This is a genomic window from Streptomyces sp. NPDC007084, assembly GCF_040703595.1.
In the GTDB taxonomy this organism is placed as follows: domain Bacteria; phylum Actinomycetota; class Actinomycetes; order Streptomycetales; family Streptomycetaceae; genus Streptomyces.
Genome location: NZ_JBEYFY010000006.1, coordinates 45,900 through 222,898 on the forward strand (window position 1 = coordinate 45,900; position 176,999 = coordinate 222,898).

Genomic DNA, 176,999 nt, shown 5'->3' on the forward strand with positions numbered 1-176,999 from the left:
ACACGGGCCCCCGAACACGGGCCCCCGAACACGGGCCCCCGAACACGGGCCCCCGAACACGGGCCCCCGAACACGGGCCCCCGAACACGGGCCCCGAACACGGGCCTCAGAGCACCGGCCCTCACGTCATGCGCGGGAGCGTGACCCGGCGATGGCCGCCGTGCCGGTCAGCAGCACGAGACAGCCGGACCACCACTGCCCGCCGGACGCCCGCTTCTCTCCGCCCCTCGGGGATGCCGGCGCGGGGTCACATCGGTGTGGTGACGGTGAGGGGTTCGCCGTCGCCGAGGTGCAGCAGGCCCTTGCCGGGGGCGACCGGGCCGCCGACCATGCTGCGGTTGGTCCGGATGCCGATCAGTTCGCCCGCCGAGGAGTCCTGCGGGGACAGCAGGATGCCGCGGCGGCCCTTCTTCATCTCGACCTGCCAGCCGGAGAACCCGCTGCACACGTCCTCCTCGTCACCGGCGATGACCAGGCCGAGGCCGCGTTCGGCGCCGCGCTGCACGATCCGCTTGAAGACCGTCTCCGCGTCGCAGTCCTCCAGCACCTCGCCGTCGTCGACCAGGACCACGACCGGTTCCTCGCGCGACGCCGAGTCGATGGCCTCGCGCAGGTCGTCGCTCTCGATGTCATCCTCGTCGAACACCTTCAACACGCCGTCCTGGCCGTCCAGTTCACGCAGCGGGGACGGCCGGGGCGCCGCGATCACCAGCCGGACGCCCTGGGCCAGATAGGAGCGGGCCAGGTTCAGCAGCGTCGTACTGCGGCCCGACTTGGCCGGGCCCGCGATCACGAACGTCGGCACGCCCTGGGACAGGTCCGGGCCGAAGCCCATGATGTCGTCGCCGCCGATGCCCACCAGCCCCCACAGCCTGGAGCGGGCGGCGTCCGGGTCGCGCATCTCCCAGGCGTCGGCGAAACTGATCCGGGTCGGCAGCACGTCCACGCGGAACGGGCGCCTCTCGCGCGGCAGTTGGGCGTCCCGGGCGGCGGCCTCCTCGCCGATCGCGGCGAGCGCGGCGGCCTGCCCCTGTCCGGTCGCGTCCTCGGTGAGCAGCGCGAACTGCGTCTCCGTGCCGTGCTCGTTGCGGTAGCCGCGGCCCGGCGGGATCTCCTCAGGGATCTTGCGCGCGTTGATGCCGATGAGCGAGAAGTCGGAGCGGTCCGCGAGCCGCAGACCGTACTTGTCCTCGGTGAGCGAGCCGATCCGGGTGGAGAGGATCTGCCGGTCGCCCGTCATCACCATGTGCAGGCCGACGCTCGCGCCCTCGCGCATCATCGCGGTCAACTGGTCGGTGAGGTCACCGTGGTCGTACTCGCCGAGGGTCGGCAGCCAGCCCTCCCAGCGGTCCAGCAGCACCACGATGTGCGGCAGCCGCTCCTCGGCCGGTACGGCGGCCCGCTGCTCGCCGATGTCCGCGAACCCCTTGTCTGCCAACAGGTCCTGCCTGCGCGTCAGTTCACCCTTGAGGCGGGCGATGAGGCGGACCACGCGCTCCGTCTGGTTGCGGCCCACGACGGCGCCGCAGTGCGGCAGCCGGGTCAGCGCGTTGAGCGCGCCGTTGCCGCAGTCGATGCCGTACAGGTGGACGTCCGCCGCCGAGTGGGTGCGGGCCAGCGAGCCCGCGATCGTGCGCAGGATCTGCGAGCGGCCACTGCGCGGGGCGCCGCCGATGAGCAGGTGCCCGAAGGAGGCGAAGTCCACGACGACCGGCCGGCGGGCCTGGTCGGCGGGCAGGTCCTCCACCCCGTACGGGGCGGGCGGCAGCTTGCCGGGGCCGCCGGCGAACGCGGGCACCGGGATCTCGTCCAGCAGCAGCGTCTCGGAGAGCGCGGGCAGCCAGGGGCTGTGCTGCCGCGGGATGCCGAGCGCCCGGTTGGCGTCGCGGACCGCGTCGACCAGCACCTTCAGGTCGGTGATCTCCTCCTCCTCGCGCTGCTCGGCCTTCGGCCTGACCAGCGCGGCCCGCCCCAGGTCCTCCCAGGTCAGCGGCCCGGCCCAGGGGGCGAGCGCCGCCGGATCGGCCGCGCCGGGCCGCCGGCCGCCGACGCGGCCCGACTGGAACGGCACCAGCGAGGCGTGCCCGAGCCGGACGTAGGCCCGGCCCGGGGTGCTCTTGGAGATGTGCCCGGCCTCGGGGGAGTCGATGACGTCGCTGGACTCGCCGCCGTCGGTCACCCGCAGCGCGATCCGCAGGTTGGTGTTGGCCCGGATCTCCGGCGAGACGACACCGCTCGGCCGCTGGGTGGCGAGCAGCAGGTGGATGCCGAGCGAACGGCCCCGCTGGGCGATGTTGACCAGACCCGTCACGAAGTCGGGCAGGTCGCGCACCATGGAGGCGAACTCGTCGATGACGATGAGGAGTCGGGGCACCGGAGCGTGCGAGGGATCACGGCGTACGAGATCCTGGTAGTCCTCGATGTCCTTGGCGTCGGCCGCGGCGAGGATGTGCTCGCGCCGCTTCAGCTCCGCGCCCAGCGACTCCAGGGCGCGTTCCACGAGATGGGCGTCGAGGTCGGTCACCATGCCGACGGTGTGCGGGAGTTTGACGCAGTCCTTGAACGCCGAGCCGCCCTTGTAGTCGACGAGCACGAAGGTCATGTTCTCCGGGGTGTTGGCCACCGCCAGTGACGCCACGATGGTCTGGAGCAGCTCCGACTTGCCGGAGCCCGTCGTACCGGCGATCAGGCCGTGCGGCCCGTCCCGCCGCATGTCGATGCCGAACGGGCCGTCGTACGACTCGCCGATGACCGCCATGGTCGACTGGCCGCCCAGCCGCCAGCGCGCGGTGATCGCCTCGCTCGTCGGCGGCTCCAACTGGAGCACGTCCAGCAGGCGGCTGGCCGCGGGCAGCGCCGAGTCCTCGGTCTCCCCGCTGATGTCGCGCAGCGGGGACAGGGCGCGCGCGAGGCGTCCGCACCAGGCGGCCGACACGAAGTCCGGGCGGACGTTCCGCACCCGCGCGATGCCCGTCTGCTGTACCCGCAGCCGCAGTTGGAGGGGTTTGCCGGTGCCGTCGGCGGAGTCGTCCCGCTCGGTGGCGTGCCAGGCGTGGAAGGAGGGGAAGGCGGGCAAGGCGGGGAAACCGCCGGGCGCCGCAGGTGTGGCCGGTGTGGCTGGTGCGGCCGGCACGGCGCCGGATGCCTGCCGCCCGACTGCCGCGTGCTCCTCGGGCTTCGGCTCCGCGATCACGATGGCCTGGCACTCGCCGGGCAGGAACCGCTCCTCGGAGTCCAGGCAGATCGCGTACATCGACATGGCCGGGCCCTCGCGCAGCAGCCGCACCACACCCGGCATGGACCGCAGCCGGCGCGAGCCGTCCCATACGACGATGATGTCGGGGTCGCTGAAGGAGGCCTTGTTGCCGTTCGCCCGGGCAGCCTTCTGGCGGGCGTCGAGGAGCTGGGTCAGCTCGCCGATGCGGGCGCCGACGGTCTCGGCGTCCGTGCCGATGAGCACGTTGGCGTCCTGCGCTCCGGCCGGCCGGCTGTGCGGCAGCCAGCGCACCCAGTCCCAGTCGTCCCGGCCGCCGCTCTCCGTCAGCACGTAGAACTGGACGTCCAGCGGGCTGTGCAGCGCGGCGGTCTGCGCGACGGCCCAACGCCCCAGCGCCCGCGCCGAGTCACCGGGCCCGGCGATACCGACGACCCCGCGCTCCACCAGCGGCAGGGCGACCGGCGCGTCCTCGATGGTCCAGGTCACCTGGCGCTTGTGATCGTCCTGCTCCGGGTCGTCCAGGACGACCTCGGAGGGCATCTGGCCGGTGCCGACGCGCAGCAGCAGGTGGTCGGCGTCGGTGCGGCGGCGCTCCCACAGGCGGGTGCGCGGCCCGGTGCCCAGGGACAGCACGGTCGCCGGGTCGGGTATCGCCTCACGCCGGTCGAGCCGCTCGGCGGCCAGCGCCTCCTGGGCGTCCTTCTCGATCCGCTCCTTGTGCTCCTTGTACTCCTTGACCTGCTTCGCGTGGGACGTACGCCCCTGCTTCTTGTCCATGAAGTAGTTGCCGAGCATGATGAGCGGGCTCAGCAGCGCCATGATCATGTAGTACCAGCGCCCGAAGACCATCACCATGACGACGGCACTGACCAGCGGTGTCAGCGCCATCAGCCAGGGCAACGGCCGTGCCTCGTAGTCCCGTACGGGACTCGGCAGCCGGAACTTCGTCTCCCGCTCCGGCGGAAGCAGCCGCGGCGGCCGGTTGTAGTCGAGCCCGGCCCCGTCGTCCGACCACTTGAGGGCGGCGTTCGGGGGCGTGTAACGGTCCAGCTGGAGAAGGGTGTTGCCGACGGCGACCTGACTGCCGAGGGGCCAGGAGCCGCCGTCGAGCGAGCCGAAGTCCTCTCCGTCGAGCCGGACCCGGCCCTGCGTACGGGAGCGTCCGTTCGTACCGGAGTCTTCCGTCGCGCCGGAGTCGTCCTTCTCCTTCTCGCCGTGGACGTCGAGTCGGCAGGTGCCGTCGCTGGCGACGGACAACGTCAGTGCGCGGGACGGGAGTTCGGGATCGTCGACGCGGATGTACGAGGCGGGGCCGCTGCCGATGTCGTAGCGGCCGATGCCGAGCCGGTGCACGGCGCCCGCGGCGGGACCGCCGGCCACCCGCAGCTCGACCAGCCCGGTCGGCTCGCCGGGCAGGCACCCGGCGGGATCGTGCAGGCTGACGACGGCGCCCTCGCGCAGCGGTGAGGTGCCGATGGTCGCGGCGGGGTCGACGGGGTAGCCGTCGACGTAGGCGACCGGCGCGCCGCCGCCCGCCCCGCCCGGGTGCTGCCCGATCGGGATGATCTGCGCGCCGCCGCCGTAACCGACCTGCTCGGCCAGCTCCTTGGCGATGTCCCCCACCGAGGACTCCGGATCCGCGTCCAGTACGACGTCGGCGGTGGCCCCGCCGAGCGGATCGACGACGGTCAGAGTGAGCCGCACGCTCGTCCTCCCCCAGACACCCGAGGCCGCTTCCGGAACGCGGGCCACAGTGTCCCCGACGATATCCGCTTACCCCTTCCCGCAGGCAACGGGCGTTGTGAGGGAACGACGAAGGCACCCCCGAGCCCGCCCGGCAGCCGCCCGGCGCGCCCCCGCCCGCCCAGCGCCGGTGCCCGGCCGCTCGGCCCTCCCTCTGGTGCGGGCTCGTGACAGAACCGGGGTGTGCTGCTGCAAGCGTCGTAGTTAAGCTGCTTGCTCAACGCGGACGATCGCATCATCCGCACCAGGAGCCACGGGGGTTGGCCCTGCGGCGAGTTGAGTATGGAGGACGCCACATGGCCGGCGGCAAAGACGCTGACATCACTTACGACAAGATGCGGCACGCTGCTAAGCGACTGGGCCACGAGAAGGAAAAGATGGAGGACAAGCTCCACGGCCTCGACAGCTACATCGACGGCCTCGTCGCCGACGGCTACACCACGTCCAAGGGCTCCCAGGCCTTCGACGACTCCTTCAAGGAATTCACGAAGGGCATGAAGGACACGCTGGAGGGCCTCAAGGGAATGGCCAAGTTCCTCGAGGACGCGGCGAAGGCGTACGAGGACCTTGATGACCAGCTGGCCAAGGGTGTGAAGGGCTGAGGTGTGAAGGGCTGAGGGTTCCCTCGGGCCATTGCGACCGCGTACGACGGGACGCCGGGCGTCCCGTCGTACGGGTGGCTTCCGTCGTTTCCGACGGATCCACGGCATCTCGACAGCGCGGCACGACGGGGGCGTCATGGGCGGCGGAAGTGATCACACCCGGCTCGATCTGGATGTGATCAGGGAGATGGGAACCGGCCTCGGCAAGGTCAAGAAGGCGTTCGACGGTCTGGACAAGTTGGGCGACCAGTACGAGGGCGACTTCGGCAATACCGCGTTGGCCGACAAGTTCGCCGATTTCGCCGAGAACTGGGAGATCAGCCGCGAGAAGCTGACGGGTGAGATCGACACTCTCGCGCAGATCGCGAAGGCCGCCGCGAAGGCGTACGAGGACGTCGATCATCAGCTGGCCGAGGCGATCCGTGGTGCTCAGGACCCCAAGCGGAAGGGGAACTGACGATGCCGGGCCGCCCGCGCGACTGGCATCCGGTCGCCGACAGCGATCCCATACCCGGCGATCCGGACCGCATGGCCGCTCTCGGGCGGCAATTGCGGAAGACCGCCGAGGAGCTGGACCGGCAGATCCGGAACCTCAAAGCCGTGGCCGACGTCGATGCCTGGGACAGCCAAGCGGGCAAGGAGTTCCGCGAGAAGGCCAAGGGCAACGTCAGGAAACTCGAAGCCGCCTTCAAACGGTACGACACCGCGGCCACCGCCATCGGCTCCGAAGTCGTCGAAACCGGCGGCAGTTATCAGGACAAGCTGCACGCTTCGCCCCGTGACTACGCGTCTGACCTGAACCGCGCCCAGGAGATCGCCGATGCGGCCCTCAAGGACGCGAAGGAAGCCGACGAGCGCAGAGGCGCGGCTCAACGGAGCCTCGACGGGATGCCGGGCAAGGGTGGGAGCAAGGACGCGGCTGACCGGGCCAAGGACGACAAGACCCGCAGTGACCTGGAGGACCAGCGCGACTCCGCCGGCGACGAGATCGCCGCGGCCCGGGAGAAGATCGCCGCCGCCAGGAAGATCCGGGACGACGCGGCCAGGCGGGCCCGCGACTCCATCGACGCCGTCATCAATCACGACTCCCTGAAGGACGGTTTCTGGGACACCCTGGTCAAGGACATCGCGGACGTCACCGGCCGCATCGCCACGTGGTGCGGCATCCTCTCGCTCGTGGTCGGATGGATTCCGGTGATCGGACAGGCCTTGGCCGGAGTTCTGGGTGCCATAGCCATGATCGCCACGTTGGCCAACTTCGCGGCGACCTTCGTGCAGGTGCTTCAGGGCAACGCGGAGTGGATGGACCTTGGGCTTGCCGCGCTCGGATTCCTCATGATGGGTGTCGGCAAGGGTTTCTCGAAGATCGCGGGCAAGTTCGCCAAGGGCGCGCTCGGCAAGCTCGGAAGGGCCGGTGCGGCGAGAACCGTCCGCCAGGTGAGCCGCGCGAACAAGAACCTCCGGCGTGCTTCCGGAAAGTCCTTCAAGCTGGGCAAGGGTGACGTCTGGAAATCCCTCAAGGAGCCGTTCACCGAGCCGTTCTCCGCGAGTTCCTGGAGCGGCAACCTCAAGGCCCTCAAGCCCGGCGGCGGCAACTATTCCAAGGCCGGGAACGAACTTTCCGCCCGGGGCGGCGGCAACCTCTTCAAAGGCGTTGGGAAATCCTTCTCCATCGCGGACCCCGGTGTGGCATCCGACCTCAAGTCGATCAAATTGGGCACTTCGGCGCTGAGCGGGCAGTTCGACTCCAATGCCCTCAACAAGATCTCCAGGACAGCCGGCCGCCTGGGGGTCGTCGGCAGTGGGATTACGCTGGGCGGCCTTGCCCTGGACGGCAATCTCGACCCACTCCTCGAGTGATTCACCCCCCCACCACCACCACCGCGCCCTCGCGTGAAAGGAACGATGTGACCGCACCGGACGAGCCTGCTCCCCTGGCCGAGGATTTCGAGTGCCGCCTCGAGTTCCAGCCCGGATGGATCGACCTGACACTCCGCGAGGGGACCAGGGCCGAGGCGAAGGCACTGGCCACCCAGGTCGTGAACAGCCTGAACCCGCTGGGGCTCGAAGTCGAGAAGAGCGCCGTCTTCGACGACATGGTCGAACGCGCGGTCGACCTCAACGAGGACATCCCGACGCTCGCGGCGGCCTACTACACCGAAAGCGGTGAGGCCCTCGCCAACCTGATGGTCGACTCGTACGGTGACGAGGGTGTGGAGCGTCCTACGCGCGAGGATTTCCGGCCCGTCCTCCTGGAGTGGGCGAACGGGGAGATCGCGGGCGAGCCGCGGGTCGAGTATCTGGACCTGCCCGCCGGTCCCGCTGTGCGCGTACAGGCGATGCTGCGGGTGAAGCGGATGTTCGGCTTCGGCCGAAAGCTCACCGAGTTCATCAGGTACGCCGTTCTGCCGCCGGGCATGAAGAGCCTCATCGTGGTGACGGTCACCTGGGAGGCGATCGCCCGGACGGAGGACATCGCCGAGCTTGCCGACGAAGCAGTGCGGACGCTGCGGATCACGCCGCTCGCTCCGGGAGACGGCGTACCGGCCGCCACGGGAGAGACCGAATGAAGCGGGCCGGGGAATTCACCTCTCCTCCCCAGGACTACCACGTCGTCGTTCCGGACGGCTGGTTCCAGCTCGCCCTTGATCCCGACGAGCGCGACCGGGCCATCATCGCCCTCGCCGACCGTACGTTCCGCGGTGTCGACAACGCGCCGCACCTCCGGGACCAGCTCATGCGGGACCTCCAGCGCAAGGCGAAGGAGGCCTACCAGGTGGGTGGCATCGAGCTTTATCTCTCCACGCTCACGATCGGGCCCGTGCCGCTGGCGTCCTCCCTCCTTGTCAGCCTGCCCGCCCCGGGCGAGTGGCCGGAATGCTCGGACGCCGACGAACTGGCGGAGTACCTGGCAGACGGCGATGTCGGGGCGGACGCCGAACTCGGCGTGGTGGAGCTGGAGATGGGCGGGGGCGCCGTGCGACACCGCGAACGGAAGGCTGCCGACCCGCGGGCGCAGATGGGGAACACTCTCCCCACGACGGCCCTCACTTACTACGTCAGGGTTCCCGCGTCGAAGCGTTGGCTCCTGCTCGACTTCTCAACTCCCGTCGACCCACTGGCCGACCGCATGGTGGAACTGTTCGACGCGGTGGCAGGGACGCTGTACTGGGAGTGAGCGACCGGGGGCGACGTGACGCGGGGTGGATGGCCCTCGGAGCGCCGGCCTGGTGTGAGGTCCTCCGGGGCCGTCAAAGGGAGAGGGTTCTCCAGGGCAGGGGTGACGTTGTTGCGGCAGTTGCTGTTCCACCCCGCGAGCCGGCACCAGGACCCGTCGGTGAACGTGATGGTGAAGTCCGTGCCGTACCTGCAGAAGTCCTTCCGTGCCGCAGCGGCGATGCTTGATCGCGCGGTCTCCCAGAGGATCTGGTCGGCCGGGTCGTCCTCGTTGTCCTGCAGTCCGAGGACGAGGACGCGGCGGTCCGTGACGACCATGTGCGTACGGTCGGCCTCAGGGCGCCTGCCTGGATCGAGCTGCCAAGGAAGGGTCCGGGCGAGGGTGCCCGGCGCCGCGCACATGACGGGGAAGTCCTCGACCTCGTCGGCCGGGTCCTCCGGTGTGCCGAGCCGGGCGGCACTGCCCGTGCTGCCCGAGCCGGCAAGGGATTCGAGGACGCCGAGGGTCGCCACGAGAAGCAGACCCGCTCCGAACTTCCCGCCCTTGCGCAGCCGTCGGTCGTTCTTGCCGCGGGCGGTGAAGCGTGGTCCCTCCGGCCAGCCCGGCAGGTCGTCCTGGATGTCCCTCCGCTCGGTGTCCCGGAACCAGCGCATGTCTGCCACGGGAATGGCAGCGCCGGTGGCGAAGTTCACCGCGGACCGCGCGATCAGTGTCTCGTTCGCGTCAGGTTGCCAGATCGTCATCAGTGCCGAGCCTTGGTGTGGGGTGTGGGGTGTGGGGTGTGGGGTGTGGGGTGTGGGGTGTGGGGTGTGCCGGGGGGCGCCGGTTTCACGGCTGTGCTGTTGGGACTTCTTGAATGAGGGGGATGGGCTTCAGAGATCTGCCGGGAGGTAGTCCTCGGGTCGGACTTCCCTGCCTTCGGCATCGATCAGAGTGTTTGTCTCCGACGCGCCGAAGTAGGCGTCCAGATCGTCCGGCAGAAGGAACTCCACGCGGTAATTGCCCCCCGGCGGGCGGCTGATGATGGGCTCGACGCCGATAGGAGGCCGCACCTCGGCGGCGTACGCGTCGACCGCGGCCCGCTGTGCCGTGGTCAGCGCTTCCCGGGCGATCAGTTCGGTCGGCAACAGATAGCGGATCAGGCGATCCCGGACGAAACTGCTCAGCCTGCACCACGAGCCGTCGGTGAAGGTGACCTTGAAATCGTGTCCGGTCTTGAAGTTCTTCCGCTCTACGCGGCTTATGGCCGAGCGCGGTACTTCCCAGAGGACCTCGTCCTCGATTTTCTTCAAGTCCTTCTTGTGGAAGGGGAATCCGACGATGAGGAGCCGACGGTCGGTGAGGATCGCGTGCGTGCGGTAGCGCTTCTCGTTTGACCGGCCGGGGTCGAGTTGCCAGGGCAGGGTGCGGGCGATGGCCCCGGGCGCCGCCCAGATGACGGGGAAGTCGTATACCTCGTCGTCTGGGTCGTCCGGGGTGTCGGAGCCCGAGCCGGGGATGTTGGTCCCGGTGACGTTCCCTCCCGCCGCACTGAGTACGGCCATGATGGCGACTCCCACGACCATGGCCAGCGCCTTGACCGTATTCCGCGCGGCCGAGTGGACCCCCGACCGGGCGGTGTAGGACGGTCCTTCGGGCCATCCGGTCAACTCCCCCTGTATGTCGCGCCGCTCCGGGTCACGAAACCACCGCTTGCCTCTGACCCGCACGGCGGCTCCGGTGGCGAAGGCGACGGGGGCACGGGCGAGGAGAGTCTCGCCTGATGGGGGCTGCCAGGTGTGTGTGCTCACGAGGGTCCTTTTGCGTCCTTGTGCTGTCCTTGTGCGTCCTCAGGGGACGGTGGATCTCCGGGCGGGGTGGTCACGGGGATCTTCGTTCCGCTCAGAGGTCGCCTGGTTTGAATTTCACGCTTTCGCCGTTCGGGCCCATGATTCTGATCCCCGGGTCAGTGCCCCGGCGCGGATTCGGCTCGGGCTCGGTGGCCACCTCGATCGTGAAGTTTCCACTGGGGCGCTTCGTGACCACGGACTGGAGTGCGCCGCGTTGTTCGCGATGTGGTCGCGGTCGGTCTGCCAGAGCACTTCGTCCTGGGCGGTGTCGTCGTCGGCAAGGCCGATCACGAGCACGCGGCGGTCGGTGACGACGATGTGCGTGCGGTAGTTCTCCGGGCAGCGGCTCGGGTCGAGCTGCCAGGGGAGCGTACGGGCGAGCGTGCCGGGCGCCGCCCACATGACCGGGAAGTCGTCGATCTCGTTCTCGCGGTCGCGCGAGCGGCCGTTGCCCGCTCCCGGCGGATGCCAGGGCCTCCACCACGGCCAGTACGGCGAGAAGGGCGAGCCGAGCGCCGAACGCCCCGAACGCGCGGGCCCGCCGCTCGGACTTCGAGAGAACGGTGAAGGCCGGACCGTCCGGCCATCCGACCAGCTCGCTCTGGATGTCGTTGCGCTGGGTGTCGCGGAACCAGCGCATGCCGGCGACGGCCCTGTCCGAGCCGGTCGCGAACCGGCCCGGGGTCCGGGCCAGGAGGGTTTCACCGGGGGAGGGGTGCCACGGGGTCATCCGAGTCGCGCGGTCAGCCTTGGTAGCGGGGCAGCCGAGTCGGCCGGGTTGGCCGGTGTCATGATGCCGGGCCAGAGGTGTCGGCGGCGGGGTCGCGGAACGACAACGTACGGAGAATGGCGATCAGCAGATCGCAGAACTCACCCCAGTACTCGGTGGACGCGGTGTCCAGTGTGAACACCGCCGTGTAGGGGCCTGTCGGGAACGGCACCTGCACCTGGATCTGCCCGGTGAGGAGACGCTCCTCGGCACCACTGGCGGTGATCTCCGGCGACAGTGTCACCTCTCGCATGGTCACGCACGAAACCGCCGGACCGCAGGGCAGATCGAGCCACCGGGCATCTCGGTGTAGATCACTGCCGAGCGCGGTGAGGATACCGTGGGCCGCGATCTCGGGGTCGCTCTGCCGTGTCTCCACGGCGGCCACCGTCAGAGCACACTGGACGACACCCCCCTCGTCGGTGGAGAAAAGGCCCATCGCCGAGTACGAGACCCCGGTGTGCGCCAATTGCTCGGAGAGAGCGGCGTAGTACGGAGCCGCCGGGTTCCACAGTGCCTCGTCGCCCCGGGAGTACAGTTCGCGCACGAACGACTCGGCGAGGGCGGCGCGATCCTCAGGGGTCGCCGCCAGCGGAAGGCTGAAGAAGCCCTCGGGGGTGGTGAAGGAGAGCGGCGGCACGTCGTCGAGTACGGACAAGGTGGGTGTGACGTGGGTGGACACAGGAGTGTTCGGATTCCCTTCCGGTCTAGATGTCGCCCTTTTGGAAATGGGCGTTCTCGCCGTCGGGATTCATGAGTTTGAAGGCGGCGCTGCCGACACCGTAGGTGGGGTCCACTCGATCGTCGAACTGGTAGGTGACGTAGACGTTGCCGCTCGGTCGTCTGTAGAGCAGCAGCGTTCCTCCAGCATCCTTGCCTTCGAGGAGTTCCCGCACGGCTCGCTGTTGGCCCGGGGTGAGGTCGTCCGGAGTCATCAAATGAAGTGGGTTCTCCAGCGAACGGGTGGCGTCATCACGACAGTTGGTGTTCCAACCGGCCAGCCGGCACCAGGATCCATCGGTGAACACGATGGTGAAGTCCGTGTCGTATCGGCTGAACTCCTTCCGGGTGGCGGAGGCGATGTTCGACCGCTCGGTCTCCCAGAGAATCTGGTCCGCGGGATCGCCCTTGCCGTCCCGCAGGCCGAGGATCAGCACCCGCCGATCCGTCACGACGAGATGCGTGCGGTTCGTCTTGGGGCGCCGGGCAGGGTCCAGTTGCCAAGGAAGCGTGCGAGCAAGGGTGTTCGGTGCCGCCCACATGACCGGGAAGTCCTCGACCTCGTTCTCCGGCTCATCGGGAGACCCCAGCGTCGCCGCGTTTCCTGTGCTTCCCGAGCCTGCTAGCGATTCGAGAACGCCGAGTGTCGCCACGAGCAGTACGCCCGCTCCGAACTTCGCTCCCTTGCGCAGCCGGCGGTCGCTCTCACCGCGGGCGATGAAGCGGGGGCCCTCCGGCCAGCCTCTCAGCTCGTCCTGGATGTCCCTGCGCTCGGTGTCGCGGAACCAGCGCATGTTCGCCACGGGAGTGGCCGCACCGGTGGCGAATCCCACCGCGACTCGCGCGATCAGTGTCTCGTTGGCGTCGGGAAGCCAAAGCGTCATCGGTGTCGAGCCTCAATGTGCGGTCGCGGATTGGTGGAGGCGGTCGCCGGGATCGGTCGAATCGCCATGGTGCAGTCCGATACTGATCCCCTTGGGCAGGACCTTGCCTGCGACGTCGATTCCTCTGCCGAGTTTGCTCAACGGATCAACGGTGAACCTCTCCCCGAGCAGAGCCGCCCCCTTGGTTCCCAGCCACTGCCCCTGGTGGTATCCGGCTTCGGCAAGGCCGGCCAGCCGATTCATCGTCCCGCTCTCGCTGCTGAGCAAGGCGATATTCTTGGCCGCACCTCCCAGAACGATCTTCCTTCCCAGCAGACCGACGCCACCTTCGACGGCGGACGCCATTTTCCCGGTAGCGAGAAAGTTGAAGGACGAGTCGATGGGGGAGATGGCGAAGCCCTTGCCGAATTCGGCGATCCGTTCACCGGCCACGGCCCTGCTGGCCACCTTCGCCCCCTTGCCGAACATCCCGATACCGGGAAGGAGGCCCATTGCATCGGTGCCCATCGTCAGCCAGCTCACGTCCGCGCCGCCCGCCATGGCGACTCCGTGCGTCAGCAGGGCAAGTCCGCTGGTCAGGAGGGCTGCGGCGCCGAAGATGGCTCCGAGGGGTTCGAACGGCAGGGTGATGATGGCGAGGACGCCCAGCACTGTGGTGATGTCACTGAGAACGTCACCGATCTCCTTGATCAGGTCGGCATGGTCCGCGACCCAGTCCGCGGTTCCGTTCCATGCGTCCGCGATGCCGTCCCCGAGGCGGTCCCAGAAGCCGGGCTCGTCCGGGGCGATGTCCGCCGCCTTGTCGAGGTCCTTGCTGATCAGGCCAGCGGCCTTCTTGTAGCGGTCTTCGAGGTCGTGGACCTTGGCGATGACGGCGTCGACCTGGCCCGAGGCCTTGCCGAGTTCGTCGCTGCCCTTGCCGTCACCCTTCTGGTCCGCCTTGCGCTGGGCCTCGGCCTGCGCGTCGAGCTTGTCTCCCGCTTCCTTCTCCAGCCGGTCGGCTTCCTCCTGGAAGTCGCCCAGTTGCCCGGACCAGCGGTGCAGGGCGCGCGCAGCCTTGTCGAAGGAGTCGTGGCTCTTCTTGATCAGTGGGGTCACATCGGTGGAGATGTGCTCGCTGAACGCGATTGCGGTCTTGCCCTTCCAGGCGCCCACCTCAATTTGTTGCAGCTCGCGCAGCGCCGTGCCCAACTCGGTTGCCAGTCCGCCGAGTTTCTTGGCGAGTTCACGGGTCTGTTCTACGTCGCCGGGAGCCGGGTCCCAGCCTATGTGGGGGAAGGAAGGCCGTCCCATCGCCGCCTCAGTTCCCCTTCTTCTTCGGGGCCTTGAGGGATTCCGCGAGATCCAAGTCCAGCTTCTCGAAGGACTTGCCGATCTTGTCGATCATCTTGACCGCGCCCTGCGTGTGCTTCCCGAGTTGCTTGATTCCGTAACCCCAGTCGTCCGCGAAGTCGTGTACGTCATCCACGAGTCCGCTGTCGCCGACGACCGAGCCGTCGGTGCCCCGGAGGGTGCGGCGCGCGGCGTCCACGCGGTCGGTGACGCTGGAGAAGGTCTTCCGTAGATCCTCGAAGATCGTTCCTTCGAGCCGCAGGTCACTCAAGGTGTATCGCTCCCCGTTGCGTCCGTGAAGGGATCGCCGGGAGAAGCCCACACAGGCCTCCCGGAGGTCCGGGAAAGTCCGGCAGGTCCGGGTAGGGCGATCACCGCGGCGATCCTACTTACTGTCGTCTGCACGTAACCAGCGAGGGGTGAGGTGGGCGAGGGTGTTTGGGGTGCGCATGGGGTGGGGTTTACATGGGCTTGGTGAGGGGGTGATGGTTTCGTGATTCCAGATCGCGAAGGGAGGCTGTTGTCGTGGGGGCGCACTCGACTCGTGCGGCGCCTGGACGCAGTCGTACTCAGCGGTTGAGGGACTACTTGACTCCCGGACCGGTGAACAACGCCGAGTTGGGTTCTCAGGGCGTGCACTTGTCGCTGCCTCTGTCGGACACCAGCTCCGTGGTCTGCCAGACGCCGTCCTCGCTCTTCCTCAAGCGGGTGTTGTAGAAAACGTAGGCGTCGCTGCCCGAGGGTGTCCTGTCGACTTTGCCTGTCTTACGGTCCTTGTTGAACGCCCTGGTCTCGTCCGTGCAGAACGTCACGTCGGCCGACGTGCTGCTGTGGAGGGTCACCTTGGGATCGAAATACCGCACGGTGCCGGTGTAGGTGATCCCATCGTCGACGAACGACCTCACCCACTGTGCCCCGCTGGCGAGGGCATCGCCCTGACGGTAGTAGGCGAGGGCCGGCTCGTCCGGATTCCCTTTGACAATGGCATAGTTGGTGGCGGTCTGGGCGTGGCCGGCATCGGCGAGGACGGCGTCCTTCGTCTCATCGCCTGTCTTCCAGTCCTGGAAGTCGTCGGTGACGTCATTCGGCAGCGTGATATCCGGCCGTTCGATGCCGGACGCGCCCGCGGTCGCCTCTGTGTGCGGCGAACCGGAACGCACCTGAACTCCGCTTTCCGCGACCGAGGTGCTGCCGGTGTCCTGGAGGGCTCGGCTGCCGCTTCCGCAGCCTGTCAGCAGGACCGCCGCGGTAGCGGTGAGCGTAATGGCGGCGGACGTAGAGCGGCACTTCACAGGTGATTCTCTCCGGGGTCGGGTCGGGGCGAGTCAATGTCGGGCAGGGGTGGCGAGGAGCAGGGGACGGCCTTTCACAGGCGAGTCTCGGCAAGCCATCGGGCGGTTACTGAAGACAGGTCCTGCTTCCGCGTTCGGATGTCCCGCCCGAGGTCTGCCAGACACCCGTCCGACTCTTCTCCAGCGGCGTGTCATACCGGACGTAGGCTTCGTTCCCCGCCGGGGTCCTGTCCACCTTCCCGGTCTTGCGGACCTGGTTGTACGCCTTGCTTTCGTCGGCGCAGTACGAGACCCCGGCAGAGCTTTCGCCAAAGATCTCGACCTTCGGGTCGCAGTAGCGCGTGGCGCCGGTGTATGTGAGGCCGGCGTCAAGCCACTTCCGCGCCCACTGGACGGACGGGGTCAAGGCATTGCCGTTGTAGTAGAAGGCCATGTCGGGAGTGTCCGTGGTGCCCTTGAGGATCGCCTCGTTCATCGCCGTCTGCGCCTGGCCGGCGTCCAGGAGGACGGCGTCCTTCGTCGCGTCGCCGGTCTTCCAACCCACGAACTCGTCGGTCACCCCACTCGGTAGGGTGATGACCGGACGACCGGCGTCGTCCGATCGGGCCACGCTCGGCGAAGGCGAAGCGGTTCCGCCCGATGAGCCGTGTCCCGGCCGGGCACTTCTGCCCCTTCCACTCGACCCGTCGCCCCCGTTCCCGCAGCCTGCCAGTACGAGAGCCGCAGTCGCGGCGAGGACATGGGCAAGGGGCAAAAGACGGCGCTGCACGGCGTGCTCTCCATGAGGCGCCAGGGGAATGAGGAGGGCGAAGCAGGGGGCTGGTTCCGGGCAGGTATGTCCCTCACCAGGTGGCCTCCTCAAACAGGTCGCCCCGCATTCGTTCATCGATTGACGGACTGGATCTCCTGGACGGTCACGTCCTGGGTCGTGCCGAAAGTGCCGTCCGGCAGGTCGCCGCCCGCGCCGCCGGTGCCGGTCCAGTTCACGGCCCAGGTGATGGTCGCCCTCAGCTTGTACGTCCCGTTGCCCGACGAGCGGAGGTACTTGATCCCGCACGGCGGAGTCTCGTGGGCCCTGCCCTTCGCGTACGGCGCGCCGATCGAGTCGTCGCCGTTCACCTGGCACTCGCCCGAGGAGGGGTAGGTCTCGGCGTCGGCCGTTCCCGGCTCCAGCCTGAGGGAGACGGGCTTCGCGGTGGTCGTCGCGGAGATGTCGAGCCCGGCGACGGCGAGCGTCGCGGTCACGGAGACCTCCTTGAACTTCGCCTTGTCGAGCCAGGCCCAGGTGGGGAGGTTGACCTTGGTGGTGTTCTGGGGGGCGAGGGTGACTTTGGTGTCGGGGAGCTGGATGGTGTTGTACGCGGCTTCCGCGAGGATCCTGGGCGTGACGGCCTGCGGGACACCGGGGTCGTCGTTGTTCGCGACCCAGAAGGGCAGCTCACCGCATTCCATGCTCGCGGGATCGTCGAGGCGGTCGGGATTCTGGACAGCGACCCACCAGTTCCCCTCGTTGGCCTTGTCCCCGTTGTAGTCCTTGTACTTGCCGTCCTTGTAAATGTCCCGGAACTGACCTACCGCAGCCTTCGCGTAGTTGGCCTGGCCGGGGGTGTTGATGGTCTCCTCGTACATCCCCTCGACGTAGTCCTTGAAGTCGGCTACGGACCGAGGCTCGTACCAGCAGGCGGGCGGAGTCCAGTCGCCCACCGGCTGAACTGCGCCGCTGTCGCCGCTCCGAGACCGAACTGAGCCTGAATAGCTCACTTTCGAGACAAGCGTTCCGGCATTCGACTGGGCACTTTGCCGAGTATTGCCCTGAGTGCCGTTGGTCGGCGGCCACGTGGCAAAGGCGGTTCCAGGTGTGAGCGCGATGGCACTCGCGACGACGCAGGCGGCCACGACGCGCCCCCTGTGACTCACGGCGTGCACGACTTGTGCCCCCTCTGCGACGTGAGCTTCGTTGTCTGCCAGACCCCCTGCTTGTTCTTTTCGAGTCGCGTTGTGTAGAGGACGTACGACTTGTCGTCCACGCCCGTCTTGTAGATCTTGCCCGTCTTACGGTTCTTGGCGAAGGCCTTGGACTGGTCCTCGCAGTACACGACGCCTGCCGAGGCGGGGTCGAAGACATCGACCTTCGCGTTGTAGTAGCGGTTGACGCCCGTGATCGAATAGCCGTCTTTTGCGAGAGACGCGACCCAGTCCCGGGCATCGGCCAGCGCGGTTCCTTCGTAATAGAAGGCGAGGGCGGGCAGCTTCGCGTTTCCTTCGGTGATGGCGTAGTTGGTTGTATCGACCCGGCGCTCGACATCTGCGAGAACGGCGTCCTTCGTGGCGTCGCCGGTCTTCCAGCTCACGAACGTGTCGCTGAGATCGCTCGGGAGGGTGACCGAAGGGCGGCCGGCGTCCTTGGACGGGCTCGGCGACGGCGAGCCCGTCGCGCCCTGATCCGCCCCCGCGATCTCATCACTCCCCCCACCCCCATCGCCCCCACCCCCGCAAGCCGTCAGCGTCAGAAATGCCGTGGTCGCGGCGAACGCGGCAGCAACGGGCAAAGAGCGGCGCTTCACAGTGACTCCCCGTGAGACATCAGTACAGCCAAGTCAGTCAAGGGCAATGACGGTATCCGTGGGGCTCTTGGTTTCGCCAGAACGTACTTGCGCTGGGGCATGGGTGATTCCGGAGAAAGTGTGATCAACTGGGCCGCCTGTGGGCCTCGGACGTCCCTCCGCGCGTCAGCTGCCCCATCCCTCCACAGATCCACCACGTCATCCACACCCCCGCGCGGCGGCGCCCGCAGGACCGGCGCCCGTCGCCCCCTCCCCGGCATGGCCCCTCCCACCCCTCACTCCTTCACCCTTCGCAAGCGTTAGCGCGAGCTACGCCACCGCACAGCCACGCGCCCCTCCCGGCTGCACTCGACCTCCTCGGCGCCCCGCCTAACCCCCCGCCTCGTACCCTGACCCAAGCCACCAGACCGAACGCGGTGGCGAACGCGCGGACGGTGGACGCCGGCCGTGGAGGACGAGACGCGACCCCGGGGAAAAGTCATGGCCCGCTACATGGAGACGCTCACCATCGAGCGCGGTGGATTCCGGATCAAGGTGCCGGAGACGTGGTGGGAGTTCGACGTGCGGCCGGAGTCGCGGGACGACTCGATCCGGCGGATGGTGAGTGAACGTATGGACGAGCGGCTCGAGTTGGCCCCGTACCGCGACACCTACACCGCCTTCCTGCGGAGGTCCGCCGCCGACGCCTGGAAGTCCGGCGCCCTGTACTGCGGTTGCATGGCGGAGTCCTTCGGCGGTGACACCCCGATCACCGGCTCGGTCACCGTGTCGATCGTCGGCGGGCGTTCCCAGACCGGTGAGCCCCTCTCCACCGACCCGCAGGTCATCGCCGGCCAGCTCGCCGTGCGGGAGGCCAAGAAGGAGGGCGACGCCTGGCGCAAGGTGACGACCGTCGAGATACCCGGCGTCGGCCCCGCCGCACGGACGTACGGCATCGAGGACATCGCCGCACCCGACGACGCCCTTCAGCGCACGATCCGCGCGGTCCTCATGCAGACGTTCATCCCCGTCCCCGGCCGGCCGGGCAAGGTCGCCCTCGTCGCGGGCAGCAGCCAAGTCCTCGATCTCGCCGACTCCTTCTTCGACATCTTCGACGCCATCACCTCCACGTTCCGCTTCGTGGAGTAGTCCAGCGGATTAATCCAGCGGAGTGGCCCGTTGACTCCGACTCCACCCCGCCCCGACTCGTCTCTGTCTCTCCACCTCCGGCCCCCCGCCCGGGCCCCTCGCCATCGAACCCGCCCAGCAGCGGCGCCGCCTCGCTCAGGTCGTCGTCGCGGCCACCCCGGGAGGAACCATGGATCTCCGGTCCCTCGTCTCCGGGTTCCGCAACGCGGCACCTCTGGGTCGGCTGGAACAGGCATGCAGCATGCCAGTGGAACCTGAATCCTGTGCCGCACTTCGCGGGTGCGGTGACCGGTGGCGGGAAGCGGCTTCTCCAGGCGAACCAGCGGGGGAGGTGCGACGCGGGGCCGGCGCGGGCCGTGTTGTCGTACGCCCGTGATCACGAGGGGGGAGCTTCTCGGCAGCGGATCCTTTTGCAGGAGATGCCACAGTTGGGGAACGCGGCCAGGGTGCTGAAAATGACGGCGGCACTGAAATGACGGGGGACCGAAATGACTGACGTACGGCTGCGGATCACTGATGGTTTCGGGGATATCCGGGACGATCCCGACGCGACCCAGCTGGAGGCCCTGTTCGCCGGGATGAATCTGCGGAGCCGGTTTCTGATCGTGGAGCGGCTCGACGGGACCGATGACACCCAGACGTACCTTCAACTGGCTCTCAACGACGACCTCACGATGGTGATGGAGTACCGAGACGGCGGCCCCGAGGCGCACTATCGGGCCGAAGTGCCCCTGCCGGCAGAGATGGGCGGGGACGAAATCGTCATGCCGGTGCTGCTCGGCTGGGGGCCCCGTCGCCCTGGCTGGCGTGGTGATCTGACCTGGGTGCGCTGGGACGTCTCCACGGAAGCCCCCTGGGAGGAGCACCGGGACTGAACTGGCCGCCGCCGAATCCGGCCTGGCCTGACATGGCCGCCCCCCCCGGATCTGGCAGGGTCCTCCGGCCCTCGCCGGTCGATCCCCGCGACCCGGCGTCCCCGCGTCTCCGTATCCCCGCGTCTCCGTATCCCCGTGTCCCGGCGTCCCCGTGTCCCCCTGTCCCGGCGTCCCCGCGCCCCCGTTCCCTCATGCGGCTGAAAGCCCGCCCCCTCCTCGGCCCTTCTCGCCCCGCCGCCTCACCTCACCCGTGAGCAGCTCGTGCAGGCCTCGTGCGCGGCCCGTGACGAGGGGGCGCTCCGCAGGCGGAGGGGATTCGCTGGCGCACAGGTCGGAAGGGCCCGCGATCACCCGGGCCAACAGGGAACCGCGGGGCTCTGGTTGCGCGTCGGTAACGTCGAGTCCGCTGCGCTTCAGGTGCCTTGACGTGCCTTGAGGGGCTTATGTGCGGCTGATACGGTGCCATGGCCTGACACTCGCTCCAAGCCGACTGTCCGGCCAGGTCGGGCGGTACGTCCCGTAACGGGACTCGGGGGCGAAGTGTCCGTTTTGGCACGTGAATTGGCAGACTTTTTCTTGGGTGTACGGGGAGCGGTTGCGTGAAGATCCAAGAGCGTACGGGGGCGGGCAACAGCCGTTCCGCCTCGCCGGCTCACCCGGTGATGGGCGACCGGCTTCCCACGCCGCCTCGCGAGCGCAAACCCGCGCTGGCCGCACTCGCCGTCCTCCTCATCCTCGTCGGAGCCCTCGGCGCCACCATGCTCGTGCTGCGGGCCGGTGACCGCGTCGAGGTCGTGAAGGTGACCAGCGACATCCAGGCCGGCGAGTCCGTGGGGGACCACACGCAGTCGGTGATGGTCGCGGACGACGCCGGCATCAACTACGTCAAGTGGACCCAGCTCGGGGCGCTCAAGAAGCTCAAGGCGAAGTCCACCATCTACAAGGGCACCCTCGTCATCGGCGAGATGTTCTCCAGCGGCACGTCCATCCCCGACGGCAAGGCATCCGTGGGTGTCTCCCTCAAGGAGGGCCAGTACCCGGCGGACATCAAGACCGGTGACACCGTCGCCGTCTACCGGGTCGGAGACGACGGCTCCAGCAGCCGCGGTTCGTCCGGTTCCACCGGTTCGAGTACGTCCGGCGCGGACGACAGCCCGATCGTAGACAAGGCCAAGGTCCTCTCCGTGAATTCGAGTTCGGACACCGCGATAAGCAGCACCAACCTGCCGGTGACCCTCGTCGTGGACATCGGGGACGCCGCTGCCGTCGCCAAGGCATCCTCGGCCGGCAAGGTCGCCATCGTCCTCGTTCCCGGCAACTAGAGGCGAGTGAGTAGACAGCCATGGCGCTCATCGCCCTCGCCGCGGACAAGGGTTCCCCCGGAGTCACCACCGCCGCCGTGGCGCTCTCCGCGGTCTGGCCCCGCCGCGTCCTGCTCGCCGAGACCGATCCGGCCGGCGGCGACCTCGTGTACCGCAGCGCGGCGGCCCACGGCGGCCCGCTGAACCCCAACACCGGCATGCTGTCGATAGCGGCCACCGCGCGCCGCGGACTCGTGCCCGACCAACTCTGGGACCACGTACAGCCGTTGAGCGGCGGACTCGAAGTCCTCGTCGGCCTCGGCATCGCCGAGCAGGCCGCCGGTCTCGCCGGACTCTGGCCCACCCTCGGCCGCGCCTTCGCCCAGCTCGCCGACTCCCCGAACGCGCCCGCCGACGTCATCGCCGACTGCGGCCGGATCAGCGGAGACACCCCGGCCGCCGAACTCTTCCCGCACGCCGCCCTGGTACTGCTGCTCTCCCGCACCGAACCCGAGGCCATCGCGCGCGTCCGGGACCGGGCCGCAGCCCTCTCCGCCAAGCTGCACGGCGGTCCGCGCGGCGCCGCGAGCATGGCCACCCCGCTGATCGGTGTCGTCCTCATCGCCGACCCGGGCGACTCCGCCAAGCTCGTCCACCAGGTCAACGACATGCTCGTAGCGGCGCAGACCGGTGCGCACGTGGTCGGCACGCTCGCCGACGACCCCGCCGGAGCCGAGCAGTTGGCCGGCCGCCGGCGCGGGCGCCTCGACAAGTCGCTGCTCATCCGCTCGGCCCGCAAGGTCGCCGCGGACCTGTACCAGCAGTACGGCGCCGCCTGGACCGTACCCGCCGAAGGACCCCACGGCGGCCATGGCACGCGGGGCGGACAGAGTACCCACGGCATGCAGGGCGCCCACGGCATGCAGGGCGCCCACGGCATGCAGGGCGCCCTCGGCACGACCGGAGCCCCCGCAACGACCGGAGCCCCCGCCACGCCCGGCGCCCACGGTTCCTCCGGCTCCAACGGTCCCCAGGGCGCGCCGAGTTCCCAGAGCCCGCAAGTCCCGCAGGGTCCGCAGGTCCCGCACGGTCCCCAGGGCCCGCACGGTCCGCAGGGCCCGCACGGCACCTCCGGCCCGTACGGGCAGCCCGCCGCCGGAGCCGGGCGATGACCGCGGTCGACCACCAGCTCGTCAAGCGGTTCCGGCAGGACGCCGGTGACCGTATCGCCGAGCAGCGGCGCGAGGACCAGGTCCGCGGCGTCACCCCGATGTCCAGCGAGGACGAGCGGCACTACGCGCGCGCCGTCATCGCCCAGATACTCGAGGACCACGCCCGTACCGAGATCAACCTCGGCCGCACCCCGCTCGACGCCGAGACCGAGGAGCAGTACGCGGCCGCCGTGCACGCCGCGCTCTTCGGCGTGGGCCGGCTACAGCCGCTGCTCGACGACCCGGACGTCGAGAACATCGACATCAACGGCTACGACCAGGTCTTTATCGGCTACGCCGACGGCCGGGAGACCACCGGCGATCCCGTCGCGGAGACCGACGAGGAACTGATCGAGCTGATCCAGGTCCTCGGCGCCTACTCGGGCCTGTCGTCCCGGCCCTTCGACTCCGCCAACCCGCAGCTCGACCTGCGGCTGCCGGACGGCTCCCGGCTCTCCGCCGTCATGGACGTCACCCGCCGGCCCGCCCTGTCGATCCGCCGCGCCCGCATGGGCAAGGTCTTCATGTCCGACCTGGTGGGCAACGGCACGCTGACCCCCGAGGTCGCGCACTTCCTCGCCTGCGCCGTCCGCGCCCGCAAGAACATCATGATCGCGGGCGCCACCAACGCGGGCAAGACGACGCTGCTGCGCGCCCTCGCCAACGAGATCCCGCCGCACGAACGCCTCATCACCGTCGAACGCGCCTTGGAACTCGGCCTCGACACCTTCGCCGACCTGCACCCGAACGTGGTTGCCTTCGAGGAGCGGCTGCCCAACTCGGAGGGCCAAGGCGCCATCAGCATGGCCGAGTTGGTGCGCCGCTCACTGCGTATGAACCCCTCCCGGGTGATCGTCGGCGAGGTGCTCGGCGACGAGATCGTGACGATGCTGAACGCGATGTCGCAGGGCAACGACGGTTCGCTGTCCACGATCCACGCGAACAGCTCCAGCGAGGTCTTCAACCGCATCTCCACGTACGCGCTCCAGGCCAACGAGCGCCTGCCCATCGAGGCGAGCCAGATGCTCATCGCGGGCGCGGTGAACTTCGTCGTCTTCATCCAGCGCCGCAACGAGTACGAGTCCGGCGGCCGGCTCCAGCGCATGGTCACCTCCGTGCGCGAGGTCAACGGCGTCGACGGACGGGTGCTGTCCAGCGAGGTGTTCGCCGAGGCCCCGGACGGCCGGATCGTCCCGCACGCGCCCATCGCCTGCCTCGACGAACTCGTCGCGCAGGGCTACCGGCTGCCCGGCAGCGGGAATTGGTGACGACGATGACCTTCACGACCACCTTCACCACCTCGGGGACGTCCGCGTTCACGACATCGATCACGTCCACGATCGCGGCCTCCGGCGGAGGGCCCGGCACGGTGACCGGGGCATCGGCGACTGGGACTTCGGCCATCGGGGCCATGGACATCGGGACTTCGGCCATCGGGGCAACGGACATCGGGACATCGGCCATCGGAACCACGGGCATCGGGACCTCGGGCATCGGCGCCAAGGACATGACCTCCCTCGCCGCCCTCGACTCGCTCGGCTCCATGGGCGGCCTGTTCTCCACGACCGTGCTGTACGCGCTCGGCTGCGGAGTCGCCGTCGGCGGCGGCCTCGCGCTGCTCGCCGTCGCCGTCCGGGGATTCCCGGCCAAGCCCGAGCACGAGAAGCAGAAGGCGACCGAACGCGCCAACGAACTGATCCGGTTCGCCGGACAGCGCGGCTCGATCGCGGCGATCGCCGGACTCGTCGTCCTGCTCCTCACCCGCTGGGCCGTCGCCGGAATCGCCGCCGGCATCCTCGTCTTCTTCTGGGACAAGCTCTTCGGCGGCGCCTCGGAAGAGAGGTCCGCGATGCGCCGCGTCGAAGCCCTCGCCTCCTGGACCGAGTCGCTGCGCGACACCATCGCGGGCGCCGTCGGCCTGGAACAGGCCATCCCCGCCTCGGCGCGCGCCGCCGCCCCCGTCCTGCGCCCGCACCTCGACGCCCTGGTGGACCGGCTGCGTTCACGCACCCCGCTGCCCGAGGCGCTCCAGCATCTCGCCGACGAGATCGACGACGCGTCCGCCGACATCATCGTCGCCGCGCTCATCCTCAACGCGCGGCTGCGCGGCCCGGGACTGCGCCAAGTGCTCGGCGCCCTCGCCAAATCGGCCCGCGAGGAGGTCGACATGCGTCAGCGCGTGATGGCCCAACGGGCCTCCACACGGCGCTCCGTGCAGATCGTCGTCGCCGTGTCGATCGCCTTCGTCCTCGGCCTGTCGATCTTCAACCGCGATTTCGTCGAGCCGTACGGCAGCCCGGTCGGGCAGCTCGTACTCGCCTGTGTCTGCGGGCTGTTCGCGCTCGGCTTCTGGTGGCTGCGCAAGCTGTCCACCATCGAGACGCCCGAACGGTTCCTGGTGCGCGACGAGTCGTCGGTGCGCTTCGTCCGCCCGCGCACACCGGTCTCCGGGGACGAGGCGGTACGCCGATGAACCTGACCATGCCGATCCTGATCGGCGCCGTCCTCGGACTCGGCGTCTACGTCCTGGTCCGCGCGCTCATGCCCGCCAAGCGCAGCGCGGTCGCCCAGGTCGCCCGGATCGACGCGATGCGGGCCCGCGGCGCCGCGTACGAGTCGGCCCACCCGACCCGGCAGGACACCGGCCGGCTCGCCGGACTGCGCGCCCAAGTGGGCAGCCGGGTCGCCGACGTCTACCTCCAGCAGGGCTGGGAACAGCGCTCGCTGCGCGCCGACCTCGCCGTCCTGGACCGGAGTTGGGAGAGGTTCCTCGCGACGAAGGTGCTGCTGGCCGCGGCCGGGCTGTTCTTCGGGCCGCTGCTGTTCGCCGTCGTGTGGACCCTCGGGCTCGGCCGCAGCCCGATCATCCCGGTCTGGCTGGCGCTGCTCTTCGCGGGTGTCTTCTTCTTCCTGCCCGACCTGGAGGTACGGCGCGACGCGGTGGCCAAGCGGCGCGACCTGCGGCGCGTGATCGGCGCGTACCTCGACCTCGTGTCGATGAGCCTGGCCGGCGGGCGCGGTCTGCCCGAGGCGCTGATGGCCGCCGCCGAGATCTCCGACGGCTGGGCCACCCAGCGCATCCGCAACGCGCTCGCCGACGCCCGGATCACCGGCATCAGCCAGTGGCAGGCGCTCGGGTCGCTCGGTGAGGAACTCGGCGTCGAGGAGCTGAAGGACCTGTCGGCCTCGCTGGCGCTGGTCGCGGACGACGGCGCCAAGGTACGGGAGTCGCTCGCCTCGCGCGCCGAGACGATGCGGCACCGCGAGCTGTCCGAGATCGAGGGCAGCGCGGGCGAGAAGTCCCAGTCGATGCTGGTGGCCCAACTCCTGCTGTGCGCCGGGTTCCTGGTCTTCCTCATCTATCCGGCGGCGATGCGCGTGTTCCAGGTCTGAACGTCCGCGGCGACGCACCGTGCCCACCTCGTCGCGAAGGCGACCTTCGATACATCTCTTCGAGAGGACAACTCACCATGAACGGACGGAACTTCAGTACCGGGATTCCGGGGGTGGACTTCCTGATCACCTTCCTCCAGGGCCGGGTGCAGCGCGCCCGCTCCGGCGAACTCGACCGGGGTGCGTCCGCGGTGGAGTGGGTCATCATCTCCGCCGTCGTCGTCGCGATCGTCGGCGTGGTCGCCGCGATCATCAACGCCGCGCTGAGCGACGGCGCCAACAAGGTCGGCGACTGCATCAAGGGCGCCGACGCCGGCAAGACCTGCTGAACGCGACGCGGGCGAAGCGGACGACGTAGACGGGGAATCGGGTGCGCGCACGTCAAGGGGTACGTCGCTGGGTGCGCCGCAGGGTGGAGGCAGCCTCCGCCCGCGGTGACTCCGGCATGACCGCGATCGAGTTCGTGCTGCTCACCCCGGTGCTCTTCTTCATGATCTTCGCGACGGTGCAGTTCGCGCTGTACTTCTTCGCCGACCATGTGGCGCAGGCTGCGGCGCAGGCCGGTGCCCGCAAGGCCCGCGCCACCGCGGACGCGCGGCCCGGGGCCTGGCGCGGGGACGCGCGGGACGTGGTGGACAGCTATATCCGGCAGCTCGGGCCGCGGTTGGTGCTCTCGCCGGACGTGAAGCTGCTGCAACCCGACCCGGACACGGTGGGTGTCGAGATCACGGCGCGCATCCCCACGGTCTTTCCCGGCCTGGATCTGACGGTGCACGCGCAGTCGGCGGGGCCGGTGGAGCGGTTCGTGGAGGATGAGGGCCCGTGATGCCACCGAAGCCCTCGCCGGCGGCGCTGTGCGCCCGTATGCGCGTCCGGGTGCGCGCCCATATGTCCGACGGCCGTGGGGACCGGGGCGGGGACCGGGGTCTGTCCACCATCGAGGTGGTGATCCTCGCCCCGGTGATGATCCTTTTCATTCTGGTGCTGGTCGCCTTCGGCCAACTGGTCGACGGTCGCGGCGCGTTGGACGGAGCGGCGCGGGACGCGGCGCGGGCCGGCTCGATCCAGAAGGACCACGGGACCGCGATGGCCGAGGCGCGCAAGGCGGCCGAGGCCGACCTCGCGGACGTCTGCTCGGGGCCGGTCACGGTGACGCAGACGAGTACGGGCTTCGAGCCCAACACGCTGTTCTCGGTCGAGGTGAGCTGTCAGGTGCGGGGTCTGGCGATGATCGGGCTCGACGTGCCCACCACCTTGAAGTCCAACTTCAGCTCGCCCCTCGACCCGTTCCGGAGGACGGCATGAGCCTGAACGAGGAGAGGGTGGGGCCGGCGCCCGCTGTCGGCGCCCGCATCAGGGCCTGGTTCGAGGCGCGCGGGACCCGTATGGACGACCGGGGTTCGGGGGCCGGCGCGGTCATCATCTTCGCGCTCGTCTTCCTCTCCCTGTCCGCGTTCGTCATCGACGGCGGTATGTCCATCTCCAAGCGGGAGCGCGCCGCCGACATCGCCGAACAGGCGGCCCGTTTCGCCGCCCAGGACGTCGACCTGGAGTCCCTCTACGAGAACAAGAACGGCTCCGCCCCGATCAACTACCAGAACTGCGGCGCCCGCGTGCAGGCCTTCGCCCGCGAGATGGGCATGTCCGGCAGGGACGTCGCCGCCACCCACTGCGTGACCGCGGACGCCGACCAGGTGGAGGTCGAGGTCCAGTTGACGTACTCCCCGGTCTTCACGGGCCTGTTCTACGGCGGAGACGTGACGGTGCACGGGCGGGCGGTCGCGGAGAACGAGGTGGGCTGAGGGAACTGAGCGAGCCGAGCGAGCTGAGGGAGCCGTGGGGCCACGGTGTCCCGGCGGAAGCTCGGTGGGTCCCGTATCGCGGAGGGCCCCGTCTCCCCTAGGGCCCGGTGGCCCGGTGGGTCCCGTATCCCGGAGGGTCCGGTGCACCGGACGGCCCGGTGGCCCGGGGCTACTTCGCCCCGCCCCCGCCCCCACCCTTGCCGTCCCCCTCCTTCTTGACCCCGTCCTTCACGTCCTTGGCCAGCTTGTCGTCCAGCTTGCGGAACTCGCGGACCACCGCGTCGGACATCTCGGCGAGGGCGTCGAGGGCCTGGCCGATGTCCTCCCGGCCGTCCTCCCAGCCCGACTCGAAGTCGTCCAGGGCGTCGTAGACGGTGTGGTCGCCGAGGTCGTCCCGGTAGGACTCGAACAGCTTCTTGGTGTGGTTCAGCCGCTTCTTGATGTCCCGCAGCCGCCCGCCGTAGTCCTCCAGCTCGCTCAACGGGAGCGCGAGGTCGCTCTTGCCGCCGCCGGCCATGTCGTTTCCCCCTCCGGGAGTCCTGGAAGTCTCGGTCAGACGAACCGGAAGGTGCCGGTCACCGCGTCGAAGATGTCGTGGAACGCCTCGGCGAGGTCCAGCACCGGGCTGGCACCGGAGACGAGGACGACCTGTTCGGTGGTTCCCGGGACCGGTATGTACGTCTGGGTCAGCACCATACGAAGGGTACGGGTGTCGCCCTGCGCGACGGGCACGTCCTCGACGCCGAACGTCCGTGCCGCGAGGCCGACTTCGGGGAGTTCGACGGTGGTCACCGTGCGCCAGGCGTCCCCTTCGCGCCGGGGCGTGACGGTACGCAGGCTGTCCGCGATGGCCTGGGGGTCGGTGGACAGGGCCGAGCCCTGTTTGCTCTTCGCGCCGACCATGGACGCGGTGATCGTCGCCGACAGGGGGACCCCGTCGAAGTTCTCCGCCATGCAGCCCATGTACACGGCGCCCGAGTCGTAGGCGTCCTTGGCCATCTTCCGCAGCATGGCGGCCAAGTCGGTTCGGTAGGGGGCGAGTTCGGGGATCTCGCGGACCCGCTCGTCCACCAGCGTGCGGACGGTGGTGTCCCGGCCCTCGGGGCGGATGTCGAACTCCCACCAGGACTCCGGAACGGCCAGCGAGAAACCCATGGAGGGTTCCTGGCGGGCCGAACTCTCGGAGTTCGAGGTCATGTTCCGACTCCTTCGGTGATGAATGGTTCGTAGGGTGCGTCCGGTCGCGGTCGCGGTCGCGGTCGCGGTCACGGGCACGGGCATGGCCTGTCGGCCGCCCGTCCCGGCGCTCTCACATGGTCATTCCCAGGTCCCGCGTGAAGATTTCCACCAGGCGTTCTTCCGGTACCGCCGGGACCCGGTAGCCGGCGTTCCTGACATGGGAGAGGAAATCCGGGGGAAGGGAGACGTGGTATTTGGCGAGGTAGTAAGGGAGGTCCTGGCGCCAGAGCCATGTCCCGTCCGTGAAAAGCGATCCGATTCCGGACAGATCGGGGGCTTCGGGGTCGAGGACATCCGGCCCGGCGCTCATCTCGCTCCAGATTCCCGTACCGCTTCTGAGGTAAGCCACGATGTCGGCCTCGTCCGCTTCTCCCGCCGGATTCACGGCATCGCGCATCAGGCCGTCGAGGGGAAATCCCCATCCCGGGGAGAGTTCGGAAAAGAATCCCACGGTACGAATCATCTCGGCTCCTCCTGTGCCTTCACGTGCTGCACCCTAGGCCATCGGCAGGAAGGTCAGCCAGCTTCCGCCGTCCTTGATCGTCGGGGTGAAGGGACCAGTGCCGAAGCTCGGGACACCCACCGCGTTCGTCGGGGCCTTGACCGGAACGCCGAGGGAATTCGCGAGACCCTGGATGACGTGAGGCTGGGCGGCCCCGGAGTGACAGGTGAGCATCCGGATGGGGCCACCGTCGTATCCCGGGATGTTTCTGATCGTGTCGAGAACGTGATTCGGATGCACGGTGTGACCGCCCGCGGCCTGGCCGGCGCGATTCGCCTCTCCGGCGACCATTCTTCCGTCCGTGGTTCCGTGAATGATGACGTCCTGATATCCGGGCAGCCTTTCGGCGACGTCGAAGTTCCGGAGGGTGGCGGGGTCGTAGCCGATCGCGGTCGCACCGTCCCGGTGATAGACGGGAATGTCCGACGGCAGGGCGCCGTCGGGGGTTCTCGTCGGCGGGCCGACGTGTGGCGAGTCCGCTTTCCACCACCGGTTTTTGCCCATCATGCTGAAGGACGAGAAACGCAGGTTCTTCATGCCGCGAATGCTTTCGGCGAGGCCTTTCAGACCGCCGCCGATTCCCTTCAGCGCGCCGCCGCCCAACGCGCGCAGGCCGCCCGCCTTCCAGAGCTTGCCCATCTTGGCGAGGCTGGTGAACCCCTTCGTCGCCGGGATGCAGTCGAGGACCGCGAAGATCAGATCGCCCCAGCCCGCCTGCCCGTTGAGCATTTTTCTGACCGTGTCCGCGAGCACGACCAGCGCCGCCGCGAACACCAGCCAGCCGAGCGGGCCGCCCACGATCATCACGATGATGCCGACGATCGTCACGACCCACTTGCACACCGTGACGATCTCGTCCCAGTGGTCGGAGACCCAGTCGAGGGGCTCCTCCCACCAGTGCCGGTTGTGGATACCGGCGTCCGAGGCGTCCTGGAGCTTCTTCACCGTGCGGCGGGCCGCGTCCTCACGCAGTCCCTTCGCGTGCGCGGCGAGCTTCTTCGCCGCGTCCAGCAGGCCCTGTGCGTCGGCCACGTCCTTGCGGGCGGCGGCCTGCTGTTCCTTGGCGTGCTGGGCGTTACGGGTGGCGCGGCGGACGTCGGCCTCGTCCGGCGGCGGTACGTCCTTGCCGTGGCTCTTGGCCGGGTCGTAGGAGTCCGCCTTCTCCGTGGCCGTCCGCACCCAGTCGTCGGCGCCGGTCAACGCCTTCTGCGCGGTGGCGAGTTCGGCGCGGGCCTGACGGCCGTCGCGCAGCGCCTTGTCCGCCTTCTCCTGCGCGTCGTCCAGGTCGGGCCAGTACGAGGCCAGCGCGTCGCCCGCGAGGTTGTAGGACTTCTTGAGCTTCTTCAGCTTGCCGGGCACGTCCTCGAACTCCGACGTGAACGAATCCGCCGTCTTCCCGGCCCACTTGAGGACCGCGTCGTCGTTCGCGAGGCCCTTGATGTCCCGCAGGATGTGCGCCACGTCGTCGGCGAAGTCGTGCAGCGAACCGGCGAGCCTGCGCACGCGCTGTGGATCACCCGGGGTCGGATCGTGGTCCAGGTCGAGTATGTGCCAGTCCGCCGGCCTGTTCGACACGCTTCCCCCGTAACACCCGCGACTTCAGCTTCAGGACGTACGTGTGAACGTATCGCGCTGATCATTACGGGTGGAACGCCGGCCGGGGCTTCGTCGAGGGGTTGTTACGTGCGGGGCGCGGTCACCGCACCGGTGCGTATGGCTTCCAGGAGGTGGCCGAGCGGGGCCGGGGTCGTGGTGAGGACCGTGGTGGGGTCGTCGGACTCGCGGAGGTGAAGGGCGGTGGCGGTGGAGGCGAGTTCGACGCAGGAGTCGCCGTCACCCGGCCCCGAGAAGGAGGACTTCCGCCAGTTGTGGGGGGTGTTCATCGGTGCCTCACAGCTCCTTGGACAACCTGTGGATGAAGTCGCGGGACCGCTTGGCGCCCAGCGAAACGGCCTCCACTTTACGGAAGAGCGTTCGATACGCGTCGAGTTGGGCCGCCGAGTCGATGAAGGCGGCGCCCTGGGGTGCGTCACGCAGGACGGTGTCCAGCCTCGGGACGCGTCCGCCCGCGTACGTCATGGCGCTGGTGGCACCGGCGAAGCCCTCCAGGTCGAAGGGGATCACGCGCACCGTGACGTGGTGGGCCTCGGAGAGTTCGAGGAGATGGGCGAGCTGGGCCCGGGAGGCGGCGCGGTCCCCGACCATGATGCGCAGGGCCGCCTCGTGGACCACCCCGTCGTAGGGCGTCGGCGTCGGCCCCTCCAGGATGACCTTGCGCTGCATACGGTGCCGGACCCGCGACTCGACCTCGTCCACGGTGAGTTCGGGGACACGGTAGGAGAAGACGGCCCGCGCGTACTCCTCCGTCTGGAGCGGCCCGGGAACGTACAGGAACTGCACCTCGCGGAGGAACGTGGCGTGGTGCTCCAGCTCGGCGAGGTCGAGGAACGGCGTGGGCAGCCGTCCCCGGTACTGCTCCCACCAGCCCTGCGTGCGGTCCGTCGCCATCGCGGCCAGCGCGTCCACGAACGCCTCGTCGGCGCAGGCGTACTGGGCCGTCAGCTTGCGGAGCCGCTTCTCGCTCACCCCGGCGAGGCCCGCCTCGATCTGGCTGATCTGCGCGGGATTCACCCCGAGCAGGATCGCCGCCTCCCGCGAGGTGAGCCCGGCCGCCTCCCGCAGCCGACGCAACTCGACCGCCAACCGCCCCTGACGCGCGGTGACCTCCCGCCTCAGCGCCATGGCAGCCCCTCCCTCACCTCACCCACGGACGAGCTTGACCAGGAGGCTCAGATTACGTGCGGTGGCAGGGCGCCGTCACGAGAGCGAGCCGTCGGGGCCGGTAGGGAGATGCGGTGATGGTGCCAGGCCTGTGGATGGGGACAACTCGGGGTGATTGGGGTGGGGGTGAGGAAACGGGTAGGGGGTTTTCCACAGGGGCCGAGGGGGCTTCGACAGGCTCCTTAAGATCTCAGTAGGCTCGGTTCACCCCCGACCTCGCTGCCCTCTCAGACGACCCACGACCCCAGGACACCCGCCATGGCGCGACGCACCACTTCCAGCTCGACGGGCACCTCGCCGAGTCCGAGGAATCGGACGCCGCGGCCCCTGCCCCGGCGTCGCAGGACGTTCGGGGACTTCGTGAAGGCGTTCGGCGCGTTCGTCGCGCTGCTCCTGCTGGTCGTCGGCGTGCCCGGCGCGCTCGCCGTCGGCGTGGGCTGGCCGCTGCCGCACGGAGCGCCGCGGATGGACTGGCTCCAACGGGAGATCTCCGTCAGCACGTTCGTCAACGCGCTGACCGTCATCGTGTGGTTCGCGTGGGCGCAGTTCACCGCCTGCGTGCTCGTCGAGGTGAAGGCCGCGCTGTCCGGCGTCGGCATGCCCAACCGCGTACCGGGCGCGGGCGCCAGCCAGTTGCTCGCCCGCCAGCTCGTCGCCGCGCTGCTGCTGGTCGGTGCCGCCGCCGCCAACTTCACACCGGGCCTCTCGCAGCTCGGCCAGAGCCCGGAGGGCAGCCAGCACGGTTCCGTGGCCGCCGCCCAGCAGACGCCCGGCCTGTTCGCGCGGCAGGAGCAGGCCGCCTCCGGTGCCGCCGCCGCGGTCGCCGAACAGGCCGCCGACGCGGCGGCCCACGCGGGCGGCGCCGGCGCCGCCGCCACCGAGCACGGCGCCACGAAGTACTACCGGATCCAGCCCCCCGAAGGCCGCCACCACGACTCCCTCTGGGAGGTCGCCCAGCGCCACCTGGGCGACGGCCGCCGGTACAAGGAGATCTACCAGCTCAACAAGGACCGTACGCAGCCCGACGGTTCACGGCTGTCCGAGGCCAGCCTCATCCGGCCCGGCTGGATCCTGGAGATGCCAGGCGACGCCCACGGCGGCGAACTCGTGGAGATGCCCGACGCCGCCCCCGAGGTCTCGCCGCAGGTCAAGCAGCAGATCCACGACTACGCCAAGACCGGCGACCGGCAGCGGGGCGGCGCCGCCCACCGGCAGAACGAACAGGGCGACCGGGACACCGCCCACATCCACGTGCCACGGCAGCGAGCCGCCGGTGAGCAGGCCGACGGCGCCGGCGCGGAGCGCGGCCACGGCGTCCCCGCCGAAGCCGCCCCGGCCTCGCCGGCCGGCCCGCCGGCCGCGCACGGCTCCGAGGACAGCGGTTCCTCCTTCGGCCTGCCCGAGGCCCTCCTCGGCGCGCCCCTCCTCGCCGCCTGCCTGCTCGGCGCCCTCGGCCGGCGCCGCCGCCAGGCCCTGTGGCAGTCGGCGCTCGGCGCGGTCGGCGGCCGGCGCGGCATGGAACCCCCGGTCCCCACCGGGTCCGCCGCCGACGCCCAGGACGCCCTGCTCGTCGGCGCCGACCCCGAAGGCGTCCGCCTCCTCGACCTCTCCCTGCGCGGACTCGCCACCGCCCTCGCCGCCGAGTCCCGCCCCCTGCCCACCGTCTACGCGGCCTGGCTCGGCGGCAACGGCGACCTGCACCTCCAGCTCGCCCAGCCCGCCGGCAAGCCGCCCACGCCCTGGCAGCTCGGGCAGGACCAGACGTTCTGGATGCTGGCCCGCGCGGACGCCGAGCGCTACGAAGAGGTCGACACCGCCGCCCCGTACCCGGGCCTGGTCAGCCTCGGCACCATGGACGACTCCCGGCTGCTGCTCAACCTGGAGGCCGTGCCCGGCATCGTCTCCCTGAGCGGCAGCACGGCCGACCGCGCGGGCGTCTTCGCCTCCGTCGCCGCCGAGCTGGCCACCAACGGCTGGTCCGACCGCATGACGATCACCCTCGTCGGCTTCGGCGAGGACCTCACCCCGCTCGCCCCCAACCGGCTGCGCCACCTGGACGACGTCGAGGCGCTGGTCGAGACCATGGAGGCGGAGACCCGGCAGCGCCGCGGCGCCCTCGGTGCGGCCGGCCAGGACTCGGTCCTCACCGGCCGCACCGGGCCCGCCCAGCACACCCGTTGGGCCCCCCACCTCGTCCTCCTCGCCGCCGAACCCTCCGCCGAGGACGCCGTCAAGCTCGCCGAACTCGCCGCCGACGCGAGCCGGTTGGGCATCGGATACCTCGTCGGCACCGAGAGCGGCGATCTGCCGGGCGCCGCCTGGGAGATGGAGATCACCGCCGAGGGCAAGCTGCTCGCCCCCCTCCTCGGCCTCGAACTGGACGCCCAGCTCCTGCCGGTGGCCCAGCAGCGGGCCGTCGTGGAGCTGTTCGTGGAGGCCGACCCGGACCGCGATCCCGACGGGCCGACCAACTCCCCGCCGTTCCTGGTCGACATCAGCGAACAGGGGCGCCCCGCCGTCTACGCCCGGCTCGTCGGCTCCTACGAGATCATCGGCCTGGAGACGCCCGACGGCGAGCGCAGCCCCCTGCTGCACGAGGCCCTCGCGCTGCTCCTGCTGCACAGGGAAGGAGTCCACCCGCGCGTGCTCTCCGCCGCGCTATGGCCGCGCGGCGTCACCGACGACGTGCGCGACGCCCTCGTGGAGCGGCTGCGCGGCTGGCTCGGCACCGACCCCGACGGCACACCCCGCCTCGGCACCGACGAGGCCGGGCGTCTCACGCTCGCCAAGTCCGTCGTCTCCGACCTCGACGTGCTGCGCTCCCTCTACCACGAGGCCACCCAGGGCAAGGGAGTCGACAGCCGTGTGGTGCGCGGCCGGCTGCTCACCGACGCGCTCGTCCTGGTCCGCGGCCCGCTGCTCGCCGACCGCCCGCAGGGCCGCTACGGCTGGCTCACCCACGAGATCATCGACGCCCAACTCCCGCTCCTCGTCGCGGACATCGGGCTCGCGCTGTCCGCCTTCCACCTGGAGAAGGACCGCGCGGAGAAGGCGATCGAGGCCCTGAACGCCTCGCTGAACTCGGCGCCGGGCGACGAGCGCCTGTGGAACGAACTGCTCCGCGCGACCCACGCGACGGGCGACACCGACCGGCTGAAGCGGCTCGCCGCCGACCTCGTCACCCGCGGCGGTGCCCGGGGCCTCCCGCCCCGCACCGAGGCCCTCCTCGACGAACTGCTCCCCACCTGGCGAACGGGCCTCCCGGACGGGGCAGCCGTGGGGTGAGCGGCCACCCAACGGCCACTCGCTTCCCGGCCACCCGGACCGGACCGGGCTGGGCCCGGGCCTGGTCTGGTTCGGCTCGGACCGGGCTCGGGGCCGTCCCCGCTGCGGGTGCGGCTCTCGTACGGGGCGGGGCCCCTGGTCCACGGGGCGGGGCCCTGGTCCCGTACGGGCGCGGGTCCGGGGTCGTACGGGGTGGGGGTCCGAGGCCGTACGGGTTCGGGGTGGGGTCTCCCGGCCCTGGCGCCCGGGGTCACCGACCGTGGCGCCCGGCGTGACGGCACCGTCCGTCGTCTCCGTACCGATCTTCCGTCTCCGTACCGATCTTCCAGGGGGAACGCGTGGATCTCGATCTCTGGGTGGCCGTCGCCGCCGCCGTCTGGGGTGCTGCCGCCGGGCTGCTGGTGCCGCGGCCCGCGTACCGCCTCGCCGTGGAACCGGGCGAGCCATGGCGGGACACCGGCCCCGACGGCCTCCCGCTCACCGGCCCGGCGCGCGGCTGGCTCGGCCTCGCGCGCTCACAGGGCGCCCCCCACGGGCCCCGCACCCTCACCGTCTCCCTCGTCACCGCCGCCCTCTGCGCCGGCCTCGCCCTCGCCACCGGCACCCGCCCGGAACTGGCCGTCTGGCTGCTGCTCGCGCCGCTCGGCGTGCTCCTCGCCCTGGTCGACTTCCGGGTGCAGCGGCTGCCCGACCCGCTGACCCTGCCGTTCGCGGCGGCGGCGCTCGCCCTGCTCGGGGTGGCCGCGGCCCTGCCCGAGCACGCGGGGGAGTGGCCGACGGCGCTGTTCGGGGCGCTCGCGCTCGGCGGCGGCTATTTCGTCCTCTTCCTCGTCAACCCGAACGGCATGGGCTTCGGCGACGTGAAACTGGCCCTCGGTCTCGGCGCCGTCCTCGGCTGGTACGGCTGGAGCGCGGTGTTCCTCGGGACCTTCGCCGGGTTCCTGTTCGGCGGGCTCTACGGGCTGGGCCTGGTGATCGTGCGGCGGGCGGGCCGCAAGACGTCGATCCCCTTCGGCCCGTTCCTGATCGCGGGCGCCTACACGGGGCTCCTGATCGGGGCGTACACGGCCTGACGTCTGGGGGTACGGGGTGCTGGCGTAGGCTGGCCGGGTCTGTCCACAACCCTTACGAAAGGGACGCTCCCGGTGACCGAGAAGGCCGACCTCACGTCTGTCACAGCCGTCCTCGACCGTGCCGCCGCGGGTGGACGGATCACTCCGGAAGAGGCGCTCGTCCTCTACCGCGACGCCCCGCTGCACGCCCTCGGCGCCGCCGCCGACGCCGTACGCCGCCGCAGGTACGCCGGTACCGAGCACATCGCGACGTACATCATCGAGCGCAACATCAACTACACGAACGTGTGCGTCACGGCGTGCAAGTTCTGCGCCTTCTACGCTGCCCCCAAGGACACCGCCAAGGGCTGGACGCGCGACCTCGACGACATCCTGCGCCGCTGCGCCGAGACCGTCGAGCTGGGCGGCACCCAGATCATGTTCCAGGGCGGCCACCACCCGGACTACGGCGTCGAGTACTACGAGAAGCACTTCGCCGCGATCAAGGGCGCGTACCCCGAGCTGGTCATCCACTCCCTCGGCGCGTCCGAGGTCGAGCACATGGCCCGTATCTCCAAGGTGAGCGTCGAGGAGGCCATCCAGCGGATCCACGCGGCCGGTCTCGACTCCTTCGCCGGCGCCGGCGCCGAGCTGCTCCCGGCCCGCCCGCGCAAGGCGATCGCCCCCCTCAAGGAGAGCGGCGAACGCTGGCTGGAGATCATGGAGATCGCGCACGGGCTGGGCGTCGAGTCGACGTCCACCATGCTGATGGGCACCGGCGAGACCAACGCCGAGCGCATCGAGCACCTGCGGATGATCCGCGACGTACAGGACCGGACGGGCGGCTTCCGCGCCTTCATCCCGTACACCTACCAGCCGGAGAACAACCACCTGAAGGGCCGCACGCAGGCGACGCTCTTCGAGTACCTTCGGATGATCGCGATCGCCCGCCTGTTCCTCGACAACGTGGCGCACATCCAGGGCTCCTGGCTGACCACCGGCAAGGAGGTCGGCCAGCTCTCCCTGCACTACGGCGCCGACGACCTCGGCTCGATCATGCTGGAGGAGAACGTCGTCTCCTCCGCCGGCGCCAAGCACCGCTCCAACCGCCTGGAGATCATCGACCTCATCCGCAAGGCGGGCCGCGTCCCCGCGCAGCGGACGACGACGTACGAGCACATCGTCGTGCACGAGGACCCGGCGAACGACCCGGTCGACGAGCGCGTGATGTCCCACATCTCCTCGACGGCGATCGACGGCGGCACGGCCCACCCCGAGCTGAAGCTGCTGGCCTCCAACTGACACCCCAGCCGAAACCCCGACCGACACCCCGATCGACGCCTCGACTGAAGCCACGATGCTGACGATTCACACCGCCGAGCGGTCGCCCGAGACGGCGGTACTGGTCGACGGGTCCGCCGTCGCCGCCGTCGGCCCGTACGAGGAACTGGCCGCCGCCCGGCCGGACGCGCGGGTGCGGCGCTGGCCCGGCATCCTCACCCCGGGCCTGCTGAACCCGTACGGCCCCGAGCTGCTGGAGGCCACCTACCACCCGGACCCGCGCGAGGCCGAGGGCTTCGGCACCGAGCCCATCGGCGGGGAACGCGCCCGGCGGATCTTCCGCGCCGACCCCGCCCGCCTCGGCGCGAGCGCGCGGCGCGGTGTCCAGCGCATGCTGGCGCACGGCACGGTGGCGGTTGCCGGGGAGCTGCGGTCGCGCGCCGTGCTCGACGCGGTGCGCCGGGCCGGCCTCGCGGTGGGCCGGCGGCCCGACCGGCTCCCGGGGCCGGCGGCGCTGTCCCCGGCCCCGCTGATCCTGCTGCCCGCCCTGGCGCCGGGCGGTCCCGCCCGCTTCGCCGTCTTCGACGTCGCCGACCGCACCGAACTGGTCGCGCGCGGCGCCGGAACGTGCGTGGCGACCGTGATCGGCGGACGGCTGGTGTACCGGGGCCGCTGACCACGGCCTTGGCGTACCGGGGCCGCTGACCACGGCCGGCCCTGGTGTACCGGGGCCTCTGATCTCGGCCGGCCCTGGTGTACCGGGGCCGCTGATCACGGCGGGGTACGTGCGGCCCGGTCGCGGTCTACGGACGTGCGTACGGCGGGGTACGTGCGGCCGGTCGCGGCCTACGGCCGGGCGCCGCCGTGTCGGCCGGGGGCTCCTGCCACAATGGGTGGGTGACCCGCGCATCCCTGGACAAGCAGCCGCACGAAGTCGCCTCGATGTTCGACGACGTGGCGGAACGGTACGACCTGACGAACGACCTGCTGTCGCTCGGCCAGGACCGGGTGTGGCGCAAGGAGGTCGCGAGGGCGGTCGACGCGCGCCCCGCGCAGAAGATCCTCGACCTGGCGGCGGGTACGGCGACCTCGTCCCTGCCGTTCGCGCGCAGTGGCGCGTACGTCGTCCCCTGCGACTTCTCCCTCGGCATGCTCCGTGTGGGCAAGCGCAACCACCCGTGGCTGCCGCTGACCGCCGGTGACGCGACGAAGCTGCCCTTCAAGGACGACACCTTCGACGCCGTCACGATCTCCTTCGGACTGCGCAACGTCCAGGACACCGACACGGCCCTCGGCGAGCTGTACCGCGTGACCAAGCCCGGCGGGCGCGTCGTGATCTGCGAGTTCTCGCACCCCACCTGGGCGCCGTTCCGCACCGTCTACACCGAGTACCTGATGCGCGCGCTGCCCCCGGTCGCCCGCGCGGTCTCCTCGAACCCCGAGGCGTACGTCTATCTCGCCGAGTCCATCCGCGCCTGGCCGACCCAGCCGGAACTGGCCGAGCGGCTGCGCAAGGCGGGCTGGTCCCGTACCGCCTGGCGCAACCTCTCCGGCGGCATCGTGGCCCTCCACCGGGGCTTCAAGCAGGCCTGAGCGAACGGGGGTTCGGGCGGCCAGCCCTGGGTGGCTGCACCGTCCCACCGCGAGGCGAGCCGACTCCTCACAGGGCCAGCCGGTAGCGGTGGCCCTCCGCCTTCGAGGACGGGAGCGTGAACCGCTCCGCCAGTTCCATGCCGAGCCGTCTGGTCACCGCGATGGAACGGGCGTTGCCCGCGTTGACCATCGCCGTCACGTCCGTGACGCCCGCCGAACGGACCCGCTCCAGGGTCGTCAATGCCGCCGCCGTGACGCACCCCTTGCCCCAGTGCGCCCGGCCGAGCCGCCAGCCGATCTCGATCTGCCCGGTGGGCCCCCACGCGTGCGGCCACGGCTGCGCGCCGGTGAAGCCCAGCACCTCGCCCCCGGCGTCGACCATCGTCCACAGGCAGAACCCGTACTCCGCGTCGTGCCGCCGCTGGCGGGCGGTGAGTTCCTCGTACACGGACAGCTCGGCCGCGCGGCCCCCGTGGAACTCCATGACCTCCGGGTCGTCGAAGACCCGGTGCCAGGCATGGGCGTCCTCGTCGGTGGGGACGCGCAGCCGTACGTCGGGGAGAGCTAGGTTCACGGGGCAGCCCTTCAGCCGGTGATCGGTACCGCTGCATAGACTGCCCATGTCCAGTGCCCGTCGGCACGTTGATTTCGAGCCTTGGGGAGACCCCGCCGTGACCGAGCCCCAGCCCCTCTCCGAAAACACCGCCGACGTCATCGTCGTCGGGGCCGGGCCAGCCGGTTCCACCACCGCCTACTACCTGGCGAAGGCGGGGCTCGACGTCCTGCTGCTGGAGAAGACCGCCTTCCCTCGCGAGAAGGTCTGCGGCGACGGACTGACCCCGCGCGCCACCAAGCAGCTCGTGTCGATGGGCATCGACATCTCCGAGGAAGCCGGCTGGCTCCGCAACAAGGGGCTGCGCATCATCGGCGGCGGCGTCCGGCTCCAGCTGGACTGGCCGGATCTCGCCTCCTTCCCCGACTACGGACTCGTACGGAAGCGGGACGATTTCGACGAGCAGTTGGCGCGGCAGGCGCAGAAGGCGGGCGCCCGGCTGTACGAGCGCTGCAACGTCGGCGCCCCGATCGTCGACGACCGCACCGGCAGCATCACCGGCGTCCACGCGAAGCTCGGCGACGCCGACTCCAAGGAGAAGCGGGAGGTCACCTTCCACGCCCCGCTGGTGGTGGCCGCCGACGGCAACTCCAGCCGCCTCTCCCTCGCGATGGGCCTGCACCGCCGCGAGGACCGCCCGATGGGCGTCGCCGTGCGTACGTACTTCACCTCGCCGCGTCACGACGACGACTACCTGGAGTCCTGGCTGGAGCTGTGGGACCGCCGGGGTGCCCAGGACCGGCTGCTGCCCGGCTACGGCTGGATCTTCGGCATGGGCGACGGCACCTCGAACGTCGGCCTCGGCGTCCTCAACACCTCCGACTCCTTCAAGGAGCTGGACTGGCGCGAGGTCCTGAAGGCGTGGTGCGCCTCGATGCCGGAGGACTGGGGCTACACCCCGGAGAACATGACCGGCCCGATCCGCGGCGCCGCCCTGCCGATGGCCTTCAACCGCCAGCCGCACTACACCAAGGGCCTGTTGCTGGTCGGTGACGCCGGCGGCCTGGTGAACCCCTTCAACGGCGAGGGCATCGCCTACGCCATGGAGTCCGGCCAGATCGCCGCCGACGTGATCGTCCAGGCCCACGCGCGCGCCACCCCGGGCCAGCGCGAACTGGCGCTCCAGCGCTACCCGCGCGTCCTGAAGGACACCTACGGCGGGTACTACACGCTCGGCCGAGCCTTCGTGAAGCTCATCGGCAACCCGAAGGTCATGAAGATCGCCGCCCAGCGCGGTCTGACCCACCCGATGCTGATGAGGTTCACCCTGAAGATGCTGGCGAACCTCACCGACCCGACCGGCGGCGACGCCGCGGACCGCATCATCAACGGCCTCTCGAAGGTGGCCCCGAAGGCCTGACCCCCTCCCGACGACGCGAGCGGCTGTCCGGGCAGTAGGAAAGCGGCGGCCCGGACAGCAGGGGAGCGGCTGTCCGACCGCCCGTCACCCTCGACCGTCCGTCACCCTCGGCTGCCCGTCAGCGCCGACTCCTTGGCGGCGCGGCGGGCCATGACCTCCTCGCGCCGTTCGGCGACCTGACGCAGGGCCTCCTTGCGGTCGCGGCGGGCGAGGCGGTCCAGGTAGACATGGCCGTCGAGGTGGTCGCTCTCATGCGCCAGGCACCGCGCGAAGTACCCCGTCCCCTCGATGACCAGGGCGTTCCCGTCCTTGTCGACACCGCGTACGACGGCGTGGTCGGGGCGGGGCACGTCCACGACGGCCCCGGGGACGGACAGGCACCCCTCGCCCTCGTCCAGCAGCCGCCGGCCGGACGGCGCGAGGCGCTCCAGGACGGGGTTGGCGATATGGCCGACGTGCCGGTTCCCGTCGTCGTCGGGGCAGTCGTAGACGAAGAGGCGCAGATCCACCCCGACCTGGTTCGCGGCCAGACCCGCGCCGTCGGCCACGTACATGGTCAGGAACATGTCGTCGATGAGCGCGGCGAGGTCGGGGCCGAACTCGGTCACGTCCCGGCAGGGCCGGTGCAGGACCTCCTCGCCGACCTCGGTGATCCGCCGGACGGTGCCCCGGCGGGCTTCCGGCGAGAGCGCCGGGTACGAGCCGACGGGGCTTCCCTGGACGAACACACGGGGCATCGCTGTCTCCTTCGGGTGCGCGGGCACCGCGGCCGGCGGCGGCCCGCCGACTCCCCGGCGCCGAGCCACACTCTCCCGCACCGGCGGAGCCCACCGGGCCCGAACAGCCCGAACCCGGAAACCCGAACAGCCCGAAGGACCGCCTCCCCGTGCGGGGAAGCGGTCCTCGGGATGTCACCCGCGGGTCAGAGCACGCGCACCGCGCCCGTCGCCGGGTAGCCCGAGAGATCCTGGATCACGACGCCCTTGGAGGGGTTGGCCGCGTCGAGGTACTGCCCGCCACCGATGTACACGCCGACGTGGTACGCCGAGCCGGCCGAACCCCAGTACAGGATGTCGCCGACCTGGACATTCGACAGCGAAACCGGCGTACCGGCCGTCGACTGGGCTTCCGAGACGCGCGGCAGGTCGACGCCGACCTGCCGGAACGCCGCCTGGACCAGACCCGAGCAGTCCCACGCGTTGGGTCCGGTGCCGCCCATCACGTACGCGTCGCCGACCTGGGCCTTCAGGAAGGCGATGACCGTCGCGACGCTGCCGCTCGCCGGGGCGGAGACGTTCGTCGACGCGGACGAGCCGGCCGAGGGGGCGCTGGAGGCGGACAGGACGGTCCGCTCCGTGGAGCGGGAGACGGCCTGGGCCGCCGCGGCCTTCCGCGCGGCCTCGGCCTTCTTCTTGGCCTCCGCCTTCTTCTTGGCGTCGGCCAGGTCGGCCTTGGCCTGCTTGGCGGCCTTCGCGGCGGCCGCGTCGCGCTCCGCCTGGAGCTCGTAGTTGGCCGCGGCCTGCTGAGTGGCGTCCGCGGACTGCGCGACCTGCGTGGCCAGGTCGGCCGTCAGGGTCGGCAGTTCGAGCGTCTGCGTGACGGGCTCGGCGGCGTTCGCCGAACCGGCCGCCCCGGCCACGGCCAGGGTGCTGAGAACGCCACCGGCAACTCCGGCGCGCATCGCGAGCGACGACGCGTTGCGACGGGGCTTCCGGTGGCTTCGTATGTGAGCGGTGTGGGACATGGGTACAAGCGGTACCAGCAGCTCCTCCATACCTTCAAGAAACGTGTGGTGCGCCACAGTTGTTCAATCGACGGCCGAATTCAACGCGCGTCACTCTTTATTGACGCCGTAACGGGCATTGCGGACACCGTCCACCAGGCCCGTGATCATGGCCTTTCAGTAATACGTCCGAATTGCCCCCTGCCTAGCATCGGTTGAGGCCGGTGGCCAAGCCCGGCTTATCTGACACACAGGTAGATGTGGTGCAGGTCACGGAACGGTCACCGGCGCCGGTGCGTCCCGCGCGCACGGCCGGCCCGCTCCGCTCGTGAACGCGTGCACGCGTCCACGCCCGTCCCCTCTTGTCCTCCGAAGTGTGAACACCGCGCACTATCAAGGGCGTGCGTCCAGCGCCAATTTGCATGCAGGGGAAGTCTCTTGATATGGAGACGCCGCCTCGGACCTGCGATGACGAGCGGAAATGTCACCTCTGGTGATCGACCGGACGCTTCGCGTGTGAAGATCACTGCTCATCCGACTTCATGATCGTTCGTCAGGTGGTGGAGATCACAAAGCTTGTGGAATACCCCGTGTCGCAGATCACAGACCGCCGGGCATAAGATGCGAGGCAGTTGGGCTTGTGACCTGCTTCACATGTCCGCGATCTTCGCCGGGACGGGTGGGGTTCGCGGTGCTGCCGAGGCGGGAGCGCGGGCCCTCGAACCGCCACCAGTCAGTGCCGACTGAGAGGAGCGAGGAGCGTGAACGCGTATGCGCCGATCCTCGTACTGGGAGCCCTCGGGGCAGGCTTTGCGATCTTCTCCGTGGTCATGGCCACGCTGATCGGTCCGAAGCGGTACAACCGCGCCAAGCTCGAAGCCTACGAGTGCGGCATCGAGCCGACGCCCACGCCGGCCGGCGGCGGGCGTTTTCCCATCAAGTACTACCTGACGGCGATGCTCTTCATCGTCTTCGACATCGAGATCGTCTTCCTCTACCCCTGGGCCGTCACCTTCGACGCCCTGGGTGTTTTCGGGCTCGTGGAGATGCTGCTCTTCGTGCTCACCGTCTTCGTCGCGTACGCGTACGTATGGCGGCGCGGCGGCCTGGAATGGGACTGAGGGGCCTTTAAGACATGGGACTCGAAGAAAAGCTGCCGAGCGGATTCCTGCTGACCACGGTCGAGCAGGCCGCGGGCTGGGTGCGCAAGTCGTCCGTCTTCCCCGCGACATTCGGACTCGCCTGCTGCGCCATCGAGATGATGACGACCGGCGCCGGGCGCTACGACCTGGCGCGCTTCGGTATGGAGGTGTTCCGCGGATCGCCCCGCCAGGCCGACCTGATGATCGTGGCCGGCCGGGTCAGCCAGAAGATGGCGCCGGTGCTGCGGCAGGTCTACGACCAGATGCCCAATCCCAAGTGGGTCATTTCCATGGGGGTTTGTGCGTCATCGGGCGGAATGTTCAATAACTACGCCATTGTGCAGGGCGTCGACCACATCGTCCCGGTCGACATCTATTTGCCCGGATGCCCGCCGCGGCCCGAGATGCTGATGGACGCGATTCTCAAGCTCCACCAGAAGATCCAGACCTCCAAGCTCGGCGTCAACGCCGAGGAGGCGGCCCGCGAGGCGGAGGAAGCGGCGCTCAAGGCGCTCCCCACCATCGAGATGAAGGGCCTGCTGCGGTGAGCGACGCGAACGGCAACGGCGTCAACCCCGAGAAGGATCTCGGCGCCTCCAACCTTCCCGGCCAGCGGGGCGACCAGGGCGAGGAGATCCGCGTCCAGCGCGGCATGTTCGGCGCCAACAACGGCGGCGACACCTCCGGCTACGGCGGCCTCGTCCGCTCGATCCGCCTCCCCGGCCCGGCCAACCGCCCCTACGGCGGCTGGTTCGACGAAGTGGCCGACGAACTGGAAGGCGCCCTGGAGGAACAGGGACTCGTCCCCGAGAACGCCATCGACAAGACGGTCGTCGACCGCGACGAGATCACCTTCCACATCGAGCGCGAGCACCTGGTCCGCGTCGCCCGGACCCTGCGCGACGACCCGGCGCTCCGCTTCGAGCTGTGCACCGGCGTCTCCGGGGTGCACTACCCGCACGACAAGGGCCGCGAGCTGCACGCCGTCTACCACCTGCGCTCGATCACCCACAACCGGCTGATCCGGCTGGAGGTCAGCGTCCCCGACGCCGACCCGCACATCCCCTCGCTCGTCTCCGTCTACCCGACGAACGACTGGCACGAGCGCGAGACGTACGACTTCTTCGGGCTGATCTTCGACGGTCACCCGGCGCTGACGCGGATCATGATGCCGGACGACTGGCAGGGCTTCCCGCAGCGCAAGGACTACCCCCTCGGCGGCATCCCCGTCGAGTACAAGGGCGCCCAGATCCCGGCTCCGGACCAGCGGAGGTCGTACTCATGAGCACGCAGACCCCTTCCGGGGCATCGGCCGCATCCCCCCGCGAGACGACCGAGGGCACCGTCTACACGGTCACCGGCGGCGACTGGGACGAGATCGCCCAGACCGCGGCCAAGTCCGACGACGAGCGCATCATCGTCAACATGGGCCCGCAGCACCCGTCCACCCACGGTGTGCTCCGGCTCATCCTGGAGATCGACGGCGAGACCGTCACCGAGGCCCGATGCGGCATCGGCTACCTCCACACCGGCATCGAGAAGAACCTCGAGTTCCGCACGTGGACCCAGGGCACCACGTTCGTGACGCGGATGGACTACCTGACGCCGTTCTTCAACGAGACGGCCTACTGTCTCGGCGTCGAGAAGCTCCTCGGCATCACCGACCAGATCCCCGACCGCGCCTCGATCATCCGCGTGCTCCTCATGGAGCTGAACCGGCTCTCCTCCCACCTGGTGTGCATCGCCACCGGCGGCATGGAGCTGGGCGCCACCACGATCATGATCTACGGCTTCCGCGACCGGGAACTCATTCTCGACATCTACGAGCTGATCACCGGCCTGCGGATGAACCACGCGTACATCCGCCCCGGCGGACTCGCCCAGGACCTGCCGCCCGGTGCGGTGGACCAGATCCGCGAGTTCGTGAAGAAGATGAAGAAGAACCTCCCCGAGTACGACAAGCTCGCCACCGGAAACCCCATCTTCAAGGCCCGTATGCAGGACGTCGGCTACCTCGACCTGGCCGGCTGCATGGCCCTCGGCGCCACCGGCCCGGTCCTGCGCTCGGCGGGCCTGCCCCACGACCTGCGCAAGTCCCAGCCGTACTGCGGCTACGAGACCTACGACTTCGAGGTCCCGACCGCCGACACCTGCGACTCCTACGGGCGCTTCCTGATCCGCCTGGAGGAGATGCGCCAGTCGCTGCGGATCGTCGAACAGTGCCTGGACCGGCTGCAGCCCGGCCCGGTCATGGTCGCCGACAAGAAGATCGCCTGGCCCGCCCAGCTCGCGCTCGGCCCTGACGGTCTCGGCAACTCGCTCGACCACATCAAGAAGATCATGGGCACCTCCATGGAAGCCCTGATCCACCACTTCAAGCTGGTGACCGAGGGCTTCCGCGTGCCGCCGGGACAGGCGTACGCGGCGGTCGAGTCGCCCAAGGGCGAACTCGGGGTGCACGTCACCTCCGACGGAGGCACCCGCCCCTACCGGGTCCACTTCCGCGACCCGTCCTTCACCAACCTGCAGGCGATGGCGGCGATGTGCGAGGGCGGCCAGGTCGCCGACGTCATCGTCGCCGTCGCGTCCATCGACCCCGTGATGGGAGGCGTCGACCGGTGACCACCACCCCCGAGGGCGTCAGCCTGGGCATGCCCCAACTGCCCGCGCCCGCCTACCCGGACGACGTCCGAGCCCGGCTGGAGGCGGACGCGCGCGAGATCATCGCCCGCTACCCCGACTCCCGCTCGGCCCTCCTTCCGTTGCTGCATCTCGTGCAGTCGCAGGAGGGCCACGTCACGCGCACCGGACAGCAGTTCTGCGCGGACGTCCTCGGTCTGACGACCGCCGAGGTCAACGCGGTCGCGACCTTCTACTCCATGTACCGCCGCAAGCCGAGCGGCGACTACCAGGTGGGTGTCTGCACCAACACCCTGTGCGCCGTGATGGGCGGCGACGCGATCTTCGAGGCCCTCCAGGACCACCTGGGCGTGGGCAACGGAGAGACCACCGGTGACGGCAAGGTCACGCTGGAGCACATCGAGTGCAACGCGGCCTGCGACTTCGCCCCGGTCGTGATGGTCAACTGGGAGTTCTTCGACAACCAGACCGTGGACTCGGCCAAGCGCCTCGTCGACGACCTGCGCGCGGGAGCCGACGTCGAGCCGACCCGCGGTGCCCGGCTGTGCACCTTCAAGGACACCGCCCGGATTCTGGCCGGCTTCCCCGACGAGCGCGAGGGCGCCGTGGAGGCCGGCGGCAGCGCGGGCCACGCCTCCCTGGTGGGGCTGCGGCTGGCCAAGGGGGAGACTGGTCCAGCGCGCGTGGTGCATCCGCGCGGCGGCGGAGAGGCACCGAGGGACCGGACTTCCGAGGACCGCGCTGCCGAGGACCGCACGCCCTCGGACCAGCCGCCGGCCGGACACCAGAGTTCGCACGACGCGCCGCAGGACACGTCGGCTTCCGACCCGTCCCATCCCGCGGGCCCGGTCGCAGAGGAGGGGGAGTGATGACCTTGGCAGCAGAGATCAACGAGACGAGTCCCGAAAAGCTGCTCGCACCCGTGCTGTCGGCCTTCTGGGACGAGGACAAGTCCTGGACGCTGGACGTCTACAAGAGGCACGAAGGGTACGAGGGCCTGCGCAAGGCACTCGCCATGTCGCCGGACGACCTGATCGCCTACGTCAAGGACTCCGGACTGCGCGGCCGCGGCGGCGCGGGATTCCCCACCGGAATGAAATGGCAGTTCATTCCGCAGGGGGACGGTAAACCACACTATCTAGTTGTCAACGCCGACGAATCGGAGCCGGGCACCTGCAAGGACATCCCGCTCCTCTTCGCGAACCCGCATAGCCTCATCGAGGGCATTGTGATCGCGTGTTATGCCATTCGGTCTTCGCATGCGTTCATCTATCTGCGTGGTGAAGTGGTCCCCGTACTGCGGCGGTTGCACGAAGCCGTACGCGAGGCGTACGAGGCGGGCTACCTCGGCGAGAACATCCTGGGCAGCGGACTCGACCTCCAGCTCACCGTGCACGCGGGCGCGGGCGCGTACATCTGTGGTGAAGAGACCGCACTGCTCGACTCGCTCGAAGGACGCCGTGGACAACCGCGGCTCCGACCCCCTTTCCCTGCTGTCGCGGGACTCTATGCGTGCCCGACTGTGGTGAATAACGTCGAATCCATCGCGTCGGTTCCCGCGATTCTGCAAAAGGGCAAAGACTGGTTCAAGTCGATGGGCAGCGAGAAGTCCCCGGGCTTCACGCTCTACTCGCTCAGCGGCCATGTCGCCAGCCCCGGCCAGTACGAGGCGCCGCTCGGCATCACCCTGCGCCAACTCCTCGACATGAGCGGCGGGATGCGCCCCGGCCACCGGCTGAAGTTCTGGACGCCGGGCGGCTCCTCGACCCCGATGTTCACCGACGAGCATCTCGACGTCCCCCTTGATTACGAAGGAGTGGGCGCCGCGGGTTCCATGCTCGGCACGAAAGCACTCCAGTGCTTCGACGAGACGACCTGTGTCGTCCGCGCCGTGACCCGCTGGACCGAGTTCTACGCCCACGAGTCCTGCGGCAAGTGCACGCCCTGCCGCGAAGGCACCTACTGGCTCGTGCAGTTGCTGCGCGACATCGAGGCCGGCAAGGGCGTCATGTCCGACCTCGACAAGCTGAACGACATCGCCGACAACATCAACGGCAAGTCCTTCTGCGCCCTCGGCGACGGTGCCGCCTCGCCGATCTTCTCCTCGCTCAAGTACTTCCGCGACGAGTACGAGCAGCACATCACGGGCCGCGGCTGCCCCTTCGACCCGGCCAGGTCGACGGCCTGGGCGGACAAGCACACGGAGGTGAACGCATGACAGTGACCACCAGCGCTCCCTCCGGAGGCGGGGAAGCGGCGGTCCCCCCGGAGGACCTGGTCGCGCTGACCATCGACGGCGTCGAGATCAGCGTGCCCAAGGGCACCCTGGTCATCCGGGCCGCCGAACAGCTCGGCATCGAGATCCCCCGGTTCTGCGACCACCCGCTCCTCGACCCGGCCGGCGCCTGCCGGCAGTGCATCGTCGAGGTCGAGGGCCAGCGCAAGCCCATGGCGTCCTGCACGATCACCTGTACGGACGGGATGGTCGTCAAGACCCAGCTCACCTCGCCGGTCGCCGAGAAGGCGCAGCACGGCGTGATGGAGCTGCTGCTCATCAACCACCCGCTGGACTGCCCGGTCTGCGACAAGGGCGGCGAGTGCCCCCTGCAGAACCAGGCGATGTCGCACGGCAACGCCGAGTCCCGCTTCGAGGGCCGCAAGCGGACCTACGAGAAGCCGGTCCCGATCTCCACGCAGGTCCTGCTCGACCGTGAGCGGTGCGTGCTGTGCGCCCGCTGCACCCGCTTCTCCAACCAGATCGCGGGCGACCCGATGATCGAGCTGATCGAGCGGGGCGCGCTCCAGCAGGTCGGTACCGGGGACGGCGACCCCTTCGAGTCGTACTTCTCCGGGAACACGATCCAGATCTGTCCGGTGGGCGCGCTGACGTCGGCGGCGTACCGCTTCCGTTCGCGCCCCTTCGACCTGATCTCCTCGCCGTCGGTGTGCGAGCACTGCTCCGGCGGCTGCGCGACCCGCACCGACCACCGGCGTGGCAAGGTCATGCGGCGGCTGGCCGCCGCCGACCCCGAGGTCAACGAGGAGTGGGTCTGCGACAAGGGGCGGTTCGGGTTCCGGTACGCGCAGCAGCGCGACCGCCTCGACACGCCGCTGGTGCGCAACGCGGACGGCGTCCTGGAGCCCGCTTCCTGGCCGGAGGCCCTGGAGGCGGCGGCGCGCGGACTGACCGCGGCCCGCGGCCGGACCGGTGTCCTCGCGGGAGGCCGGCTCACCGTCGAGGATGCCTACGCGTACAGCAAGTTCGCGCGCGTGGCCCTCGACACGAACGACATCGACTTCCGCGCGCGCGTGCACAGCTCCGAGGAGGCCGACTTCCTGGCCGCCAAGGTCGCCGGACGCGGACGGGATCTCGACGGTACGGGCGTCACGTACACCTCCCTGGAGAAGGCGCCCGCCGTTCTGCTGGTGGGCTTCGAGTCCGAGGAGGAGGCGCCCGGCGTCTTCCTGCGGCTGCGCAAGGCCTGGCGCGGGCACGGCCAGAAGACCTACGCGCTCGCCACCCACGCCACCCCCGGCCTGGCGAAGGCGGGCGGCACGCTGCTGCCGGCCGCGCCCGGCACCGAGACCGAGTGGCTGGACGCGCTCGCGAGCGGGGTCGGCCTCGAAGGGGACGGCGCGACGGCCGCCGAGGCGCTGCGCGCCGAGGGGTCGGTGATCGCCGTCGGAGAGCGGCTGGCCGCCGTGGCGGGCGGGCTCACCGCCGCGGTCCGGGCGGCCGCCGCCATCGGCGCCCACCTGGTGTGGATTCCGCGCCGGGCGGGCGAGCGCGGTGCGATCGAGGCGGGTGCGCTGCCCTCGCTGCTGCCGGGCGGACGCCCGGCGACCGACCCGCGCGCGCGGGAGGAGGTCGCGGCCGCCTGGGGCGTCTCCGAACTCCCGCACCGCTACGGCCGCGACACCGGCCAGATCGTCGAGGCCGCCGTGGCGGGCGAACTGCGCGCGCTGCTGGTCGCGGGCGTGGAGGTCGCCGACCTTCCCGACCCGGCACGCGCGCGTGAGGCCCTGTCCGAGGTGGGCTTCCTGGTCTCGCTCGAACTGCGGCCGAGTGAGGTCACCGACCACGCGGACGTCGTCCTGCCGGTCGCCGCGGTCGCGGAGAAGTCCGGCAGCTTCCTCAACTGGGAAGGCCGGCTGCGGTCCTTCGAGGCGGCGCTCAAGCCCGAGCAGATGACCCGCAACCTGTCGCCCACCGACGCGCGCGTGCTGCAGATGCTGGCCGACGCCATGGACGTACACCTGGGGCTGCCGGATCTGCGCACCGCGCGCGGGGAGCTGAACCGGCTCGGTGCATGGGACGGGCCGCACGCGTCCGAACCCCTGGAGACCGGGGCGCAGTTGCCGCGTCCGGCCGCCGGGGAAGCCGTACTGGCGGGCCACCGGCTGCTTCTCGACCAGGGGCTCCTCCAGCAGGGCGACGAGGCGCTCGCCGGGACCCGGCACGCCGCCCACGCGCGCGTGTCGCCCGCCACGGCCGCCGAGGCGGGCGTCGGGAACGGTGACGTCCTCGCCGTGACGGGACCCGCCGGGGTGGTCGAACTCCCGCTCCAGGTCACGGAGATGCCCGACCGGGTGGTCTGGCTCCCGCTGAACTCGACCGGCGGGGGCGTCGCCTCCGACACCGGGGCGCTGCCCGGCGCACTCGTCCGCATCGGCCCGGCGGCCATCGCCGCCGAGGCCCCCAAGGAGGTGGAGGCATGACGCCGTACCTCGCCGCTGAAGACCTCTCGATGTTCGGCCGCGACCCCTGGTGGCTGGTCGTCGTCAAGGCGGTCTTCTGCTTCGCCTTCCTGATGGTGACCGTGCTGTTCTCCATCGTGTGGGAGCGCAAGGTCGTCGCCTGGATGCAGTTGCGCATCGGCCCCAACCGGCACGGTCCCTGGGGGATGCTCCAGTCGCTCGCCGACGGCGTCAAGCTGATGCTGAAGGAAGACGTCATCGTCAAACGCGCGGACAAGGTGGTCTACGTCCTCGCGCCCGTCGTCGCCGCCATCCCGGCGTTCATGGCGATCGCGGTGATCCCCTTCGGGCCCGCCGACAACCAGGTCTCGATCTTCGGGCAGCGCACCACGATGCAGCTCACCGACCTGCCGATCGCGATGCTCTTCATCCTCGCGGTCGCCTCGGTGGGCATCTACGGGATCGTGCTCGCCGGCTGGAGTTCCGGGTCGACGTACCCGCTGCTCGGCGGCCTGCGGTCCTGCGCCCAGATGATCTCGTACGAGATCGCCATGGGCGCGGCCTTCGCCTCGGTGTTCCTGTACTCGGGGTCGATGTCGACCTCGACGATCGTCGAGCAGCAGCACGACCGCTGGTACATCCTGCTGCTGCCGGTGTCGTTCCTGATCTACATCGTGACCATGGTCGGCGAGACCAACCGGGCCCCGTTCGACATGCCGGAGTCCGAGGGCGACCTCGTCGGCGGCTTCAACACCGAGTACTCGTCCATCAAGTTCGCGCTGTTCATGCTCGCCGAGTACGTGAACATGGTGACGGTCTCGGCCGTGTCGACGACGCTCTTCCTGGGCGGCTGGCGGGCCCCGTGGCCGATCAGCACCTTCTGGGAGGGCGCCAACCACGGCTGGTGGCCGATGCTCTGGTTCGTGGTGAAGGTGCAGCTCCTGCTGTTCTTCTTCATCTGGCTGCGCGGCACGCTGCCGCGCGTCCGCTACGACCAGTTGATGAAGCTGGGCTGGAAGGTCCTCATCCCGGTCTCCGTGGTCTGGCTGATGCTCGTCGCGACGGTCCGGACGCTGCGCAACGAGAACTACGACTTCGCGGACATCGCCCTGTACGTGGGCGGAGGCGTCCTGGTCCTGCTGTTGCTGTCGTTCGCGGCGGACATCTTCCGCGACAAGCAGAAGGCCGGGGACATGCCCGCCGAGCCGGCCGCCTTCGACCCGATGGCGGGCGGATTCCCCGTGCCGCCGCTGCCCGGCCAGGAGCTGCCGCCGGTGCCCCGGCGCCGTCCGCGCCGCGAGCGGGAGCTGATTGTCAGTGGCGGGTCCGATACTGCGAGTGACGGATCGACTGCCGGATCTCGTGACGGAAAGGAGGGGTCCGATGGCTGAGGAGCCGAAGGAGACCAAACCGGGTTTCCAGAACCCCGTCGCCGGTTTCGGCGTGACCTTCAAGGCCATGTTCAAGAAGCGGCTGACCGAGCAGTACCCGGAGCAGCCGAAGACCACTGCGCCGCGGTTCCACGGCCGGCACCAGCTCAACCGTCATCCGGACGGTCTGGAGAAGTGCGTCGGCTGTGAGCTGTGCGCCTGGGCCTGCCCGGCGGACGCCATCTACGTGGAGGGCGCGGACAACACCGACGAGGAGCGCTACTCCCCGGGCGAGCGGTACGGCCGCGTCTACCAGATCAACTACGCCCGCTGCATCCTGTGCGGCCTGTGCATCGAGGCGTGCCCCACGCGCGCGCTGACGATGACGAACGAGTTCGAGCTTGCGGACAGCAGCCGCGCCAACCTCATCTACACCAAGGAGCAGTTGCTCGCAGGTCTGGAGGAGGGCATGGTCGACTCGCCGCACTCGATCTTCCCGGGCACGGACGAGCAGGACTACTACCGGGGTCTGGTGACCGAGGCGGCGCCCGGCACGGAGCGTCAGGTGGCCGTGTCCAAGGGCGAGTTCTACCCGGCGGGCAGCCCTTCAAAGAGCGCCTCGGAGAGCCCCTCGGGCTTGCCGGCGGAGAAGGGGGCGCAGGCATGAGCGAGCTGGCCGCGTACTCGACCTCCACCGGCGAGGCCTTCCAGTTCTGGGTCCTCGGCACGGTCGCGGTGATCGGCGCCCTGTGCACCGTCTTCATGAGGAAGGCCGTGCACAGCGCGCTGTGCCTCGCCGGGACCATGATCATCCTGGCGGTGTTCTACCTCGCCAACGGCGCGTACTTCCTGGGCATCGTCCAGATCGTCGTCTACACCGGCGCGATCATGATGCTGTTCCTCTTCGTCGTCATGCTCGTCGGTGTCACCGCGGCGGACTCCCTGAAGGAGACCATCAAGGGGCAGCGCTGGCTCGCCCTGCTCTGCGGACTCGGCTTCGGCGTCCTGCTGTTCGCCGGGATCGGCAACGCGTCGGTCAAGGACTTCGACGGCCTGGCGAAGGCGAACGCGAACGGCAACGTGGAGGGCCTGGCCGCCCTCATCTTCACGAAGTACGTGTTCGCCTTCGAGATCACCGGCGCCCTGCTCATCACGGCCGCCGTCGGCGCCATGGTGCTGACGCACCGCGAGCGCACCGAGCGGGCCAAGACGCAGCGCGAGCTGTCCGAGCAGCGGGTCCGCGAGGGCAAGCACGTACCGCCGCTGCCGGCCCCCGGTGTCTACGCCCGGCACAACGCCGTGGACATCGCCGGGCTGCTCCCGGACGGCACCCCGTCCGAGCTGACCGTCAGCAAGACGCTGCGCGACCGCGGGCAGATCCGTGACGTGTCGGCGGACGCGCTCAGCGACCTGAAGGCGCTGGAGCAGCGTGCCGAGGAGCGCCTTGAGCGCACGAAGCCGGAGGAGGCGTCCAAGTGAATCCGGTCAACTACCTCTATCTCGCCGCCCTGTTGTTCACGATCGGCGCCACCGGCGTGCTGATCAGGCGGAACGCGATCGTGGTGTTCATGTGCGTCGAGCTGATGCTCAACGCCTGCAACCTCGCCTTCGTCGCCTTCTCCCGCCTGCACGGCAATCTCGACGGCCAGATCTTCGCCTTCTTCACCATGGTCGTCGCCGCCGCGGAGGTCGTGGTCGGGCTCGCGATCATCGTGTCGCTGTTCCGTTCCCGCCACTCGGCCTCGGTCGACGACGCCAGCCTGATGAAGCTGTAAGGGGTCGCTGAATCGTGGACAATCTCATTGCGCTGCTGATCGCGGCGCCTCTGCTCGGAGCGGCCGTACTGCTGTGCGGCGGCCGGCGGCTGGACGCCGTCGGCCACTGGATCGGCACCGCGCTCGCGGCGGCCTCCTTCGTGATCGGCGTCGTGCTCTTCACCGACATGCTGGGCAAGGGCGCCGAGGACCGCTCCCTGACCCAGCACCTGTTCACCTGGATCCCCGTGGGGGGCTTCAAGGCGGACGTCGGCTTCCAGCTCGACCAGTTGTCGATGACGTTCGTGCTGCTGATCACCGGCGTCGGCTCGCTCATCCACGTGTACTCGATGGGGTACATGGAGCACGACGAGCGCCGCCGCCGTTTCTTCGGCTATCTGAACCTGTTCCTCGCGGCGATGCTGCTGCTCGTCCTCGCCGACAACTACCTGTTGCTGTACGTCGGCTGGGAGGGCGTCGGTCTCGCCTCGTACCTGCTGATCGGTTTCTGGCAGCACAAGCCCAGCGCCGCCACCGCCGCGAAGAAGGCCTTCCTGGTCAACCGCGTCGGCGACATGGGCCTGTCCATCGCCATCATGCTGATGTTCACCACCTTCGGGACGTTCGCCTTCGGTCCCGTGCTCGGCACCGAGGAGCACCCGGGCCTGGTCGGGGACGCCACGGAGGGCAAGCTGACCGCCGTCGCCCTGATGCTGCTGCTCGCCGCGTGCGGCAAGTCGGCCCAGGTGCCGCTGCAGTCCTGGCTCGGGGACGCGATGGAGGGCCCGACCCCGGTCTCGGCCCTCATCCACGCGGCGACCATGGTGACCGCCGGCGTGTACCTGATCGTGCGCTCGGCCAACGTGTTCAACGCGGCGCCCGACGCCCAGCTCGTCGTCACCGTCGTCGGCGGTGTCACGCTCCTGTTCGGTGCGATCGTCGGTTGCGCTAAGGACGACATCAAGAAGGCGCTGGCCGGCTCGACCATGTCGCAGATCGGCTACATGGTGCTCGCCGCGGGCCTCGGCCCCATCGGCTACGTCTTCGCGATCATGCACCTGGTGACACACGGCTTCTTCAAGGCGGGGCTCTTCCTCGGCGCCGGTTCGGTCATGCACGGCATGAACGACGAGGTGGACATGCGGAAGTTCGGCGGTCTGCGGAAGTACATGCCGGTCACCTTCGTGACCTTCGGCCTCGGCTACCTCGCGATCATCGGGTTCCCGGGCCTGTCCGGCTTCTTCTCCAAGGACAAGATCATCGAGGCGGCCTTCGCCAAGGGCGGCACCGAGGGCTGGATCCTCGGCGGTGTGGCCCTGCTGGGCGCCGCGATCACCGCGTACTACATGACCCGCGTGATGATCCTGACGTTCTTCGGCGAGAAGCGCTGGCAGCCCGACGCGGACGGCCACGAGCCGCACCCGCACGAGTCGCCCGGCTCCATGACGATCCCCATGATCGTGCTGGCCTTCGGGTCGGTGTTCGCCGGCGGCTTCTTCGGTATCGGCGACCGCTTCCTGCACTGGCTGGAGCCGGTCACCGGGCACACGGAGGGCGACTCGCCCGTCAGCGCGCTCACCGTCACGGTGGCCACCATGGTCCTGCTGGTCGTCGGCGCGGGCATCGCCTACCTCCAGTACGGCCGCAGTTCCGTCCCGGTCGTCGCTCCGCGCGGTTCCCTGCTCACCCGGGCCGCCCGGCGCGACCTGCTCCAGGACGACTTCAACCATGTCGTGCTGGTGCGCGGCGGTGAGCACCTCACCCGCTCCCTGGTGTACGTCGACCACACCCTGGTCGACGGAGTCGTCAACGGCACGGCCGCCTCGGTGGGCGGTCTCTCCGGGCGGCTGCGCAAACTGCAGAACGGCTACGCACGCAGTTACGCGGTCTCGATGTTCGGCGGTGCGGCCATCCTCGTCGCCGCGACCCTGCTGATGAGGGCGGTCTGATACCGATGTCCTTTCCTCTGCTGACAGCGACGGCGGTGCTCCCGGCGCTCGGGGCGATCGCCACGGCCGCCGTGCCGGCCGCCCGGCGGGTCGCCGCCAAGTGGCTCGCGCTGCTGGTCTCCCTGGGCACCCTCGCGCTCGCGGTGGTCACCCTGGTGCGCTTCGACCCGGGCGGTGACCGCTACCAGCTCACCGAATCGCACGCCTGGATCGCGGACTTCGGGGTGCGCTACGAGCTGGGTGTGGACGGCATCGGGGTGGCGCTCGTCGCGCTCACCGCGCTGCTGATGCCGTTCGTGATCCTGGCGGGCTGGCACGACGCCGACCCGCACGAGACCGGCAGCAAGCGGTGGCGGCCCACGCAGGGCTTCTTCGCCCTGATCCTGGCCGTCGAGGCGATGGTGATCATCTCCTTCGAGGCCACCGACGTCTTCCTCTTCTACATCTTCTTCGAAGCCATGCTCATCCCGATGTACTTCCTCATCGGCGGCTTCGGGGACCGTGCCCACGAGCACGGTGACGAGGCGGCGGCGACCCAGCGCTCGTACGCCGCGGTCAAGTTCCTCCTCTACAACCTGGTCGGCGGACTGATCATGCTGGCCGCGGTGATCGGACTGTACGTGGTGGCGGGGAACTTCTCGCTCCAGGAGATCGTCCAGGCGCGGGCCGACGGCTCGCTGCACATGGCGACCAGCACCGAGCGGTGGCTGTTCCTCGGCTTCTTCTTCGCCTTCGCGGTGAAGGCGCCGCTGTGGCCGCTGCACACCTGGCTGCCCAACGCCATGGGTGAGGCCACCGCCCCGGTCGCGGTGCTGATCACGGCGGTCGTCGACAAGGTCGGCACCTTCGCGATGCTCCGCTTCTGCCTCCAGCTCTTCCCGGAGGCCAGCAAGTGGGCGACGCCCGTGATCCTCGTCCTGGCGCTGATCAGCATCATCTACGGGGCGCTGCTCGCGGTCGGCCAGCGTGACATCAAGCGGCTGGTCGCGTACGCGTCGATCTCGCACTTCGGCTTCATCATCCTCGGCATCTTCGCGATGACCAGCCAGGGCCAGTCGGGCGCGACGCTCTACATGGTCAACCACGGGATCTCGACGGCCGCCCTGATGCTGGTGGCCGGCTTCCTGATCTCGCGGCGCGGCTCGCGTCTGATCGCCGACTACGGAGGGGTGCAGAAGGTCGCCCCGGTGCTCGCGGGCACCTTCCTGATCGGCGGTCTAGCGACCCTCTCGCTGCCGGGGCTCGCGCCCTTCGTGAGCGAGTTCCTGGTCCTGGTGGGCACGTTCGCGCGCTACCCGGCCGTCGGCATCATCGCCACCTTCGGCATCGTCCTCGCCGCGCTCTACACCCTCGTCCTGTACCAGCGGACGATGACGGGCCCGGTCAAGGCGGAGGTCGCCGAGATGCCGGACCTCAGGGTGCGTGAGCTTCTGGTGGTCGCCCCGTTGATCGCTCTGCTGATCTTCCTGGGCGTCTACCCGAAGCCGGTCACCGACATCGTCAACCCGGCGGTCAAGCAGACCATGTCAGACGTACACAAGAAGGACCCCCAGCCCGAGGTGGAGGCGGCCAAGTGAGCGCATCAGCCGTCCACAGCCTGTGGACAACGGCGGCCGTCGCGGCCGATCCGATCCCCAAGATCAACGCGCCGAAGATCGAGTACGGGCAATTGTCCCCGGTCTTGATCGTTCTCGGCGCCGCGGTCATCGGGATCCTGATCGAGGCCTTCGTGCCGCGCAAGTCCCGCTACTACGCACAGGTGTTCGTCGCCGTCGTCGCACTCGCCGCCGCGTTCGCCGCGGTGGTCGCGCTCGCGGCCGGCGGATACGGCACGACCAAGGCGCACATCGCCGCCATGGGCGCCATCGCGGTCGACGGACCGGCCCTGTTCCTCCAGGGCACGATCCTGCTGGCCGCACTGCTCGGCGTGTTCACCTTCGCCGAGCGGCGCCTCGACCCCGAGGCGCACGGGAACCGCGTCGACTCCTTCGCCGCCCAGGCCGCCTCCGTGCCCGGCAGCGACAGCGAGAAGGCGGCCGTCACGGCCGGGTTCACCACCACCGAGGTGTTCCCGCTGCTGCTCTTCGCGGTCAGCGGCATGCTGGTCTTCCCGGCGGCCAACGACCTGCTGACGCTGTTCATCGCCCTGGAGGTCTTCTCCCTCCCGCTGTACCTGCTCTGCGCCCTGGCCCGCCGCAAGCGGCTCATGTCGCAGGAGGCCGCCGTGAAGTACTTCCTGCTCGGCGCCTTCGCCTCCGCGTTCACCCTCTTCGGCATCGCCCTGCTGTACGGCTACGCGGGCTCGGTCTCGTACGCGACGATCTCGCAGGTCGTCGACGGCACGCTCACCAGCGTCGACCCGGCGCTCGCCGGCACCATGGGCAACGACGTGCTCCTGCTCATCGGCAGCGCCCTGATCGTCATGGGCCTGCTCTTCAAGGTCGGCGCGGTGCCCTTCCACATGTGGACACCGGACGTCTACCAGGGAGCACCGACCCCGGTCACCGGCTTCATGGCCGCGGCGACGAAGGTGGCCGCGTTCGGCGCGCTGCTGCGTCTGCTGTACGTCGTCCTGCCTGGCCTGCGCTGGGACTGGCGGCCGGTCATGTGGGCGGTGGCGATCGTCACCATGCTGGGCGGCGCGATCGTCGCGATCACCCAGACCGACATCAAGCGGCTGCTGGCGTACTCCTCGATCGCGCACGCGGGATTCATCCTCGCGGGTGTCATCGCGACCTCGCCCGACGGTGTCTCGTCGGTGCTGTTCTACCTGGCCGCGTACTCGTTCGTGACGATCGGCGCCTTCGCCGTCGTCACCCTCGTCCGGGACGCGGGCGGCGAGGCCACGCACCTGTCCAAGTGGGCGGGCCTCGGCCGCAGGTCCCCGTTGGTGGCCGCGGTGTTCGCGATCTTCTTGCTCGCCTTCGCGGGCATCCCGCTGACCTCCGGGTTCGCCGGGAAGTTCGCCGTGTTCAAGGCGGCGGCCGAGGGCGGCGCGGGCGCGCTGGTCGTGGTCGGTGTGATCTCCTCGGCGATCGCCGCGTTCTTCTACATCCGTGTGATCGTGCTGATGTTCTTCAGCGAGCCGAAGCCGGAGGGGCCGACGGTCGCCGTGCCCTCCCCGCTGACCATGACCGCCATCGCGGTCGGTGTGGCGGTCACGCTGGTGCTGGGTGTGGCACCCCAGTACTTCCTGGACCTGGCCGGCCAGGCCGGCGTCTTCGTGCGCTGAGCACCGGGCACCGCCGTCACACGGGCCGGGCCCCGCTTCCCCACCGGGAGCGGGGCCCGGCCCGTCTCAGTGTGCCGAGCGCCGACTATGGCGATTACGCCGAGCGTGCCGAGTGGCCGAGCGTGCCGAAGGCGCTGACTGCGCGGAGGTCAGGCGGCCCGGACCGCTCATGGGTTCGATGCGTAGGGAAGTCGGACGGTCGCAGCCTGTGGACAACTCTCGGGCTGTCGGCGCGGCCCCCTATCGTGGACGCAGTGGTCGAGGCGCGACGTACGGGGGACAGGACGATGGGCGGGACGGGTGTGATGACCGGAGCGGACGCGACGGAGACGCTGAGGGAGAGCGAGGCGCTGGCCACCCTCCACCGGGTCTTCGGATACGACTCCTTCCGCGGTGAGCAGGAAGCGATCATCGAGCACGTGGTGGCGGGCGGTGACGCCGTCGTGCTGATGCCGACCGGCGGCGGCAAGTCCCTCTGCTACCAGATTCCGTCCCTGGTCAGGCCAGGCACGGGCATCGTGGTGTCGCCGCTCATCGCGCTCATGCAGGACCAGGTGGACGCGCTGCGGGCGCTGGGCGTGCGCGCCGGGTTCATGAACTCCACGCAGGACTTCGACGAGCGGCGCGTGGTCGAGGCGGAGTTCCTGGCCGGCGAGCTGGACCTGCTCTACCTCGCCCCGGAGCGGCTGCGCCTGGAGTCCACGCTGGACCTGATCTCCCGGGCGAAGGTCTCCCTGTTCGCGATCGACGAGGCGCACTGTGTCGCCCAGTGGGGGCACGACTTCCGCCCCGACTATCTGGCGCTGTCGCTGCTCGGCGAGCGCTGGCCGGACGTCCCGCGGCTCGCGCTGACGGCCACCGCCACCCGGGCGACGCACAAGGAGATCACCCAGCGTCTGGGCATGCCGGCCGCCCGACACTTCGAGGCGAGCTTCGACCGGCCCAACATCCAGTACCGGATCGTGCCCAAGGCCGACCCCAAGAAGCAGTTGCTGTCCTTCCTGCGCGAGGAGCACGCGGGCGACGCGGGCATCGTCTACTGCCTCTCGCGCAACTCCGTGGAGAAGACGGCCGAGTTCCTCTCGCGCAACGGCATCGAGGCAGTGCCGTACCACGCGGGTCTGGACTCGGGGACCCGTGCCGCCCACCAGTCGCGCTTCCTGCGCGAGGAGGGGCTCGTGGTGGTCGCCACGATCGCCTTCGGCATGGGCATCGACAAGCCGGACGTACGGTTCGTCGCCCACCTCGACCTGCCGAAGTCGGTGGAGGGCTACTACCAGGAGACGGGCCGCGCGGGCCGGGACGGACTGCCGTCCACCGCGTGGATGGCCTACGGCCTGCAGGACGTGGTCCAGCAGCGCAAGCTGATCCAGGGCTCGGAAGGTGACGAGGCGTTCCGCCGCCGGGCCGCCTCCCACCTGGACGCGATGCTCGCCCTGTGCGAGACGGCGCAGTGCCGGCGCTCCCAGCTCCTCGCCTACTTCGGCCAGGACCCGAACACCCCGGCCTGTGGGAACTGCGACACCTGCCTGACGCCCCCGGAGACCTGGGACGGCACGGTCGCCGCGCAGAAGCTGCTCTCCACGGTGGTGCGCCTCCAGCGGGAGCGGGGACAGAAGTTCGGCGCGGGGCAGATCATCGACATCCTGCTCGGCCGGAAGACCGCCAAGGTGATCCAGTTCGACCACGACCAGTTGTCCGTCTTCGGGATCGGCGCGGAGCTGGCCGAGTCCGAATGGCGCGGTGTGGTCAGACAGTTGCTGGCCCAGGGCCTGATCGCGGTCGAGGGGGAGTACGGCACGCTGGTGCTGACCGACGCGAGCGGGACCGTGCTGCGGCGTGAGCGCGACGTGCCGCTGCGCAAGGAGCCGCCGAAGCCGGTGGCCTCCCGCTCGTCGGGCTCCAAGGGCGAGCGGAAGGCGAAGGCCGCCGCCGCGGCGGCCGAGCTGCCGGCCGAACTCGTCCCGGCCTTCGAGGCGTTGCGTGCCTGGCGCGCCGAGCAGGCCCGCGAGCAGGGCGTCCCGGCGTACGTGATCTTCCACGACGCCACGCTGAGAGAGATCGCCACGGTGTGGCCGACCACGGTGAGAGACCTGGGCACCATCAGCGGGGTGGGCGAGAAGAAGCTCGCCACCTACGGGGAGGGAGTGATCGCGGTGCTCGCCTCCCTGGGCGACAGCGCACCCTCGACCACCTCGGTGCCGGCGTCCGGCGCGGCAACCGCGGGCCGGGAAGGGGCGACCCCGGCGTCCGGCGCGGCAACCCCGGGCCGGGGAGCGGCGACCCCGGCCCCGGTATCCGTCTCCGCCTCGGCGGCCGGCCACGCCCCGGACCCGGACTGGCCCGAGCTGGACCAGGAGCCGGAGCCCGAGGACTGGATGTAGCGGGCGCGAGGCCGGCCTCGCCGGGAGGGGACACCCGCCGAGAGCCGAGAGCCGAGAGCCGAGAGCCGAGAGCCGGTAGGCGGTAGGCGGTAGCGCGGTGGACTCACGGTGGCCAGGGCCCTGGCCACCGTGACGGAACCTCCCGCCAGGCAGCGCCGGTTACCCGGTGACGGCCGGGGCGATGCGGCCGCGGACCTCGCCCAGGCCCACCCGGCTGCCGCCCGGGCCGGGTGCCCAGGCGGTCAGGGTGACCTCGTCGCCGTCCTCCAGGAACGTGCGCTTGCCGTCGGGGAGTTCGAGGGCGTCGCGTCCGTTCCAGGTGAGTTCGAGGAGGGAGCCGCGCTCGGCGTCGGCGGAGCCGCTGACGGTGCCGGAGCCGTAGAGGTCGCCGGTGCGCAGGGAGGCGCCGTTGACCGTCATGTGCGCCAGTTGCTGGGCGGCCGTCCAGTACATGGTGGAGAAGGGCGGCTCGGAGACGACGTGTCCGTTGACGGCGACCGAGATCCGCAGGTCGTAGCCGCCCGGGTCCTCGGAGGAGTCGTCCAGGTAGGGGAGAAGGGGGTGCGTGCGGGCCGGGGGTGCGATCCGGGCGTCGTCGAGGGCGTCGAGCGGGGTGATCCAGGCCGACACGGACGTGGCGAAGGACTTGCCGAGGAACGGGCCGAGGGGGACGTACTCCCAGGCCTGGAGGTCGCGCGCGGACCAGTCGTTGAGGAGGCAGAGGCCGAAGACGTGGTCACGGTAGTCGCCGAGGCCGACCGGCCGGCCCATCTCGGAGGGGGTGCCGACGACGAAGCCGACCTCCGCCTCGATGTCCAGGCGGATCGACGGCCCGAAGACGGGGGCGGCGTCGGCGGGGGCCTTGCGCTGGCCCGAGGGGCGCACCACGTCCGTACCGGAGACCACGACCGTGCCGGAGCGGCCGTGGTAGCCGATCGGCAGGTGCTTCCAGTTGGGGGTGAGGGGGTCGGCCGCATCGGGACGGAAGATCTGGCCGACGTTCCGGGCGTGGTTCTCGGAGGCGTAGAAGTCGACGTAGTCGGCGACGGTGAAGGGGAGGTGGAGCGTCACCTCGGAGAGGGGGTGCAGGTGCGGGGAGAGGGTGTCCCGGTGGGCCGGGACGGTCACCCATGCCGTCAGCGCGCGCCGGACGTCGGACCAGGCGGTGCGGCCGGCGGCGAGGAGCGGATCGAGGGTCGGCTGGGCGAGCAGGCCCGCGTAGGGCGAGCCGAGTGCCCTGGCCGCGGCGCCCGCGTCGAGCACGTGGTCACCGAGGCGGACGCCCACGCGACGCTCGGCGGCGTCGGTCGCGCCGGCCGGGGAGAAGACGCCGTACGGGAGGTTGTGCGGGCCGAAGGGATCGCCCTCGGGGACATCGAAGGGGGGCATCGGTAGGTGCCTCGCTCTCGGGTTCGTACTCGCCATGTCATCCGTGCGTGCCACGCGTTTCATGTGGTCGGGGCACACGTTACGGGGGAGGACCGCGCAGCGGCAGTGTCTAAAGAGTTTGCAATGTCCGAATTGGCCTTGTCGGACGCGGCAATTCCGGCTTAGCGTCCTTTGGGGGACACGGACGGGGTGGGTCCGGTCCGTAGGGGGGACATGTGGGGGGACGCATGGCCAGGAGTTCCAGTGGCGTGCCGGTCGACGCCGACCGTGAAGTCCCGGGCCTCATCGTCAAGTTCGGCGACTACCCGCTGCACCACGGCGGGGTGGGCGCCATCCGGAGCCTGGGCCGGCTCGGCATACCCATGTACGCCATCACCGAGGACCGGTACACGCCGGCCGCCAGTTCGCGTTATCTGCGGCGCGCGTTCGTGTGGCCGACCACGGGGACGGAGGAACCGGGACGGCTCGTCGAGGGGCTGCTGCGCATCGGCCGGCGCATCGGCCGGCCCACGGTGCTCGTCCCGACCGACGAGGAGGCCGCGGTCCTGATCGCCGAGCACCAGGAGGAGTTGGCCGGCCGCTTCCTCTTCCCGCGGGTGGACGCCGGGCTGCCGCGCCGGCTCGCCAGCAAGCAGGGGCTGCACGAACTGTGCGTGGAGCACGGCATCCCCAGCCCGGCCGCCGCGTTCCCGGAGTCGTACGACGAGATCGAGGCGTTCGCCGAGAAGGCGCTGTTCCCGCTCGTCGCCAAGAACCGCGAGGCGTTCGTGCGCCGCAGCCGGCCCGCGGTGAACGGGACGACCCGGATCTCGACCCGCGAGGGGCTGCTCGCCCTCGCCCGTGACTGGGGGCCGCGGCCCGGCGTGATCCTCCAGGAGTACCTGCCGAGGGAGGACGCCGAGGACTGGATCGTGCACGCCTGCTTCGACGCGGACTCGACGCCGCTCGCGATGTTCACCGGCGTGAAGGTCCGCTCCTGGCCGCCGCACGCCGGAATGACCGCGAACGCGTATGTCGTCGACAATCCGGAACTCGCGGACATCGCCGCACGTTTCATCAAACAGATCGGCTTCACCGGAATCATCGACCTCGACCTGCGTTTCGACCGCCGAGACGGTCAGTACAAGCTGCTCGACTTCAACCCGCGCATGGGCGCCCAGTTCCGGCTCTTCGAGAGCGAGTCCGGGATCGACGTCGTCCGTGCCCTGCACCTGAATCTGACCGGCCGCGCCGTTCCGGAGGGGGAACAGCGCGCCGGCCACCGGTACATCGTGGAGAACATCGACCTGCCGGCCCTGCTCGCCTACCGGCGCAGTGGCTACACGACACCGCACGCGCCGGCCCGCGCGAGCGGTACGGAGCTGGCCTGGCTCGCGGGTGACGACCCGCGGCCTTTCTTCACGATGCTCGCGCGCTTCGTGCGGCCGGGCGCGAGGCATCTCTACCAGCTGTGGCGGACCAACCGCCGTGGCGGCAGCGGCAGTTCCACTGCGAAGTACGCGAAGTAGACGTAGTACGTCCTGGGGAGGGACTTCGTGAACCATCCGGTAGCAGTCATCGGGGCGGGGCCGTTCGGGCTGTCCACCGCCGCCCATCTGCGGGCGCGGGGCATTCCGGTTCGGGTCTTCGGCGAGCCCATGGTGAGCTGGCGCGACCACATGCCCGAGGGGATGCTCCTCAAGTCGACCCCGGCGGCCTCGAACATCGACGCCCCGCAGCCCGGCCACACCCTGGGCGACTACTGCGCGGCGGCGGGGATACCGCGCCTGGTCACGGACGAGGACATCATCCCGGTCGAGACGTTCATCGCGTACGGGGAGTGGTTCCGGGACAAGCTCGTGCCCGAGCTGGAGCGGGTGCGGGTCGTCTCGGTCGACCGCGAGAGTGGACGGGGCGCGGCGGACGGGCCGGGCGGTTTCGACATCAAGCTGGACTCGGGGGAGTCGTTCACCGCGCGCGCGGTCGTCGTGGCGACGGGGCTGTCCGGGCTGGCCCGGCTGCCCGCCGAGCTGGCCGAGGCGGCGCACGACGGTCCGGCTCCCTCCGGTCCGGTCTCGCACAGTTCGCAGCACCACGACCTGAGCCGGTTCGCCGGCAAGGAGCTGATCGTCGTCGGCGCCGGCCAGTCCGCGCTGGAGACGGCGGCGCTGGCGGCGGAGGCGGGCGCGCGGGTCCGTGTGGTCTCCCGGGGCAGGGGAGCGGTGGACTTCGGAGCGCCCCCGTGGGACCAGCCGAGGCTGCGCCCGGAGTCGCCGTTCGGGCGGGCCTGGTCGCTGTGGGCGCTGAGCTACTACCCGGGGCCCTACCGTCATCTGCCCGCCGGAGCCCGGCACTACCTGGTCCGCCGGGTGCTCGGACCGCTCGGCGCCTGGTGGCTCCGGGACCGTTTCGAGGGCAAGGTCGCCGTCCAGGAGGTGCGGCGGATCGTCGGTGCGGCGGCCCCCGAGGGCAGGCCCGTCCTCAGAGTGCGGACCCATGCCGGCCGGGTGGACGAGCTAACCGCCGACCACGTCATAGCGGCGACCGGCTACCGGGTCGACATCGCCGCGATGGACTTCCTCGGACACGAGCTGCGCGCCGGGCTGGCGGTGAGCCGCGGCACCCCGAAGCTGGGCGCGGGGTACCGGTCCTCCGTGCCGGGGCTGTACTTCACGGGCCTGCCGGCCGCGTCCTCGTACGGGCCGGTGATGCGTTTCGTGTGCGGCACGGAGTACGCCTCGCCCCGGCTGGCCAAGCACCTGGCGGCGGCGCACGGCTGACCCGCCGGATCAGGCAAGCGGTGGCGGGCGTCGGCAGGCGGTGGGCGGGGCGATCGCGCGGGCGGGGCAAGGGCGTTGAGACCTTGTGATCGGTCCTGCCCGGGAAAGTCCGACCGGGCGGAAGCGGGCCGAGCGTGATCCCAACCGGTCGCAACGCGCCTGCCACCGTACGGTGAACGGCGTTGCCGAGGGGATACCGGACGTCGTCCGGTTCACGCCGGGCCGATGGGTCGTCCGATCCGTATTCTTCGGATCATGGCCGCTCCGACTGCATATTCACTCATCGCCACTGACCTGGACGGAACGCTGCTGCGCGGCGACGACACGCTCTCCGGCCGGTCGCGGGCCGCGCTGGCGAAAGTGACCGCGGCAGGTGCCCGGCATCTCGTGGTGACGGGCCGCCCCGCACCACGCGTCCGACCGCTGCTCGACGAACTCGGCGGCCGGGGACTGGCGGTGTGCGGACAGGGGGCGCAGCTCTACGACGCCGGCGCGAACCGTTTGCTCTGGTCGGTCACCCTGGACCGGGAGTTGGCGGAGACGGCACTCGGCAAGATCGAGGCGGAGGTCGGCCTGCTGTACGCGGCGGTGGACCAGGACGGTGTGGACGGGCTGACGCTCATCGAGCCGGGCTATGTGATGCCGCACCCCACGCTGCCCGCCGTGCGGGTGCGGCGCCGGGACGACCTGTGGGAGCGTCCGATCAGCAAGGTGCTGCTCCGCCATCCCACCCTGTCCGACGACGAGTTGGCGTCGGTGGCCCGGGGTGTGGTCGATTCGCTGGCGACGGTCACCATGTCGGGGCCAGGGACCGTCGAACTCCAGCCACGCGGGGTGACCAAGGCCACGGGCCTGGCGCTCGCAGCGGACCATCTCGGGCTCACCCCGTCCGCGACGCTCGCCTTCGGGGACATGCCCAACGACATTCCCATGTTCGACTGGGCCGCCCACGGGGTCGCGATGGCCAACGCACACCCGGAACTGAAGGCCGTGGCCGACGAAATCACCCGGTCGAACGAGGAGGACGGGATCGCCGTGGTCCTGGAGCGGCTCTTCGGGTTCGAGCGGCCGAACTGACGCGGGGCGCCCGCTCGCCAGCCACCGCCGCCTGTTCACGATTCGCCTGTTGACGTCCCGCGTGTTCACGTCCCGCCTGTTCACACGCCACCGGCCGGCGGACACCCGAGGGTGCCGCCGGCCGGTGGCGTGCGAGGCCGTCTGAGGCCGTGCGAGGCCGTGCGATGCGATGTGATGCGCCCGTGTGGGTGGCGGGTGGGCGCAGGTGGGCCCGGGTGGGCGCCGGTGTGATCAGTACGCGCCGTTGACGTTGTCGATCGAGCCGTACTTGTCGGCGGCGTAGTTGCAGGCGGCCGTGATGTTGGCGACCGGGTCGTACGGGTCCATCGAGGTGCCGGGCACGTGGTAGGCCAGGAAGGTCGGGTCGATGACCTGGAGGAGGCCCTTCGAGGGGGTGCCCGCGACGGCGTTGGAGTCCCAGTTGTTGATGGCCTGGGGGTTGCCGGAGGACTCGCGCATCACGTTGCGGTAGATACCGTCGTAGCTGCCCGGAATGCCCGCCTTGCCCATGATGTCCAGGGACTGCTTGATCCAGCCGTCCAGGTTGTTGGCGTAGGTGGTGGCGGAGGCCTGGGTGGCGGTGGTCTTGGCGGCCGTGGTGGCCGCCGGGGCCTTCAGGGTCTTCGTGCCGACGGTCAGCGTCAGGCCGGTGCGGAGGTGCCCGGGGTTGTCGCCGATGACGGCGCGGTTCGCCGTGTAGAGCTTCTGCCAGCCGCCGCTCGACGGGTACTTCTTCGCGATGCCGACCAGGGTGTCGCCGGCGACCACCTTGTAGGTGACGAGCTGGACGTTCGGGACGGCGGCGGTCTTGGCGGCCTGGGGGGTGGCGGCGTGGGCGCCGGTGGCGCTCATGAGCGGCAGCGCGAGGGCGAGGGCGCCCGTTCCGGCGGCGACGATGCCGCGGGTGACGAGGTTGTTCCGGCCGTGACGGTTCTTGCCTGCGGGCATGACGAAATGTCCTCTCCGACGCCTGCGAGGTGAGCTGTCGGGTTCGGGCGGGAGATGCCCGGCCGCGCTTTTCGGGCGCGGCTTCACCCCTAGCCGGTCCGGTCTCCCGGATCGGCGGCTTACCTGTGGTTCCCCCGCTCCTGCCGTGCGTGGGTGGGTGGGTTGCCGGGCGACGGCAGGATTAGGCGATCCGCCCGGTGCGACGAGAACGTATGCGACCGCACATGTCGGGAACAAGGCCGGATGTGGCGTTGAAGATCGCTTTTGCCTGTTTAGAGCGTGGGCAATACGTCCGTTTGTGCCGGAATTGAATCCTCAACTTGCCTTTGGCGAAGGGGTTGGCGCGGAGTCGGTGCCGGGTGATCCACTGGTTCGCGCGTGACCCAATTCACGCGCTGGAGGGTCACCAAGGCGGCATGGCAGGCAAGTCGGACATTACGCCACCGTCGGCCGGTGGACCGGGAGTTCCCGTACGCCCCCGGACCGGCCCTCGCGCCGCGGAGCGGCCCCGCCGTCCACGGCGCCCGCCCGGCCACCCACGGCGCCCGCCCCCGCCATCCACAGCGCCCGCCCCGCCATCCACAGCGCGCCCGCCCTGCCACCCACGGCGCCCGCCCCGCCACACCCGCCCCGTCCCCACAACTCCCCTCCCCGCAAGCCTTCTTCAGCCCGCCGTGCGCGGAATTTTCTTCTCCCAGGTCCGGTGGAAGACGACTTCGCCGCCGTCCCGGCAGACGACCTCGTTGGACGTGATGAAGTCCCGCGCGTCGCAGGTGATGGAGGACCGCGTCTCGACGCGGGCGTCCCACGGCAGGTCCGGCCGGTGCAGCCGCACCGACCAGGTGGACTCGGCGCGGGCGGACAGCGGGTCCGACGCGTCGATCGTGTACGTCTCCCGCGCGTCCTCCGAGAATTCGAGACCGTCGGGATAGACGCGGGTGCCGCCGTACCGGGGGTCCACGTCCAGCCGCCAGGTGCCCGCGGCCACGTCCCGCACCACCAGGCGCTCGGGGCGGGGTTCGTCGAGCGTCTCCGGGATCACCACGCCGAGCGGCTCGGCCTGCTCCGGCTCCCCGAAGGTGATGGAGGGGTCCGACTCCCTTACACGCACGGGGAGTTCGAGGCTGCTGCCCGCCGGGTCCAGGGTGAAACCGGCCTCGGAGCCGGGCTGCGGCCAGACCCAGGGCCAGTACGCGGAGGAGACACTCAGCCGGATGCGGTGGCCGGCCGGGAAGGCGTAACCGATGCCGTTCAGCTCGAACTCGACGTCCTCCGTGGTGCCCGGCTGCCAGGGGACGGCCCTGTCACGGCCCCGGCGCGCCGACAGGTTCAGCACACCTCGGGTGACGAGCGTGGACGCGCCGTCGGGGGTCACGTCGCACAGCCGGGCGATCACCTGGCCCCGCGTGGCCGCCGAGGTGAGCCGCAGCCGGACCCGGGGCCGCCCCAACACCCAGGTTTGTTCCGGTACTTCGAACTCGAAGCAGGCCGAGCGGGCGTCCTCCTCGCGCTGGTCCGGCGGCAGGTCGGCGTCGTTCCCGAAGGGGAAGAAGCGGCCCGCGTCGACGCCGGTGTGCTGCGGGGAGCGCACCGGCACCGGGTCCCCCTGGAGTTCGTACGGGATGGCGGTCACCGAGGGCGAGGGCCACGCAGGGTCGCCGACCCAGCGGCCGGGCAGCTCCGGGTAGACGGTCGCCGGGGGATGCGCGTCCATCACGTAGGAGCGCAGCAGCGGGACGTCGAGCGCGCCCGAGTCCTCGTCCTTGAGCCAGTGGCCCCACCAGCGGAGCGTCTCCTGGAGGAAGCCGATCGCGGGGCCCGGCGGCAGGCCGCGGTCGGGGTACTGGTGGGACCAGGGGCCGATGAGTCCCCGTACGCGCTCGGGTGGCAGGTTCTCGACCAGGCGCAGCACGGTGTCGCGGTACGGGTCGTGCCAGCCGCCGACCGCGAGGACGGCCGCGCTGATCGCCCCGTAGTCCTCGCAGGCGCTGCCGTGCCGCCAGTAGTCGTCCCGGGTCTGGTGGGCCAGCCAGGTGTGCACGAAGGGGTCGACGGCCTCCAGCCGCCGCGTCCACAGGTCGCGCCACATCACCTCGCCCACGTGCAGCGGGTCCGGCGGGCGGGCGACGAAGGCGAGCATGGTGGCCGCCCAGGCGTGCATGTCGACGGCGAGGACGGAACCACCGGTGTAGTGCACGTCGTTGTCATAGCGGTCGTCCGTCGAGCAGACCGTGACGATCGCCTTGAGCGGCTCGGGCGCGAGGGCCGCGATCTGGAGGGAGTTGAAGCCGCCCCAGGAGATCCCGAACATGCCCACCCGGCCGGTGCACCAGGGCTGGGCGGCCAGCCATTCCACCACCGCGACCCCGTCGGCCAGCTCGGTCGCGGAGTACTCGTCGCCCGGCAGTCCCTCCGAGTTGCCGTGGCCGCGCACGTCGACGCGGACGGAGGCGTAGCCGTGCCCGGCGTACCAGGGGTGGCGCTGCCAGTCGCGCGGTGCCGTCCAGTCGGTGAGCCGGTACGGCAGGTACTCCAGGAGGGCCGGTACGGGCTCGTCGGTCACCGGGCGCCAGATCCGGGCGTACAGCCGGGTGCCGTCCGGGAGGGGGACGAGGACGTCCTCGTGGACGGTCTCGTAGGGAAAGGACGTACGGATGCGCATACGGGTCACCTCGGTGGACGGGACGCGGCGGGGCTCGGTGGACGGGGCGCGGCGTGGCTCGGTGGGCGGGATGCGGCGTGGCTCGGTGGAGGGGATGTCACGAGGCTCAGTGGACGGGGTGCATCGTGCGGCGGAGCCAGGGTGCGAGGGCCATCACGGCCAGGCCGGCGGCCACCGCGATGGCGCCGTTGACGCCGAAGTACGCCGGTTTGGAGACGTCGTCGTAGAGCTTCACCGTCTGGGCCTGGATGCCGTTGGCGAGCGCGAGGGACAGGAACCAGAGGGACATGGTCTGGCTGGAGAAGGCGGCCGGGGCGAGCTTGGTGGTCGCGGACATGCCGGACGTCTCCAGCAGGACGTCGCCGAGGCCGAGGAGCAGATAGGAGCCGACGATCCACCAGACCGACATCAGGTAGTCGTCCCCCGAGTGGCCGGCGGTCGGCACCACGATGAGCAGGAACGACAGACCGCCGAGGACGACCCCGAGGGCGATCTTGTTCGAGGCGTGCGGCTGGCGGCTGCCCATCCGCACCCAGACGGCGGCGACCACCGGCGCGAGCGCCACCTCGAAGGCGCCCAGCGCGGAGGCGTACCAGCCGGCCGGGAAGTCGAAGCCGAGGATGTTCGACTCGGCGTTCGTCGAGGCCAGCAGGATCATCGTCGAGTAGGCCTGGAAGAGGATGAAGTTGAAGACGGTCGAGGCGAGGAAGAGCACCACGTACGGGCGCAGCCGGCCGCGTTCCTCGGCGGTCACCCGGGGGCTGGTGAACATCACCGCGAAATAGATCACCGGCATGATCACCGAGATGACCGTCAGCAGGTCCACGAACCGGCCCATGGTCAGCCAGCCGACGAAGGCGAGGAGCACGGCGAGGACCGCGACGCCGAGCACCCCGAGGACGATCCCGCGCACCGCGCGGCGCATCGCGTCCGGCGCGAGGGCGAATTCCGCCGCGTGGGTGCGCCCGGCCAGGTGACGGCGGCCCGCCACGTACTGGATCAGGCCGAGGGTCATGCCGATCGCCGCCGCCGAGAAGCCCCAGTGCCAGCCCTTGTGGTCGCCGAGCCAGGCGGTGATCAGCGGACCGGCGAAGGCCCCGATGTTGATCGCCATGTAGTAGAGGGCGAAACCGGCGTCGCGGCGCTCGTCGTCGGTCCGGTAGAGCTTGCCGACCATGGTGGCGACGTTGGGCTTGAGCAGACCGGTGCCCGCGCTGATCAGGCCGAGGCCCGCCCAGGTCGCGGCGGCGGCCGGGATCGCCATCGCGTAGTGGCCGCAGGCGATCAGGATGCCGCCCCACAGGACCGCGCGGTACGAGCCGAGCATCCGGTCGGCGAGCCAGCCGCCCGCGACGGACACCAGGTAGACGAGGGTTCCGTAGGCGGCCGACACCGACGCCGCGGTGCCCGGCGCCATGCCCAGGCCGCCGTGGGCCACGGTGTCGGCGAAGTAGAGGACGAGGATCGCCTGCATGCCGAGGAACGAGAAGCGCTCCCAGACCTCCAGCCCGGAGAGCGTCAGGAGCCCTCGGGGCTGGCCGAAGAAGGCGTGGTCGTCGGCCGGCGGCGGGCCGGGCTCGGCCTCGACGGAGCTGCGGGACACTGTCACCCACTTCCGCGTACCTCGGCACCGGGACACGTGTACCTCGGTGCCACCTCGGTGCCGGTACATGTCGTCGGATATCGGCTCGTATCAGTCGTATCAACTGATCGTGAACATACCTTCGGCTTCCGGATAACGCCCGGGAGGAGGGGTACCCGCTCGGGGTAGCCGATCCGGATGGCGCCGGGGCGACCGCTTCGGGCAGCGTCGGGAGAGGAGTGCGGGCTCCGGATGGCACCCCGGAGGCGGGGTACTCGCGATGCCGGGTGCGCGGGTGCGTTACGTGTGCCCTACAGGCGTATTCCGGGCCCACCTCCTGGCGGGGCCGACTCGGCCGGGGGACGGTGGGCGCTCGTGGTGATCGAAACGTGACCGGATACGCTGACTTGAGTGATGGCAGCGACACATCGACAAACCGTGTCATCGACCGAATGATCGACCGAGTTCGCCATGTGATCGTCAGCAGACAGGAGAACCTCTCGTGACCGTCGTCGGGCCGTTCGGGCTGAGCGTGCGGGACCAGGCTCTCGAAGCCGATGTCCAGGCCGGATTGGCGGCTGTCGAGGAGGGTTTGCTCGAAGCCACCAAGAGCGAGGTCCCCTTCATCACGGAAGCCGCCCAGCACCTCGTGCGGGCCGGCGGGAAGCGGTTCAGGCCGCTCCTCGTGATGCTCGCCGCCCAGTTCGGCGACCCCTACGCGCCGGGTGTCGTGCCCTCGGCCGTGGTCGTCGAGCTGACCCATCTCGCCACGCTGTACCACGACGACGTGATGGACGAGGCCGAGGTCAGGCGCGGTGTGGACAGCGCGAACACCCGCTGGGGCAACTCGGTGGCCGTCCTCACCGGCGACTTCCTCTTCGCCCGCGCCTCCTACATCCTGGCCGACCTCGGACCCGACGCGGTCCGCATCCAGGCCGAGGCGTTCGAGCGGCTGGTGACCGGCCAGATCCTGGAGACCGCGGGGCCGCGCGACGGACGGGACCCGGTCGACCACTACCTCGACGTGCTGAGCGGCAAGACCGGCTCGCTGGTCGCCGTCGCCTGCCGCTTCGGCGCGATGATGTCGGGCGCCGACGAGACGGTGGTCGACGTGCTGACGCAGTACGGCGAGCGGCTCGGCGTCGCCTTCCAGCTCGCCGACGACGTCCTCGACATCGCGTCCGAGTCGCACGAGTCGGGCAAGACCCCGGGGACCGACCTGCGCGAGGGCATCCCCACGCTGCCGGTGCTGCGGCTGCGCGAGCGCGCCGAGCGGCTCGGGCTCGCCGAGGACATCGCGCTGTGCGAGCTGCTGGACTCCGACCTGACGGACGACGCCCGGCACGCGGAGGCGCTGGCCCGGCTGCGGGAGCACCCCGCCCTGGAGCAGGCCCGCCGGGACACCGTGCGGTACGCGGAGGACGCGCGCGCCGCGCTGGCCCCGCTGCCCGAGTGCGACGCGAAGGCGGCCCTGGTCGAACTGGCGGACGCGGTGGTCCACCGGGCGGGCTGACCTGCCCGGCCCTTGCTTGCCTGCCTGCCCCCTTCCTCCGGCTGTCCTTGTCCCGGCCGGGGGGAGCGGCCCCCGCACGCCCCCCCCGCCGGACAGCGGCCCCCCACGCCCCCGCCGGGACACCCCCCCGCATGCCCCCGCCGGGACAGCGGCCCCGCATGCCCCCCCCGCCGGGACAGGCCCCCCGTACAACCCCTACGGGTAAGCCCAACGCAACCCTCCGGGTGTCATACCGCAGGACTACGCGGAGTTGATCCCCCGGACTGACGCTTCTCTCCGGCTGATTTGGTCATATGGAAAGCACCACTCCTCACCGGTTCGGGTGAGAATGGCGGCTCAGGGGTGGGGCAGGGGCAGGACCACATGGCCGCCGCCGACGACGGAGGTAAGGCACACATGGCACCGTACGAAACCGACGACAGCGCGCGGGCCGCCGACGAGACCGACGACGTACGCGCCGGACGACGCAAGGCCGCGCGGTACGTCGTCCCGGTCGCGGTGGTGGGGGTGGCGGCGGCGACCATCGGGCTCGTCCCCGCACTCGCCTCGTCCGGAGACCCCGACCTGCCGAAGGTCACCGCGCAACAGCTCATCGAGGAGATCGCCAAGTCCGACGTCCAGCAGCTCTCCGGCACGGTGAAGATCACCACCGACCTCGGGCTGCCCGACCTCGGCGGTCTGGCGAGCGGCCTCGCGTCCGGCGCGGCGCGCGGCGGCGACGGCTCGTCCGCCGACCCGCAGTCCAAGCTCCTCGAACTGGCCTCGGGCACCCACACGCTGCGCGTCGCGGCCGACGGCCCGGACCGAGGCAAGGTCTCGCTCCTCGACAACGCCGCCGAGTACAGCGTCATTCACAACGGCAAGGACGTCTGGGGCTACGACAGCAAGTCGAACGAGGTCTACCACGCGACCGCCCCCGAGTCCGCGGGCGCCAAGGGCGAGGCGCCGCACGACGTGCCGGCCACGCCCAAGGACCTCGCCGACGAGGCACTCAAGTCCGTGGACGACACGACCTCCGTGACGGTCGACGGCACCGCGCAGGTCGCGGGCCGCGACGCGTACAAGCTGGTGGTCAAGCCGAAGCAGTCCGGTTCGACGGTCGGCGCGATCAGCATCGCGGTGGACGCGAAGACGGGGCTGCCGCTGAAGTTCACGCTGACCCCGGCCGCCGGGGGCGCGGCGGTCGTGGACGCGGGCTTCACCAAGGTCGACTTCTCCCGTCCGGCCGCCTCGACGTTCGCCTTCACCCCGCCGAAGGGCGCCAAGGTCACCGAGGGCGACGAGCACAAGGACGCCGGGAAGGACGCCGGGAAGGCGTGGCCCCAGGGGAAGGACAAGGCGTTCCCCAAGGGCGACAAGGCACTCCCCGAGGGCGGCAAGGGCCTGGCCGGGGGGCTCGACGGAGTGAAGACCATCGGGAAGGGCTGGAGCACGATCGCCGAGTTCCGCACGGGCGGCGAGGGCCTGCCCACCGGCGCCAAGGGCTCGTCCGGCAACAGTGACGTCGACGGGTTCCTGAACTCGCTCGGCGACCACGTCACCGGCAGGTTCGGCTCGGGCACGGTCTTCTCCACCCGCCTCGTCAACGCCCTGATCACCGACGACGGCACGGTGTACGCGGGTGCCGTCACCAAGGACGCGCTGGTGAAGGCGGCCGACGCGGCCCACTGAGTCCCGCGGGCCGCCGTCCCGTGGGCCCGCCGAACCGAGGGAGCCCATGGAGGAGCTGTCCGCCGCCGAGTCCGGCCCGGCTGATCCCGCGCACGGCACCGCGTCCGAGGGCGACGCGGTGACCGTGGCCGCCGGCGCGTTGATCGCCCCCGAGGACGCGGTGATCGCGCCCCAAGACGCGGTGATCGCGCCCGAAGACGCGGTGATCGCGCCCGAAGACGCGGTGATCGTCACGCGTTCGCTGAGCAAGCGCTACCGCGGCGGACAGCTCGCCGTCGACGGTCTCGACCTGACCGTCCCGGCGGGCAGCGTCTTCGGCTTCCTCGGGCCGAACGGCTCGGGCAAGACCACCACCATCCGCATGCTGATGGGCCTGATCGAGCCGACCTCGGGCACGGCCCGCGTCCTCGGGCAGCCCATGCCCCGGTCCGCGCGGGCCGTGCTCCCGCAGGTCGGGGCGCTGATCGAGGGCCCCGCCCTGTACGGCTTCCTCTCCGGCCGCGACAACCTCCTGCGGTACGACGCCGCCGACCCCGCGGCCGACCCCCGCACCCGGCGGCCCCGGGTGGCCGCCGCTCTCGACCGGGTCGGGCTGACCGCGGCGGGCGGCAAGAAGGCGAAGGCGTACTCCCTGGGCATGAAGCAGCGGCTGGGGATCGCGGCAGCGCTGCTCCAGCCGCGCCGGCTCCTCGTCCTGGACGAGCCGACCAACGGTCTCGATCCGCAGGGTATGCGCGAGATCCGGTCCCTGGTCCGGGAGTTGGCCTCCGAGGGCACGACCGTCTTCCTCTCCTCGCACCTCCTCGACGAGATCGAGCAGGTCTGCACCCACGCGGCCGTGATGGCGCGCGGGCGGCTCATCACCCAGGGTGCGGTGGCCGACCTCGCGGCGGGCGCGCGCGGACGGCTGGTCGTGACCACCCCGGACGCGGGCGACGCGGCCCGCGTCCTCAAGGAACAGGGCGTGGCGGACATCGCCGTGACGGAGACGGGCGTGACCGCCGAACCGCCGGACCGTGAACTCGCCGAACTGAACGCCGCGTTGGTCATGGCGGGCGTCCGCGTCCGCGGCTTCGGCGTCGAACGGGCCTCACTGGAGGACGCGTTCGTGGCACTGACGGGGGAGGGCTTCGATGTCGCGGGCTGAAAGCCTTCCGGAACCGGGACGTACGGCAAGGGAAACGGGCCTCCCCGGAGCGGGCGGTCCTGGAGCGGGCCTCCCTGGAGCGGACCTCCCTGGATCGAACGGTCCCGGGGCGAACGTTCCCGGGGCGGGCGGTCCCGGGGCGGATGCCACCGTTACGGGCCTCCCCGGAGCCGGCCGCACCGGCAAAGGCGGTGCGGCCCCCCGCCCCAACCCCCTCTGGACGCTCGGCCTCTTCCGCAGTGAGCTGGTCACCACCTTCCGGCGCTGGCGGACGATCGCGCTGCTCGGGGTGCTCGCGACGGTGCCGGTCCTCATCGGCGTGGCGATCAGGATCGAGACGAGCGACGGTTCGAGCGTGGGCCAAGGCGGCGGCGAGGGACCCGCGTTCATCGCGCAGATCACCAACAACGGCCTGTTCCTGGTGTTCACGGCGCTGGCCGCGACGCTTCCCTTCTTCCTGCCGATGGCGATCGGGGTCCTCGCGGGCGACGCGATCGCGGGCGAGGCGGGCGCGGGCACCCTGCGCTATCTCCTCGTCGCACCCGCCGGCCGCACCCGCCTGCTCCTCACCAAGTACGCCACCACGATGACGTTCTGCCTGGCCGCGACCCTGGTGGTGGCCGTCTCCGCCCTCGCGGTGGGCGCCCTGCTGTTCCCGCTGGGCGAGCTGACCACGATCTCCGGGACCCGCATCAGCTTCACCGAGGGACTTGGCCGAGCCCTGCTCATCGCCCTCGTCGTCGCCGCGTCACTGACCGGTGTCGCCGCGCTCGGCCTGTTCGTCTCGACTCTCACCAACAGCGGCATCGCGGCCATGGCGACGACGGTCGGCCTCCTCATCTCCGTGCAGATCCTCGACCAGATCCCCCAACTGCACGCGCTCCAGCCGTACTTCTTCTCGCACTACTGGCTGTCCTTCGCCGACCTCATGCGCGACCCGGTCTACTGGGACGACCTCGTGCACAACCTCGGCCTCCAGGCGCTGTACGCCGCCGTGTTCGGCTCGGCGGCCTGGGCCCGCTTCACGGCGAAGGACATCACCGCCTGACGGCACGCGCGCCACCCGTGAGTACGGGGTTCACGCCTCGTACGGGAAGCGGGCGAGCGGCGGTTCCTGCGCGAAGAACGTCTTGGCGCGGGCCAGGGCACCGGCGTCGTTCAGTACGTCACCGCGCCGGCTGCCGTTGCCGAGCAGGACCCCGCCGAAGCGCATCCCCAGGTAGGCGGCCGAGTGGTTCAGCGTGCCGACCAGCGGATCGGCGACCTCCTGCTCCTCGTGCGCGAGGGCGGTCACTCCCCAGAGGGTGCGCCCGGCGAGCGTCTCCTTGAAGTCGATACCGGGGGTGCGCAGCCAGCCGGACCAGTAGTCCAGGTACCGCTTGGTGAGCCCGGACACGGAGTACCAGTACAGCGGCGAGACGATCACGATGTCGGTCGCCGCGAGCGTGGCGTCCAGGAACAGGCCCGGCGCGGTGTCGGCGGGCGGACGCACGTGGTCGCTGTCGCGGCGCAGGTCCACGAAGTCGGGGAGCGGATGCTCGGCCAGGCTCAGCCAGCGCTGTCCGACCTCCGGGGGCAGTTGCTCGGCCGCCTTGCGGGCCAGCAGCTCGGTGTTGCCCTCGGCGCGGCTGCTGCCCAGCACGAACAGGAAATTCCGGGTCATGGTTCCCCCTGGGGTACGCGCCGCGGCTGCGGCACGACGACGACTGCGGACTATATGCGTGGACAATATATGCGTGCGCATTTAGTTGTCCAGAGTGCTCCGGCCCCCTGGGACGAGCCTGTGACGTCGCGGTGACCTGGGAAGCAGGGGGGAGCGGGGAGACTCGGTGTAGGCACCCCGCATCCGACCCGCCCCAGACCGCCTCAGATCCCCCTTTCGTCTGTCACAGACCGTCTCAGATCCCCCCTTCGCCTGTCACAGACCGTCTCAGATCCCCCCTTCGCCCGTCCCAGACCACCCCTTCGTGAGGGAACCGATGTCTCGACTCAGCCGCGACCAGCAGCGAGAACCCCAGCGGCAGTACCCGGCGGCCGATGCCGGGGGACAGCCGGCGCCGGGGGAGTCCCCGATCGAGGTACGCGTACCGGCGGCGCCGGCCGGCCCGGCGCCCGGCGAGGCCCCCGATGTGACCGCCATCGTGGCGACGGCCGACGGCAGGCCGGTCACCGCCAGGCCGGGAGAGCCGGTCCAGGCCGCCATCCTCAGGCACCTCCAGCACCTGGCGCTGGCCGCGGGCCACCCCGTGCTCGCCTCCGTGCACGACGAACGCATCGGCTTCGTCGTGCCGCTCCAGGTGGCCGCCGACGGCTCCAGCCGCTATGCGGGGGAGCCGGTACGGACACCGACGGGCCCGGAGGGCGAGCAGCCCCGGCCGGCGGAGCCCACGCCGACCCCACGGCCGACACCGGCACCGCAACCGGTCCCTGCGCCGCAGGTGGCACCGGCGCCGCAACAGGTCCCGGCACCGGACCCGGTCCCCGCACCGCAGCCGCTCCCCGCACCGGACCCGGTCCCGGCACCCCAGCCCGCCGCCCCGCCCCTCCCGACGCCCCAGCCTGCCTCGGCACCCCAGCCCGCCCCCGCGCCGCTGGGCCAGTTCGGACCGGCTCCCGTCATAGCGCCCCCTGTCGTGGAACTCCCGCCGGCCCCCGCCGTGGAGGCCCTGTCCTCCCTGCTGGGCTCCGAGCGGGAACCGGACCCCAAGCCCGCTCCCGTGCGCGGCTTCGACGCCGTGGCCGAGGCGATGCTCGCGCCGGACCCGGCCCCGGACTCGTCGGGGGCGGAGCGGGCGGGCACGACGGCGTTCTACGCGGAGCCCGTCGCGCGGATCAACGAGTCCGTGCGGATGGGCCGTATCGACGAGGCCGCCGGGACGGCGGAACGGACCGTCGCGGCGGCGGCGCAGGCGCTCGGCGAGGAGCACCCCGAGGTGCTGAAGCTGCGCGAACTGACCGCTTACATCGCCTACTTGGCCGGTGACGCGCTCAGGTCGTTCCATCTGTCGCTCGACCTCGCGCGGACCCGGCGACGCCACGGGGACGCGGACGGCGCGTACGGCGATGTGCAGAGCGCGGCGACCGCGTGGCGTGCGGTGCGCGACCCGCTCCAGGGCCTTCACCTCGGACGGGACCTGATCGGCGTCTGGACCGACCTCGTGACCGACGGCGGCCCGGCGGCCGACGACATCGGCCAACTGGAGTCGGCTCGCACCCGCATGGGCCGCCTCACCGAGCGCGCCCGCGCCCAGCACCGCAAACGCTGAACCGCCCTTCCCCGCCCCCGGGTGCGTGACGATCTCGTCCCAGGGGGAAGGAAGGAAGCACCAACGGGCCTGCGGATTACGGGAATCGAGGTCCGGCGACGGGAGGGAGCGGCCATGGCGAGGCGATCGGCGAGGAAGAAGAGGGCGTTCGTCGACGAGCGAGCCGAGGGCGCCGAGAGGAATCCGAGCCCGCCGAAGAACACCCCCGCGCACGCGGAGCCGGTGCCGGTGCCGGTGTCGTTGCCGGCGTCGGCGCTCGATCACGCCCGCGTCATCGCCGCGTACAGCCGCTCACCCCGCTCCCGCCGCACCCCCGCCGTACGGCCGGCCCCGCGTCCCCGCGTCGAGGTGAGCGTCAACGAGCTGACCGGCATGATGAGTTGGCGCACCGTCCAGCCGCCGGTGACCGGTGCCGAAGCGCGCCGGGGACGTCAGGGCGACCGGAACGGGGGAGGCGGAGCGGCGGATGGCCCGCCCGGCCTCCGTACGAAGAACAGCCACGGCGCCGCGCCCATCCCGGCGAACCCGGCGGACGTACGGGCCGCCGTGAACGTCTCTCTGGCGTCGCTCCCTCCGGAGCAGTTGCGGCGCCACCTGGCCGTGGTCGAGGCGCTCCGCTCCCATGTCACGGCGGATGTGGCGGTCGGCGCCAAGCTGCCGTTGTCGGTGGCGGCGCATCTGCGGGCGGGGGCCACTCCGGCGGCCGTGCACGCGCTGAGCGAGGAGCGGGCGGACACGACGAGGGAACTGAAGCGCACGGCGCCGGCCGCTCCCGCAGCGGCCCGGACCTCTCCGCAGGCCCGCGCCCGCCACCGCTGAGCCCGCCACCGCTGAGCCCGTCACCGCTGAGCCCGTCACCGTTGTGCCCGTCACCGCTGAGCCCGTCCCGTTCAGCCCGTCACCGTTGGGAGCGGGCCCCAGGGGCGCCCGTCAGTGGACGCAGAACTCGTTCCCCTCGGGGTCCGTCATCACGACCCACGCGCCGGAGGGCTCCCGGACCTCCCGCAGGACCTTCGCCCCCAGGCCGCTCAGCCGCTCGACCTCGTCGTCCCGGCGGCCTTCGCCCGGGTGCAGGTCGAGGTGGAGGCGGTTCTTGCCGGTCTTCGGTTCCGGGACCCGCTGGAAGAGGATGCGGCGGCCGAGGCCGGTGCCGCGCTCGGTGTCGTACGGGTCGTCGGGGTGCCGTACGGCGATCAAGTCCCGGAAGGCGGGGCGGCCGTGGAAGTCCACGGTGGCCTCGGCCGGCAGGGCGCCCAGGGTCAGGAGCTGTTCGATGAGGGCGCTGTTGTCCTCGGCCGTGTAGCCGAGTGCGGCGGACCAGAAGTCGGCCTGTGCGTGGGGGTCGGCGGCGTCGATGACGAGTTTCCAGTGCACGGGGGTCGGCGTCATGCCTTCACTTATACGCACCCCGGCCGCCGCCCGCTCGCGAAGCGGTTTTTCGCCCCCTCCGCCCCTGCCCTTCCCGACCCCCGGTGGCTCCGCCCCCAGACCCCCGTTCCTCAAACGCCGGAGGGGCTGGAATCTCTGGCCGTACCCGGTACGACCCCGGGGCTCCGCCCCCAGACCCCCGCTCCTCAAACGCCGGAGGGGCTGGAATCTCTGGCCGTACCGGGGCTGGAATCTCTGGCCGCGCCGGGGCTGAGATCCCTGTCCGCGGCCGGTACGGCCCCGGGGGCTTCGACCCTGGAGCCCCGTCGGGCCGCCCGTAGCGCGTCGAAGGTCAGGAGGGACAGGGCGAGCCACACCAGGGCGAAGCCGGCCCAGCGCTCGGGGGGCATGGCCTCGTGGAAGTAGAAGATGCCGAGGAGGAACTGGAAGACGGGCGCCAGGTACTGGAGCAGCCCGAGTGTGGACAGCGGCACCCGGATCGCGGCGGCGCCGAAGCAGACCAGCGGGATCGCGGTGACCACCCCGGTCGCCGCGAGCAGCGCCGCGTGCCCCGCCCCCCGTGTGCCGAACGTCGCGTCGCCCCGGGACCCGAGCCACAGCAGGTACGCCACGGCCGGCAGGAACTGGATCGCGGTCTCGGCGGCCAGCGACTCGATGCCGCCGAGATTGACCTTCTTCTTGACGAGCCCGTACGTGGCGAAGGAGAAGGCGAGGCAGAGGGAGATCCACGGCGGCCGGCCGTACCCGACGGTGAGGACCACGACGGCGGCGAGACCGACACCGACGGCCGCCCACCGCACCGGACGCAGCCGTTCCTTGAGGAGCAGCACGCCCATCGCGATGGTGACGAGGGGGTTGATGAAGTACCCGAGCGAGGCCTCGACCACGTGCCCGGAGTTCACCGCCCAGATGTAGACGCCCCAGTTGACGGTGATGACCGCGGCGGCGACGGTGACGAGGCCCAGCTTGCGCGGCTGCCGCAGCAGCTCGCCCGCCCAGGCCCAGCGGCGCATGACGAGCAGCGCGGCCCCGACGACCACCAGGGACCAGGCCATCCGGTGGGCGAGGATCTCACCGGCCCCGGCGGGCTTGAGCAGCGGCCAGAACAGGGGCACGAGCCCCCACATGCCGTACGCCGCGAAGCCGTTCAGCAGACCGACGCGCTGCTCGCCCTTCGGCTTCCCGGCCACCGGCAACTCCTTCTCACGCGCTCGCGGACGCCCACCGCGCCCCGGCCGCCGGCCGGATTCCGGATGGTCGGAACCCTGGGTGCGGCCTCCAAGACGGTAGCGCCGCGCACCGGCGCCTGTCATGCCCGTATCGCTATACGGTCATGACAGGCGTCGGCGGCGGCTCACGTGCCCGGAGCGGGGGCGGATCAGCCCTTCAGGCCGGCGGTGACGGCCTCCGAGAGCGGCGTGGTGGGACGGCCGATGAGCCGGGACAGCTCCCCGCTGGTGGCGGCCATCTCACCCCGGGAGATGGCGACCTCGCTGCCGGTGAGGACCTCGGCGAGGACCTCGGGCAGCCCGGCGCCGGTCAGGATGCCGGTGTAGGTCTCGGCGGAGACGGGACGGTAGACGATCTCCCTGCCGGTCTGCCGGCTCAGCTCGGCCGCGTACTCGGCGAATCCCCAGGCCTCGTCGCCGCTCAGCTCGTACGTGGCGTTCTCGTGGCCCTCGCCGGTGAGCACGGCGACCGCGGCGGCGGCGTAGTCGGCGCGGGCGGCGGAGGCGACCCGGCCGTCACCGGCGGCCTGCACGACCGCGCCGTGCTCCAGGACCGGGGCCAGGCGCTCGGTGTAGTTCTCGTGGTACCAGCCGTTGCGCAGCAGCGTGTAGGGCACTCCGGAGGCGAGGAGGACCTCCTCGGTGGCGCGGTGGTCGTCGGCGATCGTGGCCGTGAGGGCGCCCAGCGCGCTGGTGTAGGCGAGGAGGGCGACCCCGGCCGCCTTGGCGGCGTCGATGACACCCTTGTGCTGTGCCACCCGGCTCTTGTCGAACTCGTTGCCGGAGATCAGCAGCACCTTGTCGCCGGCCGAGAAGACGCCGTCGAAGCTTGCGGGCTCGTTGTAGTCGGCGACCGCGAGCCGTACGCCCCGGGCCGCGAGGTCGGCGGCCTTCGCCTCGTCGCGGACGACGGCGGTGATCTGCTCGGCCGGAACCTTCTCCAGCAACTGTCCGACGACGTGACGGCCGAGGTGTCCGGTGGCTCCGGTGACGACAATGCTCATGACGTGCATCTCCTTGTGGGGTGCGGATGTCACTCACCCTACGAGCGGCACTAACTCTTGGAAAGTACCCACCTTGAAGTAAGGTACTGGCATGGCCGTAAGCAAAAGGACGGCGGACGCGGGCGGCGCCGGTGAGGCGATGTGCCCGTACCGCCTGGTCCTGGAACACGTCACCAGCCGGTGGGGCGTCCTGGTCCTGATCGAGCTGCTGGAGCGCCCGTACCGGTTCAGCGAGCTGCGCCGGGCGGTGGGCTGGGTGGGCAGGCCGGTCAGCGAGAAGATGCTGACCCAGACCCTCCAGACCCTGGAGCGGGACGGGCTGGTGCACCGCGACGCCAAGCCGGTGATCCCGCCGCGCGTCGACTACTCGCTCACCGAGCTGGGCCGCGAGGCCGCCGAACAGGTCCGGTCACTCGCCCGGTGGACCGAGGTGCGCATGGCGGACGTGGAACGCTCCCGCGCCGCCTACGACGAAGCCCGGGAACCCAAGCCCCGGGCTTCCTGAAGCCGCGCACGGCATACGACGAGACCCGGGCGCCGCGCTCAAGGCGGCCCCGGGTCCCCTGGGAGTCGGACTACGGGCCCTGTCAGCCCACGACCGTCCAGGTGTCGCCGCCCGCCAGCAGCGCGGCGAGGTCCCCCTTGCCGTTCTGCTCGATGGCCGCGTCGAGCTGGTCCGCCATCTGGGTGTCGTAGACCGGCCGTTCGACCGAGCGGAGCACGCCGATGGGGGTGTGGTGCAGGGTTTCCGGATCGGCGAGCCGGGACAGCGCGAACGCGGTGGTGGGGCTGGCGGCGTGCGCGTCGTGGACGAGGATCTGCGACCGATTGGCGTCCGTGACCGCGACGACCGCGAGGTCACCGGTGGCCGGATCGCGGACGACGCCCTTGGAGTTGTCGGCGCCGAAGGTGATGGGCTGCCCGTGTTCGAGGCGGATGACCGCCTCCTCGGCCTGCTGCTTGTCCTTGAGGACCTCGAAGGCGCCGTCGTTGAAGATGTTGCAGTTCTGGTAGATCTCCACCAGCGCCGTGCCCGGGTGGGCGGCGGCCTGGCGCAGCACCTCGGTGAGGTGCTTGCGGTCCGAGTCGACCGTGCGCGCCACGAAGGACGCCTCGGCGCCGATGGCCAGCGACACCGGGTTGAAGGGGGCGTCCAGGGAGCCCATCGGCGTCGACTTGGTGATCTTGCCGACCTCGGAGGTCGGCGAGTACTGGCCCTTGGTGAGGCCGTAGATCCGGTTGTTGAACAGCAGGATCTTCAGGTTCACGTTGCGGCGCAGGGCGTGGATGAGGTGGTTGCCGCCGATGGACAGCGCGTCGCCGTCACCGGTGACGACCCACACGCTCAGGTCCCGCCGGGAGGAGGCCAGTCCGGTGGCGATCGCGGGGGCGCGGCCGTGGATCGAGTGCATCCCGTAGGTGTTCATGTAGTACGGGAAGCGGGAGGAGCAGCCGATGCCGGAGACGAAGACGATGTTCTCCTTCGCCAGGCCCAGTTCGGGCATGAAGCCCTGCACCGCCGCGAGGATCGCGTAGTCGCCGCAGCCGGGGCACCAGCGCACTTCCTGGTCGGACTTGAAGTCCTTCATGGACTGTCTGCCCTCGGCCTTGGGGACGAGGGAGAGCGCCTCGATCGTGCCCGTGCCTTCCGTGGACGTCTCAGCCATCGATGGCCTCCTTGAGAGCCGTGGCGAGCTGCTCGGCCTTGAACGGCATGCCGTTGACCTGGTTGTACGAGTGGGCGTCCACCAGATACCTGGCCCGGATCAGGGTGGCGAGCTGGCCGAGGTTCATCTCGGGGATCACCACCTTGTCGTAACGCCCCAGCACCTCGCCCAGGTTCCGGGGGAACGGGTTGAGGTGGCGCAGATGGGCCTGCGCGATGGGAACGCCCGCGGCACGCAGTCGGCGAACGGCCGCGGTGATCGGCCCGTAGGTGGAACCCCAGCCCAGCACCAGGGTGTCCGCGCCGCCCCTGGCACCGTCGGCGGGGTCGTCCACGTCGAGGTCGGGGACGTCGATCCCGTCGATCTTGGCCTGCCGGGTGCGGACCATGAAGTCGTGGTTGGCCGGGTCGTACGAGATGTTCCCGCTGCCGTCCTGCTTCTCGATCCCGCCGATCCGGTGCTCCAGACCCGGCGTGCCCGGCACCGCCCACGGCCGGGCGAGGGTCTGCGGGTCGCGCTTGTAGGGCCAGAACACCTCGCTGCCGTCGTCGAGGGTGTGGTTGGGGCCCTGGGCGAACTGGACGCGCAGGTCCGGGAGTTCGTCCACCTCCGGGACCCGCCACGGCTCGCTGCCGTTGGCCAGGTAACCGTCCGACAGCAACAGGACGGGGGTGCGGTAGGCCAGCGCGATCCGCGCCGCCTCCATCGCCGCGTCGAAGCAGTCGGCCGGTGTCATCGGCGCGACGACCGGGACCGGCGCCTCGCCGTTGCGCCCGTACATCGCCTGGAGCAGGTCGGCCTGCTCGGTCTTGGTCGGCAGACCGGTCGACGGACCGCCGCGCTGGATGTCGATGACCAGCAAGGGCAGTTCGAGGGAGACGGCCAGCCCGATGGTCTCCGACTTCAGCGCCACACCCGGCCCCGACGTCGTCGTCACCGCCAGCGAACCGCCGAACGCCGCGCCCAGCGCCGCCCCGATCCCCGCGATCTCGTCCTCCGCCTGGAAGGTCCGCACCCCGAAGTTCTTGTGCCGGCTCAGCTCGTGCAGGATGTCCGACGCCGGAGTGATCGGGTAGGAGCCCAGGTAGAGCGGCAGATCCGCCTGCCGCGAGGCCGCGATCAGACCGTAGGAGAGCGCCAGGTTCCCCGAGATGTTCCGGTACGTGCCCGTCGGGAAGGTCTGGGCGGCCGGCGCGACCTCGTAGGAGACCGCGAAGTCCTCGGTCGTCTCCCCGAAGTTCCAACCCGCCCTGAACGCCGCCAGGTTGGCCGCCGCGATCTCGGGCTTCTTCGCGAACTTCGTCCGCAGGAACTTCTCCGTGCCCTCCGTCGGCCGGTTGTACATCCACGACAGCAGGCCCAGCGCGAACATGTTCTTGCTCCGCTCGGCCTCCTTGCGCGAGAGGTCGAACTCCTTCAGCGCCTCCACCGTCATCGTCGTCAACGGCACCGGATGCACGCTGTATCCGTCCAGCGAGCCGTCCTCCAGCGGACTGACCGCGTAGCCGACCTTCTGCATCGCGCGCTTGGTGAACTCGTCGGTGTTGACGATGATCTCCGCGCCCCGCGGCACATCGGCGATGTTCGCCTTCAGGGCGGCCGGGTTCATCGCCACCAGCACGTTCGGCGCGTCACCGGGGGTCAGGATGTCGTGGTCGGCGAAGTGCAGTTGAAAAGAGGAAACGCCCGGCAGGGTTCCCGCGGGCGCGCGGATCTCGGCGGGGAAGTTCGGCAGCGTCGACAGGTCGTTGCCGAAAGAAGCCGTCTCGGACGTGAAGCGGTCGCCCGTGAGCTGCATCCCGTCGCCCGAGTCTCCCGCGAACCGGATGATGACCCGGTCGAGCCGGCGGACGTCCTTCGTCCCCACCGGTTTGCGCTGTTCTCCCACGACGGCTTCGTCGGCCTGCTCGGCTGGGCTACTGACCTGGCTCGTCACTGAACTGGACCTCCTTTGAGGCGGCTGTCCGGGAGAGGCCTTCCCGCAGGCCCTTCCCTTTTCAACCCTACGTCCGTAAGGGTCGCCTTCCTTCGGCCATTCGCATGATGGACACCATTTTGAGACGGCCCGACGCCCCGACTTGTCATGATTTCCCCGCCCCGGCTCTCACCCCGTACGACGATCCCGGTCCGCCTCCCCGTTCTGGGCGACAACTGACACAGTGTCAGATGGTCAGGAGTTCAGATAGGTCAGAACGGCCAGAACACGCCGGTGGTCCCCGTCGCTGGGGGAGAGCCCGAGCTTCAGGAAGATGTTGCTGACGTGCTTCTCGACCGCCCCGTCGCTCACCACGAGCTGACGGGCGATGGCGGAGTTCGTCCGGCCCTCGGCCATCAGACCCAGCACCTCACGCTCCCGTGGCGTCAGCCCGGCCAGCACGTCCTGCTTGCGGCTGCGGCCGAGCAACTGCGCCACGACCTCCGGGTCGAGCGCGGTCCCGCCCTGCGCCACCCGCACCACGGCGTCCACGAACTCGCGCACCTCCGCGACCCGGTCCTTGAGCAGATAGCCCACGCCACGGCTGGAACCGGCCAGCAGTTCGGTGGCGTACCGCTCCTCCACGTACTGTGACAGCACCAGCACACCGAGTCCCGGGTGCGCCTTGCGCAACTGCACCGCCGCCCGCACGCCTTCGTCGGTGTGCGTCGGCGGCATCCGTACGTCGGCGACCACCACGTCCGGCAGCGCGCCCTGCGCCGCGAACTCCGTCATGGTCTTGACCAGCGCCTCGCCGTCCCCGACCCCCGCCACCACGTCGTGCCCGCGGTCGGTCAGCAACCGGGTCAGGCCCTCCCTGAGCAGCACCGAGTCCTCGGCGATGACCACCCGCACCCTGTCCTCCACGATCTCTCGGCCCCCCACAGCCCACCCCGGGCCGCCCCCGGACCCGCCGGGCGCGTCCCCGCTCGTACGACAGTGTTCGTACGACACCCCCAGCATTCCAGGCTTCGGCCCGGGACGCGCCCGGGCCGGGGAATCCGCGGGGGCCGCTTACGGGGCCGGCGCACGGAGTGCCCGGGGAACGCGGGGCGGCGGCTCGGCCCGCGCCACGGGAGGCGCCGGGAGCCCGCGCGCGGACCGCTTACGGGGGGCCTGCACACGGAGTGCGTGCCCTGGGAGTACGGGGAGCCGTGCGGGGACCGGGTTCAGCCGCGAGGCGGCTCAGCCGCGCCAGGGGAGTTCCGCCGTGACGCGGGTCGGGCCGCCCGGCGGGGAGTCGATCACCAGGATTCCGTCGACCGCGTCGAGCCGGTCCGCGAGGCCCGCCAGCCCCGACCCCGACGTGGCGTCGGCGCCCCCCGTGCCGTTGTCCACGACCTGGAGCAGCAGCCGGTTCTCCACCCGCCACACGTCCACGCTCGCCCGGGTCGCCCCGGAGTGCTTGCTGACGTTCTGGAGCAGCTCGGAGACGGTGAAGTAGGCGATGCCCTCGATCGCGGGGGCGGGCCGCGACGGCAGATCGACCTCCACCCGTACCGGCACCGTGCAGCGCGAGGCCACCGCCGACAGCGCGGCGTCGAGCCCCCGGTCGGTCAGCACCGCCGGGTGGATGCCCCGCGCGAGGTCCCGCAGCTCCTGGAGCGCCGTCTTCACCTCGCCGTGCGCCTCGTCCACCATCCGCGCGGCGGCCCGCGGGTCCTCCGTCAGCTTCTCCTTGGCGAGCCCCAGGTCCATCGCCAGCGCGACGAGCCGGGCCTGCGCCCCGTCGTGCAGATCCCGCTCGATGCGCCGCAGGTCGGCCGCCGCCGTGTCGACGACCACACCCCGGTCGGACTCCAGCTCCACCACCCGGGTGGCCAGCCGCGACGGCCCGAGCAGTCCGCGCACCATCAGCGCGTCCACGCTCGTCAGCGCCCGCACGATCCACGGGGTCGCCATCGTGAACAGCAGTCCGAGCAGCGCGGTCATCGTGATCTCGAACGGGTTGTCCAGGTACACCGAGTGCGTGCCGTCGCCGTACAGCTGGAGCCCGTCCTGGCCGGCGTACACCGGGAAGACCCAGAACCACAGGGGGTAGGTCAGCAGCGCCCACCCGTACGCCCAGAAACTCAGCGCCACGCTGAAGGAGAGCACCGCCCACGGGAACTGGACCACCGAGTACAGCAGGTGCCGCCACGAGGCGCCGCTCCTCAGCAGCGCACCGGTCCACGCCATCGCGCCGCGCCCCCGTGGCCGCAGCGGCTCCGGGTCGTCCATCTCGACTCCCAGCAGCCGCCGCGCCCGCGCCCGCTCCAGCGCGCCGAAGCCCCGGCAGCCGCTCAGCGCGGCGGCGAGCACCGGAACGCCGAGGAAGGTGATCAGCAGGCCGGCGCCCAGCGACACCATCGTGACGGCGAACGTGAACATGAGGATGCCAAGGGGAAGGCCCAGCAGCACATAGCCGAACTCACGCCAGCTGCGGGCCTCGAACGGCGCCCGCAGCGGGGCCGGGAGACGGTGCCGCCGCTCACCGGAACCCGCCCCGCCGAATCCGGGGTCGCTGAATCCGGGGTCGCCGAATCCGGCTCCGTCGAAGCGGGGCCCGTCGAATCCGGGCCTGTCGGATCCGGGGCCGCTCCGGTACCCGTATCCGTGTCCGTACTCCGTGGCCATCGGTCGTCCGTTCTCTCGTCGCGTCCAGCGTCCAGCGTCCAGCGTCCAGCGTTAGGTGTTCGGTGTTCGGCGTCCCGAACCGGGCCGTTCCTGGGCGCCGGCTCAGCTCCTACCGCCAACTCTGCTGTCCGCGCCGCCCCCGGACCATGGAGCGGGTCGGCCTCTCGGTACGGGGGTTTTCCCTACCTGTCCCCGGCACCACCTGTTCCCGGCACCGGGGTACGGCGAAGGCCGCACGGTGGTCCACCGTGCGGCCTTCGCCGTACTTCAGGAGTGCGCTCGCGCCTTCGGGAGCGTGCCCGCCTGCTACCGCGCGAGCCCGTGCCCCTCCTGCCGCTCCCGCCAGGGGAGTTCGGCCGTGACGACCGTCGGGCCGCCCACCGGGGAGTCGACCACGAACAGGCCGTCCACCGCGCCGAGCCGGTCGGCGAGCCCCGCCATGCCCGTACCGCCGTCGAGGCCGGCCCCGCCGTGGCCGTCGTCGCGGACCTGGATGAGCAGACGGTCGTCCGACCGCCAGACGTCGACGGACGCCGAACGCGCCCCACTGTGCTTGCTGACGTTCTGGAGCAGCTCGGAGACGGTGAAGTACGCGATGCCCTCGATGGCCGCGGCCGGCCGCGTCGGCAGATCGGCCGTCACCTTCACCGGCACCGTGCACCGCGAGGCCACCGACGACAGGGCCGCGTCCAGACCCCGGTCGGTGAGAACCGCCGGATGGATACCCCGGGCCAGATCGCGCAGCTCCTGAAGCGCGAGCTTCACCTCGCCGTGCGCCTCGTCCACCATCAGCGCCGCCGCGTCGGGGTCCTCCAGCAGCTTCTCCTTGGCGAGACCGAGCCCCATTGCCAGCGCGACGAGCCGGGCCTGCGCCCCGTCGTGCAGGTCCCGCTCGATCCGGCGCAGATCGGCGGCGGCCGTGTCGACCACCAGCCCGCGGTCCGACTCCAGCTCGGCGATCCGCCGCTCCAGCCCGTCGTCGGGGGACAGCAGCCCGCGCACCATCGCCCGGTCCACGTTCGTCAGACCCCGCGCGAGGAACGGCAGCACCGGCCACAGCACGAACAGCGCCACCAGCGTCACCGTGAAGGTCGCGATGCCCCAGGGCAGCCGTATGAGGTCGTAGAGCGCCGCCCGCCAGGCCACCGGGTCCTTCAGACTCGACCACAGCCAGCCGAAGAACCCCGCCCTGCGCACCGGCAACGGGCTCGGCTCCTCGATCCGCAGCCCCAACAGCCGCCGCGCCCGCGCCCGTTCGGCCTTGCCGAGCTGCCGCGAACCGCGCAGCCCGCCCGCGAGCAGCGGCAGTCCGACGACCGTCACCGCGAGCCCGGCGCCGGTGGACAGCATGGTCACCACGTACACGAAGCCGATGATCGAGGCGGGCAGGTTCAGCAGGAGATGGGAGATCTCCTTCCAGGTCTGCCCGTCGAGGGCGAAGCGCGCGGGTGGCAGCCGGTCGTCGTCGGACGGTCCGTCCGGCGCGCCGGTGGGCGTGATGCGTTCGGTCATATCCGCCAGCCTGCCCGGCGGCGCGCCGCCGCGCCATGAGGTGGGCCGCCGCGATGGACTGGGGATAACCCCACCCCCAGGTGTGACGGGCTGCTTACGCTCTCTTTAGCAGGCCCTAGACTCCCGTCCGTACAGATCGTCGAACACGGCGCATCACCGAGTGCGCGACGGCGCACGACGGGGTGCGACGAGGTCAGGGAGTGAGGGGCTGACGTGCCGGAACCGACCGTTGCCACGGCGACCGGGACCGCCGTCGTCCCGGCGGCCCACCCCTCGCCGTCCGTCCTGGTCGCGGACCACGTGCCGTCGTCCGTTCTCGCGGCCGACTACTTCCGGTCGTACTCCGTCGTGGGGCTGCTCGCCGTGGTCGGCGTGCTGTTCGTCGCCGTCGCGTTCGGCGCCGGCCGCCTGCTGCGGCCCGTGGTCCCCACCCCCGAGAAACTCCTGACCTACGAGTGCGGAGTCGACCCCGTCGGCGAGGGCTGGGCCCACACCCAGGTCCGCTACTACGTGTACGCGTTCCTCTACGTGATCTTCGCCGTCGACTCGATCTTCCTCTTCCCCTGGGCCACGGTCTTCGCCGCTCCCGGCTACGGCGCCGCCACGCTGGCCGAGATGTTCGTCTTCCTCGGCTTCCTCGCCGTAGGCCTGCTGTACGCATACAAGAAGGGCGTCCTCGCATGGACGTGACCCCCTCCGCCCCGGAGCCGGTAGCGTTGCCCGAACCCAAGCGGCTCGGCGCGCTCGCCCGGCTCGCCCCCGAGCCCATGAAGGTGGTCCTGAACTGGGGCCGCCGCTACTCCCTGTGGGTCTTCAACTTCGGCCTCGCCTGCTGCGCGATCGAGTTCATCGCCGCGTCGATGGCCCGCCACGACTTCATCCGGCTCGGCGTGATCCCGTTCGCGCCGGGCCCCCGCCAGGCCGACCTGATGGTGGTCTCCGGCACGGTCACCGACAAGATGGCGCCCGCGGTCAAGCGCCTCTACGAACAGATGCCCGAGCCGAAGTACGTCATCTCGTTCGGCGCCTGCTCCAACTGCGGCGGCCCCTACTGGGACTCCTACTCGGTCACCAAGGGCGTCGACCAGATCATCCCCGTCGACGTCTACGTGCCCGGCTGCCCGCCCCGCCCCGAGGCGCTGCTCCAGGGCATCCTCAAGCTCCAGGAGAAGATCGCCCGCGAGTCGCTGGGGGAGCGGTACGGCACGGGTGCGGCGCGGCCGTCCGTCGCGGCGCTCCAGAGCGGCCTGGTGAAGGCGCCGGTCCCCGCGACGGCCTCCGGTGGGACCGGGGGGACCTCCGGCGGGACCGGGGCGGCCTCCCGTGGGTCCGGCCCGGCCTCTGGTGGGACCGGTGGGACGGGCCCGGCCTCTGGTGGGACCGACGTGACCGGTGAGGGAGACTCGACTTCCGGTGGGACCGGTGGGACCGGTGGGACCGGTGAGGCCGATGCGAGCGCCCCCGGGGAGGAGGAACGATGACCGTCGGCTGGCTTCCCGCCCCCGTCGAGGACCTCTTCGGCCCCGACGCCACGGCCGAGGAGTCCTACGAGGTCCTCACCGTCGACGTACCGCCCGCGTCCTGGATCGCGGCGCTCGAAACGGCGCGCGACACCCTCGGCTGCACCTACTTCGACTGGCTGAGCGCCGTCGACGAACCCGGCACCGGCTTCCGCGTCAGCGCCCACGTCGTGGCCCTCTCCCCGGTACGCCGCCTCCTCGTCCGTACGACCGTCCCGCACGCCACCCCGGTCCTGCCGTCGGCCGTGTCCGTCTACGCGGGCGCCGCCTGGCACGAGCGCGAGACCCACGAAATGTTCGGCGTGGGCTTCGAGGACCACCCCAACCTCGCCCCCCTGCTGCTCCCGGACGGCTTCGAGGGCCACCCCCTCCGCAAGGACTTCGTCCTCGCCGCCCGTGTCGCCAAGGCCTGGCCCGGCGCGAAGGAGCCCGGCGAGTCCGAGCACGGCGGCCCGAAGCGCCGCCAGATGCTCCCGCCCGGCGTCCCCGACCCCAACGAGTGGGGCCCCCTCAAGGGCCAGCTCCCGCCGGCCCCGGCCCGCCCCGCCCGCGGCGCGGGCCGTGCGGCGGGGGCGGGGGGTCCGGCGGGCGCGGCGGCGGACCGCCCGGTCCGCCGCACCCGCACCGCGAGCGCCGGCTCTGCCAGCCAGACACCACCGCCCACAGCAGCTCCCGAGGGGCCGGCCGCGACGGGCGGAGCAGGTCCTACGGGCGCGGCTGCCTCGGACGCACCCCGCGCTACGGGCGCGGACGCACCCGGCGCTACGGGCGCGGACGCACCCCGCGCTACGGGCGCCGCTGCCGCGAACACGGGTGCCGCCTCCGGTGCCGAGCCCGTAGGACCCGTCGAGCCGGTGCGCCCCGCCCGCCCGGCCCGCCGTACACGCAGCGCGGGCCAGGGTTCGGCCAGCCAACGGGCCGAGCGCACGACACCGGCCGAGCCGGGTGAGCCGCGCCCGGCGAAGCCGGCCGGCGCTCCGACGGGCGCCGGCGACGCACCCTGGCACCAGCCGAAGCCCGCCTTCGACGAGGCCCCAGCGCGGCCGGCGGGGCAGCCGTCCCCCGAACGACAGCCGGAACCGGGGCCTGAGCCCCGACCGGAGCCCGAGCCCCGACCGGAGCCCGAGCCACAGCCGAAGGCCGACCGCGCCTCCGAGGGGGACCCGGAGCCCAAGGCCGAGTCCGGGCCCAGGACCGAGCGGACCGAGTCCGGGCCCAGGACCCAGCGGACCGAGCCCGGCGACGGGCCCGACAGCGAGCCGGCCCGCGACCCCGAGTCGCCCGAGCCTCGACCGGCCCGCAACCCCGAGTCGGCCGAGCCTCGACCGGCCCGCGACCCCGAGTCGCGCGAGCCTCGACCGGCCCGCGACCCCGAGTCGGCCGGCACCTCCGGCCCCGCCCCCGACGATCCCGACGACGCCCCCTCAGGAGGAACGCAGTGAACGACGCGCTCGACGTCGCCCTCCGCCTGATCGTCGTCTTCGTCGTGTTCCTGACGTTCCCCCTGATCGTCGGTCAGACCGAGCACAAGGTGATGGCCCATATGCAGGGCCGGCTCGGCCCCATGTACGCGGGCGGCTTCCACGGCTGGGCCCAACTCGTCGCGGACGGCGTCAAGTTCGCCCAGAAGGAGGACATCGTCCCGGCGGGGGCGGACCGCCGCGTCTTCCAGCTCGCGCCCGCCGTCGCCCTCCTCCCGTATCTCCTGATCCTGCTGGTGATCCCCGTCGGCCCCGGCGAGGGCGCCGTCGGCGAGGTCGTCGACGCGGGCATCTTCTTCGTGCTCGCCGTGATGGGCGTGGGCGTCCTCGGCTCGCTGATGGCGGGCTGGGCCTCGGCCAACAAGTTCTCCCTCCTCGGCGGCCTGCGCACCGCCGCCCAGCTCCTCGCCTACGAACTCCCCATGCTGCTCACCGCGGCCTCGGTCGCGATGGCCGCCGGCACGGTGTCGCTGCCCGGGATTTTGGACGCCTTCCACTGGTGGTGGCTGCCCTGGCAGATCGTCGGCGCGATCGTGTTCTTCGTCGCCGGCCTCGCCGAACTCCAGCGGCCCCCCTTCGACATGCCCGTCGCCGACTCCGAGATCATCTTCGGCGCGTACACCGAGTACACCGGCCTGCGTTTCGCCCTGTTCCTGCTCGCCGAGTACGCCGGGATCGTCGTCCTGTGCGGCCTGACCACCGTCCTCTTCCTGGGCGGCTGGCACGGCCCCTGGGGCGCCGACGGCCTCGGCTGGGTGTGGACGCTGCTGAAGACCGCGATCCTCGCGTTCCTCGTGATCTGGCTCCGCGTCACCTACCCCCGGCTGCGCGAGGACCAGCTCCAGAAACTCTCCTGGACCGTCCTCGTCCCCCTCTCCCTCGCCCAGATCGCCCTCACCGGCATCGTCAAGGTGGTGATCGCGTAACCATGGCTGAGCCTCTCCCGCCCAACCGTCCCCGCCTCCCCGGCTCCGGCCTCGCCAAGGGTCTGGCCGTCACCCTCCGCACGATGACGAAGAAGACCGTCACCGCGCAGTACCCCGACGCCCAGCCCGAACTCCCGCCCCGCACCCGCGGTGTCATCGGGCTCTTCGAGGAGAACTGCACGGTCTGCATGCTGTGCGCCCGCGAGTGCCCGGACTGGTGCATCTACATCGACTCCCACAAGGAGACGGTGCCGCCCGCCGCCCCCGGTGGCCGCGAGCGCAGCCGCAACGTCCTCGACCGCTTCGCCATCGACTTCTCCCTGTGCATGTACTGCGGTATCTGCATCGAGGTGTGTCCTTTCGACGCGCTCTTCTGGTCCCCGGAGTTCGAGTACGCGGAGACCGACATCCACGAACTCACCCACGAACGCGACAAGCTCCGCGAGTGGATGTGGACCGTGCCGGCCCCGCCCGCCCTCGACCCCGGCGCCGAGGAGCCCAAGGAGATCGCCGCCGCCCGCAAGACAGCCGACAAACTCGCCGCCGGACAGGCCGCCCGAGCCGACGCCGGGCAGGACGGACCGTCAGCTCCGCCCGGGCGCCCGGAGCCCCCGGCCGCACCCTCCTCCGGTCCCCGGGAGGGCCAGTCGTGACCTTCGCAGCAGTCACCGCCACGGCGGCCCGCGCGACCACCACCCTCGCCGCCGGCGGTGCCGGACACCACGGCTTCCTCTCGCCGACCGGCGTCGAGATCGCCTTCGTCCTCGTCGGCCTGGTCACCTTCGGCGCCGCGATCGTCACCGTCACCACCCGGCAGCTCGTGCACGCCGCCCTGTGGCTGGTCGTGGCGCTCGGCGGCCTGGCCGTCGAATACCTGCTGCTCACCGCCGAGTTCATCGCCTGGGTGCAGGTCCTCATCTACGTCGGTTCCGTGGTCGTCCTCCTCCTGTTCGGTCTGATGCTCACCAAGGCCCCCATCGGGCGCTCCCCGGACGCCGACTCGGGCAACCGCTGGGCCGCCCTCACCGTCGCCGCCGCCTCGGCCGGCACCCTGGTCTGGGTGGTCGTCGACGCCTTCCGGACGACCTGGGTCGACCTGAACGGCGCCGCCGCCGGCTCCACCGAGGTCACCGGAGCGAGCCTCTTCCAGAACTGGGTCCTGCCCTTCGAGGCGCTCTCCGTCCTCCTCCTCGCCGCCCTGGTCGGCGCGATCGTCCTCTCCCGCAAGGCGAAGGCGGACACCATCGCGACGGCCGCCCCGCGCGTCCCCGCCGGCCGCACCGGCACGGACCACGAAGACAAGCAGGGGGCCCGCTGATGCACCTCGCCTACCCCGCCGTACTGGCGGCCCTCCTGTTCGGCACCGGCCTCTACGGAGTCCTCGCGCGCCGCAACGCGATCCTGGTCCTGATGTCCGTCGAGCTGATGCTCAACGCCGTCAACCTGAACCTCGTCGCCTTCGACGTCTGGCTCTCCAAGGCCGCCCGCGACACCCTGCACTCCGGCCAGGCCCTGACCCTGTTCACCATCGCCATCGCCGCCGCCGAGATCGGCATCGGCCTCGCGATCGTCCTCGCCGTGTACCGCAACCGCGGCACCTCGGACATCGACAAGCTCCGCGACACCGCCGAGGGCCACGGCCCCGACGACCCCGACAGCGACGACCACGACAGCGACGCCCCCGCGGCCGAGAAGGCTGAGGCCACCGCGTGACCACGACCACCCTCGCCGTCCTCGTCCCCCTTCTGCCGTTCCTGGGCGCAGCCGCCGGCCTCCTCCTGGGCCGCACGTCACCCGGGTTCGTCCGCCCGCTCGCCGTCCTGCCCCCGCTCGCCTCCCTCGTCCTCGCCGTGACCGTCGCGGTCCGCCAGGGCGGCGGACAGGCCGTCGACGCGCACACCGAACTCACCCCGACCGGTTCGGTCCCCGTCGAACTGGCCCTGCACATCGACGGCTTCGCCGCCCTCGTCGCCGTCCTGGTCGGCCTCGTCGCCACCTGCGTGCAGATCTACTCGACGGGCTATCTGCGCGACGACCCGCGCTACCCCTCGTACGCCGCTCTCGTCTCCCTGTTCACCTCCGCGATGCTGCTCGTCGTCTACTCCGGCGACCTGATGGTGCTCCTGGTCGGCTGGGAGATCATGGGCATCTGCTCCTACTTCCTGGTCGGCCACTACTGGGAGACCCCGGAGGCCCGCGCCGCCTCCCTCAAGGCCTTCCTGGTCACCAAGCTCGGCGACATCCCCTTCCTCATCGGCCTGTTCGCCCTGGCCACCGACGCCGGCTCCTTCCGCGTCACCTCCGTCCTCGGCACCGTCGCGAGCGGCGGACTGCACCACCCGACGCTGGTCGCCCTGCTGCTCCTGGCCGGGGTCGCGGGCAAGTCGGCGCTGTTCCCGCTGCACACCTGGCTGCCCGACGCGATGGCGGGCCCCACGCCCGTCTCCGCGCTGATCCACGCCGCGACGATGGTCGCCGCCGGCATCTACTTCGTCGCCCGGCTCCTCCCCGTCTTCCAGGCCTCCTCGGCCGCGATGGTCGTCCTCGCCGTCATGGCCGGCGTCACGATGGCCGGCTCCGGCCTCGCCGCGCTCGCCCAGGACGACATCAAGCGCGTGCTCGCCTACTCGACCATCGGCCAGCTCGGCTACATGGCCGGCGCCCTCGCCGTCGGCGACCGCGGTGCCGCCGTCTTCCACCTCCTCGCGCACGGCGCCTTCAAGGCGCTGCTGTTCCTCGCCGCCGGTGTCGTCATCCACGCCTCCGGCACCCACTCCCTCGCCGTCATGTCCCGGATGAAGGGCCTGCGCGACCGCGTGCCCGACGCCTACTGGACGATGACCGTGGCGCTCCTCGCGCTCGCCGCGATCCCGCCGTTCAGCGGCTTCTTCTCCAAGGAAGCCGTCCTCGGCGCCGCCGAGCACGTCGCCACCGGCCACACCGAGCACGCCCCCGGCGCGGCCGGCTGGATCGTCCTGGTCACCGGCCTGGTCACCGCCGTCCTCACCGCCGCGTACGCGACCCGGCTGTGGCTGCTGGCCTTCCACGGCCAGGGAACCGAGGCCCCCGACCACGGTCGGCAGCCGGTCACCATGACCGCCGTCCTGTGGGTGCTCGCCGTGCCCTCGCTCGCCTTCGGCCTCGCCTACGGACCGCTGCCCGACTGGTTCGACGGCCGCGATCTCACGCCCGTCCTCACCACGTCGGTGCTCGGCACCGGGCTCGCCCTGGTCGGCGTGATCATCACGTACGGGGCCTGGCGGCACACCACCGCGATGGCGCGCGTACCGCTGGGCGCGGTCGCGGCCCACCCCGACGCCGATGCCGGACTGGTCGAGGCCGAGGCCATCGCCAGCCACGCACCCGCCTTCGGAGACGTGGCCTACGCACCCGACCCGGCGGACCCGGGCCGGCTGCTGCTCGGCCCGCTGCACCGGCACGCGGCCGTCGGCTTCCACCTCGACGCCGTGTACCACGCGCTGTTCGTCCGCCCGGTGCAGGCCGGAGCCCGGCTCGTCCGGTTCCTCGACCGCGAGGTCGTCGACACCTACGTACGCGGCGCGGGCGCCCTACCCCGCTGGCTCGGCACCGCCGTACGGCGGGCGCAGACCGGCAATGTGCAGACCTATGTGAGCGCGCTGCTCGCCGGCACCGTCGTCCTGGTGGTCGCCGCCGTCCTCGTCGCCACGGGAGCGTGAGCAGGCGTGATCGATATCAGTGAGTCCGTGATGCGGCTTCTTCTCGCGTTGATCGTCGTCGGCCCGCTCATCGGGGCCGCCGCCGCTCTGCTGCCGGCCCCGCCCGGACTGAAGGGGAAGTCGCCCGAGCAGGCGGTGCTGCGGCACGGCGTGGCCGTCACCGGCGTCGTCCTCATCGCCGCGATCGTCCTCGCGCTCGGCTTCGACCACGACCATCCGTCGAAGACGCAGGCCACGACGGACATCAGCTGGATCCCTGCACTCGACGTGCGGATCCACCTCGGCATCGACGGCATCTCCCTCCCCCTTCTGGTGCTGACCGCGCTGCTGACCTTCCTCTGCGCGCTGTACTCCTACTTCAAGATGCCTTCGGGTCCGGGCCCGAAGGCATTCGTCGCGCTGCTGCTCGTCCTGGAGACCGGCACCCTCGCGACCTTCGCCGTCCTCGACCTGCTGCTGTTCTTCCTCGCGTTCGAGATGGTGCTCATCCCGATGTACTTCCTCATCGCACGGTGGGGAGGCGCCCGACGCCAGGCCGCGGCCTGGAAGTTCATCCTCTACACCCTGCTCGGTTCGGTCGTCATGCTGCTCGGCCTGCTCCTGATCGGAATCAGGGCGGGCACATTCGACATGGTGGCACTCGCCACTGACAACGGCCGGTCGCTGAGCACATCCGTGCAGGTCATCGCCGTTCTGGCGATCGGGATCGGGCTCGCGGTCAAGACGCCGATGTGGCCGCTGCACAGCTGGCTGCCGGACGCCCACACCGCCGCGCCGACCGTCGGCTCGGTCCTGCTCGCCGGCGTCATGCTGAAGATGGGCACGTACGGGTTCGTGCGGATCCTGCTGCCGGTCGCCCCCGACGGCTTCCGCACCTTCGCGCCCTACCTCGCCGCCCTCGCCGTGGTCGGGATCATCTACGGTTCGCTGGCCTGTCTGGCCCTCGCCAAGCGGGGCGCGAAGGGCGATCTCAAGCGGCTCATCGCCTACTCCTCCGTCGGCCACATGGGCTTCGTGCTGCTCGGCATCTCGACCATGACCCCGACCGGCGTGAACGGCGCCCTGTTCGCCAACATCGCCCACGGCCTCATCACCGGCCTCCTCTTCTTCCTCGTCGGAGCGCTGAAGGACCGCACGGGCACCACCGACCTCGACACCCTCGCCGACCGGACCGGCGCCGCGCTGTACGGCAAGGCCCCCCGCCTCGGCGGCCTGCTGGCCTTCGCCGCCGTCGCCTCGCTCGGCCTGCCGGGCCTGGCCGGGTTCTGGGGCGAGATGCTGGCCCTGTTCGGCGCGTTCAAGCCCGCCGACGCCCTCAGCCGGCCCGCCTATCTGACCTTCATGGCGATCGCCGCGTTCGGCACCCTGCTCACCGCCGCGTACATGCTCATCGTGGTCCGCCGCGTCTGCATGGGCACCGCCGCGCCGGAGGCGCCACAACTCGCCGACGTGCGGAGCTACGAGTTCGCCGCCTGGACGCCGCTCGTCGCCCTCACCGTCGTCGCCGGCCTGTGGCCCCGGGCCCTGCTCGGCCTGACCGACCCGGCCGTACAGCAGCTCCTCGCAGGAGGCACCCGATGACTTCCCTGGTCCAGTCCGTCGACTGGCTCGCCATCGCGCCGCCCACCCTCGCGGCGGTCGTCGGACTCGTCGTGCTCGTCGCCGACCTCTTCCTCGGCGAGGCCCGCAAGGCAGTCCTGGGCTGGGTCTCGGTGGCGGGCCTCGCCGCGTCCGCCCTGATGCTGCTGCCGCTGCTGGACGGCGACCGGGCCACGTTCTGCCTGACGGGCGAGGCGGACGCCTGCAGCTATGTAGCGGACCGCTTCACCCTGGTCATCCAGCTCCTGGTCCTCGGCGGCGCGCTGCTCGCCGCGCTGCTGTCGGTCACCGCGCTGAAGGACGCCGACAAGGAACTCCCCGAAGGGGAGTACTGGTTCCTGCTGCTGTCCTCGGCCGCCGGCGCCGCCCTGCTGCCCGCCTCCCGCGACCTCGCCACCCTGATCGTCGCCCTGGAGGTGGCCTCCCTGCCCGCCTTCGCCCTCGTCGGCATCCGGCGCGGCGACCGCAAGTCCTCCGAGGCGGCCCTGAAGTTCTTCCTGTCCTCCGTCACCGCCACCGCGGTGAGCCTGATGGGCGTCAGCTTCGTCTACGCGACGACCGGCACCCTGCACCTCACCCGGATCGCCGACCGGATCCAGCACGTCGACGGACAGTTCCACACCCTCGCCCAGGCCGGCGTCGTCCTCACCCTCGTCGGCTTCGCCTTCAAGACGGCCGCCGTGCCCTTCCACTTCTGGGTGCCCGACACCTACGTGGGCGCGCCCCTGCCGATCGCCGCCTATCTGTCGGTCGTCGGCAAGGCGGTCGGCTTCTCCGGGCTGATCCTCGTCACCGTCATCGCCTTCCCGTCGTACGCCGACGTCTGGGGCCCGGCGCTGGCCGCGCTGGCCGCCCTCACCATGACCGTCGGCAACGTCGGCGCCCTCCGGCAGCGCTCCACGCGCGCGTACAGCGCGGTACGCCTGCTCGCCTGGTCCTCCGTAGGACAGGCCGGCTACCTCCTGGTGCCGATCGCGTCCGCCGCCTACTCCGAGGACGCCCGGAAGGCCATCGGCTCCACGGTGGCCTACGCCCTCATGTACGCCGCCGTGAACCTCGGCGCCTTCGCCGTCGCCGCCCTGGTGGCCCGTACGAGCCCCCTCAACCGGATCAGCGACTACCGCGGCCTGTACGCGCGGAACCCGCTGGCCGCCCTGGTCCTCGGCTTCTTCCTGCTGTGCCTGGCGGGCCTGCCCCCGGGCATCATCGGCCTCTTCGCCAAGGCGACCGTCTTCGCCGCGGTCGTCGACGCGGGGCTCGGCTGGCTGGCCGTCGTGATGGCCGTCAACGTGGTGATCGCCCTCTTCTACTACCTCCAGTGGACGGCGCTGCTCTTCCGCGCCCCCGAGGGCGAGGCGGGCACCCATCGCGTCCCCGCTCCGCTGACCGCGGCGATCGCCCTGACGGCCGTACTGGGCGTCGCCCTTTCCGGGGCACCCCAGCTCGTCCTGCGCTTCTCGGATACCGGCCTCTTCTGACCACCGGTCCGGCCTCCCCCGACCACGCGTCGGGCCTCCCGTCCCGCCGAACAGGGACCGCACCGCACCCGGCCGTGAACGCCACGCGCGCGTGCACCGGTCCTGAACGCCACGCGCGCGTGGACGTCGCCTCCGCTCACCCGGACGGCCCACGCGCCGGGCCGCGCGCACAAGGGAACTAGAGCCTCCCGTCTGGCGTTGACCAGTGCGGGAGGTTCCACTGAAGAGTGGAAGCACAGCAGCAGCAAGCAAAGGGTTCCCCTGCCGCACCACTTGGAGGGCGTACCGTGCACCGCCGGCACAACGGGCTCAGGACCGCCGTACTCCTCGGGGGACTGTCCGCACTCATCATCGTCATCGGCAGCTTCTTCGGGCGTACGGGTCTGATCGTGGCGCTGGTCATCGCGCTCGGGACGAACGCGTACGCCTACTGGAACAGCGACAAGCTGGCGCTCCGCGCGATGCGCGCCCGCCCGGTGAGCGAGTTCGAGGCCCCCGCGCTCTACCGCATGGTCCGTGACCTCTCCACGCAGGCCCGCCAGCCCATGCCGCGCCTGTACATCTCGCCCACGGAGGCGCCGAACGCGTTCGCGACGGGCCGCAACCCGCGCAACGCGGCGGTGTGCTGCACGGAGGGCATCCTGCGCATCCTGGACGAGCGCGAGCTGCGCGGCGTCATCGGCCACGAGCTGAGCCACGTCTACAACCGGGACATCCTGATCTCCTCCGTGGCCGGCGCGCTCGCCTCCGTGATCATGTTCCTGGTGAACTTCGCCTGGCTGATCCCGGTCGGCCGCTCGAACGACGACGACGGCCCCGGCATCCTGGGCATGCTCCTGATCATGATTCTGGGCCCGCTCGCCGCCTCCCTCATCCAGCTCGCCATCAGCCGCTCCCGGGAGTACGAGGCGGACGCGTCCGGCGCCCAGCTCACCGGCGACCCGCTCGCCCTCGCGAGCGCGCTGCGCAAGCTCGACGCCGGCACCAAGCAGCTTCCCCTGCCCCCCGAGCCGCGCATCGAGACGGCGAGTCACATGATGATCGCGAACCCCTTCCGCCCGGGACAGGGACTGTCCAAGATGTTCTCCACGCACCCGCCCATGGCGGAGCGCATCTCCCGCCTAGAGCAGATGGCAGGTCGTCAGCGGTGAAGACAATTCTGAACGTCATCTGGCTCGTCCTGAGCGGCTTCTGGCTGTTCCTCGGCTACCTGGTGGCGGGCCTCATCCTCTGCGTCACCATCATCGGCATCCCGTTCGGCATCGCCGCCTTCCGCATCGGCGTCTACGCCCTGTGGCCCTTCGGCTATACGACGGTGGAGCGTGCCGACGCGGGCGCGCCGTCCTGTGTGGGCAACGTGCTGTGGCTGGTCCTCGCGGGCTGGTGGCTCGCGCTGGCCCACATCGTCACGGGCATCGCCATGTGCCTCACGATCATCGGCATCCCGTTCGGCATCGCGAACTTCAAGCTCATCCCGGTCTCGCTGTTCCCGCTGGGGCGCGAGATCGTGCGCACGGACGAACCCTTCGCGCGCTCCTAGGGCGGCGCGCCCCTCCGTACGCGGTGGGAAGCGGGGGAGGGGAGGCGGGGAGTAGGAAGCGAGGGGAGGGGGGAAGCCATGCGCTTCCGGGGTCACCGGGCCGGCTCGCTCCCCGGGGTGAACAGGGTGCGCAGGGCCGTCTCCGCCTGTTCGCGCAGCCAGGTGTGAGCGCGGTCGTTGTCGTGGCGCTGATGCCAGGCCAGGTACAGCGGGATCGGCGGTAGTTCGACCGGCATGGGCAGTGCCGTCAGGCCCAGGTGCAGGCGTGCCGCCCTGGTGCTCGCCTCGGGGACGGTGACGACCAGGTCCGTGTCGCAGGCCAGGCGCAGGGCGGTCGCCGCCGTCGGAGCGGCCGCGACGACCCCGCGTTCCAGTCCGAGGCCCGCCAGGACATCGTCGACCGGGTCCCGCAGCCGTCCACGCCGGGAGACGGTGACGTGCTCGGCCGCCGCGTAGCGTTCGGCCGTCAACGGCCCCGCGGTCAGCGGGTGTCCGGGCCGGACGGCGGCGACGAGACGGTCCTCCCCGATCAGCCGGTGGCGTACGTCGGGCGAGGCGGGCGTGCCCGTGCCCGACTCCAGATCCACTTCGCCCCGGCGCAGGTCGGGGGTGTCCGAACCGGACTCGGCGACGAGCCGCAGCCGGACGCGCGGGGCCTGGCGGTGGACCGAGGCCAGCAGCGCGGGGCCGCAGGTCTCGGCGAGGGCGTCGTGCCAGCGGACCGTGAAGACGCGGTCCAGTGTGCTCAGGTCCATCGGCCGCTCCGGGGACAGCACCTCGTGCGCCTGCCGGACGAGGGCGTGGACCTGTTCGCGGACGGCGAGCGCGTAGGGGGTCGGAACCATGGTGTGGCCGGAGCGGACCAGGATCTCGTCCCCGGTCGCCTTGCGGATGCGGCCCAGCGACCGGCTCATCGCCGGAGGAGTGACATGCGTACGGGCCGCCGCGCCGGCCACGCTGCCCTCTTCCAGCAGTGCGTCCAGGGCGGTGAGCAGGTTCAGGTCCAAGTGCATGGGAGTAAATGTATAGGTGCCTAACATGCACTTGTTGTTAATTCGCGTGGCCTCTAGCGTCGAGTTCATCGAAGGCACGGCAACCGCCGCCTCGGTCCACCGCAACGTCACCAGGAGCACGCCATGGCCCCGTACACCGAACTCGACACCACCCTGCTTTCCGAGGTCACCTCCATCGTCCAGACCGCCGGAGCGACGCTCCGCGAGCGCTACACCCAGCACGCCCGGGGAACGGCCCTCGACGAGATCGTGAACGAGATCCACGCCAACGACGACGCCGTCCTGGCCGTGATGCGCGAACCGCTCCTGGAGGCCAGGCCGGGCTCGCGGTGGGCCGAGGACGAACTGGCCGGCGGCGCGCTCCCTGAGGGCGAGTGGTGGATCGTGGACCCCGCCGAAGGCAACATCAACCACGTCCACGGCATGCCCGACTGGGGAGTCACCGCCACCCTGGTGCGCGACAACCAGCCCGTGCTGACCGTCGTCGACCTCCCGCTGACCGGTGACACCTACACCGCGCTCGCCGGCCAGGGCGCCCACCTCAACGGCGCACCCCTGCGCGTGTCGGCCAAGACCGACCTGGGCGCGGCCCTGGTCGGCACCGGCCAGGCAAAGCCCGGCGAGGACGTCTCCACCTTCCGCAAGATCGGCGAGTCCGTCACCGCCATGCTGGTCAACGGCCTTGTCGTACGGGTCTCGGTCCCCGCCACCCTGCAGCTCATCCACATCGCCGCCGGACGCATGGACGCCTTCTGGCAGTTCTCCGACGTCCGCTCCGGCCTGGTGGCCGGCGCCCTGCTGGTCCGTGAGGCCGGAGGCACCGTCACCGACATCCACGGAACACCCTGGACTCTGGCCGGCTCCGACTTCCTCGCCGCCGCCCCCGGCATCCACGCCGCCGCCGTCAAGGTGCTCGGCCCCCTCGCCTGACCGGCCCGCCAACCACAAGGAGCACCAGCCATGACCACCATCGGCATTCTCGGTGCGGGGCGCGTCGGCGGTAACCTCGCCCGCGGCCTCGCCGCCGCCGGACACACCGTCATCCTCGGCCGCCGCACCCCCGACGAGCCGACCGCCCCCGGCGCGGCGGGCATCGGCCCGTCGGTCCGGTTCGCAGACCAGCGCGCCACCGCCCGCGCCGCCGACATCGTGATCAACGCGACGCCGGGCGACACCGCCCTGGAACGCCTGACGGACCTCCGCGCCGAACTCGTCGGCAAGATCCTCGTCGACGTCTCCAACGCCACCCGCGACACGGCCGACGGCCTGCCCGGAGACCTGGTCTACCCCGGCAGCAGTCTGGCCGAGCATCTCCAGCACGCCCTGCCCGCCACTCACGTGGTCAAGACCCTCAACACCATGCTCTTCATGGTCATGACGGCTCCGGAGACCCTGGCCACCCCGCCGACGGTGTACCTGTCCGGCGATGACGACGCCGCCAAGAAGGCCACCGCGGCCCTGCTCGGCGACCTTGGCTGGCAGCCCGATTGGATCGAGGACCTCGGCGGCATCACCACCGCCCGCGCCACCGAAGCGCTCATCCTGCTCGTCCCCCACGTCCTACGACGCCGTGGATTCCAGCCCTTCGCCGTCTCCCTGGCGCGCTGAGGGCACCGGCTCGCGTTCCCCGAAGTGGAGCGCGGGCTCGTGCGGGGCCCGCCAAGGATTCGGCTACGCCGGTGAGTTCGGCTCGGCTGGGCCCGTGCCCGCCGGCGTCGCGCGGGAGGGTTGTCCACAGGCTGCCCGATTGTCGGTGGCGCGCTGCATGATGAACCCATGACCGAGATCGAGCAGTTGCTGGCGCGGGTCGCCACACAGGCCCGCAACACCCGCCCCTGGGGCTGGCCTTCCCTCCCCGCGCCCGTGGACACGGCCGAGGTCGCCCGCGCCGAGGCCGCCCTCGGCTTCCCGCTGCCCGCCCTGCTCGCCTCGCTCTACCTGCGGATAGGAGACGGCGGATTCGGCCCGGAGTACGGCTTGTTGCCGCTGCTCGAAGGTCCGCCCTCCGGCGAGCCGGCGGTCGTCCCGCAGTACCGGGCCAGCCGCGAGAGCGGCCGCAAGGACCCCGAGTGGCCCTGGCCCGAGGGCGTCCTGCCGATATCCCACTGGGGCTGCGGGATGTACGCGTGCGTGGACTGCCAGGACCCCGACGGCACGGTCCTGCTCTACGAGCCGAACGCCGACGAGGCCGGCCACGCCTGGTACGTGGACGCGCCCGACCTGGCGACCTGGCTGCGCACCTGGCTCGACGGAACGGGCTGGTACGAGGAGTCGAACGAAGGGGCGGACCTCCAGCCCTGGAGAGACTTCGCCCTGCGCACGGCGACATCCGGCCCGACCGGAGCACCCTGACCCCGCGTCGGATACGGCACCCACCGGCCGCTCGATCACTGCAACCGTCGAGAGCCATGCCCGCGTCTTCCCTCCCGAAGCGGCACGGAGGACCGGATTCACAGGTTCGGGACGGCGTGGCCACGGTGCGGAAGGGCAGGTTCAGAGCATGGGCATCATCAGCTGGATCATTCTGGGGCTGCTGGCGGGCGCCATCGCCAAGCTGCTGCTCCCGGGCCGCGACCCGGGAGGCTTCGTCGGCACGACCCTCATCGGAGTCGCGGGCGCGTTCATCGGCGGCTGGATATCGGCCCGCTGGCTGGACCACCCCATCAGCAAGCACTTCTACGACGGCGCCACCTGGGCGGCGGCGATCGGCGGCTCGCTCGTGCTGCTGATCATCTACCGGGTGCTGTTCGGCGACTCACGCGACTGAGTACGCGGCGCGCGAGGGGTACCGGCGCGTACCGGCGTGACCGAGACCGGCGGACGAAGAGACCGGTAGCCACGGGAAACCGACAGCCACGGGAAACCGGCAGCCGAGGAAATCGACAGCCGAGGAGGGTGGGCACTCGGGGTCCCCACCCTCCTCATCCGTGGGCCCTGTCCGCGGGCCCCCGCCCTGCCGCCGCTTACCGGTAGTTCACGAACTGCAGGGCGAAGTCGAAGTCCTTGCCCTTGAGGAGCGCCTGGACGGCCTGGAGGTCGTCACGGCTCTTCGAGCTGACCCGCAGCTCGTCACCCTGCACCTGGGCCTTCACGCCCTTGGGGCCCTCATCGCGGATGATCTTCGCGACCTTCTTCGCGTTGTCCTGGGAGATGCCCTCCTCGATGGACGCGAAGATCTTGTACTCCTTGCCGGAGAGCTGCGGCTCACCGGCGTCCAGCGACTTCAGCGAGATGCCGCGCTTGATCAGCTTGGTCTCGAACACGTCGAGGATGGCCTTCACGCGCTCCTCGGAGTTCGCCTCCATGAGGATCTTCTCGCCGGACCAGGAGATCGAGGCGCCGACGTTCTTGAAGTCGTAGCGCTGCGAGATCTCCTTCGCGGCCTGGTTGAGGGCGTTGTCGACCTCCTGCCGCTCGACCTTCGAGACGATGTCGAAACTGGAGTCGGCCATGTCCTGTGGCTCCTTGTATCGGGGTGCGTAGGGGCGGCCGTCGAGCCCGGCGTAGGCCCCGGCCGCATCCGCATAAGCCTAGCCACCCCCTTCCCCCCAGGGCTCGATCAATCGGGTGGCGAAGCACCCCCGAGCATCGGGTATCGTTTACGTCGTTGCCACGGAGCACCGCCCAAAAGCGGGGTTCAGGCAGCAACCCCGGCGGTGTGCCCGAGCGGCCAAAGGGAGCAGACTGTAAATCTGCCGGCTTAGCCTTCCCAGGTTCGAATCCTGGCGCCGCCACATGAAGGTAAACCCCCTCCGATCTGCGGAAACGTGGATCGGAGGGGGTTTCTTCTTTTTGGTTCGAAGGGGCCTTGTCTCCGGTGGGGGACTCATCGTCGTCGTCCCTCCACACGGGTCGGCGTTGATCCCACCGGTCAGTGCGTTCCTGCGCCTGTGCCGTCGTTGCGAAGGGCTCAGGCTTCGTAGCTAGATCCCGTCGGGTATCTCGGGGGGCGCGATCACGATTCAGTCACCCTGGGCTTGGGGTGCATCACGTTCTGCTATTCAGTTGGGTGTTGGCGGCCTGGGGGGACTGGATGGATCTGTCGGATGCGGAACGCGTGAGACTGGACGTGGGCCTGGCGGCGCCGAACCTCGGCAGGGTCAGCTCTGCGGTGGACCTGAAGACTGTCCTTGTCACTGCGGTCGTGACGCTTGTCGTCGCCCCGTTGATCTACATGTTGGCGCGACGTATCGGATCGTTCCTGAGGCAGAACGTTCGAATGTGGTTGGAAGCGGTACTCTTCCGGCTCGCCAAATGGTCGCGCAGCTCGCTCGCCAAGCGAATGAGTCTCAAGGAGTACTGCCGCTCCGGACTCGGCGACCCGCATACGCGGTTCCTCCAGGTCCCCGGTCGGGACGGGGCCGCACACCTTGAGGCCGACAGCGCGTTCGTGGCCCTGAAGCTGGAGAACGGCGCAGCATCCTTCGTGTACTCCGGTGACGTCCTCGAGATCCAGGGCATGTCCCGCGTGCGGGTGGTCGGCGACCCAGGTTCTGGCAAGTCCTCGCTGGCCAAGAAGATGTTTCGGGACGCGTGCCGGGAGGCGATGGCGCTCCGCTCGGGTCACCGGCTCCCAGTTCTGGTCGAGTTGAAGCGCTTCACCCCACCGAAGAACGTCACCACGGACAAAGCAAGGGCCACCTGGGCCGTCAAGTTCTTGCGCGACCACGTTGCCAAAGTCCAAGGCTTCGAGATGGGGGATTTGTTCGACGCGTACGTCACAGGCGGGGGACTCTTTCTCATCCTCGACGGACTCGATGAGGTCGCCGGCAGCGACTATCCACGCGTCGCCGCCACCCTGCGTGCCCTCAGCGGTCGACTTGTCGCCGAAAGCCCGCGCAATTCCATCGTGCTCACCATGCGCTCACAGTTTCACAGTCAGGTCAGTGGCCACCTGGAGGCCGACTTCCCGCCGGTCTTCCATGTCCGGCCGTTCTCGCCCGAGGACATCTACGTGTTCCTCACCAAGTGGCCGCACTACGCCGGGGATAAGCGAGCCGAAATTCTGCGGCTTTACAACAACCTGACGGACCGTCCCACCCTCAGAGAGATGTGCAGTAATCCGTTGGTACTCGCCATGTACGTCAGTCACGACCAGCACGGGGCCAAGGGGGTGGCAGTTGATACTCGTACGGCGTTCTACTCCAGGGTCGTTGAGGAACTTCTCGTCGCCAGACGCGGCAGGCAGTTGGAGATGCCCGCGAAAAGTTTGCTGCGGGAACAGAGAGAAACCATTTTTGGACGGCTGGCCTTTGAGCATATGTGTGATCCGGAACAAGCGGCGAACTCGCTGTCCTGGGCACGTGCGGTCGATGTCGTGGCCGACATTTACGGGTGCGGCAAGGAGGAGGCCGAACAGCGTTTTCGCGACCTCTCCAAGGAGACCGGCCTGATCTCTGAGGAGCGCATCGGGGAAAGCTACCGCTTCATCCACCTCACGTTCTGCGAGTTCTTCGCTGCGAAGGAGGCCGCTGAGGGACGTAGTGAGGGTTGGGCTGAACTCATGGCCGCACACCACGCTTTCGCGGCCAACGCGGACTCGTACACGGCATCCCGCCTCGAAGAGGTCATCCCCTTCGCCCTGGCTCTCCTGCCCAGGGCTCACCGCGCCGACGCCCTGCGAGAACTAAGCGACGGTGGAGTCGACAGCCTGGTCATGGGCCGCTGCTTCCTGGAGACGCAGTTGTACGACCACCAGTCGTGGGAGGTGCACTCGGCAGCCGAGTCGGCATTCCTGTCCCGGACGCCGTCCGGTTCGTGGGACGACGCCTGGCTGCGACGACTGCATCTGTTCAATGTCGTACTCAAGGAATCGGAAGAGTGGCTGACTGCGTACGGGCGAAGGCCGCGGAGGACGCTGGAGGACCTTTTCCGGGATCTGGTCCAGGACGACCGTGCACGGCTGGTCCAGCTTTTCAGCAGCTACGCCTCCGTTGATGCGCCGGCCGCAATGCGGCTCGCCGCGGCCACGGGAGTGGACCTTGTGGCCGAGCAACCCGGTCTGGTGGTGGCCAGCATGTCCTATCCGCCGTTGCGAGCCATGATCCTTGAAATGGTCGAGACCGAAACGGACTTCGCGGACGGCCTGGCCCTGCTGGTGGCTGAGGCGGGTCTGAGACATCAGTCGGTAGCCGTTGAGTTTTCCAGGGAAGCCGTACCTCAGTGGCTTGCCGACAAGGTTGCCATGCTCGACGCACGCCAATGGTGGTTCAGGACGGATATTCATTGGGGTGCCTATCGGCCGTCCTTGTACACCTACTGCCTGAGTTATGCGAGCGCATTGGCGAGGAAAAGCGAGATCCATCATCCTGCCGAGTTTCCTGCGGTGGTGACGATCGCGAATGTGCCGGCCCCCGGCGGACTCGTGTCCGGAGTTAAATTCCTCACGCGCCTCCTGGCCTTCGCGCTGGTCTTCGTGGCAGGCAGCTTTTGCGTTTTGGGTCTTGTGGCGTCGTTGACGCCCAGTGCTTTCTCAAGAAAAGCTATTGCAGGGGGGGTGCTGCTTCTGACGAGTGCCGCTTACTTCGTCTGCCTTGATCTCGGTTCGGTACCGAAGCTTCGGCGGGACGTCTACATGGCCTTGGTGAACTTTCCAACGCGGCGAGGCGCCGCACCCAAGTTGATCCTGAAAGTAGCCGACAGCTCGTTCCTTTTCGGGATCACGAGGTTCACCACGGTGCCCAGCACCTTGTGGCTGCGGCGCTTCTCGGGGCAGGTGCTCGAAGCCGCCAGAGCCCTGGACCGCGAGCCGCCGCGACAGTTGAGAGCGAGCGAAGGCCGCTCGCCCGTCCTTCCGCGTGCCCGTTCAGGTCGGCAACCTACCCGGCCCTCAATTTCCCAGCGGGATCAGAGACGCCCACACACCAGTCCTGCTGACCGGGCGAGCGGCAGTGGAGCCATTGCCCGGCGTCCCCTGGAGGTTCCTGGTACTGGCACGCCTGGAGAGCCCGACTGATCACAGACCTTTCGCCGTTCCTGACGAGGTGGGACGCGGGTCGGGTCACCTGGCGCGTCAGAACAGGGGGAGTTGGCCCGGGAAGGCTGGGACTGTGTAGCCGTCCAAGGTTGGCTGGGCCGCGCCCAGTTGGGCCTGGCGGCGCGAGCCCGGGCACGAGATCAGCTCGGTGCTCTCCCGCGCGCCGGGCGGATCGTGACGCGCGAAGCGGCCCGCGACGACGGCGATCTCCCGGCGGCACTCGGGGCAGTGTCTGCGACGCGATGACATGACATCAGTGTGCCCCGTGACCGTCAGGTCGTGACGGACGGTGCGGCCCGCCGTCGGACGGTGCGGCCCGCCGTCGGACGGTGCGGCCCGCCGTCGGACGGTGCGGCCCGCAGCCCGTGGCTGGGTGCCGCCGCCAGCCGTCGTAGCGCGCCACTCACCTCTGACCTGGCCGGCGCCTGCGCACCCCAGCCCGGCTAGTTCCCCGCCACCGACTTCACCGCTACCGAGATCGGGGTCGAGCCGCCGATCGCCTCCAGGGTCAGGCCTGCCGTCGCCGGGGTGTCGACCAGTTCCGCGAGGATCGCGGCCACGTCGTCGCGGGGGATCGTGCCTCGGCCCGTGGACGCCTCCAGTCGTACGAGACCCGTGCCCGCGTCGTCGATCAGGCTGCCGGGGCGCAGGATCGTCCAGTCCAGGCCCTGACGGCCGCGGATGTACGCGTCGGCCTCGCCCTTGGCCCGCAGATAGGCGTCGAAGATCTCGTCGCCGGAGTGGTCCGGGTCGGCGCCCATCGAGGAGACGACCACGTGACGCCGTACGCCTGCCCGCTCCGCCGCGTCCGCGAAGAGGATCGCCGCGCCCTTGTCCACCGTCTGCTTACGGTCCACCCCGCTGCCCGGGCCCGCGCCCGCCGCGAACACGGCCGCGTCCGCCCCGCGCAGGTGTGCCGCCACCTCGTCCACCGATGCCGACTCCAGGTCGCACAGGGCCGGCTCCGCGCCGGTCGCCCGCAGATCGTCGCTCTGCTCGGCGTGGCGGATCAGCCCCACGACCTCGTCCCCGCGCGCGGCGAGCAGTCGCTCCAGCCGCAGCGCGATCTGACCATGACCTCCAGCGATGACAATGCGCATGTCTCCGACCGTACGCCCGGAGGAAGACGTTCGCCGCACAACCCTGTGGACAACTCATGAGTCACATGGGTGATCACTGTGGACACACAGGGCGCACAGCACGCACAGGGCGCTTCGGGCGCCTCTGAGGTGGGCCGACGGGCCCGGTGCGACGGATGCGCCGTGGTCGCGTCGAGCACGACTGAAACACGCGAACGAAGGATCGCCGGGCGGCCCGCACGGCGACGTAGAGGAGATCACCATCACCGCCATACGCAAGACCGTCACCGCGGCCGGCTGCACCGTCGCCCTTCTGACCACGGCGGCAGCCTGCGGCACGGTCGAGAACCTCACCGCCGGCCAGAAGCTGGACCGCGCCGTCGACCGGCTCGGCGAACAGAAGTCCCTCTCCTTCCGGTTGGACCTCGACGCCGACGCCGACGCGATCAACGCCCTCGCCGGCGACTCGGACGACGCCCTTCCGCCGGCGGCCGCCAGGATCCTGAGCACCCTGCACGTCGACGTCTCGGTCAAGTCGAAGAAGCCGCTGGCCGATTCGGGCGAGAAGGACCTGGTCGGGACCAGCCTGAGGATCGCGGGCGCCGACGGCGTCCTCGCCGAGTACCGCGTCGTCGGCGACTTCACGTACTACCGCACCGACATGAAGGCACTCGGCAAGGCGATGGGCTTCCCCGTCCCGTCGGCCGACGATGTCCCGCCCAGCCAGAAGGAGATGAAGAAACTCTTCGTAGGCGCCTGGATGAAGATGGACACCAAGGCGCTCAAGGACGCGCAGAAGTCCGGGGGCGCCAAGGGGGCCGGCGGCTCCGGCGACTCGGGTGACATCGACGCCAAGACGCAGCGGAAGATCCTGGACGCGGTGGGCTCGGTCCTCGGGCGCAAGGTCACCTTCCGCACCAAGGACGGCGCCGACGGTGTCGAACACGTCGTCGCCACGGGCAACTTCCGTGACCTGGTCACCGGCATCGTCGCCAAGCTTCGCCCCCTCCAGAGCGACCTCCCGGCCGGCATGGAACTGCCCACCGCCAAGGACCTCAAGGACGCCCCGGACAAGAAGGTCTCCGCCGACTTCACCCTGAAGAACGGCGACCTGCGACAGCTCCGCGTCGACCTCGGCGCCCTCGCCGACGGCCCCAAGGGCACCAAGCTGCCCCTCGTCCTGAAGCTCACCAAGGCCGGTGACGTCAGCGCGCCCAAGGGAGCCACGGAACTCCCCGCGGACAAGTTCCCCGGCGCCGGCTCCGGCCTCCTGGGTGGCGGCCTGCTCGGCGGCACCGACACGGACACCGGCGACACCGGCGACACCGGCGACACCGGCGAGTTCTAGAAACCCCGCCCCGCGCACCGATCCGCCGGGTGATCGATCCATTGAGTCATCGATCCACCGATCCGCCGGGTCACCGATCCACCGATCCGCCGGGTCACCGGTCCACCCGCTCACCGGCCTCCGGGGAAACACTCCGGGGGCCGGGCGGACCCCTGCTTCCCCATAAGGCTGCCCGCGCCCCCGTACGTAAGAAGGCCCGCGCTCCCGGATGCAAAGTGGCCCGCGCCCTCCGGCGAAGGCGCCGTCCCTAAGAAGGCCCCCCACGCCCCTGCCGAGGAAGGTCCAGCCCCGACGCGGCCGCCGAGTTGCAGTACTCCCGCACCGCGCTGGTCCGCGCCACCACGCGCCCCCGGTGCACCACGATCCGGCTGTACGCGAGGGACAGCACCCCGTCCAGCCGGTCGCCCCGGACGGCCAGCAACTCCGCCGGGAAGCCCGCCTCCACCCGTACCTCGGGCAGCCCCAGCGCCGCCCGCGCCGCACAACTCACCGTCTTGTAGGCGTCCTCGGGGCGCAGCCCGTAGCGGGAGGCCAACAAGTAGGCGGCCTCCAGCGGGTCTCCGCGGCCCACCGGGTTGGACACGTCACGCAGGGCGCCGCTGCCGGCCGCCACGCGTACCCCGGCCGACCGCAGGAGTCGTACGGGAGCGGTGGCGCGGTGGTCCGCCGCGCCGCAGCCGCCCTGCGGCAGACACACCACCGTCACGCCGGCCGCGGCGAGTTGGTCCGCGGCGCGGGCGGCCACCTCGGCCGGCAGTTCGCCGAGACCGCCGCACGGTCCGAGTGTCACGCCGGGGCGCAGTCCGCCGGCCATCGCCGCGAGCCTCGAGAGCCGCGCGGGGTCGGCGGCGTCCGTGTGCAGGTCGACCGGGCAGCCGTGTTCGGAGGCCAACTCCAAGACGGCTTCCACGTATCCCGCCGGATCGGGATCGGCGTCCGGGCAGCCGCCCACCACGGAGGCGCCCATCTTCAGGGCGTCCCGCAGCATCGCGAGCCCGTCCGCCCCCGCCGCGCCGGTCAGCACCCGTGGCATCGCCACCGTCGTCAGCTCCGCGAGCCCGCGCAGCGACCGCCGTACCTGGAGCACCGCCGCCAGGGCGTCCAGCCCCTGTACGTCGCCGACGCGCACGTGGGAGCGCAACGCCGTGGCGCCGTGCCCGAGTTGGAGCAGGGCGGCCTCGGTGGCCCGGCGCTGGATCTCCTGGTCGTCGTAGGCGAGCGGGCCGTCGCCGTCCGCCGTCAGGGCGGTGTCGCTGTGCGCGTGGGGTTCGGCGGGCGCCGGCAGGAGGAGGTAGCCGTCCAGGTCCACCTTCGCGGCGAGGGCTCCGGAGGCGCCCGCCAGGCTCCCGGCGGTGCCGACCGCCTCGATGCGTCCGCCGCCCAGCCGTACGTCCACGGTCCGGCCGTCGGTGAGGCGCGCTCCGCACAGCAGGAGCGCGGCCGTCTCGGTCTGTCCCGAGGAGGAGTGAGGCTGCTGCTGTCGGTCGGGCATCGCACTCCTGGGCTCGGGGGCGGCTGCGGGAGGGACGGCTGCGCGGCGGGGGACACGAGAGGGCGATACAAGAGAGGGACACAAGATCACGCAGCGTGAGTCGAGCCTAGGACGGTGATCCGTCAACGTCGGGGAGGAGCGCAATAGTCGTACCGGTGTGGTCCGTCGGCGCGGCGCCGGCCGGGCAGGGGCCGGGCAGGGGCGGACGGCGCCGGACACCGCCGGACAGGCCCGGGACCTGCACGGGAGCCCGGCGGCAGTGCGGGGGAGGGGCGACCGGCAAGGTGCGGGCGACGGCGGAAGGGCCGCCCACGGGGTCCGGGACGGCCTCGTCCCGCCCCCGTCACCGCGTGTGATTCCCGGGGCGCCGGGGGCTCTTGAGAGGTCCCGGGAACGGCCGGGCGAACGCCGGGGAACAGGACGGGGCGGGTGCCGCGAAACGGATTTGGGCGATCGGCGGGCGACCGTGTAATGTCTTCATCGCTCGCCCCAATAGCTCAGTCGGTAGAGCGTCTCCATGGTAAGGAGAAGGTCTACGGTTCGATTCCGTATTGGGGCTCTGGTGTGAGAGGTTCCCGTCGCGAGGCGGGGGCCGATCTCATCAAAGCGGTGTAGCTCAGTCGGTAGAGCAAGCGGCTCATAATCGCTGTGTCACCGGTTCAAGTCCGGTCACCGCTACTGACGGTAGCCGATTGCGGGGTCGGTCCTTCGATCGGCTACTCTTCTATGCATTAATGTCCCATCCGTTCGTCAAGGAGCACTCCTGTGGCTGCCACCGACGTCCGCCCGAAGATCACGCTGGCCTGCGTGGAGTGCAAGGAGCGGAACTACATCACCAAGAAGAACCGGCGTAACGACCCGGACCGACTGGAGATGAAGAAGCACTGCCCGCGTTGCAACGCGCACACCGCGCACCGCGAAACGCGATAAATCAGGCTCGTACACGAGGCCGTCCCCTTCGCGGGGGGCGGCCTCGCGTCGTTGTGCGACCTTGTGCACGTGTACAACCGTGTCCGGTACGGGTCCTCCGTACGGATCCCCCGGTAGGTGTCCGGTACGGATCTCCCGGTACAGATCCCCCGGTACGGGTTCCCCGGCAGGTGTCCGGTACGACCGGGTCCGCCGGTGTCAGAGAGTGAAGACAACCAGGAGGTGCCGAGCCGATGGCGCTCGACCAGTCCTTCGTGGGGCGGTCCTACCCGCCCACCGACCCCTACGAGGTCGGCCGGGAGAAGATCCGCGAGTTCGCGGAGGCCGTCGGAGACGGTAACCCCGCGTACACGGACCCCGAGGCCGCGCGAGCACTCGGGCACCCCGACGTGATCGCCCCGCCGACCTTCGTGTTCGCCATCACCTTCAAGGCCGCGGGCCAGGTCGTCCAGGACCCGCAACTGGGCCTCGACTACAGCCGGGTGGTGCACGGTGACCAGAAGTTCGCGTACACCCGCCCGGTGCGCGCGGGTGACCGGCTCACGGTCACCTCGACCATCGAGTCGATCAAGTCCCTGGCGGGCAACGACATCCTGGACGTCCGGGGCGAGGTCCACGACGAGGCGGGCGAGCATGTCGTGACGGCGATCACCAAGCTGGTCGCGCGCGCGGCGGAGGTGGGCTGACATGGCGGCGAAGATCTCTTACGCGGACGTCGAGGTCGGCACCGAGCTGCCCGCCCAGACCTTCTCGGTGACGCGTGCCACGCTCGTGCAGTACGCGGGCGCCTCCGGGGACTTCAACCCGATCCACTGGAACGAGAAGTTCGCGGTCGAGGTCGGTCTCCCCGACGTCATCGCGCACGGCATGTTCACCATGGCCGAGGCCGTCCGGGTCGTGACCGACTGGGTCGGCGATCCGGGCGCGGTCGTGGAGTACGGCGTCCGCTTCACCAAGCCGGTCGTCGTCCCCAACGACGACAAGGGCGCCACCATCAAGGTCAGCGCCAAGATCGGCGCCAAGCTCGACGACAACACCGTCCGCGTCGACCTCACGGCCACGAGCGCCGGCCAGAAGGTGCTGGGGATGTCCCGCGCGGTCGTACGGCTGGCCTAGCGGTCGAGTGGTTGGCCTGGCGGTCGTGCGAGTGGCGTAGAGGGTGTACGGCCGGTCTAGCGGTCGTGCGACCGGCCCGAGCGGCCGGCCCGTAGCGCCCGGCACATGGTCGGTGCGTGGTTGGTGCACGCTCGGCCCACGGTCAAGGACTCCGGTAAGGGGCGCCCGCCTATTGCGGACGCCCCTTACTCGTCTATTGCGGACGCCTCTACTCGTCCCGCCCTCGTCCCCGCCTCGTCGCCCCTGGGAGCCCCCTTCCGGCGCCCCGAACCCGCTTCCGGCAACCCCGCCGCACCCCCCTTGACGTAGTTAGTGATTGAGTACTAACTTAGCCGCATGGTCAGGATGAGCGCAGAGGAGCGGCGCGAGAGCGTCATCCGCGCGGCGATGAGCGAGTTCGCCCGGGGCGGCTATGACGGCACGTCCACGGACGCGATCGCCAAGCGCGTGGGTGTCTCGCAGCCGTATCTCTTCCGCCTCTTCCCGAGCAAGAAGGCGATCTTCCTGGCGGCCGCCGAGCACTGCATGGAGCTGACGCGGCGCACCATGGGAGACGCCGCCGAGGGTCTGGAGGGCGAGGAAGCCCTGCACTCCATGGCGAACGCCTATGTGAAGGTCATCTCGGAGCACCCCGAGCGACTGCTCATGCAGATGCAGATGTACGTCGCGGTGGCGGCGGCCGAGGAGGCCGGCGATCGCGAGCTGGGCGAGGCGGTACGGGCCGGCTGGATGCGGCTCTGGGACACGGTTCACCTGCCGCTCGGCGCACGGTCCGAGGACACGGCGACCTTCATGGCGTACGGCATGCTCATCAACTGCCTGGTGGCGATGGGGTTCCCGCCCGAGCACCGGGTCTGGGAAGGGCTGTACCCGTCGGCGCGGGTCACGGGCCGGCTGGAGAAGTAAGTAGGGGCGCTGCGAGGGCGGATTTCCGCGCCTTTTCGTGCCCGCGAAAGTTAGTCATCAATAACTAACCGATGATCCACGCATCTCTCTGGGGGAGCGATGTCACAGCGGACGGCACGGACAGAAGAGAACGGACCCGCGGGAGCGGACGCCGGCGGCTCGGCGAAAGCCAACGGGCCGGCGGAAGCGAACGGGCCGGCGGAAGCCGACGGGCGGGCGGAAGCCAACGGCCCCGCGGACCAGGACGGACCCGGCTCGCCGGCCAAGCGGCGTGGCGGTGCCGGATGGGCCCTCGTCATCACCAGCGTCGCCGGATTCATGGCGGCCCTCGACAACCTCGTCGTCACCACAGCGCTGCCCTCGATCCGCGAGGACCTCGGGGGAGCGCTGGACGACCTCGAATGGACCGTGAGCGCCTACACGCTCACCTTCGCCGTCCTGCTGATGTTCGGCGCGGCCCTCGGTGACCGGTTCGGGCGCCGCCGCCTCTTCCTGGTCGGCCTGAGCATCTTCACCGGAGCATCCGCCGCCGCGGCCATGGCCCCCGGCATCGACTCCCTGATCGCCGCCCGGGCCGTCCAGGGCGTCGGCGCGGCGATCATGATGCCGCTGACGCTGACCCTGCTGACCGCCGCGGTCCCGGCCGCGCGACGCGGAATGGCGTACGGGATCTGGGGCGCCGTCAACGGACTCGCGGTCGCCTCCGGGCCGCTCATCGGCGGCAGCCTCACCGAACACGTCTCCTGGCACTGGATCTTCTGGCTGAACGTCCCGCTGGGCCTCGCCGTCCTCCCGCTCGCCCGGCTGCGGCTCGCCGAGTCCTTCGGCAACGGCAACCCGCTCGACTTCCCCGGCACCCTGCTCGCCAGCGGCGGTCTCTTCGGCATCGTCTACGGCCTGGTGCGCGGGCCCGCCGAGGGCTGGACCACCCCGTTCGTGCTCACCGCCCTGTTCGCGGGCTCCGCGCTGCTCGCCGGATTCGTGGTGCACGGCAGCCGGGCCAGGAACGCGATGCTCCCCATGCGGCTCTTCCGCTCCCGTGCCTTCGCCGGGATCAACGCGGCCAGCCTGCTGATGTTCCTCGGCATGTTCGGCTCGATCTTCCTGCTCAGCCAGTACATGCAGGGCGTGCTCGGCTACTCGCCGACCGAGGCGGGCCTGCGGATGCTGCCCTGGACCGGCATGCCGATGCTCGTCGCGCCCATCGCCGGCTACCTGTCCGACCGGATCGGCGGGCGCCCCGTGGTGGCGACCGGGCTCTTCCTCCAGGCCGCCGGACTCGCGTACTACGCCTCCGTGGTGGCCGCCGACGCCTCGTACGGCGCGCAGTTGCCCGCGCTGATCATCAGCGGCATCGGGATGTCCCTCTACTTCGCCCCCGCGTCCAACCTGGTGATGTCCAGCGTCCGGCCGCAGGAGCAGGGCATCGCCTCCGGCGCCAACAACGCGCTCCGCGAGGTGGGCGGCGCGCTCGGCATCGCGGTCATGTCCTCGATCTTCTCGGCGCAGGGCGGTTACGCGACGGCGCAGACCTTCGTCGACGGACTGCGGCCCGCGCTGGTCGTCGGCGCCGGGGTGGTGGCCCTCGCGGGTCTCGCCACCCTGGCCATCCCGAGGACCCGGCGCCCGGAGGGCACCGAGCAGGACGGCACGCAGGCCCCCGCTTCCGAGGCGGACCACGCGGACCAGGGGGACCAGGCGGGCCAGGAGGAGACGGCCGGGGCCGCTCGGCTGGAGCCCGCCTCCCGCTGAGCCCTGGGGCGACCTCCGGAACCTCTCCGCGTACGACGAGAACGGCCCCGCTCGACCGGCGGGGCCGCTCTCGTCTCTCGTCCCGTCGTCGCAGCCGGGCCCGGCGTGGTGCACCTGCGCGCACCGGTGGCCGGGACGGTCCGCGCCTTCTCGTAGTCTTGGGCCCGTGCTGGAACTCCACGATGCCCCGCTCGCCCCGCTGACCACCTTCCGGCTCGGCGGCCCGGCCGCCCGGCTGATCACCGCCACGACCGACGCCGAGGTGGTCGCCGCCGTGCGCGAGGCCGACGCCGCCGGGACGCCGCTGCTGCTGATCGGCGGCGGATCGAACCTGGTCATCGGCGACAAGGGCTTCGCCGGTACGGCCCTGCGCCTCGCCACCGAGGGCTTCTCGCTCGACGGTACGACGCTGGAGCTTGCCGCCGGTGAGGTGTGGACCGACGCGGTCGCCCGCACCGTCGAGGCCGGGCTCGCCGGGATCGAGTGCCTGGCGGGCATCCCCGGCTCCGCGGGCGCCACCCCGATCCAGAACGTGGGCGCGTACGGCCAGGAAGTGTCGTCGACGATCAGCGAAGTGATCGCCTACGACCGGAAGACGGGCGAGACGGTCACGCTGACCAACGCCGAGTGCGCCTTCTCCTACCGCCACAGCCGCTTCAAGGCCGAGCCCGACCGCCATGTCGTGCTGCGTGTCCGCTTCGAGCTGGAGGACGCCGACGGCCTCTCGGCGCCGGTCAAGTACGCCGAGACCGCCCGCACGCTCGGCGTGGAGCCCGGCGACCGCGTTCCGCTCGCCGACGCCCGCGAGACCGTCCTGAAGCTCCGCGCGGGCAAGGGCATGGTGCTCGACCCCGAGGACCACGACACCTGGTCCGCCGGGTCGTTCTTCACCAACCCGATTCTCACCGACGAGGCGTTCGCCGCGTTCCACGCGCGCGTGAAGGAGCGCCTCGGCGCCGACGCCGTACCGCCCGCCTACCCCGCGGGCGAGGGGCACACCAAGACTTCCGCGGCCTGGCTGATCGACAAGTCGGGGTTCGCCAAGGGCTACGGGACCGGACCCGCGCGCATCTCGACCAAGCACACGCTGGCCCTCACCAACCGGGGCGAGGCCACCACCGAGGACCTGCTCGCGCTGGCCCGCGAGGTCGTCGCCGGAGTCCGCGAGGCCTTCGGGATCACCCTCGTCAACGAGCCGGTGACGGTCGGCGTCAGCCTCTGACACGCCCGGCCCGCCCGGTCCGCCCGGCCGGCCCGGCCCGCCCGGTCTGCGCGGTCCGCTCGGCCCGTCCGGTTCCCCGGTGACGCCCGGCGGACGTCCTAGTAGGCGACCCCCACCCCCTGCTTCACCGTCGCCGGGTCGTCGGTCATCGCCAGCATCGCGTGGGCCACGTCGGCGCGTCCGATGAACCGGCCCCGGGGCGGGAAACCGCCCACGACCGTGCGGTAGGACCCGGTCAGCGGCTTGTCCTGGAGGCGCGGCGGGCGTACGGACGTCCAGTCGGTGGCGCTCGCGGCCAGCGCCGCCTCCATCTCCCGCAGGTCGGCGTACACGTCCTTCAGGAGCGACGAGATCATGCCGCGCATCGCGCGGTCGAGGAACCCGTCCTCCACGGCGGCCGGCCCGACCGGGCCGGCGCTGACCACGAGCAGGCGCCGCGTCTGCTCGGCCTCCATCGCGCCCAGCACCGTACGGGTGAGCCGGGCCGCGACCCCGGCGTCCTTGCGGCGTCGCGCGCCGAGCCCGGACAGCACCGCGTCCCGGCCGGCGACGGCGGAACGCAGCGCCCCCGGGTCGGTGAGGTCCGCGCGGAACACCTCCAGACCCGCGCCGGTGACGGACAGCCGCGCCGGGTCCCGTACGACGGCGGTGACCTCGTGGCCCGCGCCGAGGGCCTGCCGGACGATCTCCTGGCCGATGCCTCCGGTGGCACCGAGAACGGTGAGTTTCATGGCCTGCTCCCCAAGGGTGGGCGGATGTGGATGAGGCGAGAGGGGGGTGGAGGTGAGTGGAGGTGGGTGAGTGTTCACTCACCCTTGCTCCTTCTAGAGTGGGTAAGTACTCACCCACCCGTCAACCCCGCGAGGACGCGCCGTGGAATCCTTGGGCCCCATGCAGCAGACATCCGCCGCCGAACCCGCGCGGTCGAAGCCGGCCCGGATCCGTATCCTCGACGCCGCGCACGAGCTGATGCTCACCCTCGGCCTCGCCCGGGTCACCACCAAGGAGATCGCCAAGGCGGCCGGCTGCTCCGAGGCGGCCCTCTACAAGTACTTCGCCGGCAAGGAGGAGCTGTTCATCCGCGTCCTGGAGGAGCGGCTGCCCCGGCTCGGCCCGCTGCTGGAGCGGCTGATGTCCGAACCGGCGGAGCACTCCCTGGAGGAGAACCTCACCGACATCGCCCGCCAGGCGGCCCTGTTCTACGAGCAGAGCTTCCCGATCGCCGCCTCCCTGTACGCGGAGACCCAGCTCAAGCGGCGCCACGACGCGGCGATGCGGGCCATGGGCGCGGGCCCCCACGTGCCGATCCACGGGGTCGCCGCCTATCTGCGCGCCGAGCAGCGGGCCGGGCGTGTCCAGCCCGGTGCCGACACCTACGCCGCCGCCTCGCTGCTGCTGGGCGCCTGCGCGCAGCGCGCGTTCGCCTACGACGCCACCGAGGACGGCACACCCCCGCCGCTCGACACCTTCGCGTCGGCGCTCGCCCGCACCCTGCTCGCCGGGATCGCGCCGGCCGCCCCCTGACCCGCAGCCCCGGGACCCGCCCTCGGAGAGCTAGGAGGCCAGCCAGTCGTCGACGCCGGACAGGAGTTTCGCGCGTACGTCCTCCGGCGCGGCCGAGGCGCGGATCGACTGCCGGGCCAGCTCGGCCAGTTCCGCGTCCGTGAAGGCGTGGTGGCGCCGGGCGATCTCGTACTGGGCGGCGAGCCGTGATCCGAAGAGCAGCGGATCGTCCGCACCGAGGGCCATCGGGACCCCGGCTTCGAACAGAGTCCTGAGGGGTACGTCGGCCGCCTTCTCGTAGACACCGAGGGCGACGTTCGAGGCGGGGCACACCTCACAGGTGACCCCACGGTCGGCGAGCCGCTTGAGCAGCCGGGGGTCCTCGGCGGCCCGCACCCCGTGGCCGATCCGGGAGGCGTGCAGGTCGTCCAGGCAGTCGCGGACCGAGGCGGGCCCGGTCAGCTCGCCGCCGTGCGGCGCGGACAGCAGCCCGCCCTCCCGCGCGATCGCGAAGGCCCGGTCGAAGTCCCGCGCCATGCCGCGCCGTTCGTCGTTGGAGAGCCCGAAGCCGACGATCCCGCGGTCCGCGTACCGCACGGCGAGCCGGGCCAGCGTGCGGGCGTCCAGCGGGTGCTTCATGCGGTTCGCGGCGACCAGGACGCGCATCCCGAGACCGGTGTCCCGCATGGCCGAGTCGACCGCGTCCAGGATGACTTCCAGGGCCGGGATGAGCCCGCCGAGCCGGGGCGCGTACGACGTCGGGTCGACCTGGATCTCCAGCCACCCGGAGCCGTCCTTGATGTCCTCTTCGGCGGCCTCGCGGACCAGCCGCCGGATGTCCTCGGGCTCGCGCAGACAGGCCCGGGCCGCGTCGTACAGGCGCTGGAAGCGGAACCAGCCGCGCTCGTCGGTCGCCCGGAGTTTCGGCGGTTCCCCGCTGGTCAGCGCGTCCGGCAGGCGTACCCCGTACTTGTCGGCCAGCTCCAGCAGGGTCGTGGACCGCATCGACCCGGTGAAGTGCAGGTGCAGATGGGCCTTCGGCAGTTCACTTACATCACGTACGCGCTCCATCCCAGGATCCTGCCGCACCCGGACGCCGTGCCGGTAGCGCTTTCCCTGATCGTGAGCTTGCCCGAACGCACGAACGGGGGCCGGCCACCGGATGGGTGGCCGGCCCCCGCACGCGCGCGTGGAGCACGATGTCACCGGCGCCCGAGGGCGGCCCGGGACGGGAGAGACGTCAGTCCGTCGCCTCGGCGAGCAGCTTCTGGAGCCGGCTGACGCCCTCGACGAGGTCCTCGTCACCGAGGGCGTACGACAGCCGCAGATAGCCCGGCGTGCCGAAGGCCTCGCCCGGGACGACCGCCACCTCGACCTCCTCCAGGATCAGCGCGGCCAGCTCGACCGTGTCCGCGGGGCGCTTGCCGCGGATCTCCTTGCCGAGGAGCCCCTTCACCGAGGGGTAGGCGTAGAAGGCGCCCTCGGGCTCGGGGCAGACCACGCCCTCGATCTCGTTCAGCATGCGCACGATGGTCTTGCGGCGGCGGTCGAAGGCCTCGCGCATCTTCGCGACGGCCGACAGGTCGCCCGAGACGGCGGCGAGCGCGGCGACCTGGGCCACGTTCGACACGTTGGACGTGGCGTGCGACTGGAGGTTGGCCGCGGCCTTCACGACGTCCTTCGGGCCGATGACCCAGCCCACGCGCCAGCCGGTCATGGCGTACGTCTTGGCGACGCCGTTCACCACGATGCACTTGTCGCGCAGCTCGGGCACCACCACGGGCAGCGAGTGGAACTCGGCGTCGCCGTAGACCAGGTGCTCGTAGATCTCGTCGGTCAGGACCCACAGGCCCTTCTCGGCGGCCCAGCGGCCGATCGCCTCGATCTGCTCGCGGGTGTAGACCGCGCCCGTCGGGTTGGACGGCGAGACGAAGAGCAGCACCTTGGTGTTCTCGGTGCGGGCCGCTTCGAGCTGCTCGACCGAGACGCGGTAGCCGGTGGTCTCGTCGGCGACGACCTCGACCGGGACACCGCCGGCGAGACGGATGGACTCCGGGTAGGTGGTCCAGTACGGCGCCGGGACGATGACCTCGTCGCCCGGGTCGAGGATCGCGGCGAAGGCCTCGTAGATGGCCTGCTTGCCGCCGTTGGTGACGAGGACCTGGGCGGCCTCCACCTCGTAGCCGGAGTCGCGCAGGGTCTTCGCCGCGATGGCCGCCTTCAGCTCGGGGAGCCCGCCGGCCGGCGTGTAGCGGTGGTACTTGGGGTTCGAGCAGGCCTCGATGGCCGCCTGCACGATGTAGTCGGGGGTGGGGAAGTCGGGTTCACCGGCGCCGAAGCCGATCACCGGACGTCCGGCGGCCTTGAGGGCCTTGGCCTTGGCGTCCACGGCGAGAGTGGCGGACTCGGAGATCGCGCCGACTCGGGCGGAGACCCGGCGCTCGGTGGGAGGGATTGCAGCGCTCATGGGACCCATCGTTTCAGACCGGAAACGCCCCCGGCACGCGGGTTTCACAGACTGAACAGCGGCAGAACATCCGTCCGCATCCACCGGCCCCACCAGTCGATCTTCAGCGGAGAAGACCCGGGCGGACACTTTCTGTTCGACGCCCGGCTCGCGAGCACGTACACTCTCACCTCGTTGGCCTTCACCGGCCGCACTCACCCGGTGCACACCGAGCACCCGGGCGGATGCGGTACGTTGGGGGAAATCAAAGGGTCGTAGCTCAATTGGTAGAGCACTGGTCTCCAAAACCAGCGGTTGGGGGTTCAAGTCCCTCCGGCCCTGCTACACACACCTTTCGCCAGGATGTGTGCGCATGTACGTACTGCAATGCACCGCCGTGCGGCTCCACCGGGCGCGGCACGGCCACGACCCGGAATCAGGTGAGGACGAGTGACGGACGCCGTGGGCTCCATCGACATGCCTGATGCCGAGGCGCCCGAGTCCAAGAAGCCCCGCAAGGGCGGTAAGCGTGCCAAGAAGGGCCCGCTGAAGCGCCTTGCCATCTTCTACCGCCAGATTGTCGCGGAGCTCCGCAAGGTCGTCTGGCCGACTCGCAACCAGCTCACGACGTACACCACCGTGGTGATTGTCTTCGTCGTCATCATGATCGGCCTGGTGACCGTGATTGACTATGGGCTCAACCACGCCGCCAAGTACGTCTTCGGCTGAGCCGAGAGCGAAGGGCGCCGTCACCGGCGCCCCTTTCGCGCGTTCCACCCCCATGTATCCAGGAAGAAGCAGCCACCGTGTCTGACCCGAACCTGAACGGCGCCTCCGAGTCGGTCGAGTCCGTTGACGACGAACTCGAGATCGTCGAGGGAGCGGACGTCGTGGACGAGTTCGAGGCTGCCGATGCCGCCGCGGACGAGCCCGCCGAGGACGCGGCCCTGCACGTCGAGGACGAGTCCGGTGCGGACGTCGCGGACGAGGACGTGCCCGCCGAGGCCCTCGTCGCCGACGAGGCCGACGCCGAGGCCGAGGAAGCCGAGGCCGAGGAAGAGGCCGAGCCCGTCGACCCCGTGACCGCCCTCCGCGAGGAGCTGCGCACGCTCCCGGGCGAGTGGTACGTCATCCACACGTACGCCGGTTACGAGAACCGCGTGAAGACCAACCTCGAACAGCGTGCCGTCTCGCTGAACGTCGAGGACTTCATCTTCCAGGCCGAGGTGCCGCAGGAAGAGGTCGCGCAGATCAAGAACGGCGAGCGCAAGACCATCAAGCAGAACAAGCTCCCGGGCTACGTCCTGGTCCGCATGGACCTGACGAACGAGTCCTGGGGCGTCGTCCGCAACACCCCCGGCGTCACCGGCTTCGTGGGCAACGCCTACGACCCGTACCCGCTGACCCTGGACGAGATCGTCAAGATGCTCGCCCCGGAGGCCGAGGAGAAGGCCGCCCGCGAGGCCGCCGAGGCCGAGGGCAAGCCCGCCCCGGCGCGCAAGGTCGAGGTCCAGGTGCTGGACTTCGAGGTCGGCGACTCGGTCACCGTCACCGACGGCCCCTTCGCCACGCTCCAGGCCACGATCAACGAGATCAACGCCGACTCGAAGAAGGTCAAGGGCCTGGTCGAGATCTTCGGCCGCGAGACCCCGGTCGAGCTGTCCTTCGACCAGATCCAGAAGAACTAGCGCCTTCTGGACGTACGTCTTCCGAACAGGTCAGACGGGCTATCGCGGCCGGTCTGACCTGCTCGGTTTTTAGCCGCGCATGGATACCCGTTATCGTTGTGCGGTATGCCTCCATCCGGATCATTGATCCGACTGGGGGCAGCCGTCCGGGGCGACTCGGACGTAGGAAGGCGAAAACGAAAGAGGACCCGGAATGCCTCCCAAGAAGAAGAAGGTCACGGGGCTCATCAAGCTCCAGATCCAGGCCGGTGCGGCCAACCCGGCTCCGCCGGTCGGCCCCGCGCTCGGTCAGCATGGCGTCAACATCATGGAGTTCTGCAAGGCCTACAACGCCGCGACCGAGTCGCAGCGTGGCTGGGTCATCCCGGTGGAGATCACGGTCTACGAGGACCGCTCCTTCACCTTCATCACCAAGACCCCGCCGGCCGCCAAGATGATCCTCAAGGCCGCGGGTGTCGAGAAGGGCTCCGGCGAGCCGCACAAGACCAAGGTCGCCAAGATCACCCAGGCGCAGGTCCGCGAGATCGCCACGACCAAGCTGCCCGACCTCAACGCCAACGACCTGGACGCCGCGTCGAAGATCATCGCCGGCACCGCCCGTTCCATGGGCATCACGGTCGAGGGCTGACACCCACCTTCGTAGGAAATCAGCGGCCTCGGCCGCACGTGGCAGGGCCTGCTCGGCCCACACCACGACTCCTCAGAACACATCAGGAGCAGTAGTGAGCAAGCGCAGCAAGTCTCTCCGCGCTGCGGACGCCAAGGTCGACCGGGACAAGCTCTACGCCCCGCTCGAGGCCGTCCGTCTCGCCAAGGAGACCTCCACCAGCAAGTTCGACGGCACCGTCGAGGTCGCCTTCCGCCTGGGTGTCGACCCGCGCAAGGCCGACCAGATGGTCCGTGGCACCGTGAACCTGCCGCACGGCACCGGCAAGACCGCCCGGGTCCTGGTCTTCGCGACCGGTGACCGTGCTGCGGCCGCGGAGGCCGCGGGCGCCGACATCGTCGGCTCCGACGAACTGATCGACGAGGTCGCGAAGGGCCGTCTGGACTTCGACGCCGTCGTCGCCACCCCGGACCTCATGGGCAAGGTCGGCCGCCTCGGCCGCGTGCTCGGTCCCCGTGGTCTCATGCCGAACCCCAAGACCGGCACCGTGACCCCCGACGTCGCCAAGGCTGTCACCGACATCAAGGGCGGCAAGATCGAGTTCCGCGTCGACAAGCACTCGAACCTGCACTTCATCATCGGCAAGGTGTCCTTCGACGACACCAAGCTGGTGGAGAACTACGGCGCGGCCCTCGACGAGATCCTTCGTCTGAAGCCGTCGGCCGCCAAGGGCCGCTACATCAAGAAGGCCGCGATCAGCTCGACGATCGGCCCCGGCGTCCCCGTCGACCCCAACCGCACCCGCAACCTCCTCGTCGAGGAGGACCCGGCCGCCGTCTGAGCCCTCCGCTCACCCCGGTGACCGCGTCGCGCACGCGTATGTGAAACGGGCCCCGCAACCTTTCGAGGTGCGGGGCCCGTCTTCATGTCCGGAACCCTTCCTCGGCGAACGCCCGGGCGGGAATTTCCGGTACGTGTGTCAGTGGCCTGCGTTAGCGTGCGGTCACAGGAATCGCATAGGGGTGGGACCAATGAACAGCAGCATCGTGCGCCGCGTGAGCCTTCCGCTCGCGCTGACCGCCGCGCTCGCGGGCCTGACCGCCTGCAACTCCTCGGACACGTCGGGGAGTTCGGGCAAGGACGACAAGGCGGTGCACCGGGCCGCCACCCATGTGAGCCCCATAGCCGCCCTGCGCTCCGCGGAGCGGTCCACCGACGGCGCGGACTCCGCGAAGGTCGAGTCGACCACGTCCATGGGCACGCTGATGGACATGAAGGCCGACGGTGTCATGGGCTGGTCCCACGGCCTCACCGGCACGATGACCATCACCTACACGGGCGGCACCCTCGCCGACACCATGCGGCGGGCCGGCAGCACCACCATGCAGGCCCGGTACCTCTCGGACGCCTACTACGCGCGGATGAGCGACACCTTCGCCCGGCAGGCGGGCGGCAAGCACTGGATCCGGTACGGGTACGACGACCTCGCCCGGTTCGGCGGCAGCTCGGGCGCGTATCTGAAGGACCAGATGCGGAACACCACGCCGAACCAGTCGGTGAAGCTGCTGCTGGCGTCCGGCGACGTCCGCGAGGTCGGCCCGGAGACCGTGCGCGGCCGGCGCACCACGCACTACTCCGGCACGGTCGACGTCTCCGACCTGGCGGCCCGCTCCTCCCACCTGAGCGCCGGCCAGCTCGCCGACCTCAAGAAGCAGCTCACCGCGGCCGGCGTCAGCACCGAGAAGGTCGACATCTGGGTCGACGGCGACGACCTGCTGGTCAAGAAGGTCGAGAAGGGCGAGCTGACGAGCGGCACGATGACCTCGACGGCGTACTACAGCGACTACGGGACGAAGGTCCCGGCCCAAAAGCCGCCGGCCGCCGACACCGCCGACTTCAGGGACCTCCTGAAGAGGCAGGGCGGCGCCACGGAGGGCTGAGCCGTGGGGCGCCAGGACCGAAAACCCTGAGGATCATGACCGGTCCCCTCAGGTATGTTCATGGCACATCTGAAGCTGTGAATCGCTCATCTGTTTCCTGGGGGGAATCTTGAGTCTCGCTGTGCACACCTCGGTACGACGCGGAGCGACCGGCGCGGCCCTCGCGGCGCTGGTCCTGGGCGGGGGAGCGGTGGCCTGTTCCAAGGGCGCCGACGAGTCGCCGGAGATGACGCCCGCGGCGGCCGTCGCCAAGGCCGCGAAGAACACCGAGGACATCACGTCCCTGCACTACCGGATGACCGGCAAGGTCCCGGAGTCGGGCAAGGTCGCCGCCGAAGCGTCGATGAGCATGAAGCCGCCGGCCATGAGCATGAAGATGACCGCCGCGAACTCGGGCGACGACGGACCGGTCGAGATGCGGGTCGTGGACGGCGCGATGTACGTCGGCGGGGGGAAGCCCGACCCGGAGATGGGCGGCAAAAGCTGGATCAAGTTCGACATGTCCGCGCCCGAGGCCGGCACGGGGTCCGAAGGCGACCCCTTCGCCGACGGCCAGGCCGACAGGAACCCGGCGGCCGAGTCCACCTTCCTCACCGGCTCGAAGAACGTGAAGAAGGTCGGCACCGAGACCGTCCAGGGCGTGAAGACCACGCACTACAAGGGCTCGGTCACCCTGGACTCGCTCCGCAAGACCCTCAAGGGCGAGGACAAGGCCGTCCGCGAGCAGCGCGAGAAGAGCCTTGAGCAGTACGAGAAGATGGGCGTCGACACGCTCACGATGGACACCTGGATCGACGGCGGGGACCGCACACGCCAGTTCCGCCTGCGCGGGACGGCCGACAAGGGCCCGCTCGACGTGACCATCACCTTCCTCGACTACAACAAGCCGGTGACGGTGAAGGCCCCGCCGGCCAAGGACACCGCCGACCTCGCCGAGATCATCAAGGGCGCCCAGGAAGAGTGATCCGGGCGCTGACCGGGGGTGACCCGGCGGTCCGCCGGCCGGGGTGACCGGGGGTGACCCGCCGGTCGGCCGGCCGGGGTGACCGGGTCCGGCGGCGGCCCGGGCACTGGGCCGTTCGGCCGGATTTGCTTGACGGAGTCCCCTTCACGTACTCTCCTCCAGAAGCCAAAGACCGCTGGTCGTTGCCTCGTGCTCGCAAGAGGGCGTGGTGGCCGAAGGATCCGCTGAAACTGCGGACGACCCGCGTAGGTGACTGTGGACATGTTCCCGGACCTCGCCGCCCAGCGTGCGGATCGTCCGGTCGAGCTACGCCCCGTGCGCCTGCGCCGGGGCGTTTTGTTGTGTCGGCCCCTTCTGAGCGGTCCTCATCACCCGGAAGGAGGCCACGCTTATGGCAAGGCCCGACAAGGCTGCCGCGGTAGCCGAGCTGGCGGACCAGTTCCGCAGCTCGAACGCCGCCGTGCTGACCGAGTACCGGGGTCTCACCGTGGCGCAGCTCAAGACGCTGCGTCGTTCGCTCGGTGAAGACGCCCAGTACGCCGTGGTGAAGAACACGCTGACCAAGATCGCGGCCAACGAGGCCGGGATCTCCACGCTCGACGACCTGTTCAACGGTCCGACGGCGGTCGCCTTCATCACCGGTGACCCGGTGACGTCGGCGAAGGGTCTTCGTGACTTCGCCAAGGACAACCCGAACCTCGTCATCAAGGGCGGCGTCCTTGACGGCAAGGCGATGTCCGCCGACGAGATCAAGAAGCTCGCGGACCTCGAGTCCCGCGAGGTTCTGCTCGCCAAGCTGGCGGGCGCCTTCAAGGGCAAGCAGACGCAGACTGCTCAGCTCTTCCAGGCGCTTCCCTCGAAGTTCGTCCGCACCGCGGAGGCGCTTCGTGCCAAGCAGGCCGAGCAGGGCGGTGCCGAGTAATTCGGCTCGCGCATTGACCGCCGCCTGACGGCGACGGTCGCAGCGGGCCGAACGTACGCCCGCCTCACCAGTACATCCGGCACCTGCCGAATTAGTGGAAGGACGCCATCATGGCGAAGCTGTCCCAGGAAGAGCTGCTCGAGCAGTTCGAGAACCTCACCCTCATCGAGCTGGCCGAGTTCGTGAAGGCCTTCGAGGAGAAGTTCGACGTCACCGCCGCCGCGGCCGTCGCCGTCGCCGCCGGTCCGGCCCAGGGTGGTGGCGAAGCCGCCGCCGCCGAGGAGCAGGACGAGTTCGACGTCATCCTCACGGGTGCCGGCGACAAGAAGATCCAGGTCATCAAGGTCGTGCGTGAGCTGACCTCGCTGGGTCTGAAGGAGGCCAAGGACCTCGTCGACGGCGCTCCGAAGCCGGTCCTCGAGAAGGTCGCCAAGGAGGCCGCCGAGAAGGCCGCCGAGTCCCTCAAGGGCGCCGGCGCCTCCGTCGAGGTCAAGTAACCCGACGAGCCCCTCCAGGGCTCCTGTGAAGCTGCCACAGCCGCTCACGTAGCGCTGTAACGCTGACGCACCGAAGAGCGATCACCCAACTGGGTGGTCGCTCTTCGGCGTTGCCGGGGGTCCCCGAAGCGGCTGCCTTGCACTGCAGGTCACGACGAGTATGGTGATCTTCGTTGTGCCTCCCGCGGCCCTGTGACAGGCAGAGAGACGGGTTGTGGGGCGGGCCGCACGTGACGATCGCGGCACACGCTTTGGGCCTGGGGGGCCTTGACGAACCGCACGCAGCGCGCAATTCTCAGGACGCGTCGTCACAACGATCCGTATCCGAGGCATGGATCGGCGGCGAAGAGGGCAGTATCGATGTGCATCGAGGGCATGGCTTGCGGCAGGTGTTGAGGACGAAGAAGAGGGTCTCCACAACCGGGACTGGACATCAGTGGGCCAAGTGGCTACACTGACCCTTTGCGCTGCCTGTTAGCTGCCTCCTGCCCGTCACCAGGGGCATACCCATGCTGGAGCATCGACGATCGGATCATCTCTGACCTGGCCTTATACGGCCTGACAGAGAAAGGCCCGATGCTGTGTCCGACATGGGACCGGTACGCGCGTAGTGAGTCCGAGCCCTCGGAAGGACCCCCTCTTGGCCGCCTCGCGCACTGCCTCGACCGCGAATACGAACAACGGCGCCAGCACCGCCCCGCTGCGCATCTCCTTTGCAAAGATCAAGGAGCCCCTCGAGGTTCCGAACCTTCTTGCGCTGCAAACCGAGAGCTTCGACTGGCTGCTCGGAAACGACGCGTGGAAGGCTCGTGTCGAGGCGGCTCTGGACAGCGGACAGGACGTCCCCACCAAGTCCGGTCTGGAGGAGATCTTCGAGGAGATCTCCCCGATCGAGGACTTCAGCGGGTCGATGTCCCTGACGTTCCGCGACCACCGCTTCGAGCCCCCGAAGAACTCCATCGACGAGTGCAAGGACCGCGACTTCACGTACGCGGCCCCGCTCTTCGTCACCGCCGAGTTCACCAACAACGAGACCGGCGAGATCAAGTCCCAGACGGTCTTCATGGGCGACTTCCCGCTCATGACCAACAAGGGCACCTTCGTCATCAACGGCACCGAGCGTGTCGTCGTGTCGCAGCTGGTCCGCTCGCCGGGTGTCTACTTCGACTCCTCCATCGACAAGACGTCCGACAAGGACATCTTCTCCGCGAAGGTCATCCCGTCCCGGGGTGCCTGGCTGGAGATGGAGATCGACAAGCGCGACATGGTCGGTGTCCGCATCGACCGCAAGCGCAAGCAGTCCGTCACCGTTCTCCTGAAGGCTCTCGGCTGGACCACCGAGCAGATCCTCGAGGAGTTCGGCGAGTACGAGTCGATGCGCGCCACCCTGGAGAAGGACCACACCCAGGGCCAGGACGACGCGCTGCTCGACATCTACCGCAAGCTGCGTCCGGGCGAGCCGCCGACCCGTGAGGCCGCGCAGACGCTTCTGGAGAACCTCTACTTCAACCCGAAGCGCTACGACCTCGCCAAGGTCGGCCGGTACAAGGTCAACAAGAAGCTGGGCGGCGACGCCCCGCTCGACGCCGGGATCCTGACCGTCGAGGACATCATCTCGACGATCAAGTACCTGGTGAAGCTGCACGCCGGTGAGACGGAGACCGTCGGCGACAACGGCACGTCGATCGTCGTCGAGACCGACGACATCGACCACTTCGGCAACCGCCGTCTGCGCAACGTCGGCGAGCTCATCCAGAACCAGGTCCGCACGGGTCTGGCTCGTATGGAGCGCGTCGTCCGCGAGCGCATGACGACTCAGGACGTCGAGGCGATCACGCCGCAGACCCTGATCAACATCCGGCCGGTCGTCGCCTCCATCAAGGAGTTCTTCGGCACCAGCCAGCTCTCGCAGTTCATGGACCAGAACAACCCGCTGTCGGGTCTCACCCACAAGCGCCGTCTGTCGGCGCTCGGCCCGGGTGGTCTCTCCCGTGAGCGGGCGGGCTTCGAGGTCCGTGACGTGCACCCGTCGCACTACGGCCGCATGTGCCCGATCGAGACCCCCGAAGGCCCGAACATCGGCCTGATCGGCTCGCTCGCCTCCTACGGCCGGGTCAACGCGTTCGGTTTCGTCGAGACCCCGTACCGCAAGGTCACCGGCGGTGTCGTCACCGACGAGGTCGACTACCTGACGGCCGACGAGGAGGACCGCTTCGTCATCGCGCAGGCCAACGCGCCGCTGACGGACGAGCTCCGCTTCGAGGAGTCCCGCGTCCTGGTCCGCCGCCGTGGCGGAGAGGTCGACTACGTCCCCGGTGACGACGTCGACTACATGGACGTCTCCCCGCGCCAGATGGTGTCGGTCGCGACCGCCATGATCCCGTTCCTGGAGCACGACGACGCCAACCGTGCCCTCATGGGCGCGAACATGATGCGCCAGGCCGTTCCGCTCATCAAGTCCGAGGCGCCGCTGGTCGGCACCGGCATGGAGTACCGCTGCGCGGTCGACGCCGGTGACGTCCTGAAGTCGGAGAAGGACGGTGTGGTCCAGGAGGTCTCCGCGGACTACATCACCACCGCCAACGACGACGGCACGTACACCACGTACCGCCTGCACAAGTTCTCCCGGTCGAACCAGGGCACCTCTGTCAACCAGAAGGTCGTCGTCGACGAGGGCGCCCGCGTGATCGAGGGCCAGGTCCTGGCCGACGGTCCCGCGACCGAGGACGGCGAGATGGCCCTCGGCAAGAACCTGCTCGTGGCGTTCATGCCGTGGGAGGGTCACAACTACGAGGACGCGATCATCCTGTCGCAGCGCCTCGTGCAGGACGACGTCCTCTCCTCGATCCACATCGAGGAGCACGAGGTCGACGCCCGTGACACCAAGCTCGGCCCCGAGGAGATCACCCGGGACATCCCGAACGTCTCCGAGGAGGTCCTCGCCGACCTCGACGAGCGCGGCATCATCCGTATCGGTGCCGAGGTCGTCGCCGGCGACATCCTCGTCGGCAAGGTCACGCCCAAGGGTGAGACCGAGCTGACGCCGGAGGAGCGCCTGCTGCGCGCGATCTTCGGTGAGAAGGCCCGCGAGGTCCGCGACACCTCCCTGAAGGTCCCGCACGGCGAGATCGGCAAGGTCATCGGTGTCCGCGTCTTCGACCGTGAGGAGGGCGACGAGCTGCCGCCGGGCGTGAACCAGCTGGTTCGTGTCTACGTGGCGCAGAAGCGCAAGATCACGGACGGTGACAAGCTCGCCGGCCGCCACGGCAACAAGGGTGTCATCTCGAAGATCCTGCCGATCGAGGACATGCCGTTCCTGGAGGACGGCACCCCGGTCGACATCATCCTCAACCCGCTGGGTGTCCCGTCCCGAATGAACCCGGGACAGGTCCTGGAGATCCACCTCGGCTGGCTCGCCAGCCGCGGCTGGGACGTCTCCGGGCTCGCGGACGACTGGGCGCAGCGCCTTCAGGCCATCGGTGCCGACCAGGTCCCGCCGCGGACCAACGTCGCCACCCCCGTCTTCGACGGTGCGCGTGAGGACGAGCTGGCCGGTCTCTTCGAGCACACCCTGCCCAACCGCGACGGTGACCGCCTGGTCCTCCCGTCCGGCAAGGCGCGGCTGTTCGACGGCCGCTCGGGTGAGCCGTTCCCGGACCCGATCTCGGTCGGCTACATGTACATCCTCAAGCTCCACCACCTGGTCGACGACAAGCTGCACGCCCGGTCGACCGGCCCGTACTCGATGATCACCCAGCAGCCGCTGGGTGGTAAGGCTCAGTTCGGTGGTCAGCGCTTCGGTGAGATGGAGGTGTGGGCGCTGGAGGCATACGGCGCCGCCTACGCCCTCCAGGAGCTGCTGACGATCAAGTCCGACGACGTCACCGGCCGCGTGAAGGTCTACGAGGCCATCGTCAAGGGCGAGAACATCCCTGAGCCCGGCATCCCCGAGTCCTTCAAGGTGCTCATCAAGGAGATGCAGTCCCTCTGCCTCAACGTGGAGGTGCTGTCCAGCGACGGTATGTCCATCGAAATGCGTGACACCGACGAGGACGTCTTCCGCGCGGCGGAGGAGCTCGGCATCGACCTGTCCCGGCGCGAGCCGAGCAGCGTCGAAGAGGTCTGACGGGAGTCCGGCCGGGCCTTGGCCACCTGTGGAAAGGGTGATCAAGGCCCGCCGGCCCCAGGACCCCCGTATCAGACCCCTAAGACTTACAACCCTGAGAGGGATTGACGCATAGTGCTCGACGTCAACTTCTTCGATGAGCTCCGGATCGGTCTGGCCACCGCTGACGACATCCGTCAGTGGAGCCACGGCGAGGTCAAGAAGCCCGAGACCATCAACTACCGCACCCTCAAGCCCGAAAAGGACGGACTCTTCTGCGAGAAGATCTTCGGTCCGACCCGGGACTGGGAGTGCTACTGCGGCAAGTACAAGCGCGTCCGCTTCAAGGGCATCATCTGTGAGCGCTGTGGCGTCGAGGTCACTCGCGCCAAGGTGCGCCGTGAGCGGATGGGCCACATCGAGCTGGCCGCTCCCGTCACCCACATCTGGTACTTCAAGGGCGTTCCGTCGCGGCTGGGCTACCTGCTCGACCTCGCCCCGAAGGACCTCGAGAAGGTCATCTACTTCGCCGCGTACATGATCACGTACGTCGACGAGGAGCGCCGCACCCGCGACCTGCCCTCGCTGGAGGCCCACGTCTCCGTCGAGCGCCAGCAGATCGAGAACCGGCGCGACGCCGACCTCGAAGCCCGCGCCAAGAAGCTCGAGACCGACCTGGCCGAGCTGGAGGCCGAGGGCGCCAAGGCCGACGTGCGCCGCAAGGTGCGCGAGGGCGCCGAGCGTGAGATGAAGCAGCTGCGCGACCGCGCGCAGCGCGAGATCGACCGTCTCGACGAGGTGTGGACCCGCTTCAAGAACCTCAAGGTCCAGGACCTGGAGGGCGACGAGCTGCTCTACCGCGAGCTGCGTGACCGCTTCGGCACGTACTTCGACGGTTCGATGGGTGCCGCGGCGCTGCAGAAGCGCCTGGAGTCCTTCGACCTGGACGAGGAGGCCGAGCGCCTCCGCGAGATCATCCGCACCGGCAAGGGCCAGAAGAAGACCCGCGCGCTCAAGCGCCTCAAGGTCGTCTCCGCGTTCCTGCAGACCAGCAACAGCCCCAAGGGCATGGTGCTCGACTGCGTGCCGGTCATCCCGCCGGACCTGCGTCCGATGGTGCAGCTCGACGGTGGCCGCTTCGCGACCTCCGACCTGAACGACCTGTACCGCCGCGTGATCAACCGCAACAACCGCCTGAAGCGCCTTCTCGACCTCGGTGCCCCCGAGATCATCGTGAACAACGAGAAGCGCATGCTCCAGGAGGCCGTCGACGCGCTCTTCGACAACGGCCGCCGTGGCCGCCCGGTGACGGGCCCCGGCAACCGTCCGCTGAAGTCGCTGTCCGACATGCTCAAGGGCAAGCAGGGCCGCTTCCGTCAGAACCTGCTCGGCAAGCGTGTGGACTACTCCGCGCGTTCCGTGATCGTCGTCGGTCCGCAGCTCAAGCTGCACCAGTGCGGTCTGCCGAAGGCCATGGCGCTGGAGCTGTTCAAGCCGTTCGTGATGAAGCGCCTGGTGGACCTGAACCACGCGCAGAACATCAAGAGCGCCAAGCGGATGGTCGAGCGCGGCCGCACGGTCGTGTACGACGTCCTCGAAGAGGTCATCGCGGAGCACCCGGTTCTGCTGAACCGCGCGCCCACCCTGCACCGCCTCGGCATCCAGGCTTTCGAGCCGCAGCTCGTCGAGGGCAAGGCCATCCAGATCCACCCGCTCGTCTGCACCGCGTTCAACGCGGACTTCGACGGTGACCAGATGGCCGTGCACCTGCCGCTCTCCGCGGAGGCGCAGGCCGAGGCCCGCATCCTGATGCTGTCCTCGAACAACATCCTCAAGCCGGCCGACGGCCGCCCGGTCACGATGCCGACCCAGGACATGGTCCTCGGTCTGTTCTTCCTGACCACCGACGGCGACCTGCGGAACGTGAAGGGCGAGGACCGCTCCTTCGCGTCCGTGGCCGAGGCGATCATGGCGTTCGACGCCGGCGAGCTCTCGCTGCAGTCGCGCGTGGACATCCGCTTCCCGGTGGGCACCATCCCGCCGCGCGGCTGGACCCCGCCGGCCCGTGAGGAGGGTGAGCCGGAGTGGCAGCAGGGTGACACCTTCCGCCTGCGGACGACCCTGGGCCGCGCGCTCTTCAACGAGCTGCTGCCCGAGGACTACCCGTTCGTCGACTACGAGATCGGCAAGAAGCAGCTCTCCGAGATCGTCAACGACCTCGCCGAGCGCTACCCCAAGGTCATCGTGGCGGCGACGCTCGACAACCTGAAGGCGGCCGGCTTCTACTGGGCGACCCGTTCCGGTGTCACCGTGGCCATCTCCGACATCGTCGTGCCCGACGCCAAGCGCGCCATCGTCAAGGGCTACGAGGACCAGGACGAGAAGGTCCAGAAGCAGTACGAGCGTGGTCTGATCACCAAGGAAGAGCGCACGCAGGAGCTCATCGCGATCTGGACCAAGGCGACCAACGAGGTCGCCGAGGCGATGAACGCGAACTTCCCGAAGACCAACCCGGTCTCGATGATGGTGAACTCGGGCGCCCGAGGCAACATGATGCAGATGCGTCAGATCGCCGGTATGCGTGGTCTGGTGTCCAACGCCAAGAACGAGACGATCCCGCGCCCCATCAAGGCCTCCTTCCGTGAGGGCCTGTCGGTGCTGGAGTACTTCATCTCGACCCACGGTGCCCGTAAGGGTCTGGCGGACACCGCCCTGCGTACCGCCGACTCGGGTTACCTCACCCGTCGTCTCGTGGACGTCTCCCAGGACGTCATCATCCGCGAGGAGGACTGCGGCACCGACCGCGGTCTGCGCCTGGCCATCGCCGAGCGCGGCGAGGACGGTGTGCTGCGCAAGACGGAGAACGTCGAGACCAGCGTGTACGCACGTGCGCTGGCCGAGGACATCACCGTCGACGGCAAGGTGCTGGCCCCGGCCAACACCGACCTCGGCGACGTCCTCATCGACGAGCTGGTCAAGCACGGCATCGAGGAGGTCAAGACCCGCTCGGTCCTGACCTGCGAGTCCGCCGTCGGCACCTGCGCCATGTGCTACGGCCGTTCGCTGGCCACCGGCAAGCTGGTCGACATCGGTGAGGCGGTCGGCATCATCGCCGCCCAGTCCATCGGTGAGCCCGGCACGCAGCTGACGATGCGTACCTTCCACACCGGTGGTGTGGCCGGTGACGACATCACCCAGGGTCTGCCCCGTGTCGTCGAGCTGTTCGAGGCTCGTACGCCGAAGGGTGTCGCCCCGATCTCCGAGGCCTCCGGCCGCGTGCGGATCGAGGAGACCGAGAAGACCAAGAAGCTCGTCGTCACCCCGGACGACGGCAGCGACGAGACGGCGTTCCCGATCTCGAAGCGCGCCCGTCTCCTGGTGTCGGAGGGCGAGCACGTCGAGGTGGGCCAGAAGCTCACCGTGGGTGCCACCAACCCGCACGACGTGCTGCGCATCCTGGGTCAGCGTGCCGTCCAGGTCCACCTGGTCGGCGAGGTCCAGAAGGTCTACAACTCGCAGGGTGTGTCGATCCACGACAAGCACATCGAGATCATCATCCGGCAGATGCTGCGCCGGGTGACGATCATCGAGTCGGGTGACGCGGAGCTGCTGCCCGGCGAGCTGGTCGAGCGCTCGAAGTTCGAGACCGAGAACCGTCGTGTGGTCCAGGAGGGTGGTCACCCGGCTTCGGGTCGTCCGCAGCTTATGGGTATCACCAAGGCCTCGCTGGCGACGGAATCCTGGCTGTCGGCCGCCTCCTTCCAGGAGACGACCCGAGTCCTGACGGACGCGGCGATCAACGCCAAGTCCGACAGCCTCATCGGCCTCAAGGAGAACGTCATCATCGGTAAGCTCATCCCGGCCGGTACGGGTCTGTCCCGCTACCGCAACATCCGGGTGGAGCCCACCGAGGAGGCCAAGGCCGCGATGTACTCGGCCGTCGGCTACGACGACATCGACTACTCGCCGTTCGGCACGGGCTCCGGCCAGGCCGTCCCGCTGGAGGACTACGACTACGGTCCGTACAACCAGTAAGCGAGCAGTTTGATCCGGCGGGCGGTCCCTCGACAGGGGGGCCGCCCGCCGGCCTTTCTCCGCCCCCTCCGCCCCCGCGACGGGACGGGCAGGGGCGGAGGGGGCGAGGAAGGGCTTGGCGGGGGTGTACGCGGGCTTGCGGGGGCCGGCGGGCCCGGGCGGCGGGGGTGGCCGGCGGAGGGCGGTACGGGGCGTGCTCCGGGGCCGCGCGAGCTGGGGCGATGACCGGCGTGTCCTCTGCGCGGGCATTTGTTTTGACCGGAGTCCGTGAGGTAGGTACCCTCAGACCTTGTGCCTGGGGTGTGCCCTGGCTCTGGTGCGTGCCTTCGAACCGCAGCGAGAGCCATAAGCGGCCACCGCAATCTGCGCCCTTTTCGCCTGGCGGCGAGAGTCTGCAGTATTCGACACACCCGACCGCGTGGGTCGGTGACGTTCCAGGTTAGCTTCACCATTCGGCACACAGAAACCGGAGAAGTAGTGCCTACGATCCAGCAGCTGGTCCGGAAGGGCCGGCAGGACAAGGTCGAGAAGAACAAGACGCCCGCACTCGAGGGTTCGCCCCAGCGTCGTGGCGTCTGCACGCGTGTGTTCACGACCACCCCGAAGAAGCCGAACTCGGCCCTGCGTAAGGTCGCGCGTGTGCGTCTGACCAGTGGGATCGAAGTCACCGCTTACATCCCGGGTGAGGGACACAACCTGCAGGAGCACTCCATCGTGCTCGTGCGCGGCGGCCGTGTGAAGGACCTGCCGGGTGTTCGCTACAAGATCATCCGCGGTTCGCTTGACACCCAGGGTGTCAAGAACCGCAAGCAGGCCCGCAGCCGCTACGGCGCCAAGAAGGAGAAGTAAGAATGCCTCGTAAGGGCCCCGCCCCGAAGCGCCCGGTCATCATCGACCCGGTCTACGGTTCTCCTCTGGTGACCTCCCTCATCAACAAGGTGCTGCTGAACGGCAAGCGCTCCACCGCCGAGCGCATCGTCTACGGCGCCATGGAGGGTCTGCGTGAGAAGACGGGCAACGACCCGGTCATCACGCTGAAGCGCGCGCTGGAGAACATCAAGCCGACCCTCGAGGTCAAGTCCCGCCGCGTCGGCGGTGCGACGTACCAGGTGCCGATCGAGGTCAAGCCCGGTCGCGCCAACACGCTCGCGCTGCGCTGGCTCGTCGGTTACTCCCGCGCCCGTCGCGAGAAGACCATGACCGAGCGTCTGCTCAACGAGCTTCTCGACGCCTCCAACGGCCTTGGTGCCGCTGTGAAGAAGCGCGAGGACACCCACAAGATGGCCGAGTCCAACAAGGCCTTCGCGCACTACCGCTGGTAGTCGCTACCCACATCGAGACCGAGAGAAGACTGAAGCCTTATGGCTACCACTTCACTTGACCTGGCCAGGGTCCGCAACATCGGGATCATGGCCCACATCGACGCGGGCAAGACGACCACCACCGAGCGGATCCTCTTCTACACCGGCGTCAGCTACAAGATCGGTGAGGTCCACGACGGCGCCGCCACGATGGACTGGATGGAGCAGGAGCAGGAGCGTGGCATCACGATCACCTCTGCTGCCACCACCTGTCACTGGCCGCTTGAGGACAACGACTACACGATCAACATCATCGACACCCCGGGGCACGTCGACTTCACGGTCGAGGTGGAGCGTTCGCTCCGCGTCCTCGACGGTGCCGTCACGGTGTTCGACGGTGTCGCCGGTGTCGAGCCGCAGTCCGAGACGGTGTGGCGTCAGGCCGACCGTTACGGCGTGCCGCGGATCTGCTTCGTGAACAAGCTGGACCGTACCGGCGCCGAGTTCCACCGCTGTGTCGACATGATCAAGGACCGCCTCGGCGCCGTCCCGATCGTCATGCAGCTCCCCATCGGTGCCGAGATGGACTTCCAGGGCGTTGTGGACCTCGTCCGCATGAAGGCGCTCGTGTGGTCCGCCGAGGCGGCCAAGGGCGAGATGTACGACGTCGTCGACATCCCGGCCACGCACGTCGAGGCTGCCGAGGAGTACCGCGGCAAGCTGGTGGAGACCGTCGCCGAGCACGACGACGAGATCATGGAACTGTTCCTTGAGGGCCAGGAGCCCACCGAGGAGCAGCTCTACGCCGCGATCCGTCGCGTCACGATCGCGTCCGGCAAGTCCAGCGACGTCACCGTCACCCCCGTGTTCTGCGGCACCGCGTTCAAGAACAAGGGCGTTCAGCCCCTGCTCGACGCGGTCGTGCGCTACCTTCCGACTCCGCTCGACGTCGAGGCCATCGAGGGCCACGACGTCAAGGACCCGGAGCTGGTCGTCAAGCGCAAGCCGTCGGACGACGAGCCGCTCTCCGCGCTCGCGTTCAAGATCATGAGCGACCCGCACCTGGGCAAGCTCACCTTCGTCCGGGTCTACTCGGGCCGCCTGGAGTCGGGTTCGGCTGTGCTGAACTCGGTCAAGGGCAAGAAGGAGCGCATCGGCAAGATCTACCGTATGCACGCGAACAAGCGTGAGGAGATCGAGTCGGTGGGCGCCGGCGACATCGTCGCCGTCATGGGCCTGAAGCAGACCACCACCGGTGAGACGCTGTCCGACGACAAGAACCCGGTGATCCTGGAGTCCATGGACTTCCCGGCGCCGGTCATTCAGGTCGCCATCGAGCCCAAGTCCAAGGGTGACCAGGAGAAGCTGGGTGTCGCCATCCAGCGTCTCGCGGAGGAGGACCCCTCCTTCCAGGTTCACTCGGACGAGGAGACCGGCCAGACCATCATCGGTGGTATGGGCGAGCTGCACCTTGAGGTGCTGGTCGACCGTATGCGCCGTGAGTTCAAGGTCGAGGCGAACGTCGGCAAGCCGCAGGTCGCGTACCGCGAGACGATCCGCAAGGCCGTCGAGCGTCACGACTTCACGCACAAGAAGCAGACCGGTGGTACCGGTCAGTTCGCCAAGGTGCAGATCGCGATCGAGCCGATCGAGGGCGGCGACGCCTCGTACGAGTTCGTGAACAAGGTCACCGGTGGCCGCATCCCGAAGGAGTACATCCCTTCGGTGGACGCGGGTGCGCAGGAAGCCATGCAGTTCGGCATCCTGGCCGGCTACGAGATGACGGGCGTCCGCGTCATTCTTCTCGACGGTGGCTACCACGAGGTCGACTCCTCCGAGCTGGCCTTCAAGATCGCCGGTTCGCAGGCCTTCAAGGAGGCCGCGCGCAAGGCTTCTCCCGTGCTCCTTGAGCCGATGATGGCCGTCGAGGTCACCACGCCCGAGGACTACATGGGTGAGGTCATCGGCGACATCAACTCCCGCCGTGGCCAGATTCAGGCCATGGAGGAGCGTATGGGCGCCCGGATCGTCAAGGGTCTGGTGCCCCTGTCGGAGATGTTCGGCTACGTCGGAGACCTCCGCAGCAAGACGTCGGGTCGCGCAAGCTACTCGATGCAGTTCGACTCCTACGCCGAGGTTCCCAGGAACGTCGCCGAGGAGATCATCGCGAAGGCCAAGGGCGAGTAACACACCCCGTTTACACGCTTTAGGCTTGACACCGACCGCCGGGCTTCGACCGGTGAGGGAGAATCCCGGCGGGCGGCACCCCAGCAAAGATCACCTGGCGCCGATGAGTAAGGCGTACAGAACCACTCCGTAGGAGGACCCCAGTGGCGAAGGCGAAGTTCGAGCGGACTAAGCCGCACGTCAACATCGGCACCATCGGTCACATCGACCACGGTAAGACGACCCTCACGGCCGCCATTACCAAGGTGCTGCACGACGCGTACCCGGACCTGAACGAGGCCTCGGCCTTCGACCAGATCGACAAGGCTCCCGAGGAGCGCCAGCGCGGTATCACCATCTCGATCGCGCACGTCGAGTACCAGACGGAGGGCCGTCACTACGCCCACGTCGACTGCCCCGGTCACGCCGACTACATCAAGAACATGATCACGGGTGCGGCGCAGATGGACGGCGCCATCCTCGTTGTCGCCGCGACGGACGGCCCGATGCCGCAGACCAAGGAGCACGTGCTCCTGGCCCGCCAGGTCGGCGTTCCGTACATCGTCGTCGCCCTGAACAAGGCCGACATGGTGGACGACGAGGAGATCCTGGAGCTCGTCGAGCTCGAGGTCCGTGAGCTGCTCTCCGAGTACGAGTTCCCGGGCGACGACCTTCCGGTCGTCAAGGTCTCGGCGCTCAAGGCGCTCGAGGGCGACAAGGAGTGGGGCCAGTCGGTCCTGGACCTCATGGCCGCCGTCGACGAGTCCATCCCCACCCCGGCTCGTGACGTCGACAAGCCGTTCCTCATGCCCGTCGAGGACGTCTTCACGATCACCGGTCGCGGTACGGTCGTCACCGGCCGTATCGAGCGTGGTGTCCTGAAGGTCAACGAGACCGTTGACATCATCGGCATCAAGCAGGACAAGACCACCACCACGGTCACCGGCATCGAGATGTTCCGCAAGCTGCTCGACGAGGGCCAGGCCGGTGAGAACGTCGGTCTGCTCCTCCGTGGCATCAAGCGCGAGGATGTCGAGCGCGGCCAGGTCATCATCAAGCCCGGTTCGGTCACGCCGCACACCGAGTTCGAGGCCCAGGCCTACATCCTGTCGAAGGACGAGGGTGGCCGTCACACCCCCTTCTTCAACAACTACCGTCCGCAGTTCTACTTCCGCACCACGGACGTGACCGGCGTCGTGACCCTCCCCGAGGGCACCGAGATGGTCATGCCGGGCGACAACACTGAGATGAAGGTCGAACTCATCCAGCCCGTCGCCATGGAAGAGGGCCTGAAGTTCGCCATCCGTGAGGGTGGCCGGACCGTGGGCGCCGGCCAGGTCACCAAGATCAACAAGTAATTGTTGACCGTATGACCTGGTAGCTCCTTCACGAGCACCAGAGAGGGCCCGTACGACTTCGGTCGTACGGGCCCTCTCGCCGTTCCGGACGGGTCCCCGCCTGTGTCACCAGCGGACGGGCAGGGCGCGCGGTCCGCGGATCATGGCGCGGCGGCGGAACGGCACCTGGTCGACGTGCACGGCGAGCCGCAGGCCCGGGAGCCGGTCCAGCAGGGTGTCGACCAGCAGCTCGGTCTGCGTCCGGGCGAGCGCGGCGCCGGCGCAGTGGTGGGGGCCGCTGCCGAAGGCGAGGTGCGGGAGCGTGGCCCCGGCGTCCCGGCCGACGTCGAGCCTGTCGGGGTCGGGGAAGACGTCCGGGTCGCGGTTGGCGGCGAGGTAGGAGAGGTAGACCGGTTCGCCCGCGGAGATCCGTACGCCGTGCACGTCGACGTCCTCCAGGGCGACCCGGGCGAGGCCCACGGAGGCGCGGTGCGGGAGGTGGCGCAGCAGCTCCTCCACGGCGGCGGCACGGGTCTCGGGCCGTGCGCGGAGCCGCTCGTACAGCGCGGGCTCGGTCAGCATCAGGAACAGCATCTGACCGCACGTGTGGGTGACGGCCTCGCCGCCGGTCTGCAGCGGCCCCGCGATCCCGACCGCCTCGGCCTCGCTGATCTCGCCGCGCCCGACGGCGGCGCCGAGCAGCGACAGGACGTCCGTGTCCGCGCTGCCGTGCCGTTCGCGTACGGCGGTGCCGATCCACTCGTACAGGGATGCCAGGGCGTCCTTCGCCCGCCGGGCGGTGTCGGCGCAGCCGTCGGCCGAGCCGATCGACCGGACCCAGGCCTGCACCTGTCGGCGCTCACCGCTGGGCACGCCCATGACCTCGCAGGCGACGGCGGCGGGGAAGGGCTGGAGGACGCGTTCGACCAGGTCGGCCGGGGGGCCGTCGTGCAGCAGCCCGTCCACCAGCTCGTCCAGCATCTGCTGGGCGTGCGGTCGCAGCCGCTCCACGGCGCTGTCGGTGAGGGCGCTCTCGACGGTGCGGCGCAGTCGCTGGTGGTCGGCCCCTTCGGCGAAGGCCAGGGTCCCCGGGTCGGGTTCGAGGTGCGGGGCGGGCCGGGTGACGGGCCGCTCGACGGCCGCGGCCCGGCTGAACCGGGGGTCGCCCGCGATCATCCGTACGTCCTCGTACCGGGTGGCGAGCCAGGCCCACCCCTCCCCGTGCGGTAACCGGATCCGCGCGAGCGGCCCGTCCCGCATCAGCTCGGCGAGCACGGGATCGAACGTGATCCCCTCGACGTCCCCCGCGCCCCAGTCCCGCACGGGGGGCAGGTTCCGCCCGGTCAGCAGGGTGGTCTGTTCAGCCATGCTTCCACTGTCCGGGGGCGACGGCGGGGTGTCGCGGGGGAGTGGGCCAGGTGGCGGGTGGGCCGGGGGGCTGGGGGCCGGGGGTTCGGGGGTTCGGGGGTGGCGGGGCGGCCGTGGCGGTGACTGCGGCGGGGTCTTCCTATCGGCCGGGGTTCTCTGTGGGGATGGTCCAGTCGGCGATGCTAGGCGGCCCCTTTGACCTGGGGCCGGTGCCGGCAGTCGCGGCAGTGGCCCGGTTCGGGGGCGCGGAAGGCCCGGTCGCAGCCGTCGCAGTTCTGGAGGGGGCTTCGGGGCGGAGGCGGGAGCGCCGCGGGCAGGGGTGGCGGGAGGAGTTCGGTCAGGCGGTGGGCGAGCAGGGCGGCCGGGTGGCGGAGCGGCTCGGGGAGGTCCGCGGTCAGGGTGCGGCGTACGGCGTCGGGGGCGGCGCCGCGTTCCAGCCAGGCGGTGACGGCGGGCGCGAGGCGCAGGACGTCGCGTTCGGGGAGCAGGAGGCGGGGGTCGTGGCGGTGCAGGCCGGCGAGGAGGTGGGCGGCGGCGCGGTCGCCGTCCGGGCTGGGGGTCTGCGGGGTGGGCAGTGGGGGCTTGGGCCGCGCCCGTGCGGGGGGCTCGTGGGGTGCGGGGGGACGGGCAGGGGGTGCTGGAGCGGGCTCGGCGGGTGGCCTTGGGATGACCGGGGTGAGGGGTAACTGCGAGCGTACGGCGGGGTGTTGGACGCGGGGCCTGGCGGCCGGCCGCGTGTGGGGCTCCCGGACCCCGGCCGCGCGAGGCTGGTTGTACGACACCGTGTGCGTGACGACCCGGCCGCTCGGGAGGCGTTCCCGGGTGCGGGAGAGGTAGCCGTGCGCCTCCAACTCCCGTAGCGCGTTCGCGATTCGCGTCTCGCCCTCGGGGAAGCGCGCGGCGAGCGACTTGATGTCGACGCGGGCGCCGGCGGGCAGCGACTGGATGTGGGCGCCGAGACCGATCGCGGTGAGGGACAGCTCGCGGTGCTGGGCGAGGTGGTTGCCGATCACCGTGTAGCGGGTGGTGTGGCGGACGTTGATGTGGGTGATACCCCGCGGAATGCGGGGCTCGGAGCGCGGGGGCGCGCTAAGGTTTCGGGTATCCATCGGGAAGCCGTTTTCTTCCTTGGTGGTGAGGCCCTCGATCGGGATGCCAGTCCCGGCCGGGGGCCGTTGTATGTCCGCGGTGTGCCCTCACGTCGTCATGGGACCGCGGTTGTGGTTAGCCGCGAGCATATGCCCGCCAACGGGCCGGAAATCCAGCTCAGTTGTCGATTGTCACCCTTGCGGGTGATACGACGACCGTCGGGAGGCTGGTGGGGTTGGGAGGGGTTCTCTCCCTGGTACTTGAGATCTTTTGCCTCGCGTGCGACCGCGTCGCCGTTTACCGACGCGTGAAGATCCGCGACTCGGTGGGACCGGCCCCCGGCGCGCGCCGGCCGGCCTGCCCTGTGAAACGAACTCACGTTCCCTGTAAGTTCGCTCGTGCATACGCGAGTTGCGGTTGGTGTTGGTGTTACGGGTTTGCTGTCACGGGGGTTGCGGCATGGCGGGGAATCGGCCGGGGGACTGGCATGTCCTGGACTTGGACAGGGATCCGACGCCGGGTGATCCGGAGCGGGTGCGGCATCTGTCGAGGAGCCTGCACGACTTCGCTGACGATGTGGGTGACGCGCTGCGGCTGATCAAGGGGATGGCGGGCGAGGACGCTGTTCTGTCGTGGGCGGGGAAGTCGGCGGAGGCGTTCCAGGACGAGTTCGCCGGTGTGCCGAAGCAGTTGAAGAAGCTGAAGAAGTCGTACGAGATGGCGGGGGACGCGCTTGCCGCGTACTGGCCGAGGCTGGAGCGGGCGCAGGCGCTGGCGGACAAGGCGCTGGGGAAGGGGCGGGACGCTCAGGCGGATCTGTCGTCCGCGAAGTCCCGTCTTTCCTCCGCCGATTCGTGGGTGGCGCGGGCCGGCAGGGAAGCGGACAAATACAAGGACGACCCCACCGGCGGCAAGAGCGGTGCCGAGAAGCCGGATGAGGCGAAGGTGCGGGCCGCCACGCGGGATGTCCAGCACGCGAAGTCCGCGCACGACAGTGCTCGGTCGGATGTGACGAGCGCGGGCAGTGCGCTGGACGCGGCGAAGAAGATGGCGGCCGATGCCCGCAAGATGCGGGAGGAGGCGGCGCGGGACGCGAAGTCGAAGATCGACGAGGCGTCGGACGCGGGGATTCATAACCGGAAGTGGTGGGAGGAGGTCGGGGACTGGTTCTCCGACAACTGGGACACGATCGTCGCCGTCTGCAAGGTCGTCGTGGCGGTGGTGGGCGTCATCGCGATGATCATCGGGGGGCCGATCCTGGGCGCGATCGTGCTGATCGCGGCCCTCGTCGTCCTCGCGGACACCCTCAACAAATACGCGAAGGGACAGGCGTCCCTATGGGATGTCGCCTTCGCGGCGCTGGACTGCATACCGGGCATGAAGGGATTCACCACCCTCGGCGGCCTCGCCAAGGGCCTCAAGGGCGGCCTCGCCGCGATGAAGGGCCTCAAAGGCGGCCTGAAGGGGATGAGCCTGGCGGCGCGGGGGCTGGGCAAGAACGCCCGGGGGATGCTCGCGGACGGGGCGAAGGGCGCGTACAACCGGCTCAAGACCGTGGTCCGCTCCAAGGGCAGCGACCCTGTGGACATGGCCACGGGGGCGATGTTCTTCCCGGAGACGGACGTCAGTCTGCCCGGCAGTTTGGCTCTTGTCTTCACACGTAGGGCTGCCTCCGACTACCGGACGGGATGGTGGTTCGGTCCCGCCTGGGCCTCCACAGCCGACCAACGCCTGGAAGTCGACGGAACCGGCGTCGTCCTGGTCACCGAGGACGGATTGCTCCTCACCTATGAACATCCTGATGAGCCGCAGCAGTCGGTGCTTCCCGAGACCGGCCCTCGCTTTCCCCTGAGCCGACTCCCTCACGGCCGCTATCGCGTGGATGACCCGCTCACCGGCATAACGCGTGAGTTCGACGTTCCCGTTGACGGCATCGCTCCCCTCAAGCGCATATCCAATCGAAACGGCGAAACGATCGATTTCGACCACTCTCCTGACGGAACTCCGCTCGCGATCCGGCATTCAGGTGGCTACCGAATCGATGTGACGGTCACTGACGGTCGGATTACGGCGCTTCACCTTGGCGGCGCGGGTGAGGACGGTTCGAACCTCCTCCTGCGCTCCTATGACTACTCCGGTGACTGCCTCACCACTGTTGTCAACAGCAGGGGCGATGCGATGCGGTTCACCTACGACGAGCGGTACCGCATCACGTCCTGGACCGATCGCAACGGCCGCGGCTACTCATACGCGTACGACGCCGCGGACCGATGCGTGGCGGAAGGAGGAGAGGCTGGGCACCTCCGCATCAGGCTGGACTACGACGGCATCGACCCCGCTTGGCCCGGTGCCCGCATCACCACTGTCACCACCGCTGAGGGCGCCGTCAGCCGGTTCGTCGTCAACGACAGTTGCCAGGTCATCGCCGAGATCGATCCTCTCGGCGGCACGACCCGCACGGAATGGGACGAGCACCACCACCCGACTTCCTGGACGGATCAGCTGGGCCACACGACGACCAGGGGCTACGACGACCTCGGTCGGCTCCTTGAGATCCAGCGCTCGGACGGTGCGCGTGTACGCCTCGAATACGACACCCGGGGCCACCTCGTCGCCACCGTTCGTCCGGACGGCCAAGTACTGCGTCGCAGGTATGACTACCGCGGCAACTGCGTCTCGGTCGCCAAGCCCGGTGGAGCAACGACCCTTTACACCTACGACGGTGCCGGCCATCTGTCCTCGGTGACTGATCCGGCAGGAGGTCTCACCCAGGTGCGTTGCGACGCGGCGGGCCTGGCCGAGTGCGTCACCGATCCTCTCGGTGGTGTCACACGCTACGCGCACGACGCCTTCGGCCGCGTAGCGACAGTCACAGACCCCATGGGCCACACGACCTCCATGGAGTGGGGAGCGGATGGCGAACTGCTTCGGCGTACCACCGCGGACGGGCAGACGGAGGCGTGGACGTACGACGCCGAAGGGAGTCGGGTCAGCCACACCGACGCCCTGGGAGCCGTGACTCGGTTCGAGTACACCTACTTCAATCTGCTCGCCGCTCGGACCGGGCCCGACGGCGTCCGGCACTCTTTCACGTACGACCCCTCCCTGCGGCTGGTGGAGGTAGGCCGTCCCGACGGGCGATCCTGGAGTTACGAGTACGACGCGGCGGGCCGACTGGTCAAGGAGACCGACTTCGAAGGCCGGTCGAGGAGCTATGCCCGCGATGCCAAGGGCCAGGTCATTCTGCGCAGGAACGCGCTCGGGCAGGTGGTCCGCATCACAAGGGACACCTTCGGCCGTATGGTCGTCAAGGATGTGGATGGTGCGATCAGCACGTACACCTACGACGTGAACGGCTGGCTCAGTGCGGCCAAGGGCCCTGATGCCACCGTGGTCCTGAAGAGGGACGAGGAAGGGCGCCTCCGCTCGGAGACCGTCAACGGCCAGACCACCACCTTTGTGCGCGACGCGGCGGGGCGGCTGCTCAGCCGTACAACTCCCACAGGCCTGACCAGCGCCAAGCGGTACGACGGCCGTGGCGAAGTCGCGCAGATTCGCACCGCGGGACGCACTCTCGACTTCGATTACGACGCGGCACGTCGGCTGCTCTCCTTCGGCGTGGACGACGCTCTGTTGCTGAGCCGCGGGTACGACCAACTCGGGAGAGTCACAGGGCAGACGGTTGCCACTGGCGACGGACACACCGTGAGTGAGTGGTCTTACAGCTACCGTGCCGACGGACATCTGATCGGCATGGAGGGTCCGAACGGGGACAGCCGGAGCTTCGAGCTGGATGCCGGCGCTCGCACCATCGTGGTCCGCGCGGAAGACTGGTTGGAGTCCTACGCGTACGACGAAAGCGGCGCGCAGACGGATGCCGCGTGGCCGAGTCGGCACCCCGGCCAGTACGCCGTGGGGCCTCGCGCGTATGACGGCGGCCGGCCTGTCCGTGCGGGAGCCACCCGTTACAGGTACGACGGCCATGGGCGGCTGATCTGGCGTGGCCGCACGCGCCTCTCACGCAGGCCGGAGACCTGGGTATACGCGTGGGACGCGGAAGATCGGCTCACCTCCGTGCGCACCTCCGACGGGACGTGCTGGCGATACCGCTACGACCCGCTGGGTCGCCGCATCGCCAAGCAACGGTTGGCTGTCGGGGGAACCACCGTGGTGGAGGAGACGCGTTTCACCTGGGACGGCGCCAGTCTGTGTGAGCAGGTCACCACCGGCACCGAAGGTTCTCACCCGGTCGCCCTGTCCTGGGACTACGACGGGTTGCGCCCTATTACCCAGACTGAACGTATTCTCAACGCCTCGCACGAGGAGATCGACGCACGGTTCTTTGCCATCGTCTCCGATCTGGCAGGTGCTCCCACCGAACTCGTCTGCGAGGACGGCGATGTCGCCTGGCGGTCTCGGAGCACGCTGTGGGGGATCACTGCCTGGAAGCGTGGAGGCCGCGCTTATACGCCGCTTCGATCCCCCGGGCAGTACTACGACCCTGAGACCGGTCTGCACTACAACGTGCATCGCTACTACGACCCGGAGACGGCCACTTACGTCAGCCCCGACCCCCTCGGTCTTGGGCCTGCTCCGAACCCCTTCCGCTATGTTCTCGATCCTCTTCTCAGGGCCGACCCGCTTGGGCTCTACGAGATCGGCAAGCCGGACGCTGAGAGTCAGGCAGGCAACTTGCCCATGCTCGCGGACAAGATCGCGGCGCACGGTGACATCAAGAACAGAGGAATTCCGGGCATCGACGACCTCGACGTGCCAGAGCACTTGGAGGACCTGATGACCAACTCCCCTGGAATCCGGATGCGGAGCACTCAGTCGGGCAATCCTCGTTTCGCCTGGTGGGACGATGCGACGGGAACGATGTTGATCAGGGAAGGAGACAATGGAACCTTTATGCAGCCGGATGACGGCTACGAGTACTTCCTGAAGCAGCTGAAGGAGTGATGGTGTTGACGCGAGGAGAGGGCACCACTCCAGCCCGGCGGGGCCGGAAGCGGGAACCCTACGATGTGTTCCGGTCCGCTCCGGAGACGAGATCCGTGTGGGCGGAATTGCCGGCGGAGGTCATGGAGGCCGTAGCTCGGTGTGATGCGGAGCGCCTTGAGGTGGAGCGCTCCCGGGTCGCGCCGGAGCTGCGGGAGAGGATCACGGCACCCGTCTATTCGGTCGCGGATCGGTTCGCGTCCTGGGAACGTGTGGTGCGGCGGATGGAACCGGGGTGGACGAGCGACGACTTCTATCCCATCAGCGCCTACGAGAACGACCTCGACTCCCGTGACTCGCTTGAGCAGTTGATGAACGGGCACCTCGCGGAGGCGCGGGAGGGTGCGCTGGGTCGGCTGCTGTCGAAATTGGACGAGCGCTTCGTGGCCGCGACTGAGCCGGATCCGGAACTGTCACTGCGTGCTTGGGTGCGTCCGACCAAGGCGAGGCCCGAGGCAGAACTTGGCGTGTGGTGGAAGCGCAGGCCCCTGCGTGATCCGTGGGACTGATCGGCCCAGCGCGTCCTGGATGACCATCCCGCCTTCCGCGGGGATGAGCAGTACCGTGCACGGAGCTGCCCAGCGGTTCCTCGCGGAGTACGGAGTCGTAGCGCGGACCACGTCGGCCGCGACCGGCGGATTCGGATTCGGGCCGGCCCCCGTTCCGCGAGTCGTGAACCCGGCGCGCTCGCTGGTGGCCCACGGAGGCGTCGAGGCGGCAGACCATTCGGCGGCGGAGTCCCCTGGACAGTCTCCCCGTCCCCCGGGTTTGACCTGCGTCACCTTAGGGGTACGATCCTCGGCTCGATTGGCCAGGGGACTGCCCCGTATGGCAGACTAGCGGGGTTGCTCGGTCGAGTGCCGATGCTGCGCGCCTCCCGCCGGGAGGACTGGAAGCGAGTCCCACAGTACTCGTCGCTCGATCTGTCGTAAGGCAGCGCTCGGGCGGACGTACGGGAATCTTCCGGGAAGTGTCAGCGGGGTGCCGGCCAGGCGCTCGGTGGGTGTCCAGCCCCCGGTCCAGCGGTTGCTTTCGGGCGAGCCGCGTCCCTCGCAGGGAAATCCGATTGCGGATATCTGTGCGGCAGGAGCGCGACACACCCGACCGCGTGGGTCGGAGACCAGGACGCGAACCCCCGGGTTCCAGAGCGTTTCACTAGACAAAGGACTACTGAGTAGCCATGGCGGGACAGAAGATCCGCATCCGGCTCAAGGCCTACGACCACGAGGTCATCGATTCGTCGGCGAAGAAGATCGTCGAGACGGTGACGCGCACTGGTGCGTCGGTCGCGGGCCCGGTGCCGCTGCCCACTGAGAAGAACGTGTACTGCGTCATCAAGTCGCCGCACAAGTACAAGGACTCTCGCGAGCACTTCGAGATGCGCACGCACAAGCGCCTCATCGACATCCTCGACCCCACGCCCAAGACCGTTGACTCTCTGATGCGACTCGACCTTCCGGCCGGTGTCGACATCGAGATCAAGCTCTAGGGATCGGTGATCTGAGAATGGCTAAGCAGATCAAGGGAATCCTGGGCGAGAAGCTCGGCATGACGCAGGTGTGGGACGAGAACAACCGTGTTGTTCCGGTCACCGTCGTCAAGGCCGGCCCGAACGTCGTGACCCAGGTCCGCACGAACGACGCCGACGGCTACGAGTCGGTCCAGATCGCCTTCGGCGAGATCGACCCGCGCAAGGTGAACAAGCCCCTCAAGGGCCACTTCGCCAAGGCCGACGTCACGCCCCGCCGTCACCTCGTCGAGATCCGTACCGCTGACGCCAGCGAGTACACCCTCGGCCAGGAGATCACCGCCGCGACCTTCGAGGCCGGCATCAAGGTGGACGTGACCGGCAAGAGCAAGGGCAAGGGCTTCGCCGGTGTCATGAAGCGTCACAACTTCAAGGGCCTCGGCGCCGGACACGGCACCCAGCGCAAGCACCGCTCTCCCGGCTCCATCGGTGGCTGTGCCACCCCGGGCCGCGTGTTCAAGGGCCTCCGCATGGCGGGTCGCATGGGCAACGAGCGGGTCACCACCCAGAACCTGACCGTTCACGCCGTTGACGCGGAGAAGGGCCTGCTCCTGATCAAGGGCGCGGTTCCTGGTCCGAACGGCGGCCTCGTCCTGGTCCGCACCGCGGCCAAGGGGGCCTGAGGACTATGAGCACCATTGACATTCTGTCGCCCTCCGGCGACAACGCCGGGACCGTAGAGCTCCCGGCCGAGATCTTCGACGTCGAGAAGATCAGCATTCCGCTGCTTCACCAGGTCGTCGTCGCGCAGCTGGCCGCCGCCCGTCAGGGCACGCACAAGGTCAAGCGTCGTGGCGAGGTCCGCGGTGGCGGTAAGAAGCCTTACCGCCAGAAGGGCACCGGCCGCGCGCGCCAGGGTTCGACCCGTGCGCCGCAGTTCGCCGGCGGTGGCGTCGTCCACGGCCCCACCCCGCGTGACTACTCGCAGCGGACCCCGAAGAAGATGAAGGCCGCGGCCCTGCGCCACGCCCTCACCGACCGGGCCCGCAACGCTCGCATCCACGTCGTCACCGGCGTGATCGAGGGCGAGACCCCCTCCACCAAGGCCGCCAAGAGCTTCCTCGGCAAGGTCAGCGAGCGCAAGAACGTGCTCCTGGTCATCGAGCGCTCCGACGAGGCCGCGCTGCTTTCCGCGCGCAACCTGCCCCAGGTCCACATCCTGGAGCCGGGCCAGCTCAACACGTACGACGTTCTCGTCTCGGACGACGTGGTCTTCACCCAGGCCGCTTTCGAGTCCTTCGTGTCTGGCCCCCAGGCCGCTGACACCGAAGGGAGCGAAGCCTGATGGCTACGCGTCACCCGAGCATTGCCTCGAAGGCCGCCAAGGCCGCCAAGGCCGCACGCGTCGCCAAGGCGAAGCGCCACGAGGCCGAGGGCAAGAACACCGTCGAGACCCCGCTGAGCAAGAGCTTCACGGACCCCCGTGACGTCCTCCTCAAGCCGGTCGTCTCGGAGAAGAGCTACGCGCTGCTCGACGAGGGCAAGTACACCTTCGTCGTGGACCCGCGGGCCAACAAGACCCAGATCAAGCAGGCCGTCCAGGCGGTCTTCTCGGTCAAGGTCACCGGGGTCAACACGATCAACCGTCAGGGCAAGCGCAAGCGCACCAAGACGGGCTTCGGCAAGCGTGCTGACAGCAAGCGCGCGATCGTGACCCTCGCTGAGGGCGACCGTATCGACATCTTCGGCCAGGCCTCCTAACGGAGCGCCCTGGTCCGAATATCGGACGAGGACTGAGAAATGGGAATCCGCAAGTACAAGCCGACTACGCCGGGCCGTCGTGGCTCCAGCGTCGCCGACTTCGTCGAGGTCACGCGGTCCACGCCGGAGAAGTCGCTGGTCCGCCCGCTGCACAGCAAGGGCGGCCGTAACAACGCCGGTCGTGTGACCGTTCGCCACCAGGGTGGCGGACACAAGCGCGCCTACCGAGTGATCGACTTCCGTCGTCACGACAAGGACGGCGTGCCGGCGAAGGTCGCGCACATCGAGTACGACCCCAACCGCACCGCGCGCATCGCGCTGCTTCACTACGCGGACGGCGAGAAGCGCTACATCCTCGCCCCCCGCAACCTGTCGCAGGGCGACCGCGTCGAGAACGGTCCCGGGGCCGACATCAAGCCGGGCAACAACCTGGCGCTCCGCAACATCCCGGTCGGTACCACGATCCACGCGATCGAGATCCGTCCCGGTGGCGGCGCCAAGTTCGCCCGCTCCGCCGGTGCCTCGGTGCAGCTCCTGGCGAAGGAGGGCACCATGGCCCACCTCCGCATGCCCTCCGGTGAGATCCGCCTGGTCGACCAGCGCTGCCGCGCCACGGTCGGCGAGGTCGGCAACGCCGAGCAGAGCAACATCAACTGGGGTAAGGCCGGCCGCAAGCGCTGGCTGGGCGTTCGCCCGACCGTCCGCGGTGTGGCGATGAACCCGGTTGACCACCCGCACGGTGGTGGTGAGGGCAAGACCTCCGGTGGACGTCACCCGGTCTCGCCGTGGGGTCAGAAGGAGGGTCGTACTCGTTCGCCGAAGAAGGCTTCGAACAAGTACATCGTCCGCCGCCGCAAGACGAACAAGAAGCGCTAGGAGCGGGTTTAGATGCCGCGCAGTCTCAAGAAGGGACCCTTCGTTGACGGCCACCTCGTAAAGAAGGTGGACGCTCAGAACGAAGCCGGTACCAAGAACGTCATCAAGACCTGGTCCCGTCGCTCGATGATCATCCCGGCCATGCTCGGCCACACGATCGCGGTGCACAACGGCAAGACCCACATTCCGGTGTTTGTCACCGAGTCGATGGTCGGCCACAAGCTCGGCGAGTTCTCGCCGACGCGCACCTTCCGGGGTCACGTCAAGGACGACCGGAAGTCGAAGCGCCGCTAACGCGGGGTGGAATGACCATGACAGACACTGGAAGGACAACCATGGAAGCCAGGGCCCAGGCGCGGTACATCCGCGTTACGCCCATGAAGGCCCGCCGAGTGGTGGACCTTATCCGTGGCATGGATGCCACGGAGGCTCAGGCGGTCCTGCGTTTCGCCCCGCAGGCCGCGAGCGTGCCGGTCGGCAAGGTGCTTGACAGCGCCATTGCCAACGCCGCGCACAACTACGACCACACCGACGCCGACAGCCTCTTCATCTCCGAGGCGTACGTCGACGAGGGCCCGACCCTGAAGCGGTTCCGTCCGCGTGCCCAGGGCCGCGCCTACCGGATCCGCAAGCGGACCAGCCACATCACCGTGGTCGTCAGCAGCAAGGAAGGAACCCGGTAATGGGCCAGAAGGTAAACCCGCACGGGTTCCGTCTCGGTGTCACGACCGACTTCAAGTCGCGTTGGTACGCCGACAAGCTGTACAAGGACTACGTCAAGGAAGACGTCGCCATCCGTCGGATGATGACGTCCGGCATGGAGCGCGCCGGCATCTCGAAGGTTGAGATCGAGCGCACCCGTGACCGCGTGCGGGTGGACATCCACACCGCGCGTCCCGGCATCGTCATCGGCCGCCGCGGCGCCGAGGCCGACCGCATCCGCGGTGACCTCGAGAAGCTCACGGGCAAGCAGGTCCAGCTGAACATCCTCGAGGTCAAGAACCCCGAGACGGACGCTCAGCTCGTGGCCCAGGCCGTGGCCGAGCAGCTTTCCTCCCGCGTCTCCTTCCGCCGCGCCATGCGTAAGAGCATGCAGTCGGCGATGAAGGCCGGCGCCAAGGGCATCAAGATCCAGTGCGGTGGCCGCCTCGGCGGCGCCGAGATGTCCCGCTCGGAGTTCTACCGCGAGGGCCGCGTGCCCCTGCACACGCTCCGCGCGAACGTCGACTACGGCTTCTTCGAGGCCAAGACGACCTTCGGCCGCATCGGTGTGAAGGTCTGGATCTACAAGGGCGACGTCAAGAACATCGCCGAGGTCCGCGCCGAGAACGCCGCCGCCCGTGCCGGCAACCGCCCGGCCCGTGGTGGCAACGACCGCCCGGCCGGCCGTGGTGGCCGTGGTGGCGAGCGTGGCGGTCGCGGTCGTAAGCCGCAGCAGGCTCCCGCCGCCGAGGCCCCCAAGGCCGAGGCTCCGGCGGCTGCCGCTCCGGCTGAGAGCACCGGAACGGAGGCCTGACCGACATGCTGATCCCCCGTAGGGTCAAGCACCGCAAGCAGCACCACCCGAAGCGCCGTGGTCAGGCCAAGGGCGGTACGCAGGTTTCGTTCGGCGAGTACGGCATTCAGGCCCTCACGCCGGCGTACGTGACGAACCGCCAGATCGAGGCCGCGCGTATCGCGATGACCCGCCACATCAAGCGTGGCGGCAAGGTCTGGATCAACATCTACCCGGACCGCCCGCTCACGAAGAAGCCCGCCGAGACCCGCATGGGTTCCGGTAAGGGTTCGCCCGAGTGGTGGGTCGCGAACGTGCACCCGGGCCGGGTCATGTTCGAACTGTCCTACCCCAACGAGAAGATCGCCCGTGAGGCCCTCACTCGCGCAGCCCACAAGCTGCCGATGAAGTGCCGGATCGTCAAGCGCGAGGCAGGTGAAGCGTGATGTCGGCCGGTACCAAGGCGTCCGAGCTGCGCGAACTGGGTGACGAGGAGCTTCTCGCGAAGCTCCGCGAAGCCAAGGAAGAGCTGTTCAACCTCCGCTTCCAGGCGGCGACCGGTCAGCTCGAGAACCACGGTCGGCTCAAGGCCGTCCGCAAGGACATCGCGCGGATCTACACCCTGATGCGTGAGCGCGAGCTGGGCATCGAGACGGTGGAGAGCGCCTGATGACTGAGAGCAACGTGACCGAGCACAAGACCGACCGCGGATTCCGCAAGACCCGTGAGGGTCTGGTCGTCAGCGACAAGATGGACAAGACCGTCGTCGTCGCCGTCGAGGACCGCGTCAAGCACGCCCTGTACGGCAAGGTCATCCGCCGTACGAGCAAGCTCAAGGCCCACGACGAGCAGAACGCCGCCGGCGTCGGCGACCGCGTCCTCCTGATGGAGACCCGGCCGCTGTCCTCGACGAAGCGCTGGCGCATCGTCGAGATCCTCGAGAAGGCCAAGTAATTTCCTGAGGGGTATCCCCCTCAGGTTGGTTCCGCCAGGCTCGGGGCGGGGTCGCCGCAAGGCCGACCCCGCCCCGGGAACCGGCAGACAAACAGGAGATAGACGTGATCCAGCAGGAGTCGCGACTGCGTGTCGCCGACAACACTGGTGCGAAGGAAATCCTTTGCATCCGTGTGCTCGGTGGCTCCGGTCGCCGCTACGCGGGCATCGGTGACGTCATCGTCGCCACCGTCAAGGACGCGATCCCCGGCGGCAACGTGAAGAAGGGTGACGTCATCAAGGCGGTCATCGTTCGCACCGTCAAGGAGCGCCGCCGTCCGGACGGCTCGTACATCCGCTTCGACGAGAACGCCGCCGTCATTCTGAAGAACGACGGCGACCCTCGCGGCACCCGTATCTTCGGCCCCGTCGGCCGTGAGCTGCGCGAGAAGAAGTTCATGAAGATCATCTCGCTCGCGCCGGAGGTGCTGTAAGCATGAAGATCAAGAAGGGCGACCTGGTCCAGGTCATCACCGGTAAGGACAAGGGCAAGCAGGGCAAGGTCATTGCCGCTTACCCGCGCGACGAGCGCGTCCTGGTCGAGGGTGTCAACCGGGTCAAGAAGCACACGAAGGCCGGCCCGACCGCCAAGGGTTCGCAGGCCGGTGGCATCGTCACGACCGAGGCGCCCGTCCACGTCTCCAACGTCCAGCTGGTCGTTGAGAAGGACGGCAACAAGGTCGTCACGCGCGTCGGTTACCGCTTCGACGACGAGGGCAACAAGATCCGCGTTGCCAAGCGGACGGGTGAGGACATCTGATGGCTACCACCACCACTCCGCGTCTCAAGACGAAGTACCGCGAGGAGATCGCGGCCAAGCTGCAGGAAGAGTTCTCCTACGAGAACGTCATGCAGACCCCCGGTCTCGTCAAGATCGTGGTCAACATGGGTGTCGGCGACGCCGCCCGTGACTCGAAGCTCATGGACGGTGCCGTCCGTGACCTGACCACCATCACCGGTCAGAAGCCGGCCATCACCAAGGCCCGCAAGTCCATCGCGCAGTTCAAGCTGCGCGAGGGTCAGCCGATCGGTGCGCACGTCACCCTCCGTGGCGACCGCATGTGGGAGTTCCTGGACCGCACCCTGTCGCTGGCGCTTCCGCGCATCCGCGACTTCCGCGGCCTGTCCCCCAAGCAGTTCGACGGCCGTGGCAACTACACCTTCGGTCTCACGGAGCAGGTCATGTTCCACGAGATCGACCAGGACAAGATCGACCGCGTCCGGGGTATGGACATCACCGTGGTGACCACGGCGACCAACGACGCTGAGGGCCGTGCCCTTCTCCGTCACCTCGGCTTCCCCTTCAAGGAGGCGTAAGCGAGATGGCGAAGAAGGCTCTGATTGCCAAGGCTGCTCGTAAGCCCAAGTTCGGTGTGCGTGGCTACACCCGCTGCCAGCGCTGCGGTCGTCCGCACTCCGTGTACCGCAAGTTCGGCCTGTGCCGCGTCTGCCTTCGTGAGATGGCTCACCGTGGCGAGCTGCCGGGCGTGACCAAGAGCTCCTGGTAGTCCCCTTAATCAGGGATTCCAGGGCTCTCGGTAAGCAAAGGGCTCTGTCAGGTGCCCACCTCTCCATGGCTTAGGCTGGGAGGGTTGGGCGCCTGACGCCCGTACGACTTACTACGCCGTAGGTCCCCGCACCGCACCCGTCCCGCCCATGAGCGGGGAGAGGGATGGCGCATACAGGAAACCCCGGCGAGAGAGGCCGAAGGCCAATTCATGACCATGACTGATCCGATCGCAGACATGCTTACGCGTCTGCGTAACGCGAACTCGGCGTACCACGACACCGTGGGTATGCCGCACAGCAAGATCAAGTCGCACATCGCGGAGATCCTCCAGCAGGAGGGCTTCATCACGGGCTGGAAGGTCGAGGACGCCGAGGTCGGCAAGAACCTCGTTCTCGAGCTGAAGTTCGGCCCGAACCGTGAGCGCTCCATCGCGGGCATCAAGCGGATCTCCAAGCCCGGTCTCCGGGTTTACGCGAAGTCCACCAACCTGCCCAAGGTGCTGGGCGGCCTCGGCGTGGCGATCATCTCCACGTCGCACGGGCTCCTCACCGACAAGCAGGCCGGCAAGAAGGGCGTAGGCGGAGAAGTTCTCGCCTACGTCTGGTAGCGGAAGGGAACGGAGGAAACAGCTATGTCGCGTATTGGCAAGCTCCCCATCACGGTTCCCGCCGGCGTGGACGTCACCATCGACGGCCGTACGGTCCAGGTGAAGGGCCCCAAGGGCTCTCTCTCCCACACCATCGCGGCGCCGATCGAGATCGCTAAGGGTGAGGACGGCGTTCTGAACGTCACCCGCCCGAACGACGAGCGTCAGAACAAGGCCCTCCACGGCCTGTCCCGCACGCTGGTGGCGAACATGATCACCGGCGTGACCACGGGTTACGTGAAGAAGCTCGAAATCAGCGGTGTGGGTTACCGCGTCCTGGCGAAGGGCTCCAACCTGGAGTTCTCGCTCGGCTACAGCCACTCGATCACTGTCGAGGCCCCCGAAGGCATCACCTTCAAGGTCGAGAACCCCACCCGGTTCTCGGTCGAGGGCATCGACAAGCAGAAGGTCGGAGAGGTTGCGGCCAACATCCGCAAGCTGCGCAAGCCCGACCCGTACAAGGCCAAGGGCGTCAAGTACGAAGGCGAAGTCATCCGCCGCAAGGTCGGAAAGGCGGGTAAGTAAGCCATGGCATACGGTGTCAAGATTGCTAAGGGCGACGCTTACAAGCGTGCTGCCATCAAGCGTCGTCACATCCGGATCCGTAAGCACATCTCGGGTACGGCTGAGCGTCCGCGCCTGGTCGTGACGCGCTCCAACCGCCACATCGTGGCCCAGGTCATCGACGACGTTAAGGGTCACACCCTCGCGTCGGCGTCCACCCTGGACACGACGATCCGCGGCGGCGAGAGCGACAAGTCGGCCCAGGCGAAGTCGGTCGGCGCTCTTGTCGCCGAGCGCGCCAAGGCCGCCGGTGTCGAGGCTGTCGTATTCGACCGTGGTGGAAACCAGTACGCCGGGCGCATCGCCGCCCTGGCGGACGCCGCCCGCGAAGCCGGACTCAAGTTCTGAGTCCCCGTCGCGCAGCGACTGATGTCACTGCGTAGCTAGCGGAAATCGAAGAGAGGTAATTCCAATGGCTGGACCCCAGCGCCGCGGTGGCGGTGCCGGTGGCGGCGAGCGGCGGGACCGGAAGGGCCGTGACGGCGGCGCAGCCGCTGCCGAGAAGACCGCGTACGTTGAGCGCGTCGTCGCGATCAACCGCGTCGCCAAGGTTGTGAAGGGTGGTCGTCGCTTCAGCTTCACCGCGCTGGTCGTGGTGGGCGACGGTGACGGCACCGTGGGTGTCGGTTACGGCAAGGCCAAGGAGGTGCCGGCCGCGATCGCCAAGGGTGTTGAAGAGGCCAAGAAGCACTTCTTCAAGGTCCCCCGTATCCAGGGCACCATCCCGCACCCGATCACGGGCGAGAAGGCCGCGGGCGTCGTCCTGCTCAAGCCTGCCTCCCCCGGTACCGGTGTTATCGCCGGTGGCCCGGTGCGAGCTGTCCTGGAGTGCGCCGGCGTGCACGACATCCTGTCGAAGTCGCTCGGCTCCTCCAACGCGATCAACATCGTGCACGCGACCGTGGCGGCCCTCAAGGGCCTGCAGCGTCCCGAGGAGATCGCGGCCCGCCGCGGTCTGCCCCTCGAGGACGTCGCCCCCGCGGCTCTGCTCCGTGCGCGTGCGGGGGCGGGTGCGTAATGGCTCGCCTCAAGGTCACGCAGACGAAGTCGTACATCGGCAGCAAGCAGAACCACCGTGACACCCTGCGCTCCCTTGGTCTCAAGGGCATCAACACGCAGGTCGTCAAGGAGGACCGCCCCGAGTTCCGCGGAATGGTGCACACCGTCCGCCACCTCGTGACGGTCGAGGAGGTCGACTAGATCATGGCGGAGAACAACCCGCTCAAGATCCACAACCTCCGTCCCGCCCCGGGCGCCAAGACCGCTAAGACCCGTGTTGGTCGTGGTGAGGCGTCGAAGGGTAAGACGGCTGGTCGTGGTACCAAGGGCACGAAGGCCCGCTACCAGGTTCCGGAGCGCTTCGAGGGTGGCCAGATGCCCCTCCACATGCGTCTTCCGAAGCTGAAGGGCTTCCGCAACCCGTTCAAGACCGAGTTCCAGGTCGTGAACCTCGACAAGCTGGGCGCGCTGTACCCGGAGGGTGGCGAGGTCACCGTCGAGGGTCTCGTCGCCAAGGGTGCCGTTCGCAAGAACAGCCTCGTCAAGGTCCTCGGCCAGGGCGAGATCTCCGTGGCGCTGCAGGTGACGGTCGACGCCGTCTCCGGCTCCGCCAAGGAGAAGATCACCGCCGCCGGCGGTACGGTCACCGAGCTCGTCTGATTTCAGACGCCTCGATGACATGAGCGATCCCGACCGGGGATGCCCCACAAAAGGGGCATCCCCGGTTGGTCGTTCCTAGGGGGGCAGTGTCGCCGGTAAGGTGGCCTGCACTGTTGATTTCCGTCCGGCGTGCCTCAAAGGGAACTCCGGACGGGCTTTGACTGTTGGTTAGCTGTCAGTCATCCGTCGAACCTCAAGACCGTCACCTCTGACGCAGTAGCGCGGGGGTCGCAGGAGGCACCGTGCTCACCGCGTTCGCCCGGGCGTTCAGGACGCCCGACCTGCGCAAGAAGCTGCTCTTCACGCTCGGCATCATCGTGGTCTACCGGGTCGGTACCCACATTCCGATCCCCGGCGTGGACTACAAGAACGTCCAGACGTGTATGGACGTGGCCGACTCGAACCGCGGGCTGTTCAGCCTGATCAACATGTTCAGTGGCGGCGCGCTGCTCCAGATCACCGTCTTCGCGCTCGGGATCATGCCGTACATCACGGCGAGCATCATCCTGCAGCTGCTGACCGTGGTCATCCCGCGACTGGAAGCCCTCAAGAAGGAGGGCCAGGCGGGCACGGCGAAGATCACGCAGTACACCCGGTACCTGACGGTCGCGCTCGCCATCCTCCAGGGCACCGGCCTGGTGGCCACCGCCCGCAGTGGCGCCCTGTTCTCGGGCTGCCCCGTCGCGAACCAGATCGTGCCGGACCAGTCGATCTTCACCACGATCACGATGGTCGTCACGATGACCGCCGGCACCTGTGTGGTCATGTGGCTCGGCGAGCTGATCACCGACCGCGGCATCGGCAACGGCATGTCGATCCTCATGTTCATCTCGATCGCCGCGACTTTCCCGAGCGCCCTGTGGACCGTCAAGATCCAGGGCAAGCTGGCGGACGGCTGGATCGAGTTCGGCACGGTGATCCTGGTGGGCCTCTTCATGGTCGGCCTGGTGGTCTTCGTCGAGCAGGCGCAGCGGCGGATCCCGGTCCAGTACGCGAAGCGCATGATCGGCCGCCGGTCCTACGGCGGTACCTCGACCTACATTCCGCTGAAGGTCAACCAGGCAGGTGTGATTCCTGTCATCTTCGCGTCGTCGCTGCTCTACATCCCGAGCCTGATCGCCCAGTTCTCGAAGGGCAACTCCGGCTGGAAGACCTGGGTCACGAACAACCTGACCAAGGGCGACCACCCGATTTACATCACGATGTACTTCCTCCTGATCGTGTTCTTCGCGTTCTTCTACGTGGCGATCTCGTTCAACCCCGAGGAAGTCGCCGACAACATGAAGAAGTATGGTGGCTTCATCCCGGGCATCCGGGCTGGTCGGCCGACCGCTGAGTACCTGAGTTACGTACTCAACCGGATCACCTGGCCGGGTTCGCTGTATCTGGGGATCATCGCTCTCGTACCGACAGTGGCGTTGGTTGGTTTCAATGCGAACCAGAACTTCCCCTTCGGCGGTACCAGCATCCTGATCATCGTGGGTGTCGGCCTGGAGACTGTGAAGCAGATCGAGAGTCAGCTTCAGCAGCGCAATTACGAAGGGTTCCTCCGCTGATGCGAATCGTCCTCGTCGGGCCGCCCGGAGCCGGGAAGGGAACGCAGGCCGCGTTCCTCGCCAAGAATCTGGGGATCCCGCACATCTCCACGGGCGACCTGTTCCGCGCCAACATCAGTCGGCAGACGGAGCTGGGCAAGCTGGCGAAGTCCTACATGGACAAGGGCGATCTGGTACCGGACGAGGTCACCATCGCCATGGCCAAGGACCGCATGGAGCAGCCCGACGCCGAGAACGGCTTCCTCCTCGACGGCTTCCCGCGCAACGTCTCGCAGGCCGAGTCGCTCGACGCGATGCTGAGCGGCGAGGGCATGAAGCTGGACGCGGTGCTGGACCTGGAGGTCCCCGAGGACGAGGTGGTCCGCCGTATCGCGGGCCGGCGCATCTGCCGCAACGACTCGTCGCACGTGTTCCACGTGTCGTACAAGAAGCCGAAGCAGGACGGCGTCTGTGACGTCTGCGGCGGCGAGCTGTACCAGCGCGACGACGACTCCGAGGAGACCGTCCGCAAGCGCCTGGAGGTCTACCACACGCAGACCGAGCCGATCATCGACTACTACAAGGCCCAGGGCCTGGTTGTCACGATCCCCGCGCTCGGCAAGGTGGAAGAGGTCACCGGGCGCGCGATGGAGGCGCTGTCCCGCGAGGCCGCCTAGGCCTTGGGGCGTGAGGCAGTACGTCGTATCGGCCGCGGCACCCCGTTCGGGTGCCGCGGCCGACGTACGCGCGGCGGGGAGGGCGGTGTGCCCGCGGGGGAGAGGTCCAAGGCCCCGGGCGGAGCGGGGCCCGGTCCCCGTATCGTTGAGGCAGTCCCGAGTCATCGTTGAGGCAACCCCTCGTCCCGGTCCAGAAAGGCCGCAGTCCCCATGGTGCAGATCAAGACCCCCGAGCAGATCGCCAAGATGCGTGAGGCGGGGCTGGTCGTCGCCGCCATCCACGCCGCCACGCGTGCGGCGGCCGTGCCCGGCGCGACGACCCGGGATCTGGACGAGGTCGCCCGCAAGGTGCTGGCCGAGCACGGAGCCAAGCCGAACTTCCTCGGCTACGGCGGGTTCCCCGCGACGATCTGCACCTCGGTGAACGAGGTCGTCGTGCACGGCATCCCGGACGACAAGACCGTCCTGAAGGACGGGGACATCATCTCCATCGACGCCGGCGCGATCGTGGACGGCTGGCACGGCGACGCCGCGTTCACCGCCTTCGTCGGCTCCGGCCACGCCCCCGAACTGGTCGAGCTGTCCCGGGTGACCGAGGAGTCGATGTGGGCCGGCATCGCCGCCATGAAGGCGGGCAACCGGCTGGTGGACGTGTCCCGGGCCATCGAGACGTACATCCGCCGGCAGCCGAAGCCGGGCGGCGGCAAGTACGGGATCATCGAGGACTACGGCGGCCACGGCATCGGCACCGAGATGCACATGGACCCGCACCTGCTGAACTACGTCGAGCGCAAGCGCGGCAAGGGTCCGAAGCTCGTCCCCGGGTTCTGCCTGGCGATCGAGCCGATGGTGTCGCTGGGCACCCCGCGCACCGAGGTCCTGGAGGACGACTGGACCGTCATCACCACGGACGGGACCTGGTCCTCGCACTGGGAGCACTCCGTGGCGCTGACGGAGGAGGGCCCGCTCGTCCTGACGGCCCCGGACGGCGGCAAGGCGAAGCTCGCCGAGTACGGCATCACGACGGCCCCGGACCCGCTGGCCGGCTGAGAGCGTGTTGTGCGGAGCGCGGGGATGATCCTTTAGGATCTGTCTCGCGCTCCGCCGCTCACGTCCCACGAGCCCCTGCCGTCCCTCTCCTCACTGTGGCGTTCCGCTCACTTCCGCACCGCCCCTTCGAGCCGACCGTGTGTTACCGGTCCGCCCTGCTCCTCGCGCATATCACGCCGACGGGTGGGGCATCGTCATGAGAAGGCGGAGAACGCCGGGGACGAATTCGTCTTTCCGGGGGCCCTGACGTAGACTGACTCGTCGGCTCTCGTGCACCCGCATGTCTGCATGCGCTCGCGCGGAGTCGATCAAGGTAGTCGATTCGAAGGGCGAAGCGTGGCCAAGAAGCAAGGTGCCATCGAGATCGAAGGCACTGTCGTCGAGTCTCTTCCGAACGCCATGTTCAAGGTGGAGCTCCAGAACGGCCACCAGGTCCTGGCTCACATCAGCGGCAAGATGCGTATGCACTACATCCGTATCCTCCCTGACGACCGGGTCGTGGTGGAGCTGTCTCCGTACGACCTGACGCGTGGCCGGATCGTCTACCGCTACAAGTAGATCTTGCCCTGCTCCGTGTTCCCGGGTTCCCGGGGCGCGGGGGGTGGCACTGACCCGGAGAACCTCACCTAATGAAGGTCAAGCCGAGCGTCAAGAAGATCTGCGACAAGTGCAGGGTGATCCGCCGTCACGGTCGGGTCATGGTCATCTGCGAAAACCCGCGCCACAAGCAGCGCCAGGGCTGACGCACGACCGCACCTTCTGCATCCGCAGATACTTCGCGCGACGCAAGCAGTACATGTTCATACGCGGAACCCAGGACTGACGCGATCAGCCCTGACACCCCCGGTCGGAGGCCGGGGACCCGGTTCGTACCGAATCCTCGATCCGCGGATCAGAGGACGACGGCGGGCGGGATCCGGTTCTGTGGAAGACCTCCGAACGACAACTGGAGCCATTGAATGGCACGCGTTTCCGGTGTTGACATCCCTCGCGAAAAGCGTGTGGAGGTCGCCCTGACCTACGTGTTCGGCATCGGCCGGACCCTTTCCCAGCAGACGCTGGCCGAGACCGGCGTGAACCCCAACACCCGCGTTCGTGACCTCTCCGAGGAGGAGCTGGTCAAGATCCGCGAGTACGTCGACGCCAACATCAAGACCGAGGGTGACCTCCGTCGCGAGATCCAGGGCGACATCCGCCGCAAGATCGAGATCGGCTGCTACCAGGGCATCCGCCACCGTCGTGGCCTGCCCGTGCACGGTCAGCGCACCAGCACGAACGCTCGTACCCGCAAGGGCCCGCGTCGCGCCATCGCCGGCAAGAAGAAGCCGGGCAAGAAGTAGTCCTCAGCGGACAACGCTTCACCAGCGGTCTTCGCTGTAGGACCGACCACCTCCCCGTAGGAGAAATAGATGCCCCCCAAGGGTCGTCAGGGCGCTGCCAAGAAGGTGCGCCGCAAGGAAAAGAAGAACGTCGCTCACGGCCACGCGCACATCAAGAGCACGTTCAACAACACGATCGTCTCGATCACGGACCCCTCGGGCAACGTGATCTCCTGGGCCTCCGCCGGCCACGTCGGCTTCAAGGGCTCGCGCAAGTCGACTCCGTTCGCCGCGCAGATGGCCGCCGAGTCGGCCGCCCGCCGCGCGCAGGAGCACGGCATGCGCAAGGTGGACGTGTTCGTCAAGGGTCCCGGCTCCGGCCGTGAGACCGCGATCCGCTCCCTCCAGGCCACCGGCCTCGAGGTCGGCTCGATCCAGGACGTCACCCCCACCCCGCACAACGGCTGCCGTCCGCCCAAGCGCCGTCGCGTCTGATCCGGGGCGGCGCCCTCTCCGCGTGAGCGGAGGCGTACCGCGCCGCCGCGTCTGACGCACGGTTGTCTCGCGTTCGAAGCGGGTCCGGGCGGTATGGCACTTCGGTGTCGTGCCGCCCGTACCCTTGTGGTAGATGAACCACGCCGGGCTGCCGCCCGGTGGCAAGGGCATCAAATAGTGGGTGCCCCTGACTGAAGGATTCCTTCATGCTTATTGCTCAGCGCCCGTCGCTGACCGAAGAGGTCGTCGACGAATTCCGCTCCCGGTTCGTGATCGAGCCGCTGGAGCCGGGCTTCGGCTACACCCTCGGCAACTCCCTGCGTCGTACGCTCCTCTCCTCGATCCCCGGTGCCGCTGTCACCAGCATCCGGATCGACGGTGTCCTGCACGAGTTCACCACCGTGCCGGGCGTCAAGGAGGACGTCACCGACCTGATCCTCAACATCAAGCAGCTCGTGGTCTCCTCGGAGCACGACGAGCCGGTCGTGATGTACCTGCGCAAGCAGGGCCCGGGTCTGGTCACCGCCGCCGACATCGCGCCCCCGGCCGGTGTCGAGGTGCACAACCCCGACCTCGTCCTCGCCACGCTCAACGGCAAGGGCAAGCTGGAGATGGAGCTGACCGTCGAGCGCGGTCGCGGCTACGTCTCCGCCGTTCAGAACAAGCAGGTCGGTCAGGAGATCGGGCGCATCCCGGTCGACTCGATCTACTCGCCGGTGCTGAAGGTCACGTACAAGGTCGAGGCGACCCGTGTCGAGCAGCGCACCGACTTCGACAAGCTGATCGTCGACGTCGAGACCAAGCAGGCCATGCGTCCCCGTGACGCCATGGCGTCGGCCGGCAAGACCCTGGTCGAGCTGTTCGGTCTGGCCCGTGAGCTGAACATCGACGCCGAGGGCATCGACATGGGCCCGTCCCCCACGGACGCCGCCCTCGCCGCCGATCTCGCGCTGCCGATCGAGGAGCTGGAGCTGACCGTCCGGTCGTACAACTGCCTCAAGCGTGAGGGCATCCACTCCGTGGGTGAGCTGGTCGCACGCTCCGAGGCCGACCTCCTGGACATCCGCAACTTCGGTGCGAAGTCCATCGACGAGGTCAAGGCCAAGCTCGCCGGGATGGGTCTCGCGCTCAAGGACTCGCCTCCCGGGTTCGACCCGACCGCCGCCGCCGACGCCTTCGGCGCCGACGACGACGCGGACGCGGGCTTCGTCGAGACCGAGCAGTACTAAGCGGCTCGGGACCGACCGCCGGTTCCAGGGCGCGGGTGCGCCGCGCCTGCTCGCGCCCACGCGACGCAGTCGCACATTGACAGCGTCCCGCGCCCCCTCCGAACCGCCCCTTCGGGGCGTGGTTCGGATCTCCGACGGGCATCCGCCCGCTCGGACACTGACCTCGGTACCTGATACGGCCGGGGCAGACACCTAGGAGAAACACCATGCCGAAGCCCACCAAGGGTGCCCGTCTGGGCGGCAGCGCCGCGCACGAGAAGCTGCTCCTCGCGAACCTCGCGAAGTCGCTCTTCGAGCACGGCCGCATCACCACCACCGAGGCCAAGGCCCGTCGCCTGCGTCCCTACGCCGAGCGTCTGGTCACCAAGGCGAAGAAGGGTGACCTTCACAACCGCCGTCAGGTGCTCTCGGTGATCACGGACAAGAGCATCGTGCACACGCTCTTCACCGAGATCGGCCCGCGCTACGAGAACCGCCCGGGTGGCTACACCCGTATCACCAAGATCGGTAACCGTCGTGGCGACAACGCGCCCATGGCTGTCATCGAGCTGGTGGAGGCCCTGACCGTGGCCCAGCAGGCCACCGGTGAGGCCGAGGCGGCGACCAAGCGTTCCGCCAAGGACGCCGAGGCTCCGGCCAAGGTGGAGGACACCAAGGTCGAGGACACCAAGGCCGAGGACGCCACCGAGGCTCCGGCCGAGGAGTCGAAGGACGCCTGAGGCACTGCCTTGCTGTGAGCGGGTCCGTCCCTTCGGGGGCGGGCCCGCTTTCGCGTTCCGGCGCCGGCGCCGGGCTTGAGAGGATCCAGGAGTGAGTGACGAAGCGGAGCCCGGGTTCGTACGGGTGCGGATGGACCTGTCCTACGACGGGAGCGCGTTCTCCGGGTGGGCGAAGCAGGCCAGTGGCCGGCGGACCGTCCAGGGCGACATCGAGGAGGCGCTGCGGACGGTGACCCGGGCCAAGGACACCACGTACGAGCTGACCGTGGCCGGGCGGACCGACGCCGGGGTGCACGCGCGCGGCCAGGTGGCCCACGTCGACCTGCCCCAGGAGGTGTGGGCCGAGCACCGCGAGAAGCTGCTGAAGCGGCTCGCCGGGCGGCTGGCGAGGGACGTGCGGGTGTGGTCGCTCACCGAGGCGCCCGCCGGGTTCAACGCGCGGTTCTCGGCGGTCTGGCGGCGCTACGCCTACCGCGTCACCGACGAGCCCGGCGGTGTCGATCCCCTGCTGCGCGGTCATGTCCTGTGGCACGACTGGCCGTTGGACGTCGACGCCATGAACGAGGCGGCCAAGTCGCTGCTGGGGGAGCACGACTTCGCCGCGTACTGCAAGAAGCGCGAGGGCGCGACGACCATCCGTACGCTCCAGGAACTCGGTCTGGAGCGCGGGCCGGACGGGATCATCACCGCGACCGTGCGGGCGGACGCGTTCTGCCACAACATGGTGCGCTCGCTGATCGGTGCCCTGCTGTTCGTGGGCGACGGGCACCGCGGCCCCGACTGGCCGGGGAAGGTGCTCGCGGCCGGGGTGCGGGACTCGGCCGTGCACGTGGTGCGGCCGCACGGGCTGACGCTGGAGGAAGTCGGGTACCCCGCCGACGAGTTGCTGGCCGCGCGCAACAAGGAGGCACGCAACAAGCGGACGTTGCCCGGCTCGGGCGGCTGCGCGGGCTGCTGACGGCGCGGGCTGCTGACGGCGCGGGCTGCGGACGGGCGGAGGGCGGCCGGGGCTCCAACCGGCCGCCGTACGGCGGGAGTCAGCGCTGTGCGGCCGCGGAGGCCTGGGCCTCGCCGCGGCGGCGGATCTGCCGGAAGGTGAACTCGGCCAGGTCGTCGCCGGTGGTGAAGACGGCGGTGTCCTTCGTCGTCACGTCCTTGCCGCTGCCGAAGCCGGCGAGGGTGAAGTAGGCGTACCGGCCGAAGGCGTTGGTGGTGGAGCGGCAGACGGCCGCGTCGCAGAAGGACTTGACGCCGTTTCCGGACAGGGAGGCGATGATGCTCCGCTTGTCCGCGTCGGCCTTCGCCTTGGCCGCCTTCTCCTTGGAGTCGAAGACCGCGACCCCGACGGTGACCGCGACGCCGTCCTTGCTGTAGGTGACCCGCAGGAAGCGGGTGCAGCCGTCCTTGCTGAGGACCGGCGGGAGGGTGCCCTTCGCGGCCGAGGCGCAGTTCTTGGTGTCGGCGGTCGGGCCCTTGCGGTAGACGCGGTCGCCCATGGTGAGCTGGGTGCCCGGGAAGAGGATGTCCGGGCTGAGCGGCGCGGTGTCCTTGCGGGCGCTGGATATGAACTCCTCCGGGTCCAGCGGCGGCGGGGCCGAGGTCGGCTCGAAGGACGGCGCCTGCTGCGCGGAACTCGGGATGTCCGCGGTGGCGGGCAGGCTGGAGGGCTGGTTGGCGGTCTGGTTGGAGCCGCCCGCGTTCACGACGGCCATGGCGACGGCCGCGCCGACCGCCACGGTGGCCACCGCCCCGCCCACGATGAACAGCAGCCTGCGGCGCTTGTTGCGCGTCTCCGAAGCCTCGGCCAGCGCGGCCCAGTCGGGGCTCGTGCCGCTCTGCCGGTCACTCCACTGCGACTGCTGCTGAGAACCCGGCTTCCAGGGGTCCCACGGGGCCTGCCCCTGCCCACCCTGCCCATAACTCATGCGCCGCATCTTAGACGGGCGTTGGGGGGTGCCGTTCCGTTCCATCGGGCAGTCGAAGCCCTAGCGTGATCTGAATGCGCACGGGCAAAAGTGACATCTCCGGGTGGTTGGTACGTCGGGCGTCCTGGCACGCGTGGGCGGTGACGGGCGCGGTGCTCGGCGCCCAGGTGGCGGGCGCCGCGCGGGCGAGTTCGGACGGGGGGATGGACAACGCGATCGTCGTGCGGGCCGCGCGGACCTGGCTGGACGGCGGATCGCCGTACGCCGACCGGCACTTCCTCTATCTGCCGAGCGCGGTGCTCGCGGCGGTGCCGCAGGCGGTGCTCCCGGTGGCGGTGCTGCGGCTGCTGGTCCCGCTGAGCGTGACCGTGCTGCTGCTGGCGGGCTGGGTGTGGGCGCTGCGGGTGCACGGGGTGCCGGAGCGCAGCCGGCTCGCGGTGCTCGGTCCCGGCGCGCTGGCGCTCGGCTTCGCGCCCTTCGGGCACCTGGTGTCGCTCGGCAACTGGACGGTGACCGCCGCCGCGGCGCTGCCGCTCGCGCTGCTGCTGGCCGCGCGGGAGCGGTGGGTGCTGGCGGGGGTGGTGGTGGGCGCGGCCGTGGCGCTCAAGCCGTTGCTCGCGCCGGTGGCGCTGCTCTTCGTCTTCGCGCGCCGGTGGCCGGGGCTCGCGGCGGTGGTGCTTGTGCCGGCCGTGGCGTCCGGCGGGGCGGCGCTGCTGATGCCCGACCCGGCGGGGTTCGTGACCCGGACGCTGCCGTTCCTGCTGCGCGGCCACGACCGGTTCGTCACGCTCTACGAGGCGTCCCCGGCGGCCGTGCTGCCCCGGCTCGGGGTGCCGGTGTGGGTGGCGGTGCCGCTCGCCTGCGCGGGGGCGGCCGTCGGGGTCGGGTGCGCGTACCGCCGCTGGTCCCGTGGGGTGCCCGGGCCGCTGCGGCTGGTGGAGACCGCGGTGCTGCTGATGCTCTCGGCGTTCCTGGTCTCCCGGCCGTCTTACGACCACTATCTGCTGGTCGTGGTGCCGCTGCTGCTCGCCGGGCTGCCGTATCCGGAGGCGGTGTCCCGCGGGCCGTGGTTCTGGCTGGCGCTGGTGCCGCAGGTGCCCGGGGCGCACTGGCCCTGGCTGGAGCCGGTGACCCGGCGGGCCTTCCGGGACTGTTTTACCCTGGTGGTGACGACTGCGGCGGTGATGCTCGGGCATCCCCGGCACCAGGCACTCCGGGGCCCCGGCCCCTTCGTCGCTCAGCGACAGGGACGGCGGGCCACGCGGGTGTGATCCCACGCGTTTTGACCCGTCCGGGGCAGCGCGGGTAAGCTTGCGATTCGTTATGTGTATTGGCTTGCTCATTCTCACGTGAGGGGCCCTTACACCGGTCCACCGGGGCCGATGACCAGCGACCAGCACGCGGTATGCGTCACCGCAGTGCGGTCAGGGCTGTCGTGATCGTCCGTGGTGGCCATGTCAGGACCCACTCACTGAAGAAGCGAAGGCTACGACCGTGCGTACGTACAGCCCCAAGCCCGGCGACATCACTCGCCAGTGGTACGTCATCGACGCCCAGGATGTCGTCCTGGGCCGTCTGGCGACCACTGCCGCGAACATCCTGCGGGGCAAGCACAAGCCGATCTACGCGCCCCACGTGGACGCTGGTGACTTCGTCATCATCATCAACGCGGACAAGGTGCACCTCTCCGGCAACAAGAAGACCCAGAAGCTGGCGTACCGCCACTCCGGTTACCCGGGTGGTCTGCGCTCCGTCCGCTACGACGAGCTGCTGGCGAAGAACCCCGAGAAGGCCGTCGAGAAGGCCATCAAGGGCATGGTTCCCAAGAACTCCCTCGGCCGTCAGGTCCTCTCGAAGCTGAAGGTGTACGCGGGCGAGAACCACCCGCACGCTGCGCAGCAGCCGGTCCCGTTCGAGATCACCCAGGTCGCGCAGTAGTTCCGGCCACCCCCTAAGACGTAAAGAAATCTGAGGAGAATCGTGGCCGAGACCACTGTTGAGCAGCCGGTCGAAGAGACTGAGCTCGTCGACGTCGAGAACTACACCACCGAGTCCGAGGTGCCCGTCGAGGGCGAGTACACCTCGGAGTCGCTCGCGGGCCGCTTCGGCGACCCGCAGCCGGCGGCCGGCCTGGGCCGTCGCAAGAACGCCATCGCCCGCGTCCGGATCGTCCCGGGCACCGGCAAGTGGAAGGTCAACGGGCGCACGCTCGAGGACTACTTCCCGAACAAGGTCCACCAGCAGGAAGTCAACGAGCCCTTCAAGGTGCTCGAGCTGGACGGCCGCTACGACGTCATCGCCCGCATCTCGGGTGGCGGCGTCTCCGGTCAGGCCGGTGCCCTGCGCCTCGGCGTGGCCCGCGCGCTGAACGAGGCGGACGTGGACAACAACCGCGGCGCCCTGAAGAAGGCCGGTTACCTCAAGCGTGACGACCGTGCGGTCGAGCGCAAGAAGGCCGGTCTCAAGAAGGCCCGCAAGGCTCCGCAGTACAGCAAGCGTTAAGCTTCGCTGCCTGCTCGTACGCGTCCTACGCGTAGCTTCGAACGCCCCGGCGGCACGCCACAGTGCCGCCGGGGCGTTCGTTTATCACTGGGCTCGGCGTATAACGGCACAAGGTGCTCAAAGGCTCATGTGATCGAATGACCTCCGTATTCTTCGGGGGGACTTTCGCACTCTGAAGCTTCCTCAGGAGGACAAGTGGGACGACTCTTCGGCACGGACGGCGTGCGCGGTGTCGCCAACGCGGATCTGACGGCCGAGCTGGCGCTCGGCCTCTCCGTGGCGGCGGCGCACGTACTCGCCGAGGCGGGAACCTTCGAGGGCCACCGGCCTGTCGCGGTGGTCGGGCGGGACCCGCGCGCGTCCGGGGAGTTCCTGGAGGCCGCGGTGGTCGCCGGCCTCGCCAGCGCGGGCGTGGACGTCCTGCGGGTCGGTGTGCTGCCCACCCCCGCGGTGGCGCACCTCACCGGCGCGCTCGGCGCCGACCTCGGCGTGATGCTCTCCGCCAGCCACAACGCCATGCCCGACAACGGCATCAAGTTCTTCGCCCGCGGCGGGCACAAGCTCGCCGACGAGCTGGAGGACCGGATCGAGGGCGTCTACGAGGAGCACCGCACCGGCGCTCCCTGGGACCGCCCGACCGGGGCGGGCGTCGGCCGGGTGAACTCCTACGAGGAGGGCTTCGACCAGTACGTCGCCCACCTCCTCGGGGTGCTGCCGAACCGTCTCGACGGTCTGAAGGTCGTCCTGGACGAGGCGCACGGCGCGGCCTCCCGGGTCTCGCCCGAGGCGTTCGCGCGGGCCGGCGCCGAGATCGTCACGATCGGCGCGGCGCCCGACGGGCTGAACATCAACGACGGCTGCGGCTCCACCCACCTGGAGCTGCTCAAGGCCGCCGTGGTCGAGCACGGGGCGGACCTCGGCATCGCGCACGACGGTGACGCCGACCGCTGCCTGGCGGTGGACCACACGGGCGAGGAGATCGACGGCGACCAGATCCTGGCCGTCCTCGCGCTGGCGATGCGAGAGCGTTCCGCACTGCGCTCCGGCACCGTTGTCGCGACGGTCATGTCGAACCTGGGCTTCAAGCTCGCCATGGAGCGCGAGGGCCTCGCCCTCGTGCAGACGGCGGTCGGCGACCGGTACGTCCTGGAGGAGATGAAGCGGCACGACTACGCCCTCGGCGGCGAGCAGTCCGGGCACGTCATCGTCCTGGACCACGCCACCACCGGCGACGGCACGCTGACCGGTCTGCTGCTGGCCGCCCGGGTTGCGCAGAGCGGCCGTACGCTCCGCGACCTCGCCTCGGTCATGGAGCGGCTGCCGCAGGTCCTCGTCAACGTGCCCGACGTGGACCGCAGCCGGGTGAAGACCTCCGCCGAACTGGCCGCGGCGGTCGCGGACGCCGAGCGGGAACTCGGCACCACCGGACGGGTGCTGCTGCGCCCCTCCGGCACCGAGCCGCTCGTCCGCGTGATGGTCGAGGCCGCCGACATCGAGCAGGCCCGCTCGGTCGCCGCGCGGCTGGCGGACGTCGTGAAGTCGGCGCTGGGGTAAGCCTGTTCGCAGACCTCGTCCCGGCCCCGCGGCCCGGCCCCCCCCCCGGGGGGGCCGGGCCCCCCCCGGGGGGGGGGGTGTTTGGGGGCGGATGGGGGGGGCCAAGTGGTGGGGGGCCCGGCGGGAGACCAGG

General features: G+C 69.7%; 165 protein-coding genes, 4 tRNA genes, 1 pseudogene and 1 riboswitch. Of the genes and pseudogenes, 126 read left to right on the forward strand and 44 right to left on the reverse strand.

Features of this window, described 5'->3' with window-relative positions; genetic code table 11:
• Window positions 1-247: 247 nt before the first annotated feature.
• Complete coding sequence (locus AB0912_RS07840; RefSeq protein WP_366697078.1) at window positions 248-4,921, reverse strand: FtsK/SpoIIIE domain-containing protein; 4,674 nt, start codon at window positions 4,919-4,921, stop codon at window positions 248-250.
• A gap of 416 nt (window positions 4,922-5,337) precedes the next feature.
• On the opposite strand from AB0912_RS07840, the gene AB0912_RS07845 reads away from it, so the two are divergent.
• From AB0912_RS07845 to AB0912_RS07860, 4 genes are all read left to right on the forward strand, one after another.
• Entirely contained in the window at window positions 5,338-5,562 is a 225-nt protein-coding gene (locus AB0912_RS07845) for a WXG100 family type VII secretion target (protein ID WP_366697079.1), read from the forward strand.
• Window positions 5,563-5,698: 136 nt separating this feature from the next.
• On the forward strand, window positions 5,699-6,019 hold the full coding sequence (locus AB0912_RS07850; RefSeq protein ID WP_366697080.1) for a hypothetical protein: 321 nt from the start codon (window positions 5,699-5,701) through the stop codon (window positions 6,017-6,019).
• A gap of 2 nt (window positions 6,020-6,021) precedes the next feature.
• Window positions 6,022-7,422 (forward strand): putative T7SS-secreted protein, encoded by a 1,401-nt coding sequence (locus tag AB0912_RS07855; RefSeq protein ID WP_366697081.1) that lies wholly within the window; start codon window positions 6,022-6,024, stop codon window positions 7,420-7,422.
• Window positions 7,423-7,469: 47 nt separating this feature from the next.
• Entirely contained in the window at window positions 7,470-8,132 is a 663-nt protein-coding gene (locus AB0912_RS07860) for a hypothetical protein (protein ID WP_366697082.1), read from the forward strand.
• Window positions 8,133-8,616: 484 nt separating this feature from the next.
• Here the strand turns inward: AB0912_RS07860 and AB0912_RS07865 are convergent, their stop codons facing one another.
• From AB0912_RS07865 to AB0912_RS07910, 10 genes are all read right to left on the reverse strand, one after another.
• Window positions 8,617-9,483 (reverse strand): hypothetical protein, encoded by an 867-nt coding sequence (locus AB0912_RS07865; RefSeq protein ID WP_366697083.1) that lies wholly within the window; start codon window positions 9,481-9,483, stop codon window positions 8,617-8,619.
• A 129-nt stretch (window positions 9,484-9,612) separates the two neighbouring features.
• Window positions 9,613-10,530, reverse strand: a complete 918-nt coding sequence (locus AB0912_RS07870; protein WP_366697084.1) for a hypothetical protein — start codon at window positions 10,528-10,530, stop codon at window positions 9,613-9,615.
• Window positions 10,531-11,357: 827 nt separating this feature from the next.
• On the reverse strand, window positions 11,358-12,020 hold the full coding sequence (locus AB0912_RS07875) for a hypothetical protein (RefSeq protein WP_366697085.1): 663 nt from the start codon (window positions 12,018-12,020) through the stop codon (window positions 11,358-11,360).
• Between the two features lie 25 nt (window positions 12,021-12,045).
• Complete coding sequence (locus AB0912_RS07880; protein WP_366697086.1) at window positions 12,046-12,942, reverse strand: hypothetical protein; 897 nt, start codon at window positions 12,940-12,942, stop codon at window positions 12,046-12,048.
• Window positions 12,943-12,954: 12 nt separating this feature from the next.
• Window positions 12,955-14,235: an enoyl-CoA hydratase/isomerase family protein gene (locus AB0912_RS07885; RefSeq protein WP_366697087.1), complete on the reverse strand. Its 1,281-nt coding sequence runs from the start codon at window positions 14,233-14,235 to the stop codon at window positions 12,955-12,957.
• A 7-nt stretch (window positions 14,236-14,242) separates the two neighbouring features.
• Entirely contained in the window at window positions 14,243-14,545 is a 303-nt protein-coding gene (locus AB0912_RS07890) for a hypothetical protein (RefSeq protein WP_366697088.1), read from the reverse strand.
• Window positions 14,546-14,900: 355 nt separating this feature from the next.
• Window positions 14,901-15,434, reverse strand: a complete 534-nt coding sequence (locus AB0912_RS07895) for a hypothetical protein (RefSeq protein ID WP_366697089.1) — start codon at window positions 15,432-15,434, stop codon at window positions 14,901-14,903.
• Between the two features lie 238 nt (window positions 15,435-15,672).
• Window positions 15,673-16,125 carry a hypothetical protein gene (locus tag AB0912_RS07900; protein ID WP_366697090.1) on the reverse strand — a complete coding sequence of 151 codons (453 nt, stop codon included), beginning with the start codon at window positions 16,123-16,125 and terminating at the stop codon, window positions 15,673-15,675.
• Window positions 16,126-16,448: 323 nt separating this feature from the next.
• On the reverse strand, window positions 16,449-17,270 hold the full coding sequence (locus tag AB0912_RS07905; protein ID WP_366697091.1) for a hypothetical protein: 822 nt from the start codon (window positions 17,268-17,270) through the stop codon (window positions 16,449-16,451).
• Window positions 17,271-17,479: 209 nt separating this feature from the next.
• Complete coding sequence (locus tag AB0912_RS07910; protein ID WP_366697092.1) at window positions 17,480-18,130, reverse strand: hypothetical protein; 651 nt, start codon at window positions 18,128-18,130, stop codon at window positions 17,480-17,482.
• A gap of 480 nt (window positions 18,131-18,610) precedes the next feature.
• On the opposite strand from AB0912_RS07910, the gene AB0912_RS07915 reads away from it, so the two are divergent.
• The 11 genes from AB0912_RS07915 (at window position 18,611) to AB0912_RS07965 (ending at window position 27,840) form a co-directional block, all read left to right on the forward strand.
• Window positions 18,611-19,258, forward strand: a complete 648-nt coding sequence (locus AB0912_RS07915) for a hypothetical protein (RefSeq protein WP_366697093.1) — start codon at window positions 18,611-18,613, stop codon at window positions 19,256-19,258.
• Window positions 19,259-19,746: 488 nt separating this feature from the next.
• On the forward strand, window positions 19,747-20,133 hold the full coding sequence (locus AB0912_RS07920) for a hypothetical protein (protein WP_366697094.1): 387 nt from the start codon (window positions 19,747-19,749) through the stop codon (window positions 20,131-20,133).
• Between the two features lie 599 nt (window positions 20,134-20,732).
• Window positions 20,733-21,455 (forward strand): hypothetical protein, encoded by a 723-nt coding sequence (locus AB0912_RS07925; RefSeq protein WP_366697095.1) that lies wholly within the window; start codon window positions 20,733-20,735, stop codon window positions 21,453-21,455.
• A gap of 20 nt (window positions 21,456-21,475) precedes the next feature.
• Window positions 21,476-22,606 (forward strand): hypothetical protein, encoded by a 1,131-nt coding sequence (locus AB0912_RS07930; protein ID WP_366697096.1) that lies wholly within the window; start codon window positions 21,476-21,478, stop codon window positions 22,604-22,606.
• The gene (locus AB0912_RS07935) at window positions 22,603-23,913 is read left to right on the forward strand and encodes an ATPase, T2SS/T4P/T4SS family (protein WP_366697097.1); all 1,311 of its coding nucleotides are present in this window, start codon (window positions 22,603-22,605) and stop codon (window positions 23,911-23,913) included. The genes AB0912_RS07930 and AB0912_RS07935 overlap by 4 nt, the downstream gene beginning before the upstream one ends.
• Window positions 23,914-24,188: 275 nt before the next feature.
• Complete coding sequence (locus AB0912_RS07940) at window positions 24,189-25,118, forward strand: type II secretion system F family protein (protein WP_366697216.1); 930 nt, start codon at window positions 24,189-24,191, stop codon at window positions 25,116-25,118.
• Window positions 25,115-26,038, forward strand: a complete 924-nt coding sequence (locus AB0912_RS07945; protein ID WP_366697098.1) for a type II secretion system F family protein — start codon at window positions 25,115-25,117, stop codon at window positions 26,036-26,038. The genes AB0912_RS07940 and AB0912_RS07945 overlap by 4 nt, the downstream gene beginning before the upstream one ends.
• Before the next feature lie 77 nt (window positions 26,039-26,115).
• Window positions 26,116-26,367 carry a hypothetical protein gene (locus AB0912_RS07950; RefSeq protein ID WP_028805786.1) on the forward strand — a complete coding sequence of 84 codons (252 nt, stop codon included), beginning with the start codon at window positions 26,116-26,118 and terminating at the stop codon, window positions 26,365-26,367.
• A gap of 116 nt (window positions 26,368-26,483) precedes the next feature.
• On the forward strand, window positions 26,484-26,864 hold the full coding sequence (locus AB0912_RS07955; RefSeq protein ID WP_366697099.1) for a TadE family protein: 381 nt from the start codon (window positions 26,484-26,486) through the stop codon (window positions 26,862-26,864).
• 62 nt (window positions 26,865-26,926) lie between these two features.
• A complete protein-coding gene (locus tag AB0912_RS07960; protein ID WP_366697217.1) occupies window positions 26,927-27,343 on the forward strand; it encodes a TadE/TadG family type IV pilus assembly protein in 417 nt (138 codons plus the stop codon).
• Window positions 27,344-27,423: 80 nt separating this feature from the next.
• Window positions 27,424-27,840: a pilus assembly protein TadG-related protein gene (locus AB0912_RS07965; RefSeq protein WP_366697218.1), complete on the forward strand. Its 417-nt coding sequence runs from the start codon at window positions 27,424-27,426 to the stop codon at window positions 27,838-27,840.
• Between the two features lie 169 nt (window positions 27,841-28,009).
• Here the strand turns inward: AB0912_RS07965 and AB0912_RS07970 are convergent, their stop codons facing one another.
• The 6 genes from AB0912_RS07970 to AB0912_RS07995 all read right to left on the reverse strand — a co-directional run bounded on the left by AB0912_RS07970 (window position 28,010) and on the right by AB0912_RS07995 (window position 32,323).
• On the reverse strand, window positions 28,010-28,357 hold the full coding sequence (locus AB0912_RS07970; protein ID WP_366697100.1) for a hypothetical protein: 348 nt from the start codon (window positions 28,355-28,357) through the stop codon (window positions 28,010-28,012).
• 35 nt (window positions 28,358-28,392) lie between these two features.
• Window positions 28,393-29,037: a hypothetical protein gene (locus AB0912_RS07975; RefSeq protein ID WP_366697101.1), complete on the reverse strand. Its 645-nt coding sequence runs from the start codon at window positions 29,035-29,037 to the stop codon at window positions 28,393-28,395.
• 112 nt (window positions 29,038-29,149) lie between these two features.
• A complete protein-coding gene (locus tag AB0912_RS07980; RefSeq protein WP_366697102.1) occupies window positions 29,150-29,542 on the reverse strand; it encodes a hypothetical protein in 393 nt (130 codons plus the stop codon).
• A 33-nt stretch (window positions 29,543-29,575) separates the two neighbouring features.
• Complete coding sequence (locus AB0912_RS07985; protein ID WP_366697103.1) at window positions 29,576-31,156, reverse strand: putative T7SS-secreted protein; 1,581 nt, start codon at window positions 31,154-31,156, stop codon at window positions 29,576-29,578.
• Window positions 31,157-31,260: 104 nt separating this feature from the next.
• Complete coding sequence (locus tag AB0912_RS07990) at window positions 31,261-31,464, reverse strand: DUF397 domain-containing protein (RefSeq protein ID WP_366697104.1); 204 nt, start codon at window positions 31,462-31,464, stop codon at window positions 31,261-31,263.
• 7 nt (window positions 31,465-31,471) lie between these two features.
• Window positions 31,472-32,323, reverse strand: coding sequence for a helix-turn-helix transcriptional regulator (locus tag AB0912_RS07995; protein ID WP_366697105.1), 852 nt, complete (start codon window positions 32,321-32,323; stop codon window positions 31,472-31,474).
• 297 nt (window positions 32,324-32,620) lie between these two features.
• On the opposite strand from AB0912_RS07995, the gene AB0912_RS08000 reads away from it, so the two are divergent.
• From AB0912_RS08000 to AB0912_RS08020, 5 genes are all read left to right on the forward strand, one after another.
• A complete protein-coding gene (locus AB0912_RS08000; protein WP_366697106.1) occupies window positions 32,621-35,647 on the forward strand; it encodes a BTAD domain-containing putative transcriptional regulator in 3,027 nt (1,008 codons plus the stop codon).
• Window positions 35,648-35,985: 338 nt separating this feature from the next.
• Window positions 35,986-36,720, forward strand: a complete 735-nt coding sequence (locus AB0912_RS08005) for an A24 family peptidase (RefSeq protein ID WP_366697107.1) — start codon at window positions 35,986-35,988, stop codon at window positions 36,718-36,720.
• A 72-nt stretch (window positions 36,721-36,792) separates the two neighbouring features.
• Window positions 36,793-38,001, forward strand: a complete 1,209-nt coding sequence (gene mqnC / locus AB0912_RS08010; protein WP_366697108.1) for a cyclic dehypoxanthinyl futalosine synthase — start codon at window positions 36,793-36,795, stop codon at window positions 37,999-38,001.
• A 55-nt stretch (window positions 38,002-38,056) separates the two neighbouring features.
• Entirely contained in the window at window positions 38,057-38,656 is a 600-nt protein-coding gene (locus AB0912_RS08015) for a hypothetical protein (protein ID WP_366697109.1), read from the forward strand.
• A gap of 221 nt (window positions 38,657-38,877) precedes the next feature.
• Window positions 38,878-39,573 (forward strand): demethylmenaquinone methyltransferase, encoded by a 696-nt coding sequence (locus tag AB0912_RS08020; RefSeq protein WP_366697110.1) that lies wholly within the window; start codon window positions 38,878-38,880, stop codon window positions 39,571-39,573.
• A gap of 67 nt (window positions 39,574-39,640) precedes the next feature.
• Here AB0912_RS08020 and AB0912_RS08025 read toward each other — a convergent pair whose 3' ends face one another.
• Entirely contained in the window at window positions 39,641-40,147 is a 507-nt protein-coding gene (locus tag AB0912_RS08025) for a GNAT family N-acetyltransferase (RefSeq protein ID WP_366697111.1), read from the reverse strand.
• A 97-nt stretch (window positions 40,148-40,244) separates the two neighbouring features.
• Here AB0912_RS08025 and AB0912_RS08030 point away from each other — a divergent pair, with 97 nt between their 5' ends.
• Window positions 40,245-41,546: a geranylgeranyl reductase family protein gene (locus tag AB0912_RS08030; RefSeq protein WP_366697112.1), complete on the forward strand. Its 1,302-nt coding sequence runs from the start codon at window positions 40,245-40,247 to the stop codon at window positions 41,544-41,546.
• Between the two features lie 101 nt (window positions 41,547-41,647).
• Here the strand turns inward: AB0912_RS08030 and def are convergent, their stop codons facing one another.
• A complete protein-coding gene (gene def, locus AB0912_RS08035) occupies window positions 41,648-42,283 on the reverse strand; it encodes a peptide deformylase (protein WP_366697113.1) in 636 nt (211 codons plus the stop codon).
• Window positions 42,284-42,468: 185 nt separating this feature from the next.
• On the reverse strand, window positions 42,469-43,320 hold the full coding sequence (locus AB0912_RS08040) for a C40 family peptidase (RefSeq protein WP_366697114.1): 852 nt from the start codon (window positions 43,318-43,320) through the stop codon (window positions 42,469-42,471).
• Between the two features lie 710 nt (window positions 43,321-44,030).
• Between AB0912_RS08040 and AB0912_RS08045 the strand changes: the two genes are divergently transcribed.
• The 15 genes from AB0912_RS08045 to recQ all read left to right on the forward strand — a co-directional run bounded on the left by AB0912_RS08045 (window position 44,031) and on the right by recQ (window position 62,438).
• Window positions 44,031-44,390 (forward strand): NADH-quinone oxidoreductase subunit A, encoded by a 360-nt coding sequence (locus tag AB0912_RS08045; protein WP_007383963.1) that lies wholly within the window; start codon window positions 44,031-44,033, stop codon window positions 44,388-44,390.
• A gap of 14 nt (window positions 44,391-44,404) precedes the next feature.
• A complete protein-coding gene (locus AB0912_RS08050) occupies window positions 44,405-44,959 on the forward strand; it encodes an NADH-quinone oxidoreductase subunit B family protein (RefSeq protein WP_010041554.1) in 555 nt (184 codons plus the stop codon).
• Window positions 44,956-45,696 (forward strand): NADH-quinone oxidoreductase subunit C, encoded by a 741-nt coding sequence (locus tag AB0912_RS08055; protein WP_366697115.1) that lies wholly within the window; start codon window positions 44,956-44,958, stop codon window positions 45,694-45,696. Before AB0912_RS08050 ends, AB0912_RS08055 begins: the two co-directional genes overlap by 4 nt.
• Complete coding sequence (locus AB0912_RS08060) at window positions 45,693-47,033, forward strand: NADH-quinone oxidoreductase subunit D (protein ID WP_366697116.1); 1,341 nt, start codon at window positions 45,693-45,695, stop codon at window positions 47,031-47,033. Before AB0912_RS08055 ends, AB0912_RS08060 begins: the two co-directional genes overlap by 4 nt.
• Entirely contained in the window at window positions 47,030-47,920 is an 891-nt protein-coding gene (gene nuoE, locus AB0912_RS08065; RefSeq protein WP_366697117.1) for an NADH-quinone oxidoreductase subunit NuoE, read from the forward strand. Before AB0912_RS08060 ends, nuoE begins: the two co-directional genes overlap by 4 nt.
• Window positions 47,917-49,269, forward strand: a complete 1,353-nt coding sequence (gene nuoF, locus AB0912_RS08070) for an NADH-quinone oxidoreductase subunit NuoF (protein ID WP_366697118.1) — start codon at window positions 47,917-47,919, stop codon at window positions 49,267-49,269. Before nuoE ends, nuoF begins: the two co-directional genes overlap by 4 nt.
• Window positions 49,266-51,770, forward strand: coding sequence for an NADH-quinone oxidoreductase subunit G (locus AB0912_RS08075; RefSeq protein ID WP_366697119.1), 2,505 nt, complete (start codon window positions 49,266-49,268; stop codon window positions 51,768-51,770). Before nuoF ends, AB0912_RS08075 begins: the two co-directional genes overlap by 4 nt.
• A complete protein-coding gene (gene nuoH, locus AB0912_RS08080; RefSeq protein WP_366697120.1) occupies window positions 51,767-53,140 on the forward strand; it encodes an NADH-quinone oxidoreductase subunit NuoH in 1,374 nt (457 codons plus the stop codon). Before AB0912_RS08075 ends, nuoH begins: the two co-directional genes overlap by 4 nt.
• On the forward strand, window positions 53,133-53,786 hold the full coding sequence (gene nuoI / locus AB0912_RS08085; RefSeq protein ID WP_366697121.1) for an NADH-quinone oxidoreductase subunit NuoI: 654 nt from the start codon (window positions 53,133-53,135) through the stop codon (window positions 53,784-53,786). The genes nuoH and nuoI overlap by 8 nt, the downstream gene beginning before the upstream one ends.
• Complete coding sequence (locus tag AB0912_RS08090) at window positions 53,783-54,598, forward strand: NADH-quinone oxidoreductase subunit J (protein WP_366697122.1); 816 nt, start codon at window positions 53,783-53,785, stop codon at window positions 54,596-54,598. The genes nuoI and AB0912_RS08090 overlap by 4 nt, the downstream gene beginning before the upstream one ends.
• Complete coding sequence (nuoK, locus tag AB0912_RS08095) at window positions 54,595-54,894, forward strand: NADH-quinone oxidoreductase subunit NuoK (RefSeq protein ID WP_081218793.1); 300 nt, start codon at window positions 54,595-54,597, stop codon at window positions 54,892-54,894. Before AB0912_RS08090 ends, nuoK (AB0912_RS08095) begins: the two co-directional genes overlap by 4 nt.
• 14 nt (window positions 54,895-54,908) lie before the next feature.
• Window positions 54,909-56,822, forward strand: a complete 1,914-nt coding sequence (gene nuoL / locus AB0912_RS08100; protein WP_366697123.1) for an NADH-quinone oxidoreductase subunit L — start codon at window positions 54,909-54,911, stop codon at window positions 56,820-56,822.
• A 5-nt stretch (window positions 56,823-56,827) separates the two neighbouring features.
• Window positions 56,828-58,399, forward strand: a complete 1,572-nt coding sequence (locus AB0912_RS08105; protein WP_366697124.1) for an NADH-quinone oxidoreductase subunit M — start codon at window positions 56,828-56,830, stop codon at window positions 58,397-58,399.
• Complete coding sequence (gene nuoN, locus AB0912_RS08110; protein ID WP_366697125.1) at window positions 58,396-60,054, forward strand: NADH-quinone oxidoreductase subunit NuoN; 1,659 nt, start codon at window positions 58,396-58,398, stop codon at window positions 60,052-60,054. The genes AB0912_RS08105 and nuoN overlap by 4 nt, the downstream gene beginning before the upstream one ends.
• 287 nt (window positions 60,055-60,341) lie before the next feature.
• Window positions 60,342-62,438 carry a DNA helicase RecQ gene (gene recQ, locus AB0912_RS08115; protein WP_366697219.1) on the forward strand — a complete coding sequence of 699 codons (2,097 nt, stop codon included), beginning with the start codon at window positions 60,342-60,344 and terminating at the stop codon, window positions 62,436-62,438.
• A 159-nt stretch (window positions 62,439-62,597) separates the two neighbouring features.
• Here the strand turns inward: recQ and fahA are convergent, their stop codons facing one another.
• Entirely contained in the window at window positions 62,598-63,827 is a 1,230-nt protein-coding gene (gene fahA, locus AB0912_RS08120) for a fumarylacetoacetase (RefSeq protein ID WP_366697126.1), read from the reverse strand.
• 227 nt (window positions 63,828-64,054) lie between these two features.
• Here fahA and AB0912_RS08125 point away from each other — a divergent pair, with 227 nt between their 5' ends.
• The 3 genes from AB0912_RS08125 to AB0912_RS08135 all read left to right on the forward strand — a co-directional run bounded on the left by AB0912_RS08125 (window position 64,055) and on the right by AB0912_RS08135 (window position 67,663).
• On the forward strand, window positions 64,055-65,335 hold the full coding sequence (locus tag AB0912_RS08125) for an ATP-grasp domain-containing protein (protein WP_366697127.1): 1,281 nt from the start codon (window positions 64,055-64,057) through the stop codon (window positions 65,333-65,335).
• A 27-nt stretch (window positions 65,336-65,362) separates the two neighbouring features.
• A complete protein-coding gene (locus tag AB0912_RS08130) occupies window positions 65,363-66,586 on the forward strand; it encodes an FAD-dependent oxidoreductase (RefSeq protein ID WP_366697128.1) in 1,224 nt (407 codons plus the stop codon).
• Between the two features lie 255 nt (window positions 66,587-66,841).
• Window positions 66,842-67,663 (forward strand): HAD family hydrolase, encoded by an 822-nt coding sequence (locus AB0912_RS08135; protein WP_366697129.1) that lies wholly within the window; start codon window positions 66,842-66,844, stop codon window positions 67,661-67,663.
• A 231-nt stretch (window positions 67,664-67,894) separates the two neighbouring features.
• Here the strand turns inward: AB0912_RS08135 and AB0912_RS08140 are convergent, their stop codons facing one another.
• The 3 genes from AB0912_RS08140 to AB0912_RS08150 all read right to left on the reverse strand — a co-directional run bounded on the left by AB0912_RS08140 (window position 67,895) and on the right by AB0912_RS08150 (window position 72,876).
• Window positions 67,895-68,611: a LysM peptidoglycan-binding domain-containing protein gene (locus AB0912_RS08140; RefSeq protein ID WP_366697130.1), complete on the reverse strand. Its 717-nt coding sequence runs from the start codon at window positions 68,609-68,611 to the stop codon at window positions 67,895-67,897.
• Between the two features lie 4 nt (window positions 68,612-68,615).
• Window positions 68,616-68,777: riboswitch (cyclic di-AMP (ydaO/yuaA leader) on the reverse strand.
• 498 nt (window positions 68,778-69,275) lie between these two features.
• Complete coding sequence (locus tag AB0912_RS08145; protein ID WP_366697131.1) at window positions 69,276-71,273, reverse strand: CocE/NonD family hydrolase; 1,998 nt, start codon at window positions 71,271-71,273, stop codon at window positions 69,276-69,278.
• A gap of 106 nt (window positions 71,274-71,379) precedes the next feature.
• On the reverse strand, window positions 71,380-72,876 hold the full coding sequence (locus AB0912_RS08150) for an oligopeptide:H+ symporter (RefSeq protein WP_366697220.1): 1,497 nt from the start codon (window positions 72,874-72,876) through the stop codon (window positions 71,380-71,382).
• A 481-nt stretch (window positions 72,877-73,357) separates the two neighbouring features.
• Here AB0912_RS08150 and AB0912_RS08155 point away from each other — a divergent pair, with 481 nt between their 5' ends.
• From AB0912_RS08155 to AB0912_RS08170, 4 genes are all read left to right on the forward strand, one after another.
• Complete coding sequence (locus AB0912_RS08155) at window positions 73,358-74,368, forward strand: polyprenyl synthetase family protein (protein ID WP_366697132.1); 1,011 nt, start codon at window positions 73,358-73,360, stop codon at window positions 74,366-74,368.
• A gap of 396 nt (window positions 74,369-74,764) precedes the next feature.
• Window positions 74,765-76,039 (forward strand): DUF2092 domain-containing protein, encoded by a 1,275-nt coding sequence (locus tag AB0912_RS08160; protein WP_366697133.1) that lies wholly within the window; start codon window positions 74,765-74,767, stop codon window positions 76,037-76,039.
• A 46-nt stretch (window positions 76,040-76,085) separates the two neighbouring features.
• A complete protein-coding gene (locus AB0912_RS08165) occupies window positions 76,086-77,186 on the forward strand; it encodes an ABC transporter ATP-binding protein (RefSeq protein ID WP_366697134.1) in 1,101 nt (366 codons plus the stop codon).
• A 244-nt stretch (window positions 77,187-77,430) separates the two neighbouring features.
• A complete protein-coding gene (locus AB0912_RS08170; protein WP_366697221.1) occupies window positions 77,431-78,234 on the forward strand; it encodes an ABC transporter permease in 804 nt (267 codons plus the stop codon).
• A gap of 30 nt (window positions 78,235-78,264) precedes the next feature.
• Here AB0912_RS08170 and AB0912_RS08175 read toward each other — a convergent pair whose 3' ends face one another.
• A complete protein-coding gene (locus tag AB0912_RS08175; RefSeq protein WP_366697135.1) occupies window positions 78,265-78,849 on the reverse strand; it encodes an NAD(P)H-dependent oxidoreductase in 585 nt (194 codons plus the stop codon).
• Window positions 78,850-79,165: 316 nt separating this feature from the next.
• Between AB0912_RS08175 and AB0912_RS08180 the strand changes: the two genes are divergently transcribed.
• A complete protein-coding gene (locus AB0912_RS08180) occupies window positions 79,166-80,452 on the forward strand; it encodes a tetratricopeptide repeat protein (RefSeq protein ID WP_366697136.1) in 1,287 nt (428 codons plus the stop codon).
• Window positions 80,453-80,566: 114 nt separating this feature from the next.
• On the forward strand, window positions 80,567-81,271 hold the full coding sequence (locus tag AB0912_RS08185; protein WP_366697137.1) for a hypothetical protein: 705 nt from the start codon (window positions 80,567-80,569) through the stop codon (window positions 81,269-81,271).
• A 111-nt stretch (window positions 81,272-81,382) separates the two neighbouring features.
• On the opposite strand, the gene AB0912_RS08190 is transcribed toward AB0912_RS08185, so the two are convergent.
• The 3 genes from AB0912_RS08190 to AB0912_RS08200 form a co-directional block, all read right to left on the reverse strand.
• The gene (locus AB0912_RS08190; RefSeq protein WP_366697138.1) at window positions 81,383-81,841 is read right to left on the reverse strand and encodes a VOC family protein; all 459 of its coding nucleotides are present in this window, start codon (window positions 81,839-81,841) and stop codon (window positions 81,383-81,385) included.
• Window positions 81,842-82,026: 185 nt separating this feature from the next.
• Complete coding sequence (gene rarD, locus AB0912_RS08195; protein WP_366697139.1) at window positions 82,027-83,031, reverse strand: EamA family transporter RarD; 1,005 nt, start codon at window positions 83,029-83,031, stop codon at window positions 82,027-82,029.
• 188 nt (window positions 83,032-83,219) lie between these two features.
• A complete protein-coding gene (locus AB0912_RS08200) occupies window positions 83,220-84,074 on the reverse strand; it encodes an SDR family oxidoreductase (protein WP_366697140.1) in 855 nt (284 codons plus the stop codon).
• A 91-nt stretch (window positions 84,075-84,165) separates the two neighbouring features.
• Between AB0912_RS08200 and AB0912_RS08205 the strand changes: the two genes are divergently transcribed.
• Complete coding sequence (locus tag AB0912_RS08205) at window positions 84,166-84,579, forward strand: helix-turn-helix domain-containing protein (RefSeq protein ID WP_366697141.1); 414 nt, start codon at window positions 84,166-84,168, stop codon at window positions 84,577-84,579.
• A gap of 82 nt (window positions 84,580-84,661) precedes the next feature.
• Here AB0912_RS08205 and AB0912_RS08210 read toward each other — a convergent pair whose 3' ends face one another.
• The 5 genes from AB0912_RS08210 to AB0912_RS08230 form a co-directional block, all read right to left on the reverse strand.
• Window positions 84,662-85,741 (reverse strand): 2-oxoacid:ferredoxin oxidoreductase subunit beta, encoded by a 1,080-nt coding sequence (locus tag AB0912_RS08210; RefSeq protein ID WP_366697142.1) that lies wholly within the window; start codon window positions 85,739-85,741, stop codon window positions 84,662-84,664.
• Window positions 85,734-87,677, reverse strand: a complete 1,944-nt coding sequence (locus tag AB0912_RS08215) for a 2-oxoacid:acceptor oxidoreductase subunit alpha (protein WP_366697143.1) — start codon at window positions 87,675-87,677, stop codon at window positions 85,734-85,736. The genes AB0912_RS08210 and AB0912_RS08215 overlap by 8 nt, the downstream gene beginning before the upstream one ends.
• 234 nt (window positions 87,678-87,911) lie before the next feature.
• On the reverse strand, window positions 87,912-88,571 hold the full coding sequence (locus tag AB0912_RS08220) for a response regulator transcription factor (protein ID WP_366697222.1): 660 nt from the start codon (window positions 88,569-88,571) through the stop codon (window positions 87,912-87,914).
• Between the two features lie 330 nt (window positions 88,572-88,901).
• Window positions 88,902-90,332, reverse strand: coding sequence for a sensor histidine kinase (locus AB0912_RS08225; RefSeq protein ID WP_366697144.1), 1,431 nt, complete (start codon window positions 90,330-90,332; stop codon window positions 88,902-88,904).
• Window positions 90,333-90,638: 306 nt separating this feature from the next.
• Window positions 90,639-91,844: a sensor domain-containing protein gene (locus AB0912_RS08230; RefSeq protein ID WP_366697145.1), complete on the reverse strand. Its 1,206-nt coding sequence runs from the start codon at window positions 91,842-91,844 to the stop codon at window positions 90,639-90,641.
• A 285-nt stretch (window positions 91,845-92,129) separates the two neighbouring features.
• On the opposite strand from AB0912_RS08230, the gene AB0912_RS08235 reads away from it, so the two are divergent.
• The 12 genes from AB0912_RS08235 to AB0912_RS08290 all read left to right on the forward strand — a co-directional run bounded on the left by AB0912_RS08235 (window position 92,130) and on the right by AB0912_RS08290 (window position 104,086).
• Window positions 92,130-92,534 carry an NADH-quinone oxidoreductase subunit A gene (locus tag AB0912_RS08235; RefSeq protein ID WP_366697223.1) on the forward strand — a complete coding sequence of 135 codons (405 nt, stop codon included), beginning with the start codon at window positions 92,130-92,132 and terminating at the stop codon, window positions 92,532-92,534.
• Window positions 92,525-93,325, forward strand: coding sequence for an NADH-quinone oxidoreductase subunit B family protein (locus tag AB0912_RS08240; protein ID WP_366697146.1), 801 nt, complete (start codon window positions 92,525-92,527; stop codon window positions 93,323-93,325). Before AB0912_RS08235 ends, AB0912_RS08240 begins: the two co-directional genes overlap by 10 nt.
• A complete protein-coding gene (locus AB0912_RS08245) occupies window positions 93,322-94,806 on the forward strand; it encodes an NADH-quinone oxidoreductase subunit C (protein WP_366697147.1) in 1,485 nt (494 codons plus the stop codon). The genes AB0912_RS08240 and AB0912_RS08245 overlap by 4 nt, the downstream gene beginning before the upstream one ends.
• On the forward strand, window positions 94,803-95,771 hold the full coding sequence (locus AB0912_RS08250) for a complex I subunit 1 family protein (RefSeq protein WP_366697148.1): 969 nt from the start codon (window positions 94,803-94,805) through the stop codon (window positions 95,769-95,771). The genes AB0912_RS08245 and AB0912_RS08250 overlap by 4 nt, the downstream gene beginning before the upstream one ends.
• A gap of 2 nt (window positions 95,772-95,773) precedes the next feature.
• The gene (locus tag AB0912_RS08255; protein ID WP_366697149.1) at window positions 95,774-96,424 is read left to right on the forward strand and encodes an NADH-quinone oxidoreductase subunit I; all 651 of its coding nucleotides are present in this window, start codon (window positions 95,774-95,776) and stop codon (window positions 96,422-96,424) included.
• Complete coding sequence (locus AB0912_RS08260) at window positions 96,421-97,089, forward strand: NADH-quinone oxidoreductase subunit J (RefSeq protein ID WP_366697150.1); 669 nt, start codon at window positions 96,421-96,423, stop codon at window positions 97,087-97,089. The genes AB0912_RS08255 and AB0912_RS08260 overlap by 4 nt, the downstream gene beginning before the upstream one ends.
• On the forward strand, window positions 97,089-97,484 hold the full coding sequence (gene nuoK, locus AB0912_RS08265; RefSeq protein ID WP_366697151.1) for an NADH-quinone oxidoreductase subunit NuoK: 396 nt from the start codon (window positions 97,089-97,091) through the stop codon (window positions 97,482-97,484). The genes AB0912_RS08260 and nuoK (AB0912_RS08265) overlap by 1 nt, the downstream gene beginning before the upstream one ends.
• Window positions 97,481-99,469: an NADH-quinone oxidoreductase subunit L gene (locus AB0912_RS08270; RefSeq protein WP_366697152.1), complete on the forward strand. Its 1,989-nt coding sequence runs from the start codon at window positions 97,481-97,483 to the stop codon at window positions 99,467-99,469. The genes nuoK (AB0912_RS08265) and AB0912_RS08270 overlap by 4 nt, the downstream gene beginning before the upstream one ends.
• A gap of 6 nt (window positions 99,470-99,475) precedes the next feature.
• Window positions 99,476-101,050: an NADH-quinone oxidoreductase subunit M gene (locus AB0912_RS08275; RefSeq protein ID WP_366697153.1), complete on the forward strand. Its 1,575-nt coding sequence runs from the start codon at window positions 99,476-99,478 to the stop codon at window positions 101,048-101,050.
• Window positions 101,047-102,546 carry an NADH-quinone oxidoreductase subunit N gene (locus tag AB0912_RS08280; protein ID WP_366697154.1) on the forward strand — a complete coding sequence of 500 codons (1,500 nt, stop codon included), beginning with the start codon at window positions 101,047-101,049 and terminating at the stop codon, window positions 102,544-102,546. Before AB0912_RS08275 ends, AB0912_RS08280 begins: the two co-directional genes overlap by 4 nt.
• A 287-nt stretch (window positions 102,547-102,833) precedes the next feature.
• Entirely contained in the window at window positions 102,834-103,697 is an 864-nt protein-coding gene (gene htpX / locus AB0912_RS08285) for a zinc metalloprotease HtpX (RefSeq protein WP_366697155.1), read from the forward strand.
• A complete protein-coding gene (locus AB0912_RS08290; RefSeq protein ID WP_366697156.1) occupies window positions 103,694-104,086 on the forward strand; it encodes a YccF domain-containing protein in 393 nt (130 codons plus the stop codon). Before htpX ends, AB0912_RS08290 begins: the two co-directional genes overlap by 4 nt.
• Before the next feature lie 92 nt (window positions 104,087-104,178).
• Here AB0912_RS08290 and AB0912_RS08295 read toward each other — a convergent pair whose 3' ends face one another.
• Window positions 104,179-105,099: a LysR family transcriptional regulator gene (locus AB0912_RS08295; protein ID WP_366697157.1), complete on the reverse strand. Its 921-nt coding sequence runs from the start codon at window positions 105,097-105,099 to the stop codon at window positions 104,179-104,181.
• Window positions 105,100-105,222: 123 nt separating this feature from the next.
• Between AB0912_RS08295 and AB0912_RS08300 the strand changes: the two genes are divergently transcribed.
• From AB0912_RS08300 to AB0912_RS08315, 4 genes and pseudogenes are all read left to right on the forward strand, one after another.
• Window positions 105,223-106,029 (forward strand): inositol monophosphatase family protein, encoded by an 807-nt coding sequence (locus AB0912_RS08300; RefSeq protein ID WP_366697158.1) that lies wholly within the window; start codon window positions 105,223-105,225, stop codon window positions 106,027-106,029.
• Between the two features lie 21 nt (window positions 106,030-106,050).
• Window positions 106,051-106,707, forward strand: a pseudogene (locus AB0912_RS08305) (NAD(P)-binding domain-containing protein); the annotation flags it as partial.
• 168 nt (window positions 106,708-106,875) lie between these two features.
• On the forward strand, window positions 106,876-107,451 hold the full coding sequence (locus tag AB0912_RS08310) for an SMI1/KNR4 family protein (RefSeq protein WP_366697159.1): 576 nt from the start codon (window positions 106,876-106,878) through the stop codon (window positions 107,449-107,451).
• Between the two features lie 148 nt (window positions 107,452-107,599).
• On the forward strand, window positions 107,600-107,866 hold the full coding sequence (locus AB0912_RS08315; RefSeq protein WP_366697160.1) for a GlsB/YeaQ/YmgE family stress response membrane protein: 267 nt from the start codon (window positions 107,600-107,602) through the stop codon (window positions 107,864-107,866).
• Window positions 107,867-108,062: 196 nt separating this feature from the next.
• Here AB0912_RS08315 and AB0912_RS08320 read toward each other — a convergent pair whose 3' ends face one another.
• On the reverse strand, window positions 108,063-108,551 hold the full coding sequence (locus tag AB0912_RS08320) for a YajQ family cyclic di-GMP-binding protein (RefSeq protein ID WP_366697161.1): 489 nt from the start codon (window positions 108,549-108,551) through the stop codon (window positions 108,063-108,065).
• A gap of 200 nt (window positions 108,552-108,751) precedes the next feature.
• Between AB0912_RS08320 and AB0912_RS08325 the strand changes: the two genes are divergently transcribed.
• Together AB0912_RS08325 and AB0912_RS08330 are read left to right on the forward strand one after the other, a co-directional pair.
• Window positions 108,752-108,833, forward strand: a tRNA-Tyr gene (locus tag AB0912_RS08325).
• A gap of 299 nt (window positions 108,834-109,132) precedes the next feature.
• Entirely contained in the window at window positions 109,133-112,054 is a 2,922-nt protein-coding gene (locus AB0912_RS08330) for an NACHT domain-containing protein (RefSeq protein ID WP_366697162.1), read from the forward strand.
• Between the two features lie 57 nt (window positions 112,055-112,111).
• On the opposite strand, the gene AB0912_RS08335 is transcribed toward AB0912_RS08330, so the two are convergent.
• A complete protein-coding gene (locus AB0912_RS08335) occupies window positions 112,112-112,324 on the reverse strand; it encodes a hypothetical protein (protein WP_366697163.1) in 213 nt (70 codons plus the stop codon).
• Between the two features lie 194 nt (window positions 112,325-112,518).
• Window positions 112,519-113,175 carry an SDR family oxidoreductase gene (locus AB0912_RS08340; protein ID WP_366697164.1) on the reverse strand — a complete coding sequence of 219 codons (657 nt, stop codon included), beginning with the start codon at window positions 113,173-113,175 and terminating at the stop codon, window positions 112,519-112,521.
• Between the two features lie 397 nt (window positions 113,176-113,572).
• Between AB0912_RS08340 and AB0912_RS08345 the strand changes: the two genes are divergently transcribed.
• A complete protein-coding gene (locus AB0912_RS08345) occupies window positions 113,573-114,502 on the forward strand; it encodes a hypothetical protein (RefSeq protein ID WP_366697165.1) in 930 nt (309 codons plus the stop codon).
• A gap of 247 nt (window positions 114,503-114,749) precedes the next feature.
• On the opposite strand, the gene AB0912_RS08350 is transcribed toward AB0912_RS08345, so the two are convergent.
• A complete protein-coding gene (locus tag AB0912_RS08350; protein WP_366697166.1) occupies window positions 114,750-115,994 on the reverse strand; it encodes an amidohydrolase family protein in 1,245 nt (414 codons plus the stop codon).
• 486 nt (window positions 115,995-116,480) lie between these two features.
• On the opposite strand from AB0912_RS08350, the gene AB0912_RS08355 reads away from it, so the two are divergent.
• From AB0912_RS08355 to AB0912_RS08390, 8 genes are all read left to right on the forward strand, one after another.
• Window positions 116,481-116,553, forward strand: a tRNA-Thr gene (locus AB0912_RS08355).
• 46 nt (window positions 116,554-116,599) lie between these two features.
• A tRNA-Met gene (locus tag AB0912_RS08360) sits at window positions 116,600-116,672 on the forward strand.
• Between the two features lie 87 nt (window positions 116,673-116,759).
• Entirely contained in the window at window positions 116,760-116,924 is a 165-nt protein-coding gene (gene rpmG, locus AB0912_RS08365; protein ID WP_004571794.1) for a 50S ribosomal protein L33, read from the forward strand.
• Window positions 116,925-117,157: 233 nt separating this feature from the next.
• Window positions 117,158-117,610 (forward strand): MaoC family dehydratase N-terminal domain-containing protein, encoded by a 453-nt coding sequence (locus AB0912_RS08370; RefSeq protein WP_366697167.1) that lies wholly within the window; start codon window positions 117,158-117,160, stop codon window positions 117,608-117,610.
• A gap of 1 nt (window position 117,611) precedes the next feature.
• Entirely contained in the window at window positions 117,612-118,040 is a 429-nt protein-coding gene (locus tag AB0912_RS08375) for a MaoC family dehydratase (protein WP_366697168.1), read from the forward strand.
• 336 nt (window positions 118,041-118,376) lie between these two features.
• Window positions 118,377-118,946: a helix-turn-helix domain-containing protein gene (locus AB0912_RS08380; protein ID WP_366697169.1), complete on the forward strand. Its 570-nt coding sequence runs from the start codon at window positions 118,377-118,379 to the stop codon at window positions 118,944-118,946.
• A gap of 99 nt (window positions 118,947-119,045) precedes the next feature.
• Window positions 119,046-120,698, forward strand: coding sequence for a DHA2 family efflux MFS transporter permease subunit (locus AB0912_RS08385; protein WP_366697170.1), 1,653 nt, complete (start codon window positions 119,046-119,048; stop codon window positions 120,696-120,698).
• A gap of 166 nt (window positions 120,699-120,864) precedes the next feature.
• Window positions 120,865-121,920, forward strand: a complete 1,056-nt coding sequence (locus tag AB0912_RS08390; RefSeq protein ID WP_366697171.1) for a UDP-N-acetylmuramate dehydrogenase — start codon at window positions 120,865-120,867, stop codon at window positions 121,918-121,920.
• Between the two features lie 98 nt (window positions 121,921-122,018).
• Here AB0912_RS08390 and AB0912_RS08395 read toward each other — a convergent pair whose 3' ends face one another.
• Window positions 122,019-122,651 (reverse strand): NAD(P)H-binding protein, encoded by a 633-nt coding sequence (locus AB0912_RS08395; RefSeq protein WP_366697172.1) that lies wholly within the window; start codon window positions 122,649-122,651, stop codon window positions 122,019-122,021.
• Window positions 122,652-122,811: 160 nt separating this feature from the next.
• Here AB0912_RS08395 and AB0912_RS08400 point away from each other — a divergent pair, with 160 nt between their 5' ends.
• Window positions 122,812-123,444 carry a helix-turn-helix domain-containing protein gene (locus AB0912_RS08400; RefSeq protein ID WP_366697173.1) on the forward strand — a complete coding sequence of 211 codons (633 nt, stop codon included), beginning with the start codon at window positions 122,812-122,814 and terminating at the stop codon, window positions 123,442-123,444.
• Window positions 123,445-123,474: 30 nt separating this feature from the next.
• Here the strand turns inward: AB0912_RS08400 and AB0912_RS08405 are convergent, their stop codons facing one another.
• Together AB0912_RS08405 and AB0912_RS08410 are read right to left on the reverse strand one after the other, a co-directional pair.
• On the reverse strand, window positions 123,475-124,494 hold the full coding sequence (locus tag AB0912_RS08405) for an adenosine deaminase (protein WP_366697174.1): 1,020 nt from the start codon (window positions 124,492-124,494) through the stop codon (window positions 123,475-123,477).
• 169 nt (window positions 124,495-124,663) lie between these two features.
• Window positions 124,664-125,890, reverse strand: coding sequence for a pyridoxal phosphate-dependent aminotransferase (locus AB0912_RS08410; RefSeq protein WP_366697175.1), 1,227 nt, complete (start codon window positions 125,888-125,890; stop codon window positions 124,664-124,666).
• Between the two features lie 248 nt (window positions 125,891-126,138).
• Here AB0912_RS08410 and AB0912_RS08415 point away from each other — a divergent pair.
• From AB0912_RS08415 to tuf, 15 genes are all read left to right on the forward strand, one after another.
• Window positions 126,139-126,211, forward strand: a tRNA-Trp gene (locus tag AB0912_RS08415).
• A gap of 108 nt (window positions 126,212-126,319) precedes the next feature.
• Window positions 126,320-126,598, forward strand: coding sequence for a preprotein translocase subunit SecE (gene secE / locus AB0912_RS08420; RefSeq protein ID WP_366697176.1), 279 nt, complete (start codon window positions 126,320-126,322; stop codon window positions 126,596-126,598).
• Window positions 126,599-126,675: 77 nt separating this feature from the next.
• Window positions 126,676-127,557 carry a transcription termination/antitermination protein NusG gene (gene nusG / locus AB0912_RS08425; RefSeq protein WP_366697177.1) on the forward strand — a complete coding sequence of 294 codons (882 nt, stop codon included), beginning with the start codon at window positions 126,676-126,678 and terminating at the stop codon, window positions 127,555-127,557.
• Window positions 127,558-127,750: 193 nt separating this feature from the next.
• Window positions 127,751-128,185 carry a 50S ribosomal protein L11 gene (rplK, locus tag AB0912_RS08430; protein WP_010986329.1) on the forward strand — a complete coding sequence of 145 codons (435 nt, stop codon included), beginning with the start codon at window positions 127,751-127,753 and terminating at the stop codon, window positions 128,183-128,185.
• Window positions 128,186-128,279: 94 nt separating this feature from the next.
• Window positions 128,280-129,005, forward strand: coding sequence for a 50S ribosomal protein L1 (gene rplA / locus AB0912_RS08435; protein WP_366697178.1), 726 nt, complete (start codon window positions 128,280-128,282; stop codon window positions 129,003-129,005).
• A 190-nt stretch (window positions 129,006-129,195) separates the two neighbouring features.
• Window positions 129,196-130,104 carry a hypothetical protein gene (locus AB0912_RS08440; protein WP_366697179.1) on the forward strand — a complete coding sequence of 303 codons (909 nt, stop codon included), beginning with the start codon at window positions 129,196-129,198 and terminating at the stop codon, window positions 130,102-130,104.
• Window positions 130,105-130,225: 121 nt separating this feature from the next.
• Window positions 130,226-131,068 (forward strand): DUF1396 domain-containing protein, encoded by an 843-nt coding sequence (locus AB0912_RS08445; protein ID WP_366697224.1) that lies wholly within the window; start codon window positions 130,226-130,228, stop codon window positions 131,066-131,068.
• Between the two features lie 391 nt (window positions 131,069-131,459).
• Complete coding sequence (gene rplJ / locus AB0912_RS08450) at window positions 131,460-131,990, forward strand: 50S ribosomal protein L10 (RefSeq protein ID WP_366697180.1); 531 nt, start codon at window positions 131,460-131,462, stop codon at window positions 131,988-131,990.
• A gap of 110 nt (window positions 131,991-132,100) precedes the next feature.
• Window positions 132,101-132,487 carry a 50S ribosomal protein L7/L12 gene (rplL, locus tag AB0912_RS08455; protein WP_366697181.1) on the forward strand — a complete coding sequence of 129 codons (387 nt, stop codon included), beginning with the start codon at window positions 132,101-132,103 and terminating at the stop codon, window positions 132,485-132,487.
• Window positions 132,488-133,127: 640 nt separating this feature from the next.
• Window positions 133,128-136,613, forward strand: a complete 3,486-nt coding sequence (gene rpoB / locus AB0912_RS08460; protein ID WP_366697182.1) for a DNA-directed RNA polymerase subunit beta — start codon at window positions 133,128-133,130, stop codon at window positions 136,611-136,613.
• Window positions 136,614-136,727: 114 nt separating this feature from the next.
• Complete coding sequence (locus tag AB0912_RS08465; protein ID WP_366697183.1) at window positions 136,728-140,627, forward strand: DNA-directed RNA polymerase subunit beta'; 3,900 nt, start codon at window positions 136,728-136,730, stop codon at window positions 140,625-140,627.
• Window positions 140,628-141,104: 477 nt separating this feature from the next.
• On the forward strand, window positions 141,105-141,476 hold the full coding sequence (gene rpsL, locus AB0912_RS08470; RefSeq protein ID WP_003948652.1) for a 30S ribosomal protein S12: 372 nt from the start codon (window positions 141,105-141,107) through the stop codon (window positions 141,474-141,476).
• A 2-nt stretch (window positions 141,477-141,478) separates the two neighbouring features.
• The gene (gene rpsG, locus AB0912_RS08475) at window positions 141,479-141,949 is read left to right on the forward strand and encodes a 30S ribosomal protein S7 (protein WP_003974303.1); all 471 of its coding nucleotides are present in this window, start codon (window positions 141,479-141,481) and stop codon (window positions 141,947-141,949) included.
• A gap of 39 nt (window positions 141,950-141,988) precedes the next feature.
• Entirely contained in the window at window positions 141,989-144,115 is a 2,127-nt protein-coding gene (gene fusA, locus AB0912_RS08480) for an elongation factor G (RefSeq protein WP_366697184.1), read from the forward strand.
• A gap of 143 nt (window positions 144,116-144,258) precedes the next feature.
• Window positions 144,259-145,452, forward strand: a complete 1,194-nt coding sequence (tuf, locus tag AB0912_RS08485) for an elongation factor Tu (protein WP_366697185.1) — start codon at window positions 144,259-144,261, stop codon at window positions 145,450-145,452.
• A gap of 105 nt (window positions 145,453-145,557) precedes the next feature.
• On the opposite strand, the gene AB0912_RS08490 is transcribed toward tuf, so the two are convergent.
• Together AB0912_RS08490 and AB0912_RS08495 are read right to left on the reverse strand one after the other, a co-directional pair.
• The gene (locus AB0912_RS08490) at window positions 145,558-146,799 is read right to left on the reverse strand and encodes a cytochrome P450 (protein ID WP_366697186.1); all 1,242 of its coding nucleotides are present in this window, start codon (window positions 146,797-146,799) and stop codon (window positions 145,558-145,560) included.
• Window positions 146,800-146,981: 182 nt separating this feature from the next.
• Window positions 146,982-147,908 (reverse strand): helix-turn-helix domain-containing protein, encoded by a 927-nt coding sequence (locus tag AB0912_RS08495; RefSeq protein WP_366697187.1) that lies wholly within the window; start codon window positions 147,906-147,908, stop codon window positions 146,982-146,984.
• Between the two features lie 439 nt (window positions 147,909-148,347).
• Between AB0912_RS08495 and AB0912_RS08500 the strand changes: the two genes are divergently transcribed.
• The 33 genes from AB0912_RS08500 (at window position 148,348) to truA (ending at window position 171,843) form a co-directional block, all read left to right on the forward strand.
• Window positions 148,348-152,850 carry a DUF6531 domain-containing protein gene (locus AB0912_RS08500; protein ID WP_366697188.1) on the forward strand — a complete coding sequence of 1,501 codons (4,503 nt, stop codon included), beginning with the start codon at window positions 148,348-148,350 and terminating at the stop codon, window positions 152,848-152,850.
• A 122-nt stretch (window positions 152,851-152,972) separates the two neighbouring features.
• Window positions 152,973-153,398, forward strand: a complete 426-nt coding sequence (locus AB0912_RS08505; protein WP_366697189.1) for a hypothetical protein — start codon at window positions 152,973-152,975, stop codon at window positions 153,396-153,398.
• Between the two features lie 671 nt (window positions 153,399-154,069).
• Window positions 154,070-154,378: a 30S ribosomal protein S10 gene (rpsJ, locus tag AB0912_RS08510; RefSeq protein WP_003948644.1), complete on the forward strand. Its 309-nt coding sequence runs from the start codon at window positions 154,070-154,072 to the stop codon at window positions 154,376-154,378.
• Between the two features lie 17 nt (window positions 154,379-154,395).
• On the forward strand, window positions 154,396-155,040 hold the full coding sequence (rplC, locus tag AB0912_RS08515) for a 50S ribosomal protein L3 (protein ID WP_366697190.1): 645 nt from the start codon (window positions 154,396-154,398) through the stop codon (window positions 155,038-155,040).
• Window positions 155,041-155,045: 5 nt separating this feature from the next.
• Window positions 155,046-155,702, forward strand: a complete 657-nt coding sequence (gene rplD / locus AB0912_RS08520; protein WP_266769360.1) for a 50S ribosomal protein L4 — start codon at window positions 155,046-155,048, stop codon at window positions 155,700-155,702.
• Window positions 155,702-156,118, forward strand: coding sequence for a 50S ribosomal protein L23 (rplW, locus tag AB0912_RS08525; RefSeq protein WP_037626998.1), 417 nt, complete (start codon window positions 155,702-155,704; stop codon window positions 156,116-156,118). The genes rplD and rplW overlap by 1 nt, the downstream gene beginning before the upstream one ends.
• 39 nt (window positions 156,119-156,157) lie before the next feature.
• Window positions 156,158-156,994 (forward strand): 50S ribosomal protein L2, encoded by an 837-nt coding sequence (gene rplB, locus AB0912_RS08530; protein WP_020132633.1) that lies wholly within the window; start codon window positions 156,158-156,160, stop codon window positions 156,992-156,994.
• A 12-nt stretch (window positions 156,995-157,006) separates the two neighbouring features.
• Entirely contained in the window at window positions 157,007-157,288 is a 282-nt protein-coding gene (gene rpsS, locus AB0912_RS08535) for a 30S ribosomal protein S19 (RefSeq protein ID WP_015035577.1), read from the forward strand.
• A 41-nt stretch (window positions 157,289-157,329) separates the two neighbouring features.
• Window positions 157,330-157,677, forward strand: a complete 348-nt coding sequence (rplV, locus tag AB0912_RS08540) for a 50S ribosomal protein L22 (protein ID WP_003974262.1) — start codon at window positions 157,330-157,332, stop codon at window positions 157,675-157,677.
• Complete coding sequence (rpsC, locus tag AB0912_RS08545) at window positions 157,677-158,510, forward strand: 30S ribosomal protein S3 (protein ID WP_366697191.1); 834 nt, start codon at window positions 157,677-157,679, stop codon at window positions 158,508-158,510. Before rplV ends, rpsC begins: the two co-directional genes overlap by 1 nt.
• Window positions 158,511-158,515: 5 nt before the next feature.
• Window positions 158,516-158,935 carry a 50S ribosomal protein L16 gene (gene rplP, locus AB0912_RS08550; RefSeq protein ID WP_099500627.1) on the forward strand — a complete coding sequence of 140 codons (420 nt, stop codon included), beginning with the start codon at window positions 158,516-158,518 and terminating at the stop codon, window positions 158,933-158,935.
• Window positions 158,935-159,159, forward strand: a complete 225-nt coding sequence (gene rpmC / locus AB0912_RS08555) for a 50S ribosomal protein L29 (protein WP_003998824.1) — start codon at window positions 158,935-158,937, stop codon at window positions 159,157-159,159. Before rplP ends, rpmC begins: the two co-directional genes overlap by 1 nt.
• The gene (rpsQ, locus tag AB0912_RS08560) at window positions 159,159-159,443 is read left to right on the forward strand and encodes a 30S ribosomal protein S17 (protein WP_366697192.1); all 285 of its coding nucleotides are present in this window, start codon (window positions 159,159-159,161) and stop codon (window positions 159,441-159,443) included. Before rpmC ends, rpsQ begins: the two co-directional genes overlap by 1 nt.
• Window positions 159,444-159,547: 104 nt before the next feature.
• Window positions 159,548-159,916, forward strand: a complete 369-nt coding sequence (rplN, locus tag AB0912_RS08565) for a 50S ribosomal protein L14 (RefSeq protein WP_003992364.1) — start codon at window positions 159,548-159,550, stop codon at window positions 159,914-159,916.
• A 2-nt stretch (window positions 159,917-159,918) separates the two neighbouring features.
• A complete protein-coding gene (rplX, locus tag AB0912_RS08570; RefSeq protein ID WP_007494760.1) occupies window positions 159,919-160,242 on the forward strand; it encodes a 50S ribosomal protein L24 in 324 nt (107 codons plus the stop codon).
• Entirely contained in the window at window positions 160,242-160,799 is a 558-nt protein-coding gene (gene rplE, locus AB0912_RS08575) for a 50S ribosomal protein L5 (protein WP_148010026.1), read from the forward strand. The genes rplX and rplE overlap by 1 nt, the downstream gene beginning before the upstream one ends.
• Window positions 160,800-160,804: 5 nt before the next feature.
• Window positions 160,805-160,990 (forward strand): type Z 30S ribosomal protein S14, encoded by a 186-nt coding sequence (locus AB0912_RS08580; RefSeq protein ID WP_003948630.1) that lies wholly within the window; start codon window positions 160,805-160,807, stop codon window positions 160,988-160,990.
• Window positions 160,991-161,200: 210 nt separating this feature from the next.
• Window positions 161,201-161,599 (forward strand): 30S ribosomal protein S8, encoded by a 399-nt coding sequence (gene rpsH / locus AB0912_RS08585; protein WP_010986352.1) that lies wholly within the window; start codon window positions 161,201-161,203, stop codon window positions 161,597-161,599.
• A 24-nt stretch (window positions 161,600-161,623) separates the two neighbouring features.
• Window positions 161,624-162,163 (forward strand): 50S ribosomal protein L6, encoded by a 540-nt coding sequence (gene rplF / locus AB0912_RS08590; protein ID WP_366697193.1) that lies wholly within the window; start codon window positions 161,624-161,626, stop codon window positions 162,161-162,163.
• Between the two features lie 3 nt (window positions 162,164-162,166).
• The gene (gene rplR / locus AB0912_RS08595; RefSeq protein WP_010986354.1) at window positions 162,167-162,550 is read left to right on the forward strand and encodes a 50S ribosomal protein L18; all 384 of its coding nucleotides are present in this window, start codon (window positions 162,167-162,169) and stop codon (window positions 162,548-162,550) included.
• A gap of 64 nt (window positions 162,551-162,614) precedes the next feature.
• Window positions 162,615-163,220, forward strand: coding sequence for a 30S ribosomal protein S5 (gene rpsE, locus AB0912_RS08600; RefSeq protein ID WP_037694140.1), 606 nt, complete (start codon window positions 162,615-162,617; stop codon window positions 163,218-163,220).
• Window positions 163,220-163,402 carry a 50S ribosomal protein L30 gene (rpmD, locus tag AB0912_RS08605; protein WP_055553514.1) on the forward strand — a complete coding sequence of 61 codons (183 nt, stop codon included), beginning with the start codon at window positions 163,220-163,222 and terminating at the stop codon, window positions 163,400-163,402. Before rpsE ends, rpmD begins: the two co-directional genes overlap by 1 nt.
• 3 nt (window positions 163,403-163,405) lie before the next feature.
• A complete protein-coding gene (gene rplO, locus AB0912_RS08610; protein WP_189190330.1) occupies window positions 163,406-163,861 on the forward strand; it encodes a 50S ribosomal protein L15 in 456 nt (151 codons plus the stop codon).
• 242 nt (window positions 163,862-164,103) lie between these two features.
• On the forward strand, window positions 164,104-165,417 hold the full coding sequence (gene secY, locus AB0912_RS08615; RefSeq protein ID WP_366697194.1) for a preprotein translocase subunit SecY: 1,314 nt from the start codon (window positions 164,104-164,106) through the stop codon (window positions 165,415-165,417).
• Entirely contained in the window at window positions 165,417-166,073 is a 657-nt protein-coding gene (locus tag AB0912_RS08620) for an adenylate kinase (protein ID WP_366697195.1), read from the forward strand. Before secY ends, AB0912_RS08620 begins: the two co-directional genes overlap by 1 nt.
• Before the next feature lie 210 nt (window positions 166,074-166,283).
• Window positions 166,284-167,123 carry a type I methionyl aminopeptidase gene (map, locus tag AB0912_RS08625; RefSeq protein ID WP_366697196.1) on the forward strand — a complete coding sequence of 280 codons (840 nt, stop codon included), beginning with the start codon at window positions 166,284-166,286 and terminating at the stop codon, window positions 167,121-167,123.
• A 336-nt stretch (window positions 167,124-167,459) separates the two neighbouring features.
• Window positions 167,460-167,681 (forward strand): translation initiation factor IF-1, encoded by a 222-nt coding sequence (infA, locus tag AB0912_RS08630; protein WP_003948620.1) that lies wholly within the window; start codon window positions 167,460-167,462, stop codon window positions 167,679-167,681.
• 71 nt (window positions 167,682-167,752) lie between these two features.
• Window positions 167,753-167,866, forward strand: a complete 114-nt coding sequence (rpmJ, locus tag AB0912_RS08635; RefSeq protein ID WP_003998809.1) for a 50S ribosomal protein L36 — start codon at window positions 167,753-167,755, stop codon at window positions 167,864-167,866.
• 216 nt (window positions 167,867-168,082) lie between these two features.
• Window positions 168,083-168,463, forward strand: coding sequence for a 30S ribosomal protein S13 (gene rpsM, locus AB0912_RS08640; RefSeq protein WP_037626962.1), 381 nt, complete (start codon window positions 168,083-168,085; stop codon window positions 168,461-168,463).
• 69 nt (window positions 168,464-168,532) lie between these two features.
• On the forward strand, window positions 168,533-168,937 hold the full coding sequence (rpsK, locus tag AB0912_RS08645; protein WP_003956432.1) for a 30S ribosomal protein S11: 405 nt from the start codon (window positions 168,533-168,535) through the stop codon (window positions 168,935-168,937).
• 206 nt (window positions 168,938-169,143) lie between these two features.
• A complete protein-coding gene (locus tag AB0912_RS08650; protein WP_003966937.1) occupies window positions 169,144-170,166 on the forward strand; it encodes a DNA-directed RNA polymerase subunit alpha in 1,023 nt (340 codons plus the stop codon).
• Between the two features lie 206 nt (window positions 170,167-170,372).
• The gene (gene rplQ, locus AB0912_RS08655) at window positions 170,373-170,885 is read left to right on the forward strand and encodes a 50S ribosomal protein L17 (protein ID WP_366697197.1); all 513 of its coding nucleotides are present in this window, start codon (window positions 170,373-170,375) and stop codon (window positions 170,883-170,885) included.
• A gap of 91 nt (window positions 170,886-170,976) precedes the next feature.
• Window positions 170,977-171,843 carry a tRNA pseudouridine(38-40) synthase TruA gene (truA, locus tag AB0912_RS08660; RefSeq protein ID WP_366697198.1) on the forward strand — a complete coding sequence of 289 codons (867 nt, stop codon included), beginning with the start codon at window positions 170,977-170,979 and terminating at the stop codon, window positions 171,841-171,843.
• A 79-nt stretch (window positions 171,844-171,922) separates the two neighbouring features.
• On the opposite strand, the gene AB0912_RS08665 is transcribed toward truA, so the two are convergent.
• Window positions 171,923-172,810 (reverse strand): hypothetical protein, encoded by an 888-nt coding sequence (locus tag AB0912_RS08665; protein ID WP_366697199.1) that lies wholly within the window; start codon window positions 172,808-172,810, stop codon window positions 171,923-171,925.
• 74 nt (window positions 172,811-172,884) lie between these two features.
• Between AB0912_RS08665 and AB0912_RS08670 the strand changes: the two genes are divergently transcribed.
• The 4 genes from AB0912_RS08670 to glmM all read left to right on the forward strand — a co-directional run bounded on the left by AB0912_RS08670 (window position 172,885) and on the right by glmM (window position 176,866).
• Complete coding sequence (locus AB0912_RS08670) at window positions 172,885-174,081, forward strand: glycosyltransferase 87 family protein (protein ID WP_366697200.1); 1,197 nt, start codon at window positions 172,885-172,887, stop codon at window positions 174,079-174,081.
• 223 nt (window positions 174,082-174,304) lie between these two features.
• Complete coding sequence (gene rplM / locus AB0912_RS08675) at window positions 174,305-174,748, forward strand: 50S ribosomal protein L13 (protein ID WP_095936057.1); 444 nt, start codon at window positions 174,305-174,307, stop codon at window positions 174,746-174,748.
• Window positions 174,749-174,790: 42 nt separating this feature from the next.
• Window positions 174,791-175,312 carry a 30S ribosomal protein S9 gene (gene rpsI, locus AB0912_RS08680; protein ID WP_366697201.1) on the forward strand — a complete coding sequence of 174 codons (522 nt, stop codon included), beginning with the start codon at window positions 174,791-174,793 and terminating at the stop codon, window positions 175,310-175,312.
• 195 nt (window positions 175,313-175,507) lie between these two features.
• A complete protein-coding gene (gene glmM / locus AB0912_RS08685) occupies window positions 175,508-176,866 on the forward strand; it encodes a phosphoglucosamine mutase (RefSeq protein ID WP_366697202.1) in 1,359 nt (452 codons plus the stop codon).
• Window positions 176,867-176,999: the final 133 nt, after the last annotated feature.

What these genes read in the sequence shown, in the direction of transcription:
- rpmC (WP_003998824.1), top strand. Translation starts at nt 158,935, where the DNA reads ATGTCGGCCGGTACCAAGGCGTCCGAGCTGCGCGAACTGGGTGACGAG.
- AB0912_RS08180 (WP_366697136.1), top strand. Translation starts at nt 79,166, where the DNA reads ATGTCTCGACTCAGCCGCGACCAGCAGCGAGAACCCCAGCGGCAGTAC.
- AB0912_RS07980 (WP_366697102.1), bottom strand. Translation starts at nt 29,542, where the DNA reads ATGATTCGTACCGTGGGATTCTTTTCCGAACTCTCCCCGGGATGGGGA.
- rplF (WP_366697193.1), top strand. Translation starts at nt 161,624, where the DNA reads ATGTCGCGTATTGGCAAGCTCCCCATCACGGTTCCCGCCGGCGTGGAC.
- AB0912_RS08385 (WP_366697170.1), top strand. Translation starts at nt 119,046, where the DNA reads ATGTCACAGCGGACGGCACGGACAGAAGAGAACGGACCCGCGGGAGCG.
- AB0912_RS08350 (WP_366697166.1), bottom strand. Translation starts at nt 115,994, where the DNA reads ATGCCCGACCGACAGCAGCAGCCTCACTCCTCCTCGGGACAGACCGAG.
- AB0912_RS07960 (WP_366697217.1), top strand. Translation starts at nt 26,927, where the DNA reads ATGTCCGACGGCCGTGGGGACCGGGGCGGGGACCGGGGTCTGTCCACC.
- AB0912_RS08255 (WP_366697149.1), top strand. Translation starts at nt 95,774, where the DNA reads ATGGCTGAGCCTCTCCCGCCCAACCGTCCCCGCCTCCCCGGCTCCGGC.
- AB0912_RS07885 (WP_366697087.1), bottom strand. Translation starts at nt 14,235, where the DNA reads ATGGGACGGCCTTCCTTCCCCCACATAGGCTGGGACCCGGCTCCCGGC.
- rplB (WP_020132633.1), top strand. Translation starts at nt 156,158, where the DNA reads ATGGGAATCCGCAAGTACAAGCCGACTACGCCGGGCCGTCGTGGCTCC.
- AB0912_RS08190 (WP_366697138.1), bottom strand. Translation starts at nt 81,841, where the DNA reads ATGACGCCGACCCCCGTGCACTGGAAACTCGTCATCGACGCCGCCGAC.
- AB0912_RS08650 (WP_003966937.1), top strand. Translation starts at nt 169,144, where the DNA reads ATGCTTATTGCTCAGCGCCCGTCGCTGACCGAAGAGGTCGTCGACGAA.
- AB0912_RS08665 (WP_366697199.1), bottom strand. Translation starts at nt 172,810, where the DNA reads ATGAGTTATGGGCAGGGTGGGCAGGGGCAGGCCCCGTGGGACCCCTGG.
- AB0912_RS08280 (WP_366697154.1), top strand. Translation starts at nt 101,047, where the DNA reads ATGACTTCCCTGGTCCAGTCCGTCGACTGGCTCGCCATCGCGCCGCCC.
- AB0912_RS07880 (WP_366697086.1), bottom strand. Translation starts at nt 12,942, where the DNA reads ATGACGCTTTGGCTTCCCGACGCCAACGAGACACTGATCGCGCGAGTC.
- nuoH (WP_366697120.1), top strand. Translation starts at nt 51,767, where the DNA reads ATGACGCCGTACCTCGCCGCTGAAGACCTCTCGATGTTCGGCCGCGAC.
- AB0912_RS08245 (WP_366697147.1), top strand. Translation starts at nt 93,322, where the DNA reads ATGACCGTCGGCTGGCTTCCCGCCCCCGTCGAGGACCTCTTCGGCCCC.
- AB0912_RS07955 (WP_366697099.1), top strand. Translation starts at nt 26,484, where the DNA reads ATGACCGCGATCGAGTTCGTGCTGCTCACCCCGGTGCTCTTCTTCATG.
- AB0912_RS08125 (WP_366697127.1), top strand. Translation starts at nt 64,055, where the DNA reads ATGGCCAGGAGTTCCAGTGGCGTGCCGGTCGACGCCGACCGTGAAGTC.
- AB0912_RS08210 (WP_366697142.1), bottom strand. Translation starts at nt 85,741, where the DNA reads ATGGCTGAGACGTCCACGGAAGGCACGGGCACGATCGAGGCGCTCTCC.
- AB0912_RS07865 (WP_366697083.1), bottom strand. Translation starts at nt 9,483, where the DNA reads ATGACGATCTGGCAACCTGACGCGAACGAGACACTGATCGCGCGGTCC.
- recQ (WP_366697219.1), top strand. Translation starts at nt 60,342, where the DNA reads ATGGGCGGGACGGGTGTGATGACCGGAGCGGACGCGACGGAGACGCTG.
- AB0912_RS08200 (WP_366697140.1), bottom strand. Translation starts at nt 84,074, where the DNA reads ATGAGCATTGTCGTCACCGGAGCCACCGGACACCTCGGCCGTCACGTC.
- AB0912_RS08060 (WP_366697116.1), top strand. Translation starts at nt 45,693, where the DNA reads ATGAGCACGCAGACCCCTTCCGGGGCATCGGCCGCATCCCCCCGCGAG.
- AB0912_RS08075 (WP_366697119.1), top strand. Translation starts at nt 49,266, where the DNA reads ATGACAGTGACCACCAGCGCTCCCTCCGGAGGCGGGGAAGCGGCGGTC.
- rplR (WP_010986354.1), top strand. Translation starts at nt 162,167, where the DNA reads ATGGCATACGGTGTCAAGATTGCTAAGGGCGACGCTTACAAGCGTGCT.
- AB0912_RS08310 (WP_366697159.1), top strand. Translation starts at nt 106,876, where the DNA reads ATGACCGAGATCGAGCAGTTGCTGGCGCGGGTCGCCACACAGGCCCGC.
- rpsS (WP_015035577.1), top strand. Translation starts at nt 157,007, where the DNA reads ATGCCGCGCAGTCTCAAGAAGGGACCCTTCGTTGACGGCCACCTCGTA.
- AB0912_RS08440 (WP_366697179.1), top strand. Translation starts at nt 129,196, where the DNA reads ATGAACAGCAGCATCGTGCGCCGCGTGAGCCTTCCGCTCGCGCTGACC.
- rpsM (WP_037626962.1), top strand. Translation starts at nt 168,083, where the DNA reads ATGGCACGCGTTTCCGGTGTTGACATCCCTCGCGAAAAGCGTGTGGAG.
- AB0912_RS08335 (WP_366697163.1), bottom strand. Translation starts at nt 112,324, where the DNA reads ATGTCATCGCGTCGCAGACACTGCCCCGAGTGCCGCCGGGAGATCGCC.
- nuoK (WP_366697151.1), top strand. Translation starts at nt 97,089, where the DNA reads ATGCACCTCGCCTACCCCGCCGTACTGGCGGCCCTCCTGTTCGGCACC.
- AB0912_RS08380 (WP_366697169.1), top strand. Translation starts at nt 118,377, where the DNA reads ATGGTCAGGATGAGCGCAGAGGAGCGGCGCGAGAGCGTCATCCGCGCG.
- rplK (WP_010986329.1), top strand. Translation starts at nt 127,751, where the DNA reads ATGCCTCCCAAGAAGAAGAAGGTCACGGGGCTCATCAAGCTCCAGATC.
- AB0912_RS07915 (WP_366697093.1), top strand. Translation starts at nt 18,611, where the DNA reads ATGGCCCGCTACATGGAGACGCTCACCATCGAGCGCGGTGGATTCCGG.
- AB0912_RS08015 (WP_366697109.1), top strand. Translation starts at nt 38,057, where the DNA reads ATGCTGACGATTCACACCGCCGAGCGGTCGCCCGAGACGGCGGTACTG.
- AB0912_RS08505 (WP_366697189.1), top strand. Translation starts at nt 152,973, where the DNA reads ATGGAGGCCGTAGCTCGGTGTGATGCGGAGCGCCTTGAGGTGGAGCGC.
- rplD (WP_266769360.1), top strand. Translation starts at nt 155,046, where the DNA reads ATGAGCACCATTGACATTCTGTCGCCCTCCGGCGACAACGCCGGGACC.
- AB0912_RS08140 (WP_366697130.1), bottom strand. Translation starts at nt 68,611, where the DNA reads ATGCCCGCAGGCAAGAACCGTCACGGCCGGAACAACCTCGTCACCCGC.
- rpsK (WP_003956432.1), top strand. Translation starts at nt 168,533, where the DNA reads ATGCCCCCCAAGGGTCGTCAGGGCGCTGCCAAGAAGGTGCGCCGCAAG.
- AB0912_RS08410 (WP_366697175.1), bottom strand. Translation starts at nt 125,890, where the DNA reads ATGAGCGCTGCAATCCCTCCCACCGAGCGCCGGGTCTCCGCCCGAGTC.
- AB0912_RS08320 (WP_366697161.1), bottom strand. Translation starts at nt 108,551, where the DNA reads ATGGCCGACTCCAGTTTCGACATCGTCTCGAAGGTCGAGCGGCAGGAG.
- AB0912_RS07850 (WP_366697080.1), top strand. Translation starts at nt 5,699, where the DNA reads ATGGGCGGCGGAAGTGATCACACCCGGCTCGATCTGGATGTGATCAGG.
- AB0912_RS08620 (WP_366697195.1), top strand. Translation starts at nt 165,417, where the DNA reads ATGCGAATCGTCCTCGTCGGGCCGCCCGGAGCCGGGAAGGGAACGCAG.
- AB0912_RS08240 (WP_366697146.1), top strand. Translation starts at nt 92,525, where the DNA reads ATGGACGTGACCCCCTCCGCCCCGGAGCCGGTAGCGTTGCCCGAACCC.
- AB0912_RS08340 (WP_366697164.1), bottom strand. Translation starts at nt 113,175, where the DNA reads ATGCGCATTGTCATCGCTGGAGGTCATGGTCAGATCGCGCTGCGGCTG.
- AB0912_RS08495 (WP_366697187.1), bottom strand. Translation starts at nt 147,908, where the DNA reads ATGGATACCCGAAACCTTAGCGCGCCCCCGCGCTCCGAGCCCCGCATT.
- rpsH (WP_010986352.1), top strand. Translation starts at nt 161,201, where the DNA reads ATGACCATGACTGATCCGATCGCAGACATGCTTACGCGTCTGCGTAAC.
- rplP (WP_099500627.1), top strand. Translation starts at nt 158,516, where the DNA reads ATGCTGATCCCCCGTAGGGTCAAGCACCGCAAGCAGCACCACCCGAAG.
- rplO (WP_189190330.1), top strand. Translation starts at nt 163,406, where the DNA reads ATGGCGGAGAACAACCCGCTCAAGATCCACAACCTCCGTCCCGCCCCG.
- AB0912_RS07950 (WP_028805786.1), top strand. Translation starts at nt 26,116, where the DNA reads ATGAACGGACGGAACTTCAGTACCGGGATTCCGGGGGTGGACTTCCTG.
- rpsQ (WP_366697192.1), top strand. Translation starts at nt 159,159, where the DNA reads ATGACTGAGAGCAACGTGACCGAGCACAAGACCGACCGCGGATTCCGC.
- AB0912_RS08040 (WP_366697114.1), bottom strand. Translation starts at nt 43,320, where the DNA reads ATGGAGGAGCTGCTGGTACCGCTTGTACCCATGTCCCACACCGCTCAC.
- AB0912_RS07930 (WP_366697096.1), top strand. Translation starts at nt 21,476, where the DNA reads ATGGCGCTCATCGCCCTCGCCGCGGACAAGGGTTCCCCCGGAGTCACC.
- AB0912_RS08370 (WP_366697167.1), top strand. Translation starts at nt 117,158, where the DNA reads ATGGCGCTCGACCAGTCCTTCGTGGGGCGGTCCTACCCGCCCACCGAC.
- rpsG (WP_003974303.1), top strand. Translation starts at nt 141,479, where the DNA reads ATGCCTCGTAAGGGCCCCGCCCCGAAGCGCCCGGTCATCATCGACCCG.
- AB0912_RS08135 (WP_366697129.1), top strand. Translation starts at nt 66,842, where the DNA reads ATGGCCGCTCCGACTGCATATTCACTCATCGCCACTGACCTGGACGGA.
- AB0912_RS08230 (WP_366697145.1), bottom strand. Translation starts at nt 91,844, where the DNA reads ATGACCGAACGCATCACGCCCACCGGCGCGCCGGACGGACCGTCCGAC.
- AB0912_RS08165 (WP_366697134.1), top strand. Translation starts at nt 76,086, where the DNA reads ATGGAGGAGCTGTCCGCCGCCGAGTCCGGCCCGGCTGATCCCGCGCAC.
- AB0912_RS07845 (WP_366697079.1), top strand. Translation starts at nt 5,338, where the DNA reads ATGGAGGACAAGCTCCACGGCCTCGACAGCTACATCGACGGCCTCGTC.
- rplE (WP_148010026.1), top strand. Translation starts at nt 160,242, where the DNA reads ATGGCTACCACCACCACTCCGCGTCTCAAGACGAAGTACCGCGAGGAG.
- AB0912_RS08405 (WP_366697174.1), bottom strand. Translation starts at nt 124,494, where the DNA reads ATGGAGCGCGTACGTGATGTAAGTGAACTGCCGAAGGCCCATCTGCAC.
- AB0912_RS07970 (WP_366697100.1), bottom strand. Translation starts at nt 28,357, where the DNA reads ATGGCCGGCGGCGGCAAGAGCGACCTCGCGCTCCCGTTGAGCGAGCTG.
- AB0912_RS08490 (WP_366697186.1), bottom strand. Translation starts at nt 146,799, where the DNA reads ATGGCTGAACAGACCACCCTGCTGACCGGGCGGAACCTGCCCCCCGTG.
- AB0912_RS08145 (WP_366697131.1), bottom strand. Translation starts at nt 71,273, where the DNA reads ATGCGCATCCGTACGTCCTTTCCCTACGAGACCGTCCACGAGGACGTC.
- AB0912_RS08225 (WP_366697144.1), bottom strand. Translation starts at nt 90,332, where the DNA reads ATGGCCACGGAGTACGGACACGGATACGGGTACCGGAGCGGCCCCGGA.
- AB0912_RS07920 (WP_366697094.1), top strand. Translation starts at nt 19,747, where the DNA reads ATGACTGACGTACGGCTGCGGATCACTGATGGTTTCGGGGATATCCGG.
- AB0912_RS08580 (WP_003948630.1), top strand. Translation starts at nt 160,805, where the DNA reads ATGGCGAAGAAGGCTCTGATTGCCAAGGCTGCTCGTAAGCCCAAGTTC.
- rpsC (WP_366697191.1), top strand. Translation starts at nt 157,677, where the DNA reads ATGGGCCAGAAGGTAAACCCGCACGGGTTCCGTCTCGGTGTCACGACC.
- nuoI (WP_366697121.1), top strand. Translation starts at nt 53,133, where the DNA reads ATGGCTGAGGAGCCGAAGGAGACCAAACCGGGTTTCCAGAACCCCGTC.
- AB0912_RS08105 (WP_366697124.1), top strand. Translation starts at nt 56,828, where the DNA reads ATGTCCTTTCCTCTGCTGACAGCGACGGCGGTGCTCCCGGCGCTCGGG.
- AB0912_RS08300 (WP_366697158.1), top strand. Translation starts at nt 105,223, where the DNA reads ATGGCCCCGTACACCGAACTCGACACCACCCTGCTTTCCGAGGTCACC.
- rpmJ (WP_003998809.1), top strand. Translation starts at nt 167,753, where the DNA reads ATGAAGGTCAAGCCGAGCGTCAAGAAGATCTGCGACAAGTGCAGGGTG.
- def (WP_366697113.1), bottom strand. Translation starts at nt 42,283, where the DNA reads ATGCCCCGTGTGTTCGTCCAGGGAAGCCCCGTCGGCTCGTACCCGGCG.
- rpsJ (WP_003948644.1), top strand. Translation starts at nt 154,070, where the DNA reads ATGGCGGGACAGAAGATCCGCATCCGGCTCAAGGCCTACGACCACGAG.
- AB0912_RS08670 (WP_366697200.1), top strand. Translation starts at nt 172,885, where the DNA reads ATGCGCACGGGCAAAAGTGACATCTCCGGGTGGTTGGTACGTCGGGCG.
- AB0912_RS08205 (WP_366697141.1), top strand. Translation starts at nt 84,166, where the DNA reads ATGGCCGTAAGCAAAAGGACGGCGGACGCGGGCGGCGCCGGTGAGGCG.
- fahA (WP_366697126.1), bottom strand. Translation starts at nt 63,827, where the DNA reads ATGCCCCCCTTCGATGTCCCCGAGGGCGATCCCTTCGGCCCGCACAAC.
- rplX (WP_007494760.1), top strand. Translation starts at nt 159,919, where the DNA reads ATGAAGATCAAGAAGGGCGACCTGGTCCAGGTCATCACCGGTAAGGAC.
- rplQ (WP_366697197.1), top strand. Translation starts at nt 170,373, where the DNA reads ATGCCGAAGCCCACCAAGGGTGCCCGTCTGGGCGGCAGCGCCGCGCAC.
- rplC (WP_366697190.1), top strand. Translation starts at nt 154,396, where the DNA reads ATGGCTAAGCAGATCAAGGGAATCCTGGGCGAGAAGCTCGGCATGACG.
- rpsE (WP_037694140.1), top strand. Translation starts at nt 162,615, where the DNA reads ATGGCTGGACCCCAGCGCCGCGGTGGCGGTGCCGGTGGCGGCGAGCGG.
- map (WP_366697196.1), top strand. Translation starts at nt 166,284, where the DNA reads ATGGTGCAGATCAAGACCCCCGAGCAGATCGCCAAGATGCGTGAGGCG.
- rplJ (WP_366697180.1), top strand. Translation starts at nt 131,460, where the DNA reads ATGGCAAGGCCCGACAAGGCTGCCGCGGTAGCCGAGCTGGCGGACCAG.
- AB0912_RS08090 (WP_366697122.1), top strand. Translation starts at nt 53,783, where the DNA reads ATGAGCGAGCTGGCCGCGTACTCGACCTCCACCGGCGAGGCCTTCCAG.
- AB0912_RS08000 (WP_366697106.1), top strand. Translation starts at nt 32,621, where the DNA reads ATGGCGCGACGCACCACTTCCAGCTCGACGGGCACCTCGCCGAGTCCG.
- AB0912_RS07940 (WP_366697216.1), top strand. Translation starts at nt 24,189, where the DNA reads ATGGGCGGCCTGTTCTCCACGACCGTGCTGTACGCGCTCGGCTGCGGA.
- AB0912_RS08400 (WP_366697173.1), top strand. Translation starts at nt 122,812, where the DNA reads ATGCAGCAGACATCCGCCGCCGAACCCGCGCGGTCGAAGCCGGCCCGG.
- AB0912_RS07995 (WP_366697105.1), bottom strand. Translation starts at nt 32,323, where the DNA reads ATGGCGCTGAGGCGGGAGGTCACCGCGCGTCAGGGGCGGTTGGCGGTC.
- rplV (WP_003974262.1), top strand. Translation starts at nt 157,330, where the DNA reads ATGGAAGCCAGGGCCCAGGCGCGGTACATCCGCGTTACGCCCATGAAG.
- AB0912_RS08500 (WP_366697188.1), top strand. Translation starts at nt 148,348, where the DNA reads ATGGCGGGGAATCGGCCGGGGGACTGGCATGTCCTGGACTTGGACAGG.
- AB0912_RS07945 (WP_366697098.1), top strand. Translation starts at nt 25,115, where the DNA reads ATGAACCTGACCATGCCGATCCTGATCGGCGCCGTCCTCGGACTCGGC.
- AB0912_RS08160 (WP_366697133.1), top strand. Translation starts at nt 74,765, where the DNA reads ATGGCACCGTACGAAACCGACGACAGCGCGCGGGCCGCCGACGAGACC.
- AB0912_RS07965 (WP_366697218.1), top strand. Translation starts at nt 27,424, where the DNA reads ATGGACGACCGGGGTTCGGGGGCCGGCGCGGTCATCATCTTCGCGCTC.
- AB0912_RS08315 (WP_366697160.1), top strand. Translation starts at nt 107,600, where the DNA reads ATGGGCATCATCAGCTGGATCATTCTGGGGCTGCTGGCGGGCGCCATC.
- AB0912_RS07975 (WP_366697101.1), bottom strand. Translation starts at nt 29,037, where the DNA reads ATGACCTCGAACTCCGAGAGTTCGGCCCGCCAGGAACCCTCCATGGGT.
- rpmD (WP_055553514.1), top strand. Translation starts at nt 163,220, where the DNA reads ATGGCTCGCCTCAAGGTCACGCAGACGAAGTCGTACATCGGCAGCAAG.
- AB0912_RS08295 (WP_366697157.1), bottom strand. Translation starts at nt 105,099, where the DNA reads ATGCACTTGGACCTGAACCTGCTCACCGCCCTGGACGCACTGCTGGAA.
- AB0912_RS07935 (WP_366697097.1), top strand. Translation starts at nt 22,603, where the DNA reads ATGACCGCGGTCGACCACCAGCTCGTCAAGCGGTTCCGGCAGGACGCC.
- AB0912_RS08375 (WP_366697168.1), top strand. Translation starts at nt 117,612, where the DNA reads ATGGCGGCGAAGATCTCTTACGCGGACGTCGAGGTCGGCACCGAGCTG.
- AB0912_RS08050 (WP_010041554.1), top strand. Translation starts at nt 44,405, where the DNA reads ATGGGACTCGAAGAAAAGCTGCCGAGCGGATTCCTGCTGACCACGGTC.
- rplL (WP_366697181.1), top strand. Translation starts at nt 132,101, where the DNA reads ATGGCGAAGCTGTCCCAGGAAGAGCTGCTCGAGCAGTTCGAGAACCTC.
- rplW (WP_037626998.1), top strand. Translation starts at nt 155,702, where the DNA reads ATGGCTACGCGTCACCCGAGCATTGCCTCGAAGGCCGCCAAGGCCGCC.
- AB0912_RS08330 (WP_366697162.1), top strand. Translation starts at nt 109,133, where the DNA reads ATGGATCTGTCGGATGCGGAACGCGTGAGACTGGACGTGGGCCTGGCG.
- AB0912_RS07855 (WP_366697081.1), top strand. Translation starts at nt 6,022, where the DNA reads ATGCCGGGCCGCCCGCGCGACTGGCATCCGGTCGCCGACAGCGATCCC.
- fusA (WP_366697184.1), top strand. Translation starts at nt 141,989, where the DNA reads ATGGCTACCACTTCACTTGACCTGGCCAGGGTCCGCAACATCGGGATC.
- AB0912_RS08175 (WP_366697135.1), bottom strand. Translation starts at nt 78,849, where the DNA reads ATGACCCGGAATTTCCTGTTCGTGCTGGGCAGCAGCCGCGCCGAGGGC.
- AB0912_RS08395 (WP_366697172.1), bottom strand. Translation starts at nt 122,651, where the DNA reads ATGAAACTCACCGTTCTCGGTGCCACCGGAGGCATCGGCCAGGAGATC.
- AB0912_RS08185 (WP_366697137.1), top strand. Translation starts at nt 80,567, where the DNA reads ATGGCGAGGCGATCGGCGAGGAAGAAGAGGGCGTTCGTCGACGAGCGA.
- AB0912_RS07990 (WP_366697104.1), bottom strand. Translation starts at nt 31,464, where the DNA reads ATGAACACCCCCCACAACTGGCGGAAGTCCTCCTTCTCGGGGCCGGGT.